This is a genomic window from Aquabacterium sp. (assembly GCF_050725395.1).
GTDB lineage: Bacteria > Pseudomonadota > Gammaproteobacteria > Burkholderiales > Burkholderiaceae_C > Aquabacterium.
In genome coordinates, this window is record NZ_JBOHHL010000003.1 from 57672 (window position 1) to 226380 (window position 168709).

General features: G+C 63.5%; 139 protein-coding genes, 2 tRNA genes, 1 other RNA gene, 1 pseudogene and 2 riboswitches (1 of these 145 running past the window's edge). Of the genes and pseudogenes, 81 read left to right on the top strand and 62 right to left on the bottom strand.

The features are described 5' to 3' along the window. A protein-coding gene (locus ACREB4_RS02945) for an AraC family transcriptional regulator (RefSeq protein WP_431586697.1) crosses the window boundary here: on the top strand, positions 1 to 899 show its 3' portion. It extends 115 nt beyond the left edge of the window; the window shows 899 of its 1014 coding nt (coding positions 116-1014); its start codon lies off the left edge, out of view; the stop codon is at positions 897 to 899. On the opposite strand, the gene ACREB4_RS02950 is transcribed toward ACREB4_RS02945, so the two are convergent. Together ACREB4_RS02950 and ptsP are read right to left on the bottom strand one after the other, a co-directional pair. Continuing rightward, on the bottom strand, positions 826 to 1893 hold the full coding sequence (locus tag ACREB4_RS02950; protein ID WP_431586698.1) for a fatty acid desaturase: 1068 nt from the start codon (positions 1891 to 1893) through the stop codon (positions 826 to 828). The genes ACREB4_RS02945 and ACREB4_RS02950 overlap by 74 nt on opposite strands. Before the next feature lie 130 nt (positions 1894 to 2023). Continuing rightward, positions 2024 to 3820 carry a phosphoenolpyruvate--protein phosphotransferase gene (gene ptsP, locus ACREB4_RS02955; protein ID WP_431586699.1) on the bottom strand — a complete coding sequence of 599 codons (1797 nt, stop codon included), beginning with the start codon at positions 3818 to 3820 and terminating at the stop codon, positions 2024 to 2026. A 163-nt stretch (positions 3821 to 3983) separates the two neighbouring features. On the opposite strand from ptsP, the gene ACREB4_RS02960 reads away from it, so the two are divergent. The 15 genes from ACREB4_RS02960 (at position 3984) to ACREB4_RS03030 (ending at position 19739) form a co-directional block, all read left to right on the top strand. Beyond that, positions 3984 to 4817 carry a GNAT family N-acetyltransferase gene (locus ACREB4_RS02960; protein ID WP_431586700.1) on the top strand — a complete coding sequence of 278 codons (834 nt, stop codon included), beginning with the start codon at positions 3984 to 3986 and terminating at the stop codon, positions 4815 to 4817. A gap of 38 nt (positions 4818 to 4855) precedes the next feature. Then, complete coding sequence (rsmB, locus tag ACREB4_RS02965; protein WP_431586701.1) at positions 4856 to 6184, top strand: 16S rRNA (cytosine(967)-C(5))-methyltransferase RsmB; 1329 nt, start codon at positions 4856 to 4858, stop codon at positions 6182 to 6184. A 7-nt stretch (positions 6185 to 6191) separates the two neighbouring features. Continuing rightward, the gene (locus ACREB4_RS02970) at positions 6192 to 6779 is read left to right on the top strand and encodes a DUF4390 domain-containing protein (protein ID WP_431586702.1); all 588 of its coding nucleotides are present in this window, start codon (positions 6192 to 6194) and stop codon (positions 6777 to 6779) included. Between the two features lie 6 nt (positions 6780 to 6785). Continuing rightward, the gene (locus ACREB4_RS02975) at positions 6786 to 9125 is read left to right on the top strand and encodes an ATP-binding protein (RefSeq protein WP_431586703.1); all 2340 of its coding nucleotides are present in this window, start codon (positions 6786 to 6788) and stop codon (positions 9123 to 9125) included. 31 nt (positions 9126 to 9156) lie between these two features. After that, a complete protein-coding gene (locus ACREB4_RS02980; protein ID WP_431586704.1) occupies positions 9157 to 9909 on the top strand; it encodes a response regulator in 753 nt (250 codons plus the stop codon). A gap of 33 nt (positions 9910 to 9942) precedes the next feature. After that, positions 9943 to 10018, top strand: a tRNA-Phe gene (locus ACREB4_RS02985). A gap of 74 nt (positions 10019 to 10092) precedes the next feature. Beyond that, complete coding sequence (locus tag ACREB4_RS02990) at positions 10093 to 10923, top strand: glycosyltransferase family 25 protein (RefSeq protein ID WP_431586705.1); 831 nt, start codon at positions 10093 to 10095, stop codon at positions 10921 to 10923. Between the two features lie 4 nt (positions 10924 to 10927). After that, positions 10928 to 11851, top strand: a complete 924-nt coding sequence (locus tag ACREB4_RS02995; protein WP_431586706.1) for a glycosyltransferase family 2 protein — start codon at positions 10928 to 10930, stop codon at positions 11849 to 11851. Continuing rightward, positions 11851 to 13635, top strand: a complete 1785-nt coding sequence (locus tag ACREB4_RS03000; protein ID WP_431586707.1) for a glycosyltransferase family 2 protein — start codon at positions 11851 to 11853, stop codon at positions 13633 to 13635. The genes ACREB4_RS02995 and ACREB4_RS03000 overlap by 1 nt, the downstream gene beginning before the upstream one ends. A 25-nt stretch (positions 13636 to 13660) precedes the next feature. Further along, positions 13661 to 14575: a glycosyltransferase family 2 protein gene (locus ACREB4_RS03005; RefSeq protein WP_431586708.1), complete on the top strand. Its 915-nt coding sequence runs from the start codon at positions 13661 to 13663 to the stop codon at positions 14573 to 14575. Further along, a complete protein-coding gene (locus tag ACREB4_RS03010; RefSeq protein ID WP_431586709.1) occupies positions 14572 to 16374 on the top strand; it encodes a glycosyltransferase family 2 protein in 1803 nt (600 codons plus the stop codon). The genes ACREB4_RS03005 and ACREB4_RS03010 overlap by 4 nt, the downstream gene beginning before the upstream one ends. 22 nt (positions 16375 to 16396) lie before the next feature. Then, on the top strand, positions 16397 to 17407 hold the full coding sequence (locus ACREB4_RS03015) for a glycosyltransferase family 2 protein (protein WP_431586710.1): 1011 nt from the start codon (positions 16397 to 16399) through the stop codon (positions 17405 to 17407). Positions 17408 to 17438: 31 nt separating this feature from the next. Continuing rightward, positions 17439 to 17840 carry a sugar 3,4-ketoisomerase gene (locus tag ACREB4_RS03020; RefSeq protein ID WP_431586711.1) on the top strand — a complete coding sequence of 134 codons (402 nt, stop codon included), beginning with the start codon at positions 17439 to 17441 and terminating at the stop codon, positions 17838 to 17840. Positions 17841 to 17873: 33 nt separating this feature from the next. Beyond that, positions 17874 to 18977 carry a DegT/DnrJ/EryC1/StrS family aminotransferase gene (locus tag ACREB4_RS03025; protein ID WP_431586712.1) on the top strand — a complete coding sequence of 368 codons (1104 nt, stop codon included), beginning with the start codon at positions 17874 to 17876 and terminating at the stop codon, positions 18975 to 18977. 12 nt (positions 18978 to 18989) lie between these two features. Continuing rightward, positions 18990 to 19739 carry an N-acetyltransferase gene (locus ACREB4_RS03030; RefSeq protein ID WP_431586713.1) on the top strand — a complete coding sequence of 250 codons (750 nt, stop codon included), beginning with the start codon at positions 18990 to 18992 and terminating at the stop codon, positions 19737 to 19739. 22 nt (positions 19740 to 19761) lie between these two features. Here the strand turns inward: ACREB4_RS03030 and ACREB4_RS03035 are convergent, their stop codons facing one another. Beyond that, positions 19762 to 20949: a hypothetical protein gene (locus ACREB4_RS03035; RefSeq protein WP_431586714.1), complete on the bottom strand. Its 1188-nt coding sequence runs from the start codon at positions 20947 to 20949 to the stop codon at positions 19762 to 19764. Between the two features lie 138 nt (positions 20950 to 21087). On the opposite strand from ACREB4_RS03035, the gene ACREB4_RS03040 reads away from it, so the two are divergent. From ACREB4_RS03040 to ACREB4_RS03085, 10 genes are all read left to right on the top strand, one after another. Then, the gene (locus tag ACREB4_RS03040) at positions 21088 to 21756 is read left to right on the top strand and encodes a DUF4254 domain-containing protein (RefSeq protein WP_431586715.1); all 669 of its coding nucleotides are present in this window, start codon (positions 21088 to 21090) and stop codon (positions 21754 to 21756) included. Continuing rightward, positions 21756 to 22700 (top strand): lipopolysaccharide heptosyltransferase I, encoded by a 945-nt coding sequence (waaC, locus tag ACREB4_RS03045; RefSeq protein ID WP_431586716.1) that lies wholly within the window; start codon positions 21756 to 21758, stop codon positions 22698 to 22700. Before ACREB4_RS03040 ends, waaC begins: the two co-directional genes overlap by 1 nt. Before the next feature lies 1 nt (position 22701). Further along, positions 22702 to 24432: an ABC transporter ATP-binding protein gene (locus ACREB4_RS03050; protein ID WP_431586717.1), complete on the top strand. Its 1731-nt coding sequence runs from the start codon at positions 22702 to 22704 to the stop codon at positions 24430 to 24432. A 115-nt stretch (positions 24433 to 24547) separates the two neighbouring features. Beyond that, positions 24548 to 26278: a type IV-A pilus assembly ATPase PilB gene (gene pilB, locus ACREB4_RS03055; protein WP_431586718.1), complete on the top strand. Its 1731-nt coding sequence runs from the start codon at positions 24548 to 24550 to the stop codon at positions 26276 to 26278. Positions 26279 to 26326: 48 nt separating this feature from the next. After that, positions 26327 to 27544 carry a type II secretion system F family protein gene (locus ACREB4_RS03060; protein ID WP_431586719.1) on the top strand — a complete coding sequence of 406 codons (1218 nt, stop codon included), beginning with the start codon at positions 26327 to 26329 and terminating at the stop codon, positions 27542 to 27544. 6 nt (positions 27545 to 27550) lie between these two features. Further along, positions 27551 to 28408 carry a prepilin peptidase gene (locus tag ACREB4_RS03065; RefSeq protein ID WP_431586720.1) on the top strand — a complete coding sequence of 286 codons (858 nt, stop codon included), beginning with the start codon at positions 27551 to 27553 and terminating at the stop codon, positions 28406 to 28408. Then, a complete protein-coding gene (coaE, locus tag ACREB4_RS03070) occupies positions 28390 to 29010 on the top strand; it encodes a dephospho-CoA kinase (RefSeq protein WP_431586721.1) in 621 nt (206 codons plus the stop codon). Before ACREB4_RS03065 ends, coaE begins: the two co-directional genes overlap by 19 nt. Before the next feature lie 32 nt (positions 29011 to 29042). Further along, complete coding sequence (zapD, locus tag ACREB4_RS03075; protein WP_431586835.1) at positions 29043 to 29801, top strand: cell division protein ZapD; 759 nt, start codon at positions 29043 to 29045, stop codon at positions 29799 to 29801. Continuing rightward, positions 29798 to 30013 (top strand): DNA gyrase inhibitor YacG, encoded by a 216-nt coding sequence (locus ACREB4_RS03080; protein ID WP_431586722.1) that lies wholly within the window; start codon positions 29798 to 29800, stop codon positions 30011 to 30013. The genes zapD and ACREB4_RS03080 overlap by 4 nt, the downstream gene beginning before the upstream one ends. A gap of 62 nt (positions 30014 to 30075) precedes the next feature. Further along, on the top strand, positions 30076 to 31194 hold the full coding sequence (locus tag ACREB4_RS03085; RefSeq protein WP_431586723.1) for an MraY family glycosyltransferase: 1119 nt from the start codon (positions 30076 to 30078) through the stop codon (positions 31192 to 31194). Between the two features lie 6 nt (positions 31195 to 31200). Here the strand turns inward: ACREB4_RS03085 and ACREB4_RS03090 are convergent, their stop codons facing one another. From ACREB4_RS03090 to ACREB4_RS03160, 15 genes are all read right to left on the bottom strand, one after another. Continuing rightward, the gene (locus ACREB4_RS03090) at positions 31201 to 32325 is read right to left on the bottom strand and encodes a glycosyltransferase family 4 protein (protein ID WP_431586724.1); all 1125 of its coding nucleotides are present in this window, start codon (positions 32323 to 32325) and stop codon (positions 31201 to 31203) included. Further along, complete coding sequence (locus tag ACREB4_RS03095) at positions 32316 to 33284, bottom strand: EpsG family protein (RefSeq protein WP_431586725.1); 969 nt, start codon at positions 33282 to 33284, stop codon at positions 32316 to 32318. Before ACREB4_RS03095 ends, ACREB4_RS03090 begins: the two co-directional genes overlap by 10 nt. Before the next feature lie 115 nt (positions 33285 to 33399). After that, positions 33400 to 35397 carry an asparagine synthase (glutamine-hydrolyzing) gene (gene asnB, locus ACREB4_RS03100; protein ID WP_431586726.1) on the bottom strand — a complete coding sequence of 666 codons (1998 nt, stop codon included), beginning with the start codon at positions 35395 to 35397 and terminating at the stop codon, positions 33400 to 33402. Positions 35398 to 35436: 39 nt separating this feature from the next. Continuing rightward, complete coding sequence (locus ACREB4_RS03105) at positions 35437 to 36138, bottom strand: transglutaminase domain-containing protein (RefSeq protein ID WP_431586727.1); 702 nt, start codon at positions 36136 to 36138, stop codon at positions 35437 to 35439. Then, positions 36135 to 37238, bottom strand: a complete 1104-nt coding sequence (locus ACREB4_RS03110) for a glycosyltransferase family 4 protein (protein ID WP_431586728.1) — start codon at positions 37236 to 37238, stop codon at positions 36135 to 36137. The genes ACREB4_RS03105 and ACREB4_RS03110 overlap by 4 nt, the downstream gene beginning before the upstream one ends. Before the next feature lie 49 nt (positions 37239 to 37287). Further along, entirely contained in the window at positions 37288 to 37902 is a 615-nt protein-coding gene (locus ACREB4_RS03115; protein ID WP_431586729.1) for a methyltransferase domain-containing protein, read from the bottom strand. Then, on the bottom strand, positions 37899 to 38747 hold the full coding sequence (locus ACREB4_RS03120) for a hypothetical protein (RefSeq protein WP_431586730.1): 849 nt from the start codon (positions 38745 to 38747) through the stop codon (positions 37899 to 37901). The genes ACREB4_RS03115 and ACREB4_RS03120 overlap by 4 nt, the downstream gene beginning before the upstream one ends. A 19-nt stretch (positions 38748 to 38766) precedes the next feature. Then, the gene (gene asnB, locus ACREB4_RS03125) at positions 38767 to 40638 is read right to left on the bottom strand and encodes an asparagine synthase (glutamine-hydrolyzing) (protein ID WP_431586731.1); all 1872 of its coding nucleotides are present in this window, start codon (positions 40636 to 40638) and stop codon (positions 38767 to 38769) included. A gap of 3 nt (positions 40639 to 40641) precedes the next feature. After that, positions 40642 to 41595: a glycosyltransferase family 2 protein gene (locus ACREB4_RS03130; protein ID WP_431586732.1), complete on the bottom strand. Its 954-nt coding sequence runs from the start codon at positions 41593 to 41595 to the stop codon at positions 40642 to 40644. Positions 41596 to 41624: 29 nt separating this feature from the next. Next, a complete protein-coding gene (locus ACREB4_RS03135) occupies positions 41625 to 42338 on the bottom strand; it encodes a class I SAM-dependent methyltransferase (RefSeq protein WP_431586733.1) in 714 nt (237 codons plus the stop codon). After that, positions 42335 to 43612, bottom strand: a complete 1278-nt coding sequence (gene murJ / locus ACREB4_RS03140; RefSeq protein WP_431586734.1) for a murein biosynthesis integral membrane protein MurJ — start codon at positions 43610 to 43612, stop codon at positions 42335 to 42337. The genes ACREB4_RS03135 and murJ overlap by 4 nt, the downstream gene beginning before the upstream one ends. Positions 43613 to 43633: 21 nt before the next feature. Continuing rightward, on the bottom strand, positions 43634 to 44671 hold the full coding sequence (locus tag ACREB4_RS03145) for an NAD-dependent epimerase/dehydratase family protein (protein WP_431586735.1): 1038 nt from the start codon (positions 44669 to 44671) through the stop codon (positions 43634 to 43636). Continuing rightward, positions 44671 to 45984 carry a Vi polysaccharide biosynthesis UDP-N-acetylglucosamine C-6 dehydrogenase TviB gene (tviB, locus tag ACREB4_RS03150; protein ID WP_431586736.1) on the bottom strand — a complete coding sequence of 438 codons (1314 nt, stop codon included), beginning with the start codon at positions 45982 to 45984 and terminating at the stop codon, positions 44671 to 44673. Before tviB ends, ACREB4_RS03145 begins: the two co-directional genes overlap by 1 nt. Before the next feature lie 39 nt (positions 45985 to 46023). Next, positions 46024 to 47199 (bottom strand): hypothetical protein, encoded by a 1176-nt coding sequence (locus tag ACREB4_RS03155; protein WP_431586737.1) that lies wholly within the window; start codon positions 47197 to 47199, stop codon positions 46024 to 46026. Between the two features lie 28 nt (positions 47200 to 47227). Continuing rightward, positions 47228 to 49852 carry an SLBB domain-containing protein gene (locus ACREB4_RS03160; RefSeq protein ID WP_431586738.1) on the bottom strand — a complete coding sequence of 875 codons (2625 nt, stop codon included), beginning with the start codon at positions 49850 to 49852 and terminating at the stop codon, positions 47228 to 47230. Between the two features lie 63 nt (positions 49853 to 49915). Between ACREB4_RS03160 and ACREB4_RS03165 the strand changes: the two genes are divergently transcribed. From ACREB4_RS03165 to ACREB4_RS03175, 3 genes are all read left to right on the top strand, one after another. After that, the gene (locus ACREB4_RS03165) at positions 49916 to 50401 is read left to right on the top strand and encodes a rubrerythrin family protein (RefSeq protein WP_431586739.1); all 486 of its coding nucleotides are present in this window, start codon (positions 49916 to 49918) and stop codon (positions 50399 to 50401) included. A gap of 109 nt (positions 50402 to 50510) precedes the next feature. Next, complete coding sequence (locus tag ACREB4_RS03170; RefSeq protein WP_431586740.1) at positions 50511 to 50675, top strand: rubredoxin; 165 nt, start codon at positions 50511 to 50513, stop codon at positions 50673 to 50675. Between the two features lie 3 nt (positions 50676 to 50678). Beyond that, a complete protein-coding gene (locus tag ACREB4_RS03175; RefSeq protein ID WP_431586741.1) occupies positions 50679 to 51854 on the top strand; it encodes an NAD(P)/FAD-dependent oxidoreductase in 1176 nt (391 codons plus the stop codon). Between the two features lie 36 nt (positions 51855 to 51890). On the opposite strand, the gene ACREB4_RS03180 is transcribed toward ACREB4_RS03175, so the two are convergent. Then, the gene (locus ACREB4_RS03180; RefSeq protein ID WP_431586742.1) at positions 51891 to 52220 is read right to left on the bottom strand and encodes a DciA family protein; all 330 of its coding nucleotides are present in this window, start codon (positions 52218 to 52220) and stop codon (positions 51891 to 51893) included. Between the two features lie 37 nt (positions 52221 to 52257). Here ACREB4_RS03180 and ACREB4_RS03185 point away from each other — a divergent pair, with 37 nt between their 5' ends. Then, the gene (locus ACREB4_RS03185) at positions 52258 to 53256 is read left to right on the top strand and encodes a M23 family metallopeptidase (RefSeq protein ID WP_431586743.1); all 999 of its coding nucleotides are present in this window, start codon (positions 52258 to 52260) and stop codon (positions 53254 to 53256) included. Here the strand turns inward: ACREB4_RS03185 and ACREB4_RS03190 are convergent. Next, on the bottom strand, positions 53228 to 55228 hold the full coding sequence (locus tag ACREB4_RS03190) for a TonB-dependent receptor (protein WP_431586744.1): 2001 nt from the start codon (positions 55226 to 55228) through the stop codon (positions 53228 to 53230). The two genes, ACREB4_RS03185 and ACREB4_RS03190, sit on opposite strands and share 29 nt — an antisense overlap. A 105-nt stretch (positions 55229 to 55333) precedes the next feature. After that, positions 55334 to 55696, bottom strand: coding sequence for a hypothetical protein (locus ACREB4_RS03195; protein WP_431586745.1), 363 nt, complete (start codon positions 55694 to 55696; stop codon positions 55334 to 55336). 91 nt (positions 55697 to 55787) lie between these two features. On the opposite strand from ACREB4_RS03195, the gene secA reads away from it, so the two are divergent. From secA to argJ, 5 genes are all read left to right on the top strand, one after another. Then, complete coding sequence (secA, locus tag ACREB4_RS03200; RefSeq protein ID WP_431586746.1) at positions 55788 to 58535, top strand: preprotein translocase subunit SecA; 2748 nt, start codon at positions 55788 to 55790, stop codon at positions 58533 to 58535. Positions 58536 to 58731: 196 nt separating this feature from the next. Next, positions 58732 to 60894 carry a TRAP transporter large permease subunit gene (locus ACREB4_RS03205; RefSeq protein ID WP_431586747.1) on the top strand — a complete coding sequence of 721 codons (2163 nt, stop codon included), beginning with the start codon at positions 58732 to 58734 and terminating at the stop codon, positions 60892 to 60894. A 10-nt stretch (positions 60895 to 60904) separates the two neighbouring features. After that, on the top strand, positions 60905 to 62083 hold the full coding sequence (locus ACREB4_RS03210; RefSeq protein WP_431586748.1) for a sensor histidine kinase: 1179 nt from the start codon (positions 60905 to 60907) through the stop codon (positions 62081 to 62083). Next, positions 62080 to 62895 carry a LytR/AlgR family response regulator transcription factor gene (locus ACREB4_RS03215; protein ID WP_431586749.1) on the top strand — a complete coding sequence of 272 codons (816 nt, stop codon included), beginning with the start codon at positions 62080 to 62082 and terminating at the stop codon, positions 62893 to 62895. Before ACREB4_RS03210 ends, ACREB4_RS03215 begins: the two co-directional genes overlap by 4 nt. A gap of 30 nt (positions 62896 to 62925) precedes the next feature. Next, positions 62926 to 64155, top strand: coding sequence for a bifunctional glutamate N-acetyltransferase/amino-acid acetyltransferase ArgJ (gene argJ, locus ACREB4_RS03220; protein ID WP_431586750.1), 1230 nt, complete (start codon positions 62926 to 62928; stop codon positions 64153 to 64155). Here argJ and ACREB4_RS03225 read toward each other — a convergent pair. Then, complete coding sequence (locus tag ACREB4_RS03225; protein WP_431586751.1) at positions 64143 to 64673, bottom strand: CHRD domain-containing protein; 531 nt, start codon at positions 64671 to 64673, stop codon at positions 64143 to 64145. The two genes, argJ and ACREB4_RS03225, sit on opposite strands and share 13 nt — an antisense overlap. A 143-nt stretch (positions 64674 to 64816) precedes the next feature. Here ACREB4_RS03225 and ssrA point away from each other — a divergent pair. After that, positions 64817 to 65188, top strand: a transfer-messenger RNA (tmRNA) gene (gene ssrA, locus ACREB4_RS03230). A 587-nt stretch (positions 65189 to 65775) separates the two neighbouring features. On the opposite strand, the gene ACREB4_RS03235 is transcribed toward ssrA, so the two are convergent. Then, a complete protein-coding gene (locus ACREB4_RS03235; protein ID WP_431586752.1) occupies positions 65776 to 65922 on the bottom strand; it encodes a hypothetical protein in 147 nt (48 codons plus the stop codon). 482 nt (positions 65923 to 66404) lie between these two features. On the opposite strand from ACREB4_RS03235, the gene ACREB4_RS03240 reads away from it, so the two are divergent. The 4 genes from ACREB4_RS03240 to ACREB4_RS03255 all read left to right on the top strand — a co-directional run bounded on the left by ACREB4_RS03240 (position 66405) and on the right by ACREB4_RS03255 (position 72487). Then, positions 66405 to 66941, top strand: coding sequence for a hypothetical protein (locus ACREB4_RS03240; RefSeq protein ID WP_431586753.1), 537 nt, complete (start codon positions 66405 to 66407; stop codon positions 66939 to 66941). 262 nt (positions 66942 to 67203) lie between these two features. Continuing rightward, a complete protein-coding gene (locus tag ACREB4_RS03245) occupies positions 67204 to 67752 on the top strand; it encodes a hypothetical protein (RefSeq protein ID WP_431586754.1) in 549 nt (182 codons plus the stop codon). Between the two features lie 596 nt (positions 67753 to 68348). Further along, entirely contained in the window at positions 68349 to 70526 is a 2178-nt protein-coding gene (locus ACREB4_RS03250; RefSeq protein WP_431586755.1) for a hypothetical protein, read from the top strand. A gap of 299 nt (positions 70527 to 70825) precedes the next feature. Further along, positions 70826 to 72487 carry an ATP-binding protein gene (locus ACREB4_RS03255; protein WP_431586756.1) on the top strand — a complete coding sequence of 554 codons (1662 nt, stop codon included), beginning with the start codon at positions 70826 to 70828 and terminating at the stop codon, positions 72485 to 72487. Here ACREB4_RS03255 and ACREB4_RS03260 read toward each other — a convergent pair. Beyond that, the gene (locus ACREB4_RS03260; RefSeq protein WP_431586757.1) at positions 72481 to 73164 is read right to left on the bottom strand and encodes a response regulator transcription factor; all 684 of its coding nucleotides are present in this window, start codon (positions 73162 to 73164) and stop codon (positions 72481 to 72483) included. The genes ACREB4_RS03255 and ACREB4_RS03260 overlap by 7 nt on opposite strands. A gap of 147 nt (positions 73165 to 73311) precedes the next feature. On the opposite strand from ACREB4_RS03260, the gene ACREB4_RS03265 reads away from it, so the two are divergent. Genes ACREB4_RS03265 through ACREB4_RS03275 form a run of 3 tightly spaced genes read left to right on the top strand, consistent with a single transcriptional unit; the run spans position 73312 to position 77803 of the window. Next, complete coding sequence (locus ACREB4_RS03265; protein ID WP_431586758.1) at positions 73312 to 74913, top strand: methyl-accepting chemotaxis protein; 1602 nt, start codon at positions 73312 to 73314, stop codon at positions 74911 to 74913. After that, on the top strand, positions 74910 to 75731 hold the full coding sequence (locus ACREB4_RS03270; protein WP_431586759.1) for an alpha/beta fold hydrolase: 822 nt from the start codon (positions 74910 to 74912) through the stop codon (positions 75729 to 75731). Before ACREB4_RS03265 ends, ACREB4_RS03270 begins: the two co-directional genes overlap by 4 nt. Further along, the gene (locus ACREB4_RS03275) at positions 75728 to 77803 is read left to right on the top strand and encodes a putative bifunctional diguanylate cyclase/phosphodiesterase (RefSeq protein WP_431586760.1); all 2076 of its coding nucleotides are present in this window, start codon (positions 75728 to 75730) and stop codon (positions 77801 to 77803) included. The genes ACREB4_RS03270 and ACREB4_RS03275 overlap by 4 nt, the downstream gene beginning before the upstream one ends. 51 nt (positions 77804 to 77854) lie before the next feature. Here the strand turns inward: ACREB4_RS03275 and ACREB4_RS03280 are convergent, their stop codons facing one another. The 8 genes from ACREB4_RS03280 to ACREB4_RS03315 form a co-directional block, all read right to left on the bottom strand. Beyond that, entirely contained in the window at positions 77855 to 79390 is a 1536-nt protein-coding gene (locus tag ACREB4_RS03280) for a methyl-accepting chemotaxis protein (RefSeq protein WP_431586761.1), read from the bottom strand. 155 nt (positions 79391 to 79545) lie between these two features. Further along, a complete protein-coding gene (locus ACREB4_RS03285; protein ID WP_431586762.1) occupies positions 79546 to 79863 on the bottom strand; it encodes a FlxA-like family protein in 318 nt (105 codons plus the stop codon). A gap of 59 nt (positions 79864 to 79922) precedes the next feature. Beyond that, the gene (gene aqpZ / locus ACREB4_RS03290; protein ID WP_431586763.1) at positions 79923 to 80606 is read right to left on the bottom strand and encodes an aquaporin Z; all 684 of its coding nucleotides are present in this window, start codon (positions 80604 to 80606) and stop codon (positions 79923 to 79925) included. Positions 80607 to 80654: 48 nt separating this feature from the next. Continuing rightward, positions 80655 to 84926 carry an OmpA family protein gene (locus ACREB4_RS03295; protein ID WP_431586764.1) on the bottom strand — a complete coding sequence of 1424 codons (4272 nt, stop codon included), beginning with the start codon at positions 84924 to 84926 and terminating at the stop codon, positions 80655 to 80657. A 56-nt stretch (positions 84927 to 84982) separates the two neighbouring features. Further along, positions 84983 to 91081: an SdrD B-like domain-containing protein gene (locus ACREB4_RS03300; RefSeq protein ID WP_431586765.1), complete on the bottom strand. Its 6099-nt coding sequence runs from the start codon at positions 91079 to 91081 to the stop codon at positions 84983 to 84985. Between the two features lie 167 nt (positions 91082 to 91248). After that, positions 91249 to 93063 (bottom strand): CHASE2 domain-containing protein, encoded by a 1815-nt coding sequence (locus ACREB4_RS03305; protein WP_431586766.1) that lies wholly within the window; start codon positions 93061 to 93063, stop codon positions 91249 to 91251. Beyond that, positions 93064 to 94674, bottom strand: a complete 1611-nt coding sequence (locus ACREB4_RS03310) for a FecR domain-containing protein (protein WP_431586767.1) — start codon at positions 94672 to 94674, stop codon at positions 93064 to 93066. It lies immediately after the preceding gene. A gap of 65 nt (positions 94675 to 94739) precedes the next feature. Beyond that, on the bottom strand, positions 94740 to 95477 hold the full coding sequence (locus ACREB4_RS03315) for a response regulator transcription factor (protein ID WP_431586768.1): 738 nt from the start codon (positions 95475 to 95477) through the stop codon (positions 94740 to 94742). A gap of 294 nt (positions 95478 to 95771) precedes the next feature. Here ACREB4_RS03315 and ACREB4_RS03320 point away from each other — a divergent pair, with 294 nt between their 5' ends. The 4 genes from ACREB4_RS03320 (at position 95772) to ACREB4_RS03335 (ending at position 99599) form a co-directional block, all read left to right on the top strand. Continuing rightward, complete coding sequence (locus tag ACREB4_RS03320; RefSeq protein WP_431586769.1) at positions 95772 to 96374, top strand: class I SAM-dependent methyltransferase; 603 nt, start codon at positions 95772 to 95774, stop codon at positions 96372 to 96374. 250 nt (positions 96375 to 96624) lie between these two features. Continuing rightward, positions 96625 to 98772 (top strand): putative bifunctional diguanylate cyclase/phosphodiesterase, encoded by a 2148-nt coding sequence (locus ACREB4_RS03325; protein WP_431586770.1) that lies wholly within the window; start codon positions 96625 to 96627, stop codon positions 98770 to 98772. Positions 98773 to 98799: 27 nt separating this feature from the next. Beyond that, positions 98800 to 99249, top strand: coding sequence for a DUF1810 domain-containing protein (locus ACREB4_RS03330; RefSeq protein WP_431586771.1), 450 nt, complete (start codon positions 98800 to 98802; stop codon positions 99247 to 99249). A gap of 191 nt (positions 99250 to 99440) precedes the next feature. Next, positions 99441 to 99599 (top strand): hypothetical protein, encoded by a 159-nt coding sequence (locus ACREB4_RS03335; protein WP_431586772.1) that lies wholly within the window; start codon positions 99441 to 99443, stop codon positions 99597 to 99599. A 112-nt stretch (positions 99600 to 99711) separates the two neighbouring features. Here ACREB4_RS03335 and ACREB4_RS03340 read toward each other — a convergent pair whose 3' ends face one another. Together ACREB4_RS03340 and ACREB4_RS03345 are read right to left on the bottom strand one after the other, a co-directional pair. Continuing rightward, complete coding sequence (locus ACREB4_RS03340) at positions 99712 to 100128, bottom strand: BLUF domain-containing protein (protein ID WP_431586773.1); 417 nt, start codon at positions 100126 to 100128, stop codon at positions 99712 to 99714. A 275-nt stretch (positions 100129 to 100403) separates the two neighbouring features. Continuing rightward, positions 100404 to 100925, bottom strand: a complete 522-nt coding sequence (locus ACREB4_RS03345; protein ID WP_431586774.1) for a hypothetical protein — start codon at positions 100923 to 100925, stop codon at positions 100404 to 100406. A 505-nt stretch (positions 100926 to 101430) separates the two neighbouring features. On the opposite strand from ACREB4_RS03345, the gene ACREB4_RS03350 reads away from it, so the two are divergent. The 3 genes from ACREB4_RS03350 (at position 101431) to ACREB4_RS03360 (ending at position 104825) form a co-directional block, all read left to right on the top strand. Continuing rightward, positions 101431 to 101886 carry a hypothetical protein gene (locus ACREB4_RS03350; RefSeq protein ID WP_431586775.1) on the top strand — a complete coding sequence of 152 codons (456 nt, stop codon included), beginning with the start codon at positions 101431 to 101433 and terminating at the stop codon, positions 101884 to 101886. A gap of 124 nt (positions 101887 to 102010) precedes the next feature. Further along, on the top strand, positions 102011 to 102586 hold the full coding sequence (locus tag ACREB4_RS03355; RefSeq protein WP_431586776.1) for a PEP-CTERM sorting domain-containing protein: 576 nt from the start codon (positions 102011 to 102013) through the stop codon (positions 102584 to 102586). Between the two features lie 43 nt (positions 102587 to 102629). Further along, on the top strand, positions 102630 to 104825 hold the full coding sequence (locus ACREB4_RS03360; protein WP_431586777.1) for a phosphocholine-specific phospholipase C: 2196 nt from the start codon (positions 102630 to 102632) through the stop codon (positions 104823 to 104825). Between the two features lie 34 nt (positions 104826 to 104859). On the opposite strand, the gene ACREB4_RS03365 is transcribed toward ACREB4_RS03360, so the two are convergent. Beyond that, positions 104860 to 105234 (bottom strand): GFA family protein, encoded by a 375-nt coding sequence (locus tag ACREB4_RS03365; protein ID WP_431586778.1) that lies wholly within the window; start codon positions 105232 to 105234, stop codon positions 104860 to 104862. A gap of 60 nt (positions 105235 to 105294) precedes the next feature. Beyond that, entirely contained in the window at positions 105295 to 106728 is a 1434-nt protein-coding gene (locus tag ACREB4_RS03370; RefSeq protein WP_431586779.1) for a methyl-accepting chemotaxis protein, read from the bottom strand. A gap of 79 nt (positions 106729 to 106807) precedes the next feature. Here ACREB4_RS03370 and ACREB4_RS03375 point away from each other — a divergent pair, with 79 nt between their 5' ends. Then, positions 106808 to 107224: a hypothetical protein gene (locus ACREB4_RS03375; protein WP_431586780.1), complete on the top strand. Its 417-nt coding sequence runs from the start codon at positions 106808 to 106810 to the stop codon at positions 107222 to 107224. Here the strand turns inward: ACREB4_RS03375 and ACREB4_RS03380 are convergent. Continuing rightward, entirely contained in the window at positions 107221 to 107703 is a 483-nt protein-coding gene (locus ACREB4_RS03380; protein ID WP_431586781.1) for a 6,7-dimethyl-8-ribityllumazine synthase, read from the bottom strand. The genes ACREB4_RS03375 and ACREB4_RS03380 overlap by 4 nt on opposite strands. Before the next feature lie 87 nt (positions 107704 to 107790). Next, positions 107791 to 107955: riboswitch (FMN riboswitch) on the bottom strand. A gap of 73 nt (positions 107956 to 108028) precedes the next feature. Here ACREB4_RS03380 and ACREB4_RS03385 point away from each other — a divergent pair. Both ACREB4_RS03385 and ACREB4_RS03390 read left to right on the top strand, forming a co-directional pair. After that, complete coding sequence (locus tag ACREB4_RS03385; protein WP_431586782.1) at positions 108029 to 108364, top strand: hypothetical protein; 336 nt, start codon at positions 108029 to 108031, stop codon at positions 108362 to 108364. Positions 108365 to 108366: 2 nt separating this feature from the next. Then, positions 108367 to 108840 (top strand): CreA family protein, encoded by a 474-nt coding sequence (locus ACREB4_RS03390; RefSeq protein WP_431586836.1) that lies wholly within the window; start codon positions 108367 to 108369, stop codon positions 108838 to 108840. Between the two features lie 8 nt (positions 108841 to 108848). On the opposite strand, the gene ACREB4_RS03395 is transcribed toward ACREB4_RS03390, so the two are convergent. Beyond that, complete coding sequence (locus ACREB4_RS03395; protein ID WP_431586783.1) at positions 108849 to 110546, bottom strand: FAD-dependent oxidoreductase; 1698 nt, start codon at positions 110544 to 110546, stop codon at positions 108849 to 108851. Positions 110547 to 110647: 101 nt separating this feature from the next. On the opposite strand from ACREB4_RS03395, the gene ACREB4_RS03400 reads away from it, so the two are divergent. Continuing rightward, a complete protein-coding gene (locus ACREB4_RS03400) occupies positions 110648 to 110884 on the top strand; it encodes a hypothetical protein (protein WP_431586784.1) in 237 nt (78 codons plus the stop codon). A gap of 7 nt (positions 110885 to 110891) precedes the next feature. Here ACREB4_RS03400 and ACREB4_RS03405 read toward each other — a convergent pair whose 3' ends face one another. After that, complete coding sequence (locus tag ACREB4_RS03405) at positions 110892 to 111545, bottom strand: YbhB/YbcL family Raf kinase inhibitor-like protein (protein ID WP_431586785.1); 654 nt, start codon at positions 111543 to 111545, stop codon at positions 110892 to 110894. A gap of 119 nt (positions 111546 to 111664) precedes the next feature. Between ACREB4_RS03405 and ACREB4_RS03410 the strand changes: the two genes are divergently transcribed. Continuing rightward, on the top strand, positions 111665 to 112369 hold the full coding sequence (locus tag ACREB4_RS03410; protein ID WP_431586786.1) for a glutathione binding-like protein: 705 nt from the start codon (positions 111665 to 111667) through the stop codon (positions 112367 to 112369). 13 nt (positions 112370 to 112382) lie between these two features. Here the strand turns inward: ACREB4_RS03410 and ACREB4_RS03415 are convergent, their stop codons facing one another. Beyond that, a complete protein-coding gene (locus tag ACREB4_RS03415; RefSeq protein ID WP_431586787.1) occupies positions 112383 to 113549 on the bottom strand; it encodes a D-alanyl-D-alanine carboxypeptidase family protein in 1167 nt (388 codons plus the stop codon). A gap of 154 nt (positions 113550 to 113703) precedes the next feature. After that, a riboswitch (guanidine-I (ykkC/yxkD leader) is annotated at positions 113704 to 113824 on the top strand. Positions 113825 to 113882: 58 nt separating this feature from the next. On the opposite strand from ACREB4_RS03415, the gene ACREB4_RS03420 reads away from it, so the two are divergent. From ACREB4_RS03420 to ACREB4_RS03450, 7 genes are all read left to right on the top strand, one after another. Then, entirely contained in the window at positions 113883 to 114878 is a 996-nt protein-coding gene (locus ACREB4_RS03420) for an ABC transporter substrate-binding protein (protein ID WP_431586788.1), read from the top strand. Between the two features lie 43 nt (positions 114879 to 114921). Continuing rightward, positions 114922 to 115740 carry an ABC transporter permease gene (locus ACREB4_RS03425; RefSeq protein WP_431586789.1) on the top strand — a complete coding sequence of 273 codons (819 nt, stop codon included), beginning with the start codon at positions 114922 to 114924 and terminating at the stop codon, positions 115738 to 115740. A 4-nt stretch (positions 115741 to 115744) separates the two neighbouring features. Further along, positions 115745 to 116620, top strand: a complete 876-nt coding sequence (locus ACREB4_RS03430; RefSeq protein ID WP_431586790.1) for an ABC transporter ATP-binding protein — start codon at positions 115745 to 115747, stop codon at positions 116618 to 116620. Positions 116621 to 116763: 143 nt separating this feature from the next. Next, a complete protein-coding gene (locus ACREB4_RS03435; RefSeq protein ID WP_431586837.1) occupies positions 116764 to 117462 on the top strand; it encodes an urea amidolyase associated protein UAAP1 in 699 nt (232 codons plus the stop codon). Positions 117463 to 117487: 25 nt separating this feature from the next. Then, on the top strand, positions 117488 to 118135 hold the full coding sequence (locus ACREB4_RS03440) for an urea amidolyase associated protein UAAP2 (protein ID WP_431586791.1): 648 nt from the start codon (positions 117488 to 117490) through the stop codon (positions 118133 to 118135). A 10-nt stretch (positions 118136 to 118145) separates the two neighbouring features. After that, positions 118146 to 121790 carry an urea carboxylase gene (gene uca, locus ACREB4_RS03445; RefSeq protein WP_431586792.1) on the top strand — a complete coding sequence of 1215 codons (3645 nt, stop codon included), beginning with the start codon at positions 118146 to 118148 and terminating at the stop codon, positions 121788 to 121790. A 79-nt stretch (positions 121791 to 121869) separates the two neighbouring features. Then, complete coding sequence (locus ACREB4_RS03450) at positions 121870 to 123159, top strand: TIGR03862 family flavoprotein (protein WP_431586793.1); 1290 nt, start codon at positions 121870 to 121872, stop codon at positions 123157 to 123159. A 55-nt stretch (positions 123160 to 123214) separates the two neighbouring features. Here the strand turns inward: ACREB4_RS03450 and ACREB4_RS03455 are convergent. Continuing rightward, a pseudogene (locus ACREB4_RS03455) lies at positions 123215 to 124423 on the bottom strand (NAD(P)/FAD-dependent oxidoreductase); the annotation flags it as partial. Between the two features lie 31 nt (positions 124424 to 124454). Beyond that, positions 124455 to 125717, bottom strand: a complete 1263-nt coding sequence (locus ACREB4_RS03460; RefSeq protein ID WP_431586794.1) for an MFS transporter — start codon at positions 125715 to 125717, stop codon at positions 124455 to 124457. 259 nt (positions 125718 to 125976) lie between these two features. Between ACREB4_RS03460 and ACREB4_RS03465 the strand changes: the two genes are divergently transcribed. The 3 genes from ACREB4_RS03465 to ACREB4_RS03475 all read left to right on the top strand — a co-directional run bounded on the left by ACREB4_RS03465 (position 125977) and on the right by ACREB4_RS03475 (position 129136). Then, positions 125977 to 127284, top strand: a complete 1308-nt coding sequence (locus ACREB4_RS03465) for an ANTAR domain-containing protein (protein ID WP_431586795.1) — start codon at positions 125977 to 125979, stop codon at positions 127282 to 127284. Between the two features lie 130 nt (positions 127285 to 127414). Further along, a complete protein-coding gene (locus ACREB4_RS03470; RefSeq protein ID WP_431586796.1) occupies positions 127415 to 128122 on the top strand; it encodes a YkgJ family cysteine cluster protein in 708 nt (235 codons plus the stop codon). A gap of 114 nt (positions 128123 to 128236) precedes the next feature. After that, positions 128237 to 129136, top strand: coding sequence for an SDR family NAD(P)-dependent oxidoreductase (locus tag ACREB4_RS03475; protein ID WP_431586797.1), 900 nt, complete (start codon positions 128237 to 128239; stop codon positions 129134 to 129136). Positions 129137 to 129247: 111 nt separating this feature from the next. Here ACREB4_RS03475 and ACREB4_RS03480 read toward each other — a convergent pair whose 3' ends face one another. The 3 genes from ACREB4_RS03480 to ispB form a co-directional block, all read right to left on the bottom strand. Beyond that, positions 129248 to 129976, bottom strand: a complete 729-nt coding sequence (locus ACREB4_RS03480) for a PEP-CTERM sorting domain-containing protein (RefSeq protein WP_431586798.1) — start codon at positions 129974 to 129976, stop codon at positions 129248 to 129250. A gap of 201 nt (positions 129977 to 130177) precedes the next feature. After that, positions 130178 to 130254, bottom strand: a tRNA-Pro gene (locus ACREB4_RS03485). 25 nt (positions 130255 to 130279) lie between these two features. After that, the gene (gene ispB / locus ACREB4_RS03490) at positions 130280 to 131221 is read right to left on the bottom strand and encodes an octaprenyl diphosphate synthase (RefSeq protein ID WP_431586838.1); all 942 of its coding nucleotides are present in this window, start codon (positions 131219 to 131221) and stop codon (positions 130280 to 130282) included. 136 nt (positions 131222 to 131357) lie between these two features. On the opposite strand from ispB, the gene ACREB4_RS03495 reads away from it, so the two are divergent. Continuing rightward, on the top strand, positions 131358 to 132650 hold the full coding sequence (locus ACREB4_RS03495; RefSeq protein ID WP_431586799.1) for an FAD-dependent monooxygenase: 1293 nt from the start codon (positions 131358 to 131360) through the stop codon (positions 132648 to 132650). Between the two features lie 14 nt (positions 132651 to 132664). On the opposite strand, the gene ACREB4_RS03500 is transcribed toward ACREB4_RS03495, so the two are convergent. Further along, positions 132665 to 132799: a hypothetical protein gene (locus ACREB4_RS03500; RefSeq protein ID WP_431586800.1), complete on the bottom strand. Its 135-nt coding sequence runs from the start codon at positions 132797 to 132799 to the stop codon at positions 132665 to 132667. 96 nt (positions 132800 to 132895) lie between these two features. Continuing rightward, positions 132896 to 133237 carry a hypothetical protein gene (locus tag ACREB4_RS03505; RefSeq protein ID WP_431586801.1) on the bottom strand — a complete coding sequence of 114 codons (342 nt, stop codon included), beginning with the start codon at positions 133235 to 133237 and terminating at the stop codon, positions 132896 to 132898. Positions 133238 to 133268: 31 nt separating this feature from the next. On the opposite strand from ACREB4_RS03505, the gene ACREB4_RS03510 reads away from it, so the two are divergent. Together ACREB4_RS03510 and ACREB4_RS03515 are read left to right on the top strand one after the other, a co-directional pair. After that, positions 133269 to 134576, top strand: coding sequence for a glutamate-5-semialdehyde dehydrogenase (locus tag ACREB4_RS03510; RefSeq protein WP_431586802.1), 1308 nt, complete (start codon positions 133269 to 133271; stop codon positions 134574 to 134576). Positions 134577 to 134589: 13 nt separating this feature from the next. After that, a complete protein-coding gene (locus ACREB4_RS03515; protein ID WP_431586803.1) occupies positions 134590 to 135372 on the top strand; it encodes a sulfite exporter TauE/SafE family protein in 783 nt (260 codons plus the stop codon). A gap of 6 nt (positions 135373 to 135378) precedes the next feature. Here the strand turns inward: ACREB4_RS03515 and ACREB4_RS03520 are convergent, their stop codons facing one another. Further along, on the bottom strand, positions 135379 to 136551 hold the full coding sequence (locus ACREB4_RS03520; RefSeq protein WP_431586804.1) for an SMP-30/gluconolactonase/LRE family protein: 1173 nt from the start codon (positions 136549 to 136551) through the stop codon (positions 135379 to 135381). Between the two features lie 113 nt (positions 136552 to 136664). On the opposite strand from ACREB4_RS03520, the gene ACREB4_RS03525 reads away from it, so the two are divergent. Continuing rightward, positions 136665 to 136871 (top strand): DUF2061 domain-containing protein, encoded by a 207-nt coding sequence (locus tag ACREB4_RS03525; RefSeq protein WP_431586805.1) that lies wholly within the window; start codon positions 136665 to 136667, stop codon positions 136869 to 136871. A gap of 11 nt (positions 136872 to 136882) precedes the next feature. Here ACREB4_RS03525 and ACREB4_RS03530 read toward each other — a convergent pair whose 3' ends face one another. Continuing rightward, positions 136883 to 137659: a ferredoxin--NADP reductase gene (locus ACREB4_RS03530; protein WP_431586806.1), complete on the bottom strand. Its 777-nt coding sequence runs from the start codon at positions 137657 to 137659 to the stop codon at positions 136883 to 136885. A gap of 172 nt (positions 137660 to 137831) precedes the next feature. Between ACREB4_RS03530 and queC the strand changes: the two genes are divergently transcribed. From queC to ACREB4_RS03545, 3 genes are read left to right on the top strand one after another with little or no spacing between them, the layout of a single operon-like run. Continuing rightward, positions 137832 to 138569, top strand: coding sequence for a 7-cyano-7-deazaguanine synthase QueC (gene queC / locus ACREB4_RS03535; protein WP_431586807.1), 738 nt, complete (start codon positions 137832 to 137834; stop codon positions 138567 to 138569). A gap of 27 nt (positions 138570 to 138596) precedes the next feature. Continuing rightward, on the top strand, positions 138597 to 139190 hold the full coding sequence (locus ACREB4_RS03540) for a LemA family protein (RefSeq protein WP_431586808.1): 594 nt from the start codon (positions 138597 to 138599) through the stop codon (positions 139188 to 139190). A 34-nt stretch (positions 139191 to 139224) separates the two neighbouring features. Beyond that, positions 139225 to 141105, top strand: coding sequence for a M48 family metalloprotease (locus tag ACREB4_RS03545; RefSeq protein ID WP_431586809.1), 1881 nt, complete (start codon positions 139225 to 139227; stop codon positions 141103 to 141105). A 16-nt stretch (positions 141106 to 141121) separates the two neighbouring features. Here ACREB4_RS03545 and ACREB4_RS03550 read toward each other — a convergent pair whose 3' ends face one another. The 5 genes from ACREB4_RS03550 to ACREB4_RS03570 all read right to left on the bottom strand — a co-directional run bounded on the left by ACREB4_RS03550 (position 141122) and on the right by ACREB4_RS03570 (position 144618). After that, entirely contained in the window at positions 141122 to 141832 is a 711-nt protein-coding gene (locus ACREB4_RS03550; protein WP_431586810.1) for a chalcone isomerase family protein, read from the bottom strand. Between the two features lie 101 nt (positions 141833 to 141933). Then, positions 141934 to 143109 carry a SphA family protein gene (locus ACREB4_RS03555; RefSeq protein ID WP_431586811.1) on the bottom strand — a complete coding sequence of 392 codons (1176 nt, stop codon included), beginning with the start codon at positions 143107 to 143109 and terminating at the stop codon, positions 141934 to 141936. Between the two features lie 218 nt (positions 143110 to 143327). Beyond that, positions 143328 to 143597 (bottom strand): HPr family phosphocarrier protein, encoded by a 270-nt coding sequence (locus ACREB4_RS03560; protein WP_431586812.1) that lies wholly within the window; start codon positions 143595 to 143597, stop codon positions 143328 to 143330. After that, positions 143566 to 144024, bottom strand: coding sequence for a PTS sugar transporter subunit IIA (locus tag ACREB4_RS03565; RefSeq protein ID WP_431586813.1), 459 nt, complete (start codon positions 144022 to 144024; stop codon positions 143566 to 143568). Before ACREB4_RS03565 ends, ACREB4_RS03560 begins: the two co-directional genes overlap by 32 nt. Positions 144025 to 144042: 18 nt before the next feature. Then, the gene (locus ACREB4_RS03570) at positions 144043 to 144618 is read right to left on the bottom strand and encodes a hypothetical protein (RefSeq protein WP_431586814.1); all 576 of its coding nucleotides are present in this window, start codon (positions 144616 to 144618) and stop codon (positions 144043 to 144045) included. Between the two features lie 191 nt (positions 144619 to 144809). Here ACREB4_RS03570 and ACREB4_RS03575 point away from each other — a divergent pair, with 191 nt between their 5' ends. Then, positions 144810 to 145931 (top strand): hypothetical protein, encoded by a 1122-nt coding sequence (locus tag ACREB4_RS03575; protein ID WP_431586815.1) that lies wholly within the window; start codon positions 144810 to 144812, stop codon positions 145929 to 145931. Between the two features lie 30 nt (positions 145932 to 145961). Here the strand turns inward: ACREB4_RS03575 and ACREB4_RS03580 are convergent, their stop codons facing one another. Further along, complete coding sequence (locus ACREB4_RS03580; RefSeq protein WP_431586816.1) at positions 145962 to 146465, bottom strand: TlpA disulfide reductase family protein; 504 nt, start codon at positions 146463 to 146465, stop codon at positions 145962 to 145964. 12 nt (positions 146466 to 146477) lie between these two features. Here ACREB4_RS03580 and ACREB4_RS03585 point away from each other — a divergent pair, with 12 nt between their 5' ends. Further along, on the top strand, positions 146478 to 147182 hold the full coding sequence (locus tag ACREB4_RS03585; protein ID WP_431586817.1) for a DUF4197 domain-containing protein: 705 nt from the start codon (positions 146478 to 146480) through the stop codon (positions 147180 to 147182). Here ACREB4_RS03585 and ACREB4_RS03590 read toward each other — a convergent pair. Further along, on the bottom strand, positions 147157 to 151503 hold the full coding sequence (locus ACREB4_RS03590) for a YhdP family protein (protein ID WP_431586818.1): 4347 nt from the start codon (positions 151501 to 151503) through the stop codon (positions 147157 to 147159). The genes ACREB4_RS03585 and ACREB4_RS03590 overlap by 26 nt on opposite strands. Positions 151504 to 151628: 125 nt before the next feature. Here ACREB4_RS03590 and glnE point away from each other — a divergent pair, with 125 nt between their 5' ends. The 7 genes from glnE (at position 151629) to ACREB4_RS03625 (ending at position 161130) form a co-directional block, all read left to right on the top strand. Beyond that, positions 151629 to 154553 carry a bifunctional [glutamate--ammonia ligase]-adenylyl-L-tyrosine phosphorylase/[glutamate--ammonia-ligase] adenylyltransferase gene (glnE, locus tag ACREB4_RS03595; protein WP_431586819.1) on the top strand — a complete coding sequence of 975 codons (2925 nt, stop codon included), beginning with the start codon at positions 151629 to 151631 and terminating at the stop codon, positions 154551 to 154553. Next, a complete protein-coding gene (gene rrtA / locus ACREB4_RS03600) occupies positions 154550 to 155173 on the top strand; it encodes a rhombosortase (RefSeq protein ID WP_431586820.1) in 624 nt (207 codons plus the stop codon). The genes glnE and rrtA overlap by 4 nt, the downstream gene beginning before the upstream one ends. A 147-nt stretch (positions 155174 to 155320) precedes the next feature. Further along, positions 155321 to 156328 carry an EpsD family peptidyl-prolyl cis-trans isomerase gene (locus tag ACREB4_RS03605; RefSeq protein ID WP_431586821.1) on the top strand — a complete coding sequence of 336 codons (1008 nt, stop codon included), beginning with the start codon at positions 155321 to 155323 and terminating at the stop codon, positions 156326 to 156328. Between the two features lie 138 nt (positions 156329 to 156466). After that, positions 156467 to 157915 carry a chain length determinant protein EpsF gene (epsF, locus tag ACREB4_RS03610; RefSeq protein WP_431586822.1) on the top strand — a complete coding sequence of 483 codons (1449 nt, stop codon included), beginning with the start codon at positions 156467 to 156469 and terminating at the stop codon, positions 157913 to 157915. Between the two features lie 5 nt (positions 157916 to 157920). Continuing rightward, positions 157921 to 158841: a polysaccharide biosynthesis tyrosine autokinase gene (locus ACREB4_RS03615; RefSeq protein ID WP_431586823.1), complete on the top strand. Its 921-nt coding sequence runs from the start codon at positions 157921 to 157923 to the stop codon at positions 158839 to 158841. 42 nt (positions 158842 to 158883) lie between these two features. After that, positions 158884 to 159957 carry an acyltransferase family protein gene (locus ACREB4_RS03620; protein WP_431586824.1) on the top strand — a complete coding sequence of 358 codons (1074 nt, stop codon included), beginning with the start codon at positions 158884 to 158886 and terminating at the stop codon, positions 159955 to 159957. A 3-nt stretch (positions 159958 to 159960) separates the two neighbouring features. Then, positions 159961 to 161130, top strand: coding sequence for an acyltransferase family protein (locus tag ACREB4_RS03625; RefSeq protein ID WP_431586825.1), 1170 nt, complete (start codon positions 159961 to 159963; stop codon positions 161128 to 161130). Here the strand turns inward: ACREB4_RS03625 and ACREB4_RS03630 are convergent. The 6 genes from ACREB4_RS03630 to gmd all read right to left on the bottom strand — a co-directional run. Next, positions 161105 to 163000, bottom strand: coding sequence for a hypothetical protein (locus ACREB4_RS03630; protein ID WP_431586826.1), 1896 nt, complete (start codon positions 162998 to 163000; stop codon positions 161105 to 161107). The genes ACREB4_RS03625 and ACREB4_RS03630 overlap by 26 nt on opposite strands. Positions 163001 to 163010: 10 nt before the next feature. Next, positions 163011 to 164132 carry a glycosyltransferase gene (locus tag ACREB4_RS03635; RefSeq protein ID WP_431586827.1) on the bottom strand — a complete coding sequence of 374 codons (1122 nt, stop codon included), beginning with the start codon at positions 164130 to 164132 and terminating at the stop codon, positions 163011 to 163013. Positions 164133 to 164164: 32 nt separating this feature from the next. Then, complete coding sequence (locus ACREB4_RS03640; protein ID WP_431586828.1) at positions 164165 to 165286, bottom strand: glycosyltransferase family 4 protein; 1122 nt, start codon at positions 165284 to 165286, stop codon at positions 164165 to 164167. Between the two features lie 13 nt (positions 165287 to 165299). Next, complete coding sequence (locus tag ACREB4_RS03645) at positions 165300 to 166538, bottom strand: hypothetical protein (RefSeq protein WP_431586829.1); 1239 nt, start codon at positions 166536 to 166538, stop codon at positions 165300 to 165302. Then, positions 166535 to 167734, bottom strand: a complete 1200-nt coding sequence (locus ACREB4_RS03650) for a lipopolysaccharide biosynthesis protein (protein ID WP_431586830.1) — start codon at positions 167732 to 167734, stop codon at positions 166535 to 166537. Before ACREB4_RS03650 ends, ACREB4_RS03645 begins: the two co-directional genes overlap by 4 nt. 103 nt (positions 167735 to 167837) lie before the next feature. Then, positions 167838 to 168709: GDP-mannose 4,6-dehydratase (gmd, locus tag ACREB4_RS03655; protein ID WP_431586831.1), on the bottom strand; the 872-nt coding region annotated here is incomplete at its 5' end.

Here is a 168709-nt window from a genome sequence, read left to right on the forward strand (position 1 = left end):
ACGACCCCAACGGCCGTTGCCCAGCGCAGGCCATGGCCAAGCTGTGGCGCCTGTCCGCGCAGGCCACGGGCGACGATGCCTTTGGCCTGAAGGCCGCGCGCCACGTCATGCCCACGTCCTTCCACGCCTTGTGGCAGGCGCAATCAGCCAGCCCCACCTTGAAGGACGCCTTCGAGCGCGTGGCCCGGCACTTCCATGTCGTGACCGACGCCTGGAGCCTGACGTTCACGCAGCACGGCGATGAACACGTCGTGCGCCTGCTGGCGCCGGCCTCCGGCATCGCCCCCGAACCCGAAGCCATCGACGCCGCCGCGGCCCTGGTGGTCTACACCGCCCGGTCACTGCTGGGCAACCGCGCCATCACCCCCACGCGCGTTGAACTGCAGCGCGCCACGCCCACCAACGCGGAGGCTTTCGAGCGCACCTTCAGGTGCCCCGTCAGCTTCGAGGCCGACGGCAACCGCATCGTCTGGCCCCACGCCCTGATCGAAACACGGCTGGAAGGCGCCAACCCCGAACTGGCCCGCCACAGCGAGGCCCTGCTGACCACCTACCTGGCCGGCATCCACAAGGACAACACGGTGGCGCAAGTGCGCGCCTGCCTGGCCGACCTGCTGCCCCGTGGCGAGCCTTCCCAGGCCCAGGTGGCGCAACAGTTGAACTGCAGCGTGCGCACCTTGCAGCGCCGCCTGTCAGACCAGCAGGCCAGCTTCACCGATTTGCTCGACCGCACCCGGCACGAACTGGCCTTGTCCCACCTGGCCGACCCGGCCTGCTCGATCAGCGAAGTGGCCTACCTGCTGGGCTTCGCCGACACCAGCAATTTCACGCGGGCTTTCCGGCGCTGGACGGGACAGTCGCCGACCGAACATCGGCGCGCCAGCGGTTCGCCCGGCTGAAGGTGCCCAGGTCGTTGAAGCGCACCCCCACCTCGCGCATCACACGGTGGGCCACGGGCGCGGTCAACTGCCGCACATAGAAGGGTTCCTTGACCACGAAGTGGTGGATGGCATGGGTCGAGCCGAAGTTGCAGCAGAACAGCTGGAAGGGCCACATCCAGGCGGGCGTCAGCACCTGGCATTGCTGGATCACATTGCCGTCTTCGATGTCACCGTAGTAATGCATGTTGCTGCTGACGAAGTGCAGGCAGAAGGTGCGCCACACATTGGGCGCGACCCACACCACGATCAGCGTGTCCAGTGCCGTGGTCCACGGTGCCGTCACGGGGTGGCCCGCCAGCGCCATCGCGTGCACGGCCAAAAACACGTACCAGAGCGCCCAGTGCAACAGGCCCAGCGGGAAGTAAGCCACCACCGAGCGCGTCAGCATCTTCACCCGCAGCTTTCGCGATGGCGCGCGGTGCAAACGCAGCAGCACCGACAGCATGTTGTCGCCGGTCATCAAAAAGCGGCGCAGGCCCCAGCGCTCGCCATTGGTGATGGCGCGCTCTTCGATGTCGCGCTCGGTGCCCGAGTGCTTGTGGTGATTGAAGTGGATCTCGCGCCGGATCCACGGGTTGATGGTGCTGGGCCGGGCCAGCCACACCAAGGCCATCATCAGGTGGTGCGCCCAGGGCTTCTTGCGGAAATACATCCAGTGGATCAGGTCGTGTTCCAGCTCGTGCGTGAACGAGGCAAAGAAGGCCACCAGCCCGATCGTGGCCCAGGCCGGCAAAGCGTCGCTCACATAGCCGTAGGCCGAGGCCAGGATGCCTGCCCAGGACACGGCCAGGATGGTGGCGCCAATGGCGTTCTGGTGCCTCAGGATGGGAAAGCGCTCGCGCAGACGAGCCCCTTCCTGCGTGACCACGCGCTTGACGTGTTCCGCTTGTTCGTGTGCCGAAGGGTGGCCAGGTGCTGGCATGGACTGGGGCTTGCGCTGAGCGAGGGACATGATCGGTTCGCGGGCCTTCATCAAGCCCCAACAGTGACAAACCGCACGACTTTAGGAGCGCGCCTCGTTCAGCGCCTGTCTTTGAACGCCAGACTGTTGGCCGAGCCCGCCAAGCCTCATCGGGGAAGGATCAAGCCGCGACAGACAGCAATGTTTTGCCCGCCAGGCCCGGCGTGGCCATGGCCGGGAACAGGTGCGTGCAGGTTTCTTCAGGGTCGTCGCTTTGCAAGACCGGATCGAGCAGCGACGCCAGGCGCCGCGTGTCGGCCCGCAGCACGCGCTGCTTGACCGAGGCGATCTGCGAAGGGTGCATCGAAAAACTGCGCAGCCCCATGGCCAGCAGCAACTCGGTGAAGATGGGGTCGCCCGCCATCTCGCCACACACGCTCACACCCCGCCCCGCCGCGCGCGACTGTTGGATGGTGGTCGACACCAGTTGCAGCACCGCCGGGTGCCAGGGGTCGTACAGGTGAGCCACGGCCTCGTCAGCCCGGTCGATGGCGAGCGTGTACTGGATCAGGTCATTCGTGCCGATGGACACGAAATCGAAGTGACGCAAGAACACCGGCAAGGTCAACGCCGCCGCCGGCACCTCGATCATGGCGCCCAGCTCGACCGTGCCAAAGGGCTTGCCCGATTCGGTCAACTGCCGCTGCACGTGCGCGATGTTTTCCAGCGTCTGGCGGATCTCGTGCAGGCTGGCCAGCATGGGAATCAGCACCTTCACCGGACCGTGGTACGCCGCCCGCAACAAGGCCCGCAACTGGCGGCGGAACATGCTGGGCTCGGACAGGCTCCAGCGGATCGCGCGCAAGCCCAGCGCGGGGTTCAGCACCGATTCGTGCCGCAGTTCGTTGGGCGAGAGGCCGTCCAGCGGCTTGTCGGCGCCGATGTCCACGGTGCGGATCGTCACCGGCAGGCCCTTCATGGCCTCGACCGCAGCCTTGTAGGCCTCGTACTGCTCTTCTTCGTCGGGCAGGTTGTCCATGCCGCGGTTCATGAACAGAAATTCACTGCGGAACAGGCCCACGCCCACCGCGCCGGCTTCCAACGCCGCGGCGCCGTCTTCGGGCATCTCGATGTTGGCCAGCAGTTCGATGCGCTCGCCATCGAGGGTGACCGCCGGGGTGTGGCGCAAGCGGGCCAGGCGGCCGCGTTCCAGCTCGCTCTGGCGCTGCCTGAAGCGGTACTCTTCCAGCACGATGGGCGAGGGGTCGACGATCACCAGGCCCGCATCGCCGTCGATGATGATGCAATCGTCCTGGCGGATCAGGTGGCTGGCCTGGCGGGCACCCACCACGGCCGGGATGTCCATGCTGCGGGCCACGATGGCCGTGTGCGAGGTCTTGCCGCCCACGTCGGTCACGAAGCCTTTGAACACGCTGCGCTTGAAGCTGAGCATGTCGGCCGGGGCGATGTCGCTGGCCACCAGCACCAGGGGCTCGTCGCCGCCAAAATCCTTGGCGCTGGCCACGGGCGAAGGCGCGCCGCGGCCCAGTGTGCGCAAAATGCGCTCGACCACCTGCTCCAGATCGGCCTTGCGCTCACGCAGGTAGGCGTCTTCCATCTCGTCGAACTGGCGCGCCAGCACTTCCAGTTGCGCCGACAGGGCCCATTCGGCGTTGTAGTGGCGCGAGGTGATCCAGTCGGCCGTGGCCCCGATCAGGGCCTCGTCCTGCAGCAGCATCTGGTGCACGTCCAGCAGGGCGGCCAGCTCGGAAGGTGCATCCGGCGGCAGATCACGCTTGAGCACCTCGAATTCACGGGCGACCACGTCGCGGGCGTCGAGCAGGCGCGAGATCTCGTCGTTGACCAGGTCGGGGTCGACGAAATGGTGGGGCACGTCCACCCGGCTGGAGGCCACCAGCACCGCCCGACCGATGGCCACCCCCCGAGAAACCGGCAAACCGAATATCTGGATGCTCATGGTCTTCGATGCTAACAGCGCTGAACGGGCCCTGGCGTGAGGATTTACAAGGATCTGGCGGCCCGTCACGGTTCTGTCATGCGAGATTCACGCCAGCGTCATGCCCCCCGCCAACACTCGGCCCCGTCACCTGTTCACCGAACCATTGTTGAAGGAGCCGACCATGAGGGATTTGCCGCTGCCGACGCTGCCCATTGCCGACCTGCGTCCCAATTTCACGGCCGAATCGCGCGCCGCCCGGAGGTCACTTCACCCAAGCTCACACGCACTTGAAGTCGTTTGGGCACGCACTGAAGAAGATGTTCTCTCGGCGCAGCGCCTGAGGTTTCAGGTCTTTGCCGAGGAAATGGGCGCCAAATTGCGCGTGCCCGCCGGCAGCCCCAAGGGCCACGACATCGACCTGTTCGACCCCTACTGCGAGCACCTGCTGGTGCGCCTGGCCGGCCCCGGCCCGGACGCCGGCATGGTCATCGGCACCTACCGCGTGCTGACGCCGGCGTCGGCCAAACGCGTGGGTGGCCTGTACAGCGAGACCGAATTCGACCTGATCCGCTTGCGCCCGCTGCGCTCCAGGATGGTGGAACTGGGCCGCTCCTGCGTGCACCCCGACCACCGCCATGGCGGCGCCATCCTGGCGCTGTGGGGCGCCCTGGCCGAATTCATGGTGCGCAACGACCTGGACACCATGATCGGCTGCGCCAGCATCAGCATGCGCGACGGTGGCCACCTGGCCGCCAGCCTGTGGAACAAGCTGCGCCACACCCACCTGGCCCCGATCGAATTGCAAGTGCGCCCGCGCCTGCCCCTGCCGGTCGATGAGCTGGACCACCACCTGAACGTCGAGGCCCCCGCCTTGATCAAGGGCTACCTGCGCTGCGGCGCCAAGGTGCTGGGCGCGCCCGCCTGGGATCCCGACTTCAACACCGCCGACCTGCCCATGCTGATGCGCATCGGCGACCTGCCCGCGCGCTACCGCCGCCACTTCCTGGGGGATTGAGCGCAGGCTGGGCGACAAAGGCGCATAGACTGCGCGCCATGACCCTGCCTTCCCCCTCTCCTTCACCGCTGAGCCTGCCGCTGTGGCAGCTGCTCGCGGGCTGCGCCGACGCCATCACCGCCGTCAGCAACGGCCAATCCCTGACCGAAGCCCTCACCGCCTGCCGCCCGGCCGAACGCCCAGGGGTCCAGGCCCTGTCTTTCACCGTGCTGCGCCGCATCGGCCGCGCCCAGGCCTTGCGCCAGGCCCTGGTGTCCAAGAAACCGGCCCCCTGGGTCGACAGCCTGCTCATCTCCGCCCTGGCGCTGGCCTGCGGCACCGAATACGACGAGCACACCCTGGTCGACCAGGCCGTGACCGCCGCCAAACGCAAGGCCGAACGCGCCTCGGGTCTGGTCAACGCCGTGCTGCGCCGCTTCCTGCGCGAGCGCGACGCCCTGATGGCCGCCACCGACCGCGACGTCATGGCCCGCTACAACCACCCCGAGTGGTGGATCGCCCGCCTGCAACAGGACTGGCCCGAGCACTGGGAAACCTTGCTGGCCGCCAACCAGGTGCAACCGCCCATGACCTTGCGCGTCAACGCGCGCCAATCCACCGCCAGCGCCTATTTGCAAAGCCTGCAGGACGCCGGCATCCCGGGCCAACTGCTGCCCGAAGCGGCCCACGTGCCGCACGCCATCGTCCTCGATGCCGCGGTGCCGGTGAACCGCCTGCCCGGCTTTGACCAGGGCGCCGTCTCTGTGCAAGACGCCAGCGCCCAACGGGCCGCGCACCTGTTGCTCGCCCCCATTGATGGCCAAACGCTGCCCCCGGGCGCCCATGTCCTGGACGCCTGCGCCGCCCCCGGCGGCAAAACCGCCCACCTGCTGGAATTGGCCGACCTGACCGTCACCGCCATCGATGCCGACCCCGAGCGCCTCAAACGCATCGACGACACCCTGGCCCGCCTGCACCTGAGCGCCAAGACCGTGGCCGCCGACGCCAGCCAGCCCGACACCTGGTGGGACGGCGAGTTCTTCGACGCCATCCTGCTCGACGCCCCTTGCAGCGCCTCCGGCATCGTGCGCCGCCACCCCGACGTGCGCTGGCTGCGCCGCGACAGCGACATCGCCCAGCTCGCCCGCACGCAAGACGCCATGCTCACCGCCCTGTGGCCCAAGCTCAAGCCGGGCGGGCGTCTGCTTTACTGCACCTGTTCTGTCTTCAAACAGGAAGGCCAGGCCCGGATCGACGCATTTTTGCAACGAACCCCGAGCGCCCGGGCCCTGCCAGCCCCCGGCCACCTCCTCCCTGTGGTCGAATATCCCGACGCCCCCGCCATGGGGGACGGCTTTTTCTACGCCCTCCTGCTCAAAACTCCCTAGGTGCTCGATGCCCCTGTTGCGCCGCCGAGACCTGCTGCAACGCAGTGCCTCTGCACTGCTGACCGTCGCTCTGGCACAGACCGGGCTGCCCTCGCTCGCCCAGACCAGCGGCCACCCCGGCATTGAGCTCACGCAATTGGTGACCGAACGCGGCGAGGACGGCCTCCTGCTGAGCTACGCGGTGCGGCTCGAACTCGCCAAGGATGTCGAAGACGCGCTGCTCAAAGGCGTGGCCCTGGTCTTCGTCGCCGAAGCCGAGCTGGTCAAGAGCCGTTGGTACTGGTACGACAAGCCCAAGGCCCGCGTGCTCCGGCGCTGGCGCCTGGCCTACCAGCCGCTCACCCGCCACTGGCGCCTGAGCTTCGACGGCCTCAGCCGCTCCTACAACTCGCTGAGCGAAGCCTTGGGCGTCATGCGCCGGGCCTCGCAATGGCGCATCTCGGACAACGTCTCCGGTGACGACGACCACTACGTCAACTTCAGCTTCCGCCTCGACACCGACGAACTGCCCCGGCCCATGCAAATCGGCCTGGGCGACCAGAACGGCTGGAACCTTGCCGTGCAGCGCCGCATCACCGTCAACGCCGGCCGCTGACCCCGCATGAGCTCCATCAAAGCCAACCGCTGGGCCTGGATCGTTTCCAGCCTGGCCATGACCGGCGCCGGCCTCGTGCTGGCCTTCATGCTGGTCTTCGCCACCCAGAACGGCGAACGCTACGAACGGCACTTCGAATGGCTGTTCATCGCCAACATCGCCATCGCGTCCTTGCTGGTGCTGGTCATCGTGTTGGCGCTGGCCCGCCTGGCCGTGCGCCTGCGGCGCCGCAAGTTCGGCAGCCGCCTGTTGCTCAAGCTCGCCGGCATCTTCGCCGTGGTGGGCGTGATCCCCGGCCTGCTGATCTACACGGTGTCTTACCAGTTCGTGTCGCGCAGCATCGAGACCTGGTTCGACGTGCGCGTTGAAAGCGCCCTCGAAGCCGGCCTCAACCTGGGCCGCAGCACCATCGACACCCTGGGCCTGGACCTGGCCAACAAGACCCGACTGGCCGCCGAGCGCCTGGGCGGCTCGCCCAACAGCGCCGACACCTTGCCCTTGATGCCCGGCGTGCTCGACCTCGAGCGGGTGCGCGAACAGCTCGGTGCGCAGTCCGTGGCCCTGATCAGCGAGACCGGCCAGGTCCAGATCGGCGCGGGCAGCGAGACCCTGCCGATCATGTCGGCCGAACGGGTGCCACTGGCCTGGCGCCAGGAGGCTCGAAACAAAGGCGTGGTCAACATCATCGAAGGCCTGGAAGAAAAAGGCGACAGCACCGCGCCCATCCCGCTCAACAGCGTGAACACCGAGGCCCGCATCGTGGTGCTGGCCTGGATGCCCGACCGCAGTTTCAGCCTGCAGAGCAAAGCCCACTACCTGCTGGTGACGCAGAAGCTGCGCGCTGACCTCGTCAAGAACGCCCTGGACGTGCAGAACGCCTACCGCGAATACCAGCAGCGCTCGCTGGGCCGCGAAGGCCTGCGGCGCATGTACATCGGCACGCTGACCCTGGCACTGATCCTGGCCGTGTTCGGCGCGCTGCTGCTCGCGGCCATCCTCGGCCAGCAACTGGCCCACCCGCTGCTGCTGCTGGCCGAAGGCGTGGACAAGGTGGCCAAGGGCGACCTGAGCCCCAAAGCCATCTTCGCGAGCCACGATGAACTCGGCGGCCTGACGCGTTCCTTCGCCGCCATGACCCAGCAATTGTCCGACGCCCGCAACCTGGCCCAGCGCAGCGTGGCCGAACTCGACAGCGCCCGCGGCCACTTGCAGACCATCCTCGACAACCTCACCGCTGGCGTCATCGTGTTCGACGAGCACGGCAACATCGACACCGTCAACCCTGGCGCCACCCGCATCCTGCGCCTGCCCTTGTCGGCCTACCGCGGCCGGCCTTTGTCAGACGTGCCCGGCCTGCAGACCTTTGCCGATGCCCTGACCGAACGCTTCGAGCTTTACGCCAGCGACCCCACGCCGGGCGAACGCCAGCAATGGCAAGAGTCGTATGAGTTGCAACTGAGCCCCGAGCAAGAGCCGCAGACCCTGCTGGTGCGAGGCGCCGACCTGCCACCTGACGCCAACCTCATCGTGTTCGACGACATCACCGAGGTCGTGTCGGCCCAGCGCGCCGAAGCCTGGGCCGAGGTTGCGCGGCGCGTGGCCCACGAGATCAAGAACCCGCTCACGCCCATCCAGCTGTCGGCCGAACGCATCCAGCTCAAGCTCGAAGACAAGCTCGACGAGCCCGGTCGTGCGCTGCTCAACCGCTCGGTCAACACCATCGTCACGCAGGTGCAGGCCCTCAAGACCTTGATCAACGAGTTCCGCGACTACGCGCGCCTGCCGACGGCCAAGCTCGTCCCGCTTGACCTGAACGCTTTGATCACCGACGTGCTGGCCCTGTACGGACACGCGATCGACAAGGGCTTGCTGGTCACAGAACTGGCACCCGAACTGCCCACCATCCTGGGCGATGCCACCTTGCTCCGGCAAGTTGTGCACAACCTCGTGCAGAACGCGCTGGACGTGGTCAACGAACATCCGCCATCGGACCAAGCCCCTCAAGTGCTTGTTCGCACCGATGTTCCGCGCCACCCCGATGGCAGCATTCGTGCGGTCAGGCTCGCGGTGCGCGACAATGGCCCGGGCTTTTCAGACAAAATACTCAAGCGGGCTTTCGAGCCCTACGTCACCACCAAAGCAAAAGGAACCGGCCTCGGCTTGGCCGTCGTCAAGAAAATCGCCGATGAACACCATGCCCTGGTGCGCATCAGAAACGTCGAAAACCCCGACACAATGGCCGCACCCCCAGGCAAGCCCTCGGAAGAAGTCGTTTGGAGAGGCGCTCAAGTTTCGTTATCATTTTCAAAGCTGTCATCCACATTACCTCTGGCTGGTACACACTAGTCGTGTTCCGACTACCGAGGACATTAAATTCATGGCCACCATTCTTGTAGTTGACGACGAACTGGGCATCCGTGCCCTGCTCTCAGAAATCCTCACCGACGAAGGTCATTCCGTCGAAGTCGCCGAAAACGCGGCGCAAGCCCGCACCATGCGAGAGTCCTGCAAGCCAGACCTGGTCTTGCTCGACATCTGGATGCCCGATGTCGATGGCGTCACGCTCCTCAAGGAATGGTCCGCCAACGGCCAACTCACGATGCCCGTGATCATGATGTCCGGCCACGGCACCATCGACACCGCGGTCGAAGCCACCAAGTTCGGCGCGCAAGCCTTCCTCGAAAAACCAGTGACCATGCAGAAGCTGCTGCGCGCTGTCGAGCAGGGCCTGACCAAGCCCGCACCACGCGCCAACACCTCGCAAGCGCCCGTGCACCTGGCCACGGTCACGCCCATCACGGCCGCCCCGTCCTACAGCAGCATGCCCAGCCTGGCCGCGGTGCGCATCGAGTCGCACCACCCGGTCGACACGCACCACCATGCCCCGGCCAACCATGGCTTCGCCACGCACCAGGCGCTGTCGCACGAGCAAAGCTTCGAGCTCGACCGCCCCTTGCGTGAAGCCCGCGATGATTTCGAACGCGCCTACTTCGAGTTCCACCTGGCCCGCGAAGGCGGCAGCATGACGCGCGTCGCCGAGAAGACCGGCCTGGAACGCACCCACCTGTACCGCAAGCTCAAACAATTGGGCGTTGACCTGAGCCGCAACAAAAAAGCGGCTGCAAACTGATGTATACTTTTGGTCTTCGCTGATGAAGCGAGCGGCCAAGTAGCTCAGTCGGTAGAGCAGCGGATTGAAAATCCGCGTGTCGGTGGTTCGATTCCGCCCTTGGCCACCAAATTCAAAAGCCCCGCCAGCGTTCTGCTTGCGGGGCTTTTTCAATCCGGGACTTGATCGCAGAAAGTGCACCAGATGCAGACCCTGATCATCAACTTGCCAAGGCACAGCGATCGGCTGGCGTTCCAGACGGCACAGATGGCCAGGTTGGACCTGCGCTACCAGTTGGTCGATGCCGTCGACGCGGCCACCCTGCCCGACAGTACCTACCAGCGCCTGCACCTCACCTGGGAACGCCCTCTTCGCAAGGCCGAGGTCTGCTGCTTCCTGAGCCATGTGAACGCCTGGCAGGCCGTGGTGAAGAGCGGCGAGCCCGCCCTGATCCTGGAAGACGATGCCGTGCTGGCCGATGGCGTTCCACCGCTGTTGAACCGCCTGCAGTCACGCAAGGACACCGACCTGGCGGTGCTGGAAATCCGTGGCCGCAAGAAGATCCTGGGCAAGCGCGTTCAGGCCATCACCCCGGACTTTGGCGTGCTCGATCTCTTCCAGGACCGGACCGGATCGGCCGGCTACGTGGTCTGGCCGTCCGGCGCGCAGAAGCTGCTGGACAAGGCCAATCGCGGGCTGGCGGGTCCTTCGGACGCCTTCATCAGCAGCCACTACGCCTTGCGCGCGGTGCAGGTGGAGCCCGCCGCCATCGTTCAACTCGACATGTGCGAGCACTATGGCCTGCGGTCCGCCGCAGGTGGCACGTCTTCCATCGGCATCGTCGGCAGGCCGCCTGTCGCCAGCAAGGCGCGAGGCCTGTTCGTGGTCCGGCGGCTCATGTCGCAGCTCCGCATTGGCTGGCGCATCCTGAGCGTGTGGCACAAGGCCGAACGGCGCCATGTGCGGCTGAACCCGCACCAGTTCAGCAACGCGCTGACGGGCGAATCCACCAGCACCGCTTCGCTGGCAAAATAGCACCATGTCCAGCACCGTCATGACTCCTCCGGCAGCGTCGGTCGCGGCAGACCTTGCGCGCGTCACCGTGGTGCTGGTGACCTTCCACAGCGCACACTGCGCCCCCGAACTGGGCCGCGCGCTGGCAGACTTTCCGCACGTCACGGTGGTCGACAACGCCAGCACCGACGACACGCTCGAACAATTCCGCCGCCACCTGCCCAAGGCCGCCTTGCTGGCCAATGACCGCAACCTGGGTTTTGGCGCGGCCAACAACCGGGGCATCTGGGCCGCCGGCACCGAGTTTGTCCTGCTGCTCAACCCCGATTGCGTGGTCAGCGCCGAAGCGGTGAGCCAGCTCATCCGGTGCGCCGACACCTACCCAGGCGCGGCCATGATCGGACCGCAGCTGCTGGGGCGCTCCGGCCAGGCCGACATCAGCTACACCTGGGCCCCGAACACCTGGTCAGCCCTGGGCCCAGGCGCCGAGGCCGAGGCCTGCGTGGGCTTCATCTCCGGGGCCTGCATGCTGATCCGCCGCGACGCCATGCTGCGCATCCAGGGCTTCGACGAAGGCTTCTTCCTTTACTACGAAGACACCGACCTTTGCCTGCGCCTGGCCCGGCAGTGCGGTGAACTGATCGTGGCCCCTCAGGCCTTGGTCACGCACCTGTCACGCGGTTCAAGTGGCGGCAGCGGACGCTTCAAGGCCGAGTACATGCGCGGCTACCACCACATCCAGTCCAAGTTCCTGTTCAACCTCAAACACCTGGGAGAGCAGGTGTCCACGGCACGTCGCTGGCGCTATTGCATGACCGCCGCGCTCGAAATGATGGTCCGCGTGCTGGTGCTGGACCTGGTCCGGGCCACGCGGGTGCTGGGCCGCGTCGTGGGCGCCTGGCGCTACCCCGACGACATGCGCACGCGGCAACGGGCTTTGTCATCTTGATGAAGCTGCTCGACAAACCGCGGGGCCTGCTCCGCGACGCATTGCAGAATTTGAAGCAGGGCCTGCGTGCGGCCAATCGGCAACGCCTGTACCGCCGCCGGATGAAGCGGGGGGTCGACTACACCGCGTGGATCGCCGCCCACGACACGCCCTCCGCGCAAGACCGGTCCGCCTGGCGGCAATGGGTGCAGGCCCACCCCCAGGCCCCTGTCATCGACATGGTGCTGAATGCGGAGGCTGACAGCGACGTCGCGCAGCTCAAGCGCAGCATCCAAAGCCTCTTGAACCAGGTCTACCCGCATTGGCGACTGGCTGTCACCCTGCCCACCTCGGGTGCCGATGCACAAGTGGCGCTTGTTCAACAGCTGGCCGCGGACGAACCGCGCATCCGGCTGTGTCTCGCGCCGCAAGGCGCGCCACCGGGCAAGCATGCGGCCCTCGCATTGCAGACCTGCCAGGGTGCCTGGACGGGCGTGATGCATCCCGGTGATCAGTTGCGCGAGCAGGCTTTGCTGGTGTTGGCGCAGACCTTGCAAAAGCACCCGGAGGCGGTCGTGGTCTACCCCGATGAAGACCAGGTCAACGCGCAAGGCCGCCGCAGCCACCACCACTTCAAGCCCGACTGGAACGCCGACTACCAACGCTCCGCCAACTACATCGGACACGTTTGCTGGGTGTCACGCGCCCATTTGATCGAGTGCACTGGCGGTGGGGGGATGCAGGGCTATGAAGTGCTGCTGCACTGCACCGAAAGCCTGCCTGCACAGCGGATCGTCCATGTGCCGCGGGTGCTGTGGCACCGGGCCACGCCGGTCAAAACCTGGTTGGCCCAAGAAGACCTGCCCTCCCTGCAGTCGCACCTCGATCGTCATTCGCCGGGCGCGAAGGCCGAAGTGACCGGGCAAGGCCTTCTCAGGGTCCACCATGCCATCCCTGACCCCGCGCCCCTGGTGTCGATCGTGATCTGCACGCGCAACCAGTTCAAGCTGCTGCAAACCTGCATCGACTCCATCACCCGGATCACCCGTTACCCGCACTACGAATTCATCATTGTCGACAACGGCTCTGACGAATCCCGCACGCTGGACTACCTGGCGCAACTGCCTGCTCGGGATCCACGCGTCCGCGTCATCCGCGACGACAGTCCCTTCAACTACGCTGCCCTGAATAACATGGCCGTGGGCCACGCCAGGGGCGAACTCGTGGCTCTGCTCAACAACGACATCGAGGCGATCCACGCGGACTGGTTGAACGAAATGGTAGGCCATGCCCTGCGCCCCGAAGTGGGCTGCGTGGGCGCGAAACTGCTTTACCCCAACGACACCGTCCAGCATGTGGGCGTGCTGGTGGGGCCGGGCAAGGATGCGCCGGATGCGATCGCGGCCCACTACCTGCGCGGCATCCCTCGCCATGCGCCTGGTTACGCCAACCGTGCGATCGCAACCCTGCAGCTCACCGCCGTCACCGCCGCCTGCCTGGTCATCCGCAAAGCCACTTTCTTGCAGGTGGGCGGGCTGGACGCGGAACACCTGGCCGTGACCTACAACGACGTCGACTTCTGCCTTCGCGTCGGAGAGCTCGGGCTGCGCCACGTGCTCACCCCCCACGCCGTGCTGTACCACCACGAATCGGTCAGCCGCGGCCGTGATGCCTCCAGCAAGAACAAGGCGCGCTTTTTGCCAGAGCAGGCCTACATGCAGCAACGGTGGGCCAGGCACCTGGACCACGACCCCTGCTACAACCCGAATCTGAGCCATCAGAAGCCCGACTTCCTGCTGGCTTGAGCAGAGCGATCACGCAAGAGACGCCATGAGCAATTACTTCTCGAAGCTGTTTCTGGCCTTGAAAATGGCCAACTACCAACGGCTCAGAAAGCGCCGTGAACCGCAGCGCGCGGCCTATCGGCAATGGGTTGCCGAAAACGACACCATCGACGCCGACAAGCTGCGCGCCCTGGAAGCGAGCTGTGAGCAACTGACCCGGCGCCCGCGCATCTCCGTCATCATGCCGGTGTACAACGCACCACTGCAGTGGCTGGACGAGGCCATCGAGTCGGTGCGCCAACAGGTTTACCAGGACTGGGAACTGTGCATCGCCGATGATTGCTCCAGTGACCCACGGGTCCGTCCATTCCTGCAAAAAAAGGCAGCCGAGGATGCGCGGATCAAACTCACCTTGCGTCCCGTCAACGGTCACATCTCCGCCGCGTCCAACTCCGCCATCGAGCAGGCCACGGGCGAGTTCCTGGCCTTCATGGACCAGGACGACCTCATCCCGCGGCACGCCCTTCTGGAGGTCGCCCTCTGCATCAACCACCATCCACAAGCGCAGTTCATCTACACGGACGAGGACAAGATCGACGAGCACAGCCAGCGTGAGTCGCCCACGCGCAAGACAGGCTGGTCACCCGGCCTGCTGACCCAGCTGAACAAGGTGTCGCACCTGGTGGTCTATCGCCAGGAGTTGGTCGCGAGTGTGGGGGGGTTGAGGGTCGGCTTCGAAGGCGCCCAGGACCACGATCTGGCCTTGCGCTGCTCCGAGCAGCTGGATGCCACGCAGATCATCCACATTCCAAAGATCCTGTATCACTGGCGCTCGCATTCGAACAGCACGGCCCAGGTTCGTTCGTCTAAGCCTTATGCCGTCCTGGCGCGCCGCAAGGCCATCCAGGAACACCTCGTCAGGCAAGCCCAGTGCCCAGGACAATCGCGGCCAGCATCATGAACATCATCAGACCCCTGTCCGACTGGAATCGGAAGCGGCTGGCCAAGCGAAGGGCCGCCAAGAAAAAAACCTACCAGGAATGGATCAGCCACTACGACAACTTTGAAGCGAAGACCATGCCTGCCAATGCTCGCGGGCTGGCCTCCGAGGGACAAGGCCCGAGGATCTCGATCGCCCTGCCCCTCAGGACCGATGATGCGCGCGTCATTCTTGCCTGCGTCGAATCCATCAGGCATCAGTTGTATTCGAACTGGGAGCTGTGCATTGCTGGCCACGCATCCACCGATGCCTTGATCGGTGAGCAGCTTCGAGCCCTTGCCAAGGCCGATGCACGCATCCGCTACATCACCGCACACGAGGCTGGAATCAGCCTCATGCACCTGGCAATCGGACAATGCACCGGGCCCTGCATCGCGGCCATCGGCGACTGCGGCTCACTGCCCGCCCATGCCCTTCTCTTCATCGGCAAGGCCTTGAAGGACGAGCCCAAGCTCTCCTTCCTGTACGTCGATGACGACCACATCGATTCTGCCGGAAACCGCCTGAGCCCGAGGTTCAAACCAGATTGGAACGAATACCTGCTTCGGTCCGGCAACTACATCGGCCATTTCTTCGTCTTCAAAAATGGCCTGCAACAAGGCCTGCATGAAGCGCAGTCGGGCCCGGCTGCTGCCGAGGACTACGACCTGATCCTGAAATGCACCGAACAACTCGACGCGGCGCAGATCGGACACATCCCCTTCGTGCTTTACCACGCGCCCTCGAAAACCGAGGCACGAGCCCTGCCAGGCCACCAGCAGGCGCTCCAGCAACACTACGAACGCAAGGGCGTTGGCGCGACCGTCGAGATCACCGACCAGCAGCAGCTCAGGACCCGCTATGCATTGCCCGCCCAACTGCCCTCGGTGAGCATCATCATCCCTTCCAAGGACCGGCCCCAGCTTCTTCGCAAGTGCGTCAGCAGCATCCTCCACAAGACGCGCTATCCGAACTTCGACATCGTTTTCATCGACAACGGCACCACGGACCCCGAGGCCATCGACCAGATCAAGCAGCTGCTTGCCGATCCACGCTTCAAGGTCATCGAGGACGCCAGCCCTTTCAACTACTCACGGCTCAACAACGCCGCGGTTCGCCAGTCGAGCGGCCAGCACGTTTGCCTGATGAACAACGACGTGGAGATCATCGACCCGAACTGGTTGCACGAGATGGTGTCCGTGGCCCTTCAGCCCGGCGTGGGGGCTGTTGGCGCCCGGCTCCTGTACCCCGATACCAGCCTGCAGCACGTGGGTGTCATCGTCGGCCTGGGAGGCGTGGCCGGCCATGCGTTCAAGGGCATGCCCGCCGACGACCCCTGCTACATGGACAGGGCCGTCGTGGTCCAGGAATACTCGGCGGTCACCGCGGCCTGCCTGCTCACCCCTCGGGCCGTCTATGACCGCGTCGGCGGCCTGAATGAAGAGCACTTGACCATCGCCTTCAATGACATCGACTACTGCCTGAAAGTCCGTGAGTCGGGGGACAAGGTCATTTACACCCCTTACGCGGAGTTCTTCCACCACGAATCGGCCTCCCGCGGAAAAGAAGACACGCGCGAGAAGAAACTGAGATTCGCGGGAGAATGCCAATACATGAAGACGCGGTGGGGCCACTGGTTCGCCAGGGACCCTGCCTACAACCCCAACCTGACCATCAATTTCGAGGATTTCTCCCTGGCCACCCCACCCAAGGCGACGCCCAGGCATTTCCTGCAGAGCCCATTTTCAGCCCACGTTCAACCCCGGACTCAAGGATCGTGACGCCATCGATGGCCGCCCAACCATGACCCAAGTACAGAAGGCACACCGCGCCTGCTTCCTCATGCTGACCTACAACCAGGCCCATCTGGTGCGGGAGTCGGCCCTGGCAGCGCTGGCCCAAGATTGTGAGCCACTGGAGATTGTGTTCTCCGACGATGCGTCGACCGACAACACCTTCGAGGTGCTGCAGGAAATCGCCGCCACTTACCGTGGCCCCCACCGGCTCACGGTCCGGCGCAACCCCAGGAACCTTGGCATCGGCGAGCACGTCAACCTGCTCATTCGCGAATCCCGCAGTGCATTCTTCATCGCTTCTGCCGGTGACGACATTTCCCTGCCCGCCCGCTCCCGCACCCTGATCGAGGCCTGGGACCGCAGTGGCCAGAAGGCCGACCTGATCAGCAGCCAGTGCGTCCGCATGCACTTCGATGGCACGCTCGGCGAACCCAAGCCCACCGACAAGCTCGACGAGGTCACGCCCGCCCAGTGGCTGGAGAACCGACCCTTCATCATTGGCGCCACGCACGCCTTCACGAAGCGGCTGCACGAGCATTTCGGCCCGTTCAACAGCGATGTCGTCTGTGAAGACCAGGCCATGGTCTTCCGCGCAGTTTGCCTGGGCACCGCCATGACCTTGCCCGATTTTCATGTGCACTACCGCGACGGCGGCGTTTCCAAGCAACCTGCGCTCGACACCAAAGCCCAACGCCTGGCCTGGGAACGCAAGACGCGCCGCCTCCACATCATCGAGATGCGGCAGGTGCTGCGCGATGCGCAGACCGCCGGACATGGAGAATTGGCCAGAAGCCACCTGAGCAACAAGCTGCACACCCTCACCTTCCTGGATGACCTGGGGCAGCACGAGAACGACACCTTCAGCGGTTTGATGGCGGTGGGCCGCCGGCATCCCGAAGTCCCGTTCTTCTGGCGCTACAAGAAAGTGCTCAAAGCATACTTCGGCGAGTCTTATGCTGTCATCCGGCGCCAAAACGAAGCGCGCAAGCAATTCTTCCGGCGCCTGAGGAAGCGGTGACCGGACCCCTGGCTGCCAACTAAGCAATACCATGAACATCAAACTGTTTCCACTGCAAAAACATGGTGATGACCGTGGCTCGTTGATCGCGCTTGAAGAGGGCATCAATGTGCCCTTCACGGTGCGTCGGGTGTATTACATGTACGAAACCCAGAAAGGCGTGCGCCGGGGCTTCCATGCCCACAAGGATCTGAAGCAACTCGTCATCGCCGTGCGCGGCAGTTGCCGCTTCCTCCTGGACGATGGCCAGGAACAGATCGAACTCCTGCTGGACAACCCGGCACAAGGGCTGTTGGTCGAGGCCATGATCTGGCGAGAGATGTACGATTTCTCGGAGGATTGCGTGCTCATGGTCCTCGCCGACGCCCTTTACGATGAGAGCGACTACATCCGGGACAAGCAGGCTTTTCTTGAGTTGACCAAGAAACCCTGAAGACATTGCCCCATTACTTTGCAGAACCACAACATGCCGATCACTTTCCTGGACCTCAAAGCCATCAACCTGCGCCACGCCCAGGAGTTCAAGGAGGCGGTTGAACGTGTTCTAGAGTCCGGCTGGTACATCCTTGGCCAGGAGGTCAAGGCATTCGAATCACGCTTTGCAGCCTACTGCGACACCAGGCACGCGATCGGCGTCAGCAATGGCCTGGATGCACTGAGCCTGATCCTGGAAGGCTATGGCATCGGCCCCGGCGACGAGGTGATCGTGCCGTCCAATACCTACATCGCCAGCTGGCTCGCTATCAGTCACGTGGGCGCCACTCCCGTGCCCGTCGAACCCATCGAGAACAGCTACAACCTCGACCCCACCCTCATCGAAGCAGCACTGACGCCGCGCACGCGCGCCATCATGCCGGTGCACCTCTACGGTCAGACCGCCGACATGACGCCCATTCTCGACCTCGCCGAAAAACATGGCTTGAAGGTGATCGAGGATGCCGCCCAGGCCCATGGCGCACGCCACAAGGGCAAGCGCGCGGGATCGCTTGGCCACGCCGCCGCCTTCAGCTTCTACCCCGGCAAAAACCTGGGCGCGCTGGGCGATGGAGGCGCCATCACCACAAACGACGAAGCACTGGCGGAACGGGTGCGCAAGCTGCTCAACTATGGATCCAGCGTCAAGTACGTGCACGAGGTGAAGGGGCACAACGCCCGCCTGGATGAACTCCAGGCCGCCTTCCTCAGCGTGAAGCTGCCCCACCTCGACCAGGACAATGCGCGCCGCCAGGAGATCGCTCAGCGCTACCTGTCAGGGCTCGCAGGCCTGCCCATCGTGCTGCCGCAGGTCGCAGCGCACTCGACACCGGTCTGGCATCTCTTCGTCATCCGCCATGCCCAACGCGATCAATTGCGCGCAGCCTTGCAAGACGCCGGCGTTGACACAGTCATCCACTACCCCACGCCGCCCCACCTGCAAGGCGCCTACAAGGAGTTGGGCCTGCGCCCCGGCAGCCTGCCCGTCTGCGAGCGCATCCACGCCGAGGTGCTGAGCCTGCCCATGGGCCCGACCATGACGAACAATGAGGTCGACGCGGTGATCGCAACGCTCAAACGCACACTTGGCGGCTGAAGAGGGATCAGAATGATTCATGACAGCGCCATCGTCTCAACCAAGGCTAGACTTGGGCAGAAGGTCAGCATCGGTCCGTTCTCTATCGTTCACGACAACGTGGAAATTGGCGATGGAACGATCATCGGATCGCATTGCGAACTGGGCATCCCCAGCTCTTTGGGCGATGGCTCCCCGCTGGTCATCGGCGCCAATGGCCTGATCCGGTCGCACAGCATCTTCTACGAAAGCTCATCGTTCGGTAAAAGGCTCGTCACCGGGCACCGCGTGACCGTCCGGGAGATGACCCGGGCCGGCGAGAACCTTCAGATCGGCACGCTTGGCGACATCCAGGGGCATTGCAGCATTGGCCACCATGTGCGCTTCCACAGCAATGTCCACATCGGCCAGAAATCGACGATTGGCGACTGTGTCTGGATATTCCCATATGTAGTGCTGACCAACGACCCTCACCCGCCCAGTGAAGTGCTACTCGGAGTCACCATCGAGGATTTTGTGGCCATCGCCACGATGTCCATCGTCCTCCCGGGGGTCACGATCGGGCGGGGTGCACTGGTCGGCGCGCACAGCTCGGTGAGCCGGGATGTCGAACCGGACACCATCGTGTCGGGCTCGCCCGCGAAGTTCATGGGGGCCACCAGCAAGATCATCCTGAAGGACGGCTCTAACGAAAGTGCCTATCCATGGCGCCGGCATTTCCACCGCGGCTATCCGGATGACCTGGTGGACTCGTGGATCGAAGAGTTCCGCCACCAGGACTGAGCACAGACACCTGGCAACTCACTCAGTGGGTGCCTGATGACCTCAGCTTGCCAGAATGCCTGGCAAGCCACTGGATCACGATCCAGAACAGGATGAGGCTCAGCGCGCCATCGATGTGGCCATGGTCGGGGAAATAAGAAAAAAAACCCGAGACATCGTTGTCCGGATGGTAGTTCTGTGGTTCCGGTATCCGGTTGAAGGCACGGTTCGCAATCAGCCCACCCGCCATCGCCACGACGACAGCCCCGGTCGGCGCCCTGTCGATCAGCGCTCCAAGGAACAGAACGTACAGGGGATAGATGATGAAGAATATCCGGCTCGTGTCCGACCCACCCGCCAGGCCCATGACCACTGCCAATGCCAGGAACACCGCACTGAGGGCAGCAGCGGTTTCCAGGTCCTTGAAGGCGGGCAAACGGTTTTGCAAGGCGGGGATCAAGAATGGCGCCAAGGTCAGCGAAATACCCGCCACCCATTTCAGGACTCCCATGGGATGGGTCAGTTTCAGTGCAATGTTGTGGCTGGCCTGACGGAACTGGCTACCCGAGCAATCTCCCTGCTGGATCAGCTTCATCAGCAACAGTCCCGACAGGGCCAGCAGGATCATCAGGACCAGCGCCTTCGCATTCACGCGCTTCATGGCGAACAAGGCCAAGGGCAACAGAATGGCCAGCAAAGCGCCGGTTTCCTTGAAAAGGCACGACAGGACCAAGGCAAGGATGGCGGGAAAGAAGAATGCTCGGCTCAGGAAATAAGCGGTCACCGCGTAGAAAAGCACGGCTGGCGGATCCACGGTGAAAGGGTAGTAGTGGGGGAAACGCACCGGGCTAAAGAGGTAGAACAGCATGGGCATCAAGCAAGCCCAGACCGTCAGACTCGAATACCTGCCCACCAGGACCAGGTAGCAAAAGCCGATGGCCATGAAACCGCAGACCAGATTAATGACCAGAAAAGACTTCGCCGCGTCAAGATTCAGACGCGAGGCCAGATAAGGCAGGCCGGTCCGCTTGCAAAAAGGATATTCGGCGGGCGCGGCCGCCTGCTTGCCCACGAAATGGTCGTATAACGCGTGGTAACTGATGCCATCCCAGCCGTCACCGCCGCCCGCCAGAATCTGTTTTTGCGACTTCGAATGCGCAAACATCGCCAGAACGGTGACCAGGAGCACCCAGAAAAGATTGCTTGAGGCTATTTTCTTCATCTTGTCCACGCGCCATGTGCCCAGTGGATTATGCGTTGCAATCCGTTGCCGGCCCGAGCCGCCCTTGGCAGGCGCAAGACCGCCCCCGCCGGCTTTGTCTGATAATTGCGCACTTGACCCCCAACCAAGCCCGAGCTGATGCGCCTGATGACCAACCTAGGTGAGCAAGTAAGCCACCTGCACGACAAGACCTTGATGGCCGCAGGCGGCCCTCCGGTCGCCGCCCCCGCCGACCGGCCCGGGCAGCAGGGTCATGCTCATCTGCTTCATCACTGGATCGCCACCAACCATTTCTTCAACAGCAGCCTCTGGGCCGAGGAAGACCTGGCGCGCCGCACCACCGTGGGCGCCGATGACATCGCGCAGAACAAACGCGCCATCGACCAGTTCAACCAGGCCCGCAACGACGCCACCGAACGCATCGATGAAATCCTGTTGACCGAACTGGGGCTGGTCGATGCCACTTCCGCCCACACCGATGCACCAGTGTCCAAGGTCCCGGCCGGCGCACGCCTCAACAGCGAAACCGCCGGCAGCATCATCGACCGGATGTCCATCATGGCGCTGAAGATCCACGCCATGCGCGCCCAGACCCTGCGCACCGATGTGGACGACGCGCACCGCAGCAGCAGCCAGGTCAAGCTCGAGAAGCTCCTCCAGCAGCGCGGCGACCTCGGTCGCTGCCTGGACGAACTCATCGCCGACACGCAAGCCGGCAAGGCCTACTTCAAGGTCTACCGCCAGTTCAAGATGTACAACGACCCTCGCTTCAACCCGGCGTTGGTGGCAGAGCAGCAAGCCAAGGCCCAGGGTTGATGCGCGTCCTGATCGTCAAGACCAGTTCCATGGGCGACGTCGTCCACGCGCTGCCCGCCATCAGCGACATGGCCCAAGCCCACCCCGGCATCCAGATCGACTGGCTCGTCGAGAAAAGTTTCGCCGCGATGCCCAGCCAGCACCGTGCCGTCGATCGTGTCATCGCGCTGCAATGGCGCAAATGGCGCAAAAGCCTGCGCGCTCCAGAGACCCAGGCCGCCATCCGGGCCTGGCGCGCCGAGATGAAGCAACAACGCTACGACCTCGTCATCGACATGCAAGGCCTGCTCAAAAGTGTTGGATTCGCCTGCTTCGCGGATGGCCCCCGCGCGGGCTACGACTGGCGCAGCATCCGCGAACCCCTGGCCAGCCTGTTCTACCAACGACGCGCCTCGGTGTCACGCCAACTGCACGCGGTCGACCGCTGCCGCCAACTGGCTGCCCAGGTGCTCAACTACCCCTTGCCCAGCACACCGCCGGACTTCGGCCTGCGCGTGACCGAACCCGCTTGGCGTCCGGTCCCGGGCCCTTATGCCGTGCTCATCCCCTGTGCCAGCCGCCCAGAGAAGCTGTGGCCTCAGGCCGACTGGATCGCCGTCGGGCGCCAGCTCGCCCACCAGGGCCTGGCAGTCGCCGTGATGTGGGGCAGCCCCGACGAACAGAAGCGCGCCCAGGACATCGCTCAGGCCACCGGCGCCACCGTGCCTCCTTTCCTGACCGTGGCCGAGGCCGCCAACAGCCTGGCCCACGCGGACATCGTGGTCGGCCTCGACACCGGCATGACCCACCTCGCCGCCGCGCACGGACGCACTACCATTGGCATCTACTGCGACCACGAACCCGGCCTGGCCGGCGTCACCGGCCCCGGCCGCGTGGTCAGCCTGGGCGGCAAAGGCCAAGTCCCGCCCCTTCAAGCCGTGCTCGACGCGCTGACCACCCCCTGAGATGGACGACAAAGACACCACCCACCGCCTGTTGAGCTACGTGCGCCCCCAGTGGCGCATGCTGAGCGTTGCCCTGCTCTTCTTCATCCTCGGCTCGGCGGTCGAGCCCATCCTGCCGGCCATGTTCAAGAAGCTGATCGACTCGGGCTTCAAGGAAGGCATGGACTACCCGATCTGGATCGTGCCCATCATCGTGATCGGCCTGTTCATCATCCGCGGCATCTTCAATTTCGGTGGCGCCTACGTGATGAATTCGGCCACGTCGACCATGGTCCTGAATTTGCGGCGCGACCTCATGAGCGCCCTGCTCAAGGCCGATGCCCACCTGTTCACCACCATGGGCCCGGGCTTGGCCGTCAGCAAGATCATCAACGATCCGCAACACGCCTCTTCCGCCATGAGCGGCGCCATCGTGTCCATCGTCCGCGATGCCTCGACCCTGCTCTTCCTGGTCGCTTACCTGATCTACCTGAACCCCATGCTCACGCTGATCTCTTTCGTGTCGATGCCCTTGCTGGGTGTCAGCGTGAAGCTGATCCGCAAACGCCTGGCGAAGGTGGGCGAGGCTGCCTATCAGGCCCAGCTGAGCCTGGTCGGCACGGTGGACGACAACGCCCGGGCCTGGCGCGTCGTGCGCACCTTCGACGCCACGGAGTTCGAACTGAAGCGTTTCGAACAGCAGGCCATCCACCATCGCCGCATGACCATGAAGCAGGTGGCCGCCAGTTCGCTGGTCACGCCCATCACCCAGATCGTCGCCGCCATCGGCGTGTCCATCATCCTGACCCTGGCGCTCTACCAGGCGCAGCAAGGCGCCTCCACCGTGGGTGAGTTCGTCTCCTTCATCACCGCGCTGCTGATGACGATGTCGCCCATGCGCCACCTGACCGATGTGTTCCAGCCCATCACCGGCGCGTTGATCACCGCGCGGGGGGCTTTCGAGGTGCTCAACGCCCCGCCCGAGCCCGACCTGGGCACCGCCGAACTGCCGGTCTGCCGCGGCAAGATCGATTTCAACCAAGTCCACCTGCTTTACGAAGGCGCCGCCAACCCGGCGCTGGCTGGGCTCGATCTGCACATGAAGCCTGGCCAGACCATCGCCCTGGTCGGCTCATCCGGCGCGGGCAAATCCACCGTCGTCAACACCCTGCTGCGTTTCGCCTACCCCAGCAGCGGACAAATCCTGCTGGACGACACGCCCATCGAATCCCTGAAGCTGGCCAGCCTGCGCCGCCACTTCGCCGTGGTCTCGCAAGACATCGTCCTCTTCGAGGGCTCCATCGCTCAGAACGTGGCATATGCCAGCCCCCACGGCCTGGACCGCGCCAAGGTCGAGAACTGCCTGAAAGCCGCCAACCTGTGGAACCACGTGCAAACCTTGCCCGACGGCATGGATGCCGCGGTGGGCACCAATGGCAGCCGCCTGTCCGGCGGCCAGCGCCAGCGGCTGGCCATCGCGCGCGCCTTGTACCGTGACGCCGCGGTCTGGATTTTCGACGAAGCCACCTCGGCGCTCGACTCGGAATCCGAGGCCGTGGTCCAGCGTTCCATCGAAGACCTGCGCGGCAGCAAAACCCTGATCCTCATCGCCCACCGCCTCAGCACCATCCGCAACGCCGACTGCATTTATGTGATGTCCGAAGGCAAGGTCGTCGAGCAAGGCACCCACACCGAGCTCATCGCCCGGCAAGGTCTTTACGCGGGCATGGTGAAAATCCAGGCCGCCGATTGAACCCAAGCCGCGATAATCAAAGGCGATTCTCGGTCTTTTATGGTTTACAGGCGGTCATGAATGTCCGATGATTTCCCGCTAGGCCTCGCTCTATTTTTCGAGATTTGTGGTTTAAATGGTCGATAACACCCTGGTGGAAGCCCCTGGATCCGGATCGCTGACTGGCGTGGCCCGCGTGCTGGTCAATGCCGGCAAGCTCGACGTCAAGTCCGCCGGCGACCTCGTCCGTTCGGCCAAGGACCAGAAGCGCAGCTTCGTCAGCGCCCTGATGTCCAGCGGCACCATCTCCGCCACCGACCTCGCCCAGACACTGTCCACCTCCCTCGCCGTGCCGGTGCTCGACCTCTCGGCGGTCGACCTGCAGCGCTTGCCCAAGGGCGTGATCGACAACAAGCTGTCGAACCAGTACCAGGTCATCGTGCTGTCCAAGCGGGGCAACCGCTTGTTCGTCGCGGGCGCCGACCCGACCGACCAGGAAGCCATCGAGCGGATCAAGTTCGCCACCCAGCTGACTCCGGAATGGGTCATCGTCGAGCACGACAAGCTCTCTCGGTTGCTGGAAGGCCAGACTGCGTCGGCCGAAGAGCAACTCAGCGCGCTCACCTCCGGTGATTTCGAGTTCGACATCACCGACGACTTGAACACCCCCCAGCCCGAGGCGGCCGAACTGTCCACCGAGGTGGAAGACGCCCCGGTGGTCAAGTTCCTGCAGAAGATGCTGGTGGACGCCATCAACGCCCGAGCGTCCGACCTGCACTTCGAACCTTACGAATTCAACTACCGTGTCCGCTTCCGGGTCGACGGCGAATTGCGCGAAGTCACCCAGCCACCGATCGCCATCAAGGACAAGCTGGCCTCGCGCATCAAGGTCATCTCGCGGCTGGACATCGCCGAAAAGCGCGTCCCGCAAGACGGCCGCATGAAGCTCAAGTTCGGCAACAAATCCATCGACTTCCGGGTCAGCAGCCTGCCCACGCTCTTCGGCGAGAAGATCGTGATCCGGATCCTGGACTCGTCCTCGGCCAAGATGGGCATCGAGGCCCTGGGTTACGAGCAGGCCGAAAAAGAGCGCCTGATGAACGCCATCCAGCGGCCCTACGGCATGGTGCTGGTCACCGGCCCCACGGGTTCCGGCAAAACCGTGTCGCTGTATTCCTGCCTCAACATCCTGAACCAGCCCGGCGTCAACATCTGCACGGTCGAAGACCCGGCCGAAATCAACTTGCCCGGCATCAACCAGGTCAACGTCAACGACAAGGCCGGCTTGACCTTCGCCGCCTCGCTCAAGGCCTTCCTGCGGCAGGATCCCGACGTCATCATGGTCGGCGAAATCCGGGACCAGGAAACCGGCGACATCGCCATCAAGGCCGCCCAGACCGGCCACATGGTGATGTCCACCCTGCACACCAACGACGCTCCTACCACCCTCACACGACTGTTGAACATGGGCATTCCCCCGTTCAACATCGCCTCGGCCGTGATCTTGATCACGGCGCAACGCCTGGCGCGCAAACTCTGCGAGGTTTGCAAGGCGCCCGCGGAGTATCCTAAAGAAGCATTGCTGCGCGCCGGGTTCAAGGACCATGAAATCGACGGCTCATGGCGCCCCTACAAGGCGGTCGGCTGCTCGAGTTGCAACAATGGTTACAAAGGGCGGGTGGGCCTTTACCAGGTCATGCCCATCAGTGAAGAAATACAACGCATCATCTTGCGGCTGGGCACAGCCATGGATATTGCGGAGCAAGCCAAGCGCGAAGGCGTGCGAGACTTGCGCGAATCCGGCTTGGTCAAGGTCAAAGCCGGCATGACCTCGCTGGAAGAGGTGATCTCGGTCACCAACGAATAATTCACTAAATCAGATTCGCGCGGCGAACGCGCCTTCGGAGTTCCCCACATGGCCACGGCAACCGCCTCTAAAGCACAAGAATTTGTCTTCGAATGGGAAGGCAAAGACCGCAATGGCAAGGTGGTGCGGGGTGAAATGCGGTCGGCCGGTGAAGCCGTGGTCAGTGCCACCTTGCGCCGCCAGGGCATCCTGGTGCAAAAAGTCAAGAAGCGCCGAACCAAAGGTGGCGGCTCCGTCAAGCCCAAGGACATCGCGATCTTCACGCGCCAACTGGCCACCATGATGCGCGCCGGTGTGCCCCTGCTGCAGTCCTTTGACATCGTCGGCCGGGGCAGCACCAACCCCCGCGTCACCAAACTGCTCAATGACATCCGCCAGGACGTGGAGACCGGTACCAGCCTGTCGGCCTCGTTCCGAAAGCACCCGCTGTACTTCGACGCGCTGTATTGCAATCTGGTGGAAGCCGGCGAGGCCGCCGGTATTTTGGAAACACTGCTGGAACGCCTGGCCACGTACCAGGAAAAAACCATCGCGATCAAGCAGAAGATCAAATCGGCCCTGACCTATCCCATTGCCGTGTTGGTGGTGGCCTTCGTGGTGGTGGCCGTGATCATGATCTTCGTGATCCCGGCTTTCAAAGAGGTGTTCACCTCGTTTGGCGCCGAATTGCCCGCGCCCACGCTTTTCGTGATGGCCATGTCCGAGATATTTGTCAAATATTGGTGGGCCATCTTTGGCGCCATCGGTGGAGGCGTCTACTTCTTCCTCGAAAGCTGGAAACGGTCCGAGAAAATGCAGAAGAAGATGGACCGGCTGCTGTTGAAAATGCCCGTCTTTGGCGACCTGATGTTCAAATCCGCAGTCGCTCGCTGGACCCGCACCCTGTCCACCATGTTCGCCGCTGGCGTGCCGCTGGTGGAAGCACTGGATTCGGTGGGAGGCGCCGCGGGCAACGCAGTGTTCGCCGAAGCCACCGAGCAGATCCAACGCGATGTCTCCACTGGCACCAGCCTGACCACGGCCATGCAAACCGCCAACCTGTTCCCCGTCATGGTGCTGCAAATGGCGTCCATCGGGGAAGAATCCGGCTCACTCGACCACATGCTGGGCAAGGCCGCCGATTTCTACGAAGAGGAAGTCGACGAGGCCGTGAAGGCGCTGTCCAGCCTGATGGAACCTTTCATCATCGTGATCCTGGGCGGCATCATCGGCGGCATCGTGGTGTCCATGTACCTGCCCATCTTCAAACTCGGCCAGGTGGTCTGACGGACCATGCAGTTTCATGAACTGTTGGCCATCCTCACGACGCCGTGGGGATTGGCCGTGCTGGGCCTGTGCGTGGGCAGCTTCCTGAACGTGGTCATCTACCGCATGCCTTTGATGCTGGAACGCCAATGGCGAGCCGACAGTGCCGCCATGCTGGACTTGCCGCCCCAGGAAGAGACGGCGCCACTGACCCTGTCCAAACCAGCGTCGCGTTGCCCATCCTGCGGCCACACCATTCGCTGGCACGAGAACATTCCCCTCCTCAGTTGGCTGGCCCTGCGGGGCAAATGCTCGAACTGCAGCGCCCGCATCTCCGTTCGCTACCCACTGATCGAGTTGCTGACCGCGGCACTCTTCGCGGCCTGCGGCTGGCGCTTCGGCGCGCAACCGACGACCCTGCTGTGGTGCGGCTTCGTGGCGGTGCTGGTCGCGGCCTCCGCCATCGACTGGGACACAACCCTGCTGCCCGATGACCTGACCCTGCCTTTGTTGTGGGCAGGCCTGATCGCGTCGGCACTGGGCTGGACTTTGCCGCTGTCCACTGCCGTCTGGGGCGCCGTGGCGGGCTACCTGTCCCTTTGGTCGGTGTACTGGCTGTTCAAGCTCACCACCGGCAAGGAAGGCATGGGCTATGGCGACTTCAAATTGCTGGCCGCCCTGGGCGCATGGTTGGGCTGGCAAATGGTCTTGCCCGTGGTGCTGGCGTCCTCAATCATCGGCGCCATGGTCGGCATCGGCATGAAGCTGTCCAGCACCTTGCGCGAAGGGCACTACGTGCCTTACGGCCCTTTCCTCGGCGGCGCGGGCCTGGTCGTCATGCTGGCCGGATCGCAACGGGTGCTGGGATGGCTGGGCTGGGCGTAGTCAAGAAAATCGGCCTGACCGGCGGCATCGGCAGCGGCAAGTCCACCGTCGCGGCCATGCTGGTCGAACTGGGCGCCCACCTGGTCGACCTGGACGCCATTTCCCGCGCGCTGACCGCGCCTGGTGGTGGTGCCATCGCGCACATTCAAACGCAGTTCGGCGCCGATTTTGTCGATGCACAAGGCGCCATGGACCGCACCCGCATGCGCGAGCTGGCATTCGCAGACCCTGGCGCCCTGATCCGGCTGGAGGGCATCCTGCATCCCTTGATTGGTCAGCACGCCGACCTGCACGCGGACACCGCCCAGTCTGGGCAGATCATCGTTTACGACGTGCCGCTGCTGGCCGAATCAGGCACACGCTGGAAGGAAAAAGTCGACCGCGTGCTGGTGGTGGATTGCCCCATTGAAACCCAGATCGACCGCGTCATGGCCAGGTCCGGCTGGCCGCGCGAGGCCGTTGAACAGGTCATCGCGAAGCAGGCCACACGTGCGATGCGCCTGGCCGTGGCCGATGATGTCATCGTCAACGAGGGCTTGAGCCTGGATGAATTAAAGCAAGAGGTCACGAAGGTCTGGCGCCTGTGGAACAATCACGCGTGACGCTGGTGTCCCAACTTAGCTCAGGTGGCGCGTTGATCCTGTACGAATACCCCTTCAACGAAAGCATCCGCACCATGTTGCGGCTTGAACATCTGTTCAACCGCCTGATCCTGCTGATGTGGCGCGAGCACCCGACCGACCACCACTACGCCTTGTCCACGATTTTTGAGATCATGGACGTGGCTTCGCGGGCCGACCTCAAGGCAGACCTGCTCAAGGAGCTTGACCGCTTCAAATCGCAGTTCATGGCTTGGCGCGGCAACCCCGCCATTCAGGAGGCGGTGCTGGACCAAGTGCTGGGCCGCATCGAGCAAACCCACCACACCTTGCAACAGGTGCCTGGCAAGGCAGGGCAGACCCTGGCCAGCAATGATTGGCTGATGAGCATCCGCAGCCGCATCAGCATCCCCGGGGGCACCTGCGAATTTGACCTGCCCTCTTATTTCGCTTGGCAGCATCGACCGGCCGAGCAACGTCAGGCCGACCTGCAGCAGTGGGTGGCCACGCTGACACCGTTAGCCGAGGCGCTGAAGCTGATGCTCAGCCTGCTGAGAGACACGGGCCATCCGCACATGGTCGCGGCGCCTGCGGGGGTGTACCAGCAGAGCTTGAAAGAGAACAAGCCCTTTCTGCTGCTCAGGCTGCGGATCGACCCTGCTCTGGGGCTGGTGCCCGAAATCAGTGGCAACAGGCTCATGGTGGCCATTCGCTTGATGCGGCAGGACATTGACGGTAAGCTGAAACTCGCTTCCGACATAGACACTGGTTTTGAATTGACCCTTTGCGCATGAGCGTTCAAGAGATGAGTGAAAGCCAATCCGGTGCGATCAAACAGGTCATGGTGCGTTGCCCATCATGCAGTGAGATGGTGCCCTATCGCACAGACAATCCATATCGTCCGTTTTGCAGCAAGGGGTGCAAGGCGATTGATCTAGGGGCGTGGGCGAGTGAGCAGTTCAGGGTGGAGGTCAAACCCACCAATGACGACTTGCTGGAAGATTGAACAGGCCTTGATCTAGAATCAATCTCCCCCACACCGCATGGGGCGACCTACAAAGGCAATAAATGGGGCATCCGGGCTTATTGATACTGCTGGCGGTTTTTGTCACTTCCTTGGCGATTTGCGCCTTTCTGGTTTTGACTCAACGTTGGCATGGCAAGCTCACGCTTGACCACGACCTCCACGGTGTGCAAAAAATACACCGCCAACCTGTTCCCCGCATTGGCGGCATCGCCGTGTTCATGGCATTGCTGGTCGGTGGCCTGGGAGCCGCATGGATCGAGGAGCCTCTGGCCCTCCAGATCATGGCATTGCTGCTTTGCAGCCTTCCCGCTTTCCTGGCCGGCCTGATCGAAGATTTGACCAAAAAAATGGGCGTCACAACCCGCTTGTATGCCTCTTTCGCGTCCGCCGCCTTGGCCATCTGGGTACTCGATGCGGCGTTGACCAGACTAGACACGCCCGGATTGGACCATCTGATCGCCTTCACCTTGGTGTCCGTGCTGTTCACTTGTTTTGCGGTGGGGGGGCTGACCAATGCTGTCAATATCATCGATGGCATCAATGGCCTGGCAGCCGGCAGTGTCATCCTCATGCTCTCTGGCCTGGCATCCATGGCATGGTTTCATCAAGACATCCTGGTGTTCGAAATCTGCCTGATTGGCATAGCTGCTTTGGCCGGGTTCATGGTTCTCAATTACCCGGGAGGCCGCATATTCCTGGGAGACGGCGGCGCCTATCTGGCTGGTTTCTGGTTGGCGGAATCGGCGGTGTTACTGCTGGCGCGCAACCCGCGTGTTTCCACCTGGGCCGTTTTGTTGGTATGCATTTATCCCGTGTGGGAAACCATTTTCTCGATGTACCGCCGCCGTTTTGTGCGGCGTGCCTCTAGCGGCTCTGCTGATCAAGTGCACCTTCACCATGTTCTGATGAACAGATTGCGTGCCAAACAGGACACGGCATTTCGCGCCAACTGGAAAAACCATGCACTGACCAGTTTGCTGATTTGGGGCTTGGTAATCAGTTGCCAGATTGCGGCAAGCTTGGCCGAAGCATCCAATTCGCTGCTGGCCACCGGCGTCTTGTGGTTCGGCCTGACTTACAGCTTGGTGTACCGCTCCACCGTCAACAGGGCAGAAGCATTGCCACTTCCGGAAATGGACGCGGTCTCAACAAAAATCTGAGGCCCATCAACCCATCTCGGCAAGTGCTTCCAAGTATTTTTTAATGACGATGCGTTCGTCAAAAGCCTGCTCTATTTTTATCCGTCCACATCGGCCCATTTCTGAGCGGGCCGAAGGACCGATGTCGATCAGCTTGCTCATTTTTTCAACCAGGTCATCAACATCACGCACCTTGGTCAGATAGCCAGTCACCCCATCGGTGACCACATTCCGGCAGCCGGCTGAGTCGGTCGTGATGATGGGACGCCCCATGGCTGCCGCCTCCAAAAGACTCCTGGGAACCCCTTCAGGGTAATAGGAGGGCAGCACCACGCAGTCGGAATCGATCAAGGCCTGGCGCACATCGGAAACCGCCCCCAGGTATTGAACAACCCCCTCCTCGACCCAGGCATCCATCTGTATTCGCGAAATGGCGGACGGATTCTCCACTTCCAGAAATCCCAGCAAGCAGAACTCGGCGTCAGGCCATTTCTGGCGCAAGCGGCGCGCGGCCTCGACGAACTCGCCGACCCCTTTTTCCCAGATCATTCTGGCCACCAGAAGAAATCGGATACTGCGCCGCTCATGCCCACCATGAGGCAAAGGGTGAACAGCAAAGTGCTTCAGATCCACGCCCGAGCCAGGTAACAAATCGGTTTTGGCAGATGGCACCAAGCCGTGCTCCAAAAATGCTGCCCGGTCTTCCGAATTCTGGAAAAAAACCTTGTTGGATCCGGATAACCCGATCCAGTAAAGCAGTCGGGCGATCTTCGTCAACCAGTTGTCCCGAAGAAAGACTGTTCCAAGACCCGCGATGTTGTTGATCACACGGACGCCCAGAAAACGGGCCGCGAGCGAGCCATATATGTTGGGCTTGATCGTGTAGCCCAAATAAACACATGGCCGCTCGGCCCTCAGCAGCCGCACGAAACGCATCAGCAACAACGCATCAACCACGGGATTGAGGCCCTGGGAATCCATGGGCAGTTCTACATAACGACAACCCAGCGCGGGCAAATGCTGGGCAGACGCGTCCATTGGCGCGACGGCCACCACTTCATACCCAGCCGACACCAGCGCCTTGATGAGGCCCGCCCTGAAGTTCAGGATATTCCAGGCGGAATTGACCGCCACGACCACCTTCACTGCCATGTCAGAACCCAGGGGCGAAACTGGTAGGGCAGCCAAGTCCAGCTGTTGGTGGCATGGAAAAGCCAAAGGTACAGCACCGAAGCACTGTAGACAATGATCGCGTGGGCGCACCACGCCCCATGCCCGCGCCAACGCTCCATCGCATCGGGCAAACGGGCCCAGACAAACAACTGCAGCGGTATCCAGTACAGCGCAAGGCGGTCCACCGCCGTGGAGGAGGGCGATACCTGCAACAAGCCGAGGAACAAAATGGCGCTGATCGCCATGCCTGTCCAGAATGCATTCGCCGCACGGTCCAGGGCGAACCACGGACGAAGCACTAGAAAGACCGTGGCCGGCAGGGCATTCATCACGATGCGGATCAAGGCGCCAGACGATTCATATTCCTGCTCCAGGTAGGTGTACTGCAAATTTTCGACGTACTCCTGCACCATGAGCAAGAACATGGCAACCGAGATCAGCAACACCCAGATGGCCGTCACGACGCGGTTCTTGGTCCGAGACAGCACCACCAATGGGAAAAGGATCAGCGCCGATTTGTGAAACAAAGTGGCCAGGCATATCCAAGTGATGAAAAGGCGAAACCTGCCCCGCGACAGCGCAGCCAGCCCCATCATGGACAAGCCGATGGCCACGCCCTGTCGCGAATAGCCCATGGCCACCACGATGACAAGGTATGGCACGGCCACGACCATCGCCAACCATGGACGAGGTTGAGCGCGGCAATACGCGATGAGCCCCCAGGAAAAAAGCAAGCCGCAGACGGTGTTGACAAAGTAGATGCCCCAACCGGTCTGTGCGGCGATCCAGTTCAGCAGGCCATACGCTGGATCGCCTTTGACCAGGATGGCCTCCATGACCGAGACCCCCACAACCAGTTCGATGTGCTCGATGTAGTTGACCCAGTCCGCCCCCACCTCCTGCCGCAGTCCGATCATGAGGGCCAGCATCAGAAACATGAAAAGCCAGGATACCGACCAGCGATGAGGTTTCAATGTGCTGGACACGCCCTCCTTGCCCGCCAGCAATGCGAACAAAGTCGGCACCAAGAACAACAGCCCATATGGCCACATGTCAGAGGGCCCCTTCCAGCCAGGATTGGAACATGAGCACGCACCACAACGGCTGGTGCCAGTTACGGCGCCCTGCCAGGTGCTCCGCCCACATCTTGCGGATGGGTTCAGGATGAAGGAAGCCCTCACGCCTCATGCGCGATTCGTCCAACAAGGCTTCCGCCCAGCTCTTCAGGGGACCTTGCAACCAGTCTGCCACGGGGACGCTGAAGCCTTGCTTGGGCCGATCGATGAGTTCCCGAGGCACCAATTGGTACAGCAGATGCCTCAATGGCCATTTGCCCGCGCCATCGCGGATTTTCAGGGAAGTCGGCATGCGCCATGATAAATCCACGATGCGGTGGTCCAGGAAAGGCGCCCGGGTTTCCAGACCCACCCCCATCGCCGCCCGATCCACCTTCACCAGGATGTCATTGGGCAGGTAGGTCATGGCATCCATGAACATCATGCGGTCCTCTTCGGTCCTGAACTCAGGGGCACTGCCGGACAGTGCGGCAAGCAAATCGGGCTCCTCGCCATTGACCACCAGTTGGCGGGGATCCGGGTGCATGGACACGAGCAAAGGATAGAAGTCTTCCAGCGCGCGGGCTCGGCCCATGACGTTGGTGAACTTGTGGACCTTGTCGGCGATCAATTTCACCTTGCTCTGCTTTTGGCCTCCGGCCAGCAGTTGGACCACCCGCCCGAGCACCTCGGTGCCCAACCGATCCGCTCCCTGGGCCAATGAGCGGCGCACCACCCAGGGCAGGCTCCCAAAGCGCTGCCACAATGCGCGGCTCCAAAGATGGCGGTTGTACCCACCGAACAGTTCATCTCCACCATCCCCGGACAGGGCCACTTTGAGATAACGCCTGGCCTGATCACACACCAGGAAAGTCGGAATCTGCGAGGCGTCGGCAAAAGGCTCGTCATAGAGCCTCGACAAATGGGGAATGACATCCAGCGCGCTGGCAGCAGAGACCCGCAAATGCTCATGCTCGGTCCCCAGATGACGGGCAACCTGGCCAGCGAAATGAGCTTCGTCGTGAGAGGCCTCCGAGAAGCCGATGGTGAAAGTGCGGACCGGCGACGACGCCTCCGACTGCATCAGGGCGACGATCAATGATGAGTCGATTCCTCCGGAAAGGAATGCGCCCAGGGGAACGTCCGCCATCGACTGCTCCCTGACCACGCGCCGGAGTTCCTGTTCGAGCGCGGCGCTGGCCGACGGGAGATCCTCGAAAGGCGCCCGGTACCCCGCCTCCACGGAATGGCCAAGGGACCACCAGCGCGTAACCTGGAAGCCCAGGGACACATGACCGGCCACAGGCGCCACGTCCGGGCGGGCATCCAGCGCTCGCATGTCCAGCGTCACCATGCAGCCCGGTTCTAGCTTGTAGACATCCTTGTAAATGGCGTGGGGCGCGGGAACGCAGGCGAAACGAAAGAAAGCCGCCAAAGCATCCCGGTCGACCTGCAGCGAAGATGTCACGCAACGCAGTGCTTTGAGTTCCGAGGCGAACAGAAAACGGCCATCGGCCCAGCCGTAATACAGAGGCTTCTCACCCATGCGGTCACGGGCAAGGTGCAAGCGTTTTTCCAGGTGGTCCCAGATGCCCATGGCGAACATGCCAGCGGATTTGTTCAGGGTTTCCTGAATGCCCCAGGCCTCGAAACCCGCGAGCAGGGTCTCGGTGTCGGAATGGCCGCGCCATACCCGGGAGACCGTGGCAGGCCCGTGTTCCAGCTGATGGCGCAGCGATGGGTGATTGTAAATTTCACCATTGAACACCAGCGTGTATCGGCCACTGGCCGATTGCATGGGTTGGTGCCCCGCAGGCGAGAGATCGATGATCGACAGACGACGATGCCCCAGTCCAACGCCTTGCGACGGCTCCTGCCAATACCCAGCATCATCGGGCCCCCGGTGTGCAATGGCATTGGCCATGGCTGTGAGCGTTGCCAGTCCATCAGCCCGATCAGGCGTCCCCCGTTGGATGAATCCGACGATGCCACACATCACATGGTCCAAACGATCTTGATTGGAAAGCGCATCACATCAGTCTCCATACGCCCAAGCCACCAGATCTGGCACATTGAACTCTGGGAATGGGATATAGGGCCGGTACAAATGCCCTCTTCTTGAATACATGCCGCGAATGGCCCAATAAGGCTCCAGCATGTAGGCCGGCACCGTGGAAAACTTCAGCTTGGACTTCCATATGTCATCGGCAGGCACCGGATTGCCCAGTTTATCCACGGCGATCCATTCACTGTTGCTGTCCACCAAAACCCAACCTCGGCTGGTTTTGACTTCGGTCACGGCATGCGAAGGTTGACCATAAGAAAAGAAGGCCATCAAGGGGGCCAGCGCCTGGGGAAAATAATTGACAAACCGACCTTTGTACAGTATATAAATGTGGCGCGTTTCAAAACCCATCCATTTGTAGACCTTGTCGAAGGTGCGAGACCGGTCATAACACAAGCCTGAGCGGTGCCTGACCAAATCAGCCGGCTCTCGGCTGAGATAATCAGGAATCGGATCGCCCACGGGTGCAATACTCATCACCAGTTGCTGCACCTTTCTAAGGTTGTCCAACTCTTCCAGATAATCGGCGCCACGGTGATTCTTGGTCAACTTGAAAACATCGGTGAATATTAATTCATCCGCGGCATCGAACTCTGTATCGACCGATGTCAGCATCAAGAGCCCCGAAATGAGCAGAAGACCAAGCACGCTCAATCGAATCAAAAACTTCAATTATTTCTCCTTGAGCCATGCCATTCAAATCTGCCATTGTGGGGTGAATACTCTGAGAGCAATTCAACCAACCTCGGGGCCATCACCTGGAGGCTGTATTGCTGTTCAACCTTGCGACGGCCGGCCTGCCCCATTCTTTCACGGAGAAGCGGATCTTTGATGAGGGTATCCAATGCCGTTTTCCATTGATCTTGAGAGTCGGCCAGGAAACCATCCACCCCGTGTTGAACGATCTGACAGTTGACGCCCACAGGAGATGCGACCACGGGCAAACCACAGGCCATGTATTGAATCAGTTTGTAGCCACATTTCCCGCGTTCAAATGGCTCATCGTGCAATGGCATGATCCCGATGTCAAAACCACGGATGCTCTCCACCTCGGTTTGCTCACTCCACGCCATGGATGTCATGGGCAAATCCCAAAGTTCGGCATCAATACCAATGGCCGTGAAACCAGCCTGACCTGAGATGGAAAATTCCTGAATCATTTCCTTGAACGGCAGCAGCAATGGCGCGGTGGCTCGTTGGCCAATCCATCCCACGCACGGTATTTTAGTGGCATGAGCGCCCTTGGGCATGAGGGGGTACCTGCGCAAATCCACGACCGTGGGAATCTTCTCGACACGCAATGCGCCCGCCCGGGTGGCGAACTCGGCAAGATAATCATTGCCAGCCACAACCAATGCAGCGTTTTTCATCAGGGATGGGTGTTTCCTTTCCAAGGCACGACGAACACAGGGATTCCGGTGCTGGTCGTACTGGTGGAACACGGCATCATCGTAATCAAGGACACAAGGTATCGTTCCCCGAAAAATTCCAGTCTCCAGCCATGCCGGCAACCAAGGGAGCAGTTCTTTCTCTATCCACAAGAGATCAAAACGCTGGATTGACAACAAATGGTCAACACGTCGAATGTATGAGCGAAGTATTTCCAAGGAGCTTCTTCGCCCTTTTTGCAAATCCTTAACATAGGCATTTGAAAACAAAGGAGCGTGATTGACATGAATACCAGCTTCTTCAAGAAAGGGGACATACTGGTAAAACCTTAACCGGCTGCTGGCCCCCAGTCTTTCATAACGAGAAAGCATCAAGATGTTCATGACAATCCAGGCGTCAATTCAAGCAATGCAAGATGGATAAAAACATGCCTCATACAGCCTGTATTTTGTATGTCAATTCATAACACGGGAAAATATAGCAAAGATTTTCCTCCCAAAATTCACGCATGAAGTTGGATGAATTGAATATCCAACCCAAGCTCTTTTTGAAAGCATACCTGACGTAAAAAGGCTTGGGTGACTTGAAAATGAGGTCTACTGAAACGATGTTCAAAGCGCGGTCCATTCCATAGGTTGGAACGGTTCTGGAAAAAGGATGCTGGGTTGTAAAGTAGCAAAACGTGTACAAGCCGAAATGGTTCTTGTGAGTTGGGTCTGAATAAAAATACGGGTTTGAAAAATGGGGCACGGTGATTTCCAAAATCCCTCCCCTTTTCAAAACCCGGTCAAATGCATGGATCAATTTCGAAAGATCACCGACATGCTCCACAAAGTGAAATGAAGAAATGCCATCAATGCATTGATCCGGAAATTTCTCCAGAACATCGAAGACATCACCCACCAAATCCACGCATGAAAAATCAAGTTGATCCACGCCCAAGGCGGCAGGGTTCTTCTTGTGGTCACCGCACCCCAACTCCAGAAACATTGAATCAGGGAGTGGTTGAGAAAAGATGTTTTTTTTATCAATGACCGATGACATCATTTCGCCTTGATGAAATGGCGTTTTCTGAAACGCCTGACCAAACTAAAAGCGGAAACCAAGTATTTTTGCCAACCCGTCATGACCGGGCCATTGCCTTGCACATGGGGCCGTACCTTTAAAGGCGCATCCATACCAGCGTGGTTGTATGGAATACCCCAAGACATCACCTTGGCATGACCACCCGACAGGCAGACGGCCAAAGGAAAGGAAATTTGATCGCGAATGGATCCTGTCATGACCAGCCAAAGCCAAAATTTGGCAATGCTCTTGGACTCTATCATTTTAGGCCGCCACAAAAGAATTCCACAAGCATTGATCTTGGCACCAACCAATACGCTCATTTGTCCGCGTTTGAGGTATTCAAAAAAAGTCTTGAATATGGAGGCGGCCCTGTCTTTTCCCAGCAAAAGGCAATAAACTCCCTCCAATAATGGAGAACGTATTTCGGAGTGCTCGAAATAGGTCAGGCATCCATCACTCATTTTACCCGCCGCCATGGCTTCAAAAAAAACAGGATTGAATGAAATATTGGCATCCACCCATATGGCCAGTTCAGCTTTTTTGGCCAAGCGAGGCAGAAGAATCTTTGGAAGTTTCGAGAATAACCTGGCGGAGGCGCCGCCGGGTGCTTGGACTGTGATCACAGTGCAATTCTCGATCACCACCGAGCGATCGGTGATCACCACCACTTGGAATCCATTTTCCATATACCACGCAGGAATCAGGAAATCGTCGATACCGCCGAAGGCAGCCGTCACAATCAATTTCGAACCTGAAATATTCCGAAATTCTCTCAGCAACTGCCGGTAAGCTTTTGCAAGCGTTTTATCCGAAAAATAGAACATTGATTTTAGCTGCAAACAATCATTCAATGGCAATTTTGTTGAATCTCAAAAAACTCAAAAGACTCAACAAGCCCCACAATTTTTCGGAATGATTTTGGCCCGCCAGACTTTCATTCCACAACTGAAGCACCTGATGCTTTTTGAACGTCTGACTGTCATGCGGTATGTCTGCAATCAACTCCTCTGCCCATGGGCGCAAATCTTTTTTCAACCATGACTGGATGGGGATGGAAAATCCCATTTTTGGCCGATCGATGATATGCCGTGGCACATGCCGGTACAGAACGCTCCGGAGTACATTCTTCCCGACGCCGCCGTGCCTTAACTTGTATGCCAATGGCAGGTGTTGTGCAAATTCGACAATCCGATGATCAAGCAAGGGCGCGCGGGTTTCCAGACTGGTGTACATGGACGCGCGATCCACTTTCACGAGGATATCGTCTGGCAAGTAAGTGGCTGCATCCCACAAACCCCCTGTAGAAGCCGCGTCCGGCAGGAGTGGCATAGGCTGGCTTGCCAGGCCAACCTGATCCGCTAAGGGAATTACGCCTTGGCGATACCTGTCCATCCAGTAACGGCACAATGCCTGCGGATCAGGTTGGCGCCAAGCATTGAGCAGCAATTGCCATTTGCGCGACCATGCTGCCCCGCCATCCGCGCCTGCCCGGAGCAAAGGCAATTTACCCAGAAATCTGGAACGCCATATTTTTTGGTAAAGCACATACTGCGGATAACCCAGGAAAAGCTCATCCCCGCCATCACCCGACAAAGCCACCTTGACCTGTTGCTTGGCCAGTCGGCTGACCAAGCAGGTTGGAATTTGAGAACTGTCGCCCAGTGGTTCGTCCCATATCTCCGGCAACTTGGGAATCAAATCCAAAGCTTCTTTGGCCTGAATCACGTGTGCGATGTGCCGGGTGCCCAAATGCTTGGCCACCGCCGCGGCATGCCTGGATTCATCCAGACGTGCATCCGGCATGCCAATAGAAAAAGTGGTGACCTCTGAAGCTGCAGAGGATTTCATCATGGCCACGACCAAAGAGGAATCAATGCCTCCCGAGAGAAATGCACCAACAGGAACATCGGCCACCGATTGAAGGTGCACAGCGTTCTTGACCAACGCAGCCAATTCGTCGACCGCCTCCTCAAAGCTGCCGCTGAAAGGACACTCCGCCCCCTTGACAGCGGCCTCGCCCAAGGACCAATAAGGGATGGGTAAAGGCAGATGCCTTGAGGCGAGGTCGCCCTGACGCAGCCGAATAAACGTGCCCGGCGGCAGCTTATGCACGCCCTCATGTATGGTCGCGGGCGAGGGGACATGGTTGAGCCGCAAGAATGAACTGGCAGCGGCCCAGTTCACTTTGCCGTCAAAGTCGGGATGGGCACGCAGCGCCTTCAACTCGGAACCAAACAACAGGCTGTTCTTTTGCCAGCCATAGTACAAAGGCTTCTCACCCATCCGATCGCGCGCGAGGAAGAGGCTTCTTTCAGACCGGTCCCACACGGCCAGGGCAAACATGCCCACGGTGACAGCCAAAGCCGCTTCCAATCCCCAATCCGACATGCAGCGCAGCAGGGTTTCGGTGTCAGAAGAGCCTCGCCAATGCACCTGGTCACCCAATTGGCGACGCAACTCAAGGTGGTTGTAGATCTCGCCATTGAAGATCAAGACGTAGCGATTGCACTGGCTGAGCATGGGCTGATGCCCTGTCGGAGACAGATCCAGGATGGACAAGCGCCGATGCCCAAAAGCAATGCCTTGGTCCTGATCGTGCCAGATACCGCCATCGTCCGGCCCGCGGTGCTGGATGGCCAAAAGCATGGCCTGCAATCGGGCTTCCGCTTGCTCCGATGTGGTCCGCAGAGAGAAAAATCCGGTGATTCCACACATCGGTTAAAGCGCCTTCTTCTTTCTACGGTAATAACCCAGAAAACTGAGGGCGATTCTAAGCGCATATTCTGGCGTCAATAGCAACAACAAAAATGCCGTCTTGTAACGGGTTCCCATGCCGATCAGAAATAGCATCAAACGACGGTTGCCATTGAGAGAAACGCGCGTACTGCCAGACTGCGTAAAAAAAGCGATGCATCGGCTCATGCAGAAATGGGCTTTCCATGTCCCCATGCCCTGCAGAATGGCTTCACTGAAAATCGCTGGCCAGATGTTCAAATTTTCGAATATTTTTGATTCATCCGTGGTGCCGGTTTCGTTATGGCCATGGATGCGCCAGATGCCAATATTGCGGTCAAGGTAGCCTACCTCACCTCTCAAAGCCAAGCGATACAAGGATTCCCAATCGGAACTGATGGCGGTCGATCGGTAAAAATCGATGGCAAGGGCATGTTTCCTGGCGTAAACCGCTCCCATGTGCATGATGCAGTAATCCTGCTTTGGCATTCTCCGAAGAATGGTCATGCCATCGGTGTAGGTTGCTTTGGGTATGCTTGATATTTGGGCACCATTCGCATAATCGGCAGTCACCTTGGCCACCACCATGACCACGCCAGGACGGGCCACGATCAGCTTAACGGCCTCGGACAGAAAGGATGGGTCGGTGAAATAATCATCCCCATCCAGGTTGACCACATGGTCACCCGTGGCATGCACGTACAACAAATTCCGGTAGTTGCCGGCACGCCCCAAATTGACTGGATTGCGGATATATCTCAGGCGTTTGTCGTGGATGTCCGAGACAATGCGCTGCGTTTCATCAGTCGAAGCGTCATCCCCTACCACCACTTCGATATTGGCGTAAGACTGGCCCAGCGCTGAATCAATGGCCTCTCGAATGAATGGAGCCTGATTGTAGGTCGGGATCATCACAGTGATCTTCAGGGCTTTATCCATTCACTTGCTTCAATCCAAACCCCGCATGATCATTTGGTGGCTTCGCACGACCATCCCAAGGGATCGTTTTTCTCGTGATCGAACCGGTCCAGCCAAAGAAAAGACACCTGCAGCGCCCTGATGAACATGAGCGCCAGTGCTTTGACTGGCAACCAGAGCACGCCTGACCAATTCAGTTTGCCATTGCGCCTCAAGGGCGGAAATACGGCCATGCCGCGCGGGAGCTCATACGCCCACCTGACCCACATGCCGCCAAATGGTTTGATGCTCACCTGCTGAAACCCCGCCCCTTTGCAAATGGACGTCAACCCATACGAGGTGTATCTGAAAAAATCATAGGGCGTTTGATGTTCATTCTGGGCCATGGGCACAGTCATGAACAGCTTGCCCCCGGGTTTCAAAACGCGGTGCATTTCCTGAACGCTTTCGCGTGGCCATTCCAGGTGCTCAAGAACTTGGGTGCACAGAACAGCATCAAAAATGCCATCCTCGATCGGCATGTCATGCAACATGCCCACATAGTCAAGGTGAGAATAATCCCATTCACTGTCCCCTACAGCCAGGTCAATGGCCTTGTAATGGCAATGAGAGAACATTCTTTTATAAACGCCCTCACCCGCGCCTGCATCCAAAATCATGGATTGAATTGGCAAATGGCTGGCCACCTCCTGAACAAAGCGGGTTATATACCATCTTCCAACGTCTTTGATCTTGCTTCTTTGCGAAAAATCTTCATTGATCATGGATGAACAGACCTTTGATGAGTATCCAGTTTGTTTTTCAGAAAAAAACTCTGAAGCACAAAATTAACCATTAAAAACCCGCTGGTCGATAATGCCAACCCCATGAGTCCATGGCTGTAAAAAACAAGAACTTTAATCGGCACATAGATGGTGTAACTCAGCATGCCCAATCGCGTGGGGGTGGCTGTGTCGCCCAGGGCGTAAAAAGCCGATGATGATATTTGGCCCAACACCCCGCCGAGGAAGGTTCCACCCAGACAAATCATGATGAACCACAATGCACTCACATCAGAAGCAGAGATATTTCCATAACCCACCAGCACCTGTAATAAAAACTGCCCGGCAAAGGCCAGGATCATCAATACGACAATTCCAATTGCGGCAATTTGAATGATTCTGCGCCGATAGGCTTGCCTGAACTGAGCCAGTTGCCCATTCTTGTTTAAATTGCTCAGGATCGGCACCAAAGGTGCGGCAAATGTCTTGACGATTATCTGGCTGCCAGCCGAATAGATTTGCTGAGCCAGATGGTACAGCGACAAACTACCACTGCTCGAATTGGACAGCAAAAAACGGTCAAGCAAAGGGTCGGTTTTGTAATAAACGGTGCCCCACAACAATGGTTTGATGCGTTTCCAGGCTTCATTCAAAGTCGGGCTGCGCAGGTCAGGCCAGACTGGTTTGCCCAGGCCAGGCAGCAACAGAACAGTTTGAACCGTGATGCGCGCCGTTCCCAGCCAAGCCGCGGCGGCCACGCCATATTTCGGGAGCAAGCTGATCAATGCCAGGAAAGCCAAGAGGCTGGTGAGCATGGGCATTATTTCAGCCACCAGAAATTGCTGCTTGGCATGGTACGCGGCCCACTGGACGCCATTGACGGCCGAAAAAACCATCCCGATCAACTGAATGCGCGTCAACTCCATGGTGAGTGCGAGCCCTTCGGGGCCGAATCCCGGCACCGTGAGGGGTACCCACCAAGGTGCAGCCGCATACAGGGTCAGCGCCAAGATCCCGAACACCCCGCCCACGAGGAAGAAAAAGCCCCAGGCGTCCTTGGCGAACGAAGCGTCGTTTTCGCCGGACAGGAGCGGAACGAGCACATGCATCAAGGAGCCACTGATGACCATCAGGACCAATTGAGGCACCGTCATGCCTGCAAACAAGGCATCCGTTTCAATGCCGGCACCCAGTTGGGTGAGGACATACCATTGGCCGAGGAAAGCCAAGCCCAAATTGGCCACGGACAACATGCCCAGCTGAATGGTTTGCTTCATGGCCGATGCGGCACCGCTTGATCAGACACCGGCGGCTGAACGCTCGGAATACCAAGCCGCAACAATTTTCGCGCCATCGTCCAAAGTGAATGCCGGCGCATATCCCAGCAACTCACGCGCCTTTGAGATATCTGCCAACGAATGTCGGACGTCACCTGCCCGAAATTCCCGATGGATGGGCCGGGCATGGGCCAAGTGAGGGAACTTGTCCACCAGATTCAAACGAAGGCATTCATACAACTGGTTCAGGGAGGTTTGCTCACCCACAGCCACGTTGTAGACCTGGTTCAACGCTTCGGTTTTGGTCGTCAAGGCCGCCCGCAGATTGACCTGGATCACGTTTTCTATATAACAAAAATCGCGACTCGTCTCGCCATCGCCATTGATGTACACCGGCACGTCATTCATGAGCGAGGAAATCCATTTCGGGATCACCGCTGCATAGGCGCCCTCGGGGTCCTGGCGCTTGCCAAAGACATTGAAATACCGGAGTCCAATCGAGGAAAATCCATAGCATCGGAAGAACACGTCGGCATACAGTTCATTCACGTATTTCGTGACGGCGTAGGGGCTCAAAGGTTTGCCGATGACGCCTTCGACTTTCGGCAAACCCGGGTGATCGCCATAAGTACTGCTGCTGGCTGCGTAGGTGAAGCTTTTGACGCCGGCATCACGCGCGGCCACCATCATGTTCAAAAAACCGGTGATGTTGGCGTTGTTCGTGGCCAGGGGATCCTGGATGCTGCGGGGCACGCTTCCCAATGCGGCTTGGTGCAACACATGGTCAACCGCTTGGCAGGCCTGTCGGCACTGCGCCGGATTCAGGATGTCACCATGGATCAATTCGAAATGGCGCCATTGCGAAGGCGAGACCGCATTCTGGACCGCGTCTAGGTTATGCCGATGCCCCGTGGAGAAATTATCGAGGCCGATGACGCGTTGATCCAGGCGAAGAAGCCGTTCGAGCAAGTTGCTGCCGATGAAGCCGGCAACGCCCGTCACGAGCCAGACCCGAGGTTCGGCGGCCATGTCTTGCTGGAGTTGGGAAAATTCAATCATCACAATCGCAGGTCGGAATCGGCCGCTGGCAAGATGTATTTGAGGTCATAGAGAACGTGGACGTCCTTGCCCAAAGCGCGAATATCTTGGGCGCCCATGGCTTTGAACTGATCATGGGCCACGGCCAGGATGATCCCGTCGTAAAGGCCTGGTTCCAGGTGATCGACAGGCACGATGCCGTGTTCCAGCCCAGCTTCCTCCTGGCTCACCCAGGGGTCGTGCACGTCCACGATACAGTTGTAATCCCGAAGCTCGGCAATGATGTCGATGACTCGGGTGTTGCGCAGGTCCGGACAGTTTTCCTTGAAGGTGAGGCCCATGACGAGGACCCGTGAATCTTCGATCTGAATCCGCCGCTTGGTCATGGCCTTCACCATTTGCGCGACCACATAGACGCCCATGCTGTCGTTGAGCCGGCGACCTGCCAGGATCACTTCCGGGTGGTATCCAATGGCCTGGGCTTTGTGCGTCAGGTAGTAGGGGTCGACGCCAATGCAGTGTCCTCCAACCAGGCCAGGACGAAACGGCAGAAAATTCCACTTGCTGCCGGCCGCCTCCAACACCGCCTGGGTGTCGATGCCCATGCGGTTGAAGATCAGCGCCAGTTCATTGACCAGCGCGATGTTCAAGTCGCGCTGGGTGTTCTCGATGACCTTCGCCGCTTCGGCGATCTTGATGGAGGGCGCCTTGTGGGTGCCCGCCTTGATAATCTGGTTGTAGAGCGCATCCACCAGGTCGGCGACTTCGGGTGTCGAACCCGAGGTGACCTTCTTGATGGAAGTGAGGCGATGCTGCTTGTCACCCGGGTTGATCCGCTCTGGGCTGTAGCCGCAGTAAAACCCGTCCTGCGCGGACTCACCAACTTGCCGCGATGAGCCCGTGATGTACCTGAGCCCGGAGTTCTTCTCGAGCACGGGAACACAGTCCTCTTCGGTGGCGCCTGGATACACCGTCGATTCATAAATCACGACGTCACCGGGTTTCAGCAGCCGGCCAATGGTTTCAGACGCCTTGAGCAAGGGCGACAGGTCAGGCCGCTTGTGTGCATCAATGGGCGTTGGCACGGTCACGATGAAGCACCGGCAACCCCTGATGTCTTCGGGATTGCTGGTGTACCTGAGTTGGGTGGCCGCCTTCAACTCCTCAGGGCTGGTTTCAAGCGTGTGGTCACGCCCCTGTTGGAGTTCTTCGATCCGGCGGGGGGCGATATCGAAGCCCACCACGGGTCGAATCTTTCCAAATTCGACGGCCAGGGGCAGCCCGACATAGCCCAGGCCAATGATGGCAAGACCAAAGTCAGGAGTCAGTTCCATGTTTCATGCTTCAGTGATGGGCGGGCCATGCGCGTTTGATCACATCAAGCGCCAAGCGCGTCTGACGTCGGACCAATACCCCTTGCGCCCTCGTTGGCTGGACTCCACCAACATGACTAGAACGAGGCTGATCAGGAAGGAGAGCACGACGCCACCCATGACGATGTATTTCCGTTTGGGCTTGCTCGGCTTTTCCGCCGGGATGGCCAGGTCGATTTGCTGCAAAAGCGGCCCTTCACGGGCTTCGTCGATCCGACTGAGCTCCAATTGCTTCAACAATGCATCCAGGGCCGCGCTTTGCACTTTCATGTCGCGGAAGGCCGTGACTGCCCGAACCCCCGGCTCTTTGCCGTTGGCTTGCTTCTCGTCACCTTCTTCGATGGTGGAAAGCTTGCTTCTCAGCGCATTCAGTTCGGCCACCAGGCGCTGGGTTTCAGGATGTTTCGCTGTGACGAAATCACCCATGGCCTGGAGTTGCACTTCCTTTTCAGCAATTTTGCGGCGCAGGTCCACGCTGGCTCTGACACTCGCCTCCGCCAACACCTCGGTGGCCACGATACCTTGGCTCATCTGCAGTTTACGAAACCGCAACTCGGCATCGTTCAAGGCCATTTTGGTTTTTTCGACCTGCTGTTGAAAGAAAGCCCGTCTTTGCTGAGCTTCGGTGACGGCCAGGGTCGACAGGATTTTTTTCAGTTCGTTCACATAGGCATTGGCCATATGGGCAGCAAACTGGGGATCGTGGTCATCGACCGATACCGTGATCAGTCCCGACTTCTTGTCGGAAGCAATGGTCGAGCGGGCGGCCAGGACTTCGCGGGTCTCGAGCACCAATTCGGTACCGTAGCGCTTTTGCAGGTCAAATTGCTTGATCAAGGTGTCTTGCAAGGTCCGTGACTTGAACATGGCCAGGTACATCTCGTCCGGTGTCTTGATGCCCGCCACGGAGCCGGCCACCCCGGCAAGCGCACTCAGCTGGGCCACGGCCCCGGCCGCCGAGTTCTGCTGCTGTGGCGGCATGACCAGCGTCGTTGAGACGTAATAGCGTGGAATGCTGAAAGCAATGGCCAATGAACCGAGCACGCCAAGGGCCCAGCTCAGGAAGAACAACTTTTTGCGAATGCCCGCGACGACAAGAATGTCGGCGAAATAGATTTCCTTGGGTTGGGAAAGACTAGCGTCGTCGTCGTGCAGCAGGCGGTTAGGAGAGGTCATTTCTGGATTCAAAACTCAGCTCCCATCGTCATTCGCGCAGCGTCTTGATGGCCGCTGCACCCAGACTGAATTGGTAGATGATCTGCGTGATGTCCTTGGCGTTGCGGGTAAAGACACTCCAGGCACTTTCGTGGTCGGTTTTTTCCGGCAACACGATCACGTCACCCGGCAGCACGGCTTCACCGGTCACATCGCCAAACCATTTGCCGCTGCCGGACAGCACGCTGCCATCGGCACGGATCACGAACAGCTCGTCCTTGTCAGCGCCGCTGGTGAGTCCGGATTGGTCCAGGTAGTTCCGGATCGAACGGCCTTTTTGCCAGATCAGCGAAGACTCTGTGTTCACGGACCCCAGCACATGAACAAAGTCGGGGCGGGGCGGGATGACCAACCTGTCCTGGCTTTCCAGACGCAGCGGCGGCAAGCGGTCGGCCTGCTGATCGTCGGAGGCCAACCCAAGCATGACCCTCCCGCTGGGCTTGAGGTCACGCAGGCGATCCAGGGCCTGCTTTTGCGCCCGCGTTTCGGCTTCCATGCGCAACTGGGCGATGCCCGCGGAGTCCGAGCCTGACACACTCGCGGCTGAGGCACTGAGGCGCGTCTGCATTTGCGCTTCCAGACGACGAACGAGCTGATCAAGGTTGGCGATCTGGGCCCGCTTGACTTCCTCGCGGTAGAACGCGGCCCCGAACAAATAGGCATCGGACGTCAGGCCACCGGCTTTGTCGATCAGTTGGTGCATACCTTCACCGGAAGCCATCTGGTAAATGCCGGGACGTTGTACTTCCCCTTCGACGCGGACGAAGACCTGGCGCTTGGCCTGGGGCACCCGCATGTCATTGACCGAAAAGACGGTCACCACGTCGCCGGATTGCAATTGGAGGTTGTCGGGGCTGGATGCGTCGCTCAGCACCTTGCCCAGGTTGAAGGGGATGAGCTTGACGCTCACATCCACGGGGTCCACACGTTCGATCACCGCGTAGTCCAGGTTGACTTCGTCGATCAGGTTGCCGATGCGTTGCGCCAAGGTGTCAACGTCGTCCCGGCTCTCTTTGATGCTGTTTTTGACTGGCTTTTTATTTTTATCCTGGCGGTTGAATTCTTTTTGTTCAACATCCATCTCGCTTTCGATCCGACGCTTCTCGTCTTCGCTCAACAAGACTTCGTTTTGACGTTTCACCGAGGCGCGGGACATCAGAAGCGCCTTGTTCGGAATCAAATCCCGCAGGGTCATGCCCGCCCGCCAGGGCATGCGAACCGGTTGGTCCACGTTGCCACGCAGGGTGATGGCATTGCCGAACTCGGCGCTCAAGGACTGGACGGTCAATAGGTCTCCATTCTTGAGGGGCCGCTTCAAACCAGCGCTGTCCAGCGCGAAGGTGTCGACAGTTCGGGATGGCTTGCGACTTGGATCGACGCGTTCCAGGTAGGCCCGTTTGGGGTCGGCCACGACAGGCAGCCCACCGGCGAGGGCCAGGATGCTGTCGATGGAATCGTTGGCGCCCGTCATCTCATAGACGCCCGGCGTATTGACCTTGCCCGTCAGGGCCACGTAGCCTTGGGCGGCGGGGATGACGATGGTGTCACCATCCTCCAGTTTGACATCGGCGGATTTATCCCCCTTGGACAGGAAGGCATAGAGGTCGAGCTGCGACACTGTTTTGTCGGCGCGCTTGACCTGAACCCGGCGCAAGCTGCCGTTCGCTCCGGGACCGCCGGTGGCAAAGAGCGCCGAAATCAAGGTCGATGTGCTGGCCAGCGTGTAGGCCCCAGGACTGCGCGCCTGCCCCACCAGGTAGACGGTGATGCCTCTGAGCTGGCCCAGTGTGACGCTGAGTTGGAAGTCCTTGTAATAACGTCCCACCGCCGCGCGGATGACGCCTTCCGCCTGCGATGCTTTGACCCCCCCAAGAGAAACCGCACCGATGCGTGGGATGTGGATCAGCCCGTTGCGGTCAACCACCGCCTTGACATCCACGTCCAGTGCACCCCAGCCCCGCACCAGGATTTCATCGCCAGGCCCCAGGCTGTAGTCTGGCGTCACAGGGGTATTCGCCAATGGCTGGTAGCTGGAAGCGGCCTGGGTGAAGAATGTGGAGCCATACAAGGGCAGGGACTGCCCGGTGCTTTCCAGCACGAATTTTTGGAACTCGTTGGGTGGCAAGGGTTTGACACGCGCTTCACCGGTCCTGAGTCCTGGCATGTTGCCATCGCGCGGGTCGAGCCCGCGGGTGGAGTCGCGGCTTTCATACTGCCGGATCTGCTGGGGGCCGCTCAGGATGTTGTCCATCCGTCCGACGCTGGAGTCGCCCTTGCCCTGCACGCGGTACGAGGAGCCAAAGCCTGGCAGCTTGGTCTCGTCCATTTCTCTGGTACCGGTTCGAACGTCCTCGCCCGTATCACTCACCAGGCTTTGTGCATGCGCCAATGGCGCCATCAGAACCGAAAACGATATCAAAGAAGCAATGATTTGCCGGAACGGAAACGACCTGCGCTGAGTCATGAGCCCACTTCTTCCATGTGAAATCGACCACGGATTGTAGGGTGGCTTTCTCCCCTGATCAGGGGGTTTGGCCCGCTTCGCACGGCAACCACACATCGATAGCAAAAACATATCAATCAAATTGAATTGATTGACTTTCCATATTTTCATCCAACACCTAAAGTCTCTTCATCGGCCCACGCCAAGCTCACCCGCAAAAGAAAGGACCTTTTCATGGCCAGCCCCTTCCACGATCCCGCCTCGGTCACCATCCAGAACCTCGAAGCCGCCTTTGCTGGTGAATCGATGGCGCACATCAAGTACCGCTATTTCGCCAAGCTCAGCCGCGAAATGGGCGACGAGGAAACCGCCCGTCACTTTGAGGAAACCGCCAACCAGGAGGTGATGCACGCCTTCGGCCACCTGGACTTGCTTTTCCCCAAGGCCCACATGACGCCAGCCAAGGCGCTTCAGTTCGCCATCGAGGGGGAGACCTACGAGTACACCACCATGTACCCCGGCTTTCGCAACGCCGCGGTGGCCGAGGGGCATGATGCCGCCGTCAAGGAGATCGATGAGCAGATCGAAGAGTCGAAGGAACACGCCGCACAGTTCAAAGCCGTGTTGGAAAAAGCCGCGAAACGCTTCGCTGCGCTCGCCAAAGTGGAAGAACGTCACGCCAATGCCTACCAGGCGGTGTTGGACAAGCTTGCTGCATGACCGAAAATCATCCCTTTTGGCAGCAAGACCGCCTTTTTGACGTGCAGGCTTCCCGACTGCCCGCACGCCATGCCTCAGAATCCACCCCCTGTTTTTGAAAGTTGTTGAGATGAAGACCTTCCAATGCGTCGTTTGCGGTTTTGTGTATGACGAAGCCGCTGGCTTGCCCGCCGAGGGCATCGCCGCGGGCACCGCGTGGGCCGATGTGCCCGACACCTGGACCTGCCCCGACTGCGGCGTTGGCAAGTCCGATTTCGAGATGATCGAGATCTAAGCCATGTCGTCTGATTCGGTTGTCATCATTGGTTCGGGCCTGGCGGGCTACAACGTGGCCCGCGAGTTGCGCAAACTGGACGCGCAGGTGCCCATCGCGGTGGTCAGCCGCGACCACGCAGGGTTCTATTCCAAGCCCATGCTGTCCAACGCGCTGGCTGGCAAAAAAACAGCCGCCACGCTGGTGATGAAGCCTGCGGACAAGATCGGCGCCGAGATCAACGCGCGGGTGCTGCCCCACAGCACCGTCGAGCGCTTGGACACGCAAGCCCGCACCCTCCTGCTCAGCAGCGGCGAGGTGCTGCCTTACCGCGACCTGGTGCTGGCACTCGGTGCCGACCCGATCCGCCTGCCGCTGCAGGGCAATGCCGCCCACAGCGTGCTGTCGGTCAACGACCTGGATGATTTCGCCAAGTTTGCCGAGGCACTGGACCACGCGGACGGCGTCAAGCACGTCACCATCCTGGGCGCCGGCCTGATCGGCTGCGAGTTCGCCAACGACCTGTTGCACCGGGGCATCGAACCCACCGTGCTGGACCTGGCCGATCGCGCCCTGGGCCGCCTGCTGCCCGAAGCCGCCAGCCTGCGCCTGCAGGCCCACCTGGAAGCCGCGGGCGCGAAGTTCCGCTTTGGCGTGGCCGTGCAATCGGTTGACCTGGCCACCGACGGCGGGGGCCTGCAAGTGACGCTCACCGATGGTTCGACCTTCAAGACCGACCTGGTCCTGTCCGCCATTGGCCTCAAGCCGCGCACCGCCATGGCGGCCAGCGCTGGCTTGCAAGTCAACCGCGGCATCGTGGTGGACCGCCACCTGGCCACCAGCGCCGAGCACGTCTATGCCCTGGGCGATTGCGCCGAAGTGGACGGCCACACCCTGCCTTATGTGCTGCCCCTGATGCAGCAATCTCGCGCTTTGGCCGCAGGGCTGGCGGGCCAGAAGACCCCGGTGGCCTACCCGGCCATGCCCGTGGTCGTGAAGACACCGGCTTGCCCCACCGTGGTCTGCCCGCCTCCTCTGGACGCGGTGGGGGCCTGGGCGGTCACCACCACCGACGATGGACTCGAAGCGCGCTTCACCGCTGAAGGCAAGCCGGATCAGCTGCTGGGCTTCGTGCTGCAGGGCAAGGCCGTGAGCCAACGCCAGGCCTTGACGGCCCTGATCCCACCTTTGTGGATCTGAAAACGCCTCAGGGTGCGAACCGCCAACCCGGTGTTTTCACTGGGTTTGTACCCGGACCCGGATTGCGTTAACCTTGAGCCCCTTTTGACGCAGCGCCTCCATGAGGTGGGGCTGCAGTTGGCGCAACTTGGCCGAGACGGCCGAATTGGCGGCCAGCAGGGTCCAGCCCTCGTCGTCCAGAGGGCCCGGACGCACATGGGCGGCCATGGCGGCTGGCAGGACAGCCCGCACGGCCTCCAGGCATTGCTGTGAAGCCTGCAAGCGCTGCATCAGGCTCACCATGGGCGCCGCCCGCGCCAAAGCCGCGCTCAACCCAGGCACATCCGGCACGCTGGGCTTGAAGTTGAAGGTGGTTTTGCGGCTCATGGCTGACAGGTCGGCGAAAGGTCAAGGTTCAAATCGCATGCAAATTCTGATCACCACCAGTCCCCTGGCACGCACCCGGGTCTTGCAGTTCACACCCTGGACACTGGGCCTGGCCGTGGTGGCCCTGCTGGTGCCGCTGATGCTGGCGTCTCTGGGCTTTTACCACGCCATTGTGTTGAAAGCCGCCCACGAGCACTGGCCAATCATCTCCGAAGCCGTGCGCTACGTCGAGCGCAAGGAGCTTGCACAGCGCGACCGCTTCATGCGCGAAAACCTCGACGCCATGGCCGAACGCGTGGGCGAAATGCAGGCACGCCTGCTTCGCCTGGAAGCCGTCAACGAACGCGTGGCCGGCATGGCGGGCATCAAACCCGAAGAGCTCAAGCACATGGAAGGCCTGCCTTCGTCGGCCAGCGGCGGCCCGCTCGTGCCCTTGCGCCAGGCCGCCACCCCCTCCAGCACCACGCTGGAAGCCTTGAACCTTCAGGTGACGCAGATGGGCGCCTTGAGCGACCGCAACGCCGACGTGCTCACCCTGATCGAATCACGCCTGTTTGAAAAGCGGCTGGAATCCCTGATGGTGCCCAGCAGCGCCCCCCTGGATGGGCCCGTGGGCTCGGGCTTCGGCTTCCGCACCGATCCCTTCACCCGCGCGCCCGCCTTGCACACGGGCTTGGATTTTCCGGCCGACGTTGGCACGACCATCAACGCGGCCGCCGGCGGCGTGGTGTTGTCGGCGGGGCCGCATCCTCAGTACGGCCTCCTGGTGGAACTGGACCACGGCAATGGCCTGGTGACGCGCTATGCGCACACTTCCAAAATGCTGGTGCACCAGGGCGACCTGGTCAAACGCGGCCAGCCCATCGCCGAGGTGGGCACCACCGGCCGCTCCACCGGCCCGCACCTGCACTTCGAGGTGCTGGTGGAGGGGGTGCAGCAGAACCCCGCCAAGTTCCTGGCGGGCAAAGGCGAGGCCCCTCGCGCGGCGGGCCCGCAGGCTCCCGCCGTCAGAACTGCGTCCGCACACCCACGGTGAAGTTGCGACCCGGCAAGGGCGACACGTCCTTGATCACCGAGGTCGACAATCGGATGTCCTCGTTCAGCAGGTTCTTGGCCAGGGCGAACCAGGTCACGTCGTTGCTGCCGATGCGCTGCGTGTACGACAGGTTGGCGTCGAGCTGGGTGTAAGACGGTGTGCGCGTTTCCGAGGCGGCCAGGCGATCCTGGGCCTGGGCATGGACCACCGACGCGCCGGTGCGCCACGGGCCTTGCTTGAAACCAATGTCGGCGCCAAAGCGCGTGGCAGGCTGCAAGGGCAGGCTGCCACCGTCCTTGAGTGAACCACGTGACGTGTCAGCAAAGCCGCGCCACGACACGCCCGGGCCTCGCAGGTTGTAGCTCAGTTCGGCCTCCGCCCCGCGGATCACGGCATCGGCCTGGCTGAACACGCGCTCACGCAGATCCCCGCCAGGCAGGCCATCCTCGTCCACCAGCTTGCCGGTGATCTGACCGTGGATGAAGTCCTTGACGTGGTTCTCGAACAGATTGGCTTTCCAGCGAAGCAGGCCGTGCGTTTTCTGCAGCGACAGCTCGAGGTTGTGCGAGGTCTCTTTCCTGAACGCCGGATCGCCGACATCGAAGGTGCCGGTCGCATCGTGCGGGCCGGCCGCGTACAGCTCTTCCGTCGCGGGCGCCCGCTCGGCGACCGAAGCGGTCAGGCCCAGTCCATAGCCCGGGGTGAAGGGCCACAGCCCCCCCACCGAATACGAGGTGAGGTTGAAGGATCGGTCTTCGCCGGTCACGGGCTTGCGCTTGACGTTTTCATAGCGCAGGCCCGCGTTCATGCGCACGGGGCCGAGGTCGCGCTCTTCCACCAAAAAACCAGCCGCCGAGGTCGATTTGGTGACGGGCACCGTGTCCAGCGCGCCCCCATCGGCGCTCAGGGCCGAGAACTTGCTGTCCTCGGTTTGCAGGCCGAAGGTGCCATGCCAGCCGGCCACGGGCGCGTGGGTGAGCTCCCAGCGCGATTCCAGTGCCTGATTCTTGAAATTGGTCTGCGGCACACCGCCCAGGTCCAGCTCCGCGTGCTGGTAGTCGGTGTAGCCCAGCTTGAACTTGAAGGTCTCGAACGCGGCAAAGGGATTGTTCACCAGCGTGTCCACGTCGTAGCGCGTGCGCTTCTGGTCGATCTGCGCGCCTTCTTCGGTCGGGATGCCGTAGCGGTTTTCCAGTTGACCAACCGAGGCGCCGACGTGTCCCCAGTCCTGGATGTAGGACGCGCCCACGCCGATGCTGCGCTGGCGGTCATACGACCAGGGCAGGCGCCCCGAGCCCGATGAGGGGTCGTTCAGGATGCGCTCGTCGGGGATCTTGTAGTCGCTGCCGCCGCGCGCGCTGCCATCCAGGTGCAGGCCGATCACGCCGGCCGAGCCGTTGGCCGACAAAGACGCCGTGCCGCTCTTGTCCACCGTGGCGTAACGCAATTCGGCCACGCCCGTGGGCTGCGGCTCCAGCACCGATGGGATGCGGTCGTTGACCACGTTGACCAGGCCGCCGATGGCGCCCGAACCGTACAACAAGGCTGCCGGGCCGCGCAGGATCTCGATCTGCTGCGCGGTGGGGCCGTCGATCGCCACGCCGTGGTCATTCGACAGACCGGACACGTCGGACACGTCCATGCCGTTCTGCAAGATCTTGACGCGCGAGCCCTCCAGTCCTCGGATGATCGGCCGCGAGGCGCCCGCGCCAAAAGCCGAGGCGGACACGCCCAATTCGTGGGACAAAGTCTCGCCCAGCGAGGCGCCCTGCTTGGTCCTGAGCTCCTCGCCCGACAGCACCTTGGCGGGCACGAGGATCTGGGCGCCTTCAGCGGCGCCGAAAGGCGTGGCGGTGACGGTCACCGTGGGCAGGGCCGCCTGCACGGGCGCGTCCGGGCTGGTCTGGGCGAGGGAAAGCGAAGCCAAGGCGGACAAAACCGCGCTGGCCAACAAAGTGCGTTGGAGCTGCATGAAGAAAATTCCTGGAAAGACGGCGGATCAGCGGCCAGCAGCGCCGGGGCGGAAGGCAAGCTGGAGGTCGAACAATGGCGCGGGCCCAAGGCCCGGCAGGAAGCTTCAGGCAGCCGGCGGGGCACGCGGCTGGAAATGGCCGGCGAAGCGGCCGTGCCACGACGCGAAGTCGGCCGCAGACGGCAGGCCATGCGCCACACGCGCCGCCACCAGGTCCACCAGGGCGGTGGGCAGCAGGTCGGCCAGGCAGACACCATCGAACACCACGCAAGAATGGGATGCCGACGAACCGTTGGGATAGTCGCCTTCGGCACGGCTTTGCGCCTGAGCCTCGACCTGGCCACCGGCATGGTCGATCCGGTGCAGCATCCCCACCCATTGCGCGAGCAGCAGCGCCACCGCGAGCAGGATGGCCCACGGGGTACTTCTGGACGAGGCGGGGTGGCCGCCGAAGCGGGGTGCGTTCATGGCGGGCCATTGTAGGGGCCAACCCTTGACAGAAGTTTGACATGCCCCAGGTGCTACACTTTTTGGCTCTGGTTCTCTCTAACGACCCTCCATGTTGCCCAAGCTTCTCACCTCGATTTTCGGTAGCCGCAATGAACGACTGCTCAAGCAGTACCGGCGCGTGGTCGAGAAAATCAACGCCCTGGAGCCCAGTTTCGAACCGCTCACCGACGAGCAACTGCGGGGCAAGACCGAAGAATTCAAACAGCGCGTGGCCAAGGGCGAATCGCTCGACGACCTGCTGCCCGAAGCCTTCGCCGTGGTCCGTGAAGGCTCCAAGCGCGTCTTCAAGATGCGCCACTTCGACGTGCAGATGCTGGGCGGCATGGCCCTGCACAACGGCAAGATCGCCGAGATGCGCACCGGTGAGGGCAAGACGCTGACCGCCACCCTGCCCGTCTACCTCAATGCCCTGACCGGCAAGGGCGTGCACCTGGTCACCGTCAACGACTACCTGGCCCGGCGTGACGCCGAGTGGATGGGCAAGCTCTACAACTTCCTGGGCCTGTCGGTCGGCATCAACCTGCCCCAGATGTCGCGCGAAGAGAAGCAGGCCGCCTACGGCTCCGACATCACCTACGGCACCAACAACGAGTACGGCTTCGACTACCTGCGCGACAACATGGTCTACGAGCTGGCCGACCGCGTGCAGCGTGGCCTGAACTACGCCATCGTGGACGAAGTCGACTCCATCCTGATCGACGAAGCCCGCACGCCACTGATCATCAGCGGCCAGGCGGAAGACCACACCGCGATGTACATCAGCATCAACGCGGTCGTGCCCCACTTGAAGCGCCAGATCGGCGAGGCCGATCCGCGCACTGGCGAAGGCGTGATCGAACCCGGCGACTTCACCGCCGATGAGAAGTCGCGCCAGGTCTACCTGACCGAAGCCGGCCACGAGAACGCCGAGCGCCTGCTGGGTGAAGCCGGCCTGCTGGCCGAGGGCGCCAGCCTGTACGACGCCGCCAACATCACCCTGATGCACCACCTGTACGCCGCCCTGCGCGCGCACCACCTGTTCCACAAGGACCAGCACTACGTGGTGCAGCAGGGCGAAGTCGTGATCGTCGATGAATTCACCGGGCGCCTGATGTCCGGCCGCCGCTGGTCGGACGGCCTGCACCAGGCCGTCGAAGCCAAGGAAGGCGTGGACATCCAGGCCGAGAACCAGACCCTGGCCTCGATTACCTTCCAGAATTACTTCCGCATGTACGGCAAGCTGTCGGGCATGACTGGCACGGCCGACACCGAAGCCTACGAGTTCCAGGAAATCTACGGCCTGGAAACCATCGTGATCCCGCCGAACCGGATCATGCTGCGCAAGGACCAGCTCGACCTGGTCTACAAGACCGCGCAGGAAAAGTACAAGGCCATCGCCGAAGACATCAAGGAATGCCACGAGCGCGGCCAGCCCACCTTGGTTGGCACCACCAGCATCGAGAACTCCGAGCTGCTGGCCAACATGTTGACGCAGCTGAAGCTCCCGCACCAGGTGCTCAACGCCAAGCAGCATGCCCGCGAGGCCGAGATCGTGGCCCAGGCCGGCCGTCCCGGCATGATCACCATCGCCACCAACATGGCGGGCCGCGGCACCGACATCGTGCTGGGCGGCAACGTCGAGAAGCTGGTGCAGAACATCGAGGAAGACGCCTCCCTCGACGACGCCACCAAGCAGCAACGCATCACGGCCCTGAAGGCCGAGCAGGTCGAGCTGAACGCCAAGGTCAAGGAGCTGGGCGGCCTGCGCATCATCGCGACCGAACGCCACGAATCCCGCCGCATCGACAACCAGTTGCGGGGCCGCGCCGGCCGCCAGGGCGACCCTGGCTCGACCCGCTTCTACCTGTCGCTGGACGACCAGCTGATGCGCATCTTCGCGGGCGACCGCGTGCGCGCCATCATGGACCGCCTGAAGATGCCCGAAGGCGAGGCCATCGAGGCCGGCATCGTCACACGCTCGATCGAAAGCGCGCAGCGCAAGGTCGAAGGCCACAACTTCGACATGCGCAAGCAGCTGCTGGAATACGACGATGTGTCGAACGACCAGCGCAAAGTGATCTACCAGCAGCGCAACGAGATCCTCGAATCCCTGGACGTGGCCGAGTCGATCAGCAGCCTGCGCAAGGGCGCGCTGACCGACGTGGTGCGCACCTTCGTGCCGGCCGAAAGCCTGGAAGAGCAGTGGGACCTGCCCGGCCTGGAAACCGTGCTCAAGAACGAATGGCAGCTTGAGCTCGAGCTGAAGAAATGGGTCGACGCGGCCAGCGCCGCCGACGACGACGATGTGCTGCAGCGCGTCATCCAGGCCGGCGACGAGGTCTACAACGCCAAGGTGGCCCAGGTCGGCAAGGACCAGTTCGCCTCCTTCGAGCGCATGGTGCTGCTGCAGGCCATCGACAGCCACTGGCGCGAGCACCTCTCGGCGCTGGACTACCTGCGCCAGGGCATCCACCTGCGCGGCTACGCCCAGAAGAACCCCAAGCAAGAGTACAAGCGCGAGGCCTTCGAGCTCTTCGGCCAACTGCTCGACGTCATCAAGATGAACGTGACGCGCCAATTGATGACCGTGCGCATCCAAAGCCAGGAAGAAGCGACGCTGGCGGCCCAGGCCATCGAGCAGCAGGGCGAGTCCATCTCCAATGTCACCTATACCCACCCCAACGAGGATGGCAGCGTGGCCACGGAAACCGAAGAAGGCCGCAACCTGGCCGACGCCGTGCCACGCGTGGGCCGCAACGATCCCTGCCCCTGCGGCAGCGGCCTGAAGTACAAGGCCTGCCACGGCAAGCTGGCGTGAGCTGACATCGCGCGTTCAGAACGAGGGCCCTTCGGGGCCCTTTTTTTTCGTTCACGACACACAGGTGCCGTTCGCGACACACAGCGGTCGTTCGTCCCAAGGCGCTGGAACCCGCCCCCACGTCTCTCTATATTGCCCTGGCGAAACACACACAAGAGACGGCGCCTCGATGCGCCCTCGCCAGGAGACACCACCCATGACGACGACGACAAGCACGCCTGCCCTGGCCATGCCCAGGCTACTGGGGCGAACCGCCTCCGAGTGGCTGATCAGCTTGCCCACCATCACCTTGCTGCTGCTGATCCTGGTGATCGGCACCGGCGAGATGATCCACGGCCAGCTGCTGAAGTTTGGCGAGATCCTTTTCCACGATGACCGGGGCCACGTCCAGTACTTCATGATGCGGGCCGACCCGGTTCGCCCGACCTGCAACCCGCAACTGAACGTCGACGCCGAAGTCACGCGCCTGCAGGCCGAACGATCCCGCCAAAGCGCGGTCGACGACGACATCGACGGCCTGTTCGCCGAACAGGCCATGGACCCGGCCCTGCTGCGCCAGTCGGTCGGGTCCACGGTGGCGCAGTGCCAGGCTCGGCACACCCTGTACGAGCAGGTGGTCAAGCACATCACCCCGGCCGTGGTGGCCTACCGCACGGTGGAAACCAGCTTCTTCGGCCTCTTCCACTTTGGCAGCGAAAACCGTCCACTGATCTTGCTGTTGCTGCTGACGGTCACGTCCATCGCCACCACGCTGGGCTTTCACCACATCTGCCTGCGTCCACCCAAGTTCGAGCGCGACTTCCGCATGCAGGCGATCACGATGACGATGGCCTCGGCCTTGCTCTTCATGTCGGCCATCCGCTACCACCAGGTCTCGGTCGATGCGGGCGTGCCATTGGAATCGCCCCTGCTCTATTACCTGTGGATGCTGCTGTTCGGCGTGCTCCTGGTGATCAGCGCCTACCGCGTGTTCAAGCCCATCACGGAAGGCACCAAGGGGCTGGGCACCTGGGGCGAATCCTTGCAGTCCATGCCCCTGTTCGCCAGCATGGGCCTCATCGCCGGCGCCTACTTTTTGCTGCATGACCACCCATCAGGCCTGGCCATCTACGTCAGCAAGCTGATGGACATCCCCAACCTGCCCTTGCAGTTGGCGCTCTACATCTGGGCTGGCATGCTGCTCAAGCAAAGCCGCCTGGTCGACCTGTTCATGAACACCCTGAGGCCCTGGAAGTTCTCGCCGGAGCTGCTGACCTACCTGATCCTGCTGGCCGCCGCGCTGCCCACCGCCTATTCGGGCGCTTCAGGGGTGTTCGTGATCGCGGCAGGCGCCATCATTTACCACGAGGTGCGCGCCGTGGGCGGCAGCAGCCAATATGCGCTGGCGGCCACGGCCATGTCGGGCTCGCTGGGCGTGGTGCTGCGGCCCAGCCTGCTGGTGGTGGGCATCACCATGCTCAACAAAGAGGTGACGTCGGACCAGCTCTTCCACTGGGGCGGCTACGTGTTCGTGCTGACCTCGACCATGTTCTTCATCGCCTCGCAGATGCGGCGCACGCAGCGCGTGAACATCACCCCCGCCCGCATCGCGGTGCCCGAGATGCTGCGCCAGATCGTGCCCCTGCTGCCCCACGTGGCCGCGATGGGCGTGGTGGTGGGCTTTTACAGCCTCGCGCTTGAAACACCGTTGAACGAGATCTCGGCCCCCACCATCATCCCGGTGATGATGATCGTGGTGCTGACGCTGGACAAGATCCTGGCCTCGCGAAGCCAGGTCAAAACCGCGTCCGGTCAACCCAGCTACGCGGCGCATCGGCAGATCGGTGTCGAGGCCTCCATCCGCGTGGCCACCACCGAGACCGTCTCGCACATCGGCGCCTACATCGGCCTGATGATGCTGTCGCAAACCGTGGGCGGTGTGGTCGAGCGTTCGGAGATCATCGAGCTCGCCCCGCACCATTTCTCCAGCGTCTGGGCGGCCATGGCTTTCCTGATGATCGCCAAGGTCGTGCTGGGCATGTTCATGGAACCCATCGGCGCCATTTTCCTGGTGTCGGGCACGCTGGCACCCATCGCCTACCGCAATGGCATCGACCCGGTGCACTTCTGGATGATGGTGCTGGTGGCCTTCGAGCTGGGCTACCTGCTGCCGCCGGTGGCGCTCAACCAGTTGCTCACGCGCCAGGTGGTCGGCGAAGACCAGATCGACGCCTCCGACCACGAGGTCCAGAATGCCGGCTTCCTGCAACGCTACGAGCGCTGGCTGCTGCCCATCGCGGTCATGTCCGTCAGCCTGGCGATCGTGGGCTTCGGGCCGCTGATCGTGCAACACGTGGAGTGGCTGCGGTTTTTGAGGTAGAACTCAGGCCATGTCCGACAGCGAATACCCCAGCGACCTGATCGTCCACGGCTCCATCCCCCGGACCGGGCGCTTCAACCTGCTGTGGAGCGTGTCCATCGCGCTGGTGATGTGGGCCATGGAGTGGGCCCTGGGCCGCGACTCCCCCCACCGCTACGGCTTCCTCATCAACATGACCTACGCCTTGTGCCTGGGGTATTGGTGCTGGACCTTGCTGGGCATCGTGTGGCTGAGCGAAGCCCGCCGCCGCTGGAAGCAACTGCCCGACGCACGCCAGCGCTTCGACCGAAGCGGCGTGTACGGCCTGGTGGGCTGGCCCGCGATCGTGCTGTGCATCCTCTTCGGCATCCCGGTGGCCTGCGTCATGGGCGTGGCCATGGCCCAGGCCGCGTTGCACCTGCCCTGGCCCTTGCCTGTGCCCGACCAGCGCCCCCCCATCGGCGTGTCGATGGTGCTGTGCTACAGCTCGGCCCTGGTCACCTTCACCGTGGACTACCTGCGCGTGCGCTTGGCCGCCAGCGAAGTGCGCGCCGAAGCCGCGCAGCGGCAGGCGGTCGAGGCCCAGTTGCAATTGCTGCAAGCCCAGCTCGAGCCGCACATGCTGTTCAACACCCTGGCCAACCTGCACGCGCTCATCGCCAGCGACCCGGCCCGTGCCCAGGACATGCTGGCCCACCTGATCGCCTTCCTGCGCGCCACCCTCAGCGCCACGCGCATCCCCGCGCACCCTTTGTCGGAAGAGTTCACCCGCGTGGCCGACTACCTGGCCCTGATGCAGATCCGGATGGGCCCCCGGCTGAAAGTCTCGCTGGAACTGCCCGACGACCTGGCCAGCCTGCCCGTGCCCCCCATGCTGCTGCAACCCCTGGTCGAGAACGCCATCCAGCATGGCCTGGAGCCCAGCCGCCAGGGCGGGCAGTTGACCGTGCGGGCAAGCCACGACGGCGAGCACCTGATCCTCAGCGTGGACGACACCGGACGCGGGCTGCAAGCCGCCCAACTGGTCAGGCGCAGCACCGCGGGCTTCGGCTTGAGCTGCGTGCGGGATCGTTTGCAATCGCTCTACAACGGCGGCGCCAGCCTCAGCCTCACCCCCAAACCCGCCGGCACGGGCACCCACGTGTCACTGCGCCTGCCCGTGCCTTTGCCCAGGCCCGAACTCATCGAAGAAGCCCCTGCCCTGCCATGAACGCCACCGCCCTGATCGCCGAAGACGAACCCGTGCTGGCCCAGGCCCTGGCCACCATGCTGACCCGGCTGTGGCCAGAGCTGACCCTGCTGCCCCCAGCGCAGGACGGCGGCGAAGCCCTGCAACGCGCCGTGGCCGAGCAGCCCGACGTCCTCTTCCTGGACATCCACATGCCTGACCGCGACGGCCTGGACGCCGCGGAAGCCATCGTCGAAGCCTGGCCCACGGAGCTGCCCCTGCCCTTGATCGTGTTCGTCACCGCCTACGACCAGTACGCGCTGGCGGCTTTCGAACGCGCCGCGGTCGACTACGTGCTCAAACCGGTGCAGACCACCCGCATGGCCGCCACCTGCCAGCGCCTGAAAGACCAGCTCAAACTGCGCGCCCATGCCCAGGACGACGGCGCCCTGGCGGGCACCCTGGAGGCCCTGCGCAGCGCCAGCCTGGAGCGCCAGGCCGACGCCGCACCGACCACGTCCCTGACGGTGATCCAGGCCGCCATGGGCTCGGGCCTGCTCATGATCCCGATCGAAGACGTGCAGTACTTCGAAGCGGCCGACAAATACGTCCGCGTCATCACGTCCAGCACCGGCATGGCCGGCGCCGAGGTGCTCATCCGCACCCCATTGCGCGAGCTGGTGCCCCGCTTGAATCCCCTGCATTTCTGGCAGGTTCACCGCAGCGCCGTGGTCAACCTCAAGGCCATCGAACGCGTCAGCCGCACCAACGGCCGCATGCGCGTGCACCTGCGCGGCCGGGCCGAAACCCTGGAAGTCAGCCGGATGTACGCCTACCAGTTCAAGGCCATGTGAAAATCACGGCCTTCGCTGGAGCTTATTCACATGCCCGTCAACCTGACCGCCCCCAACCACCAAGACCTGCACCCTGTTCCCGGCGTCAAGCTGGGCATCACCATGGCGGGCGTCCGCAAGGCCAACCGACGCGACCTGACGGTCATCACCCTGGACCCGGGCAGTGCCGTGGCCGGCGTGTTCACCAAGAACCGCTTCTGCGCTGCCCCGGTGCAGCTGTGCCAGAAACACCTGGCCGCCAACAGCGACATCCGCGCCCTGCTCATCAACACCGGCAACGCCAACGCCGGCACCGGCGAAGACGGCCTGGTGCGTGCCCACGCGACCTGCGTGGCCCTGGCCCGCCACCTCGACATCGCGCCCGAGCAGGTCCTGCCCTTCTCGACCGGCGTGATCATGGAAACGCTGCCCAACGACCGCATCCAGGCCGGCCTGCCCGCCGCGCTCGATGACCTGAAGGCCGACCAGTGGGGCGTGGCCGCCGAAGGCATCATGACCACCGACACCCTGCCCAAGGCCGCCTCGCGCCAGGTCAGCATTGGCGGCGCCACGGTCACCATCACCGGCATCAGCAAGGGCGCTGGCATGATCCGCCCCAACATGGCGACCATGCTGGGCTTCCTGGCCACCGACGCCAAGATCGCGACCAAGCTGCTGCAGGCCCTGGTGACCGAAGCGGCCGACCAATCCTTCAACCGCATCACCATCGACGGCGACACGTCGACCAACGACTCCTTCGTGCTGATCGCCACCAACCAGGCCGAACACGCCGAGATCACCAGCCTGGACAGTGCCGAGGGCCAAGCCCTGCGCGCCGCCGTGATCGCCGTGTCGCAGCAACTGGCCCAGGCCATCGTGCGCGATGGCGAAGGCGCCACCAAGTTCATCACCGTGAAGGTGGAAGGCGGCAAGACCGAAGACGAATGCAAGCTGGCGGCCTACGCCATCGCTCACTCGCCTTTGGTCAAGACGGCCTTCTTCGCCAGCGATCCGAACCTGGGCCGCATCTTGGCCGCCGTGGGCTACGCCGGCATTGGCGATCTGGACCAGACGCTGATCGAACTGCACCTGGACGACGTGCACGTGGTGACCAAAGGCGGACGCCACCCCGCCTACCGCGAAGAAGACGGCCAACGCGTGATGAAACAGAGTGAAATCACCGTGCGCGTGGGCCTGGCCCGAGGCACGTTCGAGACCACGGTGTGGACCTGCGATTTTTCACACGAGTACGTCACCATCAACGCCGACTACCGCAGCTGACGCGCGGCCGGCCACCGCCGCCAACCGGCGATCCCCACCACGCCCGCCAGCAGGAGTGCCAGGCTCCCGGGCTCGGGCACCGCGGTCAACTGCCCGCGGATGGCGCCATTCGGGAACATCTCCGAATGCAGGTCGATGTAGTACTGGCTGGCCGTGGCCTCGGTGATGCGCAAGGTGGCGGGAAAGCCCGTGAACCCACCCTTGAAACGGCCATGCCCGCTCAGCCCGCTCACGTTCAGGCTGAACAGGGCCCGGCCCGTTGTCCCGGCCACACCCTCGTGAATGTGCTCCGCCACCAGGGTGTCGAAGCCATTGCCCAATCCGGTGAAGCTGATCTCGTATTCCAGGTGGTTGAGGTCATGGTCAATCGTGATCCAGGCTTGGCCCGTGGCGGTCGGGTCGCCGCCGCCAATGACCTGGGCACCGTTCAGCACCGCGGTGAATGAGGCCATGCGGGCTTGTGCCCCCAGGCTGACGAACAACAAAGCACAAAAGGCTCCGGTGAGGCAAGGGTGCATGACAGGGCTCCTTGGGTGAGGTGGTGACCGAGGGCCGCCATCTCACCATGGCTGAGCGCGTGAATCAAGCTTTTCGGAAGGGGTTTCGGACAGCCCCCCATGCACGCTCGGACGATAGCGCCTACAATGAGGGACCTTTTTCAGGGGCCGACCAGGTTTCGACGTGGATGCGGATCCGAAGTAGGGCATGTCGAGCTCCAGTTTGCTCGTAAATCTGGCTGGAAACAAAGTAACTGCAAACGATCAAACGTTCGCACTCGCCGCTTAACACCGGTGAGCCTCACAACAGTTGGCCGATGGGCTGGGTCTGCGTCGCAAGACAAGGACTGTGAGGTCATACACATTGGCTGGTTCTCTGCCGGGTCACTCGGTAGAGAACGAGATTAAGTGACTGGCGGATTCTGTAGCGTGCCGCTGCGCGACAGAGTCCGTGAGATCCAAATCAGACGGCTACACATGTAGAACTGCTCGGTGATGGTTTGCGGACGGGGGTTCAATTCCCCCCGGCTCCACCATTCAAGACGGCCAGCGCCTATGACAGACAGTCAGCGCTGGCCTTCTTTTTTGTCCCAGATTAGCGCTCATTGGCGTTCGATTCGCACCGATTTCGCACCGAAATTCGCACCGATCAAGAGTCCGCTGCCCTCGCCTCCGACCAGAGGTTTATGAGTCCTCTGCTCCAACTTCTGCCCGGATGGTTCGAGTCCCTCCGACCAATTGCCTTCTAAGCAACAGGTCAATGCCCGCAGCAGACTTCGCGAGTACAGGTTCGATTCCTGCTGGGAGAATCGAACTTTGACGCCGGACGGGCAATAAAAAGCCGCCTGGAGTAAACCAAGCGGCAATGCGCCGAAGCACACAGGCTCAGGGAGGTGAAGCCTGGTCACTGGTCGCTCAGCGACAGAAGTAATTCTACAGAGTTACAAAAGACCACGCTAAGGGGTTCTGCGATGCCAAAGGGCGAGCAGTTGCTTAGAAGGCAATTGCTCTGTCGGACAGGATCCCGGGCCCAGGCAGCCGCCACGGATTCAAAATCCGCTGCCCTAGGAATGCAGGTTCGAGTCCCCGGGCCGGACTCGAACCCGGATCACCAAGGCGTACTTCAGCAAACGTCGGCTGTCTCGCGCTCCGCGGCCACCAGGTCCATCACCCCTGCCCCACCGATCGGCAACAGCGCGTTCTCGGCCACGATCCCATAAGAGGACTCGCACTTGTTGTAGAACGATGGGTCGCCCTCGGCCTTGACCACCCAGAAGCGCTGCGTCGGGTCGCGTGCCGGCGGGTAGGGTCATCCTCATCTGCGGAGCCAGTGCATATCTCGCATGCTTGGGTTGCAAGCTACCAAGGCCCGCCAGCCGAGAACGGACAGAACTATCAGTTGAAGAGCTGGGAGAGGTAAACGATCGGCTTGGCTCAAGTTTTGAGAAGGGTTGGTATATGGGCCATACCAGGAGATGGTCCCTGCGATCATCTGAAACTTGGGACGCCCTACAAGAAGTTGCTAGGTATGTTGGCTGGCCATTGACAGGGGCGACTGGAGACCAGTGATTCATGGCATGCGGGGCCTTAAGTCAGCGTTCATGCCTCACATCCAGGTGACCAACACCGCAACTGGAGCAAGCGTAGCGCTCAATTGATCTTCAGCGCATCTTATCCACCGTAAATCAGGGGTTGCCGTCGCCATAGCCAGCATAGATGATGCTTGTAACATTGAGCAATCTGGGAGGCCCTATGAATACAGCGGTAGAGCGGAGTTTTACGCCAGAAAAAGAATTAACTCCCGCAGAAATCTACAAAATACATCGCGATTATATTCAACATGAGGACTCGCTCATCAACCATCGTACAACATGGTTGATCACTGTTCAATCATTTCTTATTGCAACATTCGGGTTTTCTTATCAGAAAAAATTCGAAGTTGCAGAAAAACTCCAGGCGAGAGGATTGTCGCTGGACGCAATGGGCCCAACATACGATGAGTATCGAACGTTTATGATAACTCTCGCGATTGTGGGTGTAATAACTGCTCTAGCAGCACTATGTTCTGTATTTGCGGCCGTCAGTTCTATCCGCGCCGTTCAAGACACTTGGCAGAAAAAGTTTGGAACTCTTCCCCATCCTTACCTTCCTGGTCTCATAGGCGGCGGTAGTGACAAAATTGCGAGTTTGGGAGTTTTGCTCTCAATGTGGGCGCCTATTTTCTTCTCGCTTTTGTGGCTCACAACTATTGTATTTCTGCTTTTTAAATTCCAAGCCGGTGTTCGGTAGCGCCAAGACGACAACAGGAATCACAATCCTGGACTCATCGCCCTTGTGCGTTGCCATTGTCATGACAGGCGGGCGATCACTTGTCTGGCCCATGCGAAGCTAGGGGGTTGCGGCGCACCACAACAACTCGCACACTGCCAATCCCGCAGAGACGTTTGCTGCCTCGCGAGGATTAAGGGAGTGCCATTCGTGAGCAGGCTTCGACCTCCCTGCCAAGGTCGATGGGGGGAGCCGTCAATGGCGGATAAAGAAAGCCAAGAGCATGAACATTCAGTCTGCAATTCTTTCGCGATCATTTGCGACCGTAGCGAAAGCCGCGACAGCCGGCATATTTTCTTTTGCATTAACAGCAGGATCGGCATTCGCTGACAATATAGGAATAGATTGGTCAGCTGGGCTATCAGGTTCGCTTATTGGTTTGAGCACAGGCAACGTTGATGAGGACGTAATATACTCTGCCACTTTTCTCGTCCCAGCTCCTTTGTTCCAGTCAACCTCAGGTCACGGAGTAGAGCATCACTACCTGCGAACGGAAATCACCGGATTTGAGTTTAAATTCAACTTTCCTATTCCTGAGACTCTTGCATCTTTCGGTAACTATGGAAAGCTAACTGCCCCCGTATCGAAGTCACACGGCTTCACGGGAGCCCAATTGCTTGACATCATGCCGCTCTCCGACAAGATCCTGAGTGTGACCGCCATTGGGAGGCATATATATGCCGTCCCAGAACCTGAAACATATTTGTTGGTGTTTTGTGGCCTAGGCGTTTTGGGATGGAGAAGCATCAAGGTTTTGCACAAGAACTCGTAAGTAGCTAAGTTTTATGCCAACACCGCCTGCCCGCTGCAATGGCTGGTAGGCGGCTCGCCGGAAGACCTTGATTGGCGCGGGGGCCGGCTGCACGGCTGGGGCGCCATGCAGTGGTAGGTTAAGGCGCAAGCTCGAGTAGGCCACTCACCTGGACCGCGAGCTCGTCGCGTTCTTTTGCCACCGCTGTATATCTTCCGCTGCACTCGCCGAGGCTGTTGGTGGCGGCGGCGACTTGCGCAGCGAGGCCGGCACGGGTTGAGCTTTCTCGCATGGAGTCGGCACGAACACGGTCGAGGGTGTCGAGCAACCGGAGGTGAGCGTCGAGAGTAACGCCAGAGGCAACAGCCACGGCTGCGGTTTTGGTTTGCGTGTCATGGTCAGCCTTTCGGCTTTGGCCTCTTCCGTGCGTTGCCCACCTGTACCTGGGCAACCTTAGCGGCGACAACAGGCTGCTGTGCGGTGAGCACGCGGACCTCGCCTACCAGGTTCCTGGGTAATCCCCTAAAATTGCAACATCAGAGGTGAGCCACAGTGTTGCTGCTTGTAATGCAGGCTGTATCTACTACCCGTTCATCCATAAATCAGGGAGAAAAAACATGTCTTGGAAAGATTCCAAGCGCGTATCTACGCGCCTACTGCGAGGTGTATTTGTCCTCGCCGTCGCGGCCGCCGCCGCAACCAGTGCCTCGGCCCAGCTGATCGACAACCCCAGTTATGTGACCTACACCGCGGCAGCCAGCCCGGCCATGCCGACGCTTCTGCCGCCAACAACCGCCTCATCGCTGACTCCGCCACCTGGTTTTTGGGATGAGCGGGGCACCGTACCGGTGACCCTCAACTACCAGCGTGACAATACGACTGCTGGCGGCCCTTACCTCACCATCACAATCAGCAATAACACCTCGGTCATGGGCAACTACACGTTGCACGCCAGCCCTGATCGCGCCATCGCAGTTGGCAACGTGGCCCGCTCCAAAATCGGGCTGGTGGTGGCACAAGCACCGAGCGAGGTTTTCATCAACGCCGGCTTCTACCAGTACGCAGGCAGCACCTATAACGGCCAACTCGAAAGTGAAACATCGGTCGTTGATGGCGCACGCACTACGCTGCAGAACGTGAGCGCCGAATTGGTGGGCGGCACCAAGTCGTGGGGCACAAACCTCAGCACCACGCAAGCACACGCCATCTTGTCGGCCTACAACATCCCGCCCGGCGGCGTGGTGGTCTTGCGCGTCAAGAGCTGGACACTCGACAACGGCGTCACTGCTGGCAACGGCATCATGCCGCTGTCCATCCTGGGCCGCCAGCAGAACACCGGCCCCAGCAAGAATTTCAAGGTCTCGGTCGAGATGATCGGCAAGAGCTTCTCGGGCTCCTATGTTTCCACACTCGAAGTGGTCAACAACCTGGGTGTGATCAAGCAAAGCTCGTCACACGCAAGCACTGAATGGTCCACCCAGTATGGCCGCATCGTTGACAACTTCATCCTGGACATGTCGGCGGCCTCCATGCCTGTCGGTGACTACACGCTGCGCTACAAAGTGGCACCGTCAGCCGGTGCACCGGGCCTACAGTTAGGCACCACATCAACCAGCGTGGCTGAAGTCAACTACCTTTGGGCCAACCCGGCAGACTACCGCTACCGGATCGGTAACGTGACGGTGAGCGCTACGGGCGGCTTGCATTTGGGCATGTCCTTCCACTACTACCCTGGCGCAAGCGACACCAAGTTCGGCGCTCCCTATGGCACCTACAAGTTCGTGCGCTCGCTGGCCAGCGACAAGCTGTGGAAGCCGTGGTGGAACGTCAACCCCGATGGCTCGCTTAATACGACCGACCCCAACCGCTGGATTGATCTGGACGCCTGGGCGAACAAGTTCGCGGCAACGGGCCAGCGCAAGCTGCTGCTGACCTTCTTCGGTTCACCCACGGCGGCCAGCTCCAATCCAACGCTGATCAGCAATGCCTGGGGAACTGACGCTCCTGGCATCTCAGCGGCACCTAAGGACTTGAACGTGTTCAGGCAAGCCGTAGAAGCCACGGTGTCGCACCTGAGTGGCCGCGTCTTTGCGGTGGAGTGCTGGAACGAACCCAACAGCCGCGACATGTTCTCGGGTGACCCAAGCAAGCCAAATGTACCTCTGTCCACCCAACTGGCCGACATCTGCCAGAAGGTTTATGAGGGCACCAAGGCCATCGACTCAAGCATCCCCGTGATCTGCCCGCAAGCTGACAGCCCCTACACCGCCGGCTATGTCTACAGCGCCAAGACATCGGCAGGCAATCCCATCACCAACTACTGCGACTGGGTTGGCGCGCACATCTACAGCAGGCTGAGCAACGACACGCACAGCAAGCCATACGCGACGCAAAGCCTGAACCAGGCACTGCGTTTACTGAAGGTGCGCAGCCAGCAGTACGGCATCTCGGCTAAGAAATTGGCCGTGACCGAGTTCGGTTTGAACCGTTGCACATGGAGCACCACCCCGGCTTATGGCCGTGTTGGCCCTGGCCAGACGTTGGATGATCTGGCTAATGGGGACAAGGCCGACGCCATGTTCCAGGCCACGATGACAATGCATGAAGAAGGCGTCACAGCCCTTGGCTTGTACTCATATGACCACGGCGATGACGATCCAACGTGCCGTCGTGGCGGCAGCTATATCTGGTCAACACTGGGCAGTGATTCTTCGCAGTATTTGAACAGTGCTGTGCTGGATGCCTTTGGCAATGCGCGCAACCAGGTCGGCACGACGACCACGGCAGCACCCTGAGTTGGGAGAACTCGGGCTGCGGCCCGTAGCCCCTCGGCCCCGCTTAGGCGGGGCTTTTTATTTGCCAGAGGCCCTTACCCATTTCTCGCCGGGTACCCATCACTACATAGCCTAGGTAACAGACAGACTCAAGCAGGGGTAACTTTGGGGGTAACTCAAAACACGAACAGCGCAAACCCAGCATCCATGCGGGTTGCAGCCAATGTCTCGTGTGACCGGCCCAATTAGACGTCCGATGGCATCCAATGCCACCGACTAGCGCAGAATACGCCCATCAGCCTATTGACGGAATGGGACTCATGAGCGACCTCCCCGCGCCTGAAGACGCAGAAGCCCGGCGAATCGCGGCTTTGAAAGACCTGATCGTGCTCGACAGCCCACCCGAGCCTTTGTTCGACAGCATCACCAGGATGGCGTCGGAGATCTGCGGCACGCCCATCGCCCTGATCAGCCTCGTCGACGAAGAGCGCCAGTGGTTCAAGGCCAATGTGGGGCTGGAAGGGGTGGAAGAGACGCCGCGGGACTTGGCGTTTTGCGCGCACGCCATCCATCAAGACGGTTTGATGGAAGTCCTCGACGCGACCGCGGACCCCCGGTTTTCCGACAACCCGCTCGTCACAGGTTCGCCGCACATCAAGTTCTACGCGGGTGCCCCCCTCGTGCTGCCGTCTGGCGCCAAGGCGGGCACCCTCTGTGTGATCGACCGCTCGCAAAAGCAGCTCACCGACTTCCAGGCGTGCAGCTTGCGCATGCTGGCGGACATGGTGAGCCAGGCCTTGACCATGCGCCGCGACCTGATTCACCGCGCCCTGACGGTCAGGCGAGAAGCCGAGGAAGTGCTGCGTGCCAAGGAAGCCCTGCTGGACCGCACAGGCCGCATCGCGGGCGTGGGTGGCTGGGTGGCCGAGATGGCTTCGCAGCAGATCCACTTTTCGGAGCAAGCCTGCAGCCTGCTCGACCTCGGTTCAACCTGTGTCATGGGCACAAAAGCGGCCCTGGGCATGCTCACGGGAGATGGCCAGGACAGGCTGCGCCAGGCGGTGGCCCAACTTGCATCGAAGGGCGACCCACTGGACCTGGAGGTCTGCCTGAGCACGCCGACTGACCGCCTGATGTGGGTGCGGCTGGCGGGAGAGTTCGAGTTCGCGCAAGGACGGCCGGTGCGCTTGGTGGGCGCTGTGCAGGACATCAGCGAACGCCTGAAGCACAAGGCCGAACTGAAACGTGAACAAGAACTTCGCCACCAGGTGGAGCGGCATGCGCATGAACTGAAGAAGCTGTTGAGCGAGCGAGAGGAAATGCTCGATGTGCTGACCCACGAAGTGCGTCAGCCCTTGAACAATGCCTCGGCCGCGCTGCAAAGTGCCAGCGCAGCCTTGCAGAACACCCACGACGCTGCCGCCTTGGACAGGCTTGGGCGGGCACAGGGGGTCATGAGCCAAGTGATGGCCAACATCGACAACACCCTGGCTTCGGCAGCACTGCTGGCCAGCAAGGACGCCATCGAGCTGGCCGACACCGACGTGGACACCCTGGTGGCCGTGGCCGTGGCGGACGTGCCCTCGCACGCGCGGCACCGCATCCAGGTGGAGCGCCTGGCCAGCACCCGCACCGTGCAGGCAGACATGGGGCTCATGCGGCTGGCCTTGCGCAACCTGTTGCTGAATGCCTTGAAATACAGCCCTCCCGACACCAAAGTGATCGTCCGCCTGCTGGATTGGGACGAGCCGCTGGCCCTGGTGATCGAGGTGGAAGACGCCGGGCCGGGCTTTGACGCCGAGTTGACGCCGCGGATGTTCCAACGCGGCGTCCGGGGCCGGCATGCTGGCGTGGTCAAAGGGCACGGGCTCGGGCTCTACATCGTGCGCCGGGTGATGGAACTGCATGGCGCCCGCGTCGATCTCGTGCGCAACACGCCTCAGGGCAGCACCTTGCAGTTGATCCTGGAAGTGGCTCAGTGAGCCTTCAGCTCGGCCTTGAACACATAGCCCACGCCTGATTTGGACTGCAAGGGCACCAAGGCCGGCGTGGCTTTTTCAATGCGCCGGCGCAGGCGGTAGATGGTGGCGTTCAGGCCGTCGGTGCTGCTCTCCCCCTCTTTGCCCAGCTTGCGCAGGATGAGCTCACGCGGCACGACTTCGCCGGCGGCATCCACAAAGCACTCCATCAAAGCCAGGTCGGTTTCGCTCAGCTCGATCTGAACGCCGTCCGGGGCAATCAGGCTGTGGGCGCGCCGGTCCAGTTTCCAGGTGGGTGTGGACGCCTGGCCCGCCCCAGCCCGGCGTTGGACGGCACTGATCGCCAAGACCACCTGATCGAACTGCACGGGCTTGGCCAGGTACATGTCGGCACCGGCGGTCATCACCTGCTTGAACACATCCGGCGCGAGCCGGCCCGACACGACCACCACCCCCGCCTCGGTCCGCCGGCGGAGCACCTTGATCAAGTCGACGCCGTCGATGCCCGGCAAGGACAGGTCGCACAGGTAGAAGTTGTACTCGTAGGCCCCCGGATCGGCCAGCAGATCGGTGCTGTCTTGGAACACGGACACCTCGATGCCCTGCTCCCTGAGGTGCTGGGACAGGAATTCGGTGTATTCGTCATCGTCGTCGACGAGCGCCAGTGTCTTGGGAAGCATGTGCACAGTGTAGGCAGCAATCTTGAGGCTGATCACAAATCAAACAGCGCACCGCATAAATTGCCACAAAAGCGATAAATACTACACAACGTCATAAATGACGCCATGAGATGATTTGTGACATCAGGTAACCACTTTGGAGTCGCGGTGAAAAATCTCTCAATCAAGATGCAACTGACCTTGGCGTTCAGTTTCTTGACCTTCCTGGTGTTGGTGGTCAGCATCTTTGGCGCACACAGCCTGGGGGACGCGAACGACAGGTTCACCGCCTACATCAATGGCGAGGCCCGGCGTGCCGACCTGGCCCTGGACGTCCGGATCTACGCCAGCCGCCGGGCCATCGCCGTGAGAGACATGGCTTTGGTGGACACGGCCCAAGACCACGCCCTTGGCAAGCAAAGCGCCATCGACTCGCACCAGCAGCTGCAAACCAGCCTGCGCGACTTGAAGGCCTCGGTGAGCGGCGACTCCAATGTCACGCCGCGCGACCGCGAGCTGGTGGATGCCATCGATCAGATCGAGGCCCGCTATGCGCCGATTGCGCTCGACATCGTCCGCTTGTCGAGCGAGGACAAGCGCGAGGAAGCCATCCGCAGGATCAATGTGGATTGCAGGCCCTTGCTCAACCAACTGATGGAGGCCGCCAAGGCCTATGTCGAGTACACCCGTGAAGAGACCCGGCGCCAAAGCGCTGCCGCGGCCACCGCCTTGGCACGGCAACGCGCCATCATGCTGGCCCTCAGTGCGCTGGCCGCCGTCATGGCAGGGGTGCTGGGCTGGCTGATCATCCGCAGGCTGGTCGCTTCGCTGGGTGCCGAGCCCGCCGACCTGTTCCGACTGGCCCAACGGGTGGCCCAAGGTGACATCTCGGAAGTGCAGGGTGCGTCCACCGCCCCCGCTGGCAGCGTGCTGTCGTCCATGGGTGCCATGCAAGGCCAGTTGCAGGCCTTGATCGGCCAGGTTCGCACCACGGCCGACAGCATTGCCTCGGCCAGCTCGGAGATCGCCCAAGGCAACAACGACCTGTCCAGCCGCACTGAACAGCAAGCCAGCGCGCTGGAGGAAACCGCCGCGTCGATGGAGCAACTGGGCTCCACCGTGAAGGGCAACGCCAGCCATGCCAAACAGGCCAGCCAGTTGGCCCACGATGCGAGCGCGATCGCGGTGCAAGGCGGCGAGGTGGTCGACAAAGTCATCCTGACGATGCAAGGCATCAACGACAGCAGCAACAAGATCTCGGACATCATTTCCGTGATCGACAGCATCGCTTTCCAGACCAACATCCTGGCGCTCAATGCGGCGGTGGAAGCCGCCAGGGCGGGTGACCAGGGCCGTGGGTTTGCGGTGGTCGCCAGCGAAGTGCGCACCCTGGCACAACGCAGCGCGCAGGCCGCCCGCGAGATCAAGTCACTGATCCACGACAGCGTGGAACGCGTGGCGCAAGGCACCTCCCTGGTGGACCAGGCCGGCGCCACCATGCAGAAGGTGGTCCAGTCGGTCGGGCAGGTCTCCGTGATCATGGAAGAGATCAGCCATGCCAGCACGGAACAAAGTGCCGGGGTGGCCCAGGTTGGGCAGGCCATCACTCAGATGGACAACGCCACGCAGCAGAACGCAGCGCTGGTGGAGGAAAGCGCCGCCGCCGCCGAAAGCCTGAAGTGCCAGGCCCAGCAACTGGTGAAGGCCATTGCCTTCTTCAACCTGGCCAATGCCGTGGGCCAACCATCGACCAGTGGGTACCGCGCATGAGCGCCCTGTCACGCCACAACGTCCGGCAGGCGGGACAAGGGCAGCCTTTGCTGTTCGCGCATGGCTACGGTTGCGACCAGAGCGTCTGGCGTTTCATGGCCCCGGCCTTCGAGACCACGCACCGGGTGGTCCTGATGGACCTGGCGGGGTGCGGCACCGCCGCACCCGATGCGTATGACCAGGAGCGCCACGCCACGCTTCACGGGCACGCGCAGGACATCATCTCGGTGTGCGAATCGGCGCAGCTGGAAGGTACCGTGCTGGTGGCCCATTCCGTCAGCACCATGAGTGCCGTGCTGGCCGCCAGGACAAGGCCAGACCTGTTCTCGGCGCTGGTGATGCTGGCGCCCTCGCCCAGCTACCTGAACCACGAGGGTTACCAGGGTGGCTTCGAGCGCCAGGACATCGACGATCTGCTCCACATCCTTGAAGCCAACCATTTCAAGTGGGCCCGCATGATGGCGCCCGTGGTCATGGGCAGCGAGAACAACCCTGCGCTGTCCGAGGAGCTGGCCACGCACTTCTGCCGGATGGAGGCGTCCGTGGCCAAGCATTTTGCCCAAGTCACTTTTCTGTCAGACCACCGCGAGGACCTGGACGGATTGTCGATCCCGACGCTGGTGATGCAATGCACCCGGGACACTCTGGCACCCGCCTCGGTGGGACAGTACCTGCAATCGCGTTGGCCGCAAGTGCAGCTGGCCAAGCTGGAAGCGACCGGCCACTGCCCACACATGAGCGCACCGCAAGAGGCCACCGAGGTGCTCCGCGCCTTTCTGGAAGCGCAGGCCCACGAACTCGTGGAAAGCACCGCATGATGACCGACGCACCCTATGGCCTCATCGTGACGTCTGGCGACGGCATGATGAAGAGCGCCAGCCAACGCTTCGCGTCGTGGATGCAGATGAGCGAGCACAGCCTGCAAGGCAGGCGCTTTGAGGACTTGCTGTCGCCCGCCAGCCAGATCGTCTATGCCACCCATCTCGTCCCGTTGCTGGAAGCCACGGGCACGGCCAGCGAGGTGATGCTCGACTTGGTCCTCGCCGATGCGCGGCGGTTTCCGATCGTGCTGTTCGCCATCTGCAAACCAGCCGCTGGCGGCTGTGAGATCACCTTGCACGTGTTCGACGCGACAGAGATCAGGCGGCACGAACAAGAACTCCGCCACGCCAAGCAAGAGGCGGAAGCGGCGGTGGCCGCGTTGAGCCAAGCCAACACCCAGTTGAGCAGGCAATCAGAAGAGCTCCGGATCACACTGCGGTCCATCGCCGAAGGTGTGATCACCATTGGCACGGATGGGCTGATGTCCTCCATCAACCCGACGGCCCAAAGCCTGTTCGGCATGACAGAAAGCCAGGCCCTCACCACCACGGTCAACCAGCTGGGCACCCTTCTGCACCCGGAAAGCAGACAGCCGTTGCAAAACCTCGCCCCTCTTCTGCGCACCGGGCAATTCGAAGCGCTGCTGATGACGCCAGATGGCCATGAACGCCACTTGGAAGCGAGCGTGGCGCACCTGCACGGCACCGGTGACAAGTTGATGGGTGCCGTGATGGTCATCCGCGATGTCACCGATGAGCGTGGCCTGCTCCAGCAACTGACCCACGAGGCGAACCACGACCACCTCACCGGCTTGAGCAACCGCCGCGAGTTCGAACGCCGTTTGAACGCCTTGGCCAGCACCGCGGACGACCCTCAGCACCATGTGTTCTACATCGACGTGGACCAGTTCAAGGTGGTGAATGACATTGCCGGGCACGAGGGGGGCGACCAGCTTCTGGTGCACATCGCCGGCATTCTGAAAGCAGGTGCGCGGCAAAGCGACACCGTCTCACGGCTAGGGGGCGACGAGTTCGGGCTGATCCTTCCTCATTGTTCCGAAGAAGCCGCGCTGCGTGTGGCCCAGAAGCTGCGCGCCCAGATCGCCGCGTTCGGCCTGCCATGGAACAGCAAGAGCTTCAATGTCACGGTCAGCATCGGCATGCTCGCGTTCGGAGAACGTGGCACCTCCGCCGCCGCCGTGATGGCGGGTGCCGACATGGCCTGCAACCTCGCCAAGGAACAGGGGCGCAACCGCATCCAGACTTACACCGACGCCGATGAGCGGATGCAGGCCCGGCGAGGCGAGATGACCTGGGCTTCGGAGATCCGGCGTGTGATGGAGGATGGCCGGCTGCGGCTCCATTTCCAGCCGATCGCGCCCCTTCATCCCACCCCGGGCAAGCTCAAGCATGGCGAGATGCTTTTGCGAATCGTGGATGGCGATGGCAAGCTGTTGCCGCCTGCCTCCTTCATCTCGGCGGCCGAACGCTACAACCAGATCCAGGCCGTTGACCGGTGGGTGATCAAGACCGCCTTCGATTGGCTGAGCCAACATCCTGACCACGAGGCGTCGATCAATCTTTCAGGCCAATCCATTGGCGATGCGCAACTTCTGTCCTTCGTGTTCGCACAGTTTGAGCGGACGGGTCTGTCGCCTCGCCGCGTCTGCTTCGAGATCACCGAGACGGCCGCCATTGGCGACCTCGCGTCGGCCTTGGCCTTCATGAATGCCATGAAGGCGGTGGGCGTGAAGTTTGCGCTCGATGACTTCGGCATCGGCATGTCATCGTTCAGCTACTTGCAGACCCTGCCGGTGGACTACGTGAAGATCGATGGGAGTTTCACGAAGACCTTGCTGACCTCGCCCCTCAACAGGGGCATCGTGGAATCGATCGTTCGAATCGCCAAGCTTTGCGGGCTTCAAACGATCGCGGAATGGGTGGAAACCGCCGAGACCAGGGACATGCTGGCGCGCATCGGCGTGGACCATGCGCAAGGATGGCTCATCGGCAAACCGATGCCTTTGCCCGACGTGGTCCCGGCCAGGCTGGCTGCGGCCATGCACTGAATGGGTATGGTCATGGGCCGAACTGGCCGTGGACCGCTTGCTCGCCCGAAGCTACGCCGCGGCAGCACCTAACCTGAATCGGGAAGCCATCTCACCCAGCCGATTTGCCTGATCTTTCAAGCTCTCGGCTGCGGCGGCCGACTCTTCAACCAAGGCCGCGTTCTGTTGTGTCATTTGATCCAACTGACCCACCGCGACGTTGACCTGCCCAATCCCCAGACTTTGCTCGTTGGCAGCCGCGCTGATTTCAGTGATCAAGCTGCTCACCCCTTGCACACTGGTCATGAGTTCCGACATGGTTCTGCCGGCGTCTTCGACCAGTTGAGCTCCGTTTTCCACACTGGTGACGCTGTCGCCGATCAGTTTTTTGATTTCCTTGGCGGCTTCGGCAGAGCGGCGTGCCAGTTGGCGCACTTCGCCTGCCACGACGGCGAAACCGCGGCCTTCCTCACCAGCGCGCGCAGCCTCCACCGCGGCATTGAGCGCCAGGATGTTGGTCTGGAAGGCGATGCCATCGATGACGCCGATGATGTCGACCACTTTCTTCGAGCTGGCATTGATGTCGCTCATGGTGGACACCACCTTGGCCACCACCTGCCCGCCTCGTTGGGCAAAATCGCTGGCCGTCGACGCCAGTCGAGTGGCCGTCGCAGCAGAGGAGGCACTTTGCATCACGGTGCTCGTGAGCTGCTCCATGGAGGAGGCCGTTTCCTGCAGACTGCTGGCGGCCTCTTCCGTTCGGCTGCTGAGGTCCACATTGCCGGTGGCCACTTCCGCACTGGCCACCTGGATGCTGTCAGAGGCTTGTCGAATTTGCCCGACCAACTTCTGCAGGTCTTGCTGCATGTGCGCAAGTTCGGCCATCAGACTGTCCGCATGGGGCGTCAGCGGGACGGGCACTGAAAGGTCGCCCGCCGCGATCCGGCGCAGGGCATCACGGGCATCTGCTGGCTCGCCGCCCAATTCACGTTGGACATTGCGTTGCATGAACCATCCCAGGGCGATCGCCACGCCAGCCGCCACGAATGCAAAAAATCCAGCGATGGCGGTGGCTTGACGACCGCGACCCTGTGCCGCGGCATGGGACTCCTGGGCCAACTTCCTCGCAGCTTCACGTTGCTTGATGAGTTCGCTGCGCAGTTTTCTCCAGGCTGGCGTTTCTTCGGTGTTCAGAAGTTTCACAGCCGCTTGAGGATCGCTGGCCACCAACGCAGATACCTTGCTCACCGCCGTCTCCTGTGCATCGCGCAAGCTGGCAATGATGGGAAGGTCTTTCTCAAACGGTGTGCCAGTGGCCACCTTCTCGGTTTCACTGAAGGCTTTGCGGAAGGCTTCCTGAGCAGCCTTCAGGTTTTCATAGGCTCGGGCGTTCTTGGGGTCAAGGACCGTGTTGCGAAGGGCTTGACCAGACTGCAGCCCTTGCGCGTACATCTCCGACAGCCCATCCGAGAGCTTCTGGTCGGTGGCCATGTACTGGTCAAACTCGGCTTGTGTGCGTGCGAGTCCCCAAACACCCACGGTCGTGGCCGCCACGAACAGGGTGGCAGGCGCTATGAAGCAAATCGTCAGTCGGGCCGAAAATCGCATGAGAACTCCCTGGAAACCAGATGATGAGGCCCCCGCCTCAGCATGCTTATCGGCAGCCTGTTCTGTTTCCTGAAGGCAAACGTGACCTGTGCGCTTCTCCGCATCCGCATGGATCCTGGTGACGTCGCGGACATGACGGACCTGCTTTGAGGTCGTCAGGCGTACACATCCAGCAATCTGTGCGCGTCTGTTCTGCGGTCTACCTGTTTGTGCTGAGATGACGATTTTGTTTTCTCAGCACTTTCTTTTTTTTCCAGATTTTGTATTTGTGCCTGCACGAGCTGGATTTGCGCCTGGATCAATTTCGCTTGCGCAATTTTTTGCTTGGCGTCGCCACTCCCCTGCGGGACTTGCCGCAGCTGTGCATACAAGTCAGCCAGTTGCTTCTTCAATTTGCCCAATTCGCTGGCACCTCCAGAACTGGAGGTGCTGGCAGCAGTGCTGGCTGAAGTGACCACGATGCTTGACGACATGCCTTCTTTTCGGCAATCCGGCGGATTTCTTCAGCCGTGGCGCAAGCAACGAAAGCCCCTCACTCGGTCGACAATGCGCGATGAATGAAGGCTCCGCCCGCCGCACCAACCAGTGGAGCCAACCAGAACAGCCACAGTTGGGACATGGCCCAGTCGCCCACGAACAGCGCCACGGCGGTGCTGCGCGCCGGGTTCACCGAGGTGTTGGTCACCGGGATGCTGATCAGGTGGATGAGCGTGAGGGCCAGGCCGATGGCCAACGGCGCGAAGTTTTGCGGTGCCCCGGTCGAGGTCGCGCCCAGGATGACGAACAGGAAGCCGGCCGTGAGCACCGTTTCGATCAGGGCGGCGGCCAGCAGCGAATAGCCCCCTGGTGAATGTTCGCCGAAGCCATTGCTGGCAAAGCCCGCGGACACGTCGAAGCCCGCCTTGCCGGAGGCCACCAAGTACAGCACGCCAGCCCCGGCGATGCCGCCCATGACCTGGGCTGCGATGTAAGGCAGCAGTTGGGCGGTGGGCAAACGTCCGGCCACCCACATGCCCACGCTGACAGCGGGATTCAGATGCGCCCCCGAGATGTGCCCCAGGGCATAGGCCATGGTCAGCACCGTGAGGCCGAAGGCCAGCGACACGCCCAGCAGGCCGATGCCCACACCGGGAAAGGCCGCCGCGAGGACCGCGCTGCCGCAGCCGCCCAGCACCAACCAGAACGTACCGACGAATTCGGCGCCATATGCTTTCATGAATTGCTCCTGTCAAAAAATCAAAGGGAAGAAAGAGGCCTGGGCACGTCAGAACTTGCCCAGCATGTTGAGGAACCAGCCGCGGCTGCGGTAGCTGAGGTCGGTCACGTTGTCGGAGAAGTCGGTGAAGTTGTGGCCGATGCCCACCTTGAAGTTCTCGTTGACGTGGTAGTAGAGGGCGGTGAGGAAACCGCTCTTGCGGTCGTCCAGCTCACGGGCCTGCAGGCTGCGCAGTTCCAGCAGCCAGTCCCACTGGCGCACCACCTTCCAGTCCACGCGGGCCACGGCCAGCGTGGCCGTGCTGCTGAACCAGGGTGCGCTGTCGTCGCGGGCCGCGCGCAGTTCGCCCGTGCGCCAGGCCAGCTTGCCGCCCACCGTCCAGCGCGAGGTGAGGTCGTAGGTGGCGTCCACCGCCAGCACACGGCTGCGCTGCTGGTAATCGATGCCTTGGGTGACCACGGCGACCTGCGTCACATCGGTGGCCACCACCTGGCCGGGCGATGACAGGTCTTGCAGCCAGGTGGCCTTGACCAGCATGTTGAGCCTGTCGTTGAGCACCGGGCGCCAGGCATAGCCTGCCGTGGCCTCGGTGTAGCGGGCGGCGTACCAGCCGCCAGCGCTGCTGTCGCTGTCGGCCACGTTGAGCTTGGCCACCCAGCGCCCATCGCTGCCGTTCTTCACGCTCAGGGCGTTCTTGAGCAACCAGCTGCGCCGCGATTCGGTGGCCGAGCGGTCCCAGCGGTACTCGGCACCGCCGCTGTAGCGCACGTCGGCGTCGGCATAGCCAGCGGTGAAGGCCACGGCCTCGCGCCGAAGCGCCTGCACGGTTTCCGACTCGATGCGGCCATTCTCGAACGAGGCGCCCCAGGTCCAGCGCGTGTTGGGCGCGTACTGCACGCCATAGGCGTGGGTCAGGCCAGATTGCAGGCCGGTCGTCTGGCGGTGCTCGGTGTAGACGTTCAGGCCATCGGCCACGCGTGATTTCAGGCCCGACACCAGGGTGCCGCCGCGGCCCAGGTTGTTCTCGTCGGTGCGGCCGGTGTCGAGCGCGTAGGTCATGTAGACGCTGGAGCGGTCGTCGTACTGGTAGTCGACCCCCGCCTTGCCCGCCGCGCCGCCATCGCCGCCCGACAGTTCGGCACGCAGGCCCAGCTTGTCGGTGGCGCGCCAGCGGGCGCCCACGCCCACGCGGTCGTTGTCCTGGCGGGTGCCGCTGCGCTGGAGGGTGTCCTGCAGGAACACATAGGTGCCCCAGTCGGCCTGGCTGTCGAAATCCAGCTGCGCGCTGAGGTCCGTGCGTTCGCCTTCGACATTGCTCAGCACGGGGGCGAGCGGGTTGATGATCAAAGCATCGGTCTGCTTGTCGTCGTGGCGGGCACCGACGGTGAGCGACCAGCGGGTTGCCAGCTTGAAGGCAAGCTGTGCTTCGGCGGCCTGGGTGTCCACGCCGCCGTCTTCATTGCGCTGGTCGGCCTTCAGGCGCAGCTCGGTGCGCTCGCCCAGCGGCGCGGTGGCGCTCACGCCAGCCTGGCGCGATTCGCGCGCGGCCAACTGGCCAGGCGCCGAGTAGCCGGCGTCGCGCTGCTGTGCATAGGCGGCAAGCCGCCCGTGGTCGGCCAGGCCGGTCTCTTTGAGATCGACCTGCCCTTCGACGCGCCACGCGCCGGCATCCACCTGGTCTTGGTCGGGCAAGGGGTTGTTGTTCGTGAAATTGAAACCGCCATCCAGCGATTCGAGCTGGCCCGTGCCGGGGCCGCTGCTGCGGGCAGCCTCGACCTTCAGGTAAGTGGTCTCGCTGTGGCGCAGCGTCGCATCGACGCCGGTGAGGTGCTGGTCGCCACCGGTCTGCTGTTGTTGCGAGGTGGTCAGGCCAAGCCGCAGCTTGTCGGTGGCCCACCAGGCCACGCGGCCGCCTGTGGCCAGGCTGTCGAGGTCGCCCGCCACCGGCGTGTATTCGTAATCGACCACCAGGTACACGGGGTGGCCGGCCATGCCACCGGTGCGGATGATGCTGCTGTCGTCGGACACGCTGGACAAGGGCGCGCTGAGCAGCACGCGGCCCTGCAGCGCATCGACCTCGTAGTCGGACGATGGCACGAGTTGGCGGCGCGAGATCACGAGGCCGGAGTCGCGGTCGCGCACTTCGACGAAGACTTTCTCGGCGCCGCGTGTGATGTCTTGGTGGCGAAGGTAGTAGAGCGAGCCACCCGTGCCGCGGAAATCCTCGCGCGCGGCCAGGGTGCCGGGCTGCGCGGCGAAGACGTCCAGGCGCAGTTGGGCATCGCCGAAGCTGGTGCTGTCGTCGCCCACATAGCGGCCGTGCAGGCCGTACAGGCCGCGGCTGACCTGGGCCAGCGCGGTGCCGTCGAGCGTGAGTTTGTAGTCGCCCCACAGCAGGTGCGAGCGGCCATCATCGATGCGCAGGTACAGGCTGCCTTGCGTCGGCGCATCCTCGATGGCGGTGGAGTCGTCGCCGAAGGTGGCCCAGGAATCGACCGGGTCCACGCGGCGCAGCAGCGAGGTCGGGTCCTTGCGGTCCAGGCGGCGCAGCAGGTCGTCCAGCGGCTGTTCTTGCGTGTCGAGGCTGCCGGTGATGGTCCAGCGGTCGTTGAGTTGCCCCTTGCCGTAGAAGGCGATGCGGCCTTCGGTCCAGGTGTCGTCGTTGTAGCGGTTCTTGTCTTCGGTGAGCAAAGCCGCCGGGCCGCTGACCTGGTTGTGGCCCACGGTCAGGTCGGCCTGGCCGACGAAGAAGCCGTCGCGGCGCGGGATCTCGAAGTCGCGGCGGTAGACCTGTGCCCGGCCATCGGGCTCGATCACGGCGATCTCGCCGGTGTGCACCTGGCGCGGCACCAATTGCTGCGCAACGAAGCGGCCTTGCACGTCCACCGGCACGGCCAGGCCCAGGGCCCGCACGCGCTGCGTGGCCGCGATGCCCTGGCCACTGGCGGTGACCGTGCCGCCTTGCAGCGGGATGTTGATGATGGACAGGCGGGATTCGCCCAGCGCGCGGCGCAGTTCCTGTTCGACATCCGGGGGTGGCAAGGCGTCGGGGCGCGGCGAGGGATCGGCCAGGGTCAAGGTGAAGTCGGCGGTTTCGTCGAATCGGCCCTGGGCGTCGGTGACGCGAATGCGCCAGTAGAGGCGCGATGGGCGTGCCGAGCCCTCGGCGATGTCCTTGGGCACGGTCCATTGCGCGCGCAGGTCGCCGTCGAGTGGCAGCACGGCCAGGAGTTGTGGTTGCATGGCCTCGTTGGCCGTGAACAGGCGCAGCTCCGCGCGCTTGAAGAACAGGCGGTAGTTGCTGTCGGCGGCGAAACGCACGGCCTCGCCGGGCGACACCGTGGTGGGCCAGGCCGCGCCGTTCAGCCGACGGGGCTGGGACAGGCTGTCGTACTGCAGGCGCAGTTGGTGCCGTTCGAGCAGCACATCGGTGCAGCGTTGGCGATCGGCGCTGGTGGCGGCGACGGCGCTTGGTGCCGTGGCGCTGGCGGGCAGGCGCCCGTCGACGGTCAGGCGCCAGGGCTGCCCGTCATCTGCGGCCAGGGGCGACAAGGCATCGCACACGCCGGGGTCCAGCGCAGCGGGGGCCGGCTTTGGCGGCATGGCGGCGGCTTCGTCTCGCCAGTACACGCGCACCTCGACCCGGCGGTTGGCGGGCCAGTTGGCGCGCTGCGCGGCCGGTGTGGCCAGGGGTTCATCCGGGCCCTTCGATTGGACTTGGAATGCCGAGGGGGCCAGGCCCAGGTGCTCACCCAGGTAGTCCGCCACCTGGCGCGCGCGGGCCAGGCCCAGGGCCCGGTTATCAGGGAAGCGCTGGCGCAAGGCGGGGCTGATGCCTTGCACATCAGTGTGGCCCACGATCTCGAAGCGCAAGCCGGGGCGCCCTTTCACTTGCGCCACGATGGCGTCCAGCCGTGCGCGGTCCTGCGGCTTGAGCAGGTCTTCGCCGGAGTCGAAGCGGGGCACATGGCGGTCTTCGTGCTCACGCGGGCTGGTCGTTGCGGCCGCACCTTGAGCTGAAGGAGTGACAGATTGCAGAGCTGGCGTGGGGCGTTCGTCACCCAGCAGCACGGTCAACCTGGGCAGCTCGCGCTCGCTGGCTTCGGGCAGGCGCTGCGTGCCGGTGATCTCCACGGCCCGCCGGTCTTCGGCACAGTGGTCGCGCAGTCGGCCGCGGTCATCGCGTGAGCACTCGGTGTCGGGCGCCCTCGTTGGAGACTGCGAGGGCTCCTGGGCCAGGGCGCCACCGGCCGACAGGCAGGCCAGCACCACCGCGTGGGCCACCAGGGTGCGGGTGGGATGGAGGGACTTCATGCTCATGCTCGGGCGCCTTGGCTGTGTCGGGGATGGCGAGGGTGGATGGTGGGCAAAGGTGCTCATCGGGCCACTGGAGCCGTGTTCAGCTCCACCTCGATGTCCAGGTTGAACAGCGCCGGTTCGTGGTCACGGCCCAGCGCCTGCCAGCGGCGCAGCACCTCGGCCTTGAGCGCTGCCACACGCCGCTCGGCCAGCTTGGCGTCCTCATCGGCCACACGCTCGTAGGCCAATCGCAGGATCGACGGCCGCTCGGCCAACTGGCGCAGGGCCTCGTCAAGCTGGGTGTCGAAACCCGCTTGCAGCGAGGTGTGGCCAGTCTGGAAGGCCGCGCCGCGCAAGGCCAGTCGCACCACCCGGTGCACGGTCGCACCGAAGTTCACCTTCACCAGCTTGCCGCGCGTCATGCGTTCGCTGGCGGGGTTGTCCGTGGTCACGCGGTAGCCCGAGGGCAAGGTGCGCTCGTCGAGCTTGAGCACGAAGTTGCTGCCCGTGCCTTCCTTGGGCACCATCGCGCAGGCGATGTGGTACCGCCCTTGCGCGTCGGTGCTGACCAGCAGGCCATTGACCGTGGCCACGCGCACATTGGGCAGGCCGGGTTCGCCCTCGTCCTGGTAGCCATTGGCGTTGCGGTCGTCGTAGACCTTGCCGATCACGTCGGTGCAATCGAACAGCGCATCGGGCACCACACGCACGGTGGCCGAGGCCACGTTGGACAGGCGCTCGCCGCCGAGGCCTTGCTGGGCCTGCACGACGTTGACGTAATCGCCCTCACCCACCCCCGTGCCCACGCCCAGCACCATGGACAGGCGCAAGGTTTGGTTGGGCGCGAAGGCCTGGGCCGGCACGGTCAGGCGGCGGCCCTGCAAGGTGGGCGTGGCCTGGAGCACCGAGCCCGAGGGCAGCGCTTGCACGGTCAGCGACCCTTGCACGTACTTGAAGCCAGGGGGCAGCGTGTCGACCACGTCGATGTTGGACAAGGCCAGCGCGCGGGTGTTGACCGCGGTGATCACGTAAGGCACCAGGTCGCCCTTGCGCACCGTCAGCTTGGACGTGGTCTTGCGCAGTTCAATGGCGTTGTTGCCGCCCGCGGGATCGAGCGGAATGTGGTTGTTGACCACGTTCTGCGCGACTGAGCCCGGGAAGCTGAAGTCCATGAAGTACGGTGGCAGGTTGCCCGCCGTGGGCTGCGGCGTGGGGCTCACCAGGCAGGGATCGCCGGCCACGGGATCGACCGTGCCCGAAGGCGCCGTGCAGGTCTGCATGTCCAAGGGGCCGGTGGCCGCGGGGTAGGTCAAGGACACGCCGTAGCCTGCAGGTGGTGTCACCGTCAGGCGGTAGGCGCCAGCCGGGGCGCCGGGCAGCAGGTAGAACTGGTAGAAGCCGTCCGCGCCCGTGGTGACGGAGGCACCGCCCGCCAGCAGGTGCTGGGCCGGGTCGAAGCCGGCCGGGCCGGAAAAGGTCACCGTGGCACCGGGCACGGCTTGGGCGGTCAGGCTGTCGTAGACCACGCCGCTGGGGTCGAGCGGGAGATCCTGGTTGACGATGCCCACGCCAGCGCCCACGGTCACGGGGACCAGCGCACGCGTGGCCATGCCAGGCACCGTCGGGTTGGGGCCGGCAGGGGCGTTCTGCACCGGGTCGGTGGGCCAGGCGCCGCCCACGGTTTGCCCGGCGGGCGAGCGGAAGCGGACTTGGTAGTCGCCCGGCACCAGTTGGTCGAAACGGTAGCTGCCATCGGCCGCGCTGGTGGTGGTGGCCAGCACGCTCACCTCGTTCAAGGCGCAGGTGGGTGTGCCACCGGGGCACCCGAGCAACTCGACTGTCCAGCCGCCGACGAGCGACTCGCCGCTGGCCCGGGTCCGGTCATGGTCCAGGTCACGCCAGATGCGGCCGGACAAGGACGACGGCGTTTGTGTTTGCTCGAAGAAGTCGTAGCCGGTGGCCTGCGTGCCAGGGCTGGTCAAGGGCACGCGCAGCTGGTTGGCCACGGGGCTGGTGCCGCCGACGGAGCCCGGGGTCTGGCCACCCTGGTTGTAGCCGGCAGGTTGCGTTTCGGTGATCAGGTAGCCGTTGGCATCGGCCGCCGGCAGGTCGTTGAAGCGGTAGCGGCCATCGGACCCGGTCTGCGTGCTGCGGCTCACGGCCTGGCCGCTGGCGTCCGTGCCCGTGAGCGTGATGGTCACGCCGCTCAAAGGCAGGTCACCGGGCTCGTGGGTGCCATTGGTGTTGGCATCGTTGAAGACCTGGCCAGCCACGCTGGCACCGCCCTCGCCGAAATCGAAGCCGTCGCCGTTGGTGCCCGTGCCGTTGGCATAGACGATGCCGTTGATGACGTCGTTGCCCGCGTTGCCCGTGGGGACGCCATTGACCTGGCCGGTGCGGTCCTGGCCGTCGACATAGGTGGCCGGTTGGCTTTCAGTGATGGTGTAGCCGGTGGCGTTGGAAGGCGGCAAGCCTGGGAAGAAGTAGCGGCCGTCGGCGTCCGTGGTGGCAGTGCGGTTGACGGGGCTGCCGTCTTGCGCGGTGCCCGTCAGCGTGAGCAGCACGCCTTCGATGCCGCGCTCGCCGGCGTTGAACACGCCGTTGCCATTGCCATCCACGTACACGTGACCGGCCAGCAGCGCCGTCTGCACGGTGATGCTGCCGCTGTTGAAGTTGTTGCCCGCGTTGGGATCGGCGCCACCGTTGGTGTCGCCCGAACCGGTGGTCACGATGCTGGCCGTGTTGCTCACCACGGTGCCGTCGGCCGGCGTGCCGCTGAAGCGCACGGGCACACGCAAGGTGGCCGTGCCGTTGGCCGGCATGCTGTCGATGGCGCAGCCCACGCTGCTGCTGCCCGCTGCACCGGTGCAGGTGGGGGCCGAGGGCACGAAGGTGCCGCTGGTCACGCTCAAGGCCGGGGCGCCCGCCAGCACCATCCCGGCGGGCAGGTTGTCGGTCACCGCGACCTGCTCGGCCGCCTGGGGCCCGTTGTTGCGCAGGTCCACCAACCAGTCGAAGGTCGCGTTGTAGGGCACCTGTGTGAGGGCCGTGGCCGTGCCGGTTTGCACCGCGCGTTTGGTCACCACCTGCACGTCCGCCTTCAGGCGGAAGGTCGTGGGCTCTGTCGCGGTGTTGTTGCCCTGGGGGTCCAGCGCATCCAGCGCTGGGTTGGCGAACTTCACCGTGGCCACGTTGTTGAACGAGCCTTTGGCCTGGCCCCGGAGTTTCACGCGCACCTGGGTCGACGAGGTCTCGCTGGTGGAGCCCGAGCCGCTGCCGCCCAGTTGTGCGATCGTGCAGACGATGTTGCCGCCCGCCACGCCCGGCGTCACGCCAGCGGTGTTGCAGGCCATGCCGGTGGGCAGCGGTGCCACCACCTCGACGAAGGTCGGCGCACCGGCCCCGGCCGGCAAGGTGTCCGTGAGCACCAGGTTCTCGGCGGTGGATGGCCGGTTGTTGGTCACCGTCAGCGTGTAGGTGACATCGTCACCCACATCGACCGGGTCGACGTCGTCCACCTTGTTGATGATCAGGTCGTAGCTGGGCGAGGTCACCGCCGTGGGCTGCGTGGCCGCGTTGTTGGGCGCACCACCCGCCACTTCGGGCGTGTCGGTCGCGATGGCCACATCGTTGGTGATGCTGCCCGTGCCTCCACCGGCCACGCTGGTGGCCACAAGCGGGCGCACCCGCACCGTAACGGTCTGCTGCGCACCGCGGTCGATCTGCGGCCAGTCGCACACCAAGGTGCGGTTCCCCCCCGTGGTGACGCTGCCGGTGGCTGGCGCGGTGGAGCAGTTGCCCCCGACCGAAGGGTCCGCGGACAGGAAGACCACGTTCAGCGGCAAGGTGTCGGTCACGACCACGTTGAAGGCCCGGCTGGCGCTGGTGGCCGCCACGTTGCGCGCGGTGATCGTGTAGGTCAGCAACTGCCCCGCGGGCACGGGGTCCGGGTTGTCGGTCTTGCTCACCGCCACGTCCGTGCGCGCCTCGAAGTAGGCCTGGGTCGGCGTGTTGTTGTTGGCGTTGTTGTTGAGCAGGGTCGGGTCGCCCTGGTTCTGTGCCAGCGCGAAGGCGGTGTTGCTCACCTGGAAGGCATCGGAGCCACTGCTGCCGTTGCCGAAATGGCGCACGCTCACCTGCACGCGAGGGCAGTTGCTGCCCGCGGTGCACACGGGCAGCGAGCTGATGGCGCAGCCGCTCAGCGACACATTGCTGCCAGAGGGCGACAGCGCGCAGCCTCCCCAGGTCGCGTTGCCGGCCACGGTGCTCACGCTGTAGTCAGCGCCGCTGGCATTGAACACGTTGTTGAACACGTCGGTCACGGCCACGTCGGTGGCGGTGGAGGGGCCGGCGTTGACGATCTCGACTTCCCATGTCACCGCCTGGCCCGCCAGCTGGGGGTTGCCCAGCGCATCGCCCAGGCCCAGCACGCGTTTGAGCGTGGACACATCCGCCTGGTCGGGCCCCAGTTGGGGGTCGATGCCGACCGAGGCGCAGTTGTTGGGTGGCACATCGTCCGGCGGGCCGCCCGCGCTGCCCACGCACACCGTGTTGGTCAGGGTGCTGCCGGCCGCGGTGGCCTGCGCATTGATCACGACATTGGCCGTGCTGGCATTGAGCGCCAAGCCCACGCTGCTGCTGGTGCAGGTGATGGTGACGGGGCCTGCCTGCGGAAAGCCCGCGCCGCCTGATGACACGCACACGAAGCCCGAGGGCGGCGTGATGCTGTTGACCTGCAGCCCTGCCGGCACGGTGTCGGTCAAGGTGAGCACGCCGGAGGCCGGGAAGGCCGATGGTCCCAGGTTGGTGGTGGACACGGCGTAGTTGAACGCCTGCCCCACTGGCACGGCGCTCTGCGGCCAGCTCTTGGATTTGTTGGCGCGCAAGTCCGAGCGCGGATCGATCACCGTGGTGGCCACGGTGCCATCGGCGTTCACCACGCCGGGCGCGCTCACGCTGGCCGTGTTGTTCACGCCGACGCCGGCCGTCAAGGCCTGCACCGGCACGGTGATCAGGCCCAGCGCCTGGTTGTAGCCCGCGCTGCCCGAACCGCTGCGGGTGCAAGTGATGGTGGGCCCTGCCGCAGGGCAGACACTGGAAGCGGTGCAGGCCCAGCCGCCGCTGTTGAAGCTGGCGCCGCCGCTCTTGCAGAAGTTGCCGGGCATGGCATCGCTCACCTGCACACCGGCCGGGTAATCACCGCTGTAGCTCGGGTTGAGCAGGAAATTGAAGCTTTGCCCCGTCTCGACCGGATCAGCGACCGACTTGGTCTTGCCCATGGCCAGGCTGCTGCCAGCCGACACCGCGGTGTTGAGCGTCGCCACGTTGTTGCCCGACACCCCATCGCCCACCCCGCCACCTGAAGCGACGTCCACGGTGTGGGCCAAGGTCGAACCACTGCCCGCGCCGACCACGGCGTTGACGGTCACGGTGCGACTCGCACCCACGGCCAGGGCACCCACGGCACACGTGAGCTGGCTGCCCGCCAAGCTGCAGTCGGAGGGCAGAGAGGGGATGCCCAGGTTGGGTGGCACGTTGTAGGTCAGCGTGGAGGCAGGCGAAGCATCCGGGCCGTCGTTGGTGACGGTGAAGGACCACGCCTGCGCACTGCCCGCAGGGGCTGTGGCGGGGCCGCTGATGCCGACGCGCAAGTCAGCGCCGTTGTTGACGGTCGTGGTCTGCGATTGCGGTGTGCCAGAGGGCAATGGCGTGGCGCTGACGGTCAGGCTGCCCTGCACGGTCGAGCGTACACGCAAAGGCAACTCGGCCACCTCGTTGGCAGCCAGGTTCAGGCCGCTGCAAGTCAACACGCCAGGGCCGGCCTGGCCCGTGGCCATGCCACTGCAGCTCACGCCCGAAGGCAGCGCATCCGCGCCCGCATAGCGGCCATTGGCCGGCACCGCAAAGGCCACGGAGGCGTTGCTCACCGGGGCCCCGCCCGATTCGGCCACGCGCACCGTGTAGGTCACCTCACCGCCTGCCGAGACTGGGTCGGGCGTGTCGGGCAAGCCCGAGATGATCAGCGCCGACCAGGCTGGAGACGATGCCAGCGCGGACACCAGCACGGCCGCAGGTCCGAACCACCGCCAGGCGGTGCCAACCAAGCGGCGCAGCCGCCCTGCTGAGCCCTGCCCCATCTCGTTCTGCCCACCCGCGGGCATCGTCTTGCCGATCATTGCTGGCCACCTTCGTCAAACGCTGTCGATCACGATGGCGAGATGGCGCTTCAAAGGTGCATGCACCCGGCCTCTCACCGCGAGCGGACTCTAGGGACGAGGCGCAGGCGGCGCCAGCGAGTTGACAATCGTTGACAAAGCAACCACCGCGCGATGCTGGAAAGCGGTCAGGCGCGGGGCAGGCGGATGAAAAACGCGGCCCCGGGATGGGCGCTGGTGCGCGGGCCACTGTCCAGATCGGCCCGGCCGCCATGGCGTTCGGCCACCGTCCGCACGAACACCAGGCCCAGGCCGGCGCCCGACGCCGCCTGCACCGCGGCCCGGTCGGGCGAATCCGGCGCGGACATGGCCTGCGCGAAGGGTTGGAACAGGCGGGGTCGCAATTCAACAGGCACGCCAGGCCCTTCGTCACTCACGCGCATCTCCCAGTCCCTGCCCTGTGGCGACAGTGCACAACGCACGGTGCCGCCATCCGGCGTGAACCTCAGCGCATTGCTCAGCAGGTTGACGAGCGCGCGGACCAGCAAGGCGCGGTCGCCCCGCACCACCGCCTCATCGTCGGGCAATTCGCAGCTCAGGCGGACACCCCTCGCCTCGGCCAGCGGCCACTGCTGGTCCACGGCGTCGGCCACCACATCGCGCAGGTCCAGTGGGTCTTGTGCGCCACCATGGCGGGCGCGGGCCAATTGCACGTGGTCGTCCGCCAGCGCGAGGCTGCGCTGGGCATGGGCTTCCACGCGGGACAGCAGTTCGCCATCCAAGGCATCCCCCGAGGCACGCCAACGCCGCACCAAGGCCACGATGGCGGACTGGGGCGCGCGCATGTCGTGGGCAATGAAGCGCCACACCGCTTCCTGCTCGCGCCGCAGCGCTTCTTGCAAGCGGGCCGCTTCCAGGCGCCGCCAGCTCCACAGCGGATAGGCCAGCGCCAGCGCGCCGAGCAGCGGCAAGGGCGACAGCTGCACGCCAGCCATGCGCAAGGCCAGCCACGTGAGCCCGGCCGTGGCGGCCATGGCCACAGCCACCAGACACAGCCCCTGCCATGGTGACAAGCGCTGCAGCCCAAGCAACAGCAGTCCGGTCATCAGCACCGCGACGGCGGCGTTCTCCCAGGCCTCGGCACGCCGCTGCGACAGCCCCCGCCTCAAGGCATCCACCACGTTGGCCGACACCTCCACGCCCGGCATCAGCGCATCGTGGCTGGACATCGGCGTGGGATAAGCATCACCCAGGCCCACCGCTGTTGCGCCCACCAGCACCAGCCGGCCGCGCAACAGGGCGGCTGGCACACGGCCCTCCAGCACGTCCACATAGGACACGCGCCGGAAATGGCCCGGCGGCCCGGCGTAAGGGATCTGCGTCCAGTGGTCTCGCAGCCAGCCCGTGCCTGCCTTGGGCGGACGCCGCTGCCCGGGCAGATCCGCAGCGTGCGGCGACTGGCCGGCCACGCCCAGCAAGGCCAGCGCGAAGTGGTCCCACCAGCGGCCCGGCCCGCCCTCCTTGAGGAAGACGCTGCGCGCCACCCCGTCCGCGTCCAGTTCGACATGGATGTGCCCCAAGGCTTTTGAGGCCGTGGCCAGCACCGGCACAGGCTCCGCGGCTTGAGGCGCCCCGCCGGGCCCCATGGCCATGATCGCGGGCAGCACGACGGGGACGCCGGCCCGCATCGCCTCGGCCAGCAAAGCATCGTCATGCGGGTGCTCGCGGTCGGGCTCGGACAGGATCACGTCCAGGCCCACACCGCGCACGCCAGCCTGCGCCAGGCGGTCCAGCAAGGCGGCATGCACGGTGCGCCGCCAGGGCCAACGCCCCAGCGCTGCCAGGCTGGGCTCGTCGATGGCCACGATCAGGATGTCGTCGGGTGCAGGCCGGCCATTCAAACTCGCCAACTGGTCGATGGCGGCGCTTTCAAGGCGACCACGCCCGTCCGTCCAGCCCAGCAGCAGCGCGGTACCCAACAGCAGCACGGCCAGCCACCGCAATCAGGGGCTCCCGTGTTGCAGTCGCGTGCCGTGGCCGGTCATCACAGGCTGCCCGTCACTGCTGCACACTCCGGCTTCGCCGTGGAGCAGTCTGGCCGGCGAGAAGGCCGAGGCGACGCCTTCCGGCGATACTGCCCTCAACCTCAGGTAAGACGGGCGGCAGCCGGAGGACATGGGCCACTGCACCTCGGGCGAGGTCACCGATTGCGTCTGCACGTCCCGCTCGAAAGCGGGATCGGGCGACACCTGAACGTCGAAGCGGGTGCCAGGCGCGCCTTGCCAATGCACACGGACCTGGTCCCCCACCTCGACCATCGGCATGGGCGGTTCGGGCCTGGTCACGGCCACGAAACGCGCTTCGTCGCCGAAGGGGCCTTCGTCCCGCGAACCATCAGGACGCCGCACTTGAGTGGCCACGCGCCAGCGGTAGACGCCGGGCTCGGCCGCGTCCACCGTCCATGTGCAATGGCCCGGCGTGGTGTGCTCTTGCACCGCACTCGGTACAGGCTCACCGTGATCACTCCAGGCACCCTCGCCCCGCTGAATCTGCCAGCGGTAGGCCACCGCTCCCGGCACGTCCGTGCACACCAAAGGCATCGGCCCGGCGGCCACGACCTCTTCGGGTCCGGGGGCTTGGGCCAACGGAGGCACCGGTTGGGTTTTCACCCGCACGCGGTGAATCGCTTCGCGTCCGGCCAGACCATCGGCATCCAGCGCCCGGATGCTGAGCACGTACTCGCCGTCCGGCAAGCCATTGACCAGGATAGAGGGCGATGCCACCACTTGGCTCCAGATGACGCGTGTCAGCGATTCATCCTCGGCCAGTTGCGCGCGGTAAGTCTGCGCGCCAGCCACAGTCGGCCAAGTCAGTGGCCAGGGCAGGCGCTGCTGCAAGGCGGGCAGCGCTGACACATCGGCCGCGGGCAGCAAGGACCGAACGACCGGTACCGGCTTGGCGCGCCGCACCACTGCGCCCTGCCCTGCGGACACTTGAGCCCCCGGAGCTTTCGCGTTCAGGGCCTGCACCGCCACCCGGCCTTCCACCACATCGGACAAGGCCAGCGCGCCGCTGTCGTCCACCGTCACGCCGAAGCGCGTGCCACGCACGCCAGCCACGGCCAGCGGGGTGCGCACATCGAAGCGAGAGCCGCCCTGCTGCGGCGCCACCTGCGTGTCCACACGTCCACGCTGGAGCCCCAGCGAGGTGGTGGAGCGTCCCGACTCGGCCACCTTGCGCAGGCGGTCCAGCCGCACGACCGTGCCAGCCTGCACGTGCACCTGCGAGCCGTCGTGCAGTCGCAGGCTCGCGTAGCTGTCAGGGCCGACGCTGATCACCTCGCCCTCGCTCAACTGGTCGCCGATGCCGACTGGCCGCGCAGGCAGTTCGCTTGAGGCCCGCCCAACTTGGCCGCGCACGTAGAGCACCGTGACTGGCCGGACTTGCCCCTTGAGCAGCGATACCGGGATGCGCAAATGCTGGCCAGGCTGCAGCCGCCGGGGGTCGGCCACCGTGTTCAGCTTGGCCACCACCGGCCACTGCGAAGGGTTCTCCAGCAAGCGTTCCGACACCCCGATGAGCGTGTCACCCACCTGCACCCGGTGAATGACCATCTCCTCAGAGGCGGCCGGGGCGAGCCGGCACAGCATCAAGGTAGCGACAATGAGGTGCCGGTGGCTCAACCGCATGTCACCGCCCCCGTGCCAGGCATGGTCCGCTGGTCATCGTGCATTGGCTTGGTGTCTTCCAACCGGTATCCCAGGCCATACACCGCCGTCAGGCGCACGCCACGCTCGCTGCGCAGGGCCAGCTTTGCACGCAGGGAAGACATGTGGGTGTCGAGCGTGCGAGAGGGCACATCGCTGGCCAGACCCCACACGGTCTGCAACAGGTAGTCGCGCGACAACAGCCGCGCTGGCTGCATGAAGAGGCAGCGCGCCAACTCGAACTCGCGGGGCTTGAGTTCGATCATCTGGCCGTCGTAGAAGGCCTCGCGCCGCACGAGATCCAGGCGGTAACCGCCCAGCACCAGTTGGGTTTCTTCTGAAGAAGGGTAACTGCGGCGCAGCAAGGCCGTCACGCGGGCGCGCAGTTCATGCACCCGCACTGGCTTGCTCATGTAGTCGTCGGCACCGCAACCCAGTGCCTCCACCACGTCCCGCTCGTCGTCGCGCTGTGTCACGAACAGCACCGGCAAGCGGTCCTGCACGTTGGCACGCACCCAGCGGACCACTTCCACGCCGGACATCCCCGGCATCTGCCAGTCCACGATCAGGAGGTCGAACACATCCCGCTGAAGTTGGCGCAGCAGCGCGGCTCCTTCGGAAAACGCCACGCCACCGTGCCCCGCACGCTCGATGATCTGCAGCACCAGGTCCCGGTGGTCCTGGTCGTCGTCCAATACCGCTATTCGCATGGGCAACCACCACCGATGACCCATGGCATGGTCGTCATGATCTTCAACTGCTTCGTTCGCCACATGGCTCAATGTTAACAAGCGCTGGCGGGTGCCCGAGTTCTGAGCGCCAAGGATCCCATGCGCCAAGCTGCTTTTCCATGTCAGGAGAACCAGCGCCCCGGACCAGACCGTGTTCAACCTAGGCAAACCGGACAAGGGTCACGAGAAAGGTCAAAATGCGGCTTAACCACCTGGTCACGCCCACATTTTCCACTTGTGTGGGCGCGGCTTACTTCGGGCGCTGGATTACAAATGAACCGTCACAGCTATAACGCCATTGTCAAAGAATGGGATGCGGCCCGCTCAACGCTCTTTAGCCACGAAACTGCGTTTCTTGATCGCTTACTGATCAACTTGCAACCCCCGGCCAAGATCCTTGACCTGGGATGCGGAACAGGCCGCCCGATTGCTGAATTTCTCTTAAGGCGCGGATTTCGCGTCACCGGCGTCGACCAAGCCGAAGAGTTGCTCTCGCTTGCCAGGCAACGCTATCCAGAAGGCCGCTGGCTGCAATCGTCCATGGAGTCGTTCGAATCGGACGAAGACTACGACGGGGCAGTGATTTGGGATTCCTTGTTCCACCTTCCCAGGGAACATCACGAGAACGTTCTGCGAAAGGTGGTCGGCAGCTTGCGCCCGGGCGCAAAATTGATGCTCACGGTTGGCGGTTCGGATCATCCTGCGTTCACCGACACCATGTACGGGCATACCTTTTTTTACGACTCGTTCACGCCCGAGCAGACCGTCCTGATTCTTCAGAACCTGGGTGCCTCCATCGAGAGCGCCGATTTCATCAATCCACCCACCACCGGGCGAGACAAAGGACGCTACGGCATCGTGGCAAGCGTGGCATGAGTCCGGCAGTCAGTCAGCTGCATCGTCGTGCAGATGATCTCGCTAAAGTCTTGGGTTTTCGCGCCGAAATAGGAGAAGACTGAAAAAGCAGAATGCACAAAGGGAGTTGCGTGGTGATGCAAGACAATTCAACTTGTTCCGAGGAGGCCCGGAAGGCCGACCTGATCAGCATCGCCAAGCTGGGCCTAGAAGGTTCAGCGGTTGGCTTGAATGCCGGCCATCGCTTCCCCTGCCTCGCCGCGGAGCGAGCATGAAGACTTTCGACGAACCACGCGCGCCACGGTTGATCATCATTGACGACGATGAGGTGTTGCGAACCATGGCGGCCACGACCCTTCGAGATGCGGGATTCGATGTGGTCGAAGTGGAGGATGGGATCGAGGGCCTCGCGTTGATGGAACACTCGCCATTCGACCTGTGTCTGCTTGATGTGATGATGCCAGCACTAGACGGCTATGAAGTTTGCCGTCGATTGCGTCAAACTGGGCATGGAGCCAATGTTCCCGTGCTGATGCTCACTGGGCTCAATGACAGCGCTTCCGTTGACCTTGCTTATGCTGCGGGTGCCACGGACTTCATATCCAAGCCGATCAACTGGACCCTGTTGTCGCACCGCGTGCGCTACGCACTGCGCGCGGGCGGCGCTGTCAATGCAGAACGCCGTAGCCGTGAACGCTTGGAGCGGGCACAGTGCATTGCCAACATGGGAAGCTGGGGACTGTCTGCTGACGGCAATCGATTTGTGTGCTCGCCTGAATTGGCTCAAGTGTTAGCTGCGCCAGACCATGCGGTACGGACCGCACGTCCTCAAGATTTCCTGGCCTTGATCAATGACAGTGATCGTGAAGCCGTGTCCTGCATGCGCGATGCGGCTCGCTTACAAGGCAAACCTTATCAGCGAACTTTCGAGATCCGTCGCTTTGATGGCGTTACCCGCACCGTTTACGAGCAAGCGGTGGCTGCCATCGACAGCAATGGGCACCGCCTTGGCGTTGAAGGAATCACTCAGGACATCACTGACCGAGTTGAAGCAGAAAAGCGCGCTTTCCACTTGGCGCACCATGACGCCCTGACTGGTTTGCCCAATCGCCAGTTCTTCAACGAACTTGCGAGTCCAGCCTTGGAACGGCTGACACGACTGCGCGCTGGCTGTGCGATGCTTTATATCGACATCGACCGCTTCAAGAGCATCAATGATGCCGTGGGTTATGCCCAAGGCGATGCGGTGCTGTGCTTGATTTCCGCGCGACTCAAAGCATTCGCGCACGGGCTCGACAGCCTGGCCGAATCCCGTGCCATGTGCGAGTCAGTGGTTTCACGTGTGGGCCCCAACGCCTTTGCGCTATTCCTGACAGGGGTGGGTGACCAGGAGCAATCGTCGCGAACTGCCGAGCAGCTCTTGGCGGAAGTGGCTGCGCCCATGACGATCGAAGACCGGGAATTGGTTTTGAGCGCGAGCATTGGCGTTGCTTTGTTTCCTCGCGATGGAAGCGACGCCGAAGCACTGATTCACTGCGCTGAACAAGCCTCTCACACCGCAAAAACTGCAGGACGAGGGCGCTACCGCTTCTTCGACGAAACGATCAACAAAGACGCGGGCGACCACCTAACCCGCGAAAACGAACTGCGCCGAGCAATCACCGAGAACCAGCTGTGCCTTTACTACCAGCCGAAGGTCGACGCGGACCGAGGCACTGTCATTGGCGCCGAGGCACTGGTGCGTTGGCAGCACCCACAAAAGGGAATGGTGCCTCCGGGCGAGTTCATTCCCTTGGCCGAGGAGTCGGGTCTGATCTTGCCATTGACCGACTGGCTGCTGGAAAGAGCATGCTCTGATTTGCGCCATCGCCTGGACATGGGTTTGCGCACGGTCCCTGTCTCTGTCAACTTGTCCAGCCCCAGTTTTGCAACCGCTGGCTTGCGATCGCAGTTGGAGGAGCTCATGGCCCGGCATGCGCTGAGTCCAGCTTACCTGGTGCTAGAGGTCACCGAATCACTTTTGATGTCTGATGTTGAACTTGCCGTGGACCGCTTGAGGGAACTGCGCGACATGGGCTTCAAGGTGTCCCTGGACGACTTTGGCACGGGTTACTCGTCGCTTGGCTATCTGAAGCGCTTTCCGATCGACGAGTTAAAAATTGATCGATCTTTTGTGACCGACGCTTGGCGCGGTGGACGCGATGGTGCGATCGCCATGTCCGTCATTGCACTGGGCCGTGCCTTTAACCTGCGAGTCGTGGCAGAAGGTGTGGAAACGCCAGCGCAAGCAGAATTTTTACTGGCCCACGGCTGCGCTTACCAACAGGGCTTTTTGTTTGGAAAGCCGATGCCCAATGTCGATTTCAACGCCTTGCTGGCCATCCCAGACCAGCGCGGAAATGGGGCGGTGGCAGATTAATTTCCGCTTCAATCGGAGAGAAGACCAATGACTTCCGACGCATTCGATTTAGAGCGCTTCGTCAAGGCTCAGGAGCCAATTTACTCAATCGCTCTTGATGAAGTCAAAGCCGGTAGAAAGCGATCTCACTGGATGTGGTTCATCCTGCCGCAGCTCCGAGGTCTGGGGTCAAGCGCGATGGCGCAAGAGTTTGGTATTTCGGGAATAGAGGAAGCTAAAGCGTACATCGCCCACCCGGTTCTTGGGCCGCGCCTCGTCAACATGGTTGAAGCCATGCTCAGCCACAGGACCTCATCGGCTGAGGCCATTCTTGGCGGCATCGACGCACGTAAATTTCAATCTTGCCTAACGCTGTTCTCATTGGCGGCTCCTCAGGCGTCGCTCCTTGATGACGCTCTGCAGCAGTTTTTCTCCGGTGAACGTGATGCCTTTACCCTCAATTCATTGGGGCGGGGGCCAACAGCCTTGGGCGCTTAGCCCTCGCTGGTGGCAAAGCCCACCCCGTCGTCAGTGATGTGGGGGTGATCGCACGAGCCAACAAGTTAGGGGGTATTTTTGACTCCCCCTAGTTCCAAGGGTAGATCCTGTTCTGCAGCTGGTGAACATTCTCTTCTGAGCATCCCAACTCAAAAGTCTCTGTTGCAAACCTACCCTTTGGAGTTCACACCATGAACCGTCTCATCACCCGTTCACGCGCCCTGACAGTTGCAATCCTGATCGGCGCATCGCTCTCATCCAACGCCTTTGCCATGGGCCGCCACGATGCTCCTTGCGACAGCCTTGCGGACTGCATCTATACCGCTTACTGGTGGGCCTTCCTGCGTTGAGCGCAAAAGGCCCGCCGAAGCGGGCCTGGGTAACGCCTGCTGCCAGACTTACTCATGAGCGTCTTTGATGGCTTCCTTGGCATCGCCAACAGCCTTCTGGGTCTTGCCCTCATCATGGCCTGGCCAAATCGCTGATGTGAAGAAAAATCTTGCGGGCCAATGCGCCGTCACGATCATGAGATTGATGCGTCGAATCGCTCAATGCTTTTTCTATCTCATCGCATAAGTTGGCGTCATACAAGAATCCCATGGACCAGTCTCCGTAGTCCCGGCGTGAGATGGGGTCATCGAACAGCACGGTGACGTCGGTATGGCGCTTGTCCTGCTTGATCTTGGCAGTCAGCACAGCCAGCTTGTCCTCGGCACCTTCAAGCACTTGGGCGAAATGTCGCCCGGAATGCGCCAAGACGCCGGTAACGTCCATTTGCCGGTTAGTCCGCTGCGCTTTGAGCACGATGTTTTTCACCGTGACGCCATCCAGCGAAGCGTCAGCGCGACTGACATAAAAAATGCGACGTAAATTGCCCATGACCGCAAGCCAAGTTGATCTATTTGGATGGTCAGAGGTTACCGACCCACTCGAACAAACACAACAGTTTGAGTCGATGGCGCTCATAGCCAAAAGCCCGGGTATTCCCCTTCCCCAGCCCACCCAAGCTCGCGACGCCGACCACCGTGCCGTTGTAACCAACAGGATTGCCATCTCCAAAGGAAGCAGGGTTGGTCAACGCTCGATCACCCACGCAAAAAAACCGCCGCGTGTGACGAACAACGCGGCGGCCATGCCTGGACGACGGTCTTATTTCAACGGTAGACCTGATCACCGTTGTGAGTCTTCCAGCTCTGTTCGATGAACGCAGCATCCTCGTCCGAGCGTGGCTTCACACCCAACAAGATACCGCCCTCCTTGAGGCCGGACTCATAGCGCTTGACCCGCTCTTCAGGGATGCCAAGGCCGATCAAGGCTCCAATGATTCCGCCACCTGCGGCACCCGCACCGGCCCCAGCCACGGCAGCAGCCAGTGGGCCGGCCACCACCAAGCCCAAGCCAGGCAACACGAGCGACGTGCCAATGGCAGCGACCGCAGCCGCGATGGCACCGACGGTACCTCCAATGGCGCCCCCAATGCCTGCGCCCTCTGCCGCCTTGTTGCCTAGTTCGGTGGTCACCGCCGCCGTGGATGAGAAGTGGCGCTGGCGTGTTTCATCAGACATCACCAAGTCAACGTCATTGGCCGGATAACCGCGTTCGCTGACCGATTGATAGGCACGTTCGGCACTTTCGCGGTCCTTGAAAAGGCCGGTGACGTAAGGGGTGTTGCTCATAAATGCTCCTGGTTGATGTTCGTGGATGACACCAGAGGCATGGCAAATGGCGAGCCCGGACGGGGTTATTGCACAGATGGCTCGGTTTCAGGGCCTGATGGCCTCAATGCCTGTCGACACTTTTGCCGAAAATGGCAGGGTGAAACTCATGGAAAGTAAGAGATGCCGTCATCCCTACCCAAGTCCACTCGCCGCGCCAGGAACCAATACGTCCTGGGCATGGGGCTGATCTTTTGCGGGGCTTACCTGATGGACCTCTTCGGTTCGGTCTTACCGATGGCCATGGGCGCATCAGCTGGCTTGATGCTGAGCGCGCCATTGGTGAGGGAACGGGCGCTTCGTTTTCTCGACAAACAAGCTTCCTAAGCCAGTGCTCGATGGCTTGTGATTCGGGCTTGAGCAGCAGTCTTTGTCGACGCTGTGCACGACGAAGGCTCAGCACAATCCTCGCCAAATGTGTTATCAATGCTGCATTGCAGCAATTAACACACCAGTCGAGTCAGCCATGCCTGTCACGTCCACCCAGCGAATCCTCGTGGCCCAACAATTCGTCCGCTTTGGCTTCGGCGAACACATCGAAGCAGGGGCCCCTTTTTACTCCGCCGATTTCCTGACCCAGGAACTGACCACCACCGAGGTCCAGGCCGTTCTGGCGGTTGTGGAACGCTTCAACGCCTTCGCGGGCGGCGCCGTGGCCGGGGCCATCGAACGCTTCCGCGGCCGGGTCCGCAGCTGGCGATTCGGGCGTGCCGGCGCCCCGGTGCTGATCGTGACCTTGCCCTTCTGGACGCACCAGGTCGAAGAGGAGCCCCTGGGCGCCCCAACGGGCACACTCATCACGGACGAAGCGCATCTGGCGCTGGTGGAAGAGTTGCGCCAACTGTTCGTCAAGGACCTCGACGTCTTGAAATTCGAGGCTTATCCCGGTCTGGCCAACTCCTTTGCCGCCTGGTGGCGCTGACACACTCAAAGTCCAGCCACGTGGGGCCGTGATCCATACGGCCTGCAGTCCTTTCTCTTCACCGTCATCTTGCCTCCTTAGATTCACCCCGTGCATTTGCGCAAGCAAGACAACGGAGTAGATGATGATGACAAGCAAGTTGATCCGCGCCCTGGTGGCCAGCGCCGCCCTGGCCTGCATGGCCCCATTCGCCTCGGCCACGGTCCTGACCTTTGACGACCTGCAGGCCGACGGCCTCGTGCCCGGCAACTACGGTGGGCTCGACTGGACCGCCAGCACCTGGTTCATGTTCGGCGCCGAGCAAGCGCCCTTTGCGGCCCATTCAGGCGACCACCGCGCCACCCTGGGTTGGGACAGCAGCGAAGGTGGCAGCAGCATCCGCTTCAACGCGCCAGCCCAATTCCAGGGCGCCTACTTCGCGGGTTTCGACGGCGTGGAAGTGTCGTTCAAGCTGTACTTGAACGACCAGCTGGTGGGCACCTCCACCACTTTGCAGACCCATGGCATCGCCACCTTCCTGGCCAGCGGCTACGGTGGCTTCGTTGACCGCATCACCGTGGCCAGCAACGACCACGCGAACTTCGTGATGGACGACTTCACGTTCAGCACCGCCGTCCCCGAACCGCAGTCGGCGGCCCTGGCACTGGCAGGTCTGACCGTGGTGGGCGCGATCGCGCGCCGCCGCCTGCCCTCTGCTTGAACGACGACGCCCCCACTGTCCCACATTCCACGAGAGCCTCCGCATGACGAACCCACAAGACCGCCGCAGCTTTTTGCGCACCGTGGCCTCCGCCACAGGCGCCACCGCCGTCCTCAGCACCTTCCCACCCGTCATTCAAAAGGCACTGGCCATCGAAGCCAACCGCCGCACGGGCACCATCCAGGACGTCGAACACATCGTCATCCTGACGCAAGAGAACCGTTCCTTCGATCACTACTTCGGCACGCTTAACGGCGTGCGCGGCTTCGCGGACCGATTCCCCATCCCGGTGGCCGATGCCACGGGCATCAGCGGCAAGAACGTCTGGGTGCAACCGGCCGCCAATGGCACGCAGCCTGGCCCCGCGGCCATTGCCCCGTTCCCGCTGAACACCACGCAGACCTTCGCGCACATGCGCGTGGCCGGCACCCCGCACTCATGGACCGACGCCCAGGCCGCCTGGGACCATGGCCGCATGAACAAATGGCCTGCTGCCAAGAAGAACCACTCGATGGGTTACTTCACGCAGGCCGACATCCCCTTCCAGTTCGCCATGGCCAATGCCTTCACGCTGTGCGACGCCTACCACTGCGCCACACAAACGGGCACCAACACGAACCGCCTCTTTCTGTGGTCGGGCACCAATGACCCGCTGGCCAAGGGCAATGGCCCGTCCACCGACAACAGCCACGACTGGTTCAACCCCAACCCGGCCGACGACTACACGTGGACCACCTACCCCGAGCGCCTGCAGGATGCCGGCATCACGTGGCAGGTCTACCAGAACATGGACGACAACTTCACCGACAACTCGCTGGCAGGCTTCCGCCCCTACCGCGATGGTTGGTACAACCGCCCGGGCTACTCGGCCGAGCTGAAGGCGCGCGGCATCAGCACACGGGACCTCGACAAGCTCAAGGAAGACGTGCTGACCGGCAAGCTGCCCCAGGTGTCGTGGATCGTGGCCACGGCCGAGGGATCCGAGCACCCCGGACCGTCCAGCCCGGCCCAAGGCGCCGACTACACCGCCAAGGTGCTGGAAGCCCTGACCTCAAATCCAGAGGTCTGGAGCAAGACCGTGCTCTTCATCAACTTCGATGAAAACGATGGCTTCTTCGACCACGTGCCGCCACCGGCCGTGCCGTCGTACGTGAGCTGGTCGGCCGACCCGGCCAAGGCTGTGCTGGCCGGTGCCTCCACCGTGGACACCACGGGCGAGTACAACGAGGTGCTCAACGGTTCGAGCGCCACCTACCTGCACCGCGCCTACGGCCTGGGCCCGCGCGTGCCCATGTACGTGCTCTCCCCCTGGAGCAAGGGTGGCTGGGTGAATTCGCAGGTGGCCGACCACACCTCGGTGGTCCGCTTCATCGAGGCGCGCTTCGGCGTGCAGGAGCCCAACATCAGCGCGTGGCGCCGCGCGGTGTGCGGCGACCTGACCTCGGCCTTCAACTTCGAAGACCCGAACGACACGGCCTTCTTCGCGCAGTTGCCGACCACCCTGGCCTTGGCCAACAAGGCCCGCGCCCTGCCCAGCACCACCACGCCGCCCACGCCTGCCACCATCACGCTGCCCGTGCAGGCCAGTGGTGTGCGTCCGGCGCGTGCCCTGCCCTACGAACTGCACGCCACGGCCCGCATCACGCCCGACACCAAGGTGCTTGGGGCCACGCAAGTCGAACTGCGGTTTGGCAACACGGGTGAAGCAGCCGCCGTCTTCCACGTGTACGACCGCCTCAAGCTGAGCGAGATTCCACGCCGCTACACGGTCGAACCCGGCAAGCAACTGAGCGGCCTGTGGACACCCGCCGCCAGCGGTGCCTATGACCTGTGGGTGCTGGGCCCCAATGGATTCCACCGCCATGCCACGGGCAACGCACGCCGCGTGGCCGCCGCCGGCCAACCCAACCCCGAAGTGCAGGTGACCTCCGATGCCGCCAATGGGGAGTTGATCGTGAAGCTGAGCAACGGTGGCAGCGTGGCCTGCACCTTCACCCTCGGGGCCAACCAGTACGTGCACACGGCACCCACCAGCCACGCCGTGGCGGCCCGCAGCCAGACCGAACTGCGGCTGCCCTTGCACGACAGCGCGCATTGGTACGACTTCACCGTCAAGGTGAATGGCCAGGCCGACTACAGCCGGCGCTTCGCAGGCCACCTTGAAACAGGCGCACCTTCGGTCAGCGATCCGGCGATGGAAGGCGTGGCGCAAGCCAGCCAGTGGCGCGTCACCAGCTGAGCCGGCAGGCCAGCCTCAAGCGTCAATCCCAGTCTTACCAAAGATTTCGGCCATCCAACACCGTGACAGGGGCCTCTGCGGCGTCGAGATCATCGAACAACCGGGCGTTGACGCCCAAGCGGCGCGTGACCCCATCCCATTTGCCGTCGGGCTCGAACGCCGGGCTGTCGCTGTACAAGCTGCAGCCGCAGTTCGCGCAGAAGTGGTGCGCCACGAGCTTGGTGTTCCAGCGGTAGATGGTGTCGGTCTCGGGCTGCGCCTTCAGCGCCAGTTGTCGGGGCTGGAAGTAAGCGTACAGCGCACCCCGTTTCGAGCAAAAGGAGCAGGTGCAACGCGTCAGTTTTTCAGGGATGTCGCCTTCGATGGTGAAGGTGACTTTCTGGCAATGGCAGCTTCCGGTGATGGACATGAAGGGCTCCTCGCTTGATCAGCCGTGATCGGTGGTCAAGGGCAGCAAATGCCGAGCCCATCAAGCCACCCGCAAGGCATCCGGGTTCAGCTTGAACACCGACACGGCCTGCACCAGCCGCTGCGCCTGAAGCTTCAGGCTCTCGGCGGCGGCCGCGCCTTCTTCCACCAAGGCGGCGTTCTGCTGGGTGGCCTGGTCCATCAGTTGAACCGCTTGGCCGATCTGTGCCACGCCGTGGCTTTGCTCACGGTTGGCCAGGCTGATCTCGCCCATGATCTGCGTCACCCGCCCGATGGCCTCCACCACCTCGCTCATCGTGACGCCAGCCTTGTCGACCAGTTGCGTGCCCTCCTCCACGCGCTCAACGCTGGTGCCGATCAGCCCCTTGATCTCCTTGGCCGCGGTGGCCGAACGCTGGGCCAGCAAGCGCACTTCGCTGGCCACGACCGCGAAGCCACGGCCCTGCTCACCCGCGCGCGCCGCTTCCACCGCTGCGTTCAGGGCCAGGATGTTGGTCTGGAAAGCAATGCCATCGATCACGCTGATGATCTCGACGATGCGGCGCGAACTGTCGTTGATGCCGCGCATCGTCTCTACCACTTCACCCACCACCTCGCCGCCCTTGAGCGCCACGGCGCTGGCGCCCTGGGCCAGTTGGTTGCCTTCGCGCGCGTTGTCGGCGTTGTGCTTGACGGTGGCGCTGATCTCTTCCATCGACGAGGCCGTTTCCTGCAAGGCGCTGGCTTGCGCTTCGGTGCGGGTGGCCAACTCGTTGTTGCCTTGCGAGATCTCGTGGCTGGCAGTGGCCACGCTTTCGGCGTTGAGCCGCACATCGCGCACGATGCGCACCAGGTTGTCCTGCATGCCGCGCAGGGCCGACAACAGTTCGGCGACCTCGTCACGGCCCCGCACGTGGATGGGCTGCGTCAGGTCGCCGTCCGCCACGGCCTTGGACAAGCGCACGGCGCGGTCGATGGGTGCGACGATGGAGCGGCTGACCCTCACGCCCATGGCCACGCCAAAAGCGGTCACGACCAGCATGACCACCACGCTCAGCCGAGTCGCACGGTGGGCATCGGTGGTGGCCTGGCGCGCAATGCCGGCGCTGTCCTCGGCGATGCGCTGGCTGGCCTGCCCCAGGTACTTGGCGGGTTCGCGGTCCATCCCTTTCACCGCGGCATCACCCACCGGCGCCAGGTGCCCGCTGGCGATGAACTTGGCATAAGCCGCGCGGTAATCTTGTCCCATCCGCGCATGCGCTTGGATGAACTGGCCGATCAACACCTTGCTGGGGCCGGCCGGCAACCGCTGGTCCAGGGCTTTGGCCGCCTGGGTGACCTCGGCCTCTCCGGCCTGGAACGCCGCCCAGTACTTGCTCAACTGCTCGGGCTGCTGGCCGCGCAGCAGGGTGTTCTTCCACTCCTGCACCTGCGTCTTGAAAGCGATCTCGATGCGGTTGACCGCGCGTTCATGCGCCACCTGGTCTTGGACCATGCAGCCAAACGGCCTGTCAAGCCCGGCAATGCCGGGCGAGCACGGTGCAGAATGCACCGATCACATGGAAGGACCCCACATGGCAATCGGTTGGCTTTCAGTCCTGCAAGCGGTGCCCTGGTCGGACGTCATCGCGAATGCGCCCAAGGTGGCCGAAGGCGCCAAGAAGCTGTGGAGCACGGTGGCCAAGAAACCCATGCCCACCACCGAAACCCCTGCCGAAGCAGCTTCGCCCGAGGCCACCTCACCGCAGGCCCAGGCACTCGCGGTGCTGGAGGCCCGGGTGGCGGCGACGGAAGCCAGCGCCGCCCAGTTGCACGAGCAACTGCTGGCCTCGTCCGAGCTGATCAAGGCCTTGGCCGAACAGAACGCCCAGCTCATCCAGCGCATCGAGGCCAACCGGGTTCGGGTCGTCTGGGTCACTTGGGCGGCCCTGGTCGGCGCTGGCTCGGGCCTCGCCGGCTTGGCCCTGGCCTGGGCTTCCAGACTGGGCTAGGCGGTCAGTGGCGCGAGGGCCCGGAGGCTGGCGATGGTGTCCAGGCAAGCCCGTGCCACCTCGGTGCCCTTCTTGACGAAGTGCTCGCGGTAGAAGCGCAAGTGGTCTTCATGCTCGTGGAAATCACGCGGCGTGAGCACCGCCGACATCACCGGCACACCCTGGTCGAGCTGCACGCGCATCAAGCCGTCGATGACAGCGGACGAGACGAACTCATGGCGGTAAATGCCGCCATTGACGACCAACGCACAGGCGATGATGGCGTCGTAGCGGCCGGTTTGCGCCAGCTTCTGGGCGTGCAGCGGAATCTCGAACGCGCCGGGCACGTCGAAACGATCGACTTGCTCGGGCGGCAAGCCGCGTTGCTGGAACTCGTCCAGGATGGCGCGCAAGGCCTGGCCCACGATGTCCTGGTGCCAGGAGGCGGACACGATGGCGATGCGGGTGCGGGGGGAAACAAGCGGAGAGGTCTGACTCATGGATGGCCTCGACAGAGGGTGGATACCAGAATCAGGGCGCGCACGACCACGCCGACGGAACGCCCAGGGCTTTTCACGTCGGAACTGCCGCGATCTCTTTCATCCGGACTGTGACCGTCGGCCCTGGCATCTCACCAGGTCTGCTGACCTCGGTGCCCCTTGAAGGTGGACACCGAGCGCTCGCGGGCTCCCATGGTCAATCAAGCCACGGATACCGCCGGTGGGGAATTGCACCCCGCCCTGAGAACGCTGCCAACCCGTGAGGGCTGGCGGGCTGAATTTTACCAGCTGTGTCAAAACCTTGCCGGGGGGCTACAGTGCTTGCATGACACACCTTCGCCTCATCCTTTGCCTGACCCTCACCGCGGGCCTGGCCGCTTGCGCCACCATGTCCAGCGAACGTTACGCCGGCCCGGTGGTCGCCAGCGAGCCTGGTGCCATGGCGCGCTGCCGCTACCTGGGCGACATCAGCGGCAACTCCGGCCTGTTCGGTTTCTTCGCGTTGAAGGGCGCCGACAACGTCAAGCAGGAGTTGCTTCGGCGCGCCGATGTGCAGGGTGCCACGCACGTGGTCTGGGACAGGCCGGACGTGGGCTACAACGGCACCACCCTCGTGGCCAAGACCTACCGCTGCCCACCCATTGCCCAGGACAAGCCATGATGATGATGAAAAAGACACTGACCCTGCTCACGCTGCTCACCGCCGTTTCGCTCACCCATGCCGAGGCCATCGGCGAAGTCGACACCGTGTTCAAGTTCATCGGCCCCGACCACAAGATCGTGGTCGACGCCCACGACGACCCGCATGTGCAAGGCGTGACCTGCTTTGTGTCGCGCGCCAAGAAGGGTGGCATCAAGGGTGCGCTGGGCCTGGCCGAAGACAAGGCCGAGGCCTCCATCGCCTGCCGCCAGGTGGGGCCCATCACCATCAGCACGCCCATCCCCTTGCAGGAAGAAGTCTTCAGCGAACGCATTTCGCTGATCTTCAAGAAGCTGCGCATCGTGCGCATGGTGGACGTCAAGCGCAACACCCTGGTCTACCTGACCTACTCTGATCGCGTCATCGAAGGCTCGCCCCAGAACAGCGTGACCGCCGTGCCGGTGGACCGCGCGCGGCCGATCCCGGTCAAGAAATAAATAAAAACTCAAACCGCCGCGCGCTGGGCCTCGGCCAGGAAGGCATGGAGCAAGGGCACCACCGCCGCCCCTTCGCCGATGGCACCGCCCACGCGCTTGACCGACCCAGACCTCACGTCGCCCACGGCGAAGACGCCAGGGATGCTGGACTCCAGGCTGGCGCCAGGCCGCGAAGCCTGGCAACTGGCCGAGCGCACCTTGTCGCCCGTCAGCACGAAACCGGCAGGGTCCAGGGCCGCGTGGCAGCTGGTCATGCACTCGGTCTCGGGGTCGGCCCCCACGAACAGGAAGAGGTGGCGGATGTGGCGCGTCTCGGCTTCGCCAGTGCGCCGATGCTGCAGGGTGATGGCCTGCAGGCCGGCGGCGGCGTCGCCATGCAGGGCGGTGACGGCACTGTGAGTCCGGAGCTCGATGTTGGGCGTGGCTTCGATGCGCTCGATCAAATAGCGGGACATGGTGGCCGACAGGCCTTCGCCCCGCACCAGCATGATGACCTTGGCAGCGTGCGCGGCCAGGAACACGGCCGCCTGCCCCGCCGAATTGCCCCCACCCACCAGGGCCACCTCCTGCTCACGGCAAATGCGCGCTTCGATCGGCGAGGCCCAGTACCAGACACCCCGGCCTTCGAAGGCGGCCAGGTTGTCGACCTCCAGGCGGCGGTAGCGCGCGCCTGTGGCCATGACCACCGAACGGGCGCGGATGCGGCGTCCATCGGCAAGGATGACGCCCAGCTCGCCTTGTTCGTCGCGCCGGCTGCAATCCAGCGAGGTCACCTGGGCGGGGATCAGCATCTCGACGCCAAACTTCTGCGCCTGCACGAAGGCGCGCCCCGCCAGCGCCTGCCCCGAGATGCCGGTGGGAAAGCCCAGGTAGTTCTCGATGCGCGCCGAAGCCCCGGCCTGGCCGCCATGCGCCCTGCAGTCCATCACCATGACACGCAGTCCTTCAGAGGCAGCGTACACCGCCGTGGCCAGGCCGGCCGGCCCGGCCCCCACGATGGCCACGTCGTACAGCTCGTTGTGCTCGATCGTGTCCACCATGCCCAGGCAGCGGGCCAGTTCAAGGTCGGTGGGGTTGCGCAGCACCGCGCCAGTGGGGCACACGGCCAGCACCTCGAAGGGGCCGATCTGGTATTGCTCGGTCAGGACCTGGGCATCGTGGTCGGTGTGCGGATCAAGGTGGTGGTAAGGCTGGCCATTGCGCCCCAAGAAACTCTGCAGGCGGGCCAGCGTGGGCGCGTCCGAGTGCGCGATCAGCACGACCCCGCTGGCACCCGATTCGATCAAGGCGACGCGGCGCAGGATGAGCGCGCGGGTAATGCGTTCGCCCAGGTCGGCCTCGGCGATCAGCAAGGCCCGCAAGGCGGCTGGCTCGATCAGCAGGGTCTCGACCGCGCCTTCGGCATGGCCGTCGACCAACGCCGGGCGCCCCGACAACTGCCCCACTTCGGCCAGGAAATGCCCGCGCCCTTGCTGCGCGATGGGCACCACCTGGCCCAATCCGTTGCGCTGTGTGATGGCCACCACGCCGTCCAACACCACGAACATGCCGGGCCCCAGTTCGCCCGCGGTGAAGAGTCGGTCGCCGTCGGCGTAGCGGCGCACGGTGCCGAATCGGCCCATGCGCTCGATCTCGTCCACGGTGAGCACCGGAAACATCTGGTGGCGTCGGGTTTCGACGAGCGTGGAGGCCGGGTCGGAAGCCATGGGGTTCTCCGCTGAAGCAAGGGATGACACGGCCATTGTCACCGCTTCGGCATGCGGTTTGCCGGTGCAAGGGCATCATCTCTTGAACGAGGAGTTGCGACATGACCCACACCATCCCCGAAACCGCTGAAAGCCTGGCGGCCGAGAACGACACCATCGATGGCCTGGCACGGGCGGCGCACCACGCCATCGACCGCGCAGTGGCCGCGGTCGAAGCCTTGGGCGAAACGCACGAGGCGTGGGTGGAGGCGGCCGGCAACGAGATCCGGGCGCGCCCGCTGACCAGCCTGGCGCTGGCGGTGGCCGCGGGCCTGCTGATCGACCGACTGCTGCGCTGAGGCTTCTTCAGGCCCCGACAGGGGTGGCGGGGGCCACCTGGGCCTCGGTTTGCCCGATCTTCTGCGAGCCGTCGGGGCGTTCGTAGATGCCGATCAGGCAACCGCTGGCCAGGGCGTGGGCCTGCACGGCCTTCAGCACCTCGTCCCGACCCGGCTTCGCAGACCATTCGGGCGCCGTCGCCAAGGCAAACACCTGGAAGGCATAGCGGTGCACGCCATGCCCAGGCGGCGGATCGGGCGGCAACCAATGCGCCTGAAGCAGCGAGTTGAGCCCGCAGCTCACCTCGGGTTCGTGGCCTTCCAGGGCATTCATCGCGCCTTCGCGCAAGGCGCCGTCTCCGGGCGGCAAAGCCACCACGATGGCATGGACCAGCGGTTGGGGCGTGGGCGCATCGGCGTCTTCCACGATCAGCACGGCGGACTGGGCCTGCTCGGGCAGGCCGGTCCATTGCAGCGAAGGTGAATGGCCAGGGCCATCGGCGGTGTAGAGCACTGGCAAGGGCGCATGGTCCTGGAACGCCAGGCTGGACACCGTGATGGCGGCCATGCCTGATCGCAGGCCCGCTTTGTGGAAAGCCAGTTTGTCCAGCCCGGCACGCTGGTCGTGCAGCGCATGGCCGATCACATCAGGTAGTTTTTCAAGCATGTGAATGATCTCCATGAATGTTGAATCCATGAAAACCTGGGCAAGCCGCGCGCCTGGCATCCCAGTATCCCCAGCGCACCAGGGTGATCATCAAGCCGGGCACACTGCCGTACGCACCAACAAGGCACACCAACATGATCGACCTGTACTACTGGACCACGCCCAATGGCCACAAGATCACCATGTTCCTGGAAGAGGCCCAACTGCCTTACCGGATCAAGCCCGTTCACATCGGCAAGGGCGAGCAGTTCGCCCCTGATTTTTTGCGCATCGCGCCCAACAACCGCATCCCGGCCATCGTCGACCACACGCCCAGGGACGGCAGCGAGCCGCTGGCGCTGTTCGAATCAGGCGCCATCCTGCTGTACCTGGCCGACAAGGTTCGGCAATTCATTCCAGAAGACCTGCGCGGCCGCAACGATGCGCTGCAGTGGCTCTTCTGGCAGATGGGTGGCCTGGGGCCCATGGCCGGACAGAACCACCATTTCACGCAGTACGCGCCCGAAAAACTGCCCTACGCCATCGAGCGCTACGTGAAGGAAACGGCGCGCCTGTACGCCGTGCTGGACAAGCGCCTGGCCGACCGCGAGTTCCTGGCGGGCGACTATTCCATCGCCGACATGGCCAGCTACCCGTGGATCGTGCCGCACGAGCGCCAGCAGCAGAACCTGGCCGACTTCCCCCATGTGAAGCGCTGGTTCGAGGCCATCAAGGCCCGGCCGGCCACGGTGCGCGCCTATGCCCGCGCCGAGGAGGTCAACCCCAGCAACAAGCCCACGGTGGACGAGGCGTCCCGCCAGCACCTGTTCGGGCAAGACGCCTCGACCGTGAGACGCTGAAGCGCCTTGGACTTTACTTGCTGAAGAACTCTTTGATGCGCTGCCACAGGCGCGAGAAGAAACCAGCTTCTTCCACGGGTTCCAGCGCCACCAGCGTCTGCTCTCCATAGCTCTGGCCGTCCAGCGAGATCAGCACCTTGCCCAGCACCGCGCCCTTGGCGATGGGCGCGGTGATGCCGGGCGTGAGCTGGATCTCCGACTTGACGTTGGCGGCCTGGCCACGCGGGATGGTGGCGACCACCGGGGCCAGCAAGCCCACGTTCACCACCTCGGCCTTGCCGAAGCGCACCTTGGGCGTGGCCAGGGACACATTGGCGGCCAGCGGGCGCACGTCTTCAAAGGAACCGAAACCCCAGTTGAACAGCGCACGGGTCTGGTCGGCGCGGGCCTGCATGCTCTTGGACCCCATGATGACCGAGATCAGGCGCATGTCGCCGCGCTTGCTGGACGCCGTCAGGCAGAAGCCGGCCTCGGCGGTGTGGCCAGTCTTCAGGCCATCCACGGTGGAGTCGGTGTACAGCAACGCATTGCGGTTGCCCTGCTTGATGCCGTTGTACTTGAACTCCTTCTCGGCGTAGATCTTGTAGTAGTCGGAGCTGTCGCGGATGATGGCGCGCGCCAGGATGGCCAGGTCGTGCGCCGAGGCGCGGTGCGTGGGATCGGGCAGACCGGTGGCATTGGCGAAGTGGGTGTTCTTCATGCCCAGGCGCTCGGCCTCCTTGTTCATCAGCACGGCGAACGAGGCTTCGCTGCCCGCCATGTGCTCGGCGATCGCCTTGGAGGCGTCGTTGCCCGACTGCACGATGATGCCGCGCAGGATGTCGATGACCGACGCCGAGCCGTGCACCGGGAGGTACATGCAGGATTCGGCATTGGTGCCTCGGCACCAGGCGTTCTCGCTGACGCTGACCATGTCGGTGGGCTTGAGGCGGCCGGACTTGAGCGCCTGCTCGACGATGTAGCTGGTCATCATCTTGGTGAGCGAGGCCGGGGGCAGCGGCTGCTCGGCGTTGACCTGCGAGAGGATGCGGCCGGACTCGAAATCCATCACCACGTAGGCGGTGTTCTCCAGGGTGGGTGCGGGCGCGATGGCGATCGCGGCGGAGGCTGACACAGAGAAGCAGGCGGTCAGGACCGCGATGGCCTTCTGCCAGTGGGGCATGGTTGAGCCGGTGTTCATGGGGTGGCGTTCCTTGCAAATGCGGGGGCAAAAGCCCAAAACCCGTCAGCCTACCTGAAGATCGCCCGGGCCCTTCCCCAAAGCGGTGCGAAATCGCTGGCATCAAGTTTGCATACTTCTTGCCCGAGAGACACGACGTCGTCAGTCGTTGACTCGAAAGGGTGGCTAGGGTTCCGGTTTGGTGCAGTTCGCCAAATGTCTGGTCCGAGAGCCATCGGCCTGAGCAGGCACTTCTACCTGCGCAGGCTCCACGGCGGGACAAAAGCCCGGGAGATTCGCTTCGATGGCCGAGGTGTTCTCTCATCACGTCTTTGTCCCACCTAGGAGCCTCTCATGCGCCGTGTTTTGCCGTCTTTCAAGAGTTCAGTGCTCAGCGCCTTGGTTGCGGTCGCCGCGACCTTGGCGCTGACAGCACCCTTGCCAGCCCAAGCCGAAGTCAAAGTCGGCGTGTCCGACTGGCCAGGCTGGGTCGCCTGGTACGTCGCCGAACAAAAGGGCTTTTTCAAGAAGCACGGCGCCGACGTCAAGCTCGTCTGGTTCGCCAACTACACCGATTCCATCTCCGCCCTGTCGTCCGGCCAGCTCGATGCGAACTCGCAGACCTGGTCCGACACCATGGGCCCGCTGGCCAAGGGCCTGCCGCTCAAGACCATTTTGGTGAACGACAACTCCGCTGGCAATGACGCGGTGGTGGTCTCGCCCAAGATCAAATCCTTCAAGGATTTGAAGGGCAAGAAGATCGCGCTGGAAGAGTTCAGCGTGTCGCACTTCGTGCTGGCCACCGCACTGGCCAAGCACGGCATGAAGCCGTCCGACGTGAAGATCGTCAACCTGTCGGCTGGCGATGCGGCCGCGGCCTTCATGACGGGCCGCGTCGATGCCGCCGTGGTCTGGAACCCGTGGATCCACCAGATCGAGGCCAGCGGCAAAGGCAAGGCGCTGTTCACCTCGAAAGACATGCCAGGACTGATCCCCGACCTGCTGGTGGCGCAAGAGAAATCGATCGCCTCGAAACGCAAGGACTTGGTCGGCATGATCAAAGCCTGGTTCGACACGGTGAAGTTCATCCAGGACAAGCCCGCCGAAGCCGCCGCCATCATGAGCAAGGTGGTGAGCCTGAAACCCGAGGAATACACGGTGTTCCTGCCAGGCACCAAGTTCTTCGACGCGGCGGCCAACAAGGCGGCCTTCGATGCCAAGAACCCGCAATCGTTGCCCGCGGTGGCGCCCACGATCGCCAGCTTCCTGCTGGAGCACAAGCTGATCGATGGCAAGCCCGATGCGAGCAAGGGCATCGACGCCAGCTTGCTGACCGAGGCCTTGAAGTAAGCCACCCCACCTCCGGTTCAGCCACCGCAGCAAAGGCGCCGCCATGTCGCAATCACCATCACCGCCACCCAGGTCACCCGGCCTGTGGGCCATCCGCCAGGCCATCCCGTCGTCCGTGTACTGGACCTTGGCGGGCGTGGGCCTGATCCTGCCACTGCTGATGTGGGCTGTGCTGGCCGGCACCGGCACGCTGGACCCGGTCTTCCTGCCGGGCCCTGGCGTGGTGCTCGAACGCACCAAGGCCTGGTGGGCCGATGGCTTGCTGGGCGACATGGGCATCAGCGTGATGCGCGTGGTGGTGGGCTGGGCCTTGTCGGCGCTGATCGCCATCCCACTGGGCTTGTTCATCGGCACCTGGCGCTCGGTGCAAGCGTTGCTGGAGCCGCTGATGGACTTCGTGCGCTACATGCCGGCGGTGGCCTTCGTGCCGCTGGTGATGGTGTGGGTGGGCATCGATGAGGGCGCCAAGATCGCCATCATCTTCATCGGCACCTTCTTCCAGATGGTGCTGATGGTGGCGGAGGACGTTCGCCGCGTGCCCTTGCCGCAGATCGAGGCCGCGCAGACCATGGGCGCCACGCGCGTCGAGATTCTGGAGAAGGTGATCGTGCCTTCGGTGAAGCCCGCGCTGCTCGACACCTTGCGCATCACCATGGGCTGGGCCTGGACCTACCTGGTGGTGGCCGAACTGGTGGCCGCCAACTCGGGCCTGGGTTACGCCATCTTGAAGGCGCAGCGCTTCTTGCAGACCGACAAGATCTTCGCCGGCATCTTGCTGATCGGCCTGATCGGTTTGCTGATCGACCAGGTGTTCCGCCTCGCGCACCGCAAGGCCTTCCCGTGGCTGCACGCCAGAGGTTGAGACCATGAGCACCTTCCCGCCTCCCCTGTCCGTGGGCATCGAATGCCAGGGCGTTTTCAAGACTTACCCGGGTGCCAAGGGCCCCGCCTTGCAGGACATCAGCCTGCACATCGCGCCCAACGAGTTCGTGACCCTGGTCGGTGCGTCGGGCTGTGGCAAGTCCACGCTCTTGCGCACCATCGCCGGCCTGGAAACGCACAGCCAGGGCGCCGTGCGCGTGAACGGCCAGCCCATCCATGGGCCGGGGCCGGACCGCGCCATGGTCTTCCAGCACTACAGCCTCTACCCCTGGCTCACGGTGCAGGACAACATCAAGTTCTGCCGCCAGTTGAAGACGCACACCGAGGGCCGCACCAGCAATGACGTGGAGAACGCGGCTGGCCGAGCCGACGCCTTGCTGCGCTTGATGGGCCTGACGCACGTGGCCAAGTCCTACCCGAGCGAGTTGTCGGGCGGCATGCAGCAGCGCGTGGCCATCGCGCGCGCCTTGATGAGCAAGCCGCCCATCATCCTGATGGACGAGCCCTTCGGCGCGCTGGACGCACAAACACGCGAGGTCATGCACGACCTGATCATGCACGTGCACAAGCTGGAGCGCACCACCATCGTCTTCGTCACGCACGACGTGGAAGAGGCCATGTACCTCGGCCACCGCGTGGTGCTGATGGCGCCCCGACCGGGCCGCATCGACTCGATCCACCACGTGCCGCTGCCCTTGATCCGCGATCAGGACATGAAGCTGTCGCCCGAGTTCTTGCAGCTCAAGCGATTGCTGCTGGACCGCATCCGCGAGACCTCGGGCATGAAGACCGACTTCGAACTGCTGGACCAGCTGTGCAAGTCGGCGCAGGACGTGGCCTCGGGCGCGTCATCGCATTGATGTCCACCCTGATTCAAGAAGAAGGAGCCTTGAACCCCATGGAAAGCTTCACCGAGATCCCGCCCAACCCCACGGTGGCCGACCCCGTGGACGTGCCCGCGCTGTGGAAGCGCTTCGCGCCAGACCTGCCCGAAGGCCAGGTGATGTGGTCCGAAATCGTACCTGGCGGCGGCCATTGGTCTTATGTGATGCCGCGCGGCAGCAGCCTGCGCATGGTGGCACTGGAAGAAGGCGCCAACCTCAGCATGGTCTTGTATTCGGCCCGCGAAAAGCTGGAGCGCTACAACATGCCCGATTCGCTCAAGGCCCAGCACACCGCGCACTACACGCGCGGCCACGTGCTGATGAGCGACATGGGCCGCTCGCTGGCCAGCATCACGCTGGACACCGTCGGCTGGCACGACCCCATGGGCGGCCTGCTGGACGCCGAGCGCCTGAAGAAGCAGTACGGCGAACGCAGCTTCGACACGCACCGCAACGCCATGTACCGCAGCGGCAAAGACGGCCTCTTGATCGAAATCGGCAAGCATGGTTTGGCACGCCGCGACCTGATCGCGCCGGTCAACTTCTTCAGCAAGGTCAGCGTCGATGACGAAGGCTTGTTCCAGTTCGCGCCAAACCACACCAAGGCCGGTGGCACCGTTCAACTGCGATTCGACATGGACACGCTGATCGCTTTCTCGACCGCACCGCATCCGCTGGATCCAGCAAGCGCTTATGCGCCCAAGAAGGTCGGACTCGCAGCCTGGCGCAGCGGCCCCGCCCTGAAGGACGACTTCTGCCGCGACTTCCGCCCCGAGTGCGCCCGCGCCATCCACAACGCCGACATGCTGTACCTCTGAGTTTGAAGCGAAGGACGACCACACCATGACCGCCATCCGCCTGCAAGAAAGCGCGCTGCAAGCCGAGCGCGCCGTGCTCAACCACAAGCTGCCTTCGGGCGAGCCTTATCTGCTGCAGATCAAGCAAGGCCAGACCCTGCGCATCGTCGACCTCGAAGGCAACCAGGCCGTCGACGTGATCTTCTACAACGCGCAAGACTTGGCCGAGCACTACAGCGCCACCGACACCATGCTGTCGCAAGGCGGCATCTACCTGACCACCGGCACCGTGCTGATGAGCAGCGAAGCGCGCCCCATGCTCACCATCGTGGCCGACACCTGCGGCCGCCACGACACCCTGGGCGGTGCCTGCGCCGCCGAGAGCAACACCGTGCGCTACGCCTTGCAGAAGAAGTTCATGCACAGCTGCCGCGACAACTACCTGATCGCCTTGCAGCACGCCGACATCGGCCTGGGCAAAAGGGACATCGTGCCCAACGTCAACTTTTTCATGAACGTGCCGGTCACCGCTGATGGGGGGTTGAAGTTCGAAGACGGCGTCTCGGGCCCCGGCAAGTACGTGGAGCTGCGCGCCGAGATGGACATCCTGATGCTGGTGTCCAACTGCCCGCAGCTCAACAACCCCTGCAACGCCTACAACCCCACCCCCGCGCAATTCCTGATCTGGGACTGAGACCCAAGCCATGTTCGACACCGTCCTGATCGCCAACCGCGGCGCCATCGCCTGCCGCATCATCCGCACCTTGCGCAAAATGGGCTTGCGCAGCGTGGCCGTCTACTCCGAGGCCGACGCCGATGCCAAGCACGTGGCCATGGCCGATGCCAGCGTGTGCATCGGCCCCGCGCCCGCTGCGCAGAGCTACCTGGATGTGGACCGCATCCTCGCTGCTGCGCGCGAAACCGGCGCTGGCGCCATCCACCCCGGCTATGGCTTCCTGTCGGAGAACCCCGGCTTTGCCGACGCCTGCGAGCAAGCCGGCATCGCCTTCATCGGCCCCACGGGCGGGCAGATGCGCGCCTTTGGCCTGAAGCACACGGCGCGCGAACTGGCACAGCAGCACGATGTGCCCTTGCTGCCCGGCAGTGATTTGCTGAGCGACGCCGCCGATGCCAGAGCGCAAGCCGAACGCATCGGCTACCCCGTGATGTTGAAGAGCACGGCCGGCGGCGGCGGCATCGGCATGCGCCTGGTGCGCAACGCCGCCGAACTCGACGCCGCCTACGAGGCCGTCGAACGCCTGGCCCGCAGCAACTTCAAGGACGCAGGCTTGTTCCTCGAGAAGTTCGTTGAGCACGCGCGCCACATCGAAGTGCAGCTGTTCGGCGATGGACGCGGTCACGTCGTCGCCCTGGGCGAGCGCGATTGCTCGGCCCAGCGCCGCAACCAGAAAGTCATCGAAGAGACCCCAGCCCCGCACTTGAAACCCGAGACACGGGATGCGCTGTTGAAAGCCGCCGTGCGACTCGGTCAAGCCGTCAATTACCGCTCCGCCGGCACCGTTGAATATGTGCTCGACGCCGACACCGGCGCCTTCTACTTCCTCGAAGTCAACACGCGCTTGCAAGTCGAGCATGGCGTGACCGAGCAAGTCACGGGCGTCGACCTGGTCGAATGGATGGTCGGCCTGGCCCGCGGGGATCAACTCAGCTTGCAAGCGCCCGAACCCAAAGGCGCCTCGATCCAGGTGCGCCTTTACGCCGAAGACCCCTCGCGCAACTTCCAGCCGAGTGCAGGTGTGCTCACCGAAGTCGTCTTCCCCACTGATGCGCGCGTGGACACCTGGGTCGACACCGGCACCGACGTGCCGCCACACTACGACCCGATGATCGGCAAGCTCATCGTCACCGCCGACACGCGCGAGCAGGCCGTGGCCAAACTGCAGCAGGCCCTGGCCGGCACGCGCCTGGCCGGCATCGAGACCAATCTTCGCTACCTGCGCGCCGTCACGGCCTCCAGTGTTTTTGCGGAAGGCCAGGTGATCACCAAGACCTTGTCGCAACTGGCCTGGCATCCACATGCGTTTGAAGTGCTGGAACCCGGCGTGCAGACCACCGTGCAGGACTGGCCCGGCCGCCAGGGCCACTGGGACGTGGGTGTGCCGCCGTCCGGCCCCATGGACGACCTGCACCTGCGCCTGGCCAATCAGCTGGTCGGCAACGACGACAGCGCGGCAGCGCTGGAATGCACGCTGTCCGGCCCCACGCTGCGCTTCCATGACGACCTGGTGATCGCCCTCAGCGGCGCGCCCATGGCCGCCACGCTCGATGGCATCGCCCTGCCCTTGAACCAAGCCGTGGCCGTCAAGGCCGGCCAGACGCTCAAACTGGGCGCCGTGCCGCCAGGGCAACCCGGGACGCGCAGCTACCTGGCCGTGCAAGGCGGACTGGACGTGCCGCGCTACCTGGGCAGCCGCAGCACCTTCACCCTGGGCCAGTTCGGCGGCCACGCCGGCCGCACCCTGCGCACAGGCGACCTGTTGCACGTCTGGCCCACGAGTGGCAAGACCGAGGACAAGCCGCTGCAAGGCCAAGCGCCCGACCTCACCCAGCAATGGCACATCGGCGTGCTCTACGGCCCCCACGGCGCGCCCGACTTCTTCACGCCCGACGACATCGCCACCTTCTTCTCGACCGACTGGCAGGTGCACTACAACTCCAGCCGCACCGGCGTGCGCCTCATCGGGCCCAAGCCGCAATGGGCGCGCACCGATGGCGGCGAGGCCGGCCTGCACCCCTCCAACATCCACGACAACGCCTACGCCATCGGCGCCATCGACTTCACCGGCGACATGCCCGTCATCCTCGGCCCCGATGGCCCCAGCCTGGGCGGCTTCGTGTGCCCGGCCGTGGTCGTGGCCGCCGAGCGCTGGAAGCTGGGGCAACTCAAACCCGGCGACACCATCCGCTTCAAGGCCATCACTGCCGATCAGGCCCAGGCCTTGCTGAACGCCCAAGAAGCTTGGCTGGCCGGCCTTGGCCCCTTGCCCGTGCTGCCCACAGGCGTCCCCGCCGACCAGGTCGCCAGCACCCTGTCGCCCATCGTCCACCAACGCGCCGCCCGCCCCACACCCCAAGGCGAAGAGCCCGCCCTGTGCATCCGTCAAGCCGGCGACCGCTACTTGCTCATCGAACTCGGCCCCCTGGTGCTGGACTTGACCCTGCGCTTCCGCGTGCACGCGCTGATGGCCTGGCTGCAGGCCCGCCGCGATGCCCGCGAGCTGCCCGGCATCATCGACATGACCCCCGGTATCCGCTCACTGCAGATCCACTTCGACCCGTGCGTGCTGCCGCGCGCCGAACTGCTCAGCGCCCTGAAGCAGGCCGACGAACAGCTCGGCAGCACGAACGACATCGTCGTGCCGACGCGCACCGTCTGGCTGCCCCTGTCGTGGGATGACAGCGCCACCCAACTGGCCATCCAGAAGTACATGCAATCGGTGCGCGCCGACGCGCCCTGGTGCCCCAGCAACATCGAGTTCATCCGGCGCATCAACGGCCTGGACAGCATCGAGGATGTGAAGCGCGTCGTCTTCGACGCGAGCTACCTCGTCATGGGCCTGGGTGATGTCTACCTGGGCGCACCTGTCGCCACGCCATTGGACCCACGCCACCGCCTCGTCACCACGAAGTACAACCCTGCCCGCACCTGGACGCCCGAGAACGCCGTGGGCATCGGCGGCGCCTACATGTGCGTCTACGGCATGGAAGGCCCGGGCGGCTACCAGTTCGTCGGCCGCACCGTGCAGATGTGGAACCGCTGGCGCGACGAGCGCAGCGGCGCCAGCGATTTCGAAGCCGGCAAGCCCTGGCTGCTGCGCTTCTTCGACCAGATCCGCTTTTACCCGGTCGGTGAAGACGAACTGCTGCAACTGCGCCGCGACTTTCCCGCGGGCCGATTCAAACTCAAGGTCGAGCATGGCCAGTTCAGCCTGGCCGACTACCAGCGCTTTCTGGCCGATGAAGCGCCCAGCATCACCGCCTTCAAATCGCATCAGCAAGCCGCCTTCGATGCCGAGCGCGAGCGCTGGAAAGCCAGCGGCCAGGACGGCAGCTTGAGCGAACTCGACGTCAACACGCCCGTGGACGAGCAAGCCCTGCCGCCTGGCGCCCGTGCGGTGGCCAGCCCGGTGCCCGGCAGCGTCTGGAAGGTGCTGGTCGCCGAAGGCGCCAAGGTGATTGAAGGCCAGACCCTGGCCGTGGTCGAATCCATGAAGATGGAATTCCCGGTGCTGGCACCCTGTGATGGCACGGTGCTGCAGGTGCGCTGCAAGGAAGGCAGTGGCGTCACGGCCGGCCAGGATGTCGTGGTGCTGGGCGGAGAGGGTTGAACGGTTCAAAACGCCCAAGCGTGCGACACTCGGCGGCTGTTTTCCGTTTTCCAGGGGCACCCGCCCCGCGCTGCCCGCCATGTCCACGTCCTCCCCCTTCCCTGCCGCCGCCCCGCATGTCATCGTCATCGGCGGTGGCCCAGCCGGACTGATGGCCGCTGAAACCCTGGCAGCGGGTGGTGCGCGGGTCGACGTGTACGACGCCATGCCTTCGGTGGGCCGCAAGTTCCTGCTGGCCGGCAAGGGAGGACTCAACCTCACGCACGCCGAAGCGCTCGACAAGTTCCTTGGCCGCTACGCCGAGCGCAGCGAAGCCCTCACGCCCCTCATCGAGGCCCTCAGGCCGCAAGCCCTGCGCGACTGGGCCCAGGGCTTGGGCATCGAGACCTTCGTGGGCACGTCCAACCGCGTCTTCCCCAAGGACTTGAAAGCCGCCCCCCTGCTGCGCGCCTGGCTGCACCGCCTGCGCGAAGCCGGCGTGCGCTTCCACATGCGCCACCGTTGGCAAGGCTGGACGGCCGATGGCGCCCTGACCTTCACCTCACCCCAAGGCGACATCACCGCCCAGGCCGACGCCACCGTGCTGGCCCTTGGCGGCGCCAGTTGGGCGCGCCTGGGATCCGACGGCGCCTGGGTGCCTTGGCTGCAAGCCCGTGGCGCCGACATCGCCCCCCTCAAGCCGTCCAATTGCGGCTTCGACGTGGCGCCCACGGCCCCGGACCGCAGCGGCTGGAGCGAGCACCTGCGCAACCGTTTCGCCGGTGCCCCGATCAAGCCCGTGGTCATGCAATTCACCGATGCGCAGGGCCAGGTCCACCGCCAGCAGGGCGAGTTCGTGCTCACCTTCACGGGCATCGAAGGCAGCTTGGTCTATGCCTTTTCGGCTCGCATCCGCGACGCCATCGAGGCGCAAGGACAGGCGACCATCCACCTCGACTTGCTGCCCTCGCACACGTCCGAGCAGGTCTTGACCGAGACCAAGCGCCCACGTGGCACCCGCAGCCTGTCCACGCACCTGAAAAGCTGCCTGGGCATCCAGGGCGTGAAGATGGCCTTGCTGCACGAGTTGCTCAGCCCCGCCCAGCTGACCGATCCGGTTCAACTGGCGCAACTGATCAAGGCCTTGCCCCTCACACTGTCCGCCGCCCGCCCGATCGACGAAGCCATCAGCACGGCTGGGGGTGTCCGGTTCGAGGGATTGACGGCGCAACAGATGCTGTCGACCATCCCCGGCGTGTTCTGCGCGGGCGAGATGCTGGACTGGGAAGCCCCCACCGGCGGCTACCTGCTCACCGCCACCATGGCCACCGGCAAGGCCGCGGGCCAAGGCGTGCTGGATTGGTGGACGGCCCTGCACCCTGCTCAGTGATCGGTGCGGCCTCCGCGGCCAAATTGAATCGCCATGACGATCAGGCGGCGGCGGGGCTGGCTTCGCCGAACATCAGCCTGTCCCGCACCGAATTGACGCAACTGCCTTCACGGATCAGCTTGAAGTAGTAGCTGCCATCCACTGTGTCGCCATACAAGCAGGCACCCACCAGCTTGTCGTCCTTCAACACCAGCTTCTTGTAGACGCCGCCAAAAGGGTCGGTCAGCAGGATCTCTTCTGTGCCATCGCCGCCCATGAAGTCGCCAGCCGAGAACAGGTCGATGCCGGTGACCTTGAGCTTGGTCGAGGTTTGCGAGCCGACGTAGCGCCCGATGCCGTGCATGGCCAGGTGGTTGGCGCACACCTTGCCTTGTTCGAACAAGGGGGCCACGAGGCCATAGGCGATGCCCCGGTGGGCCGCGCATTCGCCCACCGCGTACACGCGCGGGTCGGTCACGGTCTGCATGGTGTCGGTGACCACGATGCCCCGGTGGCAGTGCAAGCCGATCTTCTCGGCGAGGCCGGTGTTGGGTCGGATGCCGGCCGCCATCACCACCAGGTCGGCAGGCACCTCGGTGCCATCCTTGAACCGGACCGACTGCACCCTTCCCTCGGCATTGCCCACCAGCTCCTGGGTCTGCGCGCCAATGCGAAACTGCAGGCCCCGCTCTTCCAGCGACTTCTGCAGCAGCTTGGCGGCCACCTCGTCCAGTTGGCGCTCCATCAACCAGGGCGCGATGTGCACCACGGTGACCTGCATGCCACGCAGCATCAAGCCATTGGCCGCTTCCAGGCCCAGCAGGCCGCCACCGATCACCACCGCGTGCCGGTGGGTGGTGGCCGTCTCGATCATCGTGTTCGTGTCGGAGATGTCGCGGTACGAGATCACACCCTCCAGCTCCTTGCCCGGAACCGGCAGGATGAACGGCGTGGAGCCGGTGGAGATCAGGAGGCGGTCGTACTCGGCCTCGGTGCCATCCTCGGCCGTGACGATGCGCTTCGTCCGGTCAATGCCCACCACCCGCTTGTTCAGGTGCAGCTGGATGCCGTGCTCGGCATACCAGGCCAGCGGGTTGAGGATGATCTCGTCGACCGTCTGCTCACCCGCCAGCACGGGTGACAGCAGGATGCGGTTGTAGTTGGGATGCGGCTCGGCCCCGAACACCGTGATCTCGTAGAGATCGGGCGCCACCTTGATCAACTCTTCCAGCGTGCGCACCCCGGCCATGCCGTTGCCCACCATCACCAGCTTCATTTTCTTCATGGCCGCAGTCCTTGGAAATCGAGGTCGTTGCTCAGTCAGCGCCGCGCAAACCGGCGGGGGCCTTGGGCACGGGGGCCGTGTGGTGAACACGCGCACGACCGCCCTTCTCGGCCCAGGTGCGCGTCCAGCGGACCTGCATGATGCGCATCACCACCAGCATCACCAGTCCCAGGGCGGCGAACAGCACGAAGCCCCACAGGTAAGTGCCCAGGTATTGCTTGGACAAGCCCATCGCGTTCGGCACCAGGCCACCGCCCAGCGCACCGATCTCGCCGATCATCGAGCCGGCCACGGCCGTGCTCAAAGGCCAGCGCAGCGGCACCAGTTGGAACAGTGCGCCATTGCCAGCACCCAAGGCCGCGAAACAGACGATCAACAGCACCGTCGTCAAGACCAACGATGCGGACGACAACCCCACCAGCGTCAGCGACACCGCCACCACGGCCAGCACGATGGTCAGCGTGTTCAAACCGCCCCAGTGGTCGGAGATCCAACCGCCGAGGATGCGCACGAAGGCGCCCATGAAAGCGGCCAGCATCGTCAGTTGCCCAGCCTGCACCTTGCTCACGCCGAACTGGTCGTAGTAATAGGTGGGCAGGAAGGTGGTCAGGCCGATGAAGCCGCCAAAGGTCACGCCATAGATCAGGCTGAAGACCCAGCCGTCTTTCTCGAACAGGCAGGCGATGTGCTCGCGGAAACCAGCGTGCTTGTCCACGTCCGGCGGCTCCTTGGCGAAGACCACCATCACCAGCATGGGCACCATGATGGCGACCGCGGCCACCCCATACACCGCTTGCCAGCCCAGCCATTGCGCCAAAGGCGGCGCCACCAGCACCGACACCGCCGTGCCCACATTGCCCGCGCCCACCAGGCCCATGGCCAGGCCCTTGTGCTGCGGCGGGAACCAGCCCGAGCCCAAGGACAAGGCCACGCCGAAGCTGGCACCGGCGATGCCCAGCAGCACGCCCATCTTCAGCAGGTCGTTGAACTCGTGGACCATGAACACGCCGTACAGCATGGCCAGCGCGATCATGCCCATCTCCACCAGCGTGGCCTTCTTGCGGCCGATGTACTGCGACAGCAGGCCCAGCGGGAAGCGCATCACCGCGCCTGCGATGATGGGAATCGACAGCATCAAGCCCTTCTGCGCGGGCGTCAGGTTGAACGTCTCGCTGATGAAAGGCGCCATGGCGCCGTTGAGCACCCAGATGCAGCACGAGAACGCGAAGTACAGGAAAGACGCGAACAAGGTCGGGCTGTGGCCGCTTCGGAGAAATGTTCTGAAATTGGACATGACAATGGCGCGGTGAAAAGTAGGCGAACAAGTGCCCCTTCAGAAGTGCTGGCCGCGCATCTGAAAAAAGGCAGAGAAAATGAAAAAGCCCGCGGAACCAGAACTGGTGCGGGTCGGGAGGCCTTGGCACCGTGGCGGGCCCAAGCTTGATCGCGGTGCTTCGTTGCGCCGCACCTGGAACAATGCAATATGCGCGCCAACTTGCCATGAGCCCTCCACACCACCCTTTCCACGGTCTTCGAACCGTGCGGTTTTCACAGTGAACAAGCCCCTTGCCTCCCTCACTTTGCTGCTGATGTCCGTGCCTGGCGACAGCGCTGCGGCCTTGGAAGCCATGCTCCACGACGGTTCGCCCGACCCCGCGTTGACAGTCGTCCACGGGGGCGACTGCTGCAATCTGGTGCATCAATTCGAGGCCTGCGCACCGAATCAGGTCGTGGTGCTGGGCGCGCCCAGCTCGGTCCTGATCGATGCATTGAAGGCCTGGGATGGCGCGCCGCCTTGCGCGGTCACTTGCTTGTCGCCCCCGCCCTCACCCGACGACCTCGTCGCCTTGCTCGCCCTCGGACTCACGGGTTGGTGGCCCCAGACCGGGCTGTCGTCGACCGACCTCAACACGGCACTCGCGCTGGATCGGCTGCGCTGGCAGCATGGCCGGGCACAAGCGCACGAACTGAGGCAAGTCCGCAGCCAACTCAGCGACCGCAAGTACCTGGACCGCGCCAAAGGCCTGCTCGCGCAAGCCCGAGGTCTGGACGAAGACGAAGCCTTCAAGCTGCTGCGCGGTGCGGCCATGCACGCCAATCTGAAGATCGGCGATGTCTCCCGCTCGGTGATCGATGCTGCCGCCTGGGCCGAGGCACTGAACCGCGCAGGCCAGTTGCGCATGCTGTCGCAACGCGTGGTGAAACTGGCCGCTCAGCGGCTGGCCAGCGTGGACGCGCACCGGGCCCGCCGGCTGCAGGAAGAGTCCGAACAGCGCGCTCAGGCCAACCTCGACTTCCTGGCGGCCCTGCCCCAGTTGGGCAGCAAAGGCGAATCCTTGCCCAGCGCTTTGGCCCAGACCCACGCCGCCTGGTCCGCGCTGCAGGCCACGCTGAGCCAGCGCAAATCGGCCAGCATCCTCATCCAGGCGGACGACAAGGCCACCGCCCTGCTGGCCCAGGCCGAGGCCCTGGTCAACGAGCTCGAAGCCGCCTCGGGCCGCCGCGCGCTCAAGGTGGTCAATCTGTGCGGCCGCCAACGCATGCTGGCCCAACGCCTGGCCAAGGACGCCTTGCTCGCCGAACTGCTGGACGACCATGCCCGCCGCGACAGCTTCGCCCAGCTGAAGTCCGAGTTCGAAACCGCGCTTTCGGAACTGGAGATGGCCCCCTTGTCCAGCCCCGACATCCGCGCAGCGCTCAAGGCCGCGCGCGATGAGTGGGCGCGGCTGCTGGCCGGACTGCGCTTCCTGGACAAAGCCGAAAGCCGCCTGGCGATCAGCCGGGCCAGCGAGGTGCTGCTGGAAGTGTTCGAAGGCCTGACCACCCTCTACGAGCGCAGCCTTCAGGTCATCATGTCCTGAACGGTGCATGGCATTGGCGCCATTAAACATTCGCGATCTTTTTCACTTTTTGAAACCACAACCGCCCAGGCTTTTTCCGAAAAACAGGGATAAAAATACGCCCCATCACATGAAAGCGATGGAGGTCGTGATGTCTGACGAACGGATGCTGGAACATGCGCTCCCTGAGTTCGCCCAGGCTCGGCAGGATCTCCAGACCCACACCGTCCGAGAAGCCGTGATCCGGTTTTATGCCCGGCATGACGCGCGCATGGATGCCGCCATCCACGCCTCGCCCCAAGCGCTGGCCTGCGACAAAGGCTGCAGCCATTGCTGCCGGCAGTTCGACGTCGTGGCGCTGCCCGTCGAGGTGTTCGAAATCCACGCCCACGTGTTCCGCCACTTCAAGCCAGACGCGCTGCGCAGCACGATCCAGAGGGTGTCCAGCTATGTGGCCAAACGCAAGGGCGTGAGCGAGGAAACGCGCTTGTCCTTGAGGGAGGCCTGCCCCTTCCTGGTCGACAACAGTTGCTCCATCTACCCCGTGCGCCCCTCTGTTTGCCGCAACTACCACGCGACCGACGCCAACAACTGCGAAAAGTCCCTGAAGGAGCCTTTCAGCACCTGGCCCACCACTTACGTCGATGACGTTTTCTTCACCGCCATGGGCAGCGCGGCTGGGTTCAGGAATGCCGTGGCCGAACAGGGCCTGGACACGAAGGAGTACCACCTCTCGGCCGCCTTCCTGGAAACCGTGCAGAACCCCCATTGCGTGAAACGCTTCAAGAGCGGCAAGAGCGCCTTCGTCAAGGCCACCCACACGGGGTTCAACCAAGCCGAATCATCGCGCGCGGCTTGAGAAGGCAGGCCCACTGCGGGGTCCATCGTGGTTTGATTGCACTGCGCTAGGATGCGCGACGAGGTCGTGGCCCTGCCCCCTCGCGGCAATCCACCATTGAAAGAGACCCAGCTCATGGAACTGAATTTCACCGGACGTGTGGCCATCGTGACGGGCGCTGGCGGCGGATTGGGGCGCCAGCACGCCTTGGCCCTGGCCGCCCGCGGGGCCAAGGTATTGGTCAACGATCTGGGCGACAGTTCCGGGCATTCCACCGCCGCCCAGAAAGTGGTCGACGAGATCCAGGCCGCGGGCGGTGTGGCCATGGCGAATGGCTGCTCGGTCACCGACTTCGCCGCGGTGCAGGCCATGGTTCAGCAGGTGAGCGACGCCTGGGGCCGTGTCGACATCCTGGTCAACAACGCCGGCATCCTGCGCGACAAGTCTTTCGCCAAGATGGACATGGACGATTTCCGACTCGTCATCGAGGTCCACCTCATGGGAGCCGTGCATTGCACCAAGGCCGTGTGGCCGCTGATGGTGGCGCAAAAATACGGGCGCGTGGTGATGACCACCTCATCGTCTGGCTTGTACGGCAACTTCGGCCAGGCCAACTACGGTGCCGCCAAGATGGCTTTGGTCGGCCTGATGCAGACCTTGTCCATCGAGGGCGCCAAGAACGACATCCGCGTGAATTGCCTGGCGCCCACCGCCGCGACGGCCATGACCGAAGGCCTGTTCCCGCCTGCCATGCTCGAACTGCTCAAGCCCGAGGCCGTGGTGCCGGCGATGCTGGTGCTGGCCCACGAAAGCGCGCCCAACCGCGCCATCGTGGGCGCGGGCGCCGGCAGCTTCGCCGCCGCGCACATCGCCATGACGCCCGGGGTCTACCTGGGCCTGGGAAGCGACGTGCCCGAACAATTGGCTGGGCACCTGCCTGCGCTGGCCACCCTGGACGGCGCCACCGTGCCAGGCAGCGGCGCGGACCAGGGCCGGCAGGAGCTCACCCTGGCCATGTCGGGCAAGTTGGCCTGAAAAGGTCATGCGCACCCCGGTCAACCCAGCTTGGCCAGCGCTCGCCACAGGCGGGAGCCCCGGCTTCCCATGACACGGGCAAGAACACGCCGCCGAGGCGTGTTGCCAAGCCTAGTGAAGCTGCATCCGAAATCGACGGCGAACGCACAAGCCAAACAAACCGACACACGCCAGCATGAGCGCAGCTGGCTCCGGAACCTGCGTGATTTGCACCCCGCCCAACTCAGTGACAAAACTACCCAACGGCTGGTCAAAGCCAATGTATTTGGCAGGATTGAAAACGATGTGCGAGGACAAGCGGTAACGACCGCTCTGAAGCGTCATTCGCCTTTGCTTCTGCTCATAGCCTTGACCACCCACTTCTGGCAAGGCGATCGATTCAAATGACCCATCGTCAAGCAAACGGCCAAAGTACGCCGAAGCGGACGTTGAAGTGACATTTGCCAAGCCAAAAGAAGAGTGAAAAATCCTCAGCGAGATATCCATCTGCTTTTGAACATCAAAGGTGATGGAGATGTCTGCAGTATTTGTAATGTCCAGGGAATCACCCGATGCATAAGCCGAGGCATATACACCCAACATGTCTGGCTTGATTTCTGATTGTGCCTCAAGCAAATAAAAATGGTTTTCTTGTTCACACCGTGGCGGATAACAAATGACCTCGTAAGAGCTTTGCGCTAAAGAAGCAGAATCGAGTTGGCCCGCTGGAATATCAGACACATGACCTGCGGCATTTACATGCCCTGCCTGTGATACCACCGAAAACTGAGCGTTTGCGGCGAAAGGAACAAAAGCCACGACCACGGTTAATGCGAGACGGGCAATGGAAAATAGTTTCATGATTCCTCCTGATTTTTTGAATTTATATACTAGAGGCCCCATGGGTTTTCGTCAATCGAGCACATGGTTACTGATTGCAAATGGCTCCTTGCGAGGCCCACGGATGATCACATGACTTAGAAACGCACGCCTCCCCAATGAGCAACCTTGCTCAACTTGCTGCCAACATGATCAGATGGGAGGGGCTATTGATGGGCATCCTGGTCGGGGTGAGAGGATTCGAACCTCCGGTCTCTACGTCCCGAACGTAGCGCTTTACCAGACTAAGCTACACCCCGATTTGGCTTTCCCAAGCAGCGCCGATCAGGACGATCGGTGCACGGAATCGGTCGATAATTGTAGCAGAGCGTCCCTGTAGGTCGAGGCGGGCAAGGCCGCCAGACAAGCCTCCGCCAAGCGCGCCTGCTCCTCGGCCGCTTCGCGCGTGGCCTGCAATGCGCCAGTGCTTTTCACGATTTCCACGATCTGCGCCATGCGCTCCACTTCGCCGTTGATGATGGCCTCGCGGATCAGGGTGCGTTGCGCTTCGGTGCCGCGCTGCATGGCCACCAGCAGGGGCAAGGTCGGCTTGCCTTCGCGCAGGTCGTCGCCAATGTTCTTGCCGAGTTCGGCCGTGCTGCCTTCGTAGTCCAGCAGGTCATCGATCAGCTGGAAAGCGGTGCCCAGGGTGCGCCCGTAAGAAGCGCAGGCCTCCTCGACTTCGGGCGACGCGTCCACGATCACCGCGCCCAGGCGGGCACTGGCTTCGAACAGCTTGGCTGTCTTGTACTCGATCACCTTCAGGTAATCGTCCACCGAGATGTCGGGGTCGTGCATGTTCATCAACTGCAGCACCTCGCCCTCGGCGATCACATTGGTCGCGTCGGCCAGCACTTCCATCACGCGCAAACGGTTGGTCGTGACCATCATCTGGAAAGCGCGCGAGTACAGGAAATCGCCCACCAGCACGCTGGCGGCGTTCCCAAACATGGCGTTCGCGGTCTTGCGGCCACGGCGCAGGTTCGATTCGTCGACCACGTCGTCGTGCAGCAGCGTGGCGGTGTGGATGAACTCCACCACAGCGGCCAGCTCATGGCGTTGCGAGGAGTTGTTGCCCAAAGCCCGCGCGATCAGCAACAGCAGCATCGGCCGGATGCGTTTGCCGCCGGCATTGACGATGTAGTTGGAGATCTGGTTGACCAGCGCCACCTTCGAAGACAACCTGCGGTGGATGACCTGATCCACCTCGGCCATGTCGGGGGCCATGAGGCTGCGGTAGTTCACGGTGGGGGTAGAAATGTCTGGCACGCTGGAGACGGTTGGAATGCGGTATTGCGGGGATTATAGGAACCCCCTTCACTTGGGGCCCAACAGCGCGACAATGCCCGTTCAGGAGCGCACGATGAACACCGTTGAAGACACCGCTGTGACAACCCACCACCCCGCCCGACCAAGCCTGTCGATGGCCGTCATCGGTGCCGGCCCGGCCGGTCTGGCGCTGGCGCTTCAAGCCGCGCAGGCCCTGCCCCAGGCCCGCATCACCGTGTTCGACGCCCGCCCCGCCGACAAGGACGTGTCGGGTGACCCACGCACCCTGGCCCTGTCGCTGGGCAGCGTGCAGGAACTGGAGCGCATGGGCGTGTGGACCGCCATCCAGTCCCGGCAGCAGGTGGCGCCCATCCGCACCGTGCACGTGTCCCAGCAGCAGCCCACGGTGCTGTGGCCGGGCCGCGACCAACCGGCCGTCACGATCAGCGCCGCCGAACAGGGCGTGGCGCAACTGGGCGCCGTGGCCAGTTACGGCACCCTGGTCGCCCCCCTGCAGGCTGCGTGGGCCCAAGCCATCGCCCGCGATCCTGAACGCCTGCTGATGCGTTTCGGCACGCCGGTGAAAGGCCTCAAGCCCGTGCCCGGTGGGGTCGAGGTCGATGCCGAGATCGCCGAATCCTTCGACCTGGCCGTGGTGGCCGAAGGCGGCGTGTTCGCCGACCAACCCTCATTGCAATGGCCCCAGGGCCTGAGCCGGGACTACGCCCAGACCGCCTGGGTCGGCCAGGTGCTGCTGAGCGAAGACAGCGAGCCGGGCGTGGCCTACGAGCGTTTCACGCCGTCCGGTCCCGCCGCCCTGCTGCCCTTGCCCGATGGCTCGGTCGTGCCCAATGGGCCGCGGGGCCGCCGGGCCGCCCTGGTGTGGTGTGTGCAGCGCGACGACGACCCGGTGCGCGACCTGACCGACGCCCAACGCCTGGTCGTGCTCAACACGATCTTCCATGAACGCGTGGGCCGCATCCACCAGCTTTCGGCCTTGAAGGCTTTCCCCCTGGGCCTGAACGCCCACCGCAGTTTGGTGAACGACGGCGCCGTGGTGCGCATCGGCAACGCGGCGCAGACCCTGCACCCGGTGGCGGGCCAGGGACTGAACCTGGGTTTGCGGGATGTGCACGAGCTGCTGTCGGCCTTGAAGACCGCCAGCGTGGGAGGAAAGGTGGATGTGGCCGCCGCCCTGCGGCAGTTCCAGCGCCGCCGTCAGCCTGACCGCTGGGCGCTGATCGCGGGCACCGACTTTTTGGCCCGCAGTTTCACGTGGCCCGCGCCCATCCTGGCGACGGCGCGTGGCTTGGGGCTGGGCGCCATGCAGGCGCTGAGCCCGCTGAAGCACCGCTTGGCCAGAACGATGATGTTCGGCCTGCGCTGACGCCGACTGGCGGGTCAGCGCTGCAGCGCCACCATGGTGGACGCGAAACGCGCATCGGCCACGGACGCGTCCGCATTGGCTTGCAAGCCGTACACCGCCCAGGCGGTCATGGCGGCGAACAGCGTGTTTTGCAGCAATTTTTTGCGCATGGGGAGCCTCCTGAATCTCACGGACCGCCCTCGTGCAGCGGGACGGTCTCATCTTAGGAAGGATGATTCTCCTTCCAAGCCGGCAAAAAAACCCCCTTAAGGGGGTAGTTCGGGCCCATCCGCCACGAAATCGGCGTCGCAGCCCCGGCCGGCGGCGATCACCCGGCGCGCCCAGCGCAGCCACAGGCGCCTCAGTGGGTTCCAGCGCAGCCAGCGCCCGGCCGCGAATCGCTCCGGCTGCACCAGCAGGCCACAGCGGTACAGCAACTCACCTTCGGACCAGACCAAGGCCTCGCAGGCGCCCGTCCGGCGGCGGCTGATCAGCATCCCGACGGGGCAGGGTTCCGCCAGGCAGCACACGCCACAACCATTGCAAGGCGCGCCCACCGCCGGCTTGGGGGGCGCCTCGGGGTGGATTTGGATGACTTGGTGGTGCATGAATGGCCGGGGTTTGCGACAATCTTGCCCTATGAACACCGCGCAGACCATTTCCCCCTCCGCCGACCAGCCTGTCGACCAGTACATGAGTGCCGTGGGCCAGGCCGCCCGAGCGGCCGCCACGCTGATGGCCGCGGCCTCCACCGCCTCCCGCAACAACGCCTTGCTGGCGCTGGGCCGGCTGATCCGCGAACAGGCCGCGCCCCTCAAAATGGACAATGTCCAGGACGTGTCCAAGGCCCAGGCCAATGGCCTGAGCGAGCCGATGGTCGACCGCCTGCGCCTGACCGACAAGGTCATCGAGACCATGGCGCAAAGTTGCGAACAGGTCGCCGCCCTGCCCGACCCGGTCGGCGAGATGACCAACCTGCGCCAGCGCCCCACTGGCATCACCGTGGGCCAGATGCGCGTGCCCATCGGCGTGTTCGGCATGATTTTCGAAAGCCGGCCCAATGTGACGATCGAAGCGGCGTCTTTGGCGATCAAGAGCGGCAACGCCTGCGTGCTGCGCGGCGGCTCCGAGGCCATCCACTCCAACCTGGCCTTGTGGAAGCTGGTGCAAGCCGCGCTGGTCGAAGCCGGCCTGCCTGCCACCGGCGTGCAGCTGGTGCAAACCACCGACCGCGCCGCCGTGGGCCAGCTCATCACCATGCCGCAGTACGTGGACGTGATCATCCCGCGCGGGGGCAAGGGCCTGATCGAGCGCATCAGCGCGGAGGCCAAGGTGCCGGTCATCAAGCACCTCGATGGCAACTGCCACACCTACGTCGATGCCGAGGTGGACCTGGCCCTGGCCGTCAAGGTGACCGACAACGCCAAGACGCAAAAGTACAGCCCCTGCAACGCCACTGAATCGCTGCTGGTGCACGCCAAGCAGGCCACGGCCTTTTTGCCGCTGATCGGCCAGGTCTTCGCCGACAAGGGCGTGGAGATGCGCGCCGATGCCCGTGCCAAGGCCATCCTGGCCGACGTGCCTGGCGCCAAGGTGGTCGACGCCACCGAACAGGACTGGTCCGAGGAATACCTGGCGCCCGTGATCGCGGTGAAGGTGGTCGATTCGCTGGACGAGGCCATCGCGCACATCAACCACTACGGCTCGCACCACACCGATGCGATCCTGACCACCAACCACCCCAACGGCATGCGCTTCATCCGCGAGGTGGATTCGGCCAGCGTGATGATCAACGCGTCCACGCGCTTCGCCGATGGCTTCGAGTTCGGCTTGGGCGCCGAGATCGGCATCAGCACGGACAAATTCCATGCGCGCGGTCCGGTCGGCCTGGAAGGGCTGACGTCCTTGAAATACGTGGTGCTGGGCCAGGGCGAAGTGCGCGCCTGATCCCCTGCCTGGCATGCTGGACCTGACGCCGGCCAACGTCGGCCTGATGTTGCTGGCCGCCGGCGGCGCTGGCGTGGTCGATGCCATCGTGGGCGGCGGGGGGCTGATCATGGTGCCCTCGCTGTTCGGCCTGTTCCCGGGTGCCCCGCCCGCCACCTTGCTGGGCACCAACAAGGCCGCGGCGGTGTGGGGCACGGGCTGGTCGGCCTGGCAGTTTTCAAGACAGGTGAAGCTGCCTTCGTCGCGGCTGCTGGGGGCCATCGTGGCCGCCCTGGTCGGCGCATGCACCGGGGCCTGGCTGGCGACGCGGGTGCCCGCCTCGCAATTCAGGGTGGCCTTGCCGGTGGTGCTGGCGCTGGTGTGGCTCTACACCCTGCGGCGCAAGGACCTGGGCCGGCACCACACGCCCCACTGGTCACACCAGACCGAACACCTGCTGGCGACGCTGCTGGGCGCCGCGGTGGGGTTTTACGATGGGCTGTTCGGCCCTGGCACGGGCAGCTTCTTCGTGTTCGCCCTGGTGCGCGGCCTGGGCTGGGATTTCCTGCACGCCAGCGCGGGCGCCAAGCGTTTGAACTTCGCCACCAATGTGGCGGCGCTGGCCTGGTTCATCCCGCATGGGCACGTGGATTGGGCCCTGGCCTTGCCCATGGCCGTGGCCAATGTGGCGGGCAGCCAGGTCGGCACGCGCCTCGCCTTGCGCCATGGCACAGGCTTCGTGCGCGGGGTATTCCTGGTCGTGGTCGGCGCTTTGATCCTCAAGACAGCCTGGGATGCCTGGGGCACCTGGCCGTGAGTTTTTTCAGCGCGCGGCCGGGCCGGTGTAGTTCCTCCAGCCGATGGAGGGGGCGTTGAGGCTCTGGATGAAGAGCTTGCCGTCCACTTCGGTGGCGGCCGTGGTTTCGGGATAGGCGCCACTGGGATCCTGCAGGTCGTCCACCACCTTGCCGGATTCGTCGAAAGCGATGATGTGGCCATATTCCTTGGGCACCGGCCACAGGAACCGGGGCAGGCGCAAAGTCAGCGAGCGGATGAAAGGCCGCTCGGCCGCCATGTCGACCACCGGGCTGCGGGGCTTGGTCAGGCCCACCCAGATGCGGCCCGAGGCGCCAGCCATCAGGTTGTCGGGGTAACCAGGCAGGTTGTCCAGCAGCACGGTCGCGGCGCCCTGGCCGAGGGCATTGGCCAGGGTCGGCGTGCCGGTCATGCCTTGGGTGGGCCGCGTCACCGACAGCTTGGCCAGGTCGAGCTTCAGGATGCGGTAGCTGGCGGTCTCGGACAGGAACATGCTTTTGCCGTCGGCGGAAAACGCCACGCCATTGGGAAAGCACAAGCCGGACAGGGCCACGCGCGACTTCATCGACACCGGGTCGACAGCGATGAGCCGGCCGGTGCAGCTGTGTTCCAGGATGTCCAGCACGCTGGCTTCGAAAGTGCTTTTCCATTCGGACACGCTGAAACGGCGGGTGGCGTCCGTCAGCCAGACCGTGCCGCCGGGGCCGACCTTGACCGCGTCGGCGTAACGCAGCGGGTCACCGGCCACGGGGTCATCCACCATGGTCAACAGGGTTTCGACCTTGGCGCTCGGGCCACTGCCTTCGATTCGCAGCAACCCTTTGAGGCCATCGGCCACCAGCACGCGCCCTTGGGCGTCCACGTCGATGCCCAAGGGTCGGCCGCCCGTGTTGGCCACCAACTCGCGCGTCTTGCCGTCCAGGCCGACCTTCAGAACATCACCATTGAGCAAGCCGGTGTACAGCCAGCCTTGGTGAAAGGTGATGTGCTCGGGGCCCTGCTGGCCCGGGCCCAATTCCATCCGCCGCAGGCTGGCCAGCTTCTGGTTGACCGCATGCGCGCCCACGTAGCCCAGGTCCTTGGGCGCCTGCCAGGCGACCGGAACGGCGGGCACCGGCCAAAAGGCCAGGTACACCAGCAAAGCCACCAGGGGCGTCAACCACGAAGCGATCAACCTCACTTGCGCACTCCAGCTGCCCAATCGCGATGGGCTATTAATTTCATTGAATCGATTGAATTCACAAACAACCCCGGAATGGCGATGATGAGAACAATTCTCAGCGGAGCACCATCATGGCCAAAACAGCCACCTTCGGAGTCATGCACGTGGGCACATCATTCGCCGTGACCTACGCCATCACTGGCAGTGCCAGCGTGGCCGGCATCGTGACCTTTGTCGAGCCCGCGGTCAACACGGTGATGCACTACTTCTTCGACAAATACTGGGACCACCACGCGACCAAGGCCGGCTCTGAAGCCGCGGCCTTGGGCGCCCCCTGAGGCGCCGCCGATCACTTCTCGACGAAGGCGCGCTCGACCACGTAATCGCCAGGCTCGCCTTGAGAGGGCGAAATGTGGAAGCCACGGGCGTCCAGGATCTTGCACAGGTCGGTCAGCATGGACGGGCTGCCGCACATCATGGCGCGGTCGGTGGCAGGGTTCAGCGGTGGCAGGCCGATGGCCTCGGCCATCTTGCCGTTCTCGATCTGGTCGGTCAGGCGACCCTGGTTGCGGAACTCTTCGCGCGTCACCAGGGGGTAGTAGATGAGCTTGTCGCGCACCAGGTCGCCCAGCAGTTCGTGGTCGGGCAGTTCTTCGCTGATGAAGTCGTGGTAGGCCAGCTCGCTCTTGTAGCGCACGCCATGCACCAGCACCACCTTGTCGAATTTCTCGTAGGTGTACGGGTCCTGGATGATGCTCATGAAGGGCGCCAAGCCAGTGCCGGTGCCGAACAGGTAGAGGTTCATCGCGGGCTTGAGGTCGTCGACCACCAGCGTGCCCACGGCCTTGCGGCTGACCAGCAGCTTGTCGCCGACCTTCAGGTGCTGCAGGCGCGAGGTGAGCGGGCCGTCCTGCACCTTGATGCTCAGGAATTCGAGGTGTTCTTCGTAGTTGGCGCTGGCCACGCTGTAGGCGCGCATCAAGGGCTTGCCGTTGACTTCCAGGCCAATCATCACAAAATGGCCGCTGGCGAAGCGCAGGGCGGGGTCACGCGTGGTCTTGAAAGAAAACAGCGTGTCATTCCAGTGGTGGACGTGGGTAACAGTTTCTTGATTGAAAGCGGCCATGAACAGTTCCTGCAAGGCTTGCGTTTTTGCAAGCCGGACTCTCGAAAACCCTCCATTGTCGCCCAGCTTTGAAGCCCCTGACAAATGCCCCGCCACAGCACCCCTGAACTTCGGGGATTTGATCCGCTATGCTGGGCCGTGACGCCAATGAAGGCTTTTTGATTTTTCCGCCATGTCCGCAGCCCCTGCCCCGACCACCCCCTTTGCCGATCCGCGCGCCGCCCTGGTGGTGTTTTCCGGTGGACAGGATTCCACCGCCTGCCTGGCCTGGGCCTTGAACCGCTTCAGCCGGGTCGAGACCATCGGCTTCGACTACGGCCAACGCCACCGCGTCGAGATGGACTGCCGCGCTCCGGTCCGCCAAGCCATCGCACAGACCTTTCCGGCATGGGCTGGCCGCCTGGGCGAGGACCACGTGCTGGACCTGGCGCTGCTGGGCCAGATCTCGGACACCGCCCTGACCGAGGACCGCGCCATCGAGATGCAATCCAACGGCCTGCCCAACACCTTCGTTCCGGGCCGCAACCTGCTGTTCCTGACCTTTGCCGCCTCAGTCGCCTACCGGCGCGGCCTGAACGTGCTGGTGGGCGGCATGTGCGAGACCGACTACTCCGGCTACCCCGATTGCCGTGACAACACCCTCAAGGCCTTGCAGGTGGCCCTCAGCCTGGGCCTGGCCGCGCCGATGACGGTCGAGACGCCTCTGATGTGGCTGACCAAGGCGCAGACCTGGGCCCTCACCGATCAACTGGGCGGCCCCGCCCTGAACGACCTCATCGTCGAGCACACCCACACCTGCTACCTGGGCGACCGCACGCACCGCCACGCCTGGGGCTTTGGCTGCGGCCAGTGCCCGGCGTGCGAGTTGCGCCGCGAAGGCTTCGAGCAATGGACTGCTACGATCATTTGATCCTTGAATGGCTTGGGAGGCCTTGACTTGAACACCACACAGATCGTCACCATCGCGGTCATTGCCTTGATCGTCTTCTGGGGCGTGGGCGCCTACAACCGCTTGGTCAAACTGCGCAACGAGATCACCAACGCCTTCGCGCAGATCGACGTGCAACTCAAGCGCCGCCACGACCTCATCCCCAACCTGGTCGAAGTCGCCCGCAAGTACCTGGAGCACGAACGCGAGACCCTGGAACGCGTGACCGCTGCCCGGGCGCAAGTCGTGGCGGCCACCGACCTGGTGCGGGGCCAGCCCAACCAGGCCGGCCCGATCAAGAGCCTGAACCTGGCCGAAGGCGTGCTCAGCAGTGCCATGGGCCGTTTCCAGGCCATCGTCGAGGCCTACCCGGAGCTCAAGGCCGACGAGTCCCTGCGCGACCTCAGCGAGGAGCTGACACACACCGAGAATAAAGTGGCTTTCTCGCGCCAGCTTTTCAACGATTCCACGCTCGACTACAACAATGCAGCCCAGCAATTCCCGGCCAACATCGTGGCGGGGGCGTTTGGCTTCAAGGAGGCCACCATGCTGCAGGCCACCTCGACCGACGCCGAACGCGCTGGCGTGAAAGTCGCTTTCTGATCACTGTGAACAACGGGCAGTCTCGCCGTTAACCATGAAATTCCGACAGCACCAGGAACAGGCCCAGGCACAAACCTTCAAATTGTTCGCCTGGTTCGCCGTGCTGTTGGCGGGCCTGGTCCTGGCCATCAACGGCCTGCTGGCACTGGCCTACAAACTGCTGATGCCGCTCAGCCACGGCTACCCCGCCTTGTTCTTCGAAACCAACTCGGCGGTGGTGCTGCTCTTCGTGCTGGGCGGTTGCGTGATCGAGACCCAGCGACTGCGCGAAGGGGGTGGCCAGCGCGTCGCCCACTGGATGCACGGCCGGCTGGTCAAAGACCCGGACGACGCGCTGGAGAAGCGCTTGCTCAACGTGGTCGATGAAATGGCCATGGCGTCCGGCCAGACCGTGCCCCACGTCTATGTGCTCACGCGCGAAGACGCCATCAATGCCTTCGTCGCGGGTTGGTCGCCCGAGGACTACACCCTGTGCGTGACCCGCGGCGCGCTGGACCGCCTCACGCGCGCCGAACTGCAGGGCCTGGTCGCCCACGAGTTCGGCCACCTCAAGGAAGAAGACCTGCCCCTGGCCATGCGCCTGCTGGCGCTGGTGTGGGGCCTGTCATTGGTGCATGGCTATGGCCAGACCCTGATGAGCCCTGACGACAACGGCCACGTCAACCCCGTGCGCTGGCTGATCGGCATTGTCTTTTCCGTCGTGGGCTGGATGGGCTGGGGCGCCGGGCGCCTGCTGCAGGCTGCCGTGGCCCGCCAGCGCGAGTTCCTGGCCGACGCCAACGCCATCCAGTTCACCCGCACGCGCGATGGCTTGGGCAATGTGCTGCGCAAGATCTGGTTCGATCAAAAGATGATGGCTGGCCAGATGCGGCATCCACAGGCCGACATGGTGGCCTCGCTGCTGCTGCACCAATCCAAGTTGTCGCGTTGCATGGCCACCCACCCACGTCTGCCCGAACGGATTCGGCGCATTTGCGGCGCGGTGCTGGGCCCCATGCCTGCCCCGCTGCTGCGGCTTGAAAAGGCCGAGCCTCGCCGCCACCCCACCGTGGCGCCGGAAGGCGTCATGCTCGCCGCGGCCACCACATCGCCGTCCCAAGCCCCGCCACTGCCCGCCCCTCCGGACGACACCGATTGCATCGGCCGGCTCAGGCGCCTGGCCGGGCCGCGCGAAAAACGCATGGCCGTGCTGGCGCTGATGATGTCGGCGGGCAACCGCGATGAACACAAGCTGTGGCTTCGCCTGGCCGAAGGCCTGACCCATGCGCAGCAGATCCTGGACGATGTCCAAGGACTGAGTGCCGGACGCCTGGTGCCCGAGTTCGAGCGCCTGTGCAAAAGCATCGCCGGTGACCCGATCAGCGACCGCCGTGCCCTGGTGGAAGCGGCCCGCGACCTGCTCAAGGCCGATGGCCGCGTCAGCCCCCGAGACCGCCTGTGGTGGCTGGCCTTGCGCCACCACATGAGCGACAAGAAGAACAACCGCCCCTTCATGCGACCGGTGACCGGACAAGGCCGAGAACTGGCCGACCTGCAGGAAGACGAGTTGGCCCACGTCATCGCCCTGACCGCCTACCTGGCCCGCTTCGTTCCGGAGGTCGAGGTGCAAGGGCTGCTGGCCGCCACCAGCCGGGCCTGGTATGCGCGGGTCATGGCACGCTGTGCGCCTTCCCGCGATTTCAAGCCCGATGGGCTGATCCCCGATGCCGACGCCCTGATGCACGCCCTGGCAGGCGTTCAGGAACTGTCATGGATGATCCGGCCCGTGCTGTTGCGGGCCTGGGTCGAAGAAGCCTTGAACCACAGCCCCGGGGGCTTGATGTCCCATGACACGGCCAATGCCTTGCGGCTGATGGCGAGCCTCATCGACTCGCCCATGCCGCCGGCGCTGGCATCGCACTATCCGCGCGACTGACGCACCGCCCGAAGGATCAGACGTCGGCGTCCTTGGCCTCTTTGCCGCCACCACTCGACTTGGGCAAGCGGGTCAGGCCCAGCAAGCCATTGCGCAACTCTTCAGGGGCCGCGGGGCCGATGTACATGCGCAGGTAGATCTGGTAGGCCAGCTCGCTGTTGATGGCGTTGTTGCTGGCCGCGCCAGGCATGGCACTGGTGTCCAGCATCAACTGCTTGCCGTTGATGTAGCACATCCAGCCCTTGCCCGGCACCCAGTCCAGGTTGACCACATCGCCCTTGCTGACCCGCTTGACGGCGCTGTAGGCGGCGCCCACCTGGCTGATCTCGTTGATCAGTTGCTTGAACTCGGCGTCGGTCGAGTTCTGCTTGAAATCCGAGATGAAGATGCGGGAGATGGTCGACGAGGTGAACTCTCGCAGGATGTTGAGTTGGATGCGGCGGATGCCGTTGAGCTTGAAGACCGCGTCGGGCGTGGTGCGCTTTTCCGGCAGGTAGAGCGCGGTCACGTCGGCCTTGAAGTAGCCTCGCTTGCGGACCGCCGCGCCATTGAGCACCAGCTTTTGGCCATAGGCCGTGATGGTTTCCTCCAACGGCACCCCTTCGAGCTCGACGGTGGCCGCCTCGGCCGGGGTCGCCAAAGGCACCAGCGCGGCCGCCATGGCCGCCGCCATCATCTGGCGACGTTGTTGCTCGAAAGGGGTTAGAACGATACGGCCATCTTGCATGATGTGACCACTCCTACAGCACGGAACTCAAGCTACCCGCGAGGCGGGACACCCCTGGCCACAACCAGGGGGGAATCAATGGATTCAGGACACCGACGAGGTTACAGGGGCTTGGACAAGGTCAACCAGAAGGCCTGGCCCTCGGTGCGATTTTTTGCACCGAATTCCTTCAAGAATTTGCCTTCCAGCAGGAATTCGCCACCATTGGCCAGCCAGCCCAGGGCCGGACCCGCCGCGTAAACGCGCATCTTGTTGCCGGTGGACAGGTCGGCACTGTTGGCCAGCAACATCCGCTGGGCGACGGAATAGCCGGTCAAGTCCTGACTGTCGTCCGTGAACTGTTCGACCACATAGCCTTGCAAGCCCAGCCGGATGTCTTCGCTCACGAATTTCATCGCCTGGTAGTCGATGTTCAGCACATTGCCCGAGCGGTAGCCGTTGTCCTTGTTGCGCGTGTTGAAGGACAGCAGCAGGCGGGCGCCCACGTCCCAACCGTCGCCCACGAAGGCGTATTGCACCGAAGGACGGAAGGTGTAGAAGTTGCCGAAGCCGGCGTTGGCACGGCGGCTGGCGTCGTAGTCGCCGGTCGGGATGATGACGGTGGGCGCCACCGTCATGTGCTGGTGGTCGCCGATTTCCAGGTGCCAGATGGGCGAAACTTCCAGGTCGCCGATGCCGTAGGTGTCGCTGCTTTTCGCGGCGATGCCCGCCTGCACTGCCCGCGGCAAAGACGTGACGGCGGCGCTGGCGCCAATGCCGTTCAAGGTCGCCACGTTGGCCGCTGCCAGCGTCGGCACCGTTGACGACAGTTCAATCTCACGGCGCACCAGAGGAAGCATGGCGGTGAACCCGATGTTGCCACCCAGCACCTGCTCGCTGCTCAAGTAAGTGATGCGAGGCAGGATGGCGTACGTGTCCGTCTTGATGCCGACCTTTGCACCGCTGTAGTTGATGCCTTGCGGGAAAAAGCCAGCGCCCGTGGGGCCCAGTGCCGTTGGCGAGGCGAGCGCAGCCTGAGGGATATTGCCCGACTGCTGCAACTGCTTGCCATCATTGCCTTTGATCTTGCTCGCGTGGTAAGCCACCATCGCCACCTGTCCATACCAGCCGGGCACCAGGGGCGAGGTCATGTCGCTGCCACCAATGCCGGGTGAATAACGCTGGTTGCCGTTTTCGGCCGCCAGAGCCACCGAAGACGCGCTGATGGCCGCGGCCAATGCCACGGTCTTGAGGGTCAGCATGCGGGCCGACGATCGATCACGGCGAAAGGTGTTCATACAGACAGCTCCTAATGAATTGAATTCGTTCAACGGGGTTTCTCGAAGAAAAATGCACGTTGCAAAAAGTTTCTTCTGCAATATCGGCCTAACTGTGCCCTGCTTGACCCCAAATGTGTGCGCGAAATGTCGCACCGGCGCGACAAGCATCGGTTGGAGTGCACGGGAAATGCACCCCAGATCCGTCCAAGCAACTGGGATCGACCCTGAAAAGGGGATTACTCGCCTTCGCCGAACTTGTCGTTGATCAGCGCCACCAGGGCCTTCATGGCCTCTTCTTCGCGGGCGCCATCGCATTCCAGCTCCACCGCCGAGCCGAGGCCGGCGGCCAGCATCATCACGCCCATGATGCTTTTGGCGTTCACGCGCCGGTCATTGCGGCTCATGAAGACATCGCAGGGGAAACTGCTCGCCAGCTTGGTGAATTTGGCCGAGGCGCGGGCATGAAGTCCCAGCTTATTGCTGATGCTGACGGTGGTCTTGATCATTGATGGGCTGACTGGCCTGATTTTGGGGTCGATTGGAGCCGATCTGCATGACGCCCTGCGTGCCACCAGCCACCGCGCGGGCGATCAAGGTGTCGAGGGACTCGCCAGCGTAATTGAGCGCGCGCCACAACATGGGCACGTTCACGCCGGTGATGACTTTGACGCGAGAGCCATCGGACAGGCGCTGAACGATGTTGCACGGCGTGGCGCCGAACACATCGGCCAGGATCAGGGCCTCGCCACGGGCATCGGCTTTCTGCAAACGCTCCAGGATGATCCGGCACTGCGCTTCGATTTCGTCGGGCGGCAGGTTGGCGGGCACATCCAGGATCTGCATGGCCTGCGCCGCCTCGGGGAAGCAATGCTGCGCCGCCAGCTTCAGGGCAGAAGCCAGCGGGGCGTGCGCGATGAGGAACAGGCCGGGCATGCAACGATTATGGGCTGCTCACTCCGAAAATTTGAAGCCCTGGATGAATGTCTCTACTGCGTCGGTGGAATCCTTGGCATTCGCCGGCGGTATCGGCCGCCACAGCGTCGCTTGGTACACCATCAAACCGTGGGAAAAATGCCACGCATGCACTTCGAGGGGCACGCTGCCGCCTGAGTCTGCAGGGCGCCGCCCCACCAGACGCCAGTGGCGCGACAGTTCGTGGGGCGTCATGCCCACGACCGTGGCGGGCCCCACATCCTGGGCGGTCACCACGGCGGAAGCGTCAACCGGAGAGGCGCCGCTGCCCATGCGGGCCAGCGCCTCCAGGTTGTCGCGCAGGGCGCGGTTGTCGGCGGCCAGGGCCAGGGGCACCCGGCCTATTTCCTGCGCGTCGAAGTAGCTGAGCGCCCAGGTGGCTTCACCCACCTGACACGACACCAAGTGCAGGGTCACGGGCGGGCCGGGCAAGGCGGGCAATTTCACCTGCCGATCGGCCTGCGTGGGCTTGCAAGGAAACAGGGCCTGCAAACCCGGCGCGTGCGCTGGCCGTACCGTGCGCCAGTCGAGGGCAGGGCTGCAGCCTTGCAACATCAGACAGGCAATTGTCGACATTGCTGCGCAATTCCGGCCAAAGCGTGTTTTTTTCATGGTTCCGATTATGAACAGGGCCTGGGTTGCACCCAAGCGTGGGATGGACAAGGCCCCTCACGCGGCCGAAACTGACTGCGAAGTAACGGCAGTCCTTTCCCATGAACTCGTCTCCTTTTTCCTCGACCCGGTCGATGGCATCCAAGCAGGATGCCCGCGCCGACGCGCCGCGGCCGAGCGAGCCTGACCGGGAATTGGCGCGCTGGCAGGAGTTGCTGGCCCAGGCCGGGCGCGAATTGGCCGAACCATTGACCACAGCCCTGGAGCGCGTGGCCACCCTGACCACCACGGGCCGCATTGACCGCGCCGGTCTGCGCACACTGCTCGACGAGGTGGACCGGGCCCGGCAAGCCGGCATCTGGTGCCAGCAGATTTCGCGCTTGGCCTCGGGCCGCGTGCGCCAAACACATGAGCGGGTGCACCTCACCAACACCATCCAGAGCGTGCTGGCCCACCGGGCGCGGGAGCTTCAGGCCCGCGGCATCCACATCGTCCAGTCCTTGCACGAGCTCGAGGTGCAGGTCGATGCTTCCATGCTGCACGGCTTGCTGAACGCCCTGGTCGAATGGTGGCTGGGTTGCGCCCAGGGCTTGGTCGATGTGCGCATCGACACCGGCGGTTGGTCGGACAATGCCTCGCTGGTCTGCCAGTTTCAACACCGGTCACCCGATTTGCCACCCGAGCAGCACAACCCCGCCCTCGACAGCATGAGCTGGCACTTGCTGGATCAGACGGCCCGCACCCTGGGCCTGGTGCAACAACGGAAGATCACCGCGTCGCAAGTGCAACTGCGGCTGGAATTTCCGCGCGCCGCCCATGCGCTGGTCGCCAACGTCGGCGGCGACACGCCCAACGCGGGCTTCGCTGATTCGATCAACTCCAAACCCCTCGCTGGTTGCCACGTGCTGGTGATGGCCGCCCGCCGCGATGTGCGGGGGCTGGTGCGCGAGTCCATCAAGTCCATGGGGCTGGTGATCGACTTCGTGAACTCGGTGGCCGACGCGGTCGAGTTCTGCCAGGAAGGGCTGCCGCACGGCATCGTGTTCGAAGGCAAGCTCAAGACACCGGCGTTCATGCGGCTCGTGGAAAGCGTGCGCCGAGAAGTGCCCGAGTTCGTATTCATCGAACTGCTGGACGAAGGCCAGGCCTTCGAGATCTCCAGCATCAGCCCCACCGGCATGGCCCGCGTGGGTCACTCGGCCGTGGCCACGTCACTGCCCTCGGCCCTGGTTTACGAGCTCACACGCATCATGTGATGCCGTGGGCCACAGGCCCGTCTGTTCCGTTCACGCCGGCTCGGCCAGCAATTGCCCCAGCAAGGTGTGAAGGGCCTCGAAATCGGGCTCGCCGATGTAGCGCTTGACGATCTCGCCCTTCTTGTTGACCACGAAGGTGGTGGGCGTCAACTGCACGGGCCCGAAGGCCTTGGCCAGATCACCCGTGTGGTCCATGACCACCTTGAAGGGCAGTTGACGGCTTTGCGCGAACTGGATCACATAGGCCGGCGGGTCGTACTGCATGGCCACCGCCAGGGTCTGCAGGCCTTGTGCCTTGAACTTCTGCTGCGTGGCAACCAGTTGCGGCATCTCCTTGACGCAGGTGGTGCAGCTGGTCGCCCAAAAGTTGATGAGGGTGACCTGCCCCTTCAAACCGGACGTGCGGTGCTGGCTGCCATCGATCTGCGTGTAGGGCAGGTCGGGCAGGGGCGACTGCGTCCCGCCCAGACATCCGGCCAGAAACAGTGGCAGAGCCAGGGCGATCAAGGCAAGATGTCGTCTGTTGGAATTCATGTGGATCACTCAATGCACCGTCGTCGAATCATATTCTCGTCCGTCCAGGCTTTGGTGGGCAGCACGGCATTGTCCTTGCTGGGCGCCTCTGGCGCACGGGCCGCGGCGTTCAGCCAGGCAGATGCCAGTGGCGCCTTGCGCGCGGCGCTGGAGCGTGGCGCGGACATCGCCGTCAAGCAACTGGGACAGGTCAATGGCTTCATGAGCAACGACAAAATCCGCATTCCCTTGCCCGAGGTGTTGGAGAAAGCCGCGCCCCTGCTGCGCGCGGTCGGCCGCGGCCGCCAGATGGATGAACTGGTCACCTCGATGAACCACGCGGCCGAGAACGCCGTGAGCATGGCGCTGCCCTTGCTGCGCAACGCCATCAAAAACATGTCGGTGCAGGATGCACGCCAGATCCTGACGGGCGGCGAGCATGCGGTGACGGACTTCTTCGCCGCCAAGACCCGCGAGCCTTTGGGGGTGCAGTTCACACCGCTGGTCGACAAGGCGGTCGAGAAACTGTCGCTGGCCAAACGCTACAACGAGCTGGCGGGCAAGGCCAGCGGCATGGGCCTGATCAAGGGCCAGCAAGCGGCCACCGTGCAACAGCACGTCACCAGCAAGGCGCTGGACGGGCTTTACTTCGTGATCGGCGAGGAAGAGCGCCGCATCCGCAACGACCCCGTCGGCACGGGCAGCGCCCTGCTCAAGAAGGTGTTTTCGGCGCTGTAGCCGGGGCCGCCTGCGAAGGGCCCGCGGCCGGCGCGAACAGCGGACGCTGCACGCGCTCCACCTGCGGGTCGGCCCATGAACCGGTGATGCTGAACTGGCGAGTGCTGGCCTCGGCCACCTGTTTGCGCAGCAGCACCTGGGCGATGAAGGTGCCCAGGCCAATGGCCGGATTGATGACCGCGTAAGCCAGCGAGGCCGTGCCCGCGTTGACTTCCGGGACCACGAAGACGTGCAGGTTCTGGGTCTCGCGGGCCAGGTCGGCCTGGCCTTCCATCATGACCACGGCCTGCACGCCCCGCATGCGCAGGTTGCGGGTGTGGGCCACGCCCTGCTTGATCGACACATCGCCATCGATGGCATCGAAGGCGAAGCCCTGTTGGAAGACATCGCGGAAGTCCAGCACCAAGCGGCGCGGCAAGGACTGGAGGCTGAGCACGCCCAGCAGCTTGGCCATGCCAGGGTCGACCTTGAGGAACTGCCCTTCCTGGATGTCCACCGACAGCTCGCCGGACATGGTCGCGGGGTTGGGTTCCAGGGGAGAGCCCAGCCAAGACACCTGCCCCGTGAGCTTGCCTTTGCCGGCCTTCAAGGTTTGAGGCAAACCCAGGCGGCCCAGCAAAGCACCACTGTTGCGCAGGTCCAGCGTGAAGGTGAAGGCCGCTTTTTGCTGCGGCTTGGCGGTGGACGCCAGGCCGGCCCCGCGGCCCACGGCCATCCAGTTGCCGCTGGCATCGAGCTGGGCCTCGGGGTTGCTCATCCGCAGCTTGTTCAGACGCCATTCAGGCTGCCATCCGCCACCGGCCATGGGCACCAGGCGGTTGATGGCCTCGACCTCCATGCGGCCCAACGGCAGGCCTCGCCACTCGAACTCGTCGATCACGATGTCGAGCGCCGGCACGGTGGTGGGCTCGGGGGTCAGCAACTGCTGGGCGGCCTGGTCTTCCAGCGCCTCGGCTTCGGCCGCCGGCACGGACAGGCGGGACAAGCGGGCCACGATGCGGCTGCCGGCCGGCCCACTGGCCAGGGGCGCGGTTTCAGGCCGCACCTCGATCTGCCCCACCAGTTGCTCGGAATCGATCTGGGCGCGCCAGATGCCCGGGTTGGGGTGGGCCAGCGTGGCCGACACATGGCGCAGATTGCGTTGCTGGTAATTCAACAAGGCGGTGCGCAGGCTCAAGGTGTCGGGCAGGTAGTCCTCGCCCGGGCCCGTGGCATCGGTGGCGGGCGAGCGCACCACGCGGGCCATGCCTTGCCAGGCGTCCAGGTCCAGGCTGGGCACCGCCACCTGCGCCACCACACCCTTGGGGGGCAAGGACGACACCGCGATCGCGCCCGCCCCGGCGGTCGATTGCACCAGGCTCAAGACACCGCGCGTGACTTTGGGCGAAGCACCGCTGACGTCGCGGCGGTACTCAGCGCGCAGCCAGGGCAGGCCGGCGGCATTGGCCGACGCGGCCGAGCCCAATTCCACCAACACGGCATCACTGAGGCCTTTCGGGTCATCGCCGCGGTGGGTCAGCGTCAAGGGCCAGGCCATGTCGGCGCGTTTGCTCAAGGGAGCCGGCAGGTCCACGGCCAGGCCTTGCAAGGTCGACACCACCTGGAGCTCAGGCTGGGTGGCCGCGGTGGCGGCCGGATCGGCGGACTTGGGCAAGGCCACGGTCACCGTCACAGGGGTCTGGCCCGTCATGCGCTGGGCCAGTTGGGCCAGCGCCGGCCACTCGCTGGCCGTGCGCAAGCCCTCGGCCGTGACCAAGCCCTGCGCGACGAACTTGGGCGCGCCCGTGGCGTCCTGCTGGCCTTCCACGCTGATGTCCTGCCCCCAGACATTGGCCACGGCAGAGACCTTCAAGGTCTTCTGCGTGAAGTCGACGTGGCCCCTGACCTTTTGCAGCAACGGCACGCCAGGATGCAAGCGCAAGCCCGCCTGGTCTGACTCGGCCAGGCTCACCCGCCCGCGCAAACCGGTGTTGTCGGTGTGGTTCAGAGGGATGTCCAGGGCCAGTTGCAAACTGCCATTGCCCGTGCCTTCGGCTTTGTGCAGCAGGTTGCCGGTCCAAACGCCGACGGGAGACACCGCCATGTAGCGCAACAGGTCGTTCAAGGGCCCTTGGCCCTGGCCACGGATCTCCAGGTGCGGATCGTCGGAGGCCAGGTTTTCGATGCGGCCCTCGACATCGCGCAGCGTGAAGCTGCCGGTGCCCAGCCCCCCCAGTTGCGCCTTCGCGCCCTGGATGCGCAAACGCAGGCCTTCGAAGACCAGGTCGCCGTCCAGGCCGGTGAACGCGGGCCAGAGCGTCGGGCTGGTGCCGTTGGGATTCTGCAAACCGGCTGGCACGTAGTCCAGGGTCACGTTCTTGGCCGGCACATGCACCCGGAAACGTCCGCCGTGGTCGTCCTTGAAAGGGAAACCGGCCAGGTCGCCCTTGACCTCGAAGGTGACTTTCTCGCCGCGGCCTTCGCGCACCGCCATGCGCACGTAGTCGCGGGCATGGAAGGGGATGACCGAAGGCAGGTAGCGCCACACGCGGTTGGCCTGGCCCCAGGCCAGCTTGCCGTCCAGGTCCAGGTGCCCAGGAAAGCGCTTGTCCAGGCCCGGCCCCGTTTGCCAGGTGGCCTGCAGCTCGCCTTCGGCGTCGTCGTTGGCGAAGGTGGCTTTCCTGACGTCCACGGCCAACTGCGGCGGCAGGCCTGACTGGGAAGAAGGCGTGATCTGCCAGCCCACCTGAGCAGACATGGCGGTCAAGGGGATGCGCGGCTCATCGAACGCGCCGGGCAACTCGACCCATCCCTTGGCGATGGTGACCGAGGCTTTCCCGCCATGTTCGTCGGCCTGGAGGTCGATGTCCGCCTCGGCCAATCCAGGCCGGCCTTTCGAGGCCGAGGCGGCCCAGCCAAAGTCCTTGATCTGTCCTCGCGCCTGGTACTGGCGAGGATCGTCGGCCGGGCCTTCCCAGCGCCAGGTCAGTTGGCGCCCCACGCCTTGGGGCGCGAGGTCCGCCAGGGTCCGGCGCATGGGGGCCGAGATCGGCAAGCGGTCGGCCAGCCGGGCCAGCACGCCCAGGTCGAGGCGGTCGGCACTCACCTGGCCGCCCACGGTCTGGCGCCAGACATCGGCGTTGATCTGTCCCTGCAGAGGCGCGTGGCGCCATTCCATCCTGGCCGAACTGGCGGGCCAGCTCAAACCTTCGGCCGTGGTGAACGCCAGCTTTTCCAGCGCCACCCGCGACATGGTCCGCTCGCTCTGGGCCGTGATGCGGCCACTCAGGCGTTTGAAGGCCAGGGGCTGCAGGCCCTTTTCAAGCCGGATGCTCACGTCCTGCACGTCCAGGTCCATGGCCAGGCTGGTGGGCCGCCCGTGTTCGAGCGCCAGCTCGGCCCCCATGCGGCCACGGCCACCCTCCACATCGATGGGCAGGTCAACGTGGGCGCGCAAGGACTGCACGTCCGCGTGCGGCAGGGTCACCGCCAGGTCGCCCGACCAGGTCGACCAATCGGTGACCCTGGGCGCACTGCCCCACCAACGCCGCCACCACGGGAGGTCGGGCGCGGACGCGGAAGAAGCGGCTTCTTGGGGACTCAAGGTCCACAAAGGCTGCGTCATCCGGGCCTTGACCTCGATCCGCTGCCCGAACTGCGGCAAGGGCGTGGCCAGCAGAGACAAATGGTGCACCTGCTTGCCCAGACCGGGATGGCTGCTCAAATCCAGATCGACCTTCTGCAGCACCAGCGTGGGCGCCTGCCGCATTTCATCCGTCCAGCGAACGGTGCCCTGCTCGATGCGGATCAGGTGCTGCGAGAGCACCCAATCCAGCACGCGCTGTTCGCCCGCCACTGGCGAACGGGGCGCCAGCTTCAACCCCGCCACGTGCAAATCGCCCGACTTGTCGCGTCGAACCTGCAATTCGGGGCGGACCAGCACCAAGCGGTCCAGGCGAACCTCCTGGCGCCACAGGGCGGTCGGCGAGAGGCTGCGGGGCGATATCCGCGCGGTCACCTCTGGCAGGCGCAAGGCCACGCTGCCCCGCTCGTCCAGCAAAGCCACTTCTTTCAGCGACAACACGGGCGACCAGCCCTCGGCGCGGCCGGAAACCGCGCCAATGTGCACAGGCACCCCCAGTGCCTTTGTGGCTTGTTGGGCCAAGGCCTCACGCCACTGGCCGATTCGGGGCAGAATTTGGAACAACAAAGCCCACCAGGCAACCGCGGCCATGACCAGCAGCACCGCCAGCGTCAGCAAGCACCACCGCCCACCTCGGAGCAGCGAACGCAGCCTGCTCGCTTCGGGATTGCTGGAAGAATCAGAAAAAGTCGTGGGCATGAAACAAAACTGTCGTCCAGGCGGGCCAAATTCGCCATTTTGTGAAACGCAACTGCCCTACCATCCCGGAATCAGTTGCGGGGCCCGACAATCGATCACCCTAGCACAGACCCTCACCTAGGCTCATGGGCTTCACATTCTTTAACCCCATCGACCCGGCGCCGTCCCGGGCCAAAGCGGACCACGCGCGCTTCGTGCAGCGCATCCGCCGCCGCTACGCCGAGGAACGCGAGGCATTCGCCCAACACGCGCCCGGCACCCCCACCGAAAGCACCATCGCCGAACTGATCGACCACCTGCTCGAACAAGGGCGCGCCCTGCCCTCCGCCTTGCGCGTGGCCCGCCAGTTGGTGCTGGAACGCCTGGCCTGTGTCGACGTCGAGCAATCGTGCGAGCTGGCCGACGTGACCATGGCCATGACCGAACTGGCCCAGGTCACGCTGGAACGCGCCCTGGCCAGCGCCCAGGAAGAGTTCGACGGCATCCACGGCGCCCCGCTGAACGAACACGGCCAGCGCATCGACCTCTGGGTCATCGGCATGGGCAAGCTGGGGGGCCGCGAACTCAACGTCTCGTCCGACATCGACCTGATCTACGTGTACGAGGACGACGGCCACACCACGGGCATCGACGATGGCCGGGGTGGCCTGCAGGGCCAGATCAGTGCGCACGAGTACTTCTCGAACGTCGTCAAACGCATCTTCAGCCTGATCGGCGACACCACCGAAGACGGCTTCGTCTTCCGCGTCGACCTGGCCCTGCGCCCCAATGGCAACTCCGGCCCGCCGGTGGTCAGCCTGGCCATGCTGGAAGAGTATTTCCTGGTGCAAGGCCGCGAGTGGGAACGCTTCGCCTGGCTCAAGAGCCGCATCGTGGCGCCACGCGCCTGCATGCCGCGCGGCGCCCGGCATGCGCGCTCGCTGGCCCTGCGCGATGTCGTCATCCCCTTCGTGTTCCGCCGCTACCTGGATTACGGCATCTTCGAAGGCCTGCGCCAGTTGCACCGCAAGATCCGCGACGAGGCCAACCGCCGCGCCGCCGGCCGTCCCGAACGCGCCAACGACGTCAAGCTGTCGCGCGGCGGCATCCGCGAGATCGAGTTCACCGTGCAACTGCTGCAGGTGGTGCGCGGCGGCCAGTTCCCCGAGATCCGCACCCGCTCCACGCTCAAGGCCCTGAAACGCCTGGCCGCGCGCGGCCTCATCTCCGACAGCACCGCCGACAAACTGGCCCAGTCCTACACCTTCCTGCGCCACGTCGAGCACCGCATCCAGTACCTGGACGACCAGCAGACCCACCTGCTGCCCACCGACGACGCCGACCTGGCCTGGATCGCCGCCAGCCTCGGCCTGGGCAAGCCCAGCGAAGACCGGCCCGGTTGCGACAGCGGCACCTGCCAGCTGCTCGACATCCTCTGCCACGTGCGCGAGCTGGTCGCCACCGAGTTCGACGCCCTGCTGCACGAAGGCAACGCCCCCAGCAGCAAGCCCGGCGGATGCCGATCGTGCGGCGGCCCGCCCTTGCCGGTCGACAGCGAGGAGTTCATCGCCAAGCTGCCCGAGCCCATCGCCGCGCATGTGCGCACCTTCGCCGCCCAGCCCCGCGTCAACCTGCTCAGCGACACCGCCAAACTGCGCCTGGCCAAGCTCATCGGCCGCGCCACCCTGCTGGCCTACACCAGCGAAGACTGCACGGAAGCCACGCCGCAAGACTGCCTGGGGCAGGACGCCGTCCTGCGCTTCATCGACTGGCTGACGCCCTTGCTGCGCCGCGACAGCTACCTGTCGCTGCTGGCCGAACGCCCCGAAGTCCTCAAGCGCCTCCTGCGCCTGCTGGGCCTGGCCAAGTGGCCCATGCGCTACCTGATGCTGCACCCCGGCGTGATCGACGAACTCGCCGACCCGCGCTTGATGGAAGGCCGCTTCGACCCCATCGCCTACCAGCAAGACCTGCAAGACCGCCACCGCGGCTGGGAACGCGCCGGCCAGGCCGATGAGGAGGCCTTGCTCGACACCCTGCGCCGCGCCCACCATGCCGAGATCTTCCGCACCCTGGTGCGCGACGTCGAAAAACTGCTGACGGTGGAGCAGGTCGCCGACGACCTGTCCGCCCTGGCCGACGCCACGCTCGACATCACCCTGAAATGGGCTTGGGGCCACCTGCAACAACGCCCGCCCAAACAGGCCCGGTACGCGGTGGGCCGCGAGCCGCACTTCGCCGTCATCGCCTACGGCAAGCTGGGCGGCAAGGAGCTCGGCTACGGCAGCGACCTCGACGTGGTCTTCCTGTTCGACGACAGCCAGGACCGGCCCGAGCCCAACGCCGACCCCGACACCCCCGACCCGATCGACGCCTACCTGGTCTTCGCCCGCAAGGTCATCAACTGGCTGACCCTGCGCACTTCGGCCGGCGAACTGTTCGACATCGACACCGCCCTGCGCCCCAATGGCAACGCCGGCCTGTTGGTGACGTCCTTCCATTCATTCGACGACTACCAGCGCCAACGCGGCAGCAACACCGCCTGGACCTGGGAGCACCAGGCTTTGAGCCGCGCGCGCTGGTGCGCCGGCGACCCGGCCCTGGCCGCCCAGTTCGAGACCACACGCCGCGCGATCCTGTCCTCCATCCGGGACAAACAGGCCTTGGCCGAGGAAGTCCTGGCCATGCGCGAGCGGATGCGCGCCGCCCAGACTTGCCCACCCGGCAAGTTCGACATCAAGCACAGCACGGGCGGCATGATCGACGTGGAGTTCGCGGTGCAATACCTGGTGCTGGCCCACAGCCACGCCCACCCCGGCTTGCTGGACAACGTCGGCAACATCGCCTTGCTGCTGCGGGCCGAACAAGCCGGCCTGCTGCCCCTGGGCATCGGCGAGAAGGCCGGGCAGGCCTACCGCGAGTTGCGCCGTGTTCAACACCGGGCGCGGCTGGACGAGTCGCCTGTCCAACTGGCCGGCGATGCCAAGGACGCCATTGAACCCCACCGGGCGGCGGTCTTGCGCCTTTGGGACACGGTGTTCGACAGCAACGCCAGCGCGGCCTCGGCGTGACCCAGCGCCCTTTCGGGCCACTGGCATGGACTGGCATCGCCTTGCTGCTGGGGTTGCCCGCCTTGCTCGCGCTGCTGCTTCATCCCCAGCCCTCCGACGCCTGGGCGCTGCACCCCAGCGCTGGCCTGCACCAGGGCCCCTGGCGTTTCTGGACCTGCGCCTGGGTCCACGCCAACCCACGGCACCTGGCCGCGAACTTGGCCGGCCTGGCGCTGATCGCCGGCCTGGGCTGGCTTCTCAGGCTGCCTCCGCGGGCCGCCCTGGCCTGGGGACTCGCCTGGCCCCTCACGCACCTGGCCTTGCTGCTCGACCCTCGGCTGGGCAGTTATGTGGGCCTGTCGGGTGTCCTGCACGCGGGCCTGAGCGTCATCGCCACCAGCCTCATCGCCCAACCCAAGCGCACGGACAAGTGGACCTCCACCTATGGCTGGGCTTTGCTGCTGGGCCTCCTCGCCAAGTGCTGGCTCGAAAATCCCGACTGGCAAGCCCTGCTGCCCCGCCCCGGCCTGGACATGAACGTGGCCCCCATGTCGCATTGGGCCGGCGCCTTGGTCGGCATTGGTATCACATTGACACTGTCGTTACCCAAGCGACACGGCTACTCGCAATCCCGCCCATGAGGCTGCGCCAGCCCACCGTACACTCGTTGGTTGGACTCTGAAACAGGGAGTTCAGGGAAGTCCCCAGGGAACTTACCGCCTCTCAGGCGGGTCTCTCTGCACGATCGAGTCTCCACAAATCATCAACTTTCAAGTTTCAGCCCCTTTATGCACACCAACCAGCCAACCTTTGCTCGTCATCGCGCTCTGCAACGCGCAGCCCTGGTCCCCATCGTGGTGGCTGCGGCCCTCCTCGTCGCCGGTTGCGGCAAGGACGGCAAGGAAGGCGGCAAAGCCACGCAGAGCGCCGCCCGCGTCAATGGCGAGGAAGTCACCGTCCACCAGATCAACATGGTGCTGGAGCGCCAGCAAGGCCTGAAGCCTGAACAAGCCGAACCCGCCAGCCGCCAGATCCTCGAAGGCCTGATCGACCAGGAACTGGCCCTGCAAAAGGCCACCGAGCAAAAGCTCGACCGCGATCCGCAGATCATCCAGATGCTGGACGCCACCCGCCGCAACCTGCTGGCGCGCGCCTACCTTGAAAAGACCGCCGCCGCCAGCGTGGGCACGCCTTCTTCCGAAGACGTCAAGAAGTACTTCGACGAGCACCCTGCCCTGTTCGCACAGCGCCGCATCTACATGCTCCAGGACTTCACCATCCAGGGCGACCCCGAGCAAATCAAGGAAATCACGCCCAAGCTGCAGGTCACCGACAGCTCGCAAGGCTTCGTGGATGTGCTCAAGAACAGCGGCCTGAAATTCGCCGTGAACCAGGTCACCCAACCCGCCGAAGCCCTGCCTCTGAACCTGGTGGACCAATTCGCCAAGCTGAACGATGGCAAAGGCATGTACCAGGCCCTGAATGGCGGCCTCAAGGTCGTGCTGGTGGCCGCCAGCAAACCCCAGCCCATCAGCCTGGACCAGGCCAAGCCCATGATCGAACGATTCCTGACCGAATCCCGTCGCCAGGAATTCATCCAAAAGGAAACCAAAAACCTGCGCTCCACCGCCAAGATTGAATATCTGGGCAAATTCGCCGAGAAACCAGCCGGCGCGGCATCGGGTGCTGCCTCGGCAGCCGCCGCCTCGGCGCCAGCCGTCGTGGCCAGCAAAGCCTCGTCGGCCAATGGCATCGATCCAGCAGCCCTCAACAAGGGACTTTCCGGCCTGAAATAATTTTCACGCCGAAATAGCCAAAGATTTTGCATCTGGCTGCAAGCTACGGGGAAAGCCAAATGGTTTTCCCCGTCTTTTTTGACAGCAGAGCAGAGCCATCACTCCATACAATCCAGGGATGGCCCAGGAGTACGCCGCATGACGTTCAATCAGTTTTTAAGAATTATCCGAGCCCGCTGGATTTTGGCATTGGCGGTTTTGACTTTCACCGTTCTCGCGACCCTGGCTGTCAGTTTGATTCTGCCCAAGAGTTTCACCGCGAGTTCCACCGTGATGGCCGACGTGCGGCCCGACCCCGTCTCCGTGCTGACCGGCTCGGGCATGGCGAACACCAGCTACCTCGCCACCCAGGTCGACATCATCAAGAGCCCGAGCGTGGCCCAGCGCGTCGTGCGCAACCTCAAGCTCGCCGAAAACCCCGTCATGCGCCAGCGCTGGGAAGGTGAAACCGGCGGCAGGGGCGACTACACCGCCTGGCTGGCCGGCGTGATCGGCCGGGGCCTCGAAGTCAAGCCTTCGCGCGAATCCAACGTCATCGAGATCGTGTACGAAGGCTCGGACCCTGGTTTCGCCGCGGCGCTGGCCAATGCCTTCGCCAAGGCCTACATCGAATCCACCGTCCAGATCCGGGTGGACCCCGCCCGCCAATACGCGGACTTCTTCGAAGAACGCGCCAAGCTGTCCCGCGAGAAGCTGGAAAAAGCCCAGTCCCGGCTGGCCAGCGCCCAGAAGGAAAAAGGCATCGTGGCCACCGAAGAGCGCGTGGACGTCGAAACCGCGCGCCTGACCGATCTGGCCGCCCAGGTCACCGCCCTGCGCGCCCTCAAGGCCGATACCGGCAGCCGCAGCAGCCAGGCCAGCACCAACCCCGAGCAGATGCAGGATGTGCTGACCAACCCCGTGATCGGCAGCATGAAAGCCGACCTGGTTCGTCTGGAAGGCCGCCTGCAGGAGCTGTCCGAGAAGTACGGCGATGCGCACCCCACGGTTCAGGAAACCCGCGCCAACATCGCCACCCTCCGCAGCCGCCTCAACACGGAAACGGCCCGGGTCACCGGCAGCGTCCGCATCAACAACTCGATGGCCGGCAGCCGCGAAGCCCAGGCCGTGGCCGCCTTTGAAGAGCAGCGTCAGCGCGTGCTCAGGCTCAAGGACGCCCGCAATGAATTGCAAGTGCTGGAGCGCGAAGTCGACACCGCTCAGCGCATCTACGACTCGATCCAAGCCCGCTTGAGCCAGACCACCCTGGAGAGCAATGCCAGCCAATCGGGCATCTACCTGCTCAGCACGGCCACCGAACCCACCAGCGCGACCTCGCCCCGCGTGTTCCTCAATGTGGCCGTGTCGATCGTGCTTGGCACGCTGCTGGCCCTGATGGCCGCGCTGACCGTCGAGTTGTTCGACCGCCGCGTCCGTGGCGCGCTGGACATCGACCAGGCCCTGGAGTTGACCGTGGTCGGTGTGCTGCCGGCACCTTCGTCCAAGGTCCGCAACAAATTGTCCATCGGCCTGAACCGCAAACCACCAGGAACGGGGCTGCAGTCTTCGTTGAGCAACCACAGCAACATCGAACCTGCTCAAGGCTGAAGTACATGAACACGAATTTCCACGCTTCCCGCTTCAGTTCCGTTCAGGACAACGCCTCTTCCGATTTCCAGGAGACGCAGCAGCTGTCCAGCGAGCGCTCGATCGGCGAGATCATCAGCGAAGCCAACAAGCTGTCGACCGACCAGATCGAACAGATCCTGGTCTACCAGAAAGACAATGGCGTGCGCTTCGGCGAAGCCGCCGTGGCCCTGGGCCTGGCCAACTCGGACGACGTGCTGTGGGCCCTGGCCCAGCAGTTCCACTACCCCTACGCCTCCGAGGGTAAAAACAGCCTCAACCCGGAACTGGTGGTGGGCGCCAGCCCTTTCACACTCCAGGCCGAAGCCTTCCGCACCATCCGCAGCCACCTGATCATGAAGATCTACAGCGACGAAGGCCCTCGTCCGGCGGTGGCGGTGCTCAGCCCCGACAGCGGCGACGGCAAGACCTACTTCGCGGCCAACCTGGCCGTGGCCTTCTCGCAGTTGCCCGGCCGTACCTTGCTGATCGACGCCGACATGCGCAACCCGCGCATCCACGAGCTGTTCAACCTGTCCAGCCGCAGCGGTGGCCTGTCGTCCATCCTGTCAGGCCGGGCCGCGTCCAAGGTCATCCAGTCGGTCAAGGAACTGCCCAACCTGTTCGTGCTGCCGGTCGGCCCCACGCCGCCCAACCCGCTCGAACTCCTGGAGCGCCCGGCCCTGGGCTTGCTGCTGCGCGAACTGAAGACCAAGTTCGACCGCATCATCGTGGACACCCCGGCCTTGAGCCTGGGCACCGATGGCCCCGTGATCGCCGCCAAGTGTGGCGCGGCCCTCGTGGTGGCGCGCCAGAACCAAAGCCGCGTGCCGGCATTGCAGAACCTGGTCCGCACCGTGAAGATGAGTTCGGCCAAGATCGTTGGCGCCATCGTCAATGAATACTGAAGACGCACGGGCCGCTGAGCCACAGCAGCAGCCCGGCCGACCTTGAGGTACCTGGGCCTGCAGGCCGGCAGAGGAATCGCCGCCTGCCTGGTCGTGCTTCACCACATCTCGGGCAAGCTGGTCCATGCCCAGCCGGACGCTCCCCTGTTCCTGGGCGGCTTCTTCGATTTCGGCTGGGTGGGCGTGGATTTCTTCTTCGTGCTGAGCGGCTTCATCATCGCCCACACGCTGAGTTCGCGGCCCACCGCCCAGGATTTCATGGTGCGGCGCCTGATCCGCGTCTACCCGCCCTTCTGGGTCGCCTTTGCGGGCACCTTGCTGATCGCCTTGCTGCTGCCCTCCCTGCGAAGTTCCGTCCAGAACTTCACGCCCTGGCAATGGGTGCTGGGCATCACCCTGCTGCCGTCGGGCCACAATGAGCCGGTGATCGGCGTGGCCTGGACCCTCCACCACGAGGTCTTCTTTTACGCGATGGCCGGGCTCTGGATCATCGCCCCCCGAACGGTGCTGGCGGTCGCCACCGTGCTGCTGGCGATGCCCTTGTTCGCGGCGCAGACCACCTTCCCTTCGAGCTTCTTCGCGTCCGCGCTGCACTGGGAGTTCGTCTTCGGCATCCTGGCCTACCTGGCGCATCGCCGCATAGGCCCGCGCACGGCGGGGTGGGTGTGCCTGGGTGGCCTGTTCTGGCTCCTGGTCACCTGCGCGCTGGTGACGCCCTTCAACTACGCCGAGGGGCGCCTGCGGGTGTTCCAGTTCGGCATCGGTTTCGGCATCCTGGCCCTGGGGGTTGCTGCGCTCGAACACCAGAAGGCCGTCGCGGGCCAGCACAGCGCCGGCCTCCTGACCCGCCTTGGCGAGAAACTCGGCGAATGGAGCTTCGCCCTCTACCTGCTGCACATCCCCATCATCCTGGCCACCCTGAAAGCAGGCGCCGCGCTGGGCATCAGGGGTGGGGGCCTGGTTCATGGCGCGGGCATGCTGGCCTTTCTGCTGTGCATCGCAGCCGCGGCCATCTACTACCGGGGTGTCGAACGGCCGTTGCTGAAGAAACTGCTGGCGGCGCAGCACAAACCCCTGCACGCCATGGCACACCAGCAAAACCACCTGGAAGCCTGAGCCATGAGGCCGAACCTGTCGTCCTTCCTGAATTTGTCGCGCTGGTCGGCGGCTTTCCTCGTCGTCATCTACCATGTGCGCCACCTCGTGCTGGCCGACTTCAAGGACGTGGTGAACCAGGGCGTGTTGACCAAGGCCCTTTACTTCGCCACGGGCCTGGGGCACGAAGCCGTGATCGTGTTCTTCGTCATCAGCGGCTTCCTGGTCGGGGGCATCACTCTGGAACGCTGGCGTGCCAGGGGGCCTGATCTGCCCGCGTATGCATCGGCGCGCGTGAGCCGCATCTACACCGTGTACCTGCCGGCCTTGCTCGTGGGCTTGCTGCTCGACGCCATCGGGCTGCACTGGTTCAATGGCAGCGAGCTCTACACCAATTCGGCCCAGTACCAGACCTTGTCCCTGTCGACCCAGGTGGACGCCGCCCTGGACCTGCCCACCTTCATCGGCAACCTGTTCATGATGCAAGGCATCCTGACCGGCCACTTCGGCAGCAACGGCCCCTTGTGGAGCCTGGCCAATGAGTGGTGGTACTACTGCATCTTCGCCCTGGCCGCGGCCGCCGTGACCGGTGGCGGCCACCAGCGCGTGGTCTGCGGGCTGGCCGCCGTGCTCATCTCAGCGCTGCTGCCACCCAAGCTCATGCTGTGGGGCCTGATCTGGTGCCTGGGCATCGCGGCGCACGCCTGGGTCAAGTCGCGGTGGTGGCGGCCGCACCCTTGGCTGGGCATGGGACTGTTTGTGCTGGTGCTGGCGGGGTCGCGCTTCACGAGGCAAGGCAGTGGCGATGCCGGCGAATCATCCATGCTGACCGAATTCACGCGTGATCTGGTGCTGGGCGTGGCCTATGTTGCGGCCCTGGTCAGCGCCACGCGACTGAAGGCGGTCCTGCCCTTCGAGCGCCTTCACGCGCAACTGGCCGAGTTTTCCTACACCGCCTACCTCTGCCATTTTCCGGGCATGCTGTTGCTGGTGGCCATGGGCAACGAGGTGTTCGGCCTCCGGTTCCTGGTGCAACCCGACTGGCTCGGCCTGGCCTACCTGGTCATCGTCAGCGGCATCCTGTGCGCCTACGCCCATGGTTTCTACCTGCTGACGGAAAAGCACACCGCGCTGGTGCGCCGCAAGCTGGATGCCGTCTTCCGCCCTCTCAAGGGGCGAGGTACACAGGCCTGAAATCCAGGTTGATGCTGCTAGCATCCGAGGCCAGTGGGCGGCATTTGCCAGCGAGATCGCAAACACTGCGGGCCGCCGCCGGCTTCTTGAGCGGCCATGGGCTGTCCATGGTTCGCGCAGGATGCCAGACGATGTAAGACAGCTTGCCCGCGGCGTCCTGCAAAGTGGCCTGCCATGCGCCGCCGTTCTGGCCGGCATCGAAAGCCACCATGCGTTTGCCCGTCATCCAGCCCACCACTTGCCGGTAGGCCTGGCCCGCGTCGGTCGTGTCGATGGCCAGGTTGCTGCCCCGGGCGATCACCGCGGTCGAGCCTGGCCAGCCGTGGCCGCCGTCCCAGGCGTAGTGGTACCAGCGGCCCAGACCGGAAGCCCAGGCCACCACCAGGCTGCGGGCAAGGTAGGCCGGCCCCAGTTCATTGACCCGTGGCAGGTCTTGCCCCCTGGCCTTGGCGTCGCGCCAGGCAGGGTCTATTTCCAATGCCACCTGGGTGACATTGCCTTCGGTGTTCCACAGTGGCTTGTCGCTCACGCCGTGGTCACGCATCAGGCCCCTCAAGGCCAGGATGTGCGACATCAGCAGTTCGGGCGGCCCATCAACGTACAGGTGGTAGCCGATGGCATCGGCGGTCTTGCCCCCGCCGATCTTCAGGTAGTAATCGAGGTATTCGCGGTGGTACAGGCTGATGCCGGGAGACACGATCTGCGCCGACGGGTCGATGGCCTTGGCGATGCCCGCGGCATCGTTCTGCAGGGCCAGCAGTTGCTCCGGCGTGCCACGGTAGCCCGAGGCCATCCTGGACAGGCAGCCCTGCTGGTCGGGGCACCATTCATCCTTGGGGCCGAAGTAAGGTTCGTTCCAGACCTCCCAGTGCCTGAGCGGGCTGCCTTTGTAGCGAGTCACCAGGTCGGTCACCCAGTTTTTCCAGATGGCGCGATTGGGCGACTCGTCGCAGCGGTTGCAGGCACCGATGTCCCTCGGGCCATCGTCCGCATCGTTGTCGTCCAGCGAGGCCCAGGACGGCGCGTAGCCACCAATGACCATCAGCATGTCGGCCTGGTGGTCACGGGCCTTGTCCAGCCGGCTGTCCAGCGCATCCCACGAATACCGGCGTTTGCCGCCTGCCTTGGGGCGCGAGGTCTGGATGGTGTTCCACTGGGAACGCTCGCTGTCCCAAACCCGCAAGGAACCGACCTTGCCATCGTCCAGGGCCGCCGAGGTGTTGAGCTGGTGCAAGGCGTGCGCCCCGAAAAACTGGGGAGGCACTGCGCCTGCCGGCAAGACCAGATTGCTTCGGGCACCCGTCAGGGACGCGCCGTCCAGCCAGAGCGTGCCGGGGGTGGAGCTGGACACGATGAACATGGCTTGCAGGGCCTCCGCATCGCTCAAGCCATTGGAAAACGCCGACACCGACAGGTAGGTCCATTGGGGCGAGGTCCGCAGGTAGCGCGAGCCGTATTCCAGGTAGGGCGGGCCGCTTTTGCGCAAGGCCAGCTTGACCAGCATCGGGGTCTCCGAGCGCAACCACACGCCCAGGCCATAACGCCATTCGGCCTGCAGGCTGGCGGGCTGCACCAGTTGGAACAGACCTCGGGACAAGACCACCTTGAGGCTTCGGCCGTTTTTGCCCTGGGTGGCATCCAGTTCATAGCTGGCCTGCGTCGCCGCATTCCAGCAGGAGTTGTCGGCCCAGCCCGCCGTGACCTGCCCTGTCACGCTGGGGCAGGCCGCCGCCGAAACCGCAGAGCCTTCGAAGCCCCCATCCCGCAGGAGGTTGGCGCCCCCGGCACCCGGCTCGGGGGCGGCCATGGCCTGGGCGGCACACAGGCCCAGGGCCCACAGCACGCCACGCATCAGCTTGTGAAAAGGCATGGATCGCTCCTCAATGCCGGGCGGTCAGGAAATCGTGAAGACGTTGTCCCACCACCGTTGACTCGAACACGGATTTGAACCGAAGCGAGGCCGCCTGGCCCATCTGAGTCAAGGCCCCGTCGCGGTCCAGCACGTCCATCAGCACGTCGCAGGCCACGCCGACATCGTCGAGGGCCCAGAAACGCCCCTCCACGCCGTCGTCGAACACCTCGACGATGCCGCCCACCGGCGCGGCCACCACGGGCACGCCCGCGGACAAGGCCTCGATCAGGACCAGCGGCAGGTTCTCCATGCGGGCCGCGTGCACATACACCTTGTGCCCCGGGATGTGCGCGCGCGCACCGGCCGAGAACCCGGCGAAGAAGACCTGTTCGGTGATGCCCAGCTTGGCGGCAAGCTCCTCAAGCGACGCCCGATCAGGGCCGTCGCCCACCAGGGTCAAGGACAGCAGGCGACCCCGGGCCTTGGCCTGTGCCAGCACTTGCAGCAGGAACTGCTGGTTCTTGCGCGGCTCCAGGGTGCCGATCGACACCAGATCGCGGCCCTTGGAGGAGTCCAGCACCGTGTCGGTCTTCAGGGCCTTCACGAAGTTGGGGATCACCGCCGAGCGCATGGCGGTCAGTTCCGGGATGCGCTGGGTCAGCTCGCGCTGCATGAACCTGGAGACATACACCATGCCATGCAGGCTGGGCAGCACCCGGCGCTCCAGCCTTCGGATGTTGCGGGCGATCGGGCCGTCCGCCGCGATGGCCCCCTTGTCGATCCATTCGTCGGCCTGGGACAGGTTGAAGTGAACCACCAGGGTGACCGTCTGATCCGGGGTCCGGATGCAGCGCATCGCCACCGATGCGGACAAGGGGCACTGTGCATACACCACGCACTGCGGGTGCCGCGCCATCAGGTGGCGCAAGCGCATCCACAGCAGGAAGGCATGGCCCGCTCGGTAAAGCCAGACCGCCGCGGGCTTCCAGACCACCTCCAGCACGCTGCGCAAGGCCACGGCCAAGTAGAGCAAGGGGGACGCGGCCGCGTAGAAAGGCGTGGCGACTTCGAAAGGCAGCCCACGCTCCTTCAGGAAGGATTCAAACTCCCGCATGTGGGTTTGAAGCCCCGTCGTGCCCTGCAGCCGCATGAGGGACGCAATGATCACAGGCCGTGTCGAACTCAATTCACCATCCCCAACACGATCTTCTTGCCGGCCGTGGCCTGGACGGCCGCATCCCGGATGCCTTGTGCCGCCACCTCGAAGCTGTAGCCTTTGACCTTCTCCCGGGACGCACTTGAAAAGCGCTGCCACAAGGCCTCGTCGGTCAGGAGCCGCACGCTGCGCTCGACCCACATCGCCAGGTCCAGTTCGCAGACATGGCCGTTCTCGCCCTCCACCACCAGTTCGTTCGCCACGCCGGTGTGCGGAGACACCACGCAAGGCACGCCGGCGGCGCAAGCCTCGTTGATCACCACGCCCCAGCAATCCATCCGGGTCGGGAACAGGAAGACGCGGGAGGCCGCGTACTCGGCCGGCATGTCCTTTTGCAACAGGTAGCCGGCGAAGGACAAGTCCACACGCCCCTCGGTCAGCAGGGCTTCCTGGCGAATCTCATCCTCCATGGGGCCTTTGCCCAGGAAACGGATCGACACCGTCCGGCCCAGGCGCCTGGCCACGCCATCGGCCACGCGGATGGCGAACAGGGGATTTTTTCTTTCCACGAACTGGCCGCAGAAGACGAAATCGTAGGAGGTGCTCGCCACGCCGCTGGCGAACAACTCGTTGTTATCGCACAGGGGGGACAGGTGGATCCTGTCGCGGGGCACGCCGTAGGCCATGAACAGGTCGCGCGACAACCAGCAGGCGCCCACGAAGGACTTGCTCAGCGAGAACACGACCTTGCGGACCAGCCTGTGCACGATGGTCAAAGGCCTTTCGGCCTCGGGTGTGCCGTCCGTCATCGCGACGTGAGGCACGCCCTTGAGAACGGCCCAGCCGAAGGCATAGAGGTAGGTCGGGATGAAGCCCGTCGTCACGACCACGTCGGGCTTGAGGCTGGACAACAGCTTGACCACCGAGAAGTCCATGTGCATGAAGCCGGCCTCGTAGTCCTTGTACTTGCCCTTCAGGAAATGAACGCCGTATTTCTGCGAGAACCCCTTCAAGGTGGGATCGATGTGCGCCGGCGCGCAATAAACCACGTGCAGTTCGATCTGCTCCAGATCGGCCAGCCGGTCCCAGACCGGCACCCTGTAAGGGGCCGGCACATTGGTCACCACGACGCATCTTATTTTTTTCATGCCACGGTCCATGCTAGTTCGCGAGGGCCCCGCTCCAACGACTTCTCTTGCGCTTTTCAGGCTTCAAGTCCTCTTTGCTGTCTTGGGACGCGAAGATCAGCAACAAGATCGTCGCGATGGGCCAGGTTTTCAATGCATACGGCGACACCGTGGCGGTCAGGCCTTGGAACAGGTACAAGAGGAACGCCGTGAAGGTCAGCCCGGAAGCCCACACCCGGGGCCCCGCGGACCTCGAAATCTTGTAGACCAGGATCCAACCGGTCAGGTTCAGGGCCGCACCGGTGATGCCCTGCGTCACCAGCAAGTAAAGGTATTCGTTGTGGGCGCCGTGGGCCATGCCATCGCTGATGTTCTGCATGAAGATCAGGATGTCGGCGTACATGCCCCGCCCGAACAGCAGCTCCAGCGGGCCATAGTTGGCCAAGCCATACTTGATCAGCACCTCGATCACGCGGTCGCGCCCCTGGGTGAAACCGCCCAGGTTGCTGGTGTCGAGGGTCAGCACCTTTGAACTGTCGTAGAGCACGTACACCACGCCGAGCAGAACGGCGAAAAAACCACCGTACATCAGCATCGTCGAAGGCTTGGCCCCGTTCTTCAAGGCCACGAACACCAGCACGATGGCCAGCGTCAGGTAGTTCAGCCGCGAGTTGGCCAGGATCACCTGCACGACCACCAGCAGGGTCAGGACGATGTACAGCGGCGTCAACTTGTATCGGTTCCAGGCCGCGAAGGCCAGCAAGGAGGTCGACAGGCTGAAAGACAGGTCGGTCTTGAAAAGGTAGAAGCCCTTGAAGGTGTGCACGGCGCCCCAGTAAACCCAACCATAGTCGAGGGGAATGAGGCAAGCATTGGCCAAGATGTTCAAGGCCGCGCCCACGGCGATCGCCAGGGGCAGGCTGTCGTCGGCCGCGGCCGCCACCAGGCCGAAGAAGATGAACGGGCTGACGATCTTGAAGATGATCTGCGGCGAACCGTTCTGGAAAATCATCAGCATCGTCAGGAACGAGAAATAGATGATCACGAACACCCAGAGCTTCGATTGCAAATCGCCCGTGGCCTTGGATTTCTCGTAGGCGAAACCGCGGCCCGTCCGCATGAAGAACACGCCAAAGAGCAGCAGGAAGAAATAAAGGTACTTGACCGAATTGATTTCAAAAAAAGCGTCCGCCCCGGACTTCAGGCAAATGGCCAGGAAGATCGGGGCCGCGTAGAACTTCGGGAAAACCAGTTTTGGCGTCTGCAATATCATTTCGGAACCCTCAGCATTCGCCTCATTGCCACGTAGAGCACCGCGGCATAGGCGCTCTCGCCCAGAACGACGCCCACCATCAACCCGTGTTTGCCAAACTCAAGGCCTGAAAAATACATGACGGGCAAACTCAATGTCGAACTGATCGCCGCCGCGTAAAAGGACTGCCGGAACTTGCCACCGGACAGCAGCACGCCATTGCACACGCCCGACACGCCACTGGCCACGAAGAACATGCCCCACCAGGCGATGTCCAGCCTGAGGCCGTGGTACTTGTCGCCCAGGATGTAGCGCTCAAGGAACGGATAGGCCAGCACCAGCACCACGAAATACAGGGCCACGATGCCGGCCACGCCACCGATCGACAGATTGGTCAGGCGGACCACTTCGCGCGTGCTGCCCTTCGACAACCAATGGCTGACCTTGGGCCGGAAGATGTTGGCCCACGACAGGAACATCATGCCCAGCGGCGCCATGAACAGCTTGGCCGCCACGATTTCGGCGGTGGACTCGGGCCCCACCACCTGGGCGCCAACGACCAGGTAGCCATTGCCGAAAGCCCAGGCCACCATGCCGGCGGGCAGCGACCATTTGGCCAGGGGCCAGATTTCACGCCACAGCGCGCGCCATTGCGTCGGATCGAACACCGGGCTGATGGATGCCTGGCGCAGCCAGGGCAAAGCCGTGATCACGCCGACCGCCCCGATGACCAGCAGCATCTGGTCGGCGCGAACGCTTTTCGACAGCACCAGCGCAACGATGCACGGTGCCAGCAAGAGCACATAGGCGATGTCCTGCTGCAGGCATTTCTCGGCACGCAGGTTGATGAACTGCACATTGCGCAGGAACTCGCGCAACCAGGCCGCCAGCACCATCACCGCCATGGCCAGGGCCAGGGGCATTTCGATGGCTTCCATGGAAATGGCCGAAGGCACCAGCCACAGGAACAAGCCGCCAGCGATCGCCAGCACGATGCTCAGCACCAGTTGCAGCCCGAAGAACACATTGGTGACGCGGACCCGCTCCGCGCCCACCTTGCCAGGCAGCAAGGTCAAGGCCGTGGTGTTGACCAACGCCCCTTGGATGGCGCCCGTCAAGGCCACGTACCCGATCAACTGGCTGTAGGCATAGTAGTCGTGCTTGGTCGCGAACTTGATGAACACGAGGCCCAGCAGGAAATTGCAGATGCTGAGCAACGCCTGATCAAGCAGCGAATGAGAGACGCCTTGAAAAGGCGACTTCCTCTCATCAGAACCATCGGACATGCCGCCCCCGAATTTCAGACCAGAGCGTGACTTGTCATTCGTGATAATCATAGGCTTGATAACCAGCCTGCTTGACCAGGCTGTCACGCTTGGCAGCTGTGTAGTCGCTCAAGACCATTTCGGAGACCAGTTCCTGCAAGGTCGTGACCGGCGTCCAACCCAATTTGGTCTTGGCCTTGGTCGGGTCGCCCAGCAGGGTTTCGACCTCGGTCGGGCGGTAATAGCGCGGATCGACGCGCACCACCACATCCCCCACCTTGCATTGCGCCAGCATCTGGCCGTTGACGGCCTCGACCGCCACGACCTTGCCAACCTCATCCTCGGCCTCGCCCTCGAAAGCCAGGGTGATGCCCAGCTCCTTGGCCGAGAACTCGACGAACTGGCGCACGCTGTACTGCACGCCGGTGGCGATCACGAAGTCCTCGGCCACCTCTTGCTGCAGCATCAGCCACTGCATCTCGACATAGTCGCGGGCGTGGCCCCAGTCGCGCAGGGCGCTCATGTTGCCCAGGAACAGGCATTCCTGCAGGCCCAGCGCGATGCGGCTGATGGCGCGCGTGATCTTGCGCGTCACGAAGGTCTCGCCGCGCACCGGGCTCTCGTGGTTGAACAGCACGCCGTTGCACGCGTACATGCCATAGGCCTCGCGGTAGTTCACCGTGATCCAGTAGGCGTACAACTTGGCCACGGCATACGGGCTGCGTGGGTAGAAGGGCGTGGTCTCCTTCTGGGGAATCTCTTGCACCAGGCCATACAGCTCGGACGTCGAGGCCTGGTAGAAGCGCGTCTTCTTTTCCAGCCCCAGGATGCGGATGGCCTCCAGCAGGCGCAGGGCCCCGATGCCATCGGCGTTGGCCGTGTACTCGGGCTCTTCGAAGCTCACCGCCACGTGGCTTTGCGCGGCCA

Excerpts from the sequence above, each read along its gene's own strand:
- ACREB4_RS02950 (WP_431586698.1), bottom strand. The coding sequence starts at position 1,893 with ATGTCCCTCGCTCAGCGCAAGCCCCAGTCCATGCCAGCACCTGGCCAC.
- ptsP (WP_431586699.1), bottom strand. The coding sequence starts at position 3,820 with ATGAGCATCCAGATATTCGGTTTGCCGGTTTCTCGGGGGGTGGCCATC.
- ACREB4_RS02960 (WP_431586700.1), top strand. The coding sequence starts at position 3,984 with ATGAGGGATTTGCCGCTGCCGACGCTGCCCATTGCCGACCTGCGTCCC.
- rsmB (WP_431586701.1), top strand. The coding sequence starts at position 4,856 with ATGACCCTGCCTTCCCCCTCTCCTTCACCGCTGAGCCTGCCGCTGTGG.
- ACREB4_RS02970 (WP_431586702.1), top strand. The coding sequence starts at position 6,192 with ATGCCCCTGTTGCGCCGCCGAGACCTGCTGCAACGCAGTGCCTCTGCA.
- ACREB4_RS02975 (WP_431586703.1), top strand. The coding sequence starts at position 6,786 with ATGAGCTCCATCAAAGCCAACCGCTGGGCCTGGATCGTTTCCAGCCTG.
- ACREB4_RS02980 (WP_431586704.1), top strand. The coding sequence starts at position 9,157 with ATGGCCACCATTCTTGTAGTTGACGACGAACTGGGCATCCGTGCCCTG.
- ACREB4_RS02990 (WP_431586705.1), top strand. The coding sequence starts at position 10,093 with ATGCAGACCCTGATCATCAACTTGCCAAGGCACAGCGATCGGCTGGCG.
- ACREB4_RS02995 (WP_431586706.1), top strand. The coding sequence starts at position 10,928 with ATGTCCAGCACCGTCATGACTCCTCCGGCAGCGTCGGTCGCGGCAGAC.
- ACREB4_RS03000 (WP_431586707.1), top strand. The coding sequence starts at position 11,851 with ATGAAGCTGCTCGACAAACCGCGGGGCCTGCTCCGCGACGCATTGCAG.
- ACREB4_RS03005 (WP_431586708.1), top strand. The coding sequence starts at position 13,661 with ATGAGCAATTACTTCTCGAAGCTGTTTCTGGCCTTGAAAATGGCCAAC.
- ACREB4_RS03010 (WP_431586709.1), top strand. The coding sequence starts at position 14,572 with ATGAACATCATCAGACCCCTGTCCGACTGGAATCGGAAGCGGCTGGCC.
- ACREB4_RS03015 (WP_431586710.1), top strand. The coding sequence starts at position 16,397 with ATGACCCAAGTACAGAAGGCACACCGCGCCTGCTTCCTCATGCTGACC.
- ACREB4_RS03020 (WP_431586711.1), top strand. The coding sequence starts at position 17,439 with ATGAACATCAAACTGTTTCCACTGCAAAAACATGGTGATGACCGTGGC.
- ACREB4_RS03025 (WP_431586712.1), top strand. The coding sequence starts at position 17,874 with ATGCCGATCACTTTCCTGGACCTCAAAGCCATCAACCTGCGCCACGCC.
- ACREB4_RS03030 (WP_431586713.1), top strand. The coding sequence starts at position 18,990 with ATGATTCATGACAGCGCCATCGTCTCAACCAAGGCTAGACTTGGGCAG.
- ACREB4_RS03040 (WP_431586715.1), top strand. The coding sequence starts at position 21,088 with ATGACCAACCTAGGTGAGCAAGTAAGCCACCTGCACGACAAGACCTTG.
- waaC (WP_431586716.1), top strand. The coding sequence starts at position 21,756 with ATGCGCGTCCTGATCGTCAAGACCAGTTCCATGGGCGACGTCGTCCAC.
- ACREB4_RS03050 (WP_431586717.1), top strand. The coding sequence starts at position 22,702 with ATGGACGACAAAGACACCACCCACCGCCTGTTGAGCTACGTGCGCCCC.
- pilB (WP_431586718.1), top strand. The coding sequence starts at position 24,548 with ATGGTCGATAACACCCTGGTGGAAGCCCCTGGATCCGGATCGCTGACT.
- ACREB4_RS03060 (WP_431586719.1), top strand. The coding sequence starts at position 26,327 with ATGGCCACGGCAACCGCCTCTAAAGCACAAGAATTTGTCTTCGAATGG.
- ACREB4_RS03065 (WP_431586720.1), top strand. The coding sequence starts at position 27,551 with ATGCAGTTTCATGAACTGTTGGCCATCCTCACGACGCCGTGGGGATTG.
- coaE (WP_431586721.1), top strand. The coding sequence starts at position 28,390 with ATGGCTGGGCTGGGCGTAGTCAAGAAAATCGGCCTGACCGGCGGCATC.
- ACREB4_RS03080 (WP_431586722.1), top strand. The coding sequence starts at position 29,798 with ATGAGCGTTCAAGAGATGAGTGAAAGCCAATCCGGTGCGATCAAACAG.
- ACREB4_RS03085 (WP_431586723.1), top strand. The coding sequence starts at position 30,076 with ATGGGGCATCCGGGCTTATTGATACTGCTGGCGGTTTTTGTCACTTCC.
- ACREB4_RS03090 (WP_431586724.1), bottom strand. The coding sequence starts at position 32,325 with ATGGCAGTGAAGGTGGTCGTGGCGGTCAATTCCGCCTGGAATATCCTG.
- ACREB4_RS03095 (WP_431586725.1), bottom strand. The coding sequence starts at position 33,284 with ATGTTTCTGATGCTGGCCCTCATGATCGGACTGCGGCAGGAGGTGGGG.
- asnB (WP_431586726.1), bottom strand. The coding sequence starts at position 35,397 with ATGTGTGGCATCGTCGGATTCATCCAACGGGGGACGCCTGATCGGGCT.
- ACREB4_RS03110 (WP_431586728.1), bottom strand. The coding sequence starts at position 37,238 with ATGAACATCTTGATGCTTTCTCGTTATGAAAGACTGGGGGCCAGCAGC.
- ACREB4_RS03115 (WP_431586729.1), bottom strand. The coding sequence starts at position 37,902 with ATGATGTCATCGGTCATTGATAAAAAAAACATCTTTTCTCAACCACTC.
- ACREB4_RS03120 (WP_431586730.1), bottom strand. The coding sequence starts at position 38,747 with ATGTTCTATTTTTCGGATAAAACGCTTGCAAAAGCTTACCGGCAGTTG.
- asnB (WP_431586731.1), bottom strand. The coding sequence starts at position 40,638 with ATGTGTGGAATCACCGGATTTTTCTCTCTGCGGACCACATCGGAGCAA.
- ACREB4_RS03130 (WP_431586732.1), bottom strand. The coding sequence starts at position 41,595 with ATGGATAAAGCCCTGAAGATCACTGTGATGATCCCGACCTACAATCAG.
- ACREB4_RS03135 (WP_431586733.1), bottom strand. The coding sequence starts at position 42,338 with ATGATCAATGAAGATTTTTCGCAAAGAAGCAAGATCAAAGACGTTGGA.
- murJ (WP_431586734.1), bottom strand. The coding sequence starts at position 43,612 with ATGAAGCAAACCATTCAGCTGGGCATGTTGTCCGTGGCCAATTTGGGC.
- ACREB4_RS03145 (WP_431586735.1), bottom strand. The coding sequence starts at position 44,671 with ATGATTGAATTTTCCCAACTCCAGCAAGACATGGCCGCCGAACCTCGG.
- tviB (WP_431586736.1), bottom strand. The coding sequence starts at position 45,984 with ATGGAACTGACTCCTGACTTTGGTCTTGCCATCATTGGCCTGGGCTAT.
- ACREB4_RS03155 (WP_431586737.1), bottom strand. The coding sequence starts at position 47,199 with ATGACCTCTCCTAACCGCCTGCTGCACGACGACGACGCTAGTCTTTCC.
- ACREB4_RS03160 (WP_431586738.1), bottom strand. The coding sequence starts at position 49,852 with ATGAAAATATGGAAAGTCAATCAATTCAATTTGATTGATATGTTTTTG.
- ACREB4_RS03165 (WP_431586739.1), top strand. The coding sequence starts at position 49,916 with ATGGCCAGCCCCTTCCACGATCCCGCCTCGGTCACCATCCAGAACCTC.
- ACREB4_RS03170 (WP_431586740.1), top strand. The coding sequence starts at position 50,511 with ATGAAGACCTTCCAATGCGTCGTTTGCGGTTTTGTGTATGACGAAGCC.
- ACREB4_RS03175 (WP_431586741.1), top strand. The coding sequence starts at position 50,679 with ATGTCGTCTGATTCGGTTGTCATCATTGGTTCGGGCCTGGCGGGCTAC.
- ACREB4_RS03180 (WP_431586742.1), bottom strand. The coding sequence starts at position 52,220 with ATGAGCCGCAAAACCACCTTCAACTTCAAGCCCAGCGTGCCGGATGTG.
- ACREB4_RS03185 (WP_431586743.1), top strand. The coding sequence starts at position 52,258 with ATGCAAATTCTGATCACCACCAGTCCCCTGGCACGCACCCGGGTCTTG.
- ACREB4_RS03190 (WP_431586744.1), bottom strand. The coding sequence starts at position 55,228 with ATGCAGCTCCAACGCACTTTGTTGGCCAGCGCGGTTTTGTCCGCCTTG.
- ACREB4_RS03195 (WP_431586745.1), bottom strand. The coding sequence starts at position 55,696 with ATGAACGCACCCCGCTTCGGCGGCCACCCCGCCTCGTCCAGAAGTACC.
- secA (WP_431586746.1), top strand. The coding sequence starts at position 55,788 with ATGTTGCCCAAGCTTCTCACCTCGATTTTCGGTAGCCGCAATGAACGA.
- ACREB4_RS03205 (WP_431586747.1), top strand. The coding sequence starts at position 58,732 with ATGACGACGACGACAAGCACGCCTGCCCTGGCCATGCCCAGGCTACTG.
- ACREB4_RS03210 (WP_431586748.1), top strand. The coding sequence starts at position 60,905 with ATGTCCGACAGCGAATACCCCAGCGACCTGATCGTCCACGGCTCCATC.
- ACREB4_RS03215 (WP_431586749.1), top strand. The coding sequence starts at position 62,080 with ATGAACGCCACCGCCCTGATCGCCGAAGACGAACCCGTGCTGGCCCAG.
- argJ (WP_431586750.1), top strand. The coding sequence starts at position 62,926 with ATGCCCGTCAACCTGACCGCCCCCAACCACCAAGACCTGCACCCTGTT.
- ACREB4_RS03225 (WP_431586751.1), bottom strand. The coding sequence starts at position 64,673 with ATGCACCCTTGCCTCACCGGAGCCTTTTGTGCTTTGTTGTTCGTCAGC.
- ACREB4_RS03240 (WP_431586753.1), top strand. The coding sequence starts at position 66,405 with ATGAATACAGCGGTAGAGCGGAGTTTTACGCCAGAAAAAGAATTAACT.
- ACREB4_RS03245 (WP_431586754.1), top strand. The coding sequence starts at position 67,204 with ATGAACATTCAGTCTGCAATTCTTTCGCGATCATTTGCGACCGTAGCG.
- ACREB4_RS03250 (WP_431586755.1), top strand. The coding sequence starts at position 68,349 with ATGTCTTGGAAAGATTCCAAGCGCGTATCTACGCGCCTACTGCGAGGT.
- ACREB4_RS03255 (WP_431586756.1), top strand. The coding sequence starts at position 70,826 with ATGAGCGACCTCCCCGCGCCTGAAGACGCAGAAGCCCGGCGAATCGCG.
- ACREB4_RS03260 (WP_431586757.1), bottom strand. The coding sequence starts at position 73,164 with ATGCTTCCCAAGACACTGGCGCTCGTCGACGACGATGACGAATACACC.
- ACREB4_RS03270 (WP_431586759.1), top strand. The coding sequence starts at position 74,910 with ATGAGCGCCCTGTCACGCCACAACGTCCGGCAGGCGGGACAAGGGCAG.
- ACREB4_RS03275 (WP_431586760.1), top strand. The coding sequence starts at position 75,728 with ATGATGACCGACGCACCCTATGGCCTCATCGTGACGTCTGGCGACGGC.
- ACREB4_RS03280 (WP_431586761.1), bottom strand. The coding sequence starts at position 79,390 with ATGCGATTTTCGGCCCGACTGACGATTTGCTTCATAGCGCCTGCCACC.
- ACREB4_RS03285 (WP_431586762.1), bottom strand. The coding sequence starts at position 79,863 with ATGTCGTCAAGCATCGTGGTCACTTCAGCCAGCACTGCTGCCAGCACC.
- aqpZ (WP_431586763.1), bottom strand. The coding sequence starts at position 80,606 with ATGAAAGCATATGGCGCCGAATTCGTCGGTACGTTCTGGTTGGTGCTG.
- ACREB4_RS03295 (WP_431586764.1), bottom strand. The coding sequence starts at position 84,926 with ATGAGCATGAAGTCCCTCCATCCCACCCGCACCCTGGTGGCCCACGCG.
- ACREB4_RS03300 (WP_431586765.1), bottom strand. The coding sequence starts at position 91,081 with ATGATCGGCAAGACGATGCCCGCGGGTGGGCAGAACGAGATGGGGCAG.
- ACREB4_RS03310 (WP_431586767.1), bottom strand. The coding sequence starts at position 94,674 with ATGGTCATTCACCGGGTGCAGGTGGGTGACACGCTCATCGGGGTGTCG.
- ACREB4_RS03315 (WP_431586768.1), bottom strand. The coding sequence starts at position 95,477 with ATGCGAATAGCGGTATTGGACGACGACCAGGACCACCGGGACCTGGTG.
- ACREB4_RS03320 (WP_431586769.1), top strand. The coding sequence starts at position 95,772 with ATGAACCGTCACAGCTATAACGCCATTGTCAAAGAATGGGATGCGGCC.
- ACREB4_RS03325 (WP_431586770.1), top strand. The coding sequence starts at position 96,625 with ATGAAGACTTTCGACGAACCACGCGCGCCACGGTTGATCATCATTGAC.
- ACREB4_RS03330 (WP_431586771.1), top strand. The coding sequence starts at position 98,800 with ATGACTTCCGACGCATTCGATTTAGAGCGCTTCGTCAAGGCTCAGGAG.
- ACREB4_RS03335 (WP_431586772.1), top strand. The coding sequence starts at position 99,441 with ATGAACCGTCTCATCACCCGTTCACGCGCCCTGACAGTTGCAATCCTG.
- ACREB4_RS03340 (WP_431586773.1), bottom strand. The coding sequence starts at position 100,128 with ATGGGCAATTTACGTCGCATTTTTTATGTCAGTCGCGCTGACGCTTCG.
- ACREB4_RS03345 (WP_431586774.1), bottom strand. The coding sequence starts at position 100,925 with ATGAGCAACACCCCTTACGTCACCGGCCTTTTCAAGGACCGCGAAAGT.
- ACREB4_RS03350 (WP_431586775.1), top strand. The coding sequence starts at position 101,431 with ATGCCTGTCACGTCCACCCAGCGAATCCTCGTGGCCCAACAATTCGTC.
- ACREB4_RS03355 (WP_431586776.1), top strand. The coding sequence starts at position 102,011 with ATGATGACAAGCAAGTTGATCCGCGCCCTGGTGGCCAGCGCCGCCCTG.
- ACREB4_RS03360 (WP_431586777.1), top strand. The coding sequence starts at position 102,630 with ATGACGAACCCACAAGACCGCCGCAGCTTTTTGCGCACCGTGGCCTCC.
- ACREB4_RS03365 (WP_431586778.1), bottom strand. The coding sequence starts at position 105,234 with ATGTCCATCACCGGAAGCTGCCATTGCCAGAAAGTCACCTTCACCATC.
- ACREB4_RS03370 (WP_431586779.1), bottom strand. The coding sequence starts at position 106,728 with ATGGTCCAAGACCAGGTGGCGCATGAACGCGCGGTCAACCGCATCGAG.
- ACREB4_RS03375 (WP_431586780.1), top strand. The coding sequence starts at position 106,808 with ATGGCAATCGGTTGGCTTTCAGTCCTGCAAGCGGTGCCCTGGTCGGAC.
- ACREB4_RS03380 (WP_431586781.1), bottom strand. The coding sequence starts at position 107,703 with ATGAGTCAGACCTCTCCGCTTGTTTCCCCCCGCACCCGCATCGCCATC.
- ACREB4_RS03385 (WP_431586782.1), top strand. The coding sequence starts at position 108,029 with ATGACACACCTTCGCCTCATCCTTTGCCTGACCCTCACCGCGGGCCTG.
- ACREB4_RS03390 (WP_431586836.1), top strand. The coding sequence starts at position 108,367 with ATGATGAAAAAGACACTGACCCTGCTCACGCTGCTCACCGCCGTTTCG.
- ACREB4_RS03395 (WP_431586783.1), bottom strand. The coding sequence starts at position 110,546 with ATGGCTTCCGACCCGGCCTCCACGCTCGTCGAAACCCGACGCCACCAG.
- ACREB4_RS03400 (WP_431586784.1), top strand. The coding sequence starts at position 110,648 with ATGACCCACACCATCCCCGAAACCGCTGAAAGCCTGGCGGCCGAGAAC.
- ACREB4_RS03405 (WP_431586785.1), bottom strand. The coding sequence starts at position 111,545 with ATGGAGATCATTCACATGCTTGAAAAACTACCTGATGTGATCGGCCAT.
- ACREB4_RS03410 (WP_431586786.1), top strand. The coding sequence starts at position 111,665 with ATGATCGACCTGTACTACTGGACCACGCCCAATGGCCACAAGATCACC.
- ACREB4_RS03415 (WP_431586787.1), bottom strand. The coding sequence starts at position 113,549 with ATGAACACCGGCTCAACCATGCCCCACTGGCAGAAGGCCATCGCGGTC.
- ACREB4_RS03420 (WP_431586788.1), top strand. The coding sequence starts at position 113,883 with ATGCGCCGTGTTTTGCCGTCTTTCAAGAGTTCAGTGCTCAGCGCCTTG.
- ACREB4_RS03425 (WP_431586789.1), top strand. The coding sequence starts at position 114,922 with ATGTCGCAATCACCATCACCGCCACCCAGGTCACCCGGCCTGTGGGCC.
- ACREB4_RS03430 (WP_431586790.1), top strand. The coding sequence starts at position 115,745 with ATGAGCACCTTCCCGCCTCCCCTGTCCGTGGGCATCGAATGCCAGGGC.
- ACREB4_RS03435 (WP_431586837.1), top strand. The coding sequence starts at position 116,764 with ATGTGGTCCGAAATCGTACCTGGCGGCGGCCATTGGTCTTATGTGATG.
- ACREB4_RS03440 (WP_431586791.1), top strand. The coding sequence starts at position 117,488 with ATGACCGCCATCCGCCTGCAAGAAAGCGCGCTGCAAGCCGAGCGCGCC.
- uca (WP_431586792.1), top strand. The coding sequence starts at position 118,146 with ATGTTCGACACCGTCCTGATCGCCAACCGCGGCGCCATCGCCTGCCGC.
- ACREB4_RS03450 (WP_431586793.1), top strand. The coding sequence starts at position 121,870 with ATGTCCACGTCCTCCCCCTTCCCTGCCGCCGCCCCGCATGTCATCGTC.
- ACREB4_RS03460 (WP_431586794.1), bottom strand. The coding sequence starts at position 125,717 with ATGTCCAATTTCAGAACATTTCTCCGAAGCGGCCACAGCCCGACCTTG.
- ACREB4_RS03470 (WP_431586796.1), top strand. The coding sequence starts at position 127,415 with ATGTCTGACGAACGGATGCTGGAACATGCGCTCCCTGAGTTCGCCCAG.
- ACREB4_RS03475 (WP_431586797.1), top strand. The coding sequence starts at position 128,237 with ATGGAACTGAATTTCACCGGACGTGTGGCCATCGTGACGGGCGCTGGC.
- ACREB4_RS03480 (WP_431586798.1), bottom strand. The coding sequence starts at position 129,976 with ATGAAACTATTTTCCATTGCCCGTCTCGCATTAACCGTGGTCGTGGCT.
- ispB (WP_431586838.1), bottom strand. The coding sequence starts at position 131,221 with ATGGCCCCCGACATGGCCGAGGTGGATCAGGTCATCCACCGCAGGTTG.
- ACREB4_RS03495 (WP_431586799.1), top strand. The coding sequence starts at position 131,358 with ATGAACACCGTTGAAGACACCGCTGTGACAACCCACCACCCCGCCCGA.
- ACREB4_RS03500 (WP_431586800.1), bottom strand. The coding sequence starts at position 132,799 with ATGCGCAAAAAATTGCTGCAAAACACGCTGTTCGCCGCCATGACCGCC.
- ACREB4_RS03505 (WP_431586801.1), bottom strand. The coding sequence starts at position 133,237 with ATGCACCACCAAGTCATCCAAATCCACCCCGAGGCGCCCCCCAAGCCG.
- ACREB4_RS03510 (WP_431586802.1), top strand. The coding sequence starts at position 133,269 with ATGAACACCGCGCAGACCATTTCCCCCTCCGCCGACCAGCCTGTCGAC.
- ACREB4_RS03515 (WP_431586803.1), top strand. The coding sequence starts at position 134,590 with ATGCTGGACCTGACGCCGGCCAACGTCGGCCTGATGTTGCTGGCCGCC.
- ACREB4_RS03525 (WP_431586805.1), top strand. The coding sequence starts at position 136,665 with ATGGCCAAAACAGCCACCTTCGGAGTCATGCACGTGGGCACATCATTC.
- ACREB4_RS03530 (WP_431586806.1), bottom strand. The coding sequence starts at position 137,659 with ATGGCCGCTTTCAATCAAGAAACTGTTACCCACGTCCACCACTGGAAT.
- queC (WP_431586807.1), top strand. The coding sequence starts at position 137,832 with ATGTCCGCAGCCCCTGCCCCGACCACCCCCTTTGCCGATCCGCGCGCC.
- ACREB4_RS03545 (WP_431586809.1), top strand. The coding sequence starts at position 139,225 with ATGAAATTCCGACAGCACCAGGAACAGGCCCAGGCACAAACCTTCAAA.
- ACREB4_RS03550 (WP_431586810.1), bottom strand. The coding sequence starts at position 141,832 with ATGCAAGATGGCCGTATCGTTCTAACCCCTTTCGAGCAACAACGTCGC.
- ACREB4_RS03555 (WP_431586811.1), bottom strand. The coding sequence starts at position 143,109 with ATGAACACCTTTCGCCGTGATCGATCGTCGGCCCGCATGCTGACCCTC.
- ACREB4_RS03560 (WP_431586812.1), bottom strand. The coding sequence starts at position 143,597 with ATGATCAAGACCACCGTCAGCATCAGCAATAAGCTGGGACTTCATGCC.
- ACREB4_RS03565 (WP_431586813.1), bottom strand. The coding sequence starts at position 144,024 with ATGCCCGGCCTGTTCCTCATCGCGCACGCCCCGCTGGCTTCTGCCCTG.
- ACREB4_RS03570 (WP_431586814.1), bottom strand. The coding sequence starts at position 144,618 with ATGTTGCAAGGCTGCAGCCCTGCCCTCGACTGGCGCACGGTACGGCCA.
- ACREB4_RS03575 (WP_431586815.1), top strand. The coding sequence starts at position 144,810 with ATGGCATCCAAGCAGGATGCCCGCGCCGACGCGCCGCGGCCGAGCGAG.
- ACREB4_RS03580 (WP_431586816.1), bottom strand. The coding sequence starts at position 146,465 with ATGAATTCCAACAGACGACATCTTGCCTTGATCGCCCTGGCTCTGCCA.
- ACREB4_RS03585 (WP_431586817.1), top strand. The coding sequence starts at position 146,478 with ATGCACCGTCGTCGAATCATATTCTCGTCCGTCCAGGCTTTGGTGGGC.
- ACREB4_RS03590 (WP_431586818.1), bottom strand. The coding sequence starts at position 151,503 with ATGCCCACGACTTTTTCTGATTCTTCCAGCAATCCCGAAGCGAGCAGG.
- glnE (WP_431586819.1), top strand. The coding sequence starts at position 151,629 with ATGGGCTTCACATTCTTTAACCCCATCGACCCGGCGCCGTCCCGGGCC.
- ACREB4_RS03605 (WP_431586821.1), top strand. The coding sequence starts at position 155,321 with ATGCACACCAACCAGCCAACCTTTGCTCGTCATCGCGCTCTGCAACGC.
- epsF (WP_431586822.1), top strand. The coding sequence starts at position 156,467 with ATGACGTTCAATCAGTTTTTAAGAATTATCCGAGCCCGCTGGATTTTG.
- ACREB4_RS03615 (WP_431586823.1), top strand. The coding sequence starts at position 157,921 with ATGAACACGAATTTCCACGCTTCCCGCTTCAGTTCCGTTCAGGACAAC.
- ACREB4_RS03625 (WP_431586825.1), top strand. The coding sequence starts at position 159,961 with ATGAGGCCGAACCTGTCGTCCTTCCTGAATTTGTCGCGCTGGTCGGCG.
- ACREB4_RS03630 (WP_431586826.1), bottom strand. The coding sequence starts at position 163,000 with ATGCCTTTTCACAAGCTGATGCGTGGCGTGCTGTGGGCCCTGGGCCTG.
- ACREB4_RS03635 (WP_431586827.1), bottom strand. The coding sequence starts at position 164,132 with ATGCGGCTGCAGGGCACGACGGGGCTTCAAACCCACATGCGGGAGTTT.
- ACREB4_RS03640 (WP_431586828.1), bottom strand. The coding sequence starts at position 165,286 with ATGAAAAAAATAAGATGCGTCGTGGTGACCAATGTGCCGGCCCCTTAC.
- ACREB4_RS03645 (WP_431586829.1), bottom strand. The coding sequence starts at position 166,538 with ATGATATTGCAGACGCCAAAACTGGTTTTCCCGAAGTTCTACGCGGCC.